Annotated in this window: 174 protein-coding genes, 3 tRNA genes, 6 pseudogenes and 1 riboswitch (1 of these 184 cut by a window edge); of the genes and pseudogenes, 81 read left to right on the forward strand and 102 right to left on the reverse strand. The window is 46.5% G+C overall.

The window, feature by feature from the left end:
- Positions 1-351, reverse strand: a pseudogene (gene pnuC / locus H1A11_RS00175) (nicotinamide riboside transporter PnuC); the annotation flags it as partial.
- A pseudogene (locus H1A11_RS00180) lies at positions 351-2,655 on the reverse strand (TonB-dependent receptor). The pseudogenes H1A11_RS00180 and pnuC, both read right to left, overlap by 1 nt.
- A gap of 33 nt (positions 2,656-2,688) precedes the next feature.
- Positions 2,689-2,785: riboswitch (TPP riboswitch) on the reverse strand.
- A gap of 104 nt (positions 2,786-2,889) precedes the next feature.
- On the opposite strand from H1A11_RS00180, the pseudogene H1A11_RS00185 reads away from it, so the two are divergent.
- A pseudogene (locus H1A11_RS00185) lies at positions 2,890-3,759 on the forward strand (mechanosensitive ion channel family protein).
- Positions 3,760-3,886: 127 nt separating this feature from the next.
- Here H1A11_RS00185 and H1A11_RS00190 read toward each other — a convergent pair.
- Positions 3,887-4,131, reverse strand: a pseudogene (locus H1A11_RS00190) (hypothetical protein).
- A 130-nt stretch (positions 4,132-4,261) separates the two neighbouring features.
- On the opposite strand from H1A11_RS00190, the gene H1A11_RS00195 reads away from it, so the two are divergent.
- On the forward strand, positions 4,262-4,804 hold the full coding sequence (locus H1A11_RS00195) for a hypothetical protein (RefSeq protein WP_117589786.1): 543 nt from the start codon (positions 4,262-4,264) through the stop codon (positions 4,802-4,804).
- Positions 4,805-4,852: 48 nt separating this feature from the next.
- Here the strand turns inward: H1A11_RS00195 and H1A11_RS00200 are convergent, their stop codons facing one another.
- Both H1A11_RS00200 and H1A11_RS00205 read right to left on the reverse strand, forming a co-directional pair.
- Complete coding sequence (locus H1A11_RS00200; RefSeq protein ID WP_005835009.1) at positions 4,853-5,260, reverse strand: pyridoxamine 5'-phosphate oxidase family protein; 408 nt, start codon at positions 5,258-5,260, stop codon at positions 4,853-4,855.
- A gap of 77 nt (positions 5,261-5,337) precedes the next feature.
- Positions 5,338-6,153, reverse strand: coding sequence for a helix-turn-helix transcriptional regulator (locus H1A11_RS00205; RefSeq protein ID WP_117681346.1), 816 nt, complete (start codon positions 6,151-6,153; stop codon positions 5,338-5,340).
- Between the two features lie 127 nt (positions 6,154-6,280).
- Between H1A11_RS00205 and H1A11_RS00210 the strand changes: the two genes are divergently transcribed.
- Together H1A11_RS00210 and H1A11_RS00215 are read left to right on the forward strand one after the other, a co-directional pair.
- On the forward strand, positions 6,281-6,730 hold the full coding sequence (locus H1A11_RS00210; protein WP_005835014.1) for a hypothetical protein: 450 nt from the start codon (positions 6,281-6,283) through the stop codon (positions 6,728-6,730).
- A gap of 234 nt (positions 6,731-6,964) precedes the next feature.
- Positions 6,965-7,174 carry a winged helix-turn-helix domain-containing protein gene (locus tag H1A11_RS00215; protein ID WP_005835016.1) on the forward strand — a complete coding sequence of 70 codons (210 nt, stop codon included), beginning with the start codon at positions 6,965-6,967 and terminating at the stop codon, positions 7,172-7,174.
- 705 nt (positions 7,175-7,879) lie between these two features.
- On the opposite strand, the gene H1A11_RS00220 is transcribed toward H1A11_RS00215, so the two are convergent.
- The 3 genes from H1A11_RS00220 to H1A11_RS00230 all read right to left on the reverse strand — a co-directional run bounded on the left by H1A11_RS00220 (position 7,880) and on the right by H1A11_RS00230 (position 9,793).
- Positions 7,880-7,955: transfer RNA gene (locus tag H1A11_RS00220), tRNA-Lys, on the reverse strand.
- A gap of 94 nt (positions 7,956-8,049) precedes the next feature.
- Positions 8,050-9,165: an AI-2E family transporter gene (locus H1A11_RS00225; RefSeq protein ID WP_008665790.1), complete on the reverse strand. Its 1,116-nt coding sequence runs from the start codon at positions 9,163-9,165 to the stop codon at positions 8,050-8,052.
- Between the two features lie 22 nt (positions 9,166-9,187).
- Complete coding sequence (locus H1A11_RS00230) at positions 9,188-9,793, reverse strand: thymidine kinase (protein WP_005828444.1); 606 nt, start codon at positions 9,791-9,793, stop codon at positions 9,188-9,190.
- Between the two features lie 110 nt (positions 9,794-9,903).
- On the opposite strand from H1A11_RS00230, the gene H1A11_RS00235 reads away from it, so the two are divergent.
- The 5 genes from H1A11_RS00235 to H1A11_RS00255 all read left to right on the forward strand — a co-directional run bounded on the left by H1A11_RS00235 (position 9,904) and on the right by H1A11_RS00255 (position 13,593).
- Entirely contained in the window at positions 9,904-10,488 is a 585-nt protein-coding gene (locus tag H1A11_RS00235) for a hypothetical protein (RefSeq protein ID WP_117599252.1), read from the forward strand.
- 13 nt (positions 10,489-10,501) lie between these two features.
- A complete protein-coding gene (gene rsmI, locus H1A11_RS00240) occupies positions 10,502-11,176 on the forward strand; it encodes a 16S rRNA (cytidine(1402)-2'-O)-methyltransferase (protein WP_005828441.1) in 675 nt (224 codons plus the stop codon).
- A 34-nt stretch (positions 11,177-11,210) separates the two neighbouring features.
- The gene (locus H1A11_RS00245) at positions 11,211-12,089 is read left to right on the forward strand and encodes a hypothetical protein (protein WP_005828438.1); all 879 of its coding nucleotides are present in this window, start codon (positions 11,211-11,213) and stop codon (positions 12,087-12,089) included.
- Between the two features lie 87 nt (positions 12,090-12,176).
- Positions 12,177-12,875: a YjjG family noncanonical pyrimidine nucleotidase gene (locus H1A11_RS00250; protein ID WP_008665786.1), complete on the forward strand. Its 699-nt coding sequence runs from the start codon at positions 12,177-12,179 to the stop codon at positions 12,873-12,875.
- Between the two features lie 52 nt (positions 12,876-12,927).
- Complete coding sequence (locus H1A11_RS00255; RefSeq protein ID WP_008665785.1) at positions 12,928-13,593, forward strand: MarC family protein; 666 nt, start codon at positions 12,928-12,930, stop codon at positions 13,591-13,593.
- 59 nt (positions 13,594-13,652) lie between these two features.
- Here H1A11_RS00255 and H1A11_RS00260 read toward each other — a convergent pair whose 3' ends face one another.
- The 4 genes from H1A11_RS00260 to H1A11_RS00275 form a co-directional block, all read right to left on the reverse strand.
- Positions 13,653-15,170: a RagB/SusD family nutrient uptake outer membrane protein gene (locus H1A11_RS00260; protein ID WP_181757152.1), complete on the reverse strand. Its 1,518-nt coding sequence runs from the start codon at positions 15,168-15,170 to the stop codon at positions 13,653-13,655.
- A 17-nt stretch (positions 15,171-15,187) separates the two neighbouring features.
- The gene (locus H1A11_RS00265; protein ID WP_366457213.1) at positions 15,188-18,007 is read right to left on the reverse strand and encodes a SusC/RagA family TonB-linked outer membrane protein; all 2,820 of its coding nucleotides are present in this window, start codon (positions 18,005-18,007) and stop codon (positions 15,188-15,190) included.
- 974 nt (positions 18,008-18,981) lie between these two features.
- A complete protein-coding gene (locus H1A11_RS00270) occupies positions 18,982-20,442 on the reverse strand; it encodes a RagB/SusD family nutrient uptake outer membrane protein (protein ID WP_016274185.1) in 1,461 nt (486 codons plus the stop codon).
- A gap of 18 nt (positions 20,443-20,460) precedes the next feature.
- A complete protein-coding gene (locus H1A11_RS00275; RefSeq protein ID WP_370528733.1) occupies positions 20,461-23,427 on the reverse strand; it encodes a SusC/RagA family TonB-linked outer membrane protein in 2,967 nt (988 codons plus the stop codon).
- 417 nt (positions 23,428-23,844) lie between these two features.
- Here H1A11_RS00275 and H1A11_RS00280 point away from each other — a divergent pair, with 417 nt between their 5' ends.
- Both H1A11_RS00280 and H1A11_RS00285 read left to right on the forward strand, forming a co-directional pair.
- Positions 23,845-25,065 (forward strand): ATP-binding protein, encoded by a 1,221-nt coding sequence (locus H1A11_RS00280; protein ID WP_119962347.1) that lies wholly within the window; start codon positions 23,845-23,847, stop codon positions 25,063-25,065.
- A 135-nt stretch (positions 25,066-25,200) separates the two neighbouring features.
- Positions 25,201-26,344, forward strand: a pseudogene (locus tag H1A11_RS00285) (ATP-binding protein).
- A gap of 152 nt (positions 26,345-26,496) precedes the next feature.
- On the opposite strand, the gene H1A11_RS00290 reads toward H1A11_RS00285, so the two are convergent.
- Both H1A11_RS00290 and H1A11_RS00295 read right to left on the reverse strand, forming a co-directional pair.
- Positions 26,497-27,990: a RagB/SusD family nutrient uptake outer membrane protein gene (locus H1A11_RS00290; protein ID WP_118275161.1), complete on the reverse strand. Its 1,494-nt coding sequence runs from the start codon at positions 27,988-27,990 to the stop codon at positions 26,497-26,499.
- A gap of 18 nt (positions 27,991-28,008) precedes the next feature.
- Positions 28,009-31,065, reverse strand: a complete 3,057-nt coding sequence (locus H1A11_RS00295; RefSeq protein WP_118275163.1) for a SusC/RagA family TonB-linked outer membrane protein — start codon at positions 31,063-31,065, stop codon at positions 28,009-28,011.
- Positions 31,066-31,770: 705 nt separating this feature from the next.
- Between H1A11_RS00295 and H1A11_RS00300 the strand changes: the two genes are divergently transcribed.
- Positions 31,771-31,932: a hypothetical protein gene (locus H1A11_RS00300; RefSeq protein ID WP_165491379.1), complete on the forward strand. Its 162-nt coding sequence runs from the start codon at positions 31,771-31,773 to the stop codon at positions 31,930-31,932.
- Positions 31,933-32,160: 228 nt separating this feature from the next.
- Here H1A11_RS00300 and H1A11_RS00305 read toward each other — a convergent pair whose 3' ends face one another.
- From H1A11_RS00305 to H1A11_RS00315, 3 genes are all read right to left on the reverse strand, one after another.
- Positions 32,161-33,759, reverse strand: a complete 1,599-nt coding sequence (locus H1A11_RS00305; protein ID WP_117599254.1) for a RagB/SusD family nutrient uptake outer membrane protein — start codon at positions 33,757-33,759, stop codon at positions 32,161-32,163.
- Between the two features lie 20 nt (positions 33,760-33,779).
- Positions 33,780-36,746: a SusC/RagA family TonB-linked outer membrane protein gene (locus tag H1A11_RS00310; protein WP_287636568.1), complete on the reverse strand. Its 2,967-nt coding sequence runs from the start codon at positions 36,744-36,746 to the stop codon at positions 33,780-33,782.
- Positions 36,747-37,580: 834 nt separating this feature from the next.
- A complete protein-coding gene (locus tag H1A11_RS00315) occupies positions 37,581-38,771 on the reverse strand; it encodes a site-specific integrase (RefSeq protein ID WP_117599260.1) in 1,191 nt (396 codons plus the stop codon).
- Positions 38,772-39,224: 453 nt separating this feature from the next.
- Here H1A11_RS00315 and H1A11_RS00320 point away from each other — a divergent pair, with 453 nt between their 5' ends.
- The 6 genes from H1A11_RS00320 (at position 39,225) to H1A11_RS00345 (ending at position 50,345) form a co-directional block, all read left to right on the forward strand.
- Positions 39,225-42,443 (forward strand): TonB-dependent receptor, encoded by a 3,219-nt coding sequence (locus tag H1A11_RS00320; protein ID WP_226791302.1) that lies wholly within the window; start codon positions 39,225-39,227, stop codon positions 42,441-42,443.
- 27 nt (positions 42,444-42,470) lie between these two features.
- The gene (locus tag H1A11_RS00325) at positions 42,471-44,099 is read left to right on the forward strand and encodes a RagB/SusD family nutrient uptake outer membrane protein (RefSeq protein ID WP_226791303.1); all 1,629 of its coding nucleotides are present in this window, start codon (positions 42,471-42,473) and stop codon (positions 44,097-44,099) included.
- Between the two features lie 34 nt (positions 44,100-44,133).
- On the forward strand, positions 44,134-45,051 hold the full coding sequence (locus H1A11_RS00330; protein WP_120164391.1) for a hypothetical protein: 918 nt from the start codon (positions 44,134-44,136) through the stop codon (positions 45,049-45,051).
- Positions 45,052-45,214: 163 nt separating this feature from the next.
- Positions 45,215-46,471 carry a GTPase HflX gene (gene hflX / locus H1A11_RS00335; protein WP_119961765.1) on the forward strand — a complete coding sequence of 419 codons (1,257 nt, stop codon included), beginning with the start codon at positions 45,215-45,217 and terminating at the stop codon, positions 46,469-46,471.
- Positions 46,472-46,579: 108 nt separating this feature from the next.
- Positions 46,580-48,571 (forward strand): DUF4954 family protein, encoded by a 1,992-nt coding sequence (locus tag H1A11_RS00340; protein ID WP_181757582.1) that lies wholly within the window; start codon positions 46,580-46,582, stop codon positions 48,569-48,571.
- A 133-nt stretch (positions 48,572-48,704) separates the two neighbouring features.
- Positions 48,705-50,345, forward strand: coding sequence for a fumarate hydratase (locus H1A11_RS00345; RefSeq protein WP_005824254.1), 1,641 nt, complete (start codon positions 48,705-48,707; stop codon positions 50,343-50,345).
- 276 nt (positions 50,346-50,621) lie between these two features.
- On the opposite strand, the gene H1A11_RS00350 is transcribed toward H1A11_RS00345, so the two are convergent.
- From H1A11_RS00350 to H1A11_RS00400, 11 genes are all read right to left on the reverse strand, one after another.
- Positions 50,622-52,262, reverse strand: coding sequence for an amino acid permease (locus H1A11_RS00350; protein ID WP_044467866.1), 1,641 nt, complete (start codon positions 52,260-52,262; stop codon positions 50,622-50,624).
- Between the two features lie 48 nt (positions 52,263-52,310).
- Entirely contained in the window at positions 52,311-53,636 is a 1,326-nt protein-coding gene (locus H1A11_RS00355) for a TolC family protein (protein WP_117599267.1), read from the reverse strand.
- On the reverse strand, positions 53,633-56,665 hold the full coding sequence (locus tag H1A11_RS00360; protein WP_131225758.1) for an efflux RND transporter permease subunit: 3,033 nt from the start codon (positions 56,663-56,665) through the stop codon (positions 53,633-53,635). Before H1A11_RS00360 ends, H1A11_RS00355 begins: the two co-directional genes overlap by 4 nt.
- A gap of 40 nt (positions 56,666-56,705) precedes the next feature.
- On the reverse strand, positions 56,706-57,788 hold the full coding sequence (locus H1A11_RS00365; protein WP_117599269.1) for an efflux RND transporter periplasmic adaptor subunit: 1,083 nt from the start codon (positions 57,786-57,788) through the stop codon (positions 56,706-56,708).
- A 121-nt stretch (positions 57,789-57,909) separates the two neighbouring features.
- Positions 57,910-58,842 carry a ribosome small subunit-dependent GTPase A gene (gene rsgA, locus H1A11_RS00370; RefSeq protein ID WP_138346420.1) on the reverse strand — a complete coding sequence of 311 codons (933 nt, stop codon included), beginning with the start codon at positions 58,840-58,842 and terminating at the stop codon, positions 57,910-57,912.
- Between the two features lie 109 nt (positions 58,843-58,951).
- The gene (gene frr, locus H1A11_RS00375) at positions 58,952-59,512 is read right to left on the reverse strand and encodes a ribosome recycling factor (protein WP_025834253.1); all 561 of its coding nucleotides are present in this window, start codon (positions 59,510-59,512) and stop codon (positions 58,952-58,954) included.
- A 129-nt stretch (positions 59,513-59,641) separates the two neighbouring features.
- Positions 59,642-60,352: a UMP kinase gene (gene pyrH, locus H1A11_RS00380; RefSeq protein WP_117599271.1), complete on the reverse strand. Its 711-nt coding sequence runs from the start codon at positions 60,350-60,352 to the stop codon at positions 59,642-59,644.
- Positions 60,353-60,435: 83 nt separating this feature from the next.
- Positions 60,436-60,951, reverse strand: a complete 516-nt coding sequence (locus H1A11_RS00385) for a nucleoside 2-deoxyribosyltransferase domain-containing protein (protein WP_117964922.1) — start codon at positions 60,949-60,951, stop codon at positions 60,436-60,438.
- Between the two features lie 21 nt (positions 60,952-60,972).
- Positions 60,973-61,911, reverse strand: a complete 939-nt coding sequence (locus tag H1A11_RS00390) for a DMT family transporter (protein WP_117599273.1) — start codon at positions 61,909-61,911, stop codon at positions 60,973-60,975.
- 88 nt (positions 61,912-61,999) lie between these two features.
- Positions 62,000-64,498 carry a heavy metal translocating P-type ATPase gene (locus tag H1A11_RS00395; RefSeq protein ID WP_138346423.1) on the reverse strand — a complete coding sequence of 833 codons (2,499 nt, stop codon included), beginning with the start codon at positions 64,496-64,498 and terminating at the stop codon, positions 62,000-62,002.
- Between the two features lie 129 nt (positions 64,499-64,627).
- Positions 64,628-65,980 carry an MATE family efflux transporter gene (locus tag H1A11_RS00400; protein ID WP_138346426.1) on the reverse strand — a complete coding sequence of 451 codons (1,353 nt, stop codon included), beginning with the start codon at positions 65,978-65,980 and terminating at the stop codon, positions 64,628-64,630.
- 163 nt (positions 65,981-66,143) lie between these two features.
- Here H1A11_RS00400 and H1A11_RS00405 point away from each other — a divergent pair, with 163 nt between their 5' ends.
- The gene (locus tag H1A11_RS00405) at positions 66,144-66,824 is read left to right on the forward strand and encodes a hypothetical protein (protein WP_181757584.1); all 681 of its coding nucleotides are present in this window, start codon (positions 66,144-66,146) and stop codon (positions 66,822-66,824) included.
- A 121-nt stretch (positions 66,825-66,945) separates the two neighbouring features.
- Here H1A11_RS00405 and H1A11_RS00410 read toward each other — a convergent pair whose 3' ends face one another.
- The 3 genes and pseudogenes from H1A11_RS00410 to H1A11_RS00420 form a co-directional block, all read right to left on the reverse strand.
- The gene (locus H1A11_RS00410; protein WP_181757585.1) at positions 66,946-67,416 is read right to left on the reverse strand and encodes an HlyD family secretion protein; all 471 of its coding nucleotides are present in this window, start codon (positions 67,414-67,416) and stop codon (positions 66,946-66,948) included.
- Positions 67,417-67,419: 3 nt separating this feature from the next.
- Positions 67,420-68,130: pseudogene (locus H1A11_RS00415) on the reverse strand (ATP-binding cassette domain-containing protein); the annotation flags it as partial.
- Between the two features lie 57 nt (positions 68,131-68,187).
- Entirely contained in the window at positions 68,188-68,346 is a 159-nt protein-coding gene (locus tag H1A11_RS00420; protein ID WP_171030448.1) for a hypothetical protein, read from the reverse strand.
- A gap of 425 nt (positions 68,347-68,771) precedes the next feature.
- On the opposite strand from H1A11_RS00420, the gene H1A11_RS00425 reads away from it, so the two are divergent.
- From H1A11_RS00425 to H1A11_RS00435, 3 genes are read left to right on the forward strand one after another with little or no spacing between them, the layout of a single operon-like run.
- Complete coding sequence (locus H1A11_RS00425; RefSeq protein ID WP_117964913.1) at positions 68,772-70,052, forward strand: SH3 domain-containing protein; 1,281 nt, start codon at positions 68,772-68,774, stop codon at positions 70,050-70,052.
- 12 nt (positions 70,053-70,064) lie between these two features.
- Positions 70,065-70,793, forward strand: coding sequence for a zinc ribbon domain-containing protein (locus tag H1A11_RS00430; protein ID WP_138345840.1), 729 nt, complete (start codon positions 70,065-70,067; stop codon positions 70,791-70,793).
- A 34-nt stretch (positions 70,794-70,827) separates the two neighbouring features.
- Positions 70,828-71,244 (forward strand): zinc ribbon domain-containing protein, encoded by a 417-nt coding sequence (locus H1A11_RS00435; RefSeq protein ID WP_117599279.1) that lies wholly within the window; start codon positions 70,828-70,830, stop codon positions 71,242-71,244.
- 188 nt (positions 71,245-71,432) lie between these two features.
- Here H1A11_RS00435 and H1A11_RS00440 read toward each other — a convergent pair whose 3' ends face one another.
- The 5 genes from H1A11_RS00440 to H1A11_RS00460 all read right to left on the reverse strand — a co-directional run bounded on the left by H1A11_RS00440 (position 71,433) and on the right by H1A11_RS00460 (position 75,330).
- Positions 71,433-71,612: a hypothetical protein gene (locus H1A11_RS00440; RefSeq protein WP_117599280.1), complete on the reverse strand. Its 180-nt coding sequence runs from the start codon at positions 71,610-71,612 to the stop codon at positions 71,433-71,435.
- A 391-nt stretch (positions 71,613-72,003) separates the two neighbouring features.
- A complete protein-coding gene (locus H1A11_RS00445) occupies positions 72,004-72,777 on the reverse strand; it encodes a biotin--[acetyl-CoA-carboxylase] ligase (protein WP_181757586.1) in 774 nt (257 codons plus the stop codon).
- Positions 72,761-73,117: an MmcQ/YjbR family DNA-binding protein gene (locus H1A11_RS00450; RefSeq protein ID WP_025834268.1), complete on the reverse strand. Its 357-nt coding sequence runs from the start codon at positions 73,115-73,117 to the stop codon at positions 72,761-72,763. Before H1A11_RS00450 ends, H1A11_RS00445 begins: the two co-directional genes overlap by 17 nt.
- A 75-nt stretch (positions 73,118-73,192) precedes the next feature.
- Positions 73,193-73,558 carry a YraN family protein gene (locus H1A11_RS00455; protein ID WP_117599281.1) on the reverse strand — a complete coding sequence of 122 codons (366 nt, stop codon included), beginning with the start codon at positions 73,556-73,558 and terminating at the stop codon, positions 73,193-73,195.
- Positions 73,558-75,330 (reverse strand): S41 family peptidase, encoded by a 1,773-nt coding sequence (locus tag H1A11_RS00460; RefSeq protein WP_138345842.1) that lies wholly within the window; start codon positions 75,328-75,330, stop codon positions 73,558-73,560. Before H1A11_RS00460 ends, H1A11_RS00455 begins: the two co-directional genes overlap by 1 nt.
- A 180-nt stretch (positions 75,331-75,510) precedes the next feature.
- Here H1A11_RS00460 and H1A11_RS00465 point away from each other — a divergent pair, with 180 nt between their 5' ends.
- Both H1A11_RS00465 and H1A11_RS00470 read left to right on the forward strand, forming a co-directional pair.
- On the forward strand, positions 75,511-75,744 hold the full coding sequence (locus H1A11_RS00465; protein WP_005824205.1) for a hypothetical protein: 234 nt from the start codon (positions 75,511-75,513) through the stop codon (positions 75,742-75,744).
- Between the two features lie 40 nt (positions 75,745-75,784).
- Positions 75,785-76,219 (forward strand): nucleoside deaminase, encoded by a 435-nt coding sequence (locus H1A11_RS00470; protein WP_117599445.1) that lies wholly within the window; start codon positions 75,785-75,787, stop codon positions 76,217-76,219.
- Positions 76,220-76,243: 24 nt separating this feature from the next.
- Here H1A11_RS00470 and H1A11_RS00475 read toward each other — a convergent pair whose 3' ends face one another.
- From H1A11_RS00475 to H1A11_RS00485, 3 genes are all read right to left on the reverse strand, one after another.
- Entirely contained in the window at positions 76,244-76,543 is a 300-nt protein-coding gene (locus H1A11_RS00475; RefSeq protein ID WP_016274162.1) for a DUF4834 family protein, read from the reverse strand.
- Positions 76,544-76,610: 67 nt separating this feature from the next.
- Positions 76,611-77,318, reverse strand: coding sequence for a CDP-diacylglycerol--serine O-phosphatidyltransferase (pssA, locus tag H1A11_RS00480; protein WP_117599282.1), 708 nt, complete (start codon positions 77,316-77,318; stop codon positions 76,611-76,613).
- Positions 77,319-77,331: 13 nt separating this feature from the next.
- Complete coding sequence (locus H1A11_RS00485; RefSeq protein ID WP_005835112.1) at positions 77,332-78,018, reverse strand: phosphatidylserine decarboxylase family protein; 687 nt, start codon at positions 78,016-78,018, stop codon at positions 77,332-77,334.
- A 170-nt stretch (positions 78,019-78,188) separates the two neighbouring features.
- On the opposite strand from H1A11_RS00485, the gene dnaE reads away from it, so the two are divergent.
- The 3 genes from dnaE (at position 78,189) to H1A11_RS00500 (ending at position 82,918) form a co-directional block, all read left to right on the forward strand.
- Positions 78,189-81,986 (forward strand): DNA polymerase III subunit alpha, encoded by a 3,798-nt coding sequence (gene dnaE, locus H1A11_RS00490; RefSeq protein ID WP_057089757.1) that lies wholly within the window; start codon positions 78,189-78,191, stop codon positions 81,984-81,986.
- Positions 81,987-82,152: 166 nt separating this feature from the next.
- Positions 82,153-82,467, forward strand: coding sequence for a thioredoxin (trxA, locus tag H1A11_RS00495; protein ID WP_005824191.1), 315 nt, complete (start codon positions 82,153-82,155; stop codon positions 82,465-82,467).
- 118 nt (positions 82,468-82,585) lie between these two features.
- Positions 82,586-82,918, forward strand: coding sequence for a hypothetical protein (locus H1A11_RS00500; RefSeq protein ID WP_005824189.1), 333 nt, complete (start codon positions 82,586-82,588; stop codon positions 82,916-82,918).
- Positions 82,919-82,979: 61 nt separating this feature from the next.
- Here the strand turns inward: H1A11_RS00500 and H1A11_RS00505 are convergent, their stop codons facing one another.
- From H1A11_RS00505 to H1A11_RS00525, 5 genes are all read right to left on the reverse strand, one after another.
- Entirely contained in the window at positions 82,980-83,195 is a 216-nt protein-coding gene (locus H1A11_RS00505; protein ID WP_181757587.1) for an immunity 17 family protein, read from the reverse strand.
- Between the two features lie 49 nt (positions 83,196-83,244).
- Positions 83,245-83,670, reverse strand: a complete 426-nt coding sequence (tsaE, locus tag H1A11_RS00510) for a tRNA (adenosine(37)-N6)-threonylcarbamoyltransferase complex ATPase subunit type 1 TsaE (protein WP_016274159.1) — start codon at positions 83,668-83,670, stop codon at positions 83,245-83,247.
- Positions 83,671-83,683: 13 nt separating this feature from the next.
- Positions 83,684-84,496, reverse strand: a complete 813-nt coding sequence (locus H1A11_RS00515) for a metal ABC transporter permease (RefSeq protein WP_016274158.1) — start codon at positions 84,494-84,496, stop codon at positions 83,684-83,686.
- Between the two features lie 50 nt (positions 84,497-84,546).
- On the reverse strand, positions 84,547-84,975 hold the full coding sequence (locus H1A11_RS00520; RefSeq protein WP_035450311.1) for a hypothetical protein: 429 nt from the start codon (positions 84,973-84,975) through the stop codon (positions 84,547-84,549).
- Positions 84,976-85,229: 254 nt separating this feature from the next.
- Positions 85,230-86,552, reverse strand: coding sequence for a 3-phosphoshikimate 1-carboxyvinyltransferase (locus H1A11_RS00525; protein WP_181757588.1), 1,323 nt, complete (start codon positions 86,550-86,552; stop codon positions 85,230-85,232).
- Between the two features lie 177 nt (positions 86,553-86,729).
- On the opposite strand from H1A11_RS00525, the gene H1A11_RS00530 reads away from it, so the two are divergent.
- The gene (locus H1A11_RS00530) at positions 86,730-87,119 is read left to right on the forward strand and encodes a DUF2721 domain-containing protein (RefSeq protein WP_181757589.1); all 390 of its coding nucleotides are present in this window, start codon (positions 86,730-86,732) and stop codon (positions 87,117-87,119) included.
- Positions 87,120-87,124: 5 nt separating this feature from the next.
- On the opposite strand, the gene H1A11_RS00535 is transcribed toward H1A11_RS00530, so the two are convergent.
- From H1A11_RS00535 to H1A11_RS00575, 9 genes are all read right to left on the reverse strand, one after another.
- Positions 87,125-87,721 (reverse strand): aminotransferase class IV family protein, encoded by a 597-nt coding sequence (locus H1A11_RS00535; protein ID WP_117964907.1) that lies wholly within the window; start codon positions 87,719-87,721, stop codon positions 87,125-87,127.
- Entirely contained in the window at positions 87,705-88,694 is a 990-nt protein-coding gene (locus H1A11_RS00540; RefSeq protein ID WP_181757590.1) for an aminodeoxychorismate synthase component I, read from the reverse strand. Before H1A11_RS00540 ends, H1A11_RS00535 begins: the two co-directional genes overlap by 17 nt.
- A 3-nt stretch (positions 88,695-88,697) precedes the next feature.
- A complete protein-coding gene (locus tag H1A11_RS00545) occupies positions 88,698-90,296 on the reverse strand; it encodes an aspartate:alanine exchanger family transporter (RefSeq protein WP_117599288.1) in 1,599 nt (532 codons plus the stop codon).
- Positions 90,297-90,417: 121 nt separating this feature from the next.
- Complete coding sequence (locus H1A11_RS00550; protein WP_094582489.1) at positions 90,418-91,557, reverse strand: IS481 family transposase; 1,140 nt, start codon at positions 91,555-91,557, stop codon at positions 90,418-90,420.
- A 147-nt stretch (positions 91,558-91,704) separates the two neighbouring features.
- Positions 91,705-93,366: an IS1182 family transposase gene (locus H1A11_RS00555; protein WP_061411457.1), complete on the reverse strand. Its 1,662-nt coding sequence runs from the start codon at positions 93,364-93,366 to the stop codon at positions 91,705-91,707.
- Positions 93,367-93,534: 168 nt separating this feature from the next.
- The gene (locus H1A11_RS00560; protein ID WP_181757591.1) at positions 93,535-96,807 is read right to left on the reverse strand and encodes a S41 family peptidase; all 3,273 of its coding nucleotides are present in this window, start codon (positions 96,805-96,807) and stop codon (positions 93,535-93,537) included.
- Between the two features lie 76 nt (positions 96,808-96,883).
- Positions 96,884-97,663, reverse strand: a complete 780-nt coding sequence (locus H1A11_RS00565) for a DnaJ domain-containing protein (protein WP_120137815.1) — start codon at positions 97,661-97,663, stop codon at positions 96,884-96,886.
- Between the two features lie 200 nt (positions 97,664-97,863).
- Positions 97,864-97,937: transfer RNA gene (locus H1A11_RS00570), tRNA-Pro, on the reverse strand.
- 183 nt (positions 97,938-98,120) lie between these two features.
- Entirely contained in the window at positions 98,121-98,870 is a 750-nt protein-coding gene (locus H1A11_RS00575; protein ID WP_165491384.1) for a NigD-like protein, read from the reverse strand.
- 373 nt (positions 98,871-99,243) lie between these two features.
- On the opposite strand from H1A11_RS00575, the gene H1A11_RS00580 reads away from it, so the two are divergent.
- Positions 99,244-99,774, forward strand: coding sequence for an HU family DNA-binding protein (locus H1A11_RS00580; RefSeq protein WP_008665685.1), 531 nt, complete (start codon positions 99,244-99,246; stop codon positions 99,772-99,774).
- A 51-nt stretch (positions 99,775-99,825) separates the two neighbouring features.
- Here H1A11_RS00580 and aroB read toward each other — a convergent pair whose 3' ends face one another.
- Positions 99,826-100,887 carry a 3-dehydroquinate synthase gene (gene aroB / locus H1A11_RS00585; protein ID WP_117599292.1) on the reverse strand — a complete coding sequence of 354 codons (1,062 nt, stop codon included), beginning with the start codon at positions 100,885-100,887 and terminating at the stop codon, positions 99,826-99,828.
- 207 nt (positions 100,888-101,094) lie between these two features.
- Here aroB and H1A11_RS00590 point away from each other — a divergent pair, with 207 nt between their 5' ends.
- The 3 genes from H1A11_RS00590 (at position 101,095) to cls (ending at position 106,158) form a co-directional block, all read left to right on the forward strand.
- A complete protein-coding gene (locus H1A11_RS00590) occupies positions 101,095-101,508 on the forward strand; it encodes a hypothetical protein (RefSeq protein WP_117599293.1) in 414 nt (137 codons plus the stop codon).
- Positions 101,509-101,616: 108 nt separating this feature from the next.
- Complete coding sequence (locus H1A11_RS00595) at positions 101,617-104,541, forward strand: TonB-dependent receptor (RefSeq protein WP_181757592.1); 2,925 nt, start codon at positions 101,617-101,619, stop codon at positions 104,539-104,541.
- A 177-nt stretch (positions 104,542-104,718) separates the two neighbouring features.
- Positions 104,719-106,158 (forward strand): cardiolipin synthase, encoded by a 1,440-nt coding sequence (gene cls / locus H1A11_RS00600; protein ID WP_119961780.1) that lies wholly within the window; start codon positions 104,719-104,721, stop codon positions 106,156-106,158.
- A gap of 12 nt (positions 106,159-106,170) precedes the next feature.
- Here cls and rsmD read toward each other — a convergent pair whose 3' ends face one another.
- The 3 genes from rsmD to H1A11_RS00615 are packed head-to-tail and all read right to left on the reverse strand — an operon-like array spanning position 106,171 to position 108,179.
- On the reverse strand, positions 106,171-106,704 hold the full coding sequence (gene rsmD / locus H1A11_RS00605; protein WP_119961781.1) for a 16S rRNA (guanine(966)-N(2))-methyltransferase RsmD: 534 nt from the start codon (positions 106,702-106,704) through the stop codon (positions 106,171-106,173).
- Positions 106,695-107,474 (reverse strand): DUF3822 family protein, encoded by a 780-nt coding sequence (locus H1A11_RS00610; protein ID WP_117588673.1) that lies wholly within the window; start codon positions 107,472-107,474, stop codon positions 106,695-106,697. Before H1A11_RS00610 ends, rsmD begins: the two co-directional genes overlap by 10 nt.
- An 18-nt stretch (positions 107,475-107,492) precedes the next feature.
- Positions 107,493-108,179 (reverse strand): hypothetical protein, encoded by a 687-nt coding sequence (locus H1A11_RS00615; RefSeq protein ID WP_117964889.1) that lies wholly within the window; start codon positions 108,177-108,179, stop codon positions 107,493-107,495.
- A gap of 95 nt (positions 108,180-108,274) precedes the next feature.
- On the opposite strand from H1A11_RS00615, the gene H1A11_RS00620 reads away from it, so the two are divergent.
- Complete coding sequence (locus H1A11_RS00620; RefSeq protein WP_117588671.1) at positions 108,275-109,693, forward strand: ATP-dependent RecD-like DNA helicase; 1,419 nt, start codon at positions 108,275-108,277, stop codon at positions 109,691-109,693.
- Between the two features lie 76 nt (positions 109,694-109,769).
- On the forward strand, positions 109,770-110,579 hold the full coding sequence (locus tag H1A11_RS00625; RefSeq protein WP_117588670.1) for a hypothetical protein: 810 nt from the start codon (positions 109,770-109,772) through the stop codon (positions 110,577-110,579).
- A gap of 453 nt (positions 110,580-111,032) precedes the next feature.
- Here H1A11_RS00625 and alaS read toward each other — a convergent pair whose 3' ends face one another.
- On the reverse strand, positions 111,033-113,651 hold the full coding sequence (alaS, locus tag H1A11_RS00630) for an alanine--tRNA ligase (protein ID WP_181757593.1): 2,619 nt from the start codon (positions 113,649-113,651) through the stop codon (positions 111,033-111,035).
- Positions 113,652-113,822: 171 nt separating this feature from the next.
- On the opposite strand from alaS, the gene H1A11_RS00635 reads away from it, so the two are divergent.
- A complete protein-coding gene (locus tag H1A11_RS00635) occupies positions 113,823-114,791 on the forward strand; it encodes a M23 family metallopeptidase (protein WP_117588668.1) in 969 nt (322 codons plus the stop codon).
- A 29-nt stretch (positions 114,792-114,820) separates the two neighbouring features.
- A complete protein-coding gene (locus H1A11_RS00640; RefSeq protein ID WP_117588667.1) occupies positions 114,821-115,210 on the forward strand; it encodes a MerR family transcriptional regulator in 390 nt (129 codons plus the stop codon).
- A gap of 13 nt (positions 115,211-115,223) precedes the next feature.
- On the opposite strand, the gene H1A11_RS00645 is transcribed toward H1A11_RS00640, so the two are convergent.
- The 7 genes from H1A11_RS00645 to H1A11_RS00675 form a co-directional block, all read right to left on the reverse strand.
- The gene (locus H1A11_RS00645; protein WP_119961783.1) at positions 115,224-117,482 is read right to left on the reverse strand and encodes a bifunctional (p)ppGpp synthetase/guanosine-3',5'-bis(diphosphate) 3'-pyrophosphohydrolase; all 2,259 of its coding nucleotides are present in this window, start codon (positions 117,480-117,482) and stop codon (positions 115,224-115,226) included.
- A gap of 76 nt (positions 117,483-117,558) precedes the next feature.
- Entirely contained in the window at positions 117,559-118,875 is a 1,317-nt protein-coding gene (locus H1A11_RS00650) for a lytic transglycosylase domain-containing protein (RefSeq protein ID WP_117964881.1), read from the reverse strand.
- A gap of 31 nt (positions 118,876-118,906) precedes the next feature.
- Positions 118,907-119,686, reverse strand: coding sequence for a DUF5683 domain-containing protein (locus tag H1A11_RS00655; protein ID WP_117964879.1), 780 nt, complete (start codon positions 119,684-119,686; stop codon positions 118,907-118,909).
- Positions 119,687-120,571 (reverse strand): ParB/RepB/Spo0J family partition protein, encoded by an 885-nt coding sequence (locus H1A11_RS00660; protein WP_061411439.1) that lies wholly within the window; start codon positions 120,569-120,571, stop codon positions 119,687-119,689.
- Between the two features lie 185 nt (positions 120,572-120,756).
- On the reverse strand, positions 120,757-121,530 hold the full coding sequence (locus H1A11_RS00665; protein WP_117964877.1) for a ParA family protein: 774 nt from the start codon (positions 121,528-121,530) through the stop codon (positions 120,757-120,759).
- A gap of 421 nt (positions 121,531-121,951) precedes the next feature.
- Positions 121,952-122,425 carry a DUF456 domain-containing protein gene (locus tag H1A11_RS00670; protein WP_117964875.1) on the reverse strand — a complete coding sequence of 158 codons (474 nt, stop codon included), beginning with the start codon at positions 122,423-122,425 and terminating at the stop codon, positions 121,952-121,954.
- Positions 122,426-122,470: 45 nt separating this feature from the next.
- Entirely contained in the window at positions 122,471-123,907 is a 1,437-nt protein-coding gene (locus H1A11_RS00675; protein ID WP_174646338.1) for a DUF1080 domain-containing protein, read from the reverse strand.
- 157 nt (positions 123,908-124,064) lie between these two features.
- On the opposite strand from H1A11_RS00675, the gene surE reads away from it, so the two are divergent.
- From surE to H1A11_RS00690, 3 genes are all read left to right on the forward strand, one after another.
- Positions 124,065-124,829, forward strand: coding sequence for a 5'/3'-nucleotidase SurE (gene surE / locus H1A11_RS00680; RefSeq protein ID WP_131225781.1), 765 nt, complete (start codon positions 124,065-124,067; stop codon positions 124,827-124,829).
- Positions 124,830-124,853: 24 nt separating this feature from the next.
- Positions 124,854-125,999 carry a lipid-A-disaccharide synthase gene (gene lpxB, locus H1A11_RS00685; protein ID WP_181757594.1) on the forward strand — a complete coding sequence of 382 codons (1,146 nt, stop codon included), beginning with the start codon at positions 124,854-124,856 and terminating at the stop codon, positions 125,997-125,999.
- 98 nt (positions 126,000-126,097) lie between these two features.
- Positions 126,098-126,847 (forward strand): NigD-like protein, encoded by a 750-nt coding sequence (locus H1A11_RS00690; RefSeq protein ID WP_174646336.1) that lies wholly within the window; start codon positions 126,098-126,100, stop codon positions 126,845-126,847.
- 117 nt (positions 126,848-126,964) lie between these two features.
- Here the strand turns inward: H1A11_RS00690 and H1A11_RS00695 are convergent, their stop codons facing one another.
- Genes H1A11_RS00695 through rsfS form a run of 3 tightly spaced genes read right to left on the reverse strand, consistent with a single transcriptional unit; the run spans position 126,965 to position 130,181 of the window.
- Positions 126,965-127,807: a phosphatidate cytidylyltransferase gene (locus H1A11_RS00695; protein WP_181757595.1), complete on the reverse strand. Its 843-nt coding sequence runs from the start codon at positions 127,805-127,807 to the stop codon at positions 126,965-126,967.
- A complete protein-coding gene (gene ftsH / locus H1A11_RS00700; RefSeq protein ID WP_016274133.1) occupies positions 127,797-129,812 on the reverse strand; it encodes an ATP-dependent zinc metalloprotease FtsH in 2,016 nt (671 codons plus the stop codon). The genes H1A11_RS00695 and ftsH overlap by 11 nt, the downstream gene beginning before the upstream one ends.
- 9 nt (positions 129,813-129,821) lie before the next feature.
- Positions 129,822-130,181 carry a ribosome silencing factor gene (rsfS, locus tag H1A11_RS00705; protein ID WP_117599304.1) on the reverse strand — a complete coding sequence of 120 codons (360 nt, stop codon included), beginning with the start codon at positions 130,179-130,181 and terminating at the stop codon, positions 129,822-129,824.
- A gap of 217 nt (positions 130,182-130,398) precedes the next feature.
- Between rsfS and H1A11_RS00710 the strand changes: the two genes are divergently transcribed.
- Positions 130,399-130,469: transfer RNA gene (locus H1A11_RS00710), tRNA-Gln, on the forward strand.
- 185 nt (positions 130,470-130,654) lie between these two features.
- Complete coding sequence (locus H1A11_RS00715; RefSeq protein ID WP_138345865.1) at positions 130,655-131,833, forward strand: phosphoribosylaminoimidazolecarboxamide formyltransferase; 1,179 nt, start codon at positions 130,655-130,657, stop codon at positions 131,831-131,833.
- 88 nt (positions 131,834-131,921) lie between these two features.
- Here the strand turns inward: H1A11_RS00715 and H1A11_RS00720 are convergent, their stop codons facing one another.
- The 3 genes from H1A11_RS00720 to rsmA all read right to left on the reverse strand — a co-directional run bounded on the left by H1A11_RS00720 (position 131,922) and on the right by rsmA (position 136,060).
- A complete protein-coding gene (locus H1A11_RS00720) occupies positions 131,922-133,775 on the reverse strand; it encodes a DUF349 domain-containing protein (RefSeq protein ID WP_181757596.1) in 1,854 nt (617 codons plus the stop codon).
- A gap of 117 nt (positions 133,776-133,892) precedes the next feature.
- Entirely contained in the window at positions 133,893-135,239 is a 1,347-nt protein-coding gene (gene mgtE / locus H1A11_RS00725; protein WP_165491386.1) for a magnesium transporter, read from the reverse strand.
- Between the two features lie 26 nt (positions 135,240-135,265).
- Positions 135,266-136,060: a 16S rRNA (adenine(1518)-N(6)/adenine(1519)-N(6))-dimethyltransferase RsmA gene (rsmA, locus tag H1A11_RS00730; protein ID WP_119961787.1), complete on the reverse strand. Its 795-nt coding sequence runs from the start codon at positions 136,058-136,060 to the stop codon at positions 135,266-135,268.
- 135 nt (positions 136,061-136,195) lie between these two features.
- On the opposite strand from rsmA, the gene H1A11_RS00735 reads away from it, so the two are divergent.
- From H1A11_RS00735 to H1A11_RS00760, 6 genes are all read left to right on the forward strand, one after another.
- Positions 136,196-137,182 (forward strand): lysylphosphatidylglycerol synthase transmembrane domain-containing protein, encoded by a 987-nt coding sequence (locus H1A11_RS00735; RefSeq protein ID WP_181757597.1) that lies wholly within the window; start codon positions 136,196-136,198, stop codon positions 137,180-137,182.
- A 337-nt stretch (positions 137,183-137,519) separates the two neighbouring features.
- Positions 137,520-138,977: an aminoacyl-histidine dipeptidase gene (locus H1A11_RS00740; RefSeq protein ID WP_138345871.1), complete on the forward strand. Its 1,458-nt coding sequence runs from the start codon at positions 137,520-137,522 to the stop codon at positions 138,975-138,977.
- A gap of 699 nt (positions 138,978-139,676) precedes the next feature.
- Complete coding sequence (locus H1A11_RS00745; RefSeq protein WP_181757598.1) at positions 139,677-145,562, forward strand: alpha-2-macroglobulin family protein; 5,886 nt, start codon at positions 139,677-139,679, stop codon at positions 145,560-145,562.
- A 134-nt stretch (positions 145,563-145,696) separates the two neighbouring features.
- Positions 145,697-146,761, forward strand: coding sequence for a DUF1573 domain-containing protein (locus H1A11_RS00750; protein WP_119961791.1), 1,065 nt, complete (start codon positions 145,697-145,699; stop codon positions 146,759-146,761).
- A gap of 130 nt (positions 146,762-146,891) precedes the next feature.
- Positions 146,892-147,995, forward strand: coding sequence for a methylmalonyl Co-A mutase-associated GTPase MeaB (gene meaB / locus H1A11_RS00755; RefSeq protein WP_119961792.1), 1,104 nt, complete (start codon positions 146,892-146,894; stop codon positions 147,993-147,995).
- 24 nt (positions 147,996-148,019) lie between these two features.
- The gene (locus tag H1A11_RS00760) at positions 148,020-148,604 is read left to right on the forward strand and encodes a Crp/Fnr family transcriptional regulator (protein WP_005824006.1); all 585 of its coding nucleotides are present in this window, start codon (positions 148,020-148,022) and stop codon (positions 148,602-148,604) included.
- A 16-nt stretch (positions 148,605-148,620) separates the two neighbouring features.
- Here the strand turns inward: H1A11_RS00760 and H1A11_RS00765 are convergent, their stop codons facing one another.
- Positions 148,621-149,532: a DMT family transporter gene (locus H1A11_RS00765; RefSeq protein WP_117749198.1), complete on the reverse strand. Its 912-nt coding sequence runs from the start codon at positions 149,530-149,532 to the stop codon at positions 148,621-148,623.
- 139 nt (positions 149,533-149,671) lie between these two features.
- Here H1A11_RS00765 and H1A11_RS00770 point away from each other — a divergent pair, with 139 nt between their 5' ends.
- From H1A11_RS00770 to H1A11_RS00785, 4 genes are all read left to right on the forward strand, one after another.
- Positions 149,672-150,502 (forward strand): AAA family ATPase, encoded by an 831-nt coding sequence (locus tag H1A11_RS00770; RefSeq protein WP_117749180.1) that lies wholly within the window; start codon positions 149,672-149,674, stop codon positions 150,500-150,502.
- 11 nt (positions 150,503-150,513) lie between these two features.
- Entirely contained in the window at positions 150,514-151,527 is a 1,014-nt protein-coding gene (locus tag H1A11_RS00775) for a DUF4435 domain-containing protein (protein WP_181757599.1), read from the forward strand.
- 27 nt (positions 151,528-151,554) lie between these two features.
- Positions 151,555-152,832: a mechanosensitive ion channel family protein gene (locus H1A11_RS00780; RefSeq protein WP_181757600.1), complete on the forward strand. Its 1,278-nt coding sequence runs from the start codon at positions 151,555-151,557 to the stop codon at positions 152,830-152,832.
- A 335-nt stretch (positions 152,833-153,167) separates the two neighbouring features.
- On the forward strand, positions 153,168-153,593 hold the full coding sequence (locus H1A11_RS00785; RefSeq protein ID WP_087332919.1) for a DNA-binding protein: 426 nt from the start codon (positions 153,168-153,170) through the stop codon (positions 153,591-153,593).
- A gap of 120 nt (positions 153,594-153,713) precedes the next feature.
- Here the strand turns inward: H1A11_RS00785 and H1A11_RS00790 are convergent, their stop codons facing one another.
- Positions 153,714-154,886, reverse strand: a complete 1,173-nt coding sequence (locus H1A11_RS00790; protein ID WP_181757601.1) for a hypothetical protein — start codon at positions 154,884-154,886, stop codon at positions 153,714-153,716.
- A 120-nt stretch (positions 154,887-155,006) separates the two neighbouring features.
- Positions 155,007-157,712, reverse strand: coding sequence for a TonB-dependent receptor (locus H1A11_RS00795; protein WP_119961797.1), 2,706 nt, complete (start codon positions 157,710-157,712; stop codon positions 155,007-155,009).
- Between the two features lie 235 nt (positions 157,713-157,947).
- On the opposite strand from H1A11_RS00795, the gene H1A11_RS00800 reads away from it, so the two are divergent.
- Positions 157,948-160,731: an ATP-binding protein gene (locus H1A11_RS00800; RefSeq protein ID WP_181758066.1), complete on the forward strand. Its 2,784-nt coding sequence runs from the start codon at positions 157,948-157,950 to the stop codon at positions 160,729-160,731.
- Between the two features lie 135 nt (positions 160,732-160,866).
- On the opposite strand, the gene H1A11_RS00805 is transcribed toward H1A11_RS00800, so the two are convergent.
- The 14 genes from H1A11_RS00805 to dxs all read right to left on the reverse strand — a co-directional run bounded on the left by H1A11_RS00805 (position 160,867) and on the right by dxs (position 176,381).
- Positions 160,867-162,306: an NADH-quinone oxidoreductase subunit N gene (locus H1A11_RS00805; protein ID WP_117599323.1), complete on the reverse strand. Its 1,440-nt coding sequence runs from the start codon at positions 162,304-162,306 to the stop codon at positions 160,867-160,869.
- Positions 162,307-162,345: 39 nt separating this feature from the next.
- A complete protein-coding gene (locus H1A11_RS00810; protein WP_117964860.1) occupies positions 162,346-163,824 on the reverse strand; it encodes a NuoM family protein in 1,479 nt (492 codons plus the stop codon).
- A 51-nt stretch (positions 163,825-163,875) separates the two neighbouring features.
- Complete coding sequence (gene nuoL / locus H1A11_RS00815) at positions 163,876-165,789, reverse strand: NADH-quinone oxidoreductase subunit L (protein WP_119961798.1); 1,914 nt, start codon at positions 165,787-165,789, stop codon at positions 163,876-163,878.
- 58 nt (positions 165,790-165,847) lie between these two features.
- Positions 165,848-166,156, reverse strand: a complete 309-nt coding sequence (gene nuoK, locus H1A11_RS00820) for an NADH-quinone oxidoreductase subunit NuoK (RefSeq protein WP_005823972.1) — start codon at positions 166,154-166,156, stop codon at positions 165,848-165,850.
- Positions 166,157-166,161: 5 nt separating this feature from the next.
- Positions 166,162-166,674 (reverse strand): NADH-quinone oxidoreductase subunit J, encoded by a 513-nt coding sequence (locus H1A11_RS00825; protein ID WP_005823970.1) that lies wholly within the window; start codon positions 166,672-166,674, stop codon positions 166,162-166,164.
- Positions 166,675-166,704: 30 nt separating this feature from the next.
- Complete coding sequence (locus H1A11_RS00830) at positions 166,705-167,208, reverse strand: 4Fe-4S binding protein (RefSeq protein ID WP_181757602.1); 504 nt, start codon at positions 167,206-167,208, stop codon at positions 166,705-166,707.
- 57 nt (positions 167,209-167,265) lie between these two features.
- Positions 167,266-168,351 (reverse strand): NADH-quinone oxidoreductase subunit NuoH, encoded by a 1,086-nt coding sequence (gene nuoH / locus H1A11_RS00835; protein ID WP_181757603.1) that lies wholly within the window; start codon positions 168,349-168,351, stop codon positions 167,266-167,268.
- A 131-nt stretch (positions 168,352-168,482) separates the two neighbouring features.
- Positions 168,483-170,072, reverse strand: a complete 1,590-nt coding sequence (locus H1A11_RS00840) for an NADH-quinone oxidoreductase subunit D (RefSeq protein ID WP_181757604.1) — start codon at positions 170,070-170,072, stop codon at positions 168,483-168,485.
- Positions 170,073-170,087: 15 nt separating this feature from the next.
- Positions 170,088-170,669 carry an NADH-quinone oxidoreductase subunit B gene (locus tag H1A11_RS00845; RefSeq protein ID WP_005823959.1) on the reverse strand — a complete coding sequence of 194 codons (582 nt, stop codon included), beginning with the start codon at positions 170,667-170,669 and terminating at the stop codon, positions 170,088-170,090.
- Positions 170,660-171,010, reverse strand: coding sequence for an NADH-quinone oxidoreductase subunit A (locus H1A11_RS00850; RefSeq protein WP_005823956.1), 351 nt, complete (start codon positions 171,008-171,010; stop codon positions 170,660-170,662). The genes H1A11_RS00845 and H1A11_RS00850 overlap by 10 nt, the downstream gene beginning before the upstream one ends.
- A gap of 112 nt (positions 171,011-171,122) precedes the next feature.
- A complete protein-coding gene (locus H1A11_RS00855) occupies positions 171,123-171,494 on the reverse strand; it encodes a hypothetical protein (protein ID WP_117599328.1) in 372 nt (123 codons plus the stop codon).
- Between the two features lie 102 nt (positions 171,495-171,596).
- The gene (locus H1A11_RS00860) at positions 171,597-173,048 is read right to left on the reverse strand and encodes a TrkH family potassium uptake protein (RefSeq protein WP_117599329.1); all 1,452 of its coding nucleotides are present in this window, start codon (positions 173,046-173,048) and stop codon (positions 171,597-171,599) included.
- Between the two features lie 21 nt (positions 173,049-173,069).
- Positions 173,070-174,410, reverse strand: a complete 1,341-nt coding sequence (gene trkA / locus H1A11_RS00865; protein WP_005823949.1) for a Trk system potassium transporter TrkA — start codon at positions 174,408-174,410, stop codon at positions 173,070-173,072.
- A gap of 66 nt (positions 174,411-174,476) precedes the next feature.
- Positions 174,477-176,381 carry a 1-deoxy-D-xylulose-5-phosphate synthase gene (dxs, locus tag H1A11_RS00870; protein WP_034525360.1) on the reverse strand — a complete coding sequence of 635 codons (1,905 nt, stop codon included), beginning with the start codon at positions 176,379-176,381 and terminating at the stop codon, positions 174,477-174,479.
- A 566-nt stretch (positions 176,382-176,947) separates the two neighbouring features.
- On the opposite strand from dxs, the gene H1A11_RS00875 reads away from it, so the two are divergent.
- The 6 genes from H1A11_RS00875 to H1A11_RS00900 all read left to right on the forward strand — a co-directional run bounded on the left by H1A11_RS00875 (position 176,948) and on the right by H1A11_RS00900 (position 186,445).
- Positions 176,948-178,045: a hypothetical protein gene (locus tag H1A11_RS00875; RefSeq protein ID WP_034525358.1), complete on the forward strand. Its 1,098-nt coding sequence runs from the start codon at positions 176,948-176,950 to the stop codon at positions 178,043-178,045.
- A 162-nt stretch (positions 178,046-178,207) separates the two neighbouring features.
- Positions 178,208-179,197, forward strand: a complete 990-nt coding sequence (locus H1A11_RS00880; RefSeq protein WP_117599331.1) for a GSCFA domain-containing protein — start codon at positions 178,208-178,210, stop codon at positions 179,195-179,197.
- A complete protein-coding gene (locus H1A11_RS00885; RefSeq protein ID WP_117599332.1) occupies positions 179,173-181,698 on the forward strand; it encodes a bifunctional UDP-N-acetylmuramoyl-tripeptide:D-alanyl-D-alanine ligase/alanine racemase in 2,526 nt (841 codons plus the stop codon). The genes H1A11_RS00880 and H1A11_RS00885 overlap by 25 nt, the downstream gene beginning before the upstream one ends.
- A gap of 111 nt (positions 181,699-181,809) precedes the next feature.
- Positions 181,810-182,025 (forward strand): twin-arginine translocase TatA/TatE family subunit, encoded by a 216-nt coding sequence (locus H1A11_RS00890; protein ID WP_005823939.1) that lies wholly within the window; start codon positions 181,810-181,812, stop codon positions 182,023-182,025.
- 137 nt (positions 182,026-182,162) lie between these two features.
- Positions 182,163-182,984: a twin-arginine translocase subunit TatC gene (tatC, locus tag H1A11_RS00895; RefSeq protein WP_005823936.1), complete on the forward strand. Its 822-nt coding sequence runs from the start codon at positions 182,163-182,165 to the stop codon at positions 182,982-182,984.
- Positions 182,981-186,445, forward strand: a complete 3,465-nt coding sequence (locus H1A11_RS00900) for a DEAD/DEAH box helicase (RefSeq protein WP_181757605.1) — start codon at positions 182,981-182,983, stop codon at positions 186,443-186,445. The genes tatC and H1A11_RS00900 overlap by 4 nt, the downstream gene beginning before the upstream one ends.
- Before the next feature lie 319 nt (positions 186,446-186,764).
- Here the strand turns inward: H1A11_RS00900 and H1A11_RS00905 are convergent, their stop codons facing one another.
- Complete coding sequence (locus tag H1A11_RS00905) at positions 186,765-188,249, reverse strand: MFS transporter (protein ID WP_117599334.1); 1,485 nt, start codon at positions 188,247-188,249, stop codon at positions 186,765-186,767.
- A gap of 209 nt (positions 188,250-188,458) precedes the next feature.
- On the opposite strand from H1A11_RS00905, the gene H1A11_RS00910 reads away from it, so the two are divergent.
- Positions 188,459-190,120, forward strand: coding sequence for an IS1182 family transposase (locus H1A11_RS00910; RefSeq protein WP_181757606.1), 1,662 nt, complete (start codon positions 188,459-188,461; stop codon positions 190,118-190,120).
- 86 nt (positions 190,121-190,206) lie between these two features.
- Here H1A11_RS00910 and kduI read toward each other — a convergent pair whose 3' ends face one another.
- From kduI to H1A11_RS00925, 3 genes are all read right to left on the reverse strand, one after another.
- A complete protein-coding gene (gene kduI / locus H1A11_RS00915; RefSeq protein WP_005823932.1) occupies positions 190,207-191,163 on the reverse strand; it encodes a 5-dehydro-4-deoxy-D-glucuronate isomerase in 957 nt (318 codons plus the stop codon).
- A 20-nt stretch (positions 191,164-191,183) separates the two neighbouring features.
- A complete protein-coding gene (locus H1A11_RS00920; RefSeq protein WP_117599335.1) occupies positions 191,184-192,575 on the reverse strand; it encodes a PTS galactitol transporter subunit IIC in 1,392 nt (463 codons plus the stop codon).
- Positions 192,576-193,302: 727 nt separating this feature from the next.
- On the reverse strand, positions 193,303-193,956 hold the full coding sequence (locus H1A11_RS00925) for an HAD family hydrolase (protein WP_181757607.1): 654 nt from the start codon (positions 193,954-193,956) through the stop codon (positions 193,303-193,305).
- 383 nt (positions 193,957-194,339) lie between these two features.
- Between H1A11_RS00925 and H1A11_RS00930 the strand changes: the two genes are divergently transcribed.
- Positions 194,340-195,197 carry an enoyl-ACP reductase gene (locus tag H1A11_RS00930; protein WP_025835705.1) on the forward strand — a complete coding sequence of 286 codons (858 nt, stop codon included), beginning with the start codon at positions 194,340-194,342 and terminating at the stop codon, positions 195,195-195,197.
- Positions 195,197-195,901, forward strand: a complete 705-nt coding sequence (locus H1A11_RS00935; RefSeq protein WP_117599337.1) for an SAM-dependent methyltransferase — start codon at positions 195,197-195,199, stop codon at positions 195,899-195,901. The genes H1A11_RS00930 and H1A11_RS00935 overlap by 1 nt, the downstream gene beginning before the upstream one ends.
- On the opposite strand, the gene H1A11_RS00940 is transcribed toward H1A11_RS00935, so the two are convergent.
- The 6 genes from H1A11_RS00940 to H1A11_RS00965 all read right to left on the reverse strand — a co-directional run bounded on the left by H1A11_RS00940 (position 195,867) and on the right by H1A11_RS00965 (position 203,224).
- Complete coding sequence (locus tag H1A11_RS00940; RefSeq protein WP_117599450.1) at positions 195,867-196,985, reverse strand: hypothetical protein; 1,119 nt, start codon at positions 196,983-196,985, stop codon at positions 195,867-195,869. The two genes, H1A11_RS00935 and H1A11_RS00940, sit on opposite strands and share 35 nt — an antisense overlap.
- A 46-nt stretch (positions 196,986-197,031) precedes the next feature.
- Entirely contained in the window at positions 197,032-197,913 is an 882-nt protein-coding gene (lipA, locus tag H1A11_RS00945; RefSeq protein WP_117599338.1) for a lipoyl synthase, read from the reverse strand.
- Positions 197,913-200,126 (reverse strand): S9 family peptidase, encoded by a 2,214-nt coding sequence (locus H1A11_RS00950; RefSeq protein WP_117599339.1) that lies wholly within the window; start codon positions 200,124-200,126, stop codon positions 197,913-197,915. The genes lipA and H1A11_RS00950 overlap by 1 nt, the downstream gene beginning before the upstream one ends.
- Positions 200,127-200,327: 201 nt before the next feature.
- Positions 200,328-201,089, reverse strand: coding sequence for a sugar isomerase domain-containing protein (locus H1A11_RS00955; RefSeq protein WP_117599340.1), 762 nt, complete (start codon positions 201,087-201,089; stop codon positions 200,328-200,330).
- A gap of 31 nt (positions 201,090-201,120) precedes the next feature.
- The gene (locus tag H1A11_RS00960) at positions 201,121-202,272 is read right to left on the reverse strand and encodes a sugar MFS transporter (RefSeq protein WP_117599341.1); all 1,152 of its coding nucleotides are present in this window, start codon (positions 202,270-202,272) and stop codon (positions 201,121-201,123) included.
- The gene (locus tag H1A11_RS00965) at positions 202,265-203,224 is read right to left on the reverse strand and encodes an ROK family protein (RefSeq protein WP_117599342.1); all 960 of its coding nucleotides are present in this window, start codon (positions 203,222-203,224) and stop codon (positions 202,265-202,267) included. Before H1A11_RS00965 ends, H1A11_RS00960 begins: the two co-directional genes overlap by 8 nt.
- Positions 203,225-203,539: 315 nt before the next feature.
- On the opposite strand from H1A11_RS00965, the gene H1A11_RS00970 reads away from it, so the two are divergent.
- From H1A11_RS00970 to H1A11_RS01030, 13 genes are all read left to right on the forward strand, one after another.
- Complete coding sequence (locus tag H1A11_RS00970; RefSeq protein ID WP_131225815.1) at positions 203,540-204,469, forward strand: TIGR01212 family radical SAM protein; 930 nt, start codon at positions 203,540-203,542, stop codon at positions 204,467-204,469.
- Between the two features lie 61 nt (positions 204,470-204,530).
- Positions 204,531-205,733 carry an FprA family A-type flavoprotein gene (locus H1A11_RS00975; RefSeq protein ID WP_131225817.1) on the forward strand — a complete coding sequence of 401 codons (1,203 nt, stop codon included), beginning with the start codon at positions 204,531-204,533 and terminating at the stop codon, positions 205,731-205,733.
- Between the two features lie 44 nt (positions 205,734-205,777).
- Positions 205,778-206,590 (forward strand): glucosamine-6-phosphate deaminase, encoded by an 813-nt coding sequence (gene nagB, locus H1A11_RS00980; RefSeq protein ID WP_131225819.1) that lies wholly within the window; start codon positions 205,778-205,780, stop codon positions 206,588-206,590.
- Positions 206,591-206,745: 155 nt separating this feature from the next.
- Positions 206,746-207,021 carry a hypothetical protein gene (locus H1A11_RS18970; protein ID WP_226791304.1) on the forward strand — a complete coding sequence of 92 codons (276 nt, stop codon included), beginning with the start codon at positions 206,746-206,748 and terminating at the stop codon, positions 207,019-207,021.
- A 1,141-nt stretch (positions 207,022-208,162) separates the two neighbouring features.
- Positions 208,163-209,899, forward strand: a complete 1,737-nt coding sequence (locus H1A11_RS00990) for a hypothetical protein (RefSeq protein WP_131225822.1) — start codon at positions 208,163-208,165, stop codon at positions 209,897-209,899.
- A gap of 119 nt (positions 209,900-210,018) precedes the next feature.
- Positions 210,019-210,429 (forward strand): DUF3244 domain-containing protein, encoded by a 411-nt coding sequence (locus tag H1A11_RS00995; RefSeq protein ID WP_226791305.1) that lies wholly within the window; start codon positions 210,019-210,021, stop codon positions 210,427-210,429.
- A 12-nt stretch (positions 210,430-210,441) separates the two neighbouring features.
- Positions 210,442-211,833 carry a radical SAM/SPASM domain-containing protein gene (locus tag H1A11_RS01000; protein ID WP_181757608.1) on the forward strand — a complete coding sequence of 464 codons (1,392 nt, stop codon included), beginning with the start codon at positions 210,442-210,444 and terminating at the stop codon, positions 211,831-211,833.
- Complete coding sequence (locus H1A11_RS01005) at positions 211,823-212,179, forward strand: hypothetical protein (protein ID WP_181757609.1); 357 nt, start codon at positions 211,823-211,825, stop codon at positions 212,177-212,179. Before H1A11_RS01000 ends, H1A11_RS01005 begins: the two co-directional genes overlap by 11 nt.
- A gap of 14 nt (positions 212,180-212,193) precedes the next feature.
- Complete coding sequence (locus H1A11_RS01010) at positions 212,194-212,847, forward strand: nucleotidyltransferase domain-containing protein (RefSeq protein ID WP_181757610.1); 654 nt, start codon at positions 212,194-212,196, stop codon at positions 212,845-212,847.
- A 14-nt stretch (positions 212,848-212,861) separates the two neighbouring features.
- Positions 212,862-213,194 (forward strand): hypothetical protein, encoded by a 333-nt coding sequence (locus H1A11_RS01015; RefSeq protein ID WP_131225827.1) that lies wholly within the window; start codon positions 212,862-212,864, stop codon positions 213,192-213,194.
- A 50-nt stretch (positions 213,195-213,244) separates the two neighbouring features.
- Positions 213,245-214,504 carry a carboxypeptidase-like regulatory domain-containing protein gene (locus H1A11_RS01020; RefSeq protein ID WP_181757611.1) on the forward strand — a complete coding sequence of 420 codons (1,260 nt, stop codon included), beginning with the start codon at positions 213,245-213,247 and terminating at the stop codon, positions 214,502-214,504.
- A gap of 1 nt (position 214,505) precedes the next feature.
- Complete coding sequence (locus H1A11_RS01025; protein WP_138345040.1) at positions 214,506-216,713, forward strand: peptidase domain-containing ABC transporter; 2,208 nt, start codon at positions 214,506-214,508, stop codon at positions 216,711-216,713.
- 3 nt (positions 216,714-216,716) lie between these two features.
- Complete coding sequence (locus H1A11_RS01030) at positions 216,717-218,027, forward strand: HlyD family secretion protein (RefSeq protein WP_138345041.1); 1,311 nt, start codon at positions 216,717-216,719, stop codon at positions 218,025-218,027.
- Positions 218,028-218,032: 5 nt separating this feature from the next.
- On the opposite strand, the gene H1A11_RS01035 is transcribed toward H1A11_RS01030, so the two are convergent.
- The 4 genes from H1A11_RS01035 to H1A11_RS01050 all read right to left on the reverse strand — a co-directional run bounded on the left by H1A11_RS01035 (position 218,033) and on the right by H1A11_RS01050 (position 222,370).
- Entirely contained in the window at positions 218,033-219,055 is a 1,023-nt protein-coding gene (locus H1A11_RS01035; RefSeq protein ID WP_181757612.1) for an AI-2E family transporter, read from the reverse strand.
- 76 nt (positions 219,056-219,131) lie between these two features.
- Entirely contained in the window at positions 219,132-219,746 is a 615-nt protein-coding gene (locus tag H1A11_RS01040; protein WP_016272568.1) for an L-threonylcarbamoyladenylate synthase, read from the reverse strand.
- 68 nt (positions 219,747-219,814) lie between these two features.
- The gene (locus tag H1A11_RS01045; protein WP_181757613.1) at positions 219,815-221,557 is read right to left on the reverse strand and encodes an ATP-dependent RecD-like DNA helicase; all 1,743 of its coding nucleotides are present in this window, start codon (positions 221,555-221,557) and stop codon (positions 219,815-219,817) included.
- 12 nt (positions 221,558-221,569) lie between these two features.
- Positions 221,570-222,370 (reverse strand): Cof-type HAD-IIB family hydrolase, encoded by an 801-nt coding sequence (locus tag H1A11_RS01050; protein ID WP_034525323.1) that lies wholly within the window; start codon positions 222,368-222,370, stop codon positions 221,570-221,572.
- An 87-nt stretch (positions 222,371-222,457) separates the two neighbouring features.
- On the opposite strand from H1A11_RS01050, the gene H1A11_RS01055 reads away from it, so the two are divergent.
- The 7 genes from H1A11_RS01055 to xyl3A form a co-directional block, all read left to right on the forward strand.
- Entirely contained in the window at positions 222,458-223,351 is an 894-nt protein-coding gene (locus H1A11_RS01055) for a prenyltransferase (RefSeq protein ID WP_022401746.1), read from the forward strand.
- Entirely contained in the window at positions 223,348-223,962 is a 615-nt protein-coding gene (locus H1A11_RS01060) for a CPBP family intramembrane glutamic endopeptidase (protein ID WP_009037118.1), read from the forward strand. Before H1A11_RS01055 ends, H1A11_RS01060 begins: the two co-directional genes overlap by 4 nt.
- A 229-nt stretch (positions 223,963-224,191) precedes the next feature.
- The gene (locus H1A11_RS01065; RefSeq protein ID WP_138345047.1) at positions 224,192-225,361 is read left to right on the forward strand and encodes a MalY/PatB family protein; all 1,170 of its coding nucleotides are present in this window, start codon (positions 224,192-224,194) and stop codon (positions 225,359-225,361) included.
- Between the two features lie 25 nt (positions 225,362-225,386).
- Positions 225,387-226,160 carry a hypothetical protein gene (locus H1A11_RS18975; RefSeq protein ID WP_255461498.1) on the forward strand — a complete coding sequence of 258 codons (774 nt, stop codon included), beginning with the start codon at positions 225,387-225,389 and terminating at the stop codon, positions 226,158-226,160.
- Between the two features lie 35 nt (positions 226,161-226,195).
- On the forward strand, positions 226,196-226,636 hold the full coding sequence (locus H1A11_RS18980; RefSeq protein ID WP_255461499.1) for a hypothetical protein: 441 nt from the start codon (positions 226,196-226,198) through the stop codon (positions 226,634-226,636).
- 172 nt (positions 226,637-226,808) lie between these two features.
- Entirely contained in the window at positions 226,809-229,214 is a 2,406-nt protein-coding gene (locus H1A11_RS01075; protein ID WP_181757614.1) for a TonB-dependent receptor domain-containing protein, read from the forward strand.
- Between the two features lie 88 nt (positions 229,215-229,302).
- Positions 229,303-230,686: the 5' portion of a xylan 1,4-beta-xylosidase gene (gene xyl3A, locus H1A11_RS01080; RefSeq protein ID WP_138345158.1), read on the forward strand. It continues 1,211 nt past the right edge of the window; only the first 1,384 of its 2,595 coding nucleotides appear in the window; it begins with the start codon at positions 229,303-229,305; the stop codon falls past the right edge of the window.

Below are 230,686 nucleotides of genomic sequence, written 5' to 3' on the forward strand. Positions count from 1 at the left end.
GAATACGGCAGTAAGCGGCAGCAAGTAGCGCGTCGGCATATAGGTAATGGAAAGCTCCTGCTTTTGTTCTTCTGTTCTGTTGTTCTCTCCCCTTTGTGGGGCATCTTTCCGTTTCAAGATAGTACGTCGTAGTACAGCTCTGTACTTCCACATCATCCAGCCGTAGATGGCAGCACCCAGATAATAGATGTTGATGCCGAAATCTGCATACAACCCCGCATCATAGTAGACAAAAATATAGACGGCAGGCATAATGATGCCCGCTATCCAAAGATAAATGCTTGCCCGGTACTCCAACCAGAGGTAGAGGATCCCGGTCACAGTGCCTGTAATCTCAAGAATATGTTCCATCAGAAATTGATTGCTATATGTCCCAATACATTCGTTCCCGCCTGGGCAGCGTAGCCGGCATAGTTGTAACGGACTTTTCCTCCGTTATCGTCGAGATAGTATCCGCTGCCTGCGTATCCGTTATTCTCGTATTCTTCATTGAACAGATTATAGATGGTGCACCCTATGGTTACCGACTTTACTTTAGGCAACTTGAAGGTATAGGACAGATTCAGGTTGCTTACGAAATAAGCATCCAGCGTGCACTCCTCTTGCTTGGCGTTACTCATGTATTGCTTGCTGATATATTGTGACTGTAACGAGGCTTCGAATCCTTTGAACGTATAGCCGAAGCGGTTGTTCAGTATGAAGTCGGGAGAGAATGCGATGGGTATCTCCGTGTTCGATGACCCATGCTTCCGACCCTGCCTCTTCGTTTTCAAAAAGTGTCTCGGTAAAGTTCTGCACACGGTTCTTGCTGAGTGTGGCATTGATGTCCCATTGCAAGCCGCAGTCCAGTTTGATGCCAGCCATCAGTTCAATACCCGTACGGTAGCTGTCGGGCACGTTGCTGGCCATGGCTTCGCCTATCTCGTTCAACTCTCCCGTCAGTACCAGCTGGTCTTTTATAGTCCATAGTAGAAGTTGGCACCCGCATGGAGCCATGAGTTGGCGAAGGTATATCCCAGTTCGTAGTCGAACAAGCGCTCAGCCTTGGATGTTCGGTGAAGTAGCCGTCGGTGTAGTTGTTGCGCGTAGGCTCTTTATGGGCTACGCTGAACGAACCGTATAGGCGGTGGTTGCGGTCGATTTGCCAGGACAGTCCGGCTTTCGGGTTGAAGAAGTCGAAGTCTTCGTCGATGTCCAGCTTCTGCATTCCCGGAGTGGTGGCAGTCCAGTTGTACTTGTCGTTCAGTCCGTTTATCTTGTAGTCGATGTGGCGGTATTGCAGGTCGAGGTAGGCGCTGAGGCCGCTTACCAGTTCATAATTGGCTTTCAGATAAATATTGCCGTCATTCTTTGTGGCGTTGTTGCGGTAGTAGTCGTGGTCGGGGTTCAGTTCGCCGATATAGTTCTTTACCCAAAGCACTTTTCCAAAGTGGTCGCCGTCATAGCGATTCAGTGCACCGCCTAGCGAGGCATGCAGACGGTCGGCTTTGTAGCTTACGGAGAAGATTCCACCGCCAAACCAGTTGTCCATTGCCTTCTTGCGGATAAGGTCGCTTACTTCTACCTTGCCGCCATTGTATTCGAAAGGCGACATGCCGTACTCTGTCAACGAGCGTTCGCCTTTATATTCCTGGTAGTACCCGCCTTTGGTGTAATGCAGGCCGATATTCAGATTCCATTGCGAGGTGAAATTTGGTTGAACAGCAACTGGTAATTCTTCTGCGTATAGTTGTCGGTCTGGTCGTCATAGAAATGCAGTGCACCTCCTTCGTCCGTGAGGTAATGCTTCTCGCCGTTGTCGTCTTTATAATATTCTTTGCTGTATACATGGCCGTCCCGGTCGGTGGCGTACATGAATCCGCAGGAATTGTAACGCCGTCCGTAACGTTCCATCTCCTCCTTGCTGGCATAGTTCCATGCGTGGTAAGTGCGCTCTTTGCCGGCAAAGGTTATCAGTTTGACGGAGGTATTGTCATTGTAGTATCCTCCTTGCAGATAATAGGAGTTCAGTCCCACAGATGCCCGGTCTATATACCCGTCCGTACTGATGTTGGAGAGCCGCGCATCGAACGACCAATGATTGTTGATGAGTCCCGTTCCCACTTTCACCGTCTCCTTGTGCGTATGGAAGGAGCCGTAGGGAACCGTTGAATTCTGCATAGGGTTTCATGGAGAAATCACCCGTCTGCATGTTGATGCTGGCACCGAAAGCTCCTGCACCGTTCGTTGAGGTACCAGCTCCGCGTTGCACCTGCATGTCCTTGACGGAGGAGGCGAAGTCCGGCAGGTTGACCCAGAATACCGTGTGACTCTCCGCGTCGTTGATGGGAATACCGTTGGCGGTGACGTTGATGCGTGTGCCGTCTGTTCCGCGGACTCTCAGCGTGGTGTAACCCACCCCGGCACCGGCATCGCTGGTAGTAATGGCGGAGGGTGTCATACTCAACAGATACGGCAGGTCTTGTCCGAAATTCTGTTTTTTCAGTTGTTCTTTGCCTATATTGGTGAATGCCACCGGTGTGCTGTTTGTGGCACGTGTGGAGATGACTTCCACTTCCTGCAGGTTTATCACCCGCAGGCTGTCTTGTTCTTGTGCCTGCGCACAGACACCCAGTGCTGCCGTCAGGAGGCAGACCGCATTGCATGTCTCTTCATTTGCAATTGTTTCGTTTAGATGAATACAGAAAAGGGGAACTTTTCTTCTTTTCCCTCCGCCGGCATTACCCGGATCAGGTTAATGGGTATGATCTCAGCCCGTCGTATTAGGGCACCCCTTAGTTGAAATCGGGGCAAAGGTAGGAGTTTTCGTCGAAAGTGGCAAGTTAAGTGAACGAAACTCAGAGTTATTTGTTAATTTTGTAGCATTAATTTTAAAAAAAGAATATAGTTATGTTATCATCTTTATTCATGGCAGCCTTTGCTGCCCAAGTTGCTGACGATGGTTTCAGCAAACTGCAGATATTCCTTCAGCAATTGATAGATTGGGGCGTAAGTGCCGGTGGACGTATTATTGGAGCTGTCATCATCTTTGTGGTAGGACGGTTCTTGATTTCCTTTCTTAGGAAAATGCTGGCGAGGTTATTGGCAAAAAGACATGTGGATGCCAGTATCCAGAGCTTTGTGAAAAGTTTAGTCAATATCTTGCTGACCATTCTGCTGATTATTGCCGTTATCGGCAAATTGGGAGTGGAAAACTACTTCATTTGCAGCTTTGTTGGCATCTGCCGGTGTGGCTATCGGTATGGCACTTTCCGGAAACTTGCAGAACTTTGCGGGTGGATTGATTGTACTGTTGTTCCGTCCTTTCAAGGTAGGCGACTGGATTGAAAGCCAGGGAGTGTCCGGAACGGTACGTGAGATTCAAATCTTCCATACGATTCTGACCACAGCCGACAATAAGGTAATCTATATACCTAACGGTGCGTTGAGCAGTGGTACAGTGACTAATTACAGCCGTGAGGATACGCGTCGTGTAGATTGGGTGATCGGGTAGAATATGGTGAGAACTATGACAAGGTAGAGAGCACCGTGCGTCGTATCATCTCCGAAGACAGCCGTATCTTGAATACTCCCGAGCCGTTTGTGGCTCTTCATGCCCTGGATGCCAGCAGTGTGAATGTGGTGATTCGTGTTTGGGTGAAGAGCGAGACTACTGGGGCGTTTTATTTTGATATGAACAAGAAGATTTACTCCGTATTCAACGAGGAAGGTATCGACTTCCCATTCCCGCAGTTGACGGTGCATCAGGCGAAAGACTGAGTGGGCTACAAGTTTCAATTTATTAGCTATCAGCCACTATAAGTTACGGGCTACAAGTTGTCCTGCATTATCATACTGCAGGACAACTTGTAGCCCGTAACTTAATAGTAGTCGGTAACTCCGTAGTTTATTTATAACTTAATTCTGCCTCTATTTCTTCGCAGACATCTTGTTCCAGGTTGAGCAGCTGATTGATTTCTTTTCGTTTTTCCAAATCCGTGAAATAGCTCTCCACTACTGCATAGATGTTGAAGCCGGTTGTGGAACCCGCAGCCAAATCCAATGACTCAACCATTTTCTCTACTGCTTGATGAATGCGTTTCTTACTGATAAAATGGCAGTTCATTACTATGAAATTAAGCTCTTTTCCATGATTATTTTCTGTTTTAGTTATTGTAGTTATAACATTCTATCAAGCAAGTTAGTTCATGTAGATTGAACAGACTTGACAGTCGACCCGAACGATATTCTTTTTATATTTGCCAAAAATATAAGCGCGGCAATGAAAGAACTGTTTATAAAAATACTCCGTTTTCTGATGTTTGTACTGGTCGTAGCTTTGGGCTGCATCGGATATAACATCTATGAAGATACGTTGGCTGCTGTGTGGATACCCGTAGGGGTAGGACTTGTGGTGGCAGTCGTTACACTTCCTCTATATAAAAAATGGATATGGCTGACAACGATGGAGCAAAAGGCAGTGAATATATTGTGTCATGTGGTGTGCGTGGGTGTCATCAGTTGTTCGCTTTTTCTGGTAGGAAATTATCAGATGGCGGCTCCTGCTTCGACAAAGGAGGTGACGGTCACCGTACTTGAGAAGCTGATAAAAGAACATGAAAAGAGACGTAAAGTAGGCAAGCATCGTTATGTGTCGGACGGAGTACGTAAGGAGTATTACTTAAAGGTGGCTTTCGAGGATGGAGCGATAGAGACCTTGCATGTTTCCACAGCCACATACAACAAAGCACGAAAAGACAAACCGAAAGTCTTGACTTTGCAGAAAGGAGCTTTCGGATTGCCGGTGATAACGAAGGGGTTATAGTTCTAATTCCCCCATGCAAGACATCAGATGAGGAACAGAATGCTCTTCTTAAAGATTTCTGCGTACAAAATGTCCGTCAATCCAAATGGTGGCATGGTGTCCTTTGAATTTCAGTAATACATAATTGGGATCTGTCGGGCCTTTGCTGAAGTGTGCGCTGAACCACTCTTGCCACATTTCCTGCTTGGTGGCTTCGTCTTCTATAATCTCCACCTCACCGGTGAGCACTACGCTGTTTCCTTTTTCCTGAAAGCACAAACCTGCTTTCGGATTGGCTGCAAACTCCTTTGTTTTAAGACTGTCTTTGCCGGTCGCCAACCATACGGTTGTGGCCCCTTCCGACTTGATGTTGCTCATTGGAACGGGGCGGGGATATCCCTCTTGGTTGATGGAAGTGATGACGACGGTTTCGCATCTTGCCAAGATTTCTGCTGCTTTCTCGATTAATGTTGCCATATTGGATGTTTTTATTGATTTGATTGCTGCAAATATAGGCATGGTAATAGGAAGAGCTATTGTAAAAAAATCGACTTTTATGTTTTCACATAACTCAAAGTCCCTTCTTCCAATGGAGCGGAAGTGAGAAGCTGGCTTGGCGCGTTGCCGGACATCTTTTTGATTTCTTTTGAGAGATGGGAAACATCATAATATCCTGCTTTGATGGCAACGGACAGCAGATTGTCGAAAGAGGTACTTCGCAACAAGTCTACAGCATGTTTGAACTTCATAATCCGACTGTACTCTTTGGGTGTAAGTCCGGTGTGCTGCTTGAATTTCCGTTCGAAATGGCGTTGGCATAGGCAAGTCTCCTCCGCTAACCGGAGGAGTGACAAGTCACCCTTGCATCGATTGATTTGCTGTATGGCGAACAGCATGCTCCGTTCTGCTTTTGGACTGTATCGGCATAAGGCTTGAAGCAGGAAGTTTTCAATAAAGACCAGGTGCTCTTGAATGGTTCCCAGTTCGCCCAGTCTCTCTGCAAAAGAGTGGGTAAAGAGGCTTGTAAGCTCATCGGCGTTTAACCGTAAGTTGGTGAGCTCCTGCAAAGGGAGGTCCATGAAGCGAAGTATTCCGCAAGGCAGAAAACGGATTCCCAGCATATGGATTGTTACCGTATGGGTCACCAATTCAGAATATTTGGTCATGGCTCCAATGAAGTAGGCATGGTAGGGCTGCATAACGAGGCTGTCGTGTACGGCCTTAGGAGCTTCACCCAACGTGAATATAAAGTCAGTGCATCCGTCAGGCAGGATATTGATGTGCATGCCGTATCCGGGTTGTCCTTTAAACTCCCAATATTTGTCAATATAGGGGGAGAGCAGGGGGCTGGGATGATATTCTTTGTACATAGGTTGTAAAGATAGGAATAAACTTCGAAGATAGGGAAATCCCTATGTATAAATAGAGAGAATCACGGAAAAGGAGGTTTTTATCATACTACATTTGCTGTATGGATAAATACTAAAACTTTCTATTATGAAAAAGATGTCAGTTGTTTTAGGCTTGTTACTCGCTGTCTTGGTGACGGGCTGTGGCATTTATGAGAGCTACGGGTTTGATTATAAGCAGTTGAGCAGCATTGAACGTGGTATGAGCTTTAAAGAGGTGTGTACCATTTTAGGAGAGCCTGCATTTAGAGATTTGAATAAGGAGGGAGAGGCTTGGACATTCCGTGCTTATACTCCTGCGGGGTGGTCGGCTGTCAAGGTGTGGTTCAAAGACGGAAAAGTGGACGAAATGAAGAGCTATCTGGAGGATACTTATCCAGTTACCACTTCGCGGGACAAGAGTTTCATGGACGAGAAAAAAGAATCTTCCGACAAGAGTAGCGAAACAAAGGTAATAGTTTCGCCGGAAGGGAAACATTACATCAAAATGGGCTCGGTAGTAGTCACTCCCGAAGGCAAGCATATAATAGTACCTTGATTATACCAGCATAATCGTTTCCGGATATAGTATAATGTGAATATACCTTTCTATAAAGTGCTGATATTTATAAAGTTCTATATTTTTTGCAGATTTTAGGTATATGTAGTTCAAAGAATGTTATCTGAAATGAAAAGAATGGGCAATGTTTGTCATTGCTCTGTCTTTATCTTATATTTGAGTAGATAATATAGGATATCATTTTAAGAAAGGAACTAATAATAAGATAATAATATGAAGAATATTGAGAAGGCGACCAATAATATGAAAATGGTATATTCCATTCTGTGCAATCTTAAGAAGTGTACAATCTTTGAATTACAGAAACTGACGAAGTTCAGGGATGTGGATTTGTGTTTGGCCTTGGGGTATCTGCTGCAGAATAACCAGATTTATCAGAAGCGTATTGATAACATGGTTTACTATGGAGTCGTCGCAAAATGAAAAGATATACAATAGGTTTACCACACATTTTGCTTACATGCTTGCATGGCGCTTTCTAATTGTTTGTTATACCGCGTTTTACGGTATGTAAGCAGACGCTATGCAAGTATGTAGGCAAACTTTGCTTGCATGCTGTTTTTTCTTGTGCAAATGGCTGGTCTTCTTTCCGCAAAGAACGGCTCTTTCTTCTACTAAAAGCTTATTAATGACTATTGTGCACGGTTGTGATGCAGTTTCTTCACTATTGTGGTACGGCTTCTTCATGCTTGTGGAGAAGCAGTACCACAATAGTGCGCATATCTAACTGTCATTTACTCAGTGGACTAAAAACCTATATTTGAGTGATGAAAAACTGATAAATAGTCTTTCATTGGCTGTGTATGTACCTTCAAAAGAGTGATATGGCAGTGGATAATGTTCATGTCTTACAGTTTTTCAGTGAAAGAAATCATGAATATTGGGATACTTGAAAAATAAGTTTCTCTTTTGCACGCGAATTAGAAAACCAAAAGAGTTTTGTAATCCTCATCGGAGGGGCGTAAAAATACCGGATAAGATGACTGGGTAAAACCAATCATTTTCATTGTGCTTCTGTTTTGTGTTCTGAAGTATCGGTATGATTATAAACTTTCCAACCAACTCATTACGTAGCAGATGCCTTTAAAAGAAAAAAGCAATTATCTATTTCAGATAACTGCTTTTCTTTGGTGAACCGCTTGGGGCTCGAACCCAAGACCCCAACATTAAAAGTGTTGTGCTCTACCTGCTGAGCTAGCGATTCAGACCTTATTGCTGTTAAGCGGGTGCAAAGATAGATACTTTTGTTTAAAAAACAAATGGATTAAGGGAAAAAGTTTTGATAACGACTTCTGCTTTTACTCTTCTTGTTGATTATCAGTCTGTTCAAACTTGTGAATTTTTTCTCTGTTTATGATGAAACGTTGATAGTAGGAGAGCATAAGGGTGGTAAGCGGAAGTGCTATAATCATACCCAGCATACCCATCAATGAGCCCCAAATTGATAAAGACAGTAGGATGATGGCAGGGTTCAGGCCCGTAATTTTCCCCATGACACGCGGTACGATGAATCCGTCTTGAATGGCTTGTACTATGATGAATACCGCAAGGGCCGATGCAATGATAATCCAGAAGTTTCCTCCCGTATCCGCTGCTTTCAGTATGGCCAGCACGATGGTAGGTATAAAGCCAATAATCTGTAAATAGGGCACTAGGTTTAAAGCACCGATGAACAAGCCGAGCCCAATGGCCAGTGGGAAATCAATAATCAGAAAGCCTATACTGAACAGAATACCGACACACAATGCCACGAATGCTTGTCCGCGGAAGTATCTGTTCATGCCGTCTTTCACATCGTTCATTACATTGATTACGAAGGGCCGGTATTTCTGTGGTACCAGGTGGGGCCACCCTTCGGAAATGCTTTCATAGTCCAGCAATATGAAGATTATATAGAGAAGAATGAGAAAGAAAGTGAAGAAGCTGAACAGTAGATTGACGGATTCTGACAGCAAGGACCAGAGCCGGGGAACGGTTTCCTTGATGGCGTTCAGCATATTCTCTTCCTTGAACAATTGGGTGACAAACTGGGTGTCTATGTTCTCACGAAGGAATTCAGAGAGTGTTTTGGGCACATTGCCGTCGTGGGTTCCGTTGGAAAAGTAGTCTATTACCAAATCTTTCACCCTGACGAATTCGTCCATCATGGGAGGCACAAGCAGATAAAATGCGGTTCCTCCTACAATCAGAATACTGAATAAGGCGCAGAAGATGGATATGACCCGGTTCTTGAGCCTTAATCTGTACTGGAAAAAGGTGACCAGGGGGTATATCAGATAGGCAATGAGCCATGCGATGAAGAATGGCAGCAATACGCCGCTTAGACGCTTGAAGAGCATAAGGATGCCGATAATAATGACACCGAGTATGACACCGCGGATAAAACTGTCGAATGTAATCTTTTTGCGTTCCATAATGCTCTGTTTTTTGTATTCGTTAATGACCGCTTTCCTTTTGGTCGGCTTGGATGGCTTGCTGATAGCACTCCCGGCATAGAGGTTCGTACTCTTCGGTTTCCCCCAGCAGTACTTGTTTGTCGTTCTTGACGGTACGGTGGGAGAACGAGGCGAGTTGGCCGCATTTCACACAGATGGCATGTACTTTGGAAACTTCGTCTGCAATGGCACACAGTCCCGGCATAGGACCGAATGGAATACCCCGGAAGTCCATGTCCAGTCCGGCAACAATGACGCGTATACCATTGTTGGCAAGCTGGTTGCATACATCAATCAGGCCGCTATCAAAGAACTGGGCTTCGTCAATGCCCACTACATCTATCTCTGAAGTGAAGAGCAGAATGCTGGCAGACGAGTCGATGGGAGTGGAGGCTATGGAATGACTGTCATGCGATACTACATCGGCTTCGGAATAACGGGTGTCTATGGCGGGCTTGAATATCTCTACGCGTTGTTTGGCAAATTTTGCCCGTTTCAGTCTCCTTATCAGCTCTTCGGTTTTGCCGGAAAACATAGAACCGCAAATGACCTCAATTCTTCCCCTGCGTTTGGTTTCCTGTATATGATCTTCTGAGAATAATACCATGCTTTCGAGTGTTATATTTAAGCGCAAAAGTAACACTTTTGTTTGCTTTCCGATATTTTTTCATTATTTATTTCTACATTTGTAGCGTTAACACGGACTGTGTAAAGGATATGCAAACCTTATTAAATGACATAGAATTAGATATTCAGGAATTGAAATGTTTGATGCAAGCCATTTCAAGTGATACCAATCCGACATTGAGGATTGTGGCAAAACGGAATATCCAGCAGATGAAGGTACGCTTGGAGGCGTTGCAAGAACTGCTTGAGGAGGCGCCAACGGCTGTTGTGCCGCCCCTGAAGGAAATCCCTACTGCTACTACTCCTTTGGCTGGACCGGTTTCTCCGGTTGTACCGGTCGTCCCTGATACAATGAAGATGGTATGTGAGGAACCGGAAACAGTTCATACGGCTGAAGCGCTCCAGACTGTTGTAACTTCGGCATCTCCTATTTTGGCAGAACGTATCAAGCCTGCCAAGGATTTGAGACATGCCATCAGTCTGAACGATTCATTCCGTTTTGTCCGCGAGCTGTTCGCAGGCGATGCTGCACGGATGAATGAAGTGGTACGACGTTTGGGTGAGGCCCCTTCTTTGGACAAGGCTATGGATATTTTCGTTTCGGAAGTGCAGCCGGATGAAGAGAATGAAGCCGCTGTCGATTTTATGGAACTCCTCAAAAAATATTTCAGCTAAACAACCGATAAGTATGGGAAAACTTTATGTAGTGCCTACCCCGGTAGGGAATTTGGAAGATATGACATTCCGTGCTATCCGGATTCTGAAAGAAGTGGATTTAATATTGGCTGAGGATACACGTACTTCCGGCATATTGCTGAAACACTTCGAAATAAAGAATGTGATGCAATCTCACCATAAATTTAATGAACATAAAACGGTTGAAAGTGTTGTTAATAGAATAAAGGGGGGAGAAACTGTAGCTTTGATTTCGGATGCAGGTACACCGGGTATATCCGACCCGGGCTTTCTGGTGGTCAGAGAGTGTGTGCGCAACGGCATCGAAGTGCAATGCCTGCCGGGAGCGACAGCTTTTGTGCCGGCATTAGTGGCTTCCGGATTGCCGAATGAGAAGTTCTGTTTTGAAGGTTTTCTTCCACAGAAGAAAGGAAGGATGACTCGCCTGAAGGCATTGGCCGGGGAGCGTCGTACCATGGTGTTCTATGAGTCTCCCCACAGATTGGTAAAAGCTTTGGCGCAGTTTACCGAACATTTCGGTGCCGGACGTCAGGCATCTGTTTCGCGGGAAATTTCAAAGGTGCACGAAGAAACGGTGCGTGGAACGCTTACAGAATTAATAGAACATTTCACGGCGAACGAACCGCGCGGTGAAATTGTGATTGTAGTAGCAGGAATAGACGATTAAATAACTTCATTAACCAAACGTAAAACGAAAGCGTATGAAAAAGTTAGCAGTTTTAATTGTATGCGCGGCTGTAATGGCTTCGTGTGACAGTTTCTCTGGTGGCAGTAAGAACCAGCTGAAAGCTGAAAATGATTCTTTATTGATGGAACTGACTCAGCGTAATGCTGAATTAGACGAGATGATGGGTACTTTCAATGATATTTCAGAGGGATTCCGCCAGATTAATGCGGCGGAGAGCCGTGTGGATTTGCAACGTGGCGCTGTGGCAGAAGGCTCTTTGAATGCCAAGCAGCAGATTGCGTCGGACATTGAATTTATCCGTAAACAGATGGAAGAGAACAAGGAGCAGATTGCCAAACTGCAATCTATGTTGAAGAACAGCAAAAACAACTCTGTTCAGTTGAAGAGAGCTGTAGAATCTTTGACTCAGGAGTTGGTGGCAAAGACCCAGCGTATTGAAGAATTGCAGGCTGAGCTGGCTTCCAAGAATATCCGTATCCAGGAACTGGATGCTGCCGTGACCGGCTTGTCTAGTGAGAAGGAGGAATTGACTGCCGAAAATGAGGCGAAGGCCAAAACCGTTGCCGAGCAAGATAAGGCACTTAACACAGCTTGGTTTGTGTTTGGCACAAAGAAGGAGCTGAAAGACCAGAAGATATTGACAAATACCGGGCTTTTCAAAAAAGGCCAGGTGCTGAAAGATTCTGATATCAACAAGGACTACTTTACACAAGTGGATATCCGTACGACAAAAGAGATTAAACTATACTCCAAAGATGCTGATATCTTGACCACTCATCCTGCTGGCTCTTATGCGTTGGAGAAAGATGATAAAGGACAGCTGACTTTGAAGATTACAAATCCGAAAGACTTCTGGAGTGTGTCCAAGTATTTGGTAATCCAAGTAAAATAACACTGTTATAAGATTGATACAGAACGGACGCAGGTTATTGGAATTGATAATCTGCGTCTATTTTTATATATACCTTTCCTTTAAGTAATGGCATCTCAATATAAAAACCTCTTTTTTGATCTGGACGATACGCTTTGGGCATTTTCCCTTAATGCACGTGATACATTCGAAGAAATGTATCACAAGTATGACTATGGTCGTTTCTTTCGCTCTTTCCTGCATTTCTATACTCTTTATCAGCATCGTAATACAGAGCTGTGGGAAGAATACGGTAGAGGGCAGGTCAGTAAGGAAGAGTTGAACCGCCAGCGTTTCCTATATCCTCTGGAGGCAGTAGGGGCGAGGGATGTTGCTTTGGCTGAGGCTTTTTCTGATGATTTCTTTTCGGTCATTCCCACAAAAAATCGGCTGATGCCGCATGCTTATGAGGTGCTGGAATATTTGGCGGGGAAATATAACCTCTATATCCTTTCCAATGGTTTCCAAGAACTGCAATGTCATAAGATGCGTTCGGCGGGTATCGACCGCTTTTTTAAGAAGATTGTTCTCTCTGATGACATCGGTATCTTGAAGCCCTGGCCCGAAATCTTTCATTTTGCACTTTCTGCCACACAATCCGAGGTGCATGATTCTTTGATGATAGGCGATAGTTGGGAAAATGATGTGATAGGAGCCAAAGGAGTGGGTATGCACCAAGTGTTTTATAATGTAACCGGGAAGGAAGAACTGCCTTTTCAACCGACTTATCATATCAGTAATCTGAAAGAATTGATGCAGATTTTGTGACATTGAAATTTTTAATTGTACTTTTGTCTGCAGAAACGTATATTATACAGCTATGGACACAATCTTACCTTTCGCTCTACTTTGTTTTACCTCCTTCTTTACGTTGACAAACCCTCTCGGCACCATGCCGGTGTTTTTGACCATGACGCATGGAATGACGGACCGTGAACGGCAGTCGGTAGTATCGCGCGCCACTTTGGTTGCCTTTATTACGATTATGGTCTTTACGTTTGCGGGACAGTTCCTCTTTAAGTTCTTCGGTATCTCTACCAATGGTTTCCGTATTGCCGGTGGAGTTATTATCTTTAAGATTGGCTTCGATATGCTGCAAGCCCGTTATACTCCAATGAAGCTGAAAGACGAGGAAATCAAGACTTATGCCGATGATATTTCCATTACTCCTCTTGGAATTCCGATGCTTTGTGGTCCCGGTGCCATAGCCAATGCCATTGTGCTGATGCAGGATGCCCACACCATTCAGATGAAAGGAGTTCTTATAGGAATGATTGCCTTTATTTATCTGATTACCTTTTTCATATTGCGTGCTTCTACGCGGTTGGTCAAAATTTTGGGTGAGACGGGAAACAATGTGATGATGCGCCTAATGGGACTTATCCTGATGGTTATTGCCGTTGAGTGTTTTGTCAGCGGAGTGAAACCTATATTGGTGGATATATTGAAAGAAGGAGGCATACCATCACTGGCACACCTCCTCTAAACACTTTATTTATAAAAACACATTGGGAAAATTCCCAAGTTTCTTTAGGCTACTATTGATTAATAGCCTGGATTTTGTTCTATGTTCGGATTGGCATTGATTTCACCGACGGGAATCAACGGGAGCGCTTTCTTGGAGTCGCGGTTGAATGTACGCGCTTCTTCGCTCAATACGTCGTGCCATCCTCTGTCATTAACGTCCGTGTAGCGTGTAACGGTTTCACCGCGGCGCATAACATCGAAGTAGCGCTGTCCTTCACCTACAAGTTCCTTGCGGCGTTCGATGTAGATGCGGTCTAATGTGATGTTTCCGCTGGTTACTTGTTTGCTTTCATCCGTTGTGCGGTTGGAGATGATATCGTTCAGCAAGTTGGCAGCCTTGTTCTTGTCTCCGGCTTGGAAAGCTGCTTCTGCTGCTGACAAGTAAACTTCTGACAAGCGCAGCAATGGGACATTGGAGTAACGTACATCTCCGTTTACAGCAGGCATTTTGTTGATGTAAACTTTACGTTTGTCAAATCCTCCTGCTGCCGCTGCCAATAATATGTCGTTACGGATGTCTGCCGGGTCGGATGTAAGCATGTCAGAGAAGTCTTTTGTGACAATTACATCTCCATATCCGGGAGAAGCGCCAGCCTTGTCTGCATATAAGTAGGCAATACCTTCACGGTCTGTCCAGTCAGTATTGTTGTTGATGGAAATCTCGAACATGATTTCTTTTGAATGATTGGCATCACTTTTGCTCCATGCAGCAACATATTCTGACGGTTTCCAAAGTTTGTAAGACGAGTTTGATATGATGTCTTCAGCTACGGATAAAGCCTTGCTCCATTCGCCTTTTGTCATATATACACGTACCTGCAAGGCTTTGGCAGCCCAAAGGTTGACATAACCCACTTCATTGGTTTTGGGCAGTGCATTTGAGTTGATTGCATCTGTCAAATCCTTTTCAATAGCCTCATAACATTGGGCTACCGTGCTGCGGCTTGGCTTTTCTGTCGATTCCAGCGGGGAGGTAGCGATGGGCACACCGAGTGAGCTGCCTTGATCTACTGTATAAGGTTTACCGTAGATACGTGTAAGGTCAAACAGTGCCATGGCGCGCAGAACTTTTGCTTCTGCATCATATTGGTCAATAGTGGCTTTTGCCTCTGCCGCGTCGGTCAGGTTGCCACTTTCTGCTGCCTGAATCAGACGGTTGGCGCGTGCTATGACTACATAAGGCATCTGCCATACGGCTGTTGAGGTGGTGAAATTGTCGGCAGTTGTATATTCCATATAGTAGTAGAAGTTTGCTCTTCCACTTCCACCGTTATATTCATATTGGATATCTTCCCCTCTCATGTCACCGTATACGAACATGAGGCGTCCATAATAATTAATCAGGCTACTGTTACCTTTAACGGCAGCATAAAGTCCCGTCCGCACATTGGCCAAATCATCGCTGTTCTTGATTGCGGTTTCAGCATCTATTCCGTCTGCGGGTGACTGATCCAGCCAACTGTTGAGGCATGATGAAGTGCTGACTGCCATAGCTGCGCAAAGCGTTGCTGTGTATAATGTCTTTAATATTTTCATTTTCGTATCTTTATTAGTTAGAAATTCAATTCTATTCCGAATGTATATGTTCTCAATGCCGGAGTCTCAAATGTGCATAGTCCGTCTACACGCATTTCCGGATCTACAAATAAGTCTTTAGATTTCCATGTAAGCAGGTTGGACCCCGAGAAGTAAATTCTTGCCTTGCTAAGTCCAAGCTTGTTGATATAGTTTTGCGGAATGCTTACACCTAATGTGAGGTTCTTCAGACGTAGATAATCAGTAGGCATCAGCCAGCGTGAAGACAGTGAAGCTACGCTTCCATATTCAAATTTAGGCAATGTGGCATTCGTGTCGCCCGGGCCGGTCCACATCTTTGAGATGTCGTAGTATGTCGGTACGGCACCACCGTATAGATGTGAACCGCCATTGGAGTGCTGCCAAGTGGAGTAGTCAAAAGCATCACCACCCAATGAATAAGTGAAAGTGAAGCCCAAGTCAATAAACTTCCATTTGAGGTTGTTGGTAAGACCGCCTTCTATACTAGCCTGATGCTTGCCTACAATAGTTTTGTTGGCTTCAGAGATATTGGTTGTTGTCTTGCGGGCATTCTCTGTTCCGTCATTCAGGTAGAACATTTCTTTACCGGTCTCAGCGTCGACTCCGGCGTATTCATAAACATAGTATGAATAGTAAGGTTCGCCTACACGGTGAATCAGTGGTCCTGATACGATTTCATTCTGCTGGCCATCCAGTTTGGTCAGTTTGTTGCTGTTATGTGCCATGTTCAGAGAAGTGGTCCATGTGAAATCCTTGTTTCTGAAATTGGTTGATGTAATGGTCAACTCAAAACCGGAGTTCTTCAGTGAACCGATGTTCTGCGGAGTGGTATATCCGTAATCGCCATCATAATATCCTCCGACTTGTGATACGGGGAGGTCGTATATAAGGTCACTGGTTTTACGCTGATAGTAGTCGAATGTTACGGAGATACGGTCAATGAATGAAAAGTCGAGACCGATATTCCATGTTTTGTTCTTTTCCCATTTCAGGTCCGGGTTTGCAATTCCGACGATTGACATTCCTGACTGTCCATTGTATATGACTCCATATTTATAAAGATTCATATAAGCGTAATAGTCTGATGGTTGCGTTCCGTTTACACCATATGACACACGGAGCTTTCCATCTGTCAATACACTCTTGACGGGATTCAGAAAACTTTCGTCTATGAATCTCCATGCTCCGGAAACCGACCAGAAACTTCCCCAACGGTTTTCTCTTGCCAGACGTGAACTTCCGTCGGTACGATAGCTGAGACCGAGATAATATCTGTCTGCGTAGTTATAATTGGCACGTCCGAGGAACGAAGTCATGCGATAGCTCTGTCTGTTGGTTTCGGCACTTGTTGAACCGGCATTTGTCAATTCGTACAAATCACCCGGATAGTCTTGGCCTGCCATATAGTTGAAAGCATATTCCGTATCTTGTGTTTCAAAACCAAGCAGGGCATCAATATTGTGCAGGCCGAAAGAGTTGATGTAAGAGAGCTGGGTTTGTGTATTCAGCTGGTCATTACGATTGACAATGCGCTGCATGACACCACCTGGAGCGCCATTGTTTGAGTGTCTGTCCCAAAGAACATCATTGGTACCTTGTGCGTAATCATAAGCAATCTTTTCACTTAAATTTAACTTGTCCCAAATATTATAGGTCAACTTGATTGTATTAAATGCCTTCATCAGGGTATAAACGTCAGAGCTGTGCTCTCTTTCATACAAAGGATTGACTCCAAATATGCCGCAACCATTGTTTAATGTGCCGTCTTCATTATAGGGAGTTGATGAGGGGCTTTGGAAGAATGCATAATTGGCTACAGGCCCATCATAGGAGGTAGCTTCATTGGTTTTGTTTTGTCTTACTTTTGAAAATTGGCTTGTAACCTGAACTTCAAAGTCTCCAAACTTATGAGTGAGGTTTGCATTACCAGTGAAACGTTCCAGACCTTGTTTGTAAATGATGCCTTCCTGATTGGTATAAGCGGCTGAGGTGTAGAATTTGGTACGGTCGTTGCCGCCAGATACGCTCAGCTGGTAGTTCTGATGAGAACCGTTACGGAAAAGCAGGTCTTTCCAATCCGTCCATCCGGTTGAGGGTTTTGAAGCGAAGTCCTCGATGTTCTGGTCTGCAAAAGTTGCGGCATCTGCATCGGACATGTTTCCGCTGTATAATCCATAATTCTTGAGACCGGTCCATAAGAGTTCGCGGCGTGAGTCACCGTCGAGCATAGGACGATAATCTATTGCCATGTTTGAAAAACCCCAGTCAGAGCGGAAACTTACATTTGTTTTACCTTGTTTTCCGCTTTTCGTCGTAATGACCACAACACCGTTAGCAGCACGCGAGCCGTAAAGAGAGGCAGCCGCCGCATCTTTGATAACTGTGATAGACTCGATGTCATTGGTATTGAGTGAAGACAGAATATCAGTTCCTGCATCACTATAAGTGAACTCGGATAAGTCTCCACTTGTTACCGGTGTTCCGTCAATAACATAAAGCGGATTGTTTCCGGCATTGATGGAACCCATACCACGTACACGAATACTGCTTACAGAACCTGGATTACTTGAACTTGAACCAAAAGTAACACCAGCGACATTACCAGAAAGCTTGTCGGCAACAGAAAGAACAGGTACATCTTCCAAGGTGGAAGTGTTTACAGTAGAAGCAGCTCCGGTAAATGATGCTTTTTTAAATGTACCGTAACCGGTAACCACAACCTCTTCAAGCAGCTCAGAATCGGATTTCAAAATTACCTTTACATGAGGTTTAATCGTTACTTCTTGGGTTTGCATACCAACAAACGAAATCACCAGAGTTTTCGCGGAACTATATTATGCCTATATTGTTGATAATAAGCAATATAAAATAAATAAAAAGAGCTCCTGAAATAAAGTAATCCTCTAGAGAAGATACTCTATACATATCCACTGTAAATGACAATCTACTTATATGATACTATTTGTAATGGTAATATGCTGATTTGAAGGTTTTTAATTCTGTACTGATGTGCTATAATCATAACGTCAGGATCTTTTTTCTCAAAAACTAGAAGGGCTTTGTCAATATCTATCATTTAGTTGCTTTTTGTCAATTATTTACTCGTGTTGTTTATTCCATCTATGAGAATGTAACCCCTTATGTAAAATACTATTGAATTTATAATGGTTACATAAATACTATCCTACCTATTTATCCATTTTATGCATAGAACACTATGTAATTGTCTCTATCTTATAAATGGAGATTATTCCAAATACAAAGTAATTGGAGTAAAGAATTCTATAGCTATGAAAAACTACTGTTTGGAGCATGTCAAAAACGTAATGAGGAAGTCTTCTTGTAAGAGAATATAGTCTACATAGAATAACGAAGACTGAGTGGATATATTTTTATAATTCAGGGGAATAAAGAATGTACTTTTGTAATCCGCGCTGACTCCCGTGTCGTGCAGACAATTCAGGTTTGCTGTTTATTGAAGAGAGGATATTTCTATCGTTTCAGTTCTTCTCCATAAAGTCTATGCAGTATGATACGTGCCGGTATACTTTTAATCTCTCCATTGGCATCACTTTGGAAGACGAGGAAGAAATAACCGTTAATCCCCGGCAGCGAATTTCTATACGTCCTATTTGGAAATGGTTGTTGCAGAAATAAAGTGGAAAAGATAGAATAACAAAAGCCGCTTACTTCACAGTGAACGGCTTTTAAAACACTTTATTTAGAAAACACCCTATCAAATAGAGATGTTTTGAAAGTTCATAAATCAGATATACTCCTTCTTACAGACTTATTTATAAGCAGGATTCTGATCATTATTTGTCAGTTCTCCATTAGCATCAATCTCTGCTTGCGGAATAGGTAATTCAAATCTATCAGAGCCAGCAGGAAGGTCTAATTGACTAGTCCACAAATCGTGTCCGTCAACTCCAGTTCTTGTCAATGCCAAACCTCTACGTTTCATGTCGAATAGGCGATGTCCCTCTGCAAATAATTCACGCCTTCTTTCTTGTTGTATCTCATCTGCTAAACCGGCATCCGTTCCACTATATTTATCCAATCCACGAGCTATCCGAACAACATTTAATGCTTCTTTAGCCACATCATAATGCTGTTTGTCAGCAGCTAATTCAGCAATAATAAGATACATCTCAGAACCACGCAGCATATTGAAAGAGCCTTGTCCCATTTCATTGTTACGACTATGAATCTTTGTTGTCAAGTATCCTGTTTCACTGATATAATCGTTTGTTTCAGAATCTTTCGGGAACTGAGTTTTGCGTATATCTTTATCTTCCATTAGATTAATCAAAGCCTTTGAAACTCGTAATGAGCTATAACCAATAACAGCATCTTCATAATCATCTCCACACAAATACCAGAAAGAGGGTAATGAAAGATAGAATTGATTATCATCAGTTGGACATTCGAAAGCCCAAAGTGTTTCTGAGTTAACTTCACAGAAATCAGCTGTGTAAACTGCCGTATTCATCAAATTAACACCTTTCAATGCAGCATTGGCATGTTTGATGCCATTTGTTTCATCACCTAAATCCAAATACAAACGTGCAAGAATTCCATGAGCAGCATTCGCACCGATATATGCCTTAGATGAAGAAGAATGCTGGTCCAACAATCCACATGCTTTTTCCATGTCAACGACAAGCTGATTATACACATCTTTTACCGTAGCACGAGGAAGGTCTTCTGTTCCAGAAGAAATACGTAAAATTATGCTCGGATTATCCGGGTACTTGTTTACAGGTTTGGCATACATTCTTACTAAGAAATGATAAGTATAAGCTCTTAGAGATAGCGCTTCACCTTCAATTCTGTTACGCTCTGCACTTTCTGCCAGGTTTCCGATATTATCCAAAATGGCATTCGTATTATCTATGATACTGTAACATCCCTTCCACGGGTCATCAGTATAGGTACTTCCTGGAGAAACTGTATATTGATAAGGAGACACAAAACGTCCATAATTGTAGTTGGGGTCAGGTGTCACCAATGCGTCATCTCCCATAATGTCAGGCAAGAAGAAAATATATTGGTTGGTCATATGAGCCAACCAGCCATTGGTCAACCAGTCATAAGCACCGGTCAACACTTGCTGCGCACCGTCTATCGTAGTAAAGGTGTTAGAATCGGACATTTGGTCCGAAGAAGTAGTATCCAAAAAATCATCACCGCAATTTGCCAAGCTAAGACCTATTGCAAGTGCTATTATAGTTTGCTTTATTCTATTCATCGTAATCTCAATTTTAAATTAGAAACCAATATTTATACCAAATAAGATTGTACGAGGCAATGGAACCGTACCTGCACCGTCCAATACTCCGGTTACACCTCCCAATTCCACATCGTAACCTTTGAAACTACCATCCAAGTTCCATACACAGATATTCTCCAGACTTCCAAAGAAACGTACTGTCTCCAACTGTATCTTCTGTGTCCATTTTTTTGGTAGAGTATAACCTAAGTTGATATTTTTAAATTTAATGAAATCTGCATCGTGCAAATAGCGGCTTGATGTAGAATGAGAACTTGAAGTGTTATTGGGCAAGAATGCAGGATTCGGAGCGTTTGGATTCTCTTTTGTCCAATAATTCGCTTGATCTTTGATGGCTTGATAACCGTTGTTGTTACCATCATTCAGCAAATTGGCTTCGTACGCATCATATATCTTTCCTCCAAAACTATAAGTAAAGAGGAATGAAAGGTCTAATCCTTTAAATGTAAATGTGTTATTCAAACCTCCAAATACATTGGGAAGTGCAGAACCAAGTTTGTATTTGTCTGCAGTAGAGTAAGTTGAAGTGGTAGTTCTTTCACCTGTCGGATTACCTTTATCATCTTTTACGTCTTTATACCAAAGTGGAGTACCGGTTTCTTTATCTACTCCGGCCCATTCTTGCATGTAAAATTCATAAAGGCTGTAGCCTACCGTACGAACTTTTGTACCAACAACTTCCTGTTCTTCGGGATAAGAAGTGATTTCATTCTTGTTAAAAGAGATATTGAAGTCGGTTCCCCAATTAAAGTCTCCGGCTTGAATATTCAGGGAATGCAAATCTACTTCTATACCAGAGTTGCGCATACCACCCAAATTAGACATAATTATGTCCAACCCCGTAGAACCGGCTAAAGGTTTTTCCAATAACAGTTCATCAGAGTTTTTGATATAATAGTCAATGGATCCATGCAGGCGACTGTTAAGTACTGCAAAATCCAACCCCACATTGAAGTTTTTGGATTTTTCCCATGACAAATCAGGATTTGCTAATTGAGAATGTCTGAAGCCAGACTCTCCGTTATAATTGGCTCCACCTTCATAGAAGGCTTGATAACCATATAAGTAATCAGATGTTTTGTTACCTGAAGTACCATAGCTGGCACGCAGTTTCAAGTCATCGAGCCAAGTAATATCTTTCATGAAGTTTTCTTCGCTGATACGCCAATTTAATCCGACACTCCAAAATGTACCATAACGATGTCCCGGTGCAAAACGTGAAGAACCATCGGAGCGGATACTGAATGAGGCAAAATATTTATTCTGATAATCATAATTTAATCGACCAAAATAAGAAAGCATGCGCTCTTTATCTGTTACAGAACCTACTTCTTGCGGAGTAGCAGCTACATTCAGCTCTGTCAAACCACCAATTGGAAATTTTGTTCCTTGTGCATAAGTGCGCTTGTACTCTTTATTATAGATTTCATAACCAGCCAATACCGAGAAGTGATGGTCTTCCTTTATGTTGAAATTATAATTTAATGTACTGGTCAATCCAAAAGTATTGTTCCAAATGGCATATTTGTACAAGCGTCCTTGTGCAGCTTTACCATTACCATGCTCCGCATTATACCATTGCGTTTCATCCAAATTGATATAATCATATGAAAGACTTGTTTTCCAATGAACTCCATAAAAGTTGAAATCCACGTAGGGATTTACCAAAACACGGTATGTGTTAGTTGCATATTTGTCAGTTTGTGCAAATGATATAACATTCATATCCTGAAATATGGGATTCTTGAAGTTATAAAGAGGTTTGCCATTCTCATCATATTGCATTTGGAAATTTTCATCCAAATCATATACTGGAACAGCATTGGGTAGGAAAATACCATTAGTCAAAGGACTAGCACCGCCACCTCCACCTACAGGAGTGTTTTGTTTTGCCAAAGAGAAAGTGGAATTGATACCCATACTGAACCAAGGTTTAATTTCTGTTGAGACATTTGCACGACCTGAATATCGTTCAAAATCCGAACCAATCACAATACCCTCTTGATTCATATATCCCATAGAAATGAAGTATTTTGATTTCTCGTTTCCTCCATTTACACTGATATCGTATTCTTGTGACATCCCGGTTCTGAAGACTTCATCCAACCAATCGGTATCAATCATCAATTGAGCGCCAGATGTCAAGTCGCCAGAAGCATCCAGAGGGTTAGCAACATTATATGGATTTCGCCCATACATGCTTTGTGTGGATTTGTTGGCTGCAGCAGAAGCTTCTTCTGAGGACATGCCTTTAGCAATATTATTATTATAGAAGCCTCCATAATACAGAGCATAATGTTCGGAGGCATTCATCAAATTATAACCACCAGAAGGGAGTTTGGAAGATGACATTTGAGCTTTAAAGCTAACCTTGGCTTGTCCTTTTTTACCCTGCTTCGTTGTAATCAGAATAACACCATTGGCCGCACGTGATCCGTACAGAGAAGCAGCAGAAGCATCTTTTAAGATGGTAATAGACTCAATATCATTCGGATTTAAGTTTGAAAGTGGATTTGCACTTGTCCCATATTTACTGGTATTTGCAACTTCACTTAAGTTTGCAGCTTCAATAGCAACTCCATCTATAACATAAAGTGGGGTACTTGAGGCAGACATAGACCCGATACCACGAATACGTACCTGTGTAGACGAACCCGGTTGACCGGAGACACTTGCGATCTGCAGTCCAGGAGACAATCCTTGTAATGCTTTCTCAAATGAAGTAACTGGAAGCTTTTCCATATCACTGGATTTGATAGTAGCAACAGAACCTGTTAGTGAGTTCTTCTTTGCAGTACCATAAGCTATGACTGTTACTTCATCAAGAATTTCACTGTCGGACTTTAAGATGACTCTTAAAGAAGGTGCGACAGCCACCTCTTGCGTTTGCATACCAACATACGAAATTAGCAGAGTTTTCGCGGAACTACAATATATGTATATTGCTGAAAATTAATAATTTACAATCATTATAAAACAAGGCTTACTCTATTATATATTCTATATAAAGGTATATGGCGAAGGGAGGTAAGTGGTTTGAAGTACCCATTTCATACCATTTTGAATAATTAAAAGCTGATAATAAGCACGTTATTATTAAATTTCATTCTACCCTTTTAATTTGTGATGTACTAATTAACCCAACAAATGTTTTTTATTCAAGAATAACGATAAATTATATAGAGGAATTTATCTTGAAATATAGATTTTATCCATAAAAGTCCCAAAATTCTTTTTTGTTGAGAAATATTTAGTTTACATATATTATTTATAATGTATGAATGTGGAATATACATAGAAATATTCAATTATAATTGAAATATTTTATATCTTTGCATATAAACTAAATCATGTTTGAATATGAAAAATTATATCTCCCGTCCTTTATACATAAAGAGAATTGAACCGTTTATTGATAAAAGTATAATAAAAGTAATAACCGGCCAACGTAGGATAGGTAAAAGCTACATTCTTTTACAGATATCAGATATCATAAAGAAAAACATACCGGAAGCCAATATCATTTTTGTAGATAAAGAGCAACTTGCCTTCACGGAAATTAGGAACTACATGGATCTTTATCAATATGTTTTAAAGAAGGTTACTGGGCATAATCATAACTATCTTTTTGTAGATGAAATCCAAGAGATTGAAGAATTCCAATTGTGTCTGCGGAGTTTATTGAACGAAAATAAATGTGATATCTATTGCACCGGAAGTAATGCTAAAATGCTGTCCAGTGAACTTGCTACTCAATTGGCAGGAAGATATATAGAATTTCCCATTCACTCACTTAGCTATGGGGAATTCTTAACTTTCAATCAACGCCAAGACTCCACCGAAAGTCTAAAACTCTATCTTACATTCGGAGGTATGCCATACATTCATAATCTAACAATGGACAAGAATGTCATATTCGAGTATTTGAGAAACGTTTATTCTACTATCCTACTAAAAGATGTGGTTGCACGTGAATCAATCCGGAATGTATCTTTTTTAGAGAATCTCGTAGCTTATCTGATAGATAATACCGGCTCTCTTTTTTCTGCCCAGAATATTAGTAAATATTTAAAGTCGCAACACGTCAACATTCCCACGCAGACAATTCTGAACTATCTAAAGGCACTGTGCAATAGTTTCTTTATTTACAAAATTCAACGAGCTGAAATCCGAGGGATGAAAATCTTTGAGATTGGTGAGAAATATTATTTTGAAGATTTGGGATTACATAATTCCATACAGCATTTTGATTTTCGAAAAGACATCAACAAGTTAATGGAAAATGTTGTATGCATTGATTTATTAAGATATGGATATGAAGTATATGTCGGAAAGAGTGGCAATAAGGAAATTGATTTCATTGCTTCCAAGGACGACCATAAAGTCTATATCCAAGTAGCATATATGCTTCCCGATGATGCAACTGTTAGGCGAGAATTTGGCAATCTTTTGGAAATAGCAGACAATTACCCCAAATATGTAGTTACAATGGATGAAATGCAAAGCGGGGGAAATTACAAAGGAATTAAACAAATTTCACTGCGAAACTTTTTGTTGGCAGAGGATAAAGAAAGATTGTAAATCTATAATTTAATTTCCAATATGAGAAGAGTAAATCAACAGATTTCCTCTGACAGATTATATGAAACAAAGTTGGAGAATCGATACAAAAGCATTGTGATATTTGCATTATAATAAGATTATAATTTTTTTTGTATAAAGCATTCACTTTATGGAGAAGAATACCCTTTCATAACCAATGGATATATATCCGCTGAATATTTTTGTGACCGTGTAGCTGAAACCGGAACATTAACCCGTTATATCACAAATGGTAACAATGTAGCTTTAATATCTTCTCGTCGTTTAGGAAAGACGGGCTTAATAGAACATTGTTTTCATCAAAAGACATATCGAAAAGGAATATTATATTTTCTTGATTGATATATATGCGACTAAGAATCTTCAAGAGTTTGTTTTTGAGCTTGGCAAAGGAATTATGAATGGTCTGAAACCACGAGGTAGAAAAGCGTGGGATTTGTTTTTAAGTTGCTTGTCATCGCTTCGGGCGGGAATTTCATTTGATTTTGCAGGAAATCCCGGTTGGAATTTGGAGATGGGAGATATAAAAACTCCTTCTATTACTTTGGATGAAATTTTTTATTATTTGGAGAAGGCCGACAAGCCCTGCCTGGTGGCTATTGACGAATTTCAAGCTATTGCCAAATATCCGGGAAAAAATATTGAAGCTGTATTGCGTACCCATATTCAGCATTGCGCAAATGCAAGATTTATTTATGCAGGTTCCCAACGGCATATGATGGGCGAAATATTCACAAGTCCAGCACGCCCTTTCTATCAAAGTACAGCCATCATGGAATTACATCCAATAGACATAGGAACTTACACAAAGTTTATTAGGAAACATTTCCTCATAGCCAATAAAGACATTACAGAAGAAACTGTTCAGAACGTATATGAACGTTTTGAGGGCATTACATGGTATATTCAATTCATCTCCAACTCATTGTATGCAATGACAGCTACAGGTGAAATTTGTACGGCAGACAAAGTGAGCATAGCGATCGAAAACATTTTGTCTCAGTTGAATTTTACTTATTCCTCTCTTCTTTATCAACTTCCTCCCAAACAAAAGGAGGTATTGTTTGCCATTTGCAAAGAAGGAAAAGCAAGGGAAATAACTTCTTCCAGATTCTTGAAAACCTATAAATTGACAGCCAGCTCAGTACAAGGAGCTATAAAAGGATTGTTGGACAAGGATTTTGTTACTTGTGAACTTGGAGAATACAAGGTTTACGATAAATTCTTTGAAATATGGTTATTGAAGCAGTCTAAATAAGATTGATATGTCAGTGCATCTGCAATGATTTGTGTTGCCCTCTTTATACAACAAGAACCAGATTTCGTTATATTAAAAAAGGAGAGTATTCTAAATTTAGATACTCTCCCTCTTTTATTCATCTGATTTGCACAATCTAATGTGGCACTTTATCATTTCTGCAAATTGGGATTATTCGTTACTTCACGCTCTGGAATTTCAAAGATCAATCTGGAGTCATCGTATGAGATCGTTTCACCAGTCAATGCGTAGTTGTTGTCACCACGTACCATTGATTTGTGGAAACGTTTCAAGGTAAGTAAACCTCGTCCTTCGGCCCACATTTCTACACGCCAGTTGTAGTATATGTTTTCCAGTAATTGATCAGCATTCATATTGTCCACTTCTGCAGCCGTGGCCTGATCCCGCTGTTCTAATAGAGCCTTCAATGCTGCTTTTGCCTCGGGCAGATGATTTGCCCGTGCATTGGCTTCAGCATTTATCAGGTACATCTCTTCAACTCGCATGTAAACAATATCATTTGTCCATGTACGGTCTCCCATTGCTTTTCTTCCGGCATCATAAAATTTATACCAGCTAATCAATACAGACGGATGAAACCACTGTTTACGAGTATCTGTTTCAGGTATTTCATTATACAGATTATGGTCTATCATTTTATAATCACCTGCAGAACAGTAGCTATAAGTGAAATAATCTACCTGTCCCCAGAATGTGGGCAAACCTCCGGTGTTATCTTTGGTAATATCAAATGCCCACATCCATGAACCGATATTGATACTCCGGAATCCAGATTCGATAATTTCAGTTTCACTCATCAAAGGATATCCTGAGTTATTGATAATATCGGAAGTTAATGCAGCAGCATTCTCATATTCACCTTTGGTCAAATAAACATAGGCAAGTATTCCTTTAGCTGTCCATTGGTCGATTTGGTCCTTAGTGCCGTTGGGACGACCAATACCTGCTGCTTCCAACTCTTCCAAAATATTTATTGATTCCTTCAAGTCGATAATAACCCGTTCATACACTTCCTCCACTGTGGAGAGTCCTAATGTCTCTGCTGTGGTTTGAGAACGGTAAAGAGGTATGGCCTTAGCATTTTTATCAATATCGTAAGGTTTTGCATATAAATTCACCAAATTGAAATACGAGTGAGCCCTCAAAGCTTTTGCTTGTGCATAATAATTTTGGTTATCCTCATTAGCCGGTACACTTTCATCTCCTCCTACAGTGTCAAATATTTCATTGCAGGCCTTGATGATGCGGTAATAATACCTCCACAGCATGTAGGTTCTGTTTTTTGTGGTAGTATTACACTGCAATCTAGCTGCATCGCTAAACCAGCCGTAGGTTTCTCCGCTCATTGCCAGATCCCCACTCATTAAATCTGTGGCAATATCAATGGATTTTTGTCCGAAATCGTCGTGATTCGTTGTACCGCCTGTCTGCCAGGCAAATGTTGTGGAATACGTACCTAATGCCTGACCTAACATGATATTAGGATTCCACACTGCATTTTCTTTTATCTGGTCAGATGAAATATATCCATTTGGATCTTCCTCCAGAAAAGATTCTTTACAGCCAGAAAGCACCAAGGCTACTAATGCAGAACAAGCTGCTATTTTATATATTACATTTCTCATATTCAAATGATTTTATTGTTAGAACTGAATCTTAATACCTCCCATAATAGTACTCAATGGAGCATACTGACTTCTGTCAGAGCCTCCGGAATCCTCATTAGGATCTGTACTGACGGTATTTCCTGCCATTGAGACAAATCCCTTACGAGCCGAAATGAACATCAGGTTGTCACCGGAAACATAAACCGACAAGGAACCAATGTTCATTCTATTCATCCATTTTTTAGGGAATGTGTAGGATAATCTTACATTGGATAAATTCAAATAAGAACGACTGGTAATGAACCGAGTAGAAGATGCATTTGTATATTCATCATATCCGGAAGTTAAACGTGGCACGTCTGTTATATCACCCGGCTTTTGCCAACGATTTTCAATGTCATTATGCCAGTTTCCACTACCAGGTGTATTGTTAGACATTAATGTAGCATATACACCGTCGTAAGCATATCCTCCTAAGCTATAGGAGAAAGTCGTATTTAATTCGAAACCTTTAACAGCTAAATCAAAACCGAATCCCCCTTGTAAAGTCGGAATACCTGATTTCCCGACATATTTCTTAGTTGCGTTGTTATAATCGGAGGTCTTTTCTACTTCCAAACGCTCTATTTTATTGTTCTGCTGGTAAGTTACCATATCTGTAATCAAGTCCTTGCTTCCATCGGCTTTTACATTATAGTATGAGTTGTATAATGCCATACCGGTTTCTGGATCTACACCGGCATACTCTCTTATATAGAAATCATACAGAGAATGTCCTTTCGACCATCCGTAAGCACCTTGTATCTCCAATGGCTTTTCTTTTCCTGTGGTATCATCCATAGGCATCTGGGTCATTTTATTCTTATAATGTCCACCATTAACACGTAAATCAAGACTTATATCATTCGTTTTCACAAGATGTGCCACCAAAGAAAATTCGAGACCCTTATTGACCATTTTACCGTCATTGACGGGGTATTGTGCATATCCCAGCGATGGAGATACTTGCTTTAGGAACAACATATCTTTGGTAGTCTTATTATAGTATTCCACTTCACCTTCCAAAATATCGGCTATATTAAACTCGATACCAGTATTCCATGTTTCGCTGCGTTCCCATGTCAAATCAGGATTACCTTTATATTTAAAGCTAAAACTGATTTCATCATTTAGGTTACCGATCGTATACAAATCATTGTAAGGATAATAACCTGCAATGGTAGGATTGGTGATAAAGTCTTGGTTACCCAACACACCCCAACTTAACTTGTATTTCAAATTCTTCAACCAGCTCACGTCTTTCATGAAATTTTCGTTAGTGATGGCCCAGGCGGCGCCGATAGAACCGAATGTTCCCCATTTCTGTCCTTTGGCAAAACGTGATGAACCATCACGTCTTAATGTTCCATGAAAGAAATATTTATCGTTATAATCATATCTAATTTGTCCGAAGTAGCTTTCCATGTCAAACCCGTAGGTTTGAGAATCCATATAGTCCATAATTACAGCATTAGACCATTCTGTATTGTTAGGACGAACAATCTTTGATTTCTGGCCATAGTTGTCAGATGACTTGTAGAATGTAGATTCATGCGCAACGAATGCATCGAGATTGTGCACACCAAAACTTTTCTTCCATGACAATATCTGGTTTGACGTGAAGCTGAAGAATGTACTCATGTTTTTGAAAATACGTCCTAACCCCTCTGCATCACCATAATATGGATTTGTCAATTCATTGTTTTTTGTACCAAGATATTGCAATCCAAAGTTTACCGTTCCTTTGAAGTCTTTCAAGAAAGTTGCTTCAAACATGGCATTGCCGTTGAATGAATGAGATTGGTACTCATTCTTGTCCAATTGAATCGCTCCGGCTGGATTTACGCCTGAAGCGTAAGGACGTCCATAACCTTCAGCCATACCATAATCATACAGATATCCTCCGACCACATTATCCTTTATTTTATTGCCATCTGCATCACGTTGGAATACCGGAAATATGGAAGGCATAAAATTAATGAATTGGAAACCATTGTTCATGTTGTCACCTTGACCGGGCTTATTCAGTTCCATATAGCTATAAGCCATATTAACATTTGATTTCAACCATGAAGTGATGTCTTGAGACAGATTGGAACGGGCATTAAAACGTTCAAAATCAGAACCTATATAGTATCCTTCATCTTTCAAGTAACCGAAAGAGGTATAATGTGATAACTTGTCGCTGCCTCCTGATATCTTAACATTGGCTTCTACTTTTTCTCCTGTACGGAAAATATAATCTTCCCATTTCTCCGGAGTAAATTTGCGGACTACACCTGCCTTGAATTTGCCAGTAGAAGGGTCTATGACATCTCCCGTACTCCACATATTATATCCTTTGTATATTCCAGTATTTTGATAGCCTTTTTGAGGATCGTCATATCCCCACAGCAGCTTGCTTGCCATAGCTGCTGCAGCAGCTTCATCACGTCCACCAGCATATTGATATTTATTTTTAATGCCTTCCCATGTCAGCTCAATGAACCGCTCGGGACTTTCCATCGTATCATAAAGAGGTATTATACGGGTGTTGATACCATATTTTACATTTGCTTCAACTTGCGTTTTTCCTTTTTTACCTCTTTTGGTGGTCAGCAAAATTACTCCATTGGCAGCTCTTGAACCATATAGAGCTGTTGCTGTTGCGTCCTTCAATACGGTAGTTGACTCTATGTCTGAAGGATCAATTCCACTTAAATCTGAACCAAAGGGGATTCCATCCACTACATACAGCGGAGCACGGCTTGAATTTACAGAACCTAAACCGCGAATTCTGATGCTTGCATTTGAGCCGGGTTGTCCACTAGTTGAAATAACTTGTACACCTGCTACTTCACCGGTTAGCGCTTTAGATAATTCGGACGGATTTTTGTTAGCAATACGGTCTCCTTTAATTTCAGTAGCGGAACCTGTGAAGGATCTTTTTGTAGCAGTACCATAGGCAACAACTACAACTTCATCCAAAAGTTCAGTATCACTCTGCATGACAACCCGTACATGCGGCTTAATTGTAACCTCTTGAGTCTGCATGCCGATGTACGAAATTACCAGAGTTTTCGCGGAACTACACTATCTGTATTCTGTTGATAATAAAGAATATACAATAAGTCAAAGAATTGGCTAAAACAAGGAATACTCTTTTCAAAGCTGTCCTATATGGGTCTACAATAAACAAAACCTTACTTATGTGATACCATTAACAAATGTAATATTTTGATTAATAGTTATTTGAGTGTTAATTAATGTACTGCAGTTGTAAAATTAGCATTCCTCTTTTTAAAAGAATGGGTGATTATGTCAATATCTATCATTTGTTTATTTTTCGTTGAATATTTACTTGTATTATTTATTTCATCCATAAGAATATTGCATTTCATGTAAATACTATTTTAAATTACAGAATAACTATTCCTATTTCAAATAGAGAAAGTCTGTGTTTGTCGGATAAAAAACTAATGAACTTATGAGGTTATTTCTAAAGGATCTTAAATAAATTACTTTATAGTTTTTTGTGTAAAAGTTCAAAAATAAATTCATTTTATACAAATATCGTCTTTAATTAGTATTATCGTAATGTACACTACGGATAATAGTGGACTTGATGTAAAATAATAGGTGTATTATGAAATTCTATGGTCAAAAAAGAGTTGGCTGTTTTAAAGAATATAGCAGAACAGTTTCAAGAAGAATCGCAAATGCCGGTTTTAGTAGGAAGAAAGCGCATCGGTAAGACCTCACTTTTATTGAAATCAACGGATGAAAGACCGACATCGTATTTTTTCATTTTATGAATTGGTCGAAATTAAACACAATCCTGAACGGATAGGTTGGGGGATATTGAAGAAAAAAGTCACAATCAACAAAGAATGGAAAAACTGCTCTGTTTCTTATAAAGGGCTTTCTTTGGAAGATATGTAATCTTGAAATAACACTTCCCCCTGAAGTCTTTTGTTGGATTAAGAGAAGAAAGCCACCCATTTCGCAATGAGTGGCTTCTCAAAAACACTTTATTATGAAATTCCGGTATGTTCAACCGGATGAATCATCATAATTGCCGCATTATTATTGTTGGGGTAATGCAGCTTGATTAGTCTGCACAGATAGCGCTTCTGTGTCATTTTTCCGTATAACATGTCCTTTGAAGTATTAATTCTGGTCGCTCGGAGAAAGCTGAGAATTATTCTCTATTTCAGAGAGAGGTAACTGGTAAAGGAACGGCCTGTCTTCTTGGTTATAACGGAACTTACCGGCAGAGAAGTGATTATTATTTTCTGCGCCCCAAGTTTCATCTGTACGATCTACAGGAATATTCAAACGACGATTATCAATATATTCCAAACCTTCACCCCAGAACTCTACACGTTTCTGATAAATGATTTCCTCTATCAGGTCAGCCTTGTTCGTGAAAGTGTAATTATAATCGGGCTGGCGGGTCTTCATAAAGCTATTCAGTTCAGTCACTGCTTCAGCAGAACCCTTGTGAGCCAAAGCTTCCATTTTTATCATGTAAGCTTCTTCTGAACGCAGGTAAATATAATCTCCCAGTTCCCATCCGCTGAACACACCGGCCTTGATGTTATCACGACCTGTACCGATAAATTTTACGGCTTGGTATTCCACGGCAACTGGAGACTGAGTGTCACGAATCAATGTTATACGATTACCGGAGTCATCTGTTACACCTGTAGAACGGTCGCAGCAGAACCATTGCAGACGGATATCAGTATCCGCGATACGGTCTACTAATGGCTTAAAGGCAGCGCGCCATACACCGATGCCGGCATAACCATCGCCATAAGTATCCATCTGCGAGAAGAAAGACATATAAGTTGTACTATTGTCTGCTGTAACATCGCTACCGAATACTACATCCGGCAAGCTGATATTACTGAATCCTTGGAGTATCTGGTCTTCACTCTGCAATATAGGGAAATTATCAATCACCACCTGCGCATACTTTATCGCCTCATCCCATTCATGGATAACCATGTTCGCACGAGCCAAATGCATAGCTACCACGCAGCCATCCATATCAGTGGGTGAGGAAGTACGCGTCATATCCAAATTCTTGAACAAGTCGAAAGCAGTAGTAAGGTCACTCTTGATTTGTTCATAGATTTGGGCTACAGTAGCACGTGGCTGGTCACCTTCCGTATCCTCTGTAATAAGCGGTACACACGGAGACTGGGAGAAGTCATATTTCTCTCCACGGCCCCATTTCGTTCCATCCGCACCGGTATAGTAGGAATGCTGGTATAAGTAAGTCAGTTGTAAGTAGGCGTAGCCACGGAAACCAAGAGCGATGGCACGATATTTCAAATTGGCGGGATCTTCACTGCTGGGGTCAATCAGCTTGAGGATGTTGTTGGCATTGGCTATGACACGATAGTACTCTTTCCAACGGTTGTTGGTCGGAGTATAGTTCTGTTGCCAGTAATCCAGCAAATAATGATACATACTCATAGCGAAACGTCCGGTCATAATCATATCGTTGCCCATCAGCGATGTTAAGTAATCAAAACTCTTTTGACCGAAATAGTTGTGACTCATATTGACGTCAACATACTGTTGCATATCAGTATACATACCTGCCACAGCAGCTGAAAAAGCCTTATCAGGATCTTCCTGAGCCACATTGCCCAGTTGGTCTTCAGTCAAATAAGCGGTAACATCAGCATCTTCAATGCAAGATGTAAGCAGGCCCCCGACAAGAAGCACCTGCATCATATATTTCATTATCTTCATATACAATTTTATTTTTTAGTTTAGAATGTAAGGTTGATACCTCCGGAAATCACACGCATCGGAGAATAGCCTCCATATTCATTATCAGAACCAGCCATTGCCACACGAGGGTCAAATCCCTGACGTTTGGACCACAAGCCGAGATTATCTGCCGTAGCATAGATACGCAGTTTCTCAACACCCAATTTCTGCATCAAGTTCTTCGGCAATGTGTAGCCCAAAGTGATGTTACGGATGCTGAAGTAGCTGGCCTTTACCAGATTGAGGTCTGATTGCTGAGTGAAAGAGTTGGAAGCATTGTCGGCATTCCAAATAGGAAGTGAACCTTGACCGGTCTCAGGGTTGAATGTTTTCCACATATCCTTATTATGACCTACGTAGAATGAAGAGCTCATGCCGGACAGATAAGAGTAGTCATAAGCATAGCCACCAATCTGGAAAGCCGTTGCTATAGAAAGGTCAATTCCCTTGTAAGAGAAAGTAGTGCTCAAACCACCGTTGAAATCGGGCAGCGCAGATTTTCCAATGAAGTAGCGGGTTGCGTCTGCATAAGTGGTGGTGGTAGTACGGCCTGTCACTTCCCCTTTCTCGTTTGTCTCATCCATGTACCACATGGCATTTCCTTTTTCGTCCATGCCGGCATACATATAAGTATAGTATTCAAAGCGGCTCTTACCTTCGCGCAGGTTGAACGGACCGGAAGTGATACCATTTTCACGGTTTTCTTCGGGTAATGTCACAATACGGTTCTTGTAGTGGGAGCCTACGAGCGATACCGTCCACTTCAGGTCAGACTGATTGAAGATATCCACATTCACTTCAAACTCTATACCAGTGTTCTTCATCGCACCCAGATTTTCCCAGTTATACGGCCGTCCGGCTGTAGAGAAAGCTACGGGACGCTTGAAAAGCATATCGTCCGTACGACGATAAAAATATTCGAATGAACCGTATACTCTATCGAAGAGACGGAAATCTACTCCCACGTCAAAAGTCTTCTGCTTTTCCCAGGTCAAGTCCGGATTACCGTAGAATTCCGGTGAATAACCCAGCTCTGAACCATTCCAAGTAACTGTGTATTGGTCTTGATAAGGCGTGTACACATAGGCATAGTCATATTCCGAAAGGATGCTTTCATTACCCTGGGTACCATAAGATGCACGCAGTTTCAAGTCGTTCAACCAAGAATTTGTACCTTCCATGAATGCTTCGTTGGAAATACGCCAAGCAGCACCTACCGACCAGAAATTACCCCAACGGTCCAAAAAGCGGGAAGTACCGTCGCGACGGAAAGCGGCAGAAACGTAATATTTATTGCTATAGTCGTAGTCTGCCATACCGAAATAACCCTCGATGTTATGGTTTGCCGTGTAGCTATTGATGTATTGCATTTGTCCACCGTTGTCCAGTTCCGGATTGTTCGGATTAAAGAAGTTGGTCTTCTGTCCTGCCAAATACTGATATTCATACTTGTAGTACTCGTGACCTATCTTGGCCGACAGGTGGTGGTTATCGCCAAATACATTGCTGTAAGCCAGAATCTGGTTGAAGTTGGTAGTCGTAGTGTTGTAGCTTCCTTTTGTACCACGACCACCGAAAGACTGTCCGTCACCGATGAGCGGAGTGTAGAATACTGTCTGGCTACTGTTCGTGAAATCATAACTATAGTTTGCTGTAAACTTGAAATTCTTCAAGAACGAGATTTCCAGATACGAGCGTGAAGTCAGATTATTGTACACAGTTTCACGAATATCCTCTTTCATATTGGCTATCACATTCTGGTTAGTAGCCGTAGGACGTTTAGATGTACCGTCTGTTTCACCATTTCCGGCATCATACATGGGGCTTCCATCCTCATAATATTTCATGTTACCTTCTGCATCATAGGCATGAACCGGAAAGATAGGAGCCCAAGAACGTGCTACTTCGAAAGGATTGGAGGCAGCTCCGGCATTCTCTTGTACACCATTCTGAGTTGCTTTGGAATATCCTACATTGGTACCTACCTTCAACCAGGATTTCAACTGGGAGTTAACGTTGGCACGAGCTGTAAAACGCTCATAAGAAGAACCTAACACATAAGAGTCATTATCCAGAAAGCCCATAGATACATAAAAATCTGTACGGTCATTACCACCCGATGCAGATATATTGTATTCTTGGCGGAAGGCATTGTCGAACAAGGCATCGGCAAACGAATCATTATAACGCAAACGTGCATTGGGGTTAAGTTTTCCATCAGGTGTTACTAAATATTCTCCTTGCGGGATGATATATGCATTGTAATTACCCAGTTCGCCCAGTAAATCCTGACTGGCTGCTAAATTAGAGTCTTCAATGGATTTTCCAGCCGCCCAATAGGTATTACGAAGACCATACCAAGACAAACGATAGAACTCTTCCGGATCAGTAGCCATATCATAATCTTTGTACGCACGCTGTGCCACACCCCAGGTACCGTTAAAGTTGATGGCCACCTTGTCTTTGCGTCCGGTCTTGGTAGTAATCATGACCACACCACCAGCTGCGCGGGAACCATACAAAGAGTTGGATACAGCATCTTTCGACACGTTCACTGAAGCAATGTCCGTAGGGTTGATGTCCGACAACTTACCGTTGAAGGGCACACCATCTACTACAATCAGCGCATTGTTGCTGGCTGAAATAGAACCGATACCGCGCAATACGATATTGGCATCTTGTCCCGGCTGGCCGGAAGAGCTTACAACCTGCAAACCGGCCACAGCTCCTTCTAGTGCATTGGACACGGATGTAGCTTGTGAATTACTGATAATCTCATTCTTTACACTGCTGATAGAGCCCACCAAATCTTGTTTGCGTTTAGTGCCATAAGCCACTACTGTTACTTCATCAAGTATCTCTGTATCAGGCATCATAACCACTTTTACGCTCGGTTTGATTACCACTTCTTGAGTCTTCATACCGATGTATGAAATCACCAGAGTTTTCGCGGAACTATATTTTATTTATCTTATTAATAATCAGATAATTATGCTATGTGCTAGAAATAACTATAGCGAAATTTCCTTTCTCACAAGGTATGTGTATGGAGGGACGACGCATAAAACCTTACTGCTGTGATACTATTTGTAGGATTAACAACCAGGTTATCAGATGTATACCATAAAGTTAATACGCTGCTTAAAGATTTTAAATGATTCTTCCTCTTATATGAAGCATGTCTTTTGTCAATATCTATCATCCTAGCTGCTTTCAATGAAGTATTTACTCTACATTGTCATTTTATTAGCGAAACTACTAAAATCTATGTAAAAGAATATTTCAATAGCTTCAGAAAACAGCAAATTCAAAACTTTCTGATTGGCTAAACAATCAAGACAACAATTGTTTCCTCATAGCAGTTTTCATCATTTTTGCTTCCACGCTTCCACCCGTTCCTTATATCCCTCTATTTATCGGCATTACAGATGCTGTGGAAGCAATGCAAAAGTGTGGAAGCAAATTTTGCTTCCACACCTCCAATCTGTTTAAATATTGATAACACACCAATGTTAATCTTCTATTCACACTATACTGTATCTAATTGATTATAAATAGTTTCTTGCTGCAAGATTTTGCAAACCTATTGCAGTGATACTGCAAAGCTGTTGCAGTGGTACTGCAAACTAATATGCAGTGCGGCTGCAAGCAATATGCAGTGGTACTGCAAGCAATATGCAGTGGTACTGCAAAACGTATGCAGTGAGTTTGCAGCGAGCAGGTTGAAACAGAATAGTGAGTGAACAGACTTTAAAGGAGAAGTATATGACTAATGATATGAAAGTGCAGTATTGACTATGCTAAGTTCGTGTTTTTTTAGGCAAAGGCATGAGTGCATGGTTCTTTTCTAAATCATGTACTATAGTCATATCCATTACATTCGTATACACTTGTGTGGTTTTAACACTTTTATGCCCCAATAATTTTTGCACTGTTGTAATGTTTACTCCATTATAAATCAATAGAGTTGCATTAGTATGGCGAGCGGTGTGAAATGAAATCTTTTTTGATAAACCGGCTAGGCGGGAAATCACAATTAAATTTTTGTTCACATTAGAGTTATCCCTTAAATGAAAGAAGCTTTGTAAGTCATCCCGATATTTGTCCAGAATAACAAGCCCTTTTCCTTCGAATAAGAGATAAAGAGGTAATCTGACTTCTGTACTCGTCTTTATGGATTTATAAATTAGCCAGGTTTCTTGACGGATCTCCACGATGTTATCGGGTGATAAACTGATAAAATCAGAATATCTCATTCCTGCATAGCAACAAAACAAGAATGCATCTAAAGTCTTCTGCAATTTAGTATATCTGCCAGCCAAGCTTAATTTCTCCAACTTCTCCAGCTCTTCAGGAGATAAGTGCGTATGCTTGTTTTCTATAGTTTTAATCTTGTACTTTCGAAAAGCGTATTTTTGTATCTCTATATAATCCTTGTTGATGGCGACATTTATATGTCGCTTCAGATGCTTCATATGTTTGGCTATCGTATTTGTGTGATAGCCTCTTGATTGCAAGAAATATTCAAAGGAGGATATGAATTCGAATGTTAAATCAGAAAAGGTTACATCCTTTTTGAACTGTTGTAATAATGAAAGAGTGGAGAGGTGATTTCGTTTTGTACTTTCTTTCAGAGCAGAGTTTGCTATCTCTTGTCTACAAAAAGAAATAAAAGAGGTTTTGTTTTCGTTTGTGCTCAAAACCTCCTTTAGTAACTCTAATGAAATACGCCTTCCTTGCTGCCACAATTCCAACTCTTTTTTTTCTATCATAGCCATAAATTCATATATCAATCTATTCAGTGCATCCGCATTAGGATGATTCTTCACGATAAGCTTTTTATTGTCCCATTGTTCTGGCTTTAGATAAACTTTGGTGGAGAAATACTTTTTCTTTCTGTCCAAATAGGCTTCTACTTGCACTAACGCCATTCCTTTTTTATTCAGGCTTCTTTTTCTGTTGTACACTAGATTGTAAATAATTTTACTCATTTTGCTTGATTTTAATTAATACTAATAACAAATAAGACGATATTCTGTGCTCGGTGAGAATAGAATAAGAATTAATATCTCTAAAAAGTGTCTTTTTGTGTTTAGCTATTAATCGGTATTTAATCTCCGGAAATTCTCATTTTGTTTCAAAATCAGGTATGTTTTTTGTTTTAGCAGCTTGTTTATTAACCATTTTGTTTTAAAATATGTGTATTTCTTGGAAAAATCACCTTGAAAGAGGGAATCATAGTGATAGTAAACATAAGCCGGTTTAGGTTTTTTAAGTATGAAAAATCTGTTATTAAGCATAAAGTAGCGTGTTTAGTTAACAAATTGATAGATTTACAAGGTTTTTTCAATAAAATAGTTGTTCGTTTCAGTTTTATTAATATATTTGCACTTTGTTAGAGTAAAGAAACAATTAATGTAAAGTTAAACTTTAAGAGAGAATTTATGAAAAGAAAATTAATGCTGTTATTGGCCTGTCTTTTTGTTGGAATAGGCCTAGTAACTGCCCAAACCCAGAAGGTTACAGGTGTTGTAATTTCTGAAGAAGACGGGCAGCCAGTTATTGGAGCCTCTGTATTGGTAAAAGGTACACAAGTTGGTGCTATTACCGGTGTAGATGGTGATTTTACATTACCAAACGTACCAAGTTCCGCGAAAACTCTGGTAATTTCTTATATTGGTATGCAAACCCAGGAGGTGACAATAAAACCTAGCGTAAAAGTGGTGATGAAGTCTGATACAGAGATGCTTGATGAGGTAATGGTAGTTGCTTTCGGTACAGCAAAGAAGTCTGCATTTACGGGTTCGGCTAAGGTGATAGGTACGGAAAAGCTGGAGCAGTCGCAGGTGACAAACGTTACCGATGCTTTGGCTGGTGCTGTGCCGGGTGTGACATTGACATCCAATGACGGTGCTCCTGGTTCAAAGTCATCCATCAAGATCCGTGGTTTCAGTTCACTCAATGCAGGAAACGACCCTCTGATTATTGTGGATGGTGCTCCTTATAGCGGTGATATCAATAATATCAATCCCAACGACGTTGAATCAATGACGGTATTGAAGGATGCGGCTTCCAATGCTCTTTACGGTGCGCGTGGTGCTAACGGTGTAATTATCATCACTACCAAGAAAGCCAATATGTCGGGTGAGGCCAAAGTAACTTTCGATGCCAAGTGGGGAGCAAATACCCGTGCGTTGCAGAAATATGACGTGATTGACAATCCTGGCATGTACTATGAGACGCACTATGAGGCAATGAAAAACTACTATAAATATGAGGGGGGAATGAGTGATCAGGCTGCATGGCTTGAGGCAAATAACAATTTGTTTGGCTCTAACGGTGGCTTGGGTTACAATGTCTATACGGTTCCCGAAGGACAATACCTTATCGGTCAGAATGGCAAGCTTAATCCCAATGCCACATTGGGTAGAGTTGTGAATTATAAAGGACGCGACTATCTGCTTACTCCGGATGATTGGGACGATGTAGGTATGCGTACCGGTTTACGTCAGGAATATAACTTCTCAGTGAGCGCAGCTAATGAAAAATCTTCTTTCTATGTTTCTTTAGGCTATCTTGGAAATGAGGGTATCACTGAAGGTTCTGACCTGAAACGTTTGACTGGCCGTTTAAAAGCCGACTATCAAGCCAAGAAGTGGTTGAAGATCGGTGGTAATATGGCATATGCGCGATTTGATTCCAATTCATTGAGTAATAATGGTTCCAGTAGTTCTCAAGGTAATGTATGGGCATTTATTACCCAAATGGCTCCCATCTATCCTGCTTACGTACGTAATGCTGATGGCAGTATCATGGTTGATAAGAATGGTATTGGAATGATGGACTACGGTAGCGGTATCAATGCAGGTATGCAACGTCCTTTCATTCCTGATGCCAATCCTATTCTGGACAACAAACTTAACACCCATAATGCTGAAGGAAATGCTATCAGTGGTAATGCTTTTGTAGACATAACTCCTATAGAAGGGTTAAAGGTGACATTCAATGGTACTTTCAACTTGGATGAGACACGCTTTACATATGTTTATAATCCTTATTATGGACAGTTCGATTCTACCGGTGGTACAGTAAGCAAGAGCCATCAGAGAACTTACGACTACAACTTGCAACAACTTGTCTCATATGCCAAATCATTCGGAAGCAATAATTTCGATATTTTGTTAGGACATGAATATTATGACTACCGCCTTTCTTATTTGGGAGCCAGTAAGTCACAGATGTTCTCTCAGGACAATCAGGAATTGGATGGTGCCATTATAGATGGACAGAGTGCTTCTTCATATAAGAGTCGTCGTAACAATGAAGGCTTCTTCGGACGTTTGCAATACAACTATGACGAACGCATCTTCGGCTCAGCTTCCTTGCGTCGTGATGCTTCCAGCCGTTTCCATCCAGACCACCGCTGGGGTACATTCTGGTCGGCAGGTGGTGCATGGCTCATCAACAAAGAAAGCTGGTTTGATGCTTCTTGGGTGCAGGAACTGAAGTTGAAGGCTTCAATCGGTTCACAAGGTAACGATAACATCGGTGATTTCCGCTATACGGATAGATTTAATATTATTAATTCCAATAATAGTCTCGGCACTTCGTTCTACTCTAAAGGTACTAAGGACATCACTTGGGAAACCAATACCAATTTCAATATCGGTGCGGAATTCCAATTGTGGGACCGCGTTACCGGTAGCATAGAGTACTACAGACGCAAGACTTCAGATATGTTATTCTCATTCTCCGTGGCTCCTTCATTGGGTTATTCTTCTTATCTGGACAATGTTGGTAACATGGTCAATAGTGGTGTAGAAATGGATTTCAATGTGAATATCTTCGATACACGTAACTTTACGTGGGACGTAAATTTGAACATCTCAACTTTGAAGAACCGTATTACGATGCTTGATCCTGACAAGTTGATTACTACTGAGTATACAGCTGACGGAAAGGGATATAAGGGTTATTCTAACGGAAGCTTCTTCATTGGTGAAGATTTGTCTATGTTTACATGGCGTATGAAGGAATATGCCGGAGTGGACGAAGAGGGAAGAGCCTTGTATTATAAGAATGTTAAGGATGAGGCCGGCAACATCACCGGACGCGAAACGACTTGGAACCATGCTGAAGCTGACTATTACATCACAGAGGAAAGCACGATGCCCAAGGTATACGGTGGTTTCGGTACCAAACTGAAAGTATATGGTGTAGATTTCGGTATTAACTTCACTTACCAGATTGGCGGCAAGCAGTATGATGGCACGTATGCATACTTTATGTCATCACCCAAAGGCACGGCAGGTTACAACTATCACAAGGATATCCTAAAGTCATGGACTCCCGAGAACACCAACACTGATATTCCGCGTTTCATGATGAATGACCCTTCATATCCGGCTTCATCATCTACACGTTTCTTGACCGATGCAAGTTTCTTGAATATCCAGAACATAAATGTGGGCTATACATTGCCTTCCAAGTGGACAAAGAAACTGGCTATAAGCTCTTTGCGCGTGTACATGTCGGCAGAAAATGTTTTCTACTGGTCTAAACGTAAAGGGTTCGACCCGCGTCAATCATATGACGAGACGACCAACGCTACTTTCTATTCACCGATGCGTACCATCTCCGGTGGTGTGTCATTCGAGTTCTAAAACTAAATATTATAGATAACAATGATTATGAAGAAAAATATATTCAAGTTGTTTTCAGCCATGGTGGTATCGGCTACAGTACTAACCGGCTGTATAGAAGAGGTTTTTCCCGAAGATTCTACTGCGACCTCCGAGCAAATCGGTGCGTCAGCTACGGCACTTGAGGCTGCAGTCAGTGGCATGCCGTCACAAATGGTACAAGGCTATCTGGTGTATGGTAGCCAGACCCATGAAACCGACCTTGGCTATCCTTCGCTGATGTTGGCACAGTCTGAATTGTTGGGCGATGTAGTGGACACAGACTATGGGTATGACTGGTGGTGGCCCTTCAATGCAAGCTTGCAGATGTATGACAATGGTTATTACTCATATTTGCCTTACTTTACTCTATATAAGTTTGTTAAATCGGCCAATGACGTGATTTCAGTTGTTGACGTTACCGATCCCACGATTACCGATGAGATACGTGGACTCGGCAGTATATCCCATGCTTTCCGTGCGTTTAGCTATTATACGCTGATGGTGCTTTTCGAGCCAGTAGAGAATATCTATACTGATTGTAGCAAGGTGTTGGGACTGACAGTGCCCATTGTAACTGAGGAAACAACTAATGACATTGCGAAGAGCAATCCGCGTGCGACTCACGAAGAAATGGTGAACTTTATCCTTTCTGACCTTGACAAAGCAGAGATAGGTTTGGAGTCTTATATACCTACTAGCAAGAATTTTCCCGACTTGGCTGTAGTATATGGTCTGAAAGCTAAGGTATATATGTGGGATGGCCAATTTGATAAAGCTGCCGAGTATGCCCGCAAGGCTATTGATAAGTCGGGTGCAACTCCTATGAACGAAGCACAGTGGCATAACCCCACTACAGGTTTCAATACGGCTACTTCTGCATGGATGTGGTATCTTCACCCCACAGCTTCCAACATGGGTAACCTTGCTAATTTCATCGGTCACATTTCCAATGAAGCGGATTGGGGATATGCTTCTTTGTCTAAACTCCAAATGGCACGTTCACTTTATGACGCGATTCCTACTACCGATTTCCGCAAATATTCTTACCTTGACCCGGACAGATCTGTTTACGCTTACCAGTCTGTGAGAGGCAATGAGTGGTTGGACGAACAGCCGGATTATATGTCATTGAAGTTCCGTCCCGTGGGCGGTGACTATAGCACTTATTCTGTGGGTGCGGCTGCTGATATTCCCGTGATGCGTGTGGAAGAGATGTATCTCATAGAGGCTGAAGCTGTAGGTGCCAGCCAGAGTGTGGCAGCAGGTGTACAACTGTTGAATAACTTTATGAAGCAAAATCGTCAGTCTGATTACAGTTTTAACGCAGGCGATTTGCGCAGTTTCCAACTTGAGGTCTTGAAGCAGATGCGTATCGAGTTTTGGGGAGAGGGGGTTGCATTCCCTACTGCCAAGCGTTTGAAACCGGATGTTATTCAGCACTATGAGGGTACCAATTTTAAAGAAGATAACTTCAAGATCAACTGTAAAGGTGTGAAGCCTAACTGGACGCTGATGATCCCCAAGACCGAGGTGGATTCAAATATCGCGCTTCAAGGAATGAACAATCCGGACCCGACCGGTGCTATTCCTAAGCGTCCTACTCCGATAGGAGAGTTTGCGCCTGGTAACAATTAAATTAAATGAACTAACTTTATAATTGAATTTGTATATGAATAAGATATTTAATAAACTGTTTTGGGTCATGGCTGTATGCGGCTTGACAATGACGGCTTGTTCAGACGATATTGACTGGAATCCCGGTGCTGCTGCCGATGGACAAGGGGTCTTCTTCCCTTCGAGTCAATCAAGCAGTATAACGCTGACCGAGACGTCTGGTTCTTTCGAGGTAAGTGTATTTCGTACAGTAAGTTCAGGAGCCTCCACCACACAAATAACTGTTACTCCCGGTGAGAATGCTGCTGGCATTTTTACAGTTCCTACCGAAGTAAGCTTTGCTGATGGTGTGACAGAGGCAAAAATAACGGTGACTTACCAGAATATGAAGCGTGATGTCCCCTATACTTTGACCCTCTCTGCAGTGGACGGCACTCCGTATGGCATTACTGACTTGACGATCAGTGCCATTTGTCCATTAGTTTGGGAAGTGGTAAGTACTAATGCCACATTGATAGACAATATGTTTGAGGCATTTGGTGCTGCCGGTGTTAAACTGACCGGTATTACGGTGGAAAAGCATCCCGAACTTAACAAATATCGTTTTAAGAGTCCTTATGACAATTCTTATTTTAACTCTTTGTTTGGCATAGGAACTCTTCTTCCTGATGATTTTAAACTTCCTTATATTGAGTTGGACGGTAATACTTATCCGGGTGGATATTATATCACTGTTACAAAATTGGGATGGAAAATGGTAAATGGTGTAGGTCCTGAGGCCAATAGCGATTGGGGAACTTTCGGTTCTGTTTATGGAAATCTTTCCGAAGACCTTGGTACTTATCCATTGGGAAGCTACAACGATGCTGAGAAGGTATTTGATTTGGGAGCTCTTTTCTTTTGTATAGATGACAGTGGCTCTGAATTAAATTATCCTCTTAAGGGTACAACTTTGCTGTATCTGAACAACTGATTTTTGTTTGTATTCCGTGTGATACGGAACTTATGAATGTGGAGGGTGAATTATAATAGAATTCATCCTCCCTTTATTTTATCTCCCTTTCTAAGGAGCTTCCGCTAAAATTATATATATTTGCTGCCCGAACCAACAATATATATAATAAGGTATAGAAACTATGAAAGAATTTGTAATCTCCGAAGTGCGGGCAGAAACAGCGGTATTGGTAGGTCTTGTCACGAAGACTCAGGATGAGCGTAAGACCAACGAATACCTAGACGAGCTTGCATTCTTGGCTGAGACAGCCGGGGCGGAAGTAGTAAAGCGGTTTACCCAAAAGCTGGACCAGGCGCATTCCGTGACCTACGTCGGCAAGGGCAAGCTGGAAGAAATCAGAGAGTACATCCGTAATGAAGAAGAAGCCGAGCGTGAAGTCGGCATGGTGATTTTTGACGATGAACTTTCTGCCAAACAGATACGTAACATTGAAGCGGAGTTGAAGATTAAGATATTGGACCGTACTTCGCTCATTCTCGATATTTTTGCCATGCGTGCCCAGACTGCCAATGCAAAAACGCAGGTGGAGCTGGCTCAATACAAGTATATGCTTCCTCGTCTGCAACGTTTGTGGACCCACTTGGAACGCCAGGGTGGTGGCTCCGGTGCCGGTGGAGGTAAAGGTTCCGTGGGACTTCGCGGTCCGGGTGAAACGCAGCTGGAAATGGACCGCCGTATCATTTTGAACCGTATGTCATTATTGAAGGAACGCTTGGCTGAGATTGACAAGCAGAAGTCTACCCAGCGGAAGAACCGCGGACGCTTGATTCGTGTGGCATTGGTGGGATATACCAATGTAGGAAAATCCACATTGATGACTTTGCTTTCGAAAAGTGAAGTCTTTGCCGAGAACAAGTTGTTTGCCACGTTGGATACTACGGTGCGTAAGGTGATTATTGAGAACCTGCCGTTCCTGCTTTCTGATACAGTGGGCTTTATCCGTAAATTGCCGACGGATTTGGTAGACTCCTTCAAGTCTACTCTGGACGAGGTACGCGAGGCAGACTTGCTGTTGCATATCGTAGACATCTCTCATCCGGATTTTGAAGAACAGATAGAAGTTGTGAACAAGACGTTGGCAGATATCGGTGCCGCCGGTAAGCCTATGATTCTTGTATTCAATAAGATAGACGCTTATACCTATATAGAGAAAGCGGCTGACGACCTTACCCCCAGAACCAAGGAAAACTTGACACTCGAAGAACTGATGAAGACGTGGATGGCTAAGATGGAGGATAACTGCCTCTTTATTTCTGCCCGCGAAAAAATCAATATGGAGGAACTGAAGAGTGTAGTTTATCAGCGTGTGAAGGAATTGCACGTGCAGAAGTACCCCTATAATGACTTTCTTTATCAGACCTACGAAGAAGAAGTTTAATTTTAGTTATGAGTTATAAGTTATGAGTTATTTGCTGGCAGCGGTTTGAATCGGTAGTGCCGGCAAAGGCAATAACTTATAACTCATAACTCACAACTTGTTATAAGGATGAATTACAGAAGACTGACCGAAGATGAAATTCTCCGGTTGAAGAGCCAGTCATGTCTGGCTGATGATTGGGGGAAAGTAACCGTTGCAGAAGAGTTCTCAACGGAATTTGTGCATCATACCCGTTTTTCGGGTGAGGTGTGTTTGGGAGTGTTCCATTCAGAATTTATGTTGCCGGGAGGAATCAGGAAGCATTCCGGTTTGCGGCATGTGACGCTGCATAATGTAACGGTGGGAGATAACTGTTGCATTGAGAATATCCAGAACTACATTGCCAATTATGAAATAGGGCATGACACCTTCATTGAGAATGTGGATATTATTCTGGTAGACGGTGTGTCGAAGTTCGGTAACGGGGTAGAAGTGTCTGTCCTGAATGAGACGGGAGGCCGTGAGGTGCTGATTAATGATAAACTCTCCGCACACCAAGCCTATATTCTGGCGCTTTACCGCCATCGTCCGGAACTGATTACACGGATGAAGGAAATCACGGATTTTTATTCCAACAAACATGCTTCTGCTGTAGGAAGCATCGGGAACCATGTAATGATATTGAACACCGGTTCCATAAAGAATGTGCGCATCGGTGATTATTGCCGCATCTGTGGTACATGCCGTCTGTATAACGGAAGCATCAACAGCAACGAGGTGGCGCCGGTACACATCGGGCATGGGGTGATTTGTGATGATTTTATCATCTCTACCGGGTCTCATGTAGATGACGGAGCTATGCTGAGCCGCTGCTTCGTGGGGCAGGCATGCAAGTTGGGACACAACTACTCTGCTTCGGATTCTTTGTTTTTCAGCAACTGCCAGGGAGAGAACGGGGAGGCGTGCGCTATTTTTGCCGGACCTTATACGGTGACACACCATAAATCCACGTTGCTGATTGCTGGTATGTTTTCCTTTATGAATGCCGGTTCGGGGTCCAATCAGAGTAACCACATGTATAAGTTAGGACCTATCCATCAAGGCACTTTGGAACGTGGTGCCAAGACGACTTCCGATTCGTACATCTTGTGGCCTGCAAGGGTGGGGGCGTTCTCCTTGGTAATGGGGCGCCATGTCAACCATTCCGATACTTCGAACCTGCCGTTCTCTTACTTGATAGAGCAGAATAATACCACCTACCTTGTACCCGGTGTCAACCTGCGTAGTGTGGGTACCATCCGTGATGCTCAGAAGTGGCCGAAACGTGACGGGCGTACAGACCCGAACAAACTGGATTACATCAACTATAATCTTCTCAGCCCCTACACGGTGCAGAAAATGTTCAAGGGACGGGAAACGTTGCAGAATCTGCGTCATGCCAGTGGCGAGCTTTCGGACATCTATTCTTTCCATAGCGCGAAGATACGTAACTCGGCTTTGGTGAAAGGCATCCGCTTCTATGAAATAGCCATTCATAAGTTTCTCGGAAACTCTGTCATCAAGCGCTTGGAAGGCATTGACTTCCGGAGCAATGAAGAAATACGTGCCCGTTTGAAGCCCGATACGGTCATTGGCAGCGGCGAATGGGTGGATATTTCCGGATTGATAGCCCCAAAGAGTGAGATAGATGCGCTGATAGACGGTATTGAGTCCGGCAAAGTCAATCGCTTGAAGTCTATCAATGCCGAGTTTGAGAAGATGCACAGCAACTACTATACCTACGAATGGACCTGGGCGTATGAGAAGTTGGAAGAGTTCTATGGTATCAAGCCGGAAGGTATGACGGCAGAAGACGTCATACATATTGTCGAAAAATGGAAAGAAGCAGTAGTTGGCCTCGACCGCATGGTGTATGAGGATGCTAAGAAAGAATTTTCACTGGCTTCCATGACGGGCTTTGGAGCTGACGGCTCACGCTTGGAAAAGGAACTCGATTTTGAGCAGGTACGCGGCGACTTTGAAAGCAATCCGTTTGTAATGGCTGTGCTGAAACACATTGAGGTGAAGACGGCGCTGGGCGATGAACTGATAGGGCGGATGCAGCGGGTGTCAGAAAATTAATTATGATTTGTTGCGTTTTTACTCTAATTAAAGAATTATTTCAATAATAGTTTTTACCTTTGCTCTGTAAAGGCGGTTTTCAGGCTGCCTTTGCTACCCGAATCACTTTTAAACATTAAATATACGAGTAATTATGGCAACAACACCTCCGTTCAAGTATCAGCCCATGTTCGAGAAGGGGAAAGATACTACTGAGTATTATCTGCTTACAAAAGATTACGTGTCAGTAAGCGAGTTTGAAGGAAAACCTATCCTGAAGATTGAAAAAGAAGGTTTGACGGCAATGGCCAATGCGGCTTTCCGTGATGTATCGTTCATGTTGCGTCGTTCGCACAACGAGCAGGTTGCTAAGATTCTGAGTGACCCCGAAGCAAGCGATAACGATAAATACGTGGCACTCACCTTCCTGCGCAATGCAGAGGTAGCATCCAAGGGGGTACTTCCTTTCTGCCAGGATACGGGTACGGCAATCATCCACGGCGAAAAGGGACAACAAGTATGGACTGGCTACTGTGATGAAGAAGCTCTCTCACTGGGTGTTTACAAGACTTATACCGAAGAGAACCTGCGCTATTCGCAGAATGCTCCCCTCACCATGTACGATGAGGTGAATACGAAGTGCAACCTTCCCGCACAGATTGACATCGAAGCTACGGAAGGTATGGAGTACGAGTTCCTCTGCGTAACCAAGGGTGGTGGCTCTGCCAACAAGACTTATCTCTACCAGGAGACAAAGGCTATCCTCAACCCCGAAACATTGGTTCCCTTCCTTATCTCAAAAATCAAGACTTTGGGTACGGCAGCTTGTCCTCCCTATCACATCGCATTCGTTATCGGCGGTACCTCTGCCGAAAAGAACTTGCTGACTGTGAAACTGGCTTCCACCCACTTCTACGATAACCTACCCACTACCGGCAATGAGTTCGGCCGCGCTTTCCGCGATGTGGAACTGGAGAAGCTGGTACTGGAAGAAGCTCATAAGATTGGCCTCGGTGCCCAGTTCGGCGGCAAGTATCTGGCTCACGACATCCGCATCATCCGCCTGCCGCGTCACGGTGCGTCTTGCCCCGTGGGTCTGGGTGTTTCCTGCTCTGCCGACCGTAACATCAAGTGTAAAATCAATAAAGAAGGTATCTGGATTGAAAAGCTCGACAGCAATCCGGGTGAACTGATTCCCGAAGAACTCCGTAAGGCCGGTGAAGGCGACGTGGTGAAGATTGACTTGAACCAGCCGATGGCCGATATTCTGAAGGAACTGACCAAGTATCCGGTTTCCACCCGTTTGTCTCTGAATGGAACCATCATCGTAGGCCGTGACATCGCACACGCCAAGCTGAAAGAACGTCTGGACCGTGGCGAAGACCTGCCGCAGTACATCAAAGACCATCCCATCTACTACGCCGGTCCTGCCAAGACTCCTCAAGGCATGGCTTGCGGCTCCATGGGCCCGACTACTGCCGGACGTATGGACCCGTATGTAGACCTCTTCCAAAGCCACGGCGGCAGCATGATTATGCTTGCCAAAGGTAACCGCAGCCAGCAAGTGACAGATGCCTGCCAAAAGTATGGCGGTTTCTACTTGGGCTCTATCGGTGGTCCTGCCGCTATCTTGGCACAGAACAACATCAAGAGCATCGAGTGCGTGGAATATCCCGAGCTCGGTATGGAAGCTATCTGGAAGATTGAGGTGGAGAACTTCCCTGCATTCATCTTGGTGGACGATAAGGGCAACGACTTCTTCAAGCAACTGAAGCCTTGGAATTGCAGCAAATAAGAACTTATTTATACGATATGGAAAAGCCGTTCCGGAGATAATTCCGTGAACGGCTTTTCTGTATTGAAAATTAATACTTTGTGGCTTCCTATGGGGCAGAGACGGTTGTTTCTTTTCATGAGAACTGTTGTTTCTCTTGATGGAAAGTCTTTCTTTCTATCGCTGTTTGTGAGGCATTCCCACATCATGCTGGTTATCTTATTGGCTTTAATCCAAACAATGGGGTTTCTACAGACATGATGATTTCGGGTGAAGGCTGGAATGCCTTTAAGCTTATTATCTCCTCCAGATTCTCCACATATAGTAAGCGCAGTGCGTGAATGCGAAAACAAACGAGATAATCAGCAGCACTTTGCTTTCTCCCCATCCCACAGTCTGTTGGTGCCACAGTCCGGTGATGACACAAAGAACGGCAAGGATAAGTCCAATCATGTTCAAGGTCACCTGCCCGTGGCGGGTGTCGCCTCCATGCTCCAGCTTACTGTGCTTCATGCCGTAGCCCACGTAGATGTCCAGACCGATGAGCATCCACAGCACCAGGCGTATCCATGTATCGGCAGGAAGGAACAACATCATGCAAAGGCAAGTAAGAATACCCAGTATGGGGATAAGTGGAACAAGTGGGGTTTTAAAGGAACGGGGCACGTCAGGCATGGTTCTGCGTACTACCAGTACAGCGGCACAGACCAGCGTGAAGGCCATCAGCGTGCCGATGCTTGTCATCTCTCCGGCCAGCCGTGCGGGTACAAAAGCTGCCAGCAGGCCCACAAGTACCATGAAGAGCAGGTTGCTGCGTGCCGGAGTACGGAACTTTTCGTTGATATGCGAGAAGAAAGGAGGCAGCAGCCCGTCGTGGCTCATGCTCAGGAATACGCGGCTCTGTCCCAGCAGCGTCACCATGATGACGGAGCAATATCCGAACAGAATGGACAGCACGATGGCACGGTTCAGCCAGGGATAGTCCGGCTGGATGATACCTGCCGCATCAGCCTGCCCCATGTGCTCTATGGCTATGGCAACGGGAGCAATGCCTTGCTGTCCGCTGAAGGCGGTGTAGTGTGCCACTCCCGTCATGACGTGGGCAAAAACCATATAGAGCACGGTGCATACCAGCAAGGAGACCAGAATGCCGATAGGCATGTTCCGCTTCGGGTTCTTCGTCTCTTGGGCGGCTGTGCTCACAGCGTCGAACCCGAGGAAGGCGAAGAATACGATGGCCGCCCCTCGCAGGATGCCGGAGAAGCCATATTCGCCCAGCACGCCCGTATTGGCAGGGATGTAAGGTGTATAGTTGTCGGTATTGATGTATTTCCAGCCGAGTATGACAAAAATCAGTATGACGGAAACCTTCAGGAATACAATGAAGCCGTTGAAGATGGAGCTGCCTTCCGTACCCCGTATCAGGAAGAGGCTCATCAGCACTACGATAAGGAAGGCGGGGATATTTACGACTCCACCATCCCAGGGACAGGCGGTGAGGACTTGCGGTAGATGTATGTCCAGTCCCTCGAGAAAGACGACCAGATAGCGGCTCCAACTGATGCTTACCGTGGTTGCGGCTACGGTGTATTCCAATACCAGGTCCCACCCGATAATCCAGGCGATGAGTTCGCCCATCGTGGCATACGAGTAGGTGTATGCGCTGCCGGCTACGGGTATCATGGATGCAAATTCCGCATAACATAGTCCGGCGAAGCAGCATCCCAGTGCGGCAATGGCAAAGGACAGTGTGATGGCCGGTCCCGTATAGCCTGCCGCCACCGTTCCGGTGATGGAGAATAGACCCGCTCCGATGATGACTCCCACGCCCAGGGCAACAAGGCTCCACGGACCAAGTACACGTTTCAATGTTTTCTTTCCGGAGGCATTCGCCTCCGCTTGCAGTGCCTCGAATGGCTTTCTGATGAATAATCCCATTGTGCTTTAATTCTGATAAATCGGGCGTAAAGGTACGGATTATATTGCTTATTCCATATAGCGCGCTACTTTTCCACTGATTTGCAGTAGGGAGATTTCACATAATTTGGTATCATATTCCGCGGAGAGAATACGTTCTTCTGCATCCAGCAGACTCTTTTGGGCTTCGCGCATCTCGATTCCCGAGAGGTTGCCCAGCATATATCGTTCCATGGCAATCTCGTGGTTCTCCTTGGCAGCCACAAGGTTCTGGCGTTCCAGGTTCAGCATTTGCAGGTTGTTTTGGTAGGCCTGCCATAGGTTGCTGAGGTCGGCGCGCAGGGCCTGCTCCAGTTGCTCCCGTTCCAGGCGAGCATTCTGTACGGCAATGCGGGCATTCTTGCGTTCGCGGCGCCGGTTGCCGTCGAACAGATTGAAGCCGACCGTGACGCCGAAGTTCAGACCGAGGTTGCTGCGGCGGCTGTTGGCAGAGATGTCATACTTGTTGAGGGTGTAGCCGTATCCGCCGTTCATCTTCACGTATGGGTAGTCGCGCGAGCAGACTTTCTTGTAGTCCAGACGGGCCAGGGTATTGTTCTGTTCGGCACGTAGCAGTGAGGCGTTGATGGTGAGGGTGGCGTTCCACAGCTCCTCGAAGTTCAGGGAGGCGGTCACGTTGATGAGGCTGTCTTGTATGATAAACGGCTGGTCTACATCTTTGTTTGCCATGAGTTCGTTCAGCTGGATACGTGAGGTGTGCAGCAGTTCCTGCTGTTTCATGTATTGGGCACTGTCGGCATTGAAGTCCACTTTGGCCTGCTGGTAGTCCAGGCGCGAGAAGTTACCGATGTGGTAACGCTCTTCCACAATGCGCAGGCGCTCTTTGGATAGCGATACGGCATAACGGAAGTTCTTCAAGCGGATTTTTTGCTGCACATAGTTATAGTATTCAGCGGCTATGTTGGCTATCAGGTCCTCGATGGCGATGCGCGTATTGGTCTCGCCTTGGCGTTCCAGCTCCTTGAGCCGTTGGTAGTTGGCGGTAATGTTGAAACCGTCGAAGATGGTCCAGTTCAGGTTGATGCCTGCATCGAGAGTTTGGTCAAACACTCCGTTGTCCTTGGTTGTCTCTCCGGTGGCTCGGGCTTTGGTTTCGATATTGTCTATGGTTCCCTTGTAGCCGGCGGAGAGGTCTAGTGTGGGCAGGTAGCCCGCATTGCCCAGTGTGGCGTTGTTCTTGCTGACCTGCTCTTCATTGCGGACAATGCGCAGGGAGTAGTTGTTCAGCAATCCCTGCTCCAGGCAGGACTTCAAGGTGTAGGTAGGCGCAGGCTGTGCGTAAAGGCCCAGCGCTGTGCAGGCAGTGGCTATGAAAATTAAAACAATGCGTTTCATTCGGTCTTCAGTTTACTTCGGTTCGTTGATACATAACTATATATGGCAGGCACGATGTACATCGTCAGTAGTGTGGAGATGAGCATGCCGCCTACGACGGCAGTACCCATGGCGATGCGTTGGTTGCAACCTTCGCCGGTGGCGTAGGCAAGCGGTATCAGTCCCAGGATGGTGGAGGCACTCGTCATCAGGATGGGGCGCAGACGTTGCAGGGAGGCGTCCTTGATGGCTCGCATCTTGTCTTCACCCGCTTCCTGCTTCTGATTGGCAAATTCCACAATCAGGATACCGTTCTTTGCCACCAGACCAATCAGCATGATAATACCAATCTGGCTGAATATATTCATTGTAATTCCCCCGAAATACATGAATACCAGTGCACCGGCAATGGCGAGAGGCACCGTCAGCATGATAACCAGCGGGTCCTTGAAACTTTCGAACTGGGCGGCAAGAATCAGGTAAATCAGCACAATGGCCAGGATGAAGGCGAACATCAGACTGGAGGAACTTTCCCGATACTCTTTGGAGTCTCCGGTCAGTGCGGTGCGGAAGGTCTCGTCCAGTGTCTCTTTGGCAATCTTGTCCATTTCATCCAGACCTTGTCCGATGGTCTTGCCGTCCGCCAGTCCCGCGGAGATGGTGGCGGAAACGAAACGGTTGTAACGGTACAACTTCGGAGGGGCGATACCGCCGGTCAGTTCAATCAGGTTGTCCAGCTGCACCATGGTTCCATTGTCGCTACGGATATAGATGCCTTTCAGGTCGGCAGGCTTGTTGCGTTGCTGGCGGTTGATTTCGCCCAATATCTCGTATTGCTTTCCGTTCATGTAGAAGTAGCCCATGCGCTGTCCGCTCAAGCCGTATTGCAGGGTTTGGGCAATGTTCTTGGTGCTTACGCCCATGATGCTCGCCTTGTCACGGTTGATGTTGATGCGCGCTTCGGGCTTGCTGAACTTCAGGTTTACGTCTGCCATCTGGAATACCGGATTTTCGTAGACCTTCGTCATGAACTTGGGGAGCACCTCCTGCAATTTCTCGATATTGGTTGCCTGCAATACATACTGCACGGGCATACCGCCGCGCCGTCCTCCGAATGAGGAGGACTGCTGTACGAAAGAGCGTGCCATTGTCTTTTTCTGCACTGCCTTCGACAACTTTTCGGCAACTTCCATTTGGGTATAGTCACGGTCTTTCATGTCTTTCAGTGTGATACGTACGTTACCGCTACCACTGGACACACGCGCTGTTACCGCTTCTGCATCCGGGATAATGGAGTCCACCAGATGATTGATGTCTTCGGTATAGTCGCGGATATATTCGTAAGTCACTCCTTCGGCACCCATTGTATTGATACTGATTTGCGAACGGTCCTCCAATGGCGCCATTTCAGCCGGGATAGTATTCCAAAGGACTCCGATAAGCAGAATGGTGACGATGGTGAAGGGCAAGGCAATCCAGCGCCGTTTCAGGAAGGCGGCCAGTGACTGGCTGTATACCCGGTTCATCCCTTCGAAGAAAGGTTCGGTCTTGCGATAGAACCAGCTCTGCTGTTCCCTTTTGATTAAAAGTTTGGTGGCAAGCATCGGCGTAAAAGTCAATGCGGCGAAGGAGGAGATAATCACCGAACCGGAGACCACAATACTGAATTCGCGGAACAGTCGTCCCGTCGTCCCGTCCATGAATACAATAGGGAAGAATACCGCCACCAGCGTAATGGTAGTGGAAATGACGGCAAAGAAAATCTCCTTGGCTCCTTCTATGCCGGCTTCTTTCGGTGGCATCCCTTTCTCGATGCGGACATAAATGTTCTCCGTCATCACGATGGCGTCGTCCACCACCAAGCCCACGGCAAGCACCACGGCAAGCATGGAGAGCACATTGATGGAGAAACCGGCCAGATACATGACGAAGAAAGCTCCAATCAGCGAAACGGGGATTACAATACATGGCACAAGCGTCACACGCCAATCGCGCAAGAAGAGGAAAATGATGATGATAACCAGTACAAAGGCCTCATACACCGTCTGCTTCACCTCGTCGATAGAAGCGCGGATAAACTTGGTATTGTCAAAACCGTAGTTGTAATGAACATCTTCGGGAAGGTCTTTCTTCATCTTCTCCATGCGGTCATATACGGCGTTGGCTATTTCAATGTGGTTGGCACCCGGCTGCGGAATTACTACGACACCTACCATGGGCACACCGTTCATCTTCATATAACTTTTGATGTCGGCTGGTCCCAGTTCGGCACGTCCAATGTCGCTGAAACGGACAATACGGTTACCGTCTTCCTTCAGGATAAGATTGTTGAACTCTTCGGCTGTATGCATCAGCCCCAACGTGCGGATGGTGAGCTCGGTAGTGTTTCCTTCGATACTTCCGGAAGGGAGCTCTACGTTTTCGTTGTCCACCGCATTCTTTACATCCAGGGGAGTGATTCCATAGCCGGACATCTTGATGGGGTCCAGCCAAAGCCGCATGGAATAGCGCTTTTCTCCCCAGATGCTTACACTACTTACATCTGAAATAGTCTGAAGCTGCTCCTTGACAGTTAGGTCGGCTATTTCACTGAGCTCCAGTAGGGAACGTTTGTCACTTTGGAGGGCAACCATCAGGATAGGGGTGGCGTCCGCATCGGCTTTTGATACGGTAGGCGGATCACAGTCACGAGGCAGATAGCGCTGTGCACGCGACACTTTATCACGTACGTCGTTGGCGGCGGTTTCCAAGTCAACGGAAAGCTCAAACTCTACTGTAATGCGTGATGAACCTTGCTGGCTGACACTGGAGAGGGAGCGTATGCCGGGAATACCGTTGATGTTCTGCTCCAGAGGCTCCGTTATCTGGTTCTCGATGACATCGGCGTTGGCACCCGGATAGGAGCAGGATACTGATATGATGGGATTATCTACAGACGGGTATTCGCGTACACCCAGATAATTGTAGCCGATGAAGCCAAACAGCAGGATTATCAGGGTAAGTACTGTCGAGAGTACCGGTCGCCGTATACTTAATTCGGATATATTCATTCTTTACAATTGATAATTAATGGTTGATAATTGACAGTTGTCAATTGATATTGTCCAGTGTTACCGGCAGTCCGGTACGGAGTTGCAGGGTTCCCGAGGTGATGATGGTATCTCCTGCCTGCAAGCCTTGCAATACTTGTACTTCCGCTTCCGTACGGATTCCCGTAGTAATCTCTACCGGCTGGGCTTTTCCCGACTTATAGAGGAATATTTTGTCTTTTCCCATTTCCGGTACAATGGCTTCGGACGGTACGGCGAGGGCGTTCTGAATTTCGTCCTTGTTCAGCTTGATGCTGGCATAGCGGCCCGGAAGCACGGCTCCGTTGGCATTGGGATAAAGTGCACGGATTGTCAAGGTATGGGTAGTAGGGTCTATCTTTGATTCGCGTGCATAAACCGTGGCGTGGAAGGTGTTTAGTTTTCCTTCGAGAGTGAAGTCCAGTCCGGCGCCGGTCTTTACGTCATTGGCATACCGCTCGGGTACGGCAAATTCCACCTTCAACGGTGAAATCTTGGTGAGCTTGGCTACAATGGTTGTAGGGGAAGCGTAAGTACCCACACTGACTTGGCGTAGACCGATGACACCGTCGAAAGGGGCACGCAGCTCGGTTTGTGCGATGTTCGATTCTATCAAGTCAATGTCGGCATTCAGGGTGGCCAGCTCGGTCTTTACTTGTTCGTAGGCTTCTTTACTGACCGCATCCCTTTCCAACAGGGCGTTCTGGCGAAACACGCGGTCTTCTGCCAACTTTAATTGGGAGACGAGGCGTTGCAATTGTGCTTGCAGCGGCCGGTCATTAACTTTGGCAAGTAATTGTCCTTTCTTGACGAAACTGCCTTCTTCAAAATTTATCTCTATGATTTTGCCGGATGTCTCGAAAGAAAGGTCCACTTCCTCATCCGGCAGCAGGCTGCCGCTGATTTGTATTTCATCCTTCAGCAATTGCGGTTTGATTATTTTTGCGTTTACGTTTAGAATTTTCTTACCGCTACGTTGACCGGTCATCACCTTGTCTGCAGCGGCTAATTCTTCATTCTCTTTAGGTAATTGGGAGTAGATTCCTCCTCCAATCAGTCCGGCACCAATCACGATAATGATGCCCCATTTAACTCTCTTATTCATGTTGTAGTATTAGTAGTAATAAAATCAGCCTTAGATTAGACTACGGGAAAAGAGAATAGTTTAAAAGATAAAGAGTTAAAAAGTGTAAGAATATGGATTGGAAAGGTGATAAAATGACAAATCAGTAAGCAGCCCGGTATTTTCCCTCCTCCTTGTCCTCCAGCATGTTCAGATAAGAAGCGTAACGGGATTCGCTGATATAGTGCTTCTCGACAGCCTCGCGTACAGCGCATTCGGGTTCGTGGCGGTGGGTACAGTTGCCGTAACGGCAGTTGGCAGATACCTTGAATATTTCCGGGAAATAGTGGCCTATTTCTTCTTCTTCCATATCGAATGTTCCGAAACCTTTGATGCCCGGAGTGTCAATGATATATCCGTCACCGGGAACCGGGAACATTTCTGAGAAGGTAGTGGTGTGCATACCTTTATTATGATAGGTGGATATCTCTCCGGTTTTAATCTCTATATCGGGCAGTATTGCCTTGATGAGTGTCGATTTCCCTACTCCGGAATGTCCGGAAAAGAGGGTTATACGTCCTTTGAGCTCTTCCTCGATAATATCGATGCCTTCCTCTTTTTTGGCAGAAACCTTGAAACATGGATAACCGATGGTGGTATAAAGGTTGATGAGACTGTTCAGATAGTGCAGTTCCTCTTCGTTGTAGGCATCCACTTTGTTGAATATAATCTTGACGGGAACACGGTATGCCTCGGCAGAGGCGAGAAAACGGTCTATAAATGTGGTGGAGGTTTCGGGATAGTTCACCGTCACTATGAGCATGCACTGGTCGAGGTTGGCGGCAAGAATATGTGATTGCTTGGAAAGGTTGGAGGCACGGCGGATGATGTAATTCTTCCGGTCCTCTATCTCGCTGATAAAGGCCGTACCTTCCTGGTTCAGTATGATGTTCACGTAATCGCCTACAGCCACGGGATTGGTGCTTCGTATGCCTTTCAACCGGAAGTTCCCTTTGATTTTACATTCAATCTCCCTTCCGTCGTCAGTCCGTACCAAGTACCAGCTTCCGGTGTTTTTTATAACGAGTCCCCTCAAAATAATTGATAATTGATAATTGATAATTGATAATTGATTGCTGGATAATTAACTATAGGTATTATTACACATGATAATTATCAACTGTCAATCATCAATTATCAATTCATTAAACGGTCATGATTTCTTTATCCTTTGCAGCCAGCATGTCATCAATCCGCTTGATGAACTTGTCGTGAATCTTCTGCAGCTTTTCTTCACCGCCTTTCTGGGCGTCTTCTGCCAGTCCGTCCTTTACGGATTTCTTCAAGGCGTCGATGGCATCACGGCGTGCATTACGTACACTTACTTTGGCTGTTTCTCCTTCTCCCTTGCATTGTTTGGCAAGCTGCTTCCGGCGTTCTTCCGTCAGCGGTGGGATGCCGATACGGATAATTTCACCGTTGTTTTCGGGCATGATGCCGAGACTGGAGTCAATGATGGCCTTTTCAATGACGCGGAACATGCTCTTATCCCATGGCTTGATGGCAATGCTGCGTGCGTCCGGAGTGGTTACGGCTGCCACATTGTTGATAGGAACCATACTTCCGTAAGAATCCACACGGATACCATCCAGCAAACGGATATCAGCTTTTCCGGCGCGGATATGAGCCAATGCCTCGTCCAGATACATGATGGCCATGTCCATACTTTCTTGCGCTTCGTCTAAGATGTCTTTTACGTCTCTCATATTATTTTCGTTTTTGGAATAGCTTTAATTTGAAACTTTGCAAATATAATTATTAAATCGGGAATTGAGAATTAAGAATTAAATAACATTCATTTTTTTATTCTCAATTCTTCGTTTTCCGTTTTTAATTCAATTATGTACCAGTGTACCGATTTCTTCTCCTTGCATCACTCTTTTCAGATTCCCCACTGTATCCATGTCAAAAACGATGATGGGTAGGTTGTTCTCCTTGCACATGCAGGTGGCGGTGAGGTCCATCACTTTCAGACCGCGCTTCAGTACTTCGTCGTAAGTGATGTCGTGGAATTTCGTGGCTGTCGGGTCCTTCTCCGGATCGGCGGTATAGATGCCATCCACACGGGTACCTTTCAACATGACATCTGCCTCAATCTCGATGCCGCGCAGACTGGAACCGGTATCGGTAGTGAAGAACGGATTGCCTGTACCGGCGGACATGATGACTACTTCGCCTGCTTCCATACATTCGATGGCACGCCATTTATTGTAGAATTCACCGATGGGTTCCATACGTACGGCAGTCAGCACGCGGACCTTCACGCCGGTAGCTGCCAGAGCTGAACTGAGGGCAAGGCTGTTGATGACGGTTGCCAGCATTCCCATCTGGTCGCCTTTCACGCGGTCGAATCCTTTGTGGGCACCGTTCAATCCGCGAAAAATGTTTCCACCGCCTATCACGATGCCTATTTGTACTCCCAATTCGTGGATTTCTTTGATTTGAGCTGCGTACTCGGCAAGGCGTTTTTCGTCAATGCCGTATTGCTTTTCACCCATCAGGCTCTCGCCGCTGAGCTTCAATAAGATTCTTTTATAGGTTGTCATAATATATAGTTTTGTTATATTTCTTTGCAGCAAAGATAAAGAATAAAACTGAAAAGTGCTGCAGAATGAGGTAGGATAGTTGCCTAACGTATTGTCTTTAGGAACTCGTCCATGCTGTGATATAACGGAATACCATAATGGTTACAAGTAATTCGCACATTGTCGTAGCGGTAGAAGCCGGGCTCGCAGATGACGTGCAGTTTGCCGGAACGCATGTGCAGCCCCATCTCCAGCAGAGTGATGGGAGACTTACTGCTTGCCAGGATATTCATGATTATCAGGTCGGCTTTTTCCAGATGTTCCAGTTCCCAGTTCACTTGATGTTCAAAGTCGGACATTTCACCGCTCAACCCCTTGTCCCTTCGGGGGTTGTATAGGAGATATTTGCCTTCGGGACGTGCTCGGAACCAGTCGCAGGTTGCCTTTTGCCAGTCTATGCTCTTGCCCATGTCAATGGTCCCAGCCAGGAAAATTTTGGTATATTCAGCTTCGTTCACTTCGGCTTTGTCTTCATCCGGACGGAGTACGATCACCTCGGACTGAGCTTGTAGGCCGATAGGGAATAACAGAACTAAAAGCAGGTAGAGATTTTTTTTCATGGTTGATGATGGTTTATAGAATTAGTTGTTTTTCTTGCTCTTTATCGGGAGTCTTGGAAACAGTTTCCTGAAACGAACCAGTTGGCCTGTAATGTTTCCCCCTGCGATGACGAGCGTTACGGCTACAATAATCATCACCAGTCCGATGCTTTCTCTGACAGTCAAGCTTTCTCCAAAGACAGCTATTCCGAAGAAGATGGCTGTCACGGGTTCCAATGCACCGAGAATAGCGGTCGGGGTGGAGCCGATGTATTGGATGGCTCCAGTAGTGCAGAGGAAGGATATGGCGGTGGGAAAGACAGCCAGTGCAAGCAAATTGCCCCACAGATACCACTGGTCCGGTGTGTTCAGTACTCCGGAATAGAGCAGGCGTGCTACGAAGAGCGATAAGCCGAAGAGAAGGACATAGAAGGTGACTTTGAGTGTAGCTACATTTTTCAATGACGTCTGGTTGATGCCCACAATGTATATGGCATAGGAAAGGGAGGAAGCGAAAACCAGCAATGTCCCTATCAGGCTCAGCGTACTGCCGTCCTCACTTTTATAGAGCAGCCCGATGCCTCCCAGTGCAAGCAGCATGCAGACGATGGTTTGCAGTGCCAGCTTCTCTTTGAAGACCATAGCCATAATAAGAGCCACCATAATGGGGTAGATGAACAGCAGTGTCGACGCTATGCCGGCGGCCATATAATTATAACTCAGAAAAAGCGTCAGTGAGGAGAGGGCTACGAGTAATCCCATGATGATGAGCGGAAATGTTTCTTTCCGTTGTATCTTGAATGTCCGCCCTCTCGCTTTTATCATAATACCCAGCAATGGGATGGCAAAAAGGTATCTGAAAAAGAGTACCGAGTCCGGATCCATGCCGGCTTTGTACAACGGGAGGGCAAACAATGGATTCATACCGTAGGAGGCTGCGGCGATAGAACCCAAAATATATCCTTTAGCTTTTGCATTCATATCTTTATCTGTAGATTAGCGTGCAAAGGTAGATATTTACTTTGATTTCCTCTTTCTTTTCTGTATGAAAACCGTATGAATTTTACCCTTATACCTTCAGTGTGTAGTCACCGGCTTCTTCTGTCACTGCCTTCTGCAATTCTTCGAGTGTCTTTTCTCCGTCTGAAAGCTCTACGATGGCCACCGGAGGGTTCAGGGTTACGGTGGCATGTACACCCTCCATACTATTTAATGCTTTCTCTACGTGCATGCGGCAATGGTTGCACATCATACCTTCTACCTTGAATTCTTTTTTCATGATTGTTTCTGTTGATGGTTCAACTTTTTTGTTTTCTTCCCTTTCATGTATCTTTTTCCGTTTTAGCAGCAAGCTGTTGCTCACCACACTGACACTGCTGAATGCCATGGCTGCGCCGGCTATCATCGGATTCAACAGGAAGCCGTTGATGGGATAGAGTATTCCGGCTGCAATGGGCACACCTACTATATTGTATATAAACGCCCAGAACAGATTCTGCCGGATGGTCCGGACTGTCAGACGGGACAGCCGGAGGGCTTCCGGAATTTTTGTCAAATCGGAGGAGATGATAGTCATTTTGGCTACGTCCATGGCGATGTCACTACCTCCGCCCATAGCGATACTCAAGTCGGCTTGGGCAAGGGCGGCGCTGTCGTTGATGCCATCGCCCACCATCGCCACTTTCCGTCCTTCTGCTTGTAACCGGCTGATAAAGGCTGCCTTGTCCTGCGGCAGTACGCTCGCTTGATAATGCGCAATACCTGCTTTGCGGGCAATTTCGCGGGCGGTGGTTTCATTGTCTCCGGTCAGCATGTGGACTTCGATACCGGTGGCACGCAGCTCGTCGACGGCACGAATGGAAGTTTCCTTTATCCGGTCCGTGATTCCGGCTATTGCCAGTGCGTTTTCTTCGTCGGCAAACCAGATGACGGTTTGTGCTTTCGCTGTCAGTCGGGTGGCTTCTTCCCGAAGAGACCGGCTGATGGCAATCCGGTTCTCTTCCAGTAGTTTCAGGTTTCCGGCAAAGTAAATCCGGCCTTGTGTCCGCCCTTTTACACCTTTTCCGGTGATGGTTTCGAAATCTTGGATGTCGTCTATGGAAGCCGATTCCTTGAGGTGATTCACTACGGCGTCTGCCAATGGATGTTCCGATAACTTTTCCAGACTGTAGAAAATGTCCGGCAAGACATCTTTTGAGGAAATGCTTGGATTGGGAGTAGTTGTCGGCGTATTCCATACCAGCTTACTGACTACCGGTTTTCCTTCGGTTACGGTTCCGGTTTTGTCGAGTACTACGGTATTTACCTTTTTGGCAATCTCCAGACTCTCGGCATCTTTTATCAGGATACCCCTTTCGGCTCCCTTGCCGATGCCTACCATGATGGCTGTAGGAGTGGCTAGCCCCAGCGCACACGGGCAGGCGATGATAATCACTGTGACAAATGCCAATAATCCGTGGGTGAATCCGTCGGTTCCGTCCAGCATCATCCATACGATGAAGGCGAGCACTGCAATGCCGATAATGGTAGGCACGAATATCCCTGCTATCTTGTCGACCAGTTGCTGTACCGGTGCTTTGCTCCCTTGTGCGTCTTGCACCATGTGTATAATCTTTGCCAGCAGTGTATCTGTGCCGACTTTCTCTGCCCGGAAGCGGAAACTCCCCTTCTGGTTGATGGTACCTGCGAAGACTTTGGCATCTTTTTGCTTGGACACTGCTACCGGTTCGCCGCTCAGCATACTTTCGTCTACGTACGAAGAACCTTCCGTCACGATGCCGTCCACTGCAATCCGTTCGCCGGGCTTCACCAGTATGATGTCGCCGGGGCGAATCTGCTCAATAGGGACAATGCGTTCCTCATTCCCAACGACGGTCACGGTCTTGGGTTGGAGTCCCATCAGCTTCTTGATGGCTGTTGAAGTGTTTCCTTTCGCCTTTTCTTCCAGCAGGCGCCCCAGCAGGATAAAAGCTATGATGACACTTGCCGCTTCAAAATACACATGCGGGTGGATGCCCCTGGACAGCCAGAAGTCCGGAAATAACATGTTGAACAGACTGAACAGATAGGCTGTTCCGGTGCTGATGGCTACCAGTGTATCCATATTGGCGCTGCCATGTCTCAACTGTTTCCAGGCACTGCTGAAGAATCCCCGTCCCAGCCAAAATACAATAGGAGTGGATAGTGTCCACATGATAGGATTGGCATAGGGCATATCCATGAAAAACATACCTATTATGATAACAGGTAAGGATAGAATAACGGCCCAGACAGTGCGGAGTTTCAGTGTAGTGAATTTTTTGTTGTGGGCCTCTTCCGCTTCTTCGAGCGTATTGCCGTCCCGATTTATCAGCAAGTCATATCCAGCGGCCTGCACGGCTTGCTGCAATGCCTCGGAAGAACAGTTCTTGGGATCATATTCTACGGTTGCCGTTGCCGAAGCGTAGTTTACGGCTGCTATCTTGACACCGGACTGCCGGTTCAGCGTCTTTTCTATCCGTGCGGCACATGATGCACAGCTCATTCCCAATACGGGAAATGTCTCTTGAACAATATTCTTGTCTGTCATAACAATTATGTATTTAAGTTTCGTAAGTTCTTGAACTTGCGAAACTTGAGTTATGTATAAGTCATAGCGATACAAAGATAATGCTTTTTCCCCTTGAAATGTTCATCGCTTAAAATCGCAATAAATAGGCTACTTCTCACTGGGGAATGCTTTTTTAATGACTCCCCGACTCAATCCCGTCTGCACCGCTCCCCGCATCAGGAGGTAGGTGAGGAAGGCAAGCCATAAAGCATGGTTTGCCAGGACGGGATGTAGGCCATAATACAAGACAAAGAAGCTGACGGCTGCTGCAGTCATGGACAGCAGCATGCCGCGCGTGGCTGTGGCACCTATAAAAATGCCGTCCCAAATGAAGGCGGCTATACCAACGGCAGGAACGGCAAGCGCCCAGTAGAAATAGGTGTCGGCAACCGCTATCACTTCTTTGTCATCCGTCAATAGCCCGAGGAAGGCATTACCTCCCAGTGCATAGGTCAACGTAAAGAGAACTGCCATTACCGCTCCCCATCCAAAGAGATGTCGGACGGTGTCTGTAAAGGCTTCCCGGTTGTGTGCGCCTATGTATCTGCCGCTCAGGGCCTCGCCTGCGTAGGCAAAACCATCCATTACATACGAGAACAAAGTGAAGAGCTGCATCAGCAGCGTGTTGACAGCCAAAATGATTTCGCCCTGCGAGGCTCCTGCTGAAGTAAAGAACAGAGTAACCACTACCAGGCAAAGGGTGCGCAGAAAAATGTCCCTGTTCACTTGGAAGAATTTTAGCATTGTCTCCTTCTCCCAGATACCTTTTCTTTCTTCCCCTTTAATTTCCAATTTATAATTTTTAATTTCCCAGTATCTCTGCAACTTTCCATAATTGCGTATCCAGAGCATCAGCCCTATCAGGAAACCGGCGTACTGGGCTATCAGCGTCCCCAGGGCAACTCCTTCGACTTTCATTCCGCATAGATAGACCAGGCAGAGGCTGGCAATGATATTGACTATATTCTGTGTGATGGCTATATACATGGGAATGCGTGAATTCTGCATGCCGATGAACCATCCCGTGAGCCCGTATAGTCCCAGCATGGCGGGTGCACCCCAGATGCAGATGTGGAAATAAAGCGTTGCCATCTCTTTGACCTCGTCTGTAGGATGAATCAGCAGGAATGCGCCTTGTCTGATGGGGACTTGCAATGCTATGAGGCAGGACGCGACAGCCAGCCCTATGCCGACGGAGCGCACTAATAGGCGTACAACTTCCGGCAAATCCCGTTTTCCGTATGCTTGTGAAGTCATTCCGCTGGTCCCCATGCGCAGGAAACCGAAAATCCAGTAGATGATGTTGAACAGCATCCCGCCTACGGCAATGGCTCCGATATAGGCCGGTGAGCCTAAGTGTCCGACAATGGCTACATCAATCAGTCCGAGCAAAGGAACGGTGATGTTTGATACGATGGAAGGCAGTGCTATTTGCAAGATTTGCTTGTCTCTGAGCTTCATTGGTAACGCTTATTTCATAAGATTGGCAAAGTTACGCAGAAAAGGGGAAAATAGTGGGAAAGATTAACTATATTTTGTTGATGTTTGCAGTGAAAGTGTGTAAATTTGTAGGTGAATTTCTATGGAGATGATTCAGGCTGTTAAACTATTATATACTTTAAAAATGAAATCCTTAACTTTATTTTTCTCTTTGTTTCTGATGTTGCCTCTGTCAGTTTTCGCTCAGTCGGCGGGTGAATTGTTACAGAAAGTTTCCGAAGCGTTGTCCGAAGGCAAGGACGATTATGCCGTAAGTCTGTTTCGTCAGTCGGCAGATGCCGGTGTGGACCTGGCGGAAATGTTCTATTGGGCCAATGTTGACAAGAACACTGTGGTAGCTTCCCGTCTGGCCAATGAGCTGGCTGCCCATTACAAGGAAATGCGGAATTACGACAAGGCCTATCTCTTCTATAAGGAGTTCTTGCAACGCCATCCCGAAGATGTGCCTGCCCTTGTTTCTTGTGCCGAGATGGAAATGATGCGGGGAAAAGAGAAGGATGCTCTGAAAACCTACGAGAAGGTACTGATGCTCGACGGTGATAACCTGCAGGCAAATATCTTCTTGGGGAATTATTTCTATCTTCAGGCAGAAAAGGAAAGGAAGAAGCTCGATGATGACTTTAAGAAGATAACTTCCCCTACGCGGATGCAGTATGCCCGTTATCGTAACGGTTTGTCGGACGTGCTTACCAATAGCTATAGCAAGGCAAAGACCTATCTGCAACGGGTGCTCCAGGTATTTCCTTCCATGGAGGCAGGCAATACGCTGGAAAGAATAAAGAAGATGGAGGCGGAGATGCGTTAATAGTAGCTCAATCTCCTTTTTGAGATACGGATTGCGCAAGTAATAGATTTCTAACGCTTATTCATCGCGGGTGCGAAGCGAGGTGTCGTGCGGGAAGACTTGCTTGGCGAGGCATAGCTGTTCACTCCCATATTCTTCCGAGCAGCGTCTTCTCCGACAAGATGATGGATGCCTTTCCTTTCATGCCTTTCTGCATGAAAGGGACTTCTTTCAGTGACAGTATAAAACAGAAATAGTTGTGCCCGTTGCGGCTGATTATCCGTGTAGAAACGGTTGTGACAGTTCCTTGCAGATAGCCGTATTCCTTGCTTGTATATCCTTCCAGTTCAATTTCTGCTTTCATGCCAGTACTTACTTGTGTGATGCAGACATACGGCAGTTCTCCGGTAGCTGACACTTCTCCTTGCTGAATGTCCGTCAGGGTGATGTCGCATTCCGTTGTTTCGGGATAGGGGACAAATGCGGCTACAGCCAGCAGCAAAGCTATAATTATTCCGATGATGCCGATTCCGCTACGTACCAGCAGCGGAGGAATCTGCCCGATGATTTTCCGTACCTGTTTGCTTCTGAGTTCTATATCCTTGCTTTCCATATGCTAACTGCCCAATTCCAATTGATTCTTCACAAGATTATAATAAGCTCCCCGGCTGGCTATCAGTTCCTGATGCTTTCCGGCTTCTATGATTTTCCCTTTGTCTATCACTACTATCCGGTCGGCGTTCTTTACAGTGCTTAGGCGATGGGCCACCACGATCACCGTTTTCCCTTTGTAGAACTCCGTCAGGTTCTCTACAATTATCCGCTCGTTGTTGGCATCCAGCGCATTGGTGGCTTCGTCCAGAAAGATGTACTGCGGATTCTTGTAGACGGCTCGGGCAATCAGTATCCGTTGTTTCTGCCCTTGACTCAGACCCACACCGTCTTGCCCTATCAGAGTGTTGTATTTCAGGGGGAGGCGCATGATGTAGTCGTTTATATTGGCAATCCGGGCAGCCTCTGCCAGCCGTTCCTTGTCTATTTTAGGTTGAACTGGTTGAGATCTGTGTCGCCGATGGAGATTTCTCCGCCCAATGCCTTGTAGTAGCCCAACAGCAATTTGATGATGGTCGTCTTTCCGCTTCCTGTTCTTTATTTCGTTGATGAAGATGCTGCCTGCTTCTTGTGTCTGTTGCAGTTTCAGGTTCTTCATGTTGGCTTCGAAAAGTTCGGCCTGCACGTCTTCCCACTCCCAGCGGCGGTGTTGCTCGCAGTCTTGCAGCTTTATCCCCTGCATGGCGGTGATGAACTGGTAGGTTTTGTTGTTGTTCTTAAGGTTAGGCACAAAGTCTCCTCCCATGTAAAAGGCGACATTGCGCAAATAGTTTCAGGTTTCTGTATTGTAGTATTTTTCTGTTCCGGAGTAGTGCTGTTCTCCGTATTCAGTTCCTTTTTTACGGTTGTTTCCCGCCCAGGAAAAGATGGTGTAGAAAGAGAATTTATCGTTCCCGGTTTCAAAACTTCCACTATGAGAATTTGTCAACATTCCCGGATGGACGTCATTGTTCAGATTTAGCAGCTGGTAAGTCTAGCTTCTTTTTTTGAGTTTTATATTGAGCACCGTTGCATATCCGTCTTTGAGATATTTATGCGCCAACATAAAAAATGCAGGAAATGTTATTGCGCTTCCTACATTTTTCATATTTTTGCATTTGGAGAGAGGAGTTCTCTCCAAGACATTTTAGAATTTGAAGAAGCGTTATGCTTATCTTGTGGTTGGGAACCTAGGAAATTCGCAATTGTACACAAGGATAGCATAGTGGTTCTCACGCATATAGCGTGGGCTGCTATAACCATATCCGTGTACAAGGTTTTCCTAGGACCTCCAACCAGAACGTGGCATTGCAGTCTCACGCTTTTATGTTGAATGGTTCCCGGGAGAGACTGAGGGAGATTAATTATTTAAATATTATGAATGCACGTCACCTATTCATTTTATGCGGTACGTTTTTGTTATTCATGGCCTGCAAAGACTCTCCCAAGCAAAAGTCTCTTTCTGCCTCAAAGAATCCAAACCACACGTATGTAATTGCAATAAAGTCGGACATTAGCGTCAAAAAGGAATCGGTGGAAGGCAAACTGGTAGGGGTTGTTGAACGTGGAGAAATGTGCGAACTGGTAGATTCGGTCAACGGATGGTATAAAGTTCGGTTACGTACAGGTGAAGAGGGCTATGTCAACAGCGAATTTTCCAAAGTGCTATCCCATGATTCTATTCCGAAGAAGGCTTTTGAAGCGTATTGTCCTTTGGCAGAGCAGAGAGTACAATACGGTGCCCTATCTTTCAGACTGGATGGAAACAACGTATTTATGGCGAGGGGTTATAATTCTGTGCCAGAGGATGGAAATCTTTGGAATTCGGTCTACCAAGGGGCAACGGTCTATTATGGAAAGATAGAAGGAAATCGGCTGGTCTTCACACGTCACTTGGAATCCTTTAGGGGACTGCTGGAAGACGTTACTCCGGAGGAGATGGAGGAAGTAAAGCCTTATACCGCATATTATTCGCCCGTTGAGGGAGGATTCATCTTTGAAGGGGCACTATTTAAGACTTCAGATGTTGATGGCATTTTGAATGCGGCTCCCGTTAATAAAGAAACTGAAACTCCTCATCCTTTGTCGGCACGTAAAGGTCTCGGCCTATATGGGAGCGTAGAAAGTCTGACCAATAGTGAAGGGGAAACCACTCGGTTTGACAAGGTTGGGAATATACTGGAAATCAGTAAAGGGGAAGAATATTCCCTGATTTATAAGTACAATGACAACCGTACAGAATACAGCCGAAGCGATTGGGGCTCTTACACCATCACATACAGCGACCATAAGCGGAGCGATATGAGTAAGAATGAATCCGATATGGAAGGTTCTGTAGAATATCTTTTTGACGAGCAGGACAGAATCATAGAACGTAAAAGTCAGGTAAGAATGATTTACCTCACAGAAACATTCACTTACACCGGTGTGAACCTTCTTCCTGATAGTAAAAGTGTACACGATTACGATGAAACCGGAGATTACCTTACCACAGATAGATATGAGTATCTGGAAGTGGACGAGCATGGGAATTGGTTGAAGCGAAAAGTTACCCGCACCAATCAGGTGAAAGAGTATAAGGAGAATGGTGAGTCATTCTCTACCAAAACAGAACCGGAACGTATCGAGACACAATCCCTTGAGTATTTCAACAACTAAAAATAACTATTTATGAGTACGAAAATGAAATTCAAGTGTACTTCATGCCAACACATATTTGAACATGATGCTTATCAAAAGGAATGTTTCTGTCCGAAGTGTGGTAACATCAGTGAACGTTGTGCAGAAGAGGAACAGTTTATTGTTTGTAGTGAATGTGGAACTGAAATCCCTAACGGTGTAACATCGTGCCCCACATGCGGGTGCCCCATATCTGCCACGAAAAATCGCCATTGCCATGAATGTGGTGCTGAGCTGGCTGATTCCGTATACGTTTGTCCGCAATGCGGATGTCCCGTTGTACCAGCTACGCCGATTGCCGCTTCATCTATCCCTCCGGTATCCATTACACAGACAGCATCTCCTATAGAGGTTGAAGAGCAGGAACTTTCCCTTCCCCCAAGGAGTAGGGCTTTATATTGGTTTATTGGTGGTATTGTATTGGTGCTGTTAGTAAGTTTCGGTATATTTTATTATACGACCGATTATTTTAAGGATAAGACCAACACATTGAAATCTGTCGTAGGTACTTCGCGGCAAGTAGTGATTGATGGTGTCAACCTACGTTTACGGTATGCACCATCGTCGGATGCAGAAACATACAAGTGGGCTGACGGAACCAACCGTCACCCGGAGAAAGGTGAACGGTTTCCTTATTTAGGAGAAGTAGGAGACTTTTATAAGGTTGATTATAAGGGACTTGTACTGTATGTTTCCAAACAACATACTCACCTAGAATAGTTTTTTATTTATTAACGCTAATATATTTTGTATTATGGCACTCATTTTTTGTTCCCATTGTGGAAAGCAGGTTTCGGACAAAGCTACCACCTGCCCTCATTGTAATGCAGTCCTGCAAGCAGGACAACCTCAGGTTCAACCTCAAACAGCCCAGCAGCCGTTCCAGCAGAACACAAATGCTACGCAACAGTCGGTTTACGTAAATGTTCCAGGTAAGCAATCCAATGGTATCGGCACTACTGGGCTGGTATTCGCCATTCTTGGAATCTTTCTTGGGTGGATACCTATTCTTGGGTGGATTATCTGGTTCCTCGGTGCGCTTTTTAGTTTCATCGGCTTATTCAAAAGTCCGCGCGGCTGCGCCATTGCAGGTTTCATTATCTCATTTATATGGGTGATTGTCGCTGTGTTCGTCGTTGGGTCTATTGGAGCCTTTTCACTCTTTAGTTAATGGTTGTTATACATAGAAGGTTCTATCGTTTAAGAATTTTAGATACCAATTAAGTGATGCTGGCAAAAAGAACAAATTCACTTTTTGCCAGCATATTTTGTTACTTTTGTAATCAAAACAAAAGAAAGTAGAGCTAAAGAAATTTCATAATTTTCATTCTCACATTTCCGGTGTCCCTTTTTCTCCGGTCACTTTCTGATAAAGTCGTCTTCGGATGGAAGAAATGCTTTCCGGCTTGGGTGCATCAACCGTGCGATGTCTGTTTGGCGGAATTGGAGCTTGATAAGCATACATACGTGCAGTTCGTTTTCGTTGGGATTGTGCAGTGAATGCAGCTTTTCAAAGAAGTTGGGGCAGACAGGAGACATCAGTTCTTTCAGTATTTCCCATTCTTCAGGGGTGATGTATGCCTCGCCACGAGCGAAGTTTGCCCGTTCTTATAGTTTCTGCTATATATTGGAACCAAGCAGATACTCTTGGCCCTCCTGCTCCTGCTCGTTTTCTATCGCTTTTTGTTGCAAGATGTGGTTGAGCAACTCTAAGTTGTCGCTTTCAGCCGGTTGTTCTCTTTTTCACGCAGTTGATAGTTGTAGAGGGAAGTGCATCCGGTGGATGGTTTCCGTCTGTGTCGCTTGTTCGATGGTGAGTTCCAAAAGTTTGCGATAGGCAACTTGTTTGGCATAGATGGTTCCTCCCTTGTGACGTGATAGCGTGACAGATGAATTTCAAAATAAACTTTGTGATAGGGATGAATCTCCTTTACAGAATGTATTGCACTTCCTTGAACAGATATTCCCGTTCACTTCCTCCTTCATCCTCCAGCACGAACCGTCCGTCTTGCTCTACACGCAGCAACCGGGCAAGGAACTTGCCGTTGGCATCTTCATAAGGGTGCAATCCCCGGCGACGGAAAAGGAAGCGGGCATACCGTGTGGATATCTCGTCGGAGTAGACGGCGAAGTCCTCCATTTGGAGGCTGTTGTAGTAGATTTGTACACGTCTCAGGATATGGGCAAGGATTTCATAACGGTCGTGCTCCTTTCCGGTGATTTGTTTCAGTGAGACGGGGTTGGGAGCATCACTGTTGAAGACTTCCTGGTTGATGTTGATGCCGATTCCGGCAATGCTGCGCCTGATATGATGTCCGGAAAGGTCGTTCTCTATCAGTATACCGCAGATTTTCTTGTCTTTCCAATAAATGTCGTTCGGCCATTTGATGGTGATTTCATCAGACCATCTGCTCAGTTCTTCCTTAATGGCGAGGGAAACGATTTGTGAAAGGATGAACTGTCGGCGGGCTTCCAGAAAAGAAGGGTAGAGTACAAAGCTGAAAAGCAGGTTCTTGCCTTCTTCAGCTTCCCAGGTGTTGCCGCGCTGGCCTTTACCGGCGGTTTGGAACTCGGCAGTCACGGTTGTTAGTTCGGCAACGGATTCTTGCAACTGGTTGCAAAGCTGGCTGAGGTATTGGTTGGTCGATGCCGTTTCGTCCAATGCTACCAGCGGGAACGGGAATGTGTCAGGGCAGGGCTTCATATTCGGTACGCATTTTTTTGGTGAACTTCTTCAATACTTCTTCCATAGAGTGGTCTATCAGTTGCTTCAACAGTTTGTCGTCGACGTCACCGTCAAGGAACACCTGGTTCCAGTACTTTTTGTTGAAGTGATAGGCACCTTCGATGGCAGCATAGTGCTCCCGCAGTTCGAGTGCATATTCGGGGTCGCATTTCAGACAAATCTTGTTGGCGCTTTCCAGGTCGATAAGTGCAAACATTTTATCCATGACTTTCATCACGAGCGAGTATTCGTCGAACGGAAGGCATTCCGTGACGGCCTTTTTGCTGAGGCAATATTCGCGGGCGGTTTCTATGTCCATGATGGTATTTACGGTTTACAATTTATAATCTACGATTTACGATTGAAATAACTCTCACTTATCAATTGTCAATTATCAAAATATGGGTGGATAGAAGGCATCCTTCATGTGCTCTATCCTGAATGCTCCCGGTTCGCCTACAGCAGTTATGATGTCGAAGCGGACGGGTGCATCCAAACAGAAGTGCTTGATATAGGCATCGGCCGCTACGACAATACGTCGTATTTTCTGCCAGTTCACGGCATTCTGCGGCTCGATGTAGTCCGTATTGCTACGGGTTTTCACTTCCACAATAATCAGTTCCTTATCTTTGTCGGCTACAATATCCAGCTCAAGGTGATTCTTCCGCCAGTTACGGTCACGTATGGTGTAACCGTTCTGTTCCAAATATTTGGCAGCGGCGTCTTCACCGGCTTTTCCAAGAATATTGTGTATTGCCATTATTCCGGCAACTTAATCATGCCTTCATGTCCTCGTCGGTAGATGGCAGGGACCTTCAAGGCTTTGCCTCTCATCAGGGGTTCTGCACTGCGTGTTGTGGGTGCCGGAGCCTGACCGGTGATTTCCTGGATGGCACGGGCATATAGGAACTCTTTATCCGAACCATAGTCTCTGTATATGTAATATCCGTCTCCTCTGCCGTAAGGGTCGTTTTCATCTATTTCGATGTCAGGTGTGAACCCATTTTCATAATCTCCAACTCCTTTGGCATTATAGCTTTGGAAGGTGATGGGAACCACTTCGTAGACGTTATTTCTTATGGTATATTCTACTGGTTCCATACCTACATTTTTACCGGTAGTTCTTTTACCTATAAGTGTTACTTCTACATCTATTCCCTTTAGAGAATTGATGACAAGTTCACTGGCTGATGCTGTTCCGTTACCTACGATACAATAGACGTGCTGAAGGTTTAAGGCACCTGCTGATAGAGACGTAGCCAGATTCTCATAGTTGGAATATGCAAACAATTCTTCCTCACGTTTATCATTGCGTTTTTTCATTCTTTCTTTATTATATCTCAGGCTTGTGAACACTTTGCCTTCAGATTTTGCGCCGGCTATACAAGTTGCTATTAGGTTGGCTGATATAACGTGGCCACCTCCATTGTAACGTAAATCCAAAATTAGGTCCGTGATATTCTGACTTTTGAATTCTTTGAATACATCGAATAATTCTTGGTCAAATCCGGCCTCAAATCCAGAATAAACAAGATAGCCAATTCTGTGCCCTGGGGTTTCTTCTTCTTCTGTCACTTTACTGAAAAGAATAGGATTGCAGTACATGGCTTCGGAAGATATGTCTTTTTCTTGGGTTCCTCCCTCTGTCTTTTCCTCTGTAATTTTCAGGCTGAAAGCCGAAGCTGGTATCAGTAAATCTAGGTAATGTTGCCAATAATTACTCATGGTTAACTTCTCTCCGTTTATTTGCATGATTGAGGAACCTCGTTTAATACCTGCCCGTGCTGCCGGTGAATTGGGGTAAACACCTTGTACAAAGAAGTAGATAGTGTAATTATCTTCGCTTCCAATTGCTCGAACGTCTGCTCCGGTAATGCCGAAACTGTAAGTTTGTTCTTTTTTTACCCATTGAGTGGAACGGGTTGAACCGATGGGATTTTTTTTCTGTATGTATGAAAAGAGAGTATATTTTCCATCCGCAGTGGCCTTTTTATCCAAAGTATTAGTAGTCATACTTCCCAATGCATCATAGAAGAAGTCTTCATAGCCTTTGTTATGGTCAAGATTCAATGTTTTGTATTCATCGTTCCAGAGATACATTTCTCTCAGATATTCATCAACTTTTGCGTTAATCTCCATATCTTCAGTGGTTTGGGGAGCACTGGTCCCTTTTTGTGTAACTTCAAAACTTGCAGGAGAATAGCCGTCTATATTAATGGAGATTCTGGCTGTCCGGTCGGTGGTGGAACTTGTACTTACAGATAATTTCAAGGTACTTTGTCCTTTTGTGCCCGAGGTCGTATTCAGTTTGCACCAATCCGCTCCAGAGGTGACGGAAGCTACCCATTTAGCTGCAGCATTGAAGCTTACAGACAAGTCATTATCCTGGCTGATCTCCAGGGATTTTCCCTCTGTCCAACTTTGATTGGTTATGCCGGTATTAAGCTTATTATCGTCATCGTCACTACATGAGATAAAACTTATACTGAACAACGCGAGTAGAAAGAAGCTGAGATAATTTACATGTTTCATACCTTTTAAATTTAGAACTCTCCAAAAATACGTTTTTAATTATTAAATTAAAATGTTTTTAAGAAATTCTTTAAGTTTATCGGTCAAAAAAATATTTCAGTGCCATTTAAGCGTTTCTGATATAAAAATTACGTAGGTTCGTTTTGTTTTTACAGAAGTAAAAGTAATTTTGCAGGAAATATGAGAAAGAGAGATAAAACGTGTGCGAAAGCAACGCCCGAAGAACCGAAGCGCGAGCAGCGCATGGTATGCCTGATGAGCGAGGAAGAGCAGCGGATTGTGGATCGTTATCTGGAGAAATACAAGATAACGAACAAGTCGCGTTGGCTGCGGGAGACTATTCTCATGTTTATCCATAAGAATATGGAAGAGGATTATCCTACTTTGTTCGGTGAGCACGACATGAGGAGATGAGCATTAAAAATTAGAAATTAACAATTAAAAGGGGATGGCGTTGGACGATAGCTATTATATGAAGCAGGCACTTCAGGAAGCGCAGAAGGCAGGTGAACGGGGAGAAGTTCCTGTAGGTGCGGTTGTGGTTTGCAAGGACCGTATCATAGCTCGTGCCCATAATCTGACGGAGACCTTGACAGATGTCACCGCCCATGCCGAGATGCAAGCCATTACCGCTGCCGCTGCATCCCTTGGCGGCAAATATCTGAATGAATGTACTCTCTATGTCACAGTGGAACCCTGCGTGATGTGTGCCGGTGCCATTGCCTGGGCGCAGATGGGACGTCTGGTGTTTGGTGCTGAAGATGAGAAAAGAGGGTATCAGCGCTATGCCTCGCAGGCATTGCATCCCAAAACACAAGTGGTAAAAGGAATTCTGGCAGATGAATGTGCCGCCCTGATGAAAGAGTTCTTTGCCGCCAAGCGCAAATAATCTCTAATCCTTTATCCCTAATCCCTACTCTTTGATTTCTTCAAAATCCACATACTCTCCCTCGTCTTTGGAGAACAGTTTCTTGTGGCGGGGGCGTATTTCACCTTCTTCAGCTTGTACCTCTTCAGACGATTGTCTATTATCATTGTAGGAGTACCCTCCCGGCTGGTAGTTACCATTTCCTTTTTGGTAGGGACCGGAGTTGGAGGAAGTACGGCGTCCGCCCAATCCGAATATGTTCCGGATGACAGTACCGATAATGCTGAGGCCAATGAGCAGAATGGCAATTATGATGATGAATAAAAATCCTAAAATATGAAACATGGGCTAATGTCTTTTTATGTGTTCGTTTTCTGCGAACTTCAATACAACAACCGTGCCAAAGATTTGTTTATTTACTTTTCCTTGTAATAAGCGAAAGTAGTATATACCACACGATAATTGCAGCAAAGCTGCAGATTCCCAAGAAGATGAGGAACGGAATGCAGACAAGCAGGAAAATGAAGCTTGTTTTATTGTCTTTCCATGACAGATTCTTGAATTTGAGTGAGAACATTGGAATCTCCGATACAAGTAGCCATGAGAAAAGGCAGACCAGCAGCAACAGATAAACCGGATGGAAGCTGCCGCTCACCAGCCAGTCGTGAGCGCCCGTCACCAATGAAGCCCAGAACAAGGCGTTTGCCGGGACGGGAAGTCCTACGAAAGAGCTCGTCTGGCGGGTATCGTTGTTGAACTTGGCAAGCCGCAGTGCAGAGAATACGGACAAAAGAAATGCGAGATAGGGGAAAACACCGGCCAAGCTTTCCATTGCGCCCGAATAGTCCATTTCCTTGAACAAGGAAAATACAATCAGGGAAGGGGCCACTCCGAAACTGACATCATCTGCCAGAGAATCCAAATCCTTGCCGATAATGGAGTGTGCGTCCAGTGCACGTGCCATCATGCCGTCGAAGAAATCGAATACGGCACTGAAAATAATGAAAGCGAGTGCCCATTCATATCTGGCTTCGAATGCCATGACACAAGCAATACACCCGGAGAATAGGTTCAGGCAGGTCAGAGTATTTGGAATATGGCGGGTAATGCAGTTTGCCATTGTTGTTCTTTTATTATTTAAGTTTGGCTATCACTGTCTGATTGCCAGTAGTCAGTTGTCCTAGTTTAACGAATACTTCGGTGCCCAACGGCAGAAAGACATCCACGCGGGAGCCGAATTTGATGAAACCCATATGTTCGTCAATATAGCATTCCTCGCCTGGTTCGGCATAGGTCACGATGCGGCGCGCCATGGCTCCGGCTATCTGTCGTGCCATAATCTCCACGCCTTCCGGGGTTTCTATTACTACGGTGGAACGCTCGTTGTCGGTGCTGGCTTTGGGCAGCCAGGCTTTCATGAACTTTCCGTTTTGGTGCCACACCTTCTTTACCGTACCGTCTACCGGATACCAGTTGGCGTGTACATTAACCAGACTCATGAATATAGATACCATGATACGGCGGTCGTGGAAGTATTCGTTTTCCTCCACTTCTTCCACCACTACGATTTTACCGTCGGCAGGAGCTACCACGACTTTCTCCGTTTCTTGTCCGAACAAACGGATGGGGCAGCGGAAGAAGTTCACGAGTATGCCATATACTATGAGGCTGATGACCGCTACTACGTAAAAAGGAACTTTGCATTCCAATCCGAAGTAAAGGGCAGTGTTGACAGCCAGAATCAGAACCAGGCTGCCTGCCAATGTATGTGTTCCTTCACGGTGTATGCGTATCTTTTTTAATCTTTTTAATCGACCCATGTATATCGTATTTGCTAATTTAGATAGAAATTATCTGCAAAAATAGGCTTATTTTGAAAATCTAACAAGGATTTGGAGAGAGAAATGTGTATGTTGATAACTTTTTGGGAAATATTTTTGTTAGCTGTGATAGAGGTTGTAATTTTAGGCTCTGAATAGAAAGGATATATATGCAAGATTTTGTTCATTTACATGTCCATACCCAATACTCTCTTCTGGATGGCCAGGCAAGTGTCAGCAGGTTGGTTGATAAGGCCATGAAGGATGGTATGAAAGGCATTGCCGTGACCGACCATGGAAATATGTTCGGTATCAAGGAGTTCACCAACTATGTCAACAAGAAGAACAGCGGGCCAAAGGGGGAGATAAAGGACCTCAAGAAAAGGATTGCCGGTATTGAAAGCGGTGAGATAGAGTGTGAAGACAAGGAAGCGGAGATTGCCGATTGTCGTGCCAAGATGGCAGAAGCGGAAAGCAAGCTGTTCAAGCCGATTGTAGGCTGTGAAATGTATGTGGCCCGCCGAACCATGGATAAGAAGGAGGGGAAGCCGGACCAGAGTGGCTATCACCTGATTGTGCTGGCAAAGAATGAGAAGGGGTATCACAATCTGATAAAACTTGTATCGCATGCCTGGACAAGGGGATACTATATGCGTCCGCGTACAGACCGCAGTGAACTGGAAAAGTACCATGAGGGGCTGATTGTCTGCTCGGCTTGTATCGGTGGCGAGGTTCCTAAGAAGATTATCAATGACCAGCTGGAAGAGGCAGAAGAAGCTGTACGCTGGTATAAGAATCTGTTTGGCGATGATTACTATCTGGAGCTTCAGCGCCATAAAGCCACTGTTCCCCGTGCCAACCACGAAGCCTATCCGCTTCAGCAGAAGGCGAATGCCAAGTTGCTGGAGCTTGCCCGGAAATATGACATTAAGGTTATCTGCTCCAATGACGTCCACTTTGTGGATGAAGAGAATGCAGAAGCGCACGACCGCCTGATTTGTCTGAGCACGGGTAAAGATCTGGATGACCCTACCCGAATGCTTTATACCAAGCAGGAATGGATGAAGACAAAGGCTGAGATGAACGCCTTGTTTGAGGATGTTCCCGAAGCCTTGTCCAATACCTTGGAGATTTTGGACAAGGTGGAATATTATTCCATCGACCATGCTCCTATTATGCCTACGTTTGCTATTCCGGAAGATTTTGGAACGGAAGAGGGCTATCGGCAGAAATATACCGAAAAGGACTTATTTGATGAGTTTACCCAGGATGAAAACGGCAAGGTGGTGCTGGATGAGGATGCCGCCAATGCCAAGATAAAGCGTCTGGGGGGCTACGACAAGCTGTACCGTATCAAGCTGGAAGCCGACTATCTGGCAAAATTGGCATTCGACGGTGCCAAGAAACTGTACGGTGATCCCTTGTCCGACGAGGTGAAGGAACGTCTGGTCTTTGAGCTGTACATCATGAAGACGATGGGTTTCCCGGGATACTTCTTGATTGTGCAGGACTTTATCAATGCCGCCCGCACACAGCTGGGCGTTTCGGTAGGACCGGGACGTGGTTCGGCTGCCGGCTCGGCGGTGGCCTATTGCTTGGGCATCACGAAAATAGACCCGATTCAATACGACCTTCTGTTCGAGCGTTTCCTGAATCCCGACCGTATCTCTTTGCCTGATATCGATGTGGACTTCGATGATGACGGACGTGGAGAAGTGCTCCGCTGGGTGACGGAGAAATACGGGCAAGAGAAGGTGGCGCACATCATTACATACGGCACAATGGCGACCAAGATGGCCATCAAGGACGTGGCGCGCGTACAGAAACTGCCTTTGAGCGAATCGGACCGTCTGTGCAAGCTCGTGCCGGATAAGATTCCCGACAAGAAACTCAACCTGCCGAATGCTATCGCGTACGTACCCGAATTGCAGGCTGCGGAAGCTTCACCCGATCCCCTGGTGCGCGATACGATGAAATACGCCAAGATGCTGGAAGGTAATGTGCGCGGTACGGGTGTGCATGCCTGCGGTACTATTATTTGTCGTGACGACATCACGGATTGGGTACCCGTCAGCACGGCGGATGATAAGGAGACGGGCGAGAAGATGCTCGTTACCCAATACGAAGGTTCCGTCATCGAAGATACGGGACTTATCAAGATGGACTTCCTCGGACTGAAAACCTTGTCCATCATTAAGGAAGCCGTTGCCAATGTACGTCTGCACCGCGGCTTGGAACTCGACATCGACAAGATATCCATTTCTGACCCTGCTACCTATAAACTCTATTGCGACGGCCGCACCATCGGTACGTTCCAGTTTGAATCGGCCGGTATGCAGAAGTATCTGCGCGAGTTGCAACCTAGCACTTTCGAGGATTTGATTGCCATGAATGCCCTCTACCGTCCGGGTCCTATGGATTATATCCCCGACTTCATCGACCGTAAGTGGGGACGCAAGCCCATCGAGTATGACATCCCCATCATGGAGAAGTATCTGAAGGATACCTACGGCATTACGGTCTACCAGGAGCAGGTCATGCTTCTGTCGCGTTTGCTGGCGGACTTCACCCGTGGTGAGTCCGATGCCTTGCGTAAGGCGATGGGTAAGAAACTGCGTGACAAGCTGGACCACATGAAGCCGAAATTCATTTCGGGTGGACAAAAGAACGGCCACGACCCGAAAGTGCTTGAGAAAATCTGGGCCGACTGGGAAAAGTTTGCATCCTATGCCTTCAACAAGTCACATGCCACTTGCTATTCGTGGGTGGCCTATCAGACGGCTTTCCTCAAGGCCAACTATCCGGCCGAATACATGGCGGCGGTCATGAGCCGAAGTTTGGCGAATATTACCGATATAACCAAACTGATGGACGAATGCAAGGCAATGGGCATCAATACATTGGGGCCGGATGTGAATGAAAGTAACCTGAAGTTCACCGTGAACAAGGAAGGCAATATCCGTTTTGGTCTTGGCGCGGTGAAAGGGGTAGGCGAGGGTGCTGTGCAGAGCATCATGGAGGAACGCGAGAAGAATGGTCCTTTCAAGGGTATATTTGATTTTGTGCAGCGTGTCAATCTGACAGCCTGCAACAAGAAGAATCTGGAATGTCTTGCTTTGGCGGGCGGGTTCGACAGCTTCCCGGAGCTGAAGCGAGAGCAGTATTTTGCCGTAAATTCCAAGAACGAGGTCTTCCTCGAAACCTTGGTGCGGTATGGTAACCGTTACCAGGCCGACCAGGCTGCGGCTGCAAACTCCTTGTTCGGCGGTGAGAATGTGGTGGATATCGCCACTCCGGAAATACCGGTAGCGGAACGTTGGAGCGACCTCGACCGTTTGAACCGGGAGCGCGATTTGGTAGGTATCTATCTGTCCGCACACCCGTTGGATGAGTATTCCGTAGTTCTGGAGCATGTTTGCAACACTCACATGGCAGAGCTGGAAGATAAGACGGCACTTGTGGGACGCGAAATAACAATGGGTGGCATCGTGACCGCCGTGCGTCGCGGTATCAGTAAAAATGGAAATCCTTACGGCATAGCCAAGATTGAAGACTATTCCGGTTCGGCAGAGCTTCCTTTCTTCGGAAATGATTGGGTGACCTATCAGGGGTATCTGGGTGAACGTACCTTCTTGTTCATCAAAGCCCGTTGCCAGCCCAAGCAATGGCGGCAGGATGAGTTGGAGCTGAAGATAACCTCCATGGAACTGTTGCCTGACGTCAAGGAGAAACTGATTGAGAAGATAACCATTCTCATTCCGCTGAGTGTGCTGAACAAGGCTTTGATAACTGAACTGGCAGAACTGACCAAGGAACGTCCGGGCAGTACGGAGCTTTATTTCAAAGTCAGAGATGAGGATAGCAAGATGACGGTCGATTTGATTTCCCGTCCCGTGAAGCTTTCCGTGGGGCGTGAACTGATTACTTATTTAAAAGAGCGTCCAGACCTTGAGTTCAGGATTAATTAGTTATCTTTGTTGGAAAACGAAGATAGGCTGCACCTCGGCATAAAAAATGAACAAGTTCATTTTGTTTTGCATTCGGTTTGCACTATCTTTGCTTCGAAAGCGAAGGTTGATAAAACGCAATTGACAGTAAATTAATAATTATAGTTGACATTTAATATTAAAAGAAATGGCTTTAGAAATTACAGACAGCAATTTTCAAGAAATCCTGGCAGAGGGAAAGCCGGTCGTTATGGATTTCTGGGCACCTTGGTGCGGCCCTTGTAAGATGGTGGGACCAATCATCGATGAATTGGCTACTGAATATGAAGGAAAGGTGATTATTGGCAAATGTGACGTGGATGAGAACGGTGATGTGGCTGCCGAATATGGCATACGCAACATCCCTACAGTCTTGTTCTTCAAGAATGGAGAGCTGGTGGACAAGCAGGTAGGTTCTGCTCCGAAATCTGCTTACGTGGCCAAGATAGAAGCGATATTATAAGGTACTATTTGACGATTTACTATTTACGATTTACCCTTTTGGCATCATGGCGCCGCCAAATAGTAAATAGTAAATCGTCAAATAGTCAATAACATTAACCCTTTAAGCAATAGTAAGTATGGGAATGGAAGACGATTTTTTGCAGAATGATGTCGATGATGAAAAGACCATCGAGTACATCAAGAATTATTTGCCGCAGGAGTTGAAAGAGAAGTTCTCTGACGACGAGTTCTATTATTTTCTCGATTTGATTGACGAGTACTATTCCGAGAGCGGCATCCTTGATGCACAGCCGGATGCGGATGGGTACATCGAGATTGATTTGGGGAAAATCGTGGACTATATTGTCAAGGAAGCCCATAAGGATGAGATGGGTGACTATGATCCGGAAGAAATCCTTTTCATCGTACAAGGTGAGATGGAATATACGGAATCTTTGGACGAAGAATAGTCTGTATCAAAAGTATAGGAAAATCGCGGATGGGCATGGCTTCATCCGCGATTTTTTGTTTTTATGTGACCGGTGGCGTATTCAGAAAAAAGAAGATGGACGTGCCGATGAGAATGACACCCAATACACCGTAGAACAGGCGGGCTTGTCGCCGCCCTTTTTGTACGATAAACTGGGTGTTTCGGGCAGTAAAGAACCAGTTCCAGTCCAATATGGCTGCCAGCAAGGCGATGATGCCTGCGACGGCGAAAATCCCTTGAACGATGTATTGGCTCATCAGAAATAAGAATTAAGAATTAAAAATTAAAGCGGGGGAAAAGCATGCCTTATTCAAAGCTCTCTAACGTGACTTCCCGCTCTCCGTTCTCCACTTCTTCGATGGTGACCTTGATGGTGTTGCCCGGCAAGAGTTCCTCTACCAGCTCCGGCCATTCTATGAAGCAGAGGGCGCCGCTGTAGAAGTAATCTTCGTAACCCATGTCATACACTTCTTCCAGTTTCTTGATGCGGTAGAAGTCGAAATGGTAAATCAGTTCGCCGGCAGTGTCGGAACGGTATTCGTTGACAATGGCGAAGGTAGGGGAGGTGATGACGTCGGAAACGCCCAACTCCTCGCAAACGGCTTTGATGAAAGTTGTCTTGCCCGCCCCCATTTTTCCGTAAAGAGCGAAGACGGTATTATCACCCATTTCAGCGATGAACTGGCGGGCGGCTTCGTGAATCTGGTCTAATGACTGAATTTTGATTTCCATTGTGTCTTTTGATTTAGCGTTGCAAATATAGCCAAAAACTTTTTCCTGTCTTGCAAATGGCATAGATAATGATGGAAAAGAATATGATGGATGCACCCGAGGGGACATTCAAGTAGAAAGAAATCATCAGCCCGCCCAGGCAACTGAGGTAACCGATGCCGATGGAAAGCCAGATGATGCGGTGGAACCGGTGCGAGAACAAGTTGGCGGTCATCTGCGGAACGGTGAGCAGTGAAATAACCAGCACGATGCCCACCATGCGCAGGCATGCCACGATGGTCAGCGCAATGAACATCATCAGTACATATTCGAATACCTGCACCGGAATACCTTGCGAGCGGGCAAACTCCCGGTCGAAGGCTACGTAGATGATGGGATGGAGATACAGCGCGAAAAACAGTATCAGCAGCAGGGCAAGCCCTCCCAATAGAGCGATGTCGCTCCAGGTAATCGTGAGAATGTTGCCGAAGAGATAGGCGGACAAGTCGGGTGCGAATCCCGGCGAGAGGAAAGTGAACATGATGCCCAGTGCCATGCCCAATGTCCAGAATACGGCAATGGCGGAGTCTTCCCGCATGTCCTTCCGTTTGCTGAGCCACTCTACACCGAAAGCGGACAAGACTGCAAACAAGGCTGCCGACAGAATGGGGGAAATGCCGGTATACAATCCCAGGCCGATACCGCCAAAAGATGCATGCGTCAATCCGCCGCTGATGAACACTAGTCTCCGGGTAACGATGTACGTGCCTATCAGCCCGCAAGCAATGCTTGCCAGCAGACTGCCGATGAGGGCATGTTGGAAAAAAGTGTATTGCAGTAGCTCCATTTATTCAATTAAAAATTAAGAATTAAAAATTAAAAGTTGGATGTGGAGTGTTAGGAATGGGGGGTGAGACGGCGTTCGCCGATGATGAGGAACACTTCATCCTTGATGTTGTCCGGCAAGGCTATGCCACGCAGTTGCAGGCTGCGCACCCATCCGGCTACGTCCGTGTCTTGCATGGTGTAGAACACGTCGCGGAACTCGTCTTCCTGCTCGGGAGTATAGGCATCGGGAGCGGTGCCGATGTATTTGTCCAGTTCTTCGTCATCGTAATATTCTATTTGCTTGCTGACGGCTGCCAGCAGGCTGTCACGTTCGCAGATTTCATGCTGTCCGCAGCACTCGGCATCCACTTCCTGCACTTCGGGCATGGCGTCCAGTTCGCCGCGGTCTATCTTCTTCTGCAGTTTCCGGTTGCGTATAATTCCGGCTGTGGCTGCCACGAGGGCAAGGGCAATCAGGCTAATAATCAATATCCACATGGGCTTCCTTTTCTTGAAAAACATGTTCCATTAATAGAACGGACAAAGATACATATTGTTTTGTACACGACAAAATAATGAGTCAGATTGCAGGTAGGCAGATTACTTCCACCCGACGCAGGCATTACTTGCTTGGAACGTAGTGTAAAACTACTTTGGATACATCCTAATCTTAGAATGTATCCTTTATTTCTAAGAATAAAGGTTATATTCTTAAGAATAAAGGCTGTATTTCTAAGAATAAAAGCTTTATTCTAAGATTGCATTGCATTTTGGCAGACTTTAAATCCCGCCTTTTGCAAGTCTTCCCAGTAAGCAGGGTAAGATTTGGTAACGACCTGTGGTTCATCTATCTGTATTTGGGGCAGTACAAGGCAGGCGGGGGCAAATGCCATGGCCATACGGTGGTCTTCGTAGGTGGCGATGACGGGGTCAGCGTCTGCCGGGCAGCGTTTGCCATCCCACAACAAGATGCTGTCTTGCTCGGAGCGCACGACGTAACCCAGTTTACGCAGTTCCGTAATGAGGGCGGTGATACGGTCGGTCTCCTTTATTTTAAGGCTTTGCAGTCCGGTGAAGCGGAAAGGGATGTCCATCAGGCAGCAGGTGACGACAAAGGTCTGCGCCAGGTCCGGGATGTCCACCATGTCTTCGTCGAGACGGGTGGCGGGAGTACCCTTACGGATCAGTTTTACTCCCCGGTCTGTATATTCGGTATGGACGCCGAGGCGGGCAAAGACTTCCGCGCCGCGGCTGTCGCCTTGATAGCTGTGGGCGAAGAGACCGAGCAGTTCGATTTCTGCCGTGTGCGCTTCTTCCTTCGTGCTGTCTTCACTTTCTTTCGCGCTACTTCTGTCTCCCCCTTTCATTTTTATTTTTTCATTTTTAATTCCTTCTATTGCCATCATCTGATACCAGTAAGAGGCGGCGCTCCAATCGCTTTCCACGGTGAAAGGAGTATCTGTGTATCCGCCGGGGCTGACGGTGATACAATCTTTGGAGGCCCAGTCGGCTTGGGCACCGAAGTCGCGCATCAGTTGCAGGGTCAGGTTGATGTAAGGGCGGGAGATGATGTCGCCCGTTAGGTGCAGGCGTAATCCTTGGGGGAGTACGGCGCCAATCATCAGCAGGGCGGATATATATTGGGAACTTACATTTCCGGCAAGGGATATTTCTTCGCCTTTCAATGCTGTGCCGGTGATGCGTAGTGGGGGGAAACCTTCGTTCCCGACGTATTCAATCTGAGCACCGAGTTCGCGCAAGGCGTCTACCAGTATGCGGATGGGGCGTTGCTGCATGCGTTGCGTGCCGGTGATGATTCGGGTGCCAGGAGTTACGCTGAGGTAGGCGGTGAGGAAACGCATGGCGGTGCCGGCGGCAAGGATATCTATATGTCCGGGATTTCCGTCGAGGGCGCGAGTCATCACTATGGTGTCGTCACAATCGCTCAGATTGCGGGGCAGGATATTGCCGTGGGCAAGGGAGTGGAGGATGAGTGCCCGGTTACTGATACTTTTGGATGCCGGGAGCTGTATGGCTGCGTGCAGTGAGGCAGGAGCGGAAACGGTATATCGCATGGTCGTATTTGTTAAGTTACGGTGGTAAGGAGTTTTTTTATTGTCACTGCAAAAGTAGGATAAATCTTTGGGAAATGGAAAAAAGGAAACTTGTTTCTGTGGTTTCAATCTTTCGTTTATCTTTGCGGAGGTAAGTCCTGCTATCGGGACGGATAGATATAATTAAGCATCATTCTTATGGAAATAGATTTAGCCACCCCCGCCTTGCTGTTTTCGGCCATATCGCTGATTATGCTGGCCTATACCAACCGTTTCTTGTCCTATGCCCAACTGGTGCGCACCTTGAAGGAACAGTACATGGAGAACCCGTCTTCGGTGAAGGCGGCGCAGATTGCCAACCTGAGGAAGCGGCTCTACCTGACGCGTGCCATGCAGGTGGCGGGCATCGGCAGCCTGCTGCTGTGCGTGGTCAGCATGTTCTTTGTCTATATCCGTCTCCATCTGCTTTCGGCCTATATCTTCGGTTTGGCGCTGATATTGCTGATTATTTCGCTGGCCATATCGGTGTACGAAATATATATATCGGTGAAGTCTTTGGAGATACATCTCAACGATATGCACGAGTAGAGGCTCTACGGGATGATGTTCCGTACGGGGAGTTCCAGTTCTCCCCAGTCAATCATGGCATTGAACAGCCTGACAGTAGAGAATGAAGGCAAGTCTTCCGGTCTGATGTCTTTTTCCTGCAAGATTCCTTCTTCCAGCAAGGCTGCCCGTTTGGTTCCTTTCAGCAGGGGATGTGCCGGCGTGTACCAGTGGGTGCCGTCGGAAAGGGCGATGTTGGCGATGGAGGTGTCTGTCAGCAGGCCTTGTTTCACAATCAGAATGTCGTCGCATGCGTCGCGCAGGGCAAAGAGGCGGTTCAGCGGTTCGCGTCCGGCGCTTTTGTAGGTGTAGTCGATGTGGTCTGCCTGTATCAGTGCCAGCGAATGCACGTGCCGCATGGTGTAGGGGGAGTAGCTGACATCTTCAATACCTTTCTCACCATACACTACGCGTGCCTTGACGATACCTGCCTCGCAGCCGAGAGACGACAAATGGTCACGCAGTTGTAGCGGTGTACTTTCCGGCCAGAAGTGGGCGCGGGTATCGTTCAGCCTCCGATTGTGGCGGGAAAGGTTGCAGGCTTTTCCGTGGTCGATGCGTATGGTTTCAATAAATAGGCACATATATTTTCTGTATTACTTCGTTGTATTCGCTTTCCCACCGGCTTTTGGCGGTGATGCCGCCTCCTGCCTTGAAGTGGAGCCGGCCGTTTTTCTGTTCGATGAAGCGTATCATGACAGCGCTGTCCAGCTGTCCGTCGGCATAATGCCCCATGATGCCGGTATAGAATCCCCGTTCGTAGTCTTCTGCCTCTGCAATGATTTCCACGGTTTTGGGCTTGGGGGCACCGGTGATGGAACCGGCGGGAAGCAGGCGGAAGAGGATGTCGCCGATGTGTGCGGTATAATCTTCGGGGAGGGTCCCGCATATTTCGGAGCTGGTCTGGAGGATGGGGCCTTTGTTGGTTTGCAGGCGGTCTATGTATCGGTAGGAGGTTACTTCTACGTGCTCTGACACCATACTTAGGTCGTTGCGTATCAGGTCGACGATGGTGGCATGCTCGGCGGCCTCTTTGGCATCCTGCATCAAAAGCTGTTCCGCATCAGGCAGGGTAGCGTCGATGGTGCCTTTCATGGGGAAGGATTTTATCTTGCCCTTCTCTATGCGGACAAAGATTTCGGGGGAGAAGCAGACGAAACGGTCTTTCAGCCACAGCTTGTACAAGGCTTCGGAGTGAAGGAATATTTCTTCCATTGTCAGATTGGTGCTGACGGGCACCCGGCAGGTGAGGTTTGTCAAGTAGCTGTTGCCCGCCAGTAGATTTTGCTTCACGAGGTCAAACGAGTGTTTGTATGCGGCGGGGGAAGGGGGAGTGATGTCCCACTGAATAAGACCGGCGTATCGGGCGGCTGTTGCAGCTACCCCCACGTTGCCTGCCTTCGGGAATTGGAAAAGGCAAGTGGCGGGATTTATCTGGTCGAGGGGCTCTACGTGCGACTGCTCTTGTGCGTAGTCTACGATGAAGAGGAAGGGCACATTGTCCTCGGCCAGTGCGTTCATGCGGGCGATAGCTTCTGTTCGGTTGTAAGTTTTCATATTTCAGTAGACTGCAGAGGATATCACCTGGATTATCAGAATGAGGAATACCATTGCAATGGGATATACCGTGGCATAGGCTACGCTCGGTATGTTGCTGTCCGTCATGGAGTCGGCGGCGGCAAGGCCGGGCGTGCTGGTCATGCCACCGGTGATGGTGCCCAGCAGGTCGAGAATGTTTATCTTGAATACGAACAGTCCGACGATGACGGCCACCAGCATGGGTACCAGCGTGATGGCGGCACCTACGCCGAACAAGAGCCAGCCGCTTTCCTGGAATGTGGCTACCAGGTTCCGTCCTGCCGAGGTTCCCACTTCGGCCAGGAAGAGCAGCAGTCCCAGCTGGCGCAGCAGTTGGTTGGCTGGGCCGGACATAGACCACAGAATGGGACCGGTCTTTCCGATGGCACTGAGGAAGAGGGCCACCATGAGGATGCCTCCCGTCAGTCCCGGTGAGAACGACAGACTGTCCGAGAAGGAGATGTTCAGCTTGCCGAAGAGCACGCCCAGCACGATACCCAGGGCGATGGGAAAGAAGTCGGTGTCGGACAGTTGCTTGTTGTCGTTGCCCAGTAGGCGTGCCACGCCTTTAATACCGTCTTTCTCGCCTACCACCATCAGCTTGTCGCCGAACTTCAGTGCCAGATCTGGCGAGGGGGAGAGGTCGATACCGCTTCGGCGGACGCGGGTGACGGTACAGCCGAAGTTCTTCATCAGGTTGAGGTCGCCCAGCTGCTTGTTTATCATATCCTTCTTGGTGAGCAGCAGGGATTCAATCTCCTGCATGTCTACGAGTGGCAGTTCGCCTTCTTCGCGCTGGCCCACGAGGACGGCGAGCTGGTTCAAGGCCTCTTCGCTGCCCACGGCTTGTATGTAGTCGCCTTCGTGAAGTATGGTCTGGGCGGTGGGGATGGCTATCTGCTCATTGTGCTTATGGCGTGAGATGACAGCTCCGGTCATGGCGCGCGCATTGATTTGCATCAGGCTCCGGTCGAAGACGGCGGGGTTGGTTACACGGAACAGGCAGGTTGTCAGTTCCGGGAACTGGCTGCGGCGTTCCTTCTCCAGTCGGCGCGCCTCCTTGTCGAGGTCGATGCGCATAATGCGGGGCAGCAGCTTGACGAAGAGGATGACGCCGATGACACCGAAGGGATAGGCGATACCGTAGGCGATGGAGGCTAGCGGAGAGTGGGTGCTGTCGATGGCTACGGCGAGTCCCGGCGTACTGGTCAGCGCGCCGGCTATGAGACCGACCACGCTGGGTGTGTCTATATCGAAAGCGTACTTCAATCCTACGGCTGTGAGGGCGGCAGAACAGATGATGAGCAGGGTGATGACGATAAGTGTCTTGCCCTTGCTCCGGAAGGAGTCGAAGAATCCGGGACCGGCCTGGATACCGATGGTGAAGATAAACAGCACCAGTCCGAAGTTGCCTAACTCTTTGGGGATGATGACGCCGAAGTGTCCGAACAGCAGGGCAATGAAGATGACAGCGGAGACGTCGAGTGAAAGCCCTTTAATCTTGATTCTTCCCAACATGAAGCCTAAAGCCACAATAAGAAAGAGCGCGAAATAGGAGGAGTTTAACAAGTCAGCAAACATAATCAGTTAAAGAGTTAGGAGTTTATGCCACAAAGATAGTGCAAAAAAGTGAGATAGAAAAAGGCATTGTTTTCTTGTGGTATATATGTAATAGTCAAGACTTGTTCTGACATTTGTTTTACTATCGGACAAAAAAACTGTCAGATGTTTGTTGCGAAGTTACACAAGTTTCATCATCCTCACAACCGAATGAGATTTTATCCTGCTCATTCGGTTTTATCATTTCCTGATTTTGCAGTTGATACTTTCTTGCCACAGCGATTCCTTCGATAAAAGTTTGCATGGGCGTTTTCCCGAAACAGTACTTTCCAGAGTGTGTTCTTTGGGTATTGTAGGAGTTCATCCACATATCAAGGTCTGCTTGCAGCTGTTCGATAGAGGTATAGATTTTCTTTCTGAATGCAATAGCATAGAACTCATTCTGCACGGTTCTGTTAAATCGCTCACATATACCGTTTGTCTGAGGGCTTTTCGCCTTAATCTTAGAATGATCAATGTCTTCCACAGCCAAATACAATTCATACTCATGATTTTCTCTGTTTCCGCAGTATTCTGTTCCTCTATCTGTTAGCATACGCATCAGTTTCAAGTCATGCTGCTCGAAAAAAGGAATAACCCTATCGTTAAGCATATCGGCAGCAACAAGCGCATTCTTTCTGTCATACAACTTGGCAAATCCGATTTTGGAGTAAGTATCAATGACGGTCTGCTGATAAATGTGTCCCACACCTTTGATATATCCTACATAATAAGTGTCTTGGGCAAGTAGAAAACCGGGATAATAAGTTTCTATCTCTCCATGAGCCTGCTTTTCTTCTTTTGCTTTTTCCAATGCCGCCACTTGGTTCTCATCAAGGATAATGCCCTCTTGTTCCACTTTGGCTGACAATGCTTTCAGGCGTTTCTGGAAGGTCTCCATATCGTGCCGTAGCCAAATGGAACGCACTCCGCCCGGCGAAATAAGAATACCTTTCTTACGTAGCTCATTGGATACACGGACTTGCCCCAATGCAGGATTGTCTATCGCCATCTGTACGACTGCCTGCTCGATGTGTTCTTCCACACGGTTCTTTATGACAGGCTTACGGCGAGAAATCTCCTGCAAGGCGACTTCACCGCCTTGTTCATACAACTCTTTGAAACGATAAAAACTGTCACGACTGTAGCCCATAACCTTACAAGCACGTGATACGTTTCCTAACTGTTGGGAGAGTTCAAGCAATCCCAGTTTGTTCTTGATGACCTTTTCTGATGTTGTCATAACTTAATCTGTTTTCTGTTACAAATTTATTCTTTTTATACGTAACTGTCAGATTAAGTCTTGACTAATTCAGTATATAAAAGAGGTTGTGTCAAAACGTTGGCACAACCTCTTTTATATTTTAAGTTCTGCTATATTTTCTTTTGGCTATGCTACTTTTTCCTCATGCATTTGGCAGCAAGTTGCTATATTCCAATTATATCGGGTTATAAATAGTCCCATAAACAAATATTTGGCAACTGTAATGAGCCCCTTTCCTTCTTTTATCAGTTTAGCGCACATTTTTTTGATATTAAAGGCTATAGCAAAGAAAGCAAAGTCCATTGTAACCTTGTCTTCTCCCACATGCCGGAATCTTCTGTATGCCATGTTGTATTTCATTTGTCCAAACACAGCTTCTGGTTCTATACACCTCCTGCCTCTATGCTTGATACCTTCTTCTGAGAGCAACCTTTCCCGTGCCTGCCGTTTGTATTGATTTAATCGGTGGTTGACTTCTATAATACGGTTCCCCCGAGCTTTAAAACAACTGCCACGCAAAGGGCAACCTTCGCATCTTTTTGCTTTATACCGGGCACTTTCGGTGATGTATCCGCTCGCTGTCTTGTCACGTTTGGTTCCTATACGGTTCATGTGCTGTCCCATAGGACAAACGTAATAATCCTCTTGGGCATTGTAATGGAGACTTTCGGCATGGAACGGGTTGGGAGTATAACGGGGACGCTGTTCTTTATGGAAGTAATTGTACTTGATGAAGGCTTCTATCCCATTCTCCTGCATGAACCGGTAATTTTCTTCCGAACCGTAACCGGAGTCTGCCACGCAGATATTCGGTAAACGGTTATAGCGGTACTGGAAAGAGTGGAAAAAAGGTATGAGGGTCAGTGTATCGGTAGGGTTGGGAAACAGACGGAAGTCTGTGATAAATTGGTTTTCAGTACCTATTTGCAGATTATATCCGGGTTTGGTCTGCCCGTTCTTCATGGCATCTTCTTTCATGCGCATGAATGTGGCACCAGGATCGGTCTTGGAATAGGAGTTACGTTCTCCAAGGGTATCAAGGTGATTGTCATATTCTATCAGCTTGTCACGATACCCTTCAAGTTCCCTGACCTGCTTCTTCTTTTTGCGCAGGGCTTTCTTTTCTTCCTTATCCTTTGTTGCAGGCTGGCGTTCCAGGGCTTCTTTAAGTTCATCCACTATGTCAGAGAGCCTGCAGGAAGTAAACTCCACGGATGTGTCTTTTATAGAGTTCTCCTGTGCAATGGTTTCATCCACCTGCTCCAAGAGAATACGGATTTTATCCATTAGTCTCGTACGGTTCCGTTCGACTGTCTTGCGCCAGACAAAAGTATATTTGTTGGCTTTGGATTCAATCTTGGTGCCGTCAATATACTCCACATCAAGGCTGATGAAACCTTTATCGGCAAGGACAAAAATCAACTGGGTAAATACATTATTTATTTCCTCCTTTACACGGTTACGAAAACGGTTGATCGTGATAAAATCCGGATGCTCATTACCGGCAAGCCAAATATAATGAATGTCACGAAGGAGGTGCTTCTCTATTTTACGGCAAGAATAGATATTATTCATGTAGGCGTAGATTATCACCTTAAGCATCATTTTAGGATGATAAGGACAACGGCCCGTTTCCTTATAAAGCTTCTTGAAACTCTCAAGATTGAGGTTGTCAATAACAGCATTCACGATGCGGACCGGGTCGTTCGCAGCTATGTTTTCATCAATTCTTTGTGGAAAAAGAACGGTTTGGTTGGGAATGTAAGGACGAAAATGTAACTTTGCCATAACGAAAAACTTTATGCCTAAAGATACGAAAACTTTGGGTAATAACAAAGCCCGGGCTTGAGAAAGTCTGGGCTTTGCGCATAAAAAAAGGCTGTGTCAGCATTTTGACACAACCTCAATATATATTGGCCTATATGGCCGGTATTCCTGCGTGGGGCAGGGCGGTACTTATTTTTCGAGTTCCTTCAGCAGTTCCTCTACGGCAGCTTTCAGTTGTGTGTCTTCTCCCTTCACGATGGTCTCGGGTGAATTGGCTACCTTGATGTCCGGCTCCAGCTGCGAGTTCTCCAGATAGCTGCCGTCTGGTAGGCGGTAGCCCACGACGGGGATGCCGAATACCAATGACGGGTCTTGCAGGCGTTCCCATGAGACGCTGGTCATGGTTCCCGGCACGGGCATACCTACCAGCTTGCCGATGCCGCGGTGGCTGTATACCCACGGCGTGCCGTGCGCATTGGAGTAGTTGGCCTCGCACATCACCATGATGGAGGGTTTGTTCCAGCGGCGGCTGGGCATGTCGCACGCCTCGCGGCCGCGCACCACCTGGGTGAAGTATTTCTGTCCGCTGAAAAGTATTTCTATATCCTCGTGCAAGCGTCCGCCGCCATTGAAACGGGTGTCGATGACGATGCCTTCGCGGTTGTTGTACTTGCCCAGGATGTCCGAGTAGACAGAACGGAAACTGTCGTCTCCCATAGACTCAATGTGCACGTAACCCAATCGGCCACCCGACCATCGGTCAACGTCTGCCGCGCGCTGTTTCACCCAGCGGCTGTAGAGTAAATCGCTGAACGCACCGTTCGTAATGGGGATAATGACCTCTTCCCAGTGCTCCTTGGTCTGCGGGTCGAAGAGAGAAACAAGTGTTTTCTTCCGTGCCTTGTTGTTGAGCAGCGTGTAATAGTCCGCATCGGGGGTGATTTCCACGCCGTCTATCTTTTCGATGACTGTGCCGGCTTTCACCCGGGTGTTGGCTGTGTCGAAGGGGCCTTTCTCTACTACTTCGGCAATGAGCATGCCCCGGCCCGTGTAGTTCCAGTCGAAGAACAGTCCCAGACTGGCAGTAGGCTCGGACTGCCCTTTGGGATAGAAACGGCCGCCGGTGTGAGATACGTTCAGCTCGCCCAGCCATTCGCTCAGCAGTTCGGCAAAGTCATAATTGTTGTCGATATGGGGCAGGAAGCGGCGATAGGCGGCGGTCATCTTCTCCCAGTCCACTCCGTGCATATTGGTATTGTAGAATCGCTTCTGCTGCTGGCGGTACACGTGGTCGAACATGTATTCGCGCTCCGCAGCCAAATCCATCTTGGCATCTACCTGGAAGGTGATGGGGGTCAGCGCATCGGATGAAGTGTCCATTTTCTGCATCTTACGGCTGCCCAGCAGGAAGAGGTTTTTACCGTCCTTGTCCAGCTGCATGTCTGCCCATCCGGCATCCATCTTGTGCAGCAGTTTGGTTTCCTTCTTGCGGAGGTTCATCTTCCAGAGGTCGTAGCCACCTTCGAAGGCTGCCAGGTAGTAGAGTGTCTCGCCATCCTTGGAGATGATGGTGCTGCCCATGTCGGAAGAGTTCGGGGTGAGGCGCACCACACGGTCTTCGATGCCTCGCAGCTCGACGACGATGTCTTTCGGCTGGTCATCTTTTTCGTCAGTATTGCTGTCTTTCTTGTCGTCTTTCTTCTTTTTATCCTTGTTTTTGTCTTGGGGGGTGTCTTTTCCGGCAGACTTCTTCTGTTCCTTCTCCAGCTCCTTGCGCAGTTCGTAGTCTTCCTTGCTCAGGCAGTATTTGTCGTAGGCGTCTTGGTTGAGGAAGACGAGCATGGCGTCGTTCAGCGAGCCCCATGAGGCGTGGGCACGCATGCCGTAGCGTTCGGTGGTGAAGAGGATGGCGTTGCCGTCCAGCGCAAAGCGGGGATAGCCGCTCATGTAGCCGCTATTGGTGAGGTTGATGATGTCTTTGCCTCCCTCTGCGCTGACCAGGCCGATGTCGGAGTAGGGGTCGTGCTTGTTGCCGGTGAACTCAAGTGTAAACCACTTGCCGTCCGGCGACCATGCGTAGTCAAATCCTCCGCCGGTGCTGTACCAGGTGGAGCCGTCCGTAATCTGGCGCACCTTCTTCGTTTCCAGATTGAGCACCATCAGCCGGATGCGGTCTTCGATAAAGGCGAGTTCCTTACCGTCGGGCGAGAATTGCGGATGGGCACGTTCCACGGTGGTGGAGGGCAGCAGCACTTCTTCTTCAATCAGCGTGGCGTTCGGGAAGTTAGGGTCTTCCTTGCGGGCTATCTTGGCAAGGTAGAGCTGCCAGTTGCCGCCTCGCTCGCTGGCGTAGGCCAGGGTGCGGTTGTCTGGCGCAAAGGAGAGGCCCGCTTCGCGTGCCGGTGTGTGCGTCACCTGCTTGGTAGTGGCATAGTCTGCCGAAGTGACAAAGACTTCGCCGCGCAGAGTGAAGGCAATCTGCTTTCCGTCCGGGGACACAACGGCAGAAGTGGCTCCGTCGGAAGACTGCAGGTTGGCGAATTGCGGCCGGTCATCGCGCACAATTTCTATGGCGACTTTCTTCGGGGTGGCATCCGGCTGCTGGGTATAGATTTCGCCGTCGTAACCGTAGCACAACGTCCCGCCGTCACTCATAGAGAGGAAGCGCACGGGATGTGTCTTGAAGCTGGTGATGGGCTTCACCTCTCGGGGCTGTGCCAGTGGGAAGGTATACACATTGAATGAGCCGCCGTTTCTCTCACTCAGAAAGTAAACCGTTCTTCCATCGGGTGACAACACCGGGTTGCGGTCTTCGCCCGCGTGGTCGGTGAGGTTGGTATGGGCGCCCGTCTTTGCATCATACAGCCAGATGTCGCGGGTGATGGAGGAGGTGTGGTGCTTTCTCCATTCATCTTCAAATCCCTTGCGGTCTTGGTAGAGGAACTGCTGGCCCGCCTTGTCGAAGCAGACCGCTTCGGCAGGGGTACCCAGCACTTGTTCCGTACGCCCTCCCGTTGCAGGTACTTTGTAAAGCTCGGTCATGGCCGACGTGGGGAAAAGAGCGCTGCTTGCCGGGTCCTGGATGGAGGCGGAAAACAGGATATACTTTCCGTCCGGAGTGAATGTGGAGGGTATCTCGCCGGTGGAGTGGGTAGTGAGCCGTTGGGCGGTTCCGCCGTCTGCCGGCATCACGAATACGTCGAAGTTGCCGTATCTGTCGCTGGCAAAGGCAATCTGTTTGCCGTCCGGCGACCATATGGGGGTACATTCGTAGCTCTCTTGGGTAGTAAGCTGTGTGGCGGTTCCACCTTTGGCAGGCACCTTGTAGATGTCTCCTTTGTAGCAGAATGCGATTTCCGTACCGTCGGGAGAAATTTGCACATCGCGCATCCAGAGCGGCGTGGCGGCATGTCCGGCAATGGCAGTAAGGCCTAGTGCAAGGATTGCAAGGGTTTTCTTCATAAATGTGTGGGTTGATGTTAATATAGAATGTTTATAAACGTCATGATGCTGTCCACAAGGCAAGGCACGAGGTATGTCATTTCATACCTCGTGCCTTGTATATCTGTTCTTTGGCATTGTTGATGCTTTGGAACTTCTCTTCTGCGGCTTTCTTGATGTCTTCGCCCAGCGTTGCCACCCGGTCGGGATGGTGTTTCAAGGCTAGGCGGCGGTAAGCGGCACGCACTTCGTCATTGGTGGCGGTAGGTTCAATTTCAAGTACTTTATAGGCCTCGTTCAGTGAGCTGCCGCCCAGGTTGAGCATGGATTCCACTTCCTTGACGGATAGTCCCATGTACATGGCCACTTCTTTCAAGGCTTCTATCTCCTCGTTGCAGACGTGTCCGTCGCTTTTGGCAATTTCTACCAAGAATACCAGCAGTTGCAAGCGTTCCTCGTATGTCAGGTTGGCGGCAATCTGCGTTCCGCAGTCACGGATGGTGTTTTTAAATGCCAGTGGGTTTTGTCTGTCCATCTGCTTGCGCTGTTCGAAGAGGTTGAGTAATATCCGTTCTCCCTCGCCCACGGCAGCCTCACCGAATGTGCTTCTCAGAAAGCGGCGGACGAATTCCATTTCACTATGCATGATGCGCCCGTCTGCACGGATAATGTACGAAGCCATCACGAGCATGGAGAAGAGGAAACTGTTCCGTTGCCCGGTATAGGTAGTGCCGTGCGTTGGTTCTTCTCCATAATAACTGCCTGCGCCACTTGAATCGGTGTCGAACAGTGAACCGAATACAAAACCTGCCAAGGCTCCCAGCGGTCCTCCGGCCATGAAGCCGATGATGCCGCCTATCCATTTAGCTGCTCCCATAATTTTTCTTGTTTAAAGTGCAAAAATAGAGATTTCTTACGAGAATTCCAGTAATTTGATGAGCTATTCCCGCTGAAGCGAATAGGCACCGTCTTCTTTTTGTACATATTCAGCATATTTATGGCAGCAAGTCTGTCATTAAGAAATACTATAAAAATTAAGGAGTTAAGTCTTAGACTTAACTCCTTAATGCTCAACAGTCGGGATGACAAGATTCGAACTTGCGACCACACGCCCCCCAGACGCGTACTCTACCGGGCTGAGCTACATCCCGAATTGCGGGTGCAAATGTACGGCTTTATTTTAAAATAGCAAATATTTATAGTGCTTTTTTTATTGAATGAACCTATATTTTGCAGTTTCAAGGCTTTCGGTCAACGTGTCCTGCTCTCTTTTTACTTGTATGCCTGCTTCGCAAGGCAATGGCTTTGAGCGGGCAGGCATACTTTGAATGAAGTTATTGCAGGTTTAGGCTGTTTCTTACGGAAGTGACAGCCGGACTTTCGGGCGTTACGGATTTCCGGGTACAATAATCGAATTCCGCAGACTTCTCGCCGCTAAATGATTTCCACTTCAGTTTCAATTTAACGGTCTTGCCTTCTGTATCAGGCAGGGCATCCAACTTGAAAGCAACCAGTCCGTCCGCATACCTGCCGTAAATGTCGCCCTTGGCATTGTGGCGGAATTCTACTTCATACGGGTTTTCCGGATTCTCGCTCAGCAGCAGATTGACAAAGTGCTTTGTTTGATAGTCTCCTTGCTGAGTTCTAAAGCGAAGGGTTAGATAACCGTCTTCTGCAATGGTCACCCAATCGTTCACAATTTCCACCGGGTCGGTGCCGTATACGGTATCGTTCTCTTCACCCAAATCCGGGGCGATGGGTTTGGTAAGGATACTGTCTATCCAGTTTATATGTACAGCTTGGGTGTAGATATCGCTGGGCTCGTCCACTTCCTTGTAGTTTACCAAAGCGCGGACTTCCTTTTCGCCATAGGGAGATTTCGTCATGTTGGTAGGCAGCAGAGTGGTCTTGTCATCCAATTGCAGAAAGACTGTCTGGTCTGCATCGGTCTTTACCGTTACCAGGGCATTGGGGAATCTCATGGCATAATTATCATCGTCGTCCAGGCATGATTGGAGGCTTAAGGAACTGATGGTTGCAATAGCGATTAAAATTTTCTTGTTAAAGATTGACTTTATTTTCATAGTGTACTCTTTTAAATTAAACATTCGGAATAGGCTTCACTTTTATAAAAATAGCATATTTGCGAAAACCCTGCATGCGGCATTGTTAATTAATGATAAGAGCCGGAGTAAGCTGGTGCGGAACATTATTCCCCGATACATGAAAGATATTTGTATATCAGGTGGAATATGATTATCTTTGCTGTATGAGATGCACATCTCGCGTGTGTTGAGATGTATGTCTCGAACTGCATGAGATGTGCATCTCGTGCATGTTGGGGAATAGCTGTCCGGCCGTATGGAAACTGGCTTTCTGTTGAGGGGAAGTAAACTTCGGGTGGGGTGTCGGCAGTCTGGTTGCAGTAAGAAACATTATGTTCATTGTGAAAAGAGTATGAGTATAGTCTATTTGGTTCGAAAGAAGGTTTTCCGCACGGCGGAAGGGGTGAAGCAACTCTATTATGCTGTGCAGCGTGTGTTACAGCGGCGTGGAGGTGTGACGGCAGAGCTGCTGGCGCAGCGTATGGCATCCAGAAAAGGGATGAGTTCGGGAGACGTGCAGAGTGTATTGATAGATTTGCCGAAGTTTATAGAGGAAGCGCTGATGGAGGGAGAGTCGGTGACCATTAAGGGGCTGGGTTCCTTCCATGTGGCGGTGACGAGTGACGGGTTTGAGCATCCCGACGATGTGATGCCGGGCAAGGTGCGCTTATCTCGTGTCTATTTTCGTCCGGATAAGTCGCTGGTGGCGAGGCTGAACAGCGGGATGGATTTCTACCGTTATCCGCTTAGCCGATATTTCCCTCACGATATGTTGCGGCCGGAAACGCTGCGAAAGGAGCGGGCCGAGGGAAAGACGGGAATTCCGGATGAAGACCCGGTTGGGATGGAAAATGATACGGAGGACTTTTCGGGGGAGGAGTGAGCGATGAATGTGGAAGAATTCAGAGAATACTGTCTCTCCTTGCCGGGAGTGCTATGCTCCCATGCACTCCCTATAAAAGTCGAACATCTCGAAGATAGTATCCTTGTCTGCCGTCTGGTTGAGACAGATGTTACCCACTTCTTTCAATAGGGTGAAGTTGATGACTCCGGCGGTATTCTTCTTGTCATGCTTCATCAGTTCGTACAGCTGGTCGTACTGTTTGCAGTTGAAGGAGAAGCTGCCATAATTCTCTTTGACGAATTGGATGGTCTGGCGCATCTTGTCCTTCGGGAATCCGGTCTTTATATAAGAAAGGTATAGTTCGCAGACCAGCCCCCATGCCACTGCATAGCCGTGCAGCACCGGACGGTTTTCGGCAAGGGCGAGGCTTTCGAAGGCGTGTCCCACGGTGTGCCCCAGGTTCAGGGCTTTGCGGATGCCATGTTCCTGCGGGTCTTCTTCTACGATGTGTTCCTTTACCTGCACGGAACGTCCTACCATGGACTTCAGCAAGGCATAATCTATCTTCTCCGTATCGAAGGCCAGCAGTTCTGCCAGATGTTCCGGGGTACTGATGAGGCCGTGCTTCAGCATCTCCGCATAGCCGGAGAAGAAGTTATGAGCATCGAGGCTGCGCAGGAACTCGGTTTCCAGCAGCACGCAGGCGGCAGGAGCAAAGACGCCGATTTCATTCTTCAGACCGTTGAAGTTGATGCCCGTCTTGCCTCCCACGGAAGCGTCGACCATGGCGAGCAGCGTAGTGGGAACGTTGATGTAGGCGATACCCCGCTTGAAGGTGGAAGCGGCAAAACCGCCAAGGTCGGTCACCATGCCACCGCCCAGATTGATGAGCAGGGAGTGGCGGCTGGCCCCTTTCTCGCTCAGGGCTTGCCATACGGCAGCCAGCGTTTCCATATTCTTGTGCACATCTTCTGCCCCGATAATAATCTCTTCCGCTTCTTCCAGGGCGGGGATACCGTCCAGATGCGGGCGGCAGAGGCGGTGGGTATGCTCGTCGGTAAGGATGAAAAGCTTGTCATGGGGACGCTTCGCTATGGCATGCGTCAGGCTGTTTGCCAGTCCTTCGCAAAGGATTACTTCTTGTTTACTCATCTTGTTAATTACAAATTACGAATTACCAATTACTGATGTTACGGATTATGAAGGAAAGGGAGCCTTCTTCATTATATTGTGGCACAAAGATAGCTCTTTTGGCAATAAAACGTTATCTTTGTCCCGTGAAATTCTATGGGTGGCAAGGTGTTTCCGTCATCTGCCTCCCGCTATTTGTAATTAGTAATTTGTAATTGATTGATAGAAATGAGAGCATTACTTCCCGTTTATTGCCGTCCGCTGGGTTATTTCATCATAGCTCTGGCGTTGTTCCTTCCTTTCATATTCCTATTGTGGGGAAGAGTGACAGATGCCAACTTGCTGTTTTACAAGGAATGCTCCAAACTCCTGATGATGATGGGGGCACTGATGATAATCTTTGCCTTGACGAAGAACGAGAATAAGGAGATAGAGCAGGTGCGCAACAAGGCCACGCGCAATGCCATCTTTCTGACCGTTCTTTTTATCTTCGGCGGTATGCTCTACCGGGTGGCGCAGGGTGACCTCCTTTCGGTCGATTCTTCTTCTTTTCTCATATTTCTTATATTGAATGTGCTTTGCTTGGAATTTGGTATAAAGAAAGCGACAGTTGATAGATTATTTAAGCGGAATAGTCGATAAACGGAGCAAATCGTCATGTGGGGCATTAAACCTTTTGCCCGGAAGTCTGTCAAATGAAACAGTGAATAAAAGGCATTGTTCATTTAAGAATAGACAAAGAATAGACACATGAAGAAAATTATCACGGGGATGGCGTTGCTGTTGGTAACAACGCTGTCTGCATTCTCACAGACCAAAAACATTACGGTATCGGGCCGTGTCGTGGAGGACACCAAGGAGCCCGCGATACAAGCTACCGTGCAGTTGCTTTTGTTGCCAGACAGTGTCCAGGCATCGGGTACGGCTACTACGGCACAAGGTTATTTCACTCTTCCCAAAGTCAGTGCGGGTAAATACGTGCTAAAGGTTTCTTATATCGGGTTCAAGAGCCGGTACATCCCTTTACATCTTTATGCCACGACAACCGCCAAGAACGTGGGTACCCTGACACTGGAAACGGATGCGGTGATGCTGGCCGAGGCTGTGGTTACGGCAGAAGCGCCGCAAGTGCAGGTGGTGGAAGATACATTGGTCTATAATTCCTCTGCTTATCGTACCCCCGAGGGAGCCATGCTCGAAGAGCTGGTGAAGAAGTTGCCCGGTGCGGAGATTGATGACGAGGGGAATGTGAAAATCAACGGTAAGGACTTGTCGAAGATTATGGTCGACGGGAAGGAGTTCTTTGGTGGAGACGTAAAGACCGGTTTGAAGAATCTGCCGGTAGATATGATAGAGAAGCTGAAAACCTACGACAAGAAGTCCGATTTGGCACGTATCACCGGTATTGACGACGGTGAGGAGGAGACGGTGCTCGACCTGACCGTAAAGAAAGGCATGAACCAGGGGTGGTTCGGTAATGCCGATGTGGCCGGAGGTACGGAAGACCGCTACATGGGACGTGTTATGCTGAACCGTCTTGTTGAAAATACTCAAGTTACTCTTATTGGCTCTGCCAATAACGTGAACGACCAAGGCTTTTCAGGCGGTGGCGGTCCTCCGCGCTGGCGCAGGAACAACGGACTTACTGCAACGAAAATGCTGGGTGTAAACTTCGCTACCCAGACCGATAAACTGGAACTGGGTGGTAGTGCACGCTACAACTATCAGGATGGGGACATTGCAAGCATTGGCTCTACCGAGGACTTTCTGCCGGACGGCAACTCTTACTCCAACTCGAACAGCAAGCAACGTAACAAAGCCAAGAATTTCAATGCCGATTTCCGTATGGAGTGGAAGCCGGATTCGATGACGAATATTATTTTCCGCCCCAACTTCTCGTATGGTAAAACGGACAATCTCTCCAATTCTGAGAACGGTACGTTCAATTCCGACCCTTACAGTCTGGTGAGCGACCCCAATAACTGGCTGAATCTGGAGAAGATTCTCAATCCGGACGATGACCCGTTGAGAAGTATCCGTATAAATGCCATCAATAGCGGTTCGCTGAGTGACAATAAGAGTGTGTCTACGGATGCAACCTTGCAGTTGAACAGAAAGCTGAATGACAAAGGACGCAATGTCACGTTCCGTGGAAGGTTCGGTTATACCAATACTGACAACAACCAGTATACGGAGTCGGAAACGCACTACTTCCAGTTGTTGAATGCTTTGGGAGGAGACTCCATCTTGGTACGTAACCAGTACATCACTACTCCTACCAAGAACTACAATTACAGTGCACAGCTGACTTACAGCGAACCGATAGCCCGTGCCACTTTCCTGCAATTCAGCTATCAGTTCCAGTACAAGTACAGTGAGAGTGACAAGACGACGTACGATTTGCAGGGCTTTCCGGATTGGGGATTGTCAACCCAGCTTCCCACGGGATATGAAGAGCATGCGGTGGACAGTCTGGGTAAGTATGCGGAATATCGCTACTACAACCACGATGCATCCGTGTCCTTGCGCTTTATCCGCGAGAAGTATCAGCTGAGCGCAGGTATGTCGTTTCAGCCGCAACATTCTGTGTTGTCCTATAAACGTGGCGACTATATGATTGATACCACCCGCAATGTGTTCAACTTCGCTCCGAACCTGGACTTGCGCCTCCGTTTCTCCAAAGTGAGCCAGCTGCGTATAACATACCGCGGGCGTAGCAGCCAACCGAGTATGGAGAATCTGTTGCCGATTGTGGACAACTCCAATCCGCAGAATGTGCGTATCGGTAATCCGGGCTTGAAGCCTTCCTTCACGCACAGCATGAGATTTTTCTATAATACGTATAATGCCGAAAAGCAACGCGGTATTATGTCGCACGTCAATTTCTCGGCAACGCAGAATAGCATCAGCAACAGCCGTGTGTACAATTCGGAAACCGGTGGATGGACTACAACTCCGAAGAATATCAACGGTAATTGGAATGCGTTCGGCTTGTTCGGCTTCAATACAGCGCTGCCCAATAAGAAGTACACCATCAGTTCTTTCTCCAATGCCAGATATCAGAACAATGTGGCTTATCTGACGTCCGGTAAGGGAGCAGATGCCGTGGAACGGAAGAATACGACCACCAACCTGACGCTGGGCGAACGTCTGAATGCCGCCTATCGTAACGACTGGTTTGAATTCGGCTTGAACGGAAGCATTTCCTATTCAATAGAGAAGGATAAACTGACGCCTGACAATAACCAGGAGCCCTATACCTTCTCCTACGGTGCCAATACGCAGATTTCCATGCCGTGGAACATGACGCTCTTTACCAACATTGCCAATCAGAGCCGTCGCGGATATACGGACAGTAGTATGAACCGTAATGAGCTTATCTGGAATGCGCAGTTGTCGCAGACTTTTCTGAAAGGAAATGCCACTGTCAGCTTCGAGATGTACGACATTCTGAAGAGGCAGAGCAACATCAGTCGTTCGCTGACTGCAAGCGGTCGCTCGGTGTACGAATATAACGGCGTGAACAGCTATTGCATGCTTCACTTCATCTATCGTCTGAATATTTTCGGCAGCAAGGCCGCACGCGACAAGATGCAGGGTCGACGTGGCTTCGGTGGTCCGGGCTTTGGTCCGGGGCATGGTCCTGGCCGTTTCGGAGGGCATAGGCCGTTCTAAAATCCTTTTCTGTATAAGGTTTGTAAAAGACACAGAGGCACAGAGCTTATTCTTTATATTATATAAGCTCTCTGTATCTCTGTGTCTTTGTGATTTTCCTTTTCTTTTTCTTTCATTTCATTTTTTGTACTTCATTTCTTTTTCCTACATTTGTTTCACACTTAATTGTCTGTGAACATGCTTGATTGGAACTTCATTGCCAGCCAGATTGCTACGATAGCCTTCGACATTGTTTATTTCGGTGCCATCATCGGAACGATTGTCGTCATTATCCTCGACAACCGCAATCCGGTGAAAACCATGGCATGGATACTGGTATTGATGTTCCTTCCTATCGTGGGGCTGGTGTTTTACTTCTTCTTCGGGCGTAGTCAGCGCCGTGTGCGCATGATAGGGAAGAAGAGTTACAGCCGCTTGTTGAAGAAACCTATGGCGGAATATCTGGCGCAGGATTCATGTACGCTTCCCATCAATTACAGCCGTCTCATATCTTTGTTCCGTAATACCAACCAGGCTTTCCCCTTCGATGGAAACCGGGTGGAAGTCTATACCCTGGGGCTCTCCATGCTGCAATCCCTGCTGCGCGAATTGGGGAAAGCAACGAAGCATATCCACATGGAATTCTATATCTTTGAGGACGATGCCATCGGGCGCTTGGTGCGTGATGTCCTGATGGAAAAGGCGCGTGCCGGGGTAGAGGTACGTGTGATTTATGATGATGTGGGTTGCTGGCATGTTCCCAACCGTTTTTTTGAAGAGATGCGCGAGGCCGGTATCGAGGTACGCAGCTTCCTGAAGGTACGTTTTCCGCTTTTTACCAGCAAGGTGAATTATCGTAATCATCGGAAAATAGTTGTCATTGACGGGCACATCGGCTTTGTGGGGGGGATGAATCTTGCCGAACGCTATATGCGCGGATTCTCATGGGGCATCTGGCGGGACACACATCTGCTGCTGGAGGGCAAGGCTGTTCACGGATTGCAGACCGCCTTCCTGCTCGATTGGTACTTTGTGGACCGTACACTGATTACGTCTACCCGCTATTTCCCGAAAATAGAAAACTACGGTACTTCCTTGGCACAGATTGTAACGAGTGAGCCCGTGGGCCCATGGAAAGACATTATGCAGGGCCTTGCCATATCTATTTCCAGCGCGAAGAAATACTTCTATATCCAGACTCCCTACTTCCTGCCAACCGAAGCCGTACTTGTTGCCATGCAGACAGCTGCCTTATCAGGTGTGGATGTGCGTCTGATGCTGCCCATGCGTGCTGATAATCGCTTGACACATCTGGGCTCCTGCTCTTATCTGGCAGATGTGCTCTATTCGGGAGTCAAGGTCTATTTCTATAAGAAGGGCTTCCTACACTCCAAACTGATGGTTTCGGATGATGAGTTGTCCACGGTAGGCTCCACGAATGTGGATTTTCGCAGTTTTGAACATAACTTTGAGGTGAATGCCTTCATCTATGACACAGAAACAGCGCTTCAGATGCGCGAAATCTTCCTCCAAGATCAGCGCGACTGCGTACAGGTATTCCTGAAGAACTGGGTGAAGCGCCCTTGGTATCGTAAGGCTGCAGAGAGTGTGGTGCGGCTGATGGCGCCGCTTTTGTAATTGTGATAATTATCAATTAAAGAACGTGAAGTTCACGCTACCGTACACCCTTCTCTCCACAAAGTGCGGATGTCCTTCGAAACTGTTTTTCTTCCCGTGTTCCAGAACGAAGAGGCCGTCTTCTTTCAGCAGGTTGTTTTCGAAGATAAGGTCGGGCAAAGTTTCCAGCCCGGCAAGTTCGTAGGGAGGATCGGCAAAGATAAAGTCGAATTGCTCCCGTCCGCTTTTGAGGTATTTGAATACGTCACCGCGTATGGGCAGGCACTTGTCCGTCTTTAATTCCTGCATAATCTTGCAGATGAAGGCATAGTGGTCGCGGTCTTTTTCCACGCTGATTACTTGGTCGCAGCCTCTGGACACAAGCTCGATGCTGATGCTGCCCGTACCGGCAAATAGGTCGAGGGCACGGATGCCGTCCTCAAAGTCCATGTAGTTGGAGAGTACATTGAACAGATTCTCTTTGGCAAAGTCTGTGGTGGGGCGTGCCTTGAAGGAGTGGGGCACGTCGAAACGTCGTCTTTTGTATATTCCACTGATTACTCGCATAGGGTTATGGCTTGCAGGTCAAGATTAGTGGCGGGATTCATGATGAATACCTGCCGGATGAATTTTCGCAGTTCGGGCAGTAGCAGCTCTTTGTCGTTCAGGTCACCGGTTAGGTGCAGCTCATCGCGCTCCTGCTCGAAGCCGAGTTGTTTCCATATATATAATAGGTAGTAGACACGGTCGGGTGTGCTTCTGCACTCAAAGGAATTGGCTAGAAGCAGGCGTCCGCGCTCGTAGCCGTATACGTCTACGGCATCTTTTCGCAAGTGTGCATACATTTTCCGGCTGTTGCCCAAGCGGCTCTTTGAAGAGAAGAACTCAATGAAGGGGCTGGCTTGGGAATAGAACTTGACACCGGGATACTGTTCGCGAAGGAAGGAACAGGCACTCTTATCCATGCCGAACAGTACGACAGTGTTGTTCTTATGCAGTATGTTGTATTGTACGGTTTCATTTTCCCGTTTAGGGTGGTTGTGATAGAAGATGATTTCCGTTTGTTCGTCTTCGAAGAACTCCAGGGGAATGAACGTGAAGCGTTTGTCTGCCATGAGCACATTGACACGGCGGAAGGGGCGTTTCAGCCACTCCAGCTCGCGGAAAGTCTGTTTCAGATTGGCAGTGAGGGAGAGGGACTCATCCACTTCACGGTCGTAGTAAGAAAACTCACCGTCGCCCAGAGGATTGAACACAGAAAAAGAAAATCCATCCGTGCTGAGACGGATGGATAATGTATACTGTTCCGATTTATTGAAATCAGTCGTTTCTATCATACGTTTGTCGGGGTGAGATTATTCCCAGTTACCGGCGTTGTTGTTAGCTGTTTCCAAGCTACCAATCATCAGACCGCAGTACTTGCCAAGTTTGGTTTGTACGTCCTTGATGTTAGCAATTTCCTGCTTATCCAGACCGTTCAAGTAAACTTCATACGGAGTCTTCACTTCGAGCAAACAGAAAGGAGCACCGGATTTGGCTGTATCGTTCTTGATGGCCATTTCGAATTGTGCACCGTTTCCGAAGGGAACATATCTCATTGAATCGGGGTTGAAACCTTTCGGGAAGATAGTGTCCAATACGGCTACCCACAAGGTATCACGTTTGAAGTTTTCCAATCCCCATTTCTTTACTTCATCATATTTGCCGGTCTTCTTGGCTTTATTGATGATGTTGATGGCTTTCTTTTCAGTCAGACCGTCTTCCAGCTGCTTATCGTTCAGTTCTCCTTGCTTGAAGATGAACGGAAGTTTCTGGTTTTTAACAAAGTCAATCAGAGAGTCGAAGCTTGCAGTATATTGCTGGTCATGTAAAGTACGATATTCCAATTGTGCTTTACGGATGTCAATCAGACGTGCAATGACAGCTGCATCTCTGTGCTTCTTTGCTTTTTCAAAGTTGATAGGACCCATAATGCTGGCGTAACAAATATAAATTAGCACCAAAGCACATAAGCCTAAAATGACATTAAATACTGTTTTCATGATAAATATGTTTTTTAGTTGTTATATTCGCACCGCAAAAATAAAAGAAATTAATTTAAAAACGATAGTTCCCTTTACTTTTTTCTGTTACAAAAATGATAAATAACTATTTAGAAAGGCAAATTAAGGAAAATTTTCCTTACCAACCAACTCCTGAGCAAGAAATTGCTGTAAAATCTTTATCGGAGTTCCTTCTATCACCTTGTAGCGAGGTGGTTTTTATGCTTCGTGGTTATGCGGGGACGGGTAAAACATCGTTGGTCGGTGCCTTGGTGCGGACGTTGGATAAGCTGCAACAGAAGTCGGTATTGCTGGCACCAACCGGGCGGGCGGCAAAAGTTTTTTCATCGTATGCGGGGCATCCGGCGTTTACAATTCATAAAAAAATCTATAGACAGCAATCTTTCTCCAACGAGCTGAGCAATTTTTCTGTGAACGATAATTTGACAACTCACACTCTCTATATAGTGGATGAGGCCTCGATGATTTCCAATGAGGGACTGTCCGGTTCCATGTTCGGCACGGGCAGGTTGCTGGACGACCTGGTGCAGTTTGTCTATTCCGGCCAGGGATGCCGTTTGCTGCTGATGGGCGATACGGCACAGCTGCCGCCAGTGGGGGAGGAGCAGAGTCCTGCCCTCTTTGCCGATGCCTTGAAAGGCTACGGGCTGGAAGTGGTGGAGGTGGATTTGACGCAGGTAGTGCGTCAGGAGCAGCAGTCGGGTATCTTGTGGAATGCCACCCGCCTGAGGCAGTTGATAGCGGAAGACGATTGTTACAGCCTGCCAAAGATAAAGGTTTCGGGGTTTGCCGATATTAAAGTTCTGCCCGGTAATGAGCTGATAGAGACGCTGAGCTCTTGCTACGACCGCGACGGGCTGGATGAAACCATCGTGGTGTGCCGTTCCAATAAGCGGGCGAACATCTACAACAAGGGCATCCGTGCGCAGATTCTCTGGCGTGAGGATGAATTGAACACCGGTGATTTGTTGATGGTGGCGAAAAATAACTACTTCTGGACGGAAAAAGAGAAGGAGATGGACTTCATTGCCAACGGTGAGACTGCCGTAGTGCGCCGCGTGCGCCGTACGCGGGAGCTGTATGGTTTCCGCTTTGCGGACGTGACGCTGGTCTTTCCTGACTATAACGACTTTGAACTGGAAGTGAACATGCTGCTCGATACGCTGCATACCGACTCGCCTGCGCTGCCTAAGGCAGAGAACGACCGGCTTTTCTATTCCGTCCTCGAAGACTATGCCGACATCACCGTGAAGCGTGAGCGGATGAAGAAGATGAAGGCAGACCCGTATTACAATGCTTTGCAGGTGAAGTATGCCTACGCCGTGACTTGCCACAAGGCGCAGGGCGGGCAGTGGAGGAATGTATTTCTGGACCAGGGCTATATGACGGACGAATATTTGACACCCGATTACTTTCGTTGGCTCTATACGGCTTTTACCCGTGCCACGGGAACGCTCTACTTGGTGAACTATCCGAAAGAACAAATCGTTTGAAAAAGAGAGGGGTACCGATGCAGTATTCCGGTATTTTTTGTATTTTTGTAGATAGAACAACTATAACAGAACAAGTATGAAGAAGCTATATTCTCTCTTTGCCTTGATAGCACTGCTGTTTACCGCTTCCGGTTGCGAGGACGATTACCGGAGCATGGTACTTTTCGAAGGCGTGGAGCCTATTTATCAGATTGGGACATGTGATAATCTGGTGTCTAATCTTTCTTATTATCTTTCTGAAACAAACGAAGATACAGTGCTGGGCATTGACGGTGGTGACGGTTCCTATAATGTGATTAACGAACATGAGTCGGTGGCTTCCGTGACTTTTACCGATGAGGTCAACGGTTATCAGCGTATCAAAATTCATCCGTTGGCAGAGGGAGAGACGATTGTGAAGGTGATGGATGGTTCCGGTGAGGAGACCCAACTGCGCATCACGGTGAAAGGTCGCAGGCAATATACGTTGACGAAGATGGGCTCCGAGTATGGTATCAGTAATGGTGCACTGACGGAACTGCTGAGTGATGTCTCTAAGGCGCTTGCCGAGCGTCCTTGGGTGAAGGATGGCGGGTATTATGTGCTGGTACCCGAAGATTTCTCCAATAGTATGTGGAAAGGTGTATTGGAAATCTATCCGACGGGGAAAGAGGAGGAACCGCTAATGGGAATATACGAGACAGTTCCAGTGGAAGATGAGAACGGAGATACATATGCACTGTGGCAGTTTACTTATAATGGAGAGAAGAGGCTCTTTACGCGGACGGTCTCGGGAAATGGTAAATGTGTACTTGCGGAAAATGTAACTCCTTTCTGTCCTTCCGGTTTGTTGCCCGAAGGTGCACTGGTGGTTTATCGCGAGATGTTTCTACTTCGGACGGAATGAGGTTTTAGTGAAAATCTTGTCAAGAGTAGATTTACGAAAGATTAACAGACGGGAGGCTTAGGCTTCCCGTTTTTGTTTCTGTTGTGCATCATCTGTCTGTTCTGTATGCATCATTCGTTTGCTTCGAATGTATTGTCTGTTTGTTCTGGACTAATCATCCGTTCCCTCCACTTCACTGTCCCAAACCTCAGGGCTTTTCACGGAAACCCCAGGGCTTTGGAGGGTAAATGCCAGCCATTTCACTTGCTAAGGTGTGGCATTTAGGATGGTAAGGTGTGGAGTTTGGGGAGCCGGCATGTGGCATTTCAAATGGAATACTGTGGAGGGTAAAAAGAAAAGGAGAAGCAATGCTCCTCCTTTCCCGGTAGTTTAATTTTTAAATATCTAAAAAATGACGTTACAAATATACAACATCGCAGAGGCGATGTCAAGTGTTTCGCCAATTATTTTCGATTATAATCCTGCCAATTCCAATACTTTGTCAATGGCAGCGTTCAGTCCATCAACATTCTTACCGCCGGCAGTTGCAAAGTGGGGCTGGCCACCGCCACCGCCTTGGATAAGTTTGGCGGCTTCTTTCACCAGGTTACCGGCTTTCAGTCCACCTGTCACAAGGTTGTCGCTCAGCATGACGGTCAGCATCGGCTTGCCTTCGGCTTCTGTTCCGGCCACGAAGAACAAGTTTTCCGTAATCTGGCCACGCAGCTGGAAGGCGATGTTCTTCACTGTTTCTGCCGGCAGCGGGGCACAGAACTTGATGACTTTAACGCCATTGACTTCCTGCACGTTCTTCAGCAGTCTTTCTTTCAGCTGTGCTTCTTTCTCTTTCATGAAGTCCTCTACCTGCTTCTTCAGTCCGGCGTTCTCGTCGATATACTTGCGGATGGTTCCGGCAAGGTCGGGTGCGTTGTTGAAGAGCGCCTTCAGGTCGTGCAGCGTGTCCTCGATGGTGTTCATCAATTCCTCCACGCGTGCACCCGTGTAGGCTTCGATACGGCGCACACCGGCAGCCACGGAGCTTTCGGAGATAATCTTCACCATACCGATGTTTCCGGTTGCAGCCACATGTGTACCACCACAGAACTCTACGGAAGAACCGAACTGGATAACGCGTACATGGTCGCCGTACTTTTCGCCGAACAGAGCGATGGCGCCCAGTTCTTTGGCTTCTTCGATAGGAATGTTGCGGTATTCCTTCAAAGGTATGTTGGCGCGAATCTTTGCATTAACGATGTGTTCCACCTTGCGGATTTCCTCGTCCGTCACCTTTTGGAAGTGTGAGAAGTCGAAACGCAGGGAGTCTGGTGTAACCAAAGAGCCCTTCTGCTCTACATGTTCGCCCAATACTTCGCGCAGTGCGGCATCCAGCAAGTGGGTGGCAGAGTGGTTGGCAGCACAAGCAGCACGTTTGTCGGTATCTACGCATGCCATCATCGGAGCTTCCAAATGTTGGGGCAGCTTCTTGGTGATGTGGATGGGCAAGTTGTTTTCCTTCTTGGTGTCTACTACTTCGATGGTTTCGAACTCGTTTACCAATACACCGGTATCGCCTACCTGACCGCCGCTTTCGGCGTAGAATGGAGTCTTGTCCAGTACAATCTGATATAAGGTCTGGTTCTTCTGCTTCACTTGGCGGTAGCGCAGAATGGATGTCTCGTATTCCGTATAGTCATATCCCACGAATTCAGTGGTACCTTCTTTCAGCGTAATCCAGTCACCGGTCTCTATGGCAGCGGCATTGCGGGCACGTTGTTTTTGCTGTTGCATTTCGGCGTCAAACTCCTTGATGTCGGCAGTCATGCCGTTTTCGCGGAGAATCAGCTCCGTCAAGTCAAGCGGGAAACCGAAGGTGTCATATAAAGTGAAGGCGTCCTTTCCGCTGATTTTGTTCTTGCCGGCGGCTTTGGCGTCTGCCATGGTCTTTTCCAGCAGGCGGATACCCGTCTCCAAAGTGCGGAGGAAGGAATCTTCTTCTTCCTTGATAACTTTGGCAATCAGTTCCTTCTGTGCATTCAGTTCGGGATAAGCGGCACCCATGTTCTCGATGAGTACGGGGAGGAGCTTGTACATGAATGCCTGCTTCTGTCCGAGGAACGTGTAGCCGTAGCGAACGGCACGGCGGAGAATACGGCGGATGACATAACCTGCTTTGGCATTACTTGGAAGCTGTCCGTCGGTAATAGAGAAGGCGATGGTACGGATGTGGTCGGCAATCACACGCATGGCGATGTCCGACTTCTCATCGTCGCCGTACTTCTTGCCTGCTATGTCTCCGATGGCTTTCAGTATCGGTTGGAACACGTCGGTGTCGTAGTTGGAGGTCTTTCCTTGCAGTGTGCGCACCAGTCGCTCGAAGCCCATGCCGGTGTCGATAACCTTGGCGGGAAGTCCTTCCAGGCTGCCGTCTGCCTTGCGGTTGAACTGCATGAACACGAGGTTCCAGATTTCAATCACCTGCGGGTGGTCTTTGTTCACCAGCTGGCTGCCGGGTACTTTGCCCTTCTCTTCTTCCGAACGGGAGTCCACATGGATTTCCGAACACGGACCGCACGGTCCCGTATCACCCATTTCCCAGAAGTTATCGTGTTTGTTGCCATTCAGAATGTGGTCTTTCGGCAAGAACTGCTCCCAGTAAGAAGCGGCTTCGTTGTCGCGTTCCAGTCCTTCTTCGGCGCTACCTTCGAATACGGTGGCGTAGAGGTCTTTGGGGTCGAGTTTCAATACATCCACCAGATACTCCCATGCCCAGGAGATGGCTTCTTTCTTGAAGTAGTCGCCGAACGACCAGTTGCCCAGCATCTCGAACATGGTGTGGTGGTAGGTATCGTGACCTACTTCCTCCAGGTCGTTGTGTTTTCCGCTTACGCGAAGGCATTTCTGCGAGTCAGCAACTCTTTTGTATTTCGCCGGGTGGTTGCCCAAAATGATATCTTTAAACTGGTTCATTCCCGCATTGGTGAACATCAACGTGGGGTCATCCTTAATCACCATCGGGGCCGAAGGCACTATCTGGTGACCTTTACTTTCGAAGAAACTCTTGAAAGAGTCTCTGATTTCGTTTGCAGTCAACATACTCTCTATTGATTTATCTGATTCTAATTTGATTTATCTTCTTCTGTCGTTTTTTGTCCGTTTCTTACTACTAACTACTTGCTACTTAGTCTTAATATTCTTGAAAAAACTGTGCAAAGATAGCTTGTTTTTATTACTTTTGTCGCATTGACAAGCGAAATATTTCCTAAGATGCGCAAAGTTTACTACATTTATAATCCCCAGACGCAGACGTATGACCGTATTTATCCTACCGTGAGGCAGCGGGCGTTGAGCATTCTCCGCCGTTTGTTCATCGGTATGGGGCTGGGTGCGGGCAGTTTCATCGTATTGCTGCTTATCTTCGGTTCTCCGTCGGAGAAGGAGCTGCGGAAGGAGAACAGCAAACTGCAGGCGCAGTACAACGTGCTCTCCCGTCGGCTGGACGAGGCGATGGGAGTGCTGCAGGACATACAGCAGCGTGACGACAATCTGTACCGGGTGATTTTCATGGCCGACCCTATTCCTTCTGCCATCCGTCAGGCTGGATATGGCGGCACCAACCGCTATGAGCATCTGATGGATATGGCAAACTCTGACCTGGTTATCAATACCACCCAGAAGATGGACATGCTGACGAAGCAGCTCTATATTCAGTCATGCTCTTTCGATGACGTGGTGGAGATGTGCAAGAATCATGATGAAATGCTGCGTTGCATTCCTGCCATACAGCCTGTTTCGAACAAGGACCTCCGTAAGACTGCTTCCGGTTACGGTACGCGTATCGACCCCATTTATGGTACCAGCAAGTTCCATGAGGGTATGGACTTTTCGGCTCCTCAGGGTACAGACGTCTATGCCACGGGAGACGGTACTGTGGTGCAGATGGGCTGGCAATCGGGCTATGGCAATAGAATCGTGATAGATCACGGATTCGGTTACCAGACAGTATATGCACACTTGCGCGATTTCCGGACGAAGTTAGGCAAGAAAGTGGTACGTGGTGAGGTCATTGGCGGGGTAGGCAGTACGGGCAAGAGCACTGGTCCGCATTTGCACTACGAAGTACACGTCAAGGGAAAGGTTGTGAATCCCGTCAACTACTACTTTATGGACCTCAGTGCTGAGGATTATGACCGCATGATACAGATTGCTGCGAACAATGGTAAGGTGCTTGATTGACGGATGATTGATAAAGAAAGGATTACATCATGTTGAATACAGATAAGAATTTGAAGTTATATTACTCCATCAGTGAGGTGGCTGCCATGTTCGACGTCAACGAATCGCTGCTCCGTTTCTGGGAAAAGGAGTTTCCGCAACTCAATCCGAAGAAAGGAGGGCGGGGAATACGCCAGTACCGTAAGGAGGACATTGAGACAGTGAAACTTATCTATCATCTGGTGAAGGAGCGCGGGATGACCTTGCCCGGCGCCCGCCAACGGATAAAAGACAATAAGGAAGCTACGATACGTAACTTTGAAATCGTAGATCGCCTCAGAGCTATCCGCGAAGAACTGGTAGGCATGAAACTGGCATTGGATGAGTTTACCTACGAGGATGTGGAGAACTTGAAGGAAAATATCCAAGGACTGAAGTAGAATACCACTCCGTTTATTCCTCTACTCTCGTCACTTGTTTTATATTCTGTATCTGCTTCAGATTATTGCAGATAGTGCGCACGTCGTCCACATCGTGTACATAGAGCTGTATCTTTCCTTCGAAGATGCCATCGTTGGTTTCGATGGTCAGTTTACGGATATTCACGTTGAGCTGGCGGGAGATGACTTGGGTCACTTCGTTCAGCAATCCCATGCTGTCTATACCTTTTATATATATGGTGACGAGGAACGACAAATCCTTGTGAGTGTCCCATTCGGTGGCGATGATACGGTTTCCGTAGCTACTTTTAAGGCGGGTGGCAACGGGGCATTGGCGCTTGTGGATGACAACACGGTTCTGTTCGTCGATGTATCCCAGTACGTCGTCACCCGGAATGGGGTGGCAACAGTCAGCCATGATATAGTTCTTTGAGATGGTCTCTTCCGTCAGCTTCAGAATCTGCTTGGTGTTGATTTTCTCTTGCGGTGCTTTCTCTTCCGGTTGTTCTTTGGCATCCTTGTTGTCCTTGTTACCGAAGGAGAAGGTCAGGAACTTCTTCCAGTTGCTGTTCTGTTTTTCCTTGAACACATTCTTGTCGGCATCGCCCAGCACAACCCGCTTGTTACCAATGGCAACGAACAACTCGTCGCGGGTGTGGAAGCCGTGCAGCCTGGTCAGTTTGTCCAGAGCGGCATCATCCATACGTATATCCTCGTTTTTGAAGAATTCGTTCAGTATGGTTTCACCTTCTTTTTGATAGGCTTTTGCTTCTTTACGCAAGATGGCGGCAATCTTGGTACGGGCACGGGCAGTGGTGGCATATACTTCCCACTCCGGCTGCACGCGTTGCGATTTGGAGGTCAATATCTCTACCTGGTCACCGCTTTGCAGTTTGTGGCTTAGGGGGACCAATTTGTGGTTTACCTTGGCGCCGATGCAGTGGCTGCCGATGTCGGTATGCAAGGAGAAGGCAAAGTCCAGTGCCGTAGAGTTCTGCGGCATGGTCTTGAGGTCGCCTTTCGGGGTGAAGACGAAAATTTCCGACGCGAACAAGTTTAGTTTGATGGTATCGAGAAAGTCGATGGCGTCCGGTTGCGGGTCATCCAGAATTTCTTTGATGGTACGCAGCCATTTCTCCAGTTCGCCTTCATCTTCGCTGCCTCCGCCTTCTTTGTATTTCCAGTGGGCGGCAAAGCCTTGTTCGGCAACGTCATTCATACGCTCACTGCGGATTTGTACTTCAATCCATTGCCCGTTGTTACCCATAAGGGTGACGTGCAGGGCTTGGTAGCCGTTGGCTTTGGGATGGCTCACCCAGTCGCGCAGGCGGTCGGGGTGGGGCTTGTATATCTTGGATATGGAGACGTAGATGTCGAAGCAGTCGTTTAGCTCTTCCTCTATATTGCGAGGCTCGAAGATGATGCGGACAGCAAGCAGGTCATAGATTTCCTCGAAGGGGACATGTTTGGTCTGCATTTTGTTCCAGATGGAGTAGATGGACTTTACACGGGCAAGGATACGGTATTTCAGTCCCATTTTGTCCAGTTGCGCCCGTATCGGAGCGGTGAACTCATTGAATACCTTGTCGCGCTCCACAGCGGTGGCTTCCAGTTTCTCTTCTATCTCGTGGTACTCTTCCGGATGTTCGTACTTGAAGCTCAGGTTTTCCAGTTCTGTCTTGATTTTGTACAAGCCGAGGCGGTTGGCGAGAGGAGCATAGATGTAGAGTGTTTCGCCTGCAATCTTGAACTGTTTGTTGGGCAGCATGGAGCCGAGTGTACGCATGTTATGCAGACGGTCGGCTATCTTGATGAGGATAACCCGGATATCGTCGGACATAGTGAGCAGCAGCTTCTTGAAGTTCTCCGCCTGCGCCGAGGCACGGTCGCCGAAGATACCGCCGGAAATCTTTGTCAGCCCGTCTACAATCTGGGCGATTTTGGGACCGAAGATGTTTTCGATATCCTCTACGGTGTAGTCAGTGTCTTCCACCACATCGTGCAGCAATGCCGAGCATATGGAAGTAGACCCCAGTCCTATCTCATTACAGACAATCTTTGCCACAGCAATGGGGTGCATGATGTAGGGCTCGCCGGAACGACGCTTGATGCCCTTATGCGCCTGGTTGGCAAAGTTGAATGCTTTGGTTATTATTTCGACGCGCTTGCGGTGTTTGGTGGCCAAATAGTCGTTCAACAGTTCTTGGAATGCTTGTTCGATCATTTCCTCTTCGGCTTTTTCCTTTTCCTTCTGACTTATATTTTCTTCCATATACTGCTTTCTCCTTTCTTCACTTCACTTTTTGCAAAAATAAGCAATTTTCAACACCGGCCAAGCGTTTATGTCTTTATTTATAAATCTTCAAACGCTTTCCTGCGGAGATTCTGGTACTACGCAATCCATTCCAACTTTTTAACTGATTGACTGTGACGCCGTATTTTCGTGCAATGCTGCCGAGATTGTCACCCTTGCGTATCTTGTAGTAAGTGACATTCCCCGTAGTGGTACTGCTTTTGCTGCTGCGTGCCGTCGGGCGTGTATTGGAAACGGCCACGACTCTGCGGTTCTTGAACAGCTCATTGCTGCGGTGGGCATAGATTGTATCTTGTTTGTCGATGAAGGCACTGATATAATTGATGGGGAGGCGTAGCGTCTGTGGCTTGCTCTCTCCGGGGATGATACTTTTCTTGAATTGAGGATTCAGACTCTTTATCTGATCCAGACTGATGCCGCATAGGTCGGAAATCTGTTCGAAATGAAGGTTACGGCTTACCTGCACCGTATCGGTTGCTTCCGGAATGTCGGTTTCCATGGGGCAGATGTTGTGCTTGCAGTAGTAGGTCATTACGTAGTTGGCGGCAATGAAGGCGGGCACGTAGCCACGTGTCTCTTTGGGCAGATAGTTGTAGATTTCCCAATAATCGGTTTTCCCTCCCGAACGACGGATGGCTTTGTTGATGGTGCCCGGACCGCAGTTATAGGCGGCAATCACCAGGTTCCAGTCTTTGTAAATGTCGTACATGTCCTTCAGGTAGCGTGCTGCCGCCCAGGTTGCCTTTATCGGGTCGCGGCGTTCGTCTACGAGGCTATTGCTTTCCAGTCCGTATATCTTCCCGGTGGCGAGCATAAACTGCCATAGTCCGCAAGCTCCAGCGCGGGATACGGCAGAAGGGTTGAGAGCGGATTCTATGATGGGCAGATATTTCAGCTCGAGCGGCAGACCGTAGGCATCCAGCGCTTCTTCGAAGATGGGCATATAGAAGTTGCAGGCGCTCAGCATGAAGGCAACTTGGTTGCGCAGGCGTCCGGTATACATGTCGATGAATTTGCGTACAATCTCGTTGTACGGCATTTCCATGACGGTCGGCATGCGCGACAACCGGTCTATGTATACAGAGTCACTGAACATCGGGTTTACGGTAGAGGTGCTGCAGTCTTTTCCCAAGTCTATGTAATTCTTGGCTTTCCAGTCATTGAGCAGGCTGTCCAGCGGATAGGTCATGCTTTTGGGCAGCTCGATGGATTCCTGGCGTTCTGTACCGTTTTCGCGGATAAGTACTTCCACGCTTTCTTGCGCATGCATGGCCGGAACGGCGAAGAGGGCGCAAAACAGAAGCGAGGAACCGAGAATAATTCTTTTCATATATATGGCCTTGTGTATCATTAGGTAATAATTTATGCTTTAATTTTCGTTTTTAGAATCGGAAACTGCATTGCACGCCGACGTTCTTATTAGAGGAACCGGTCATCTGACTGTTGATTATGGCAGGTTCCACTTTCATGCTGAGGTCGGGGGTGATGTCGAAGTTGGACAGTTCTGCGTCTACGTATGCGTCGACAACGGACAATAGATATACACCGATAAAGGCGAAGATGCTCAAGTCGCGGTATCGTCGGAAGGTGTCCTTACGCTTCCGCAGTGTCTCCGTCAGCTGGCTTTCGGTATAGTTATAGTTGGGAGGCAGCAGGTCGGTAATGGTACTGGAGTTGAAATTACCATTTACGGCATCCTTGTAGGCGGCCGAATAGTCCTTGTACATCTTGCTGTTCCACGTGAGGGCATAGGCACAACCGGCAAATCCTCCATAGAAGATGGGCAGTTTCCAATATTTGCGGTTGTAGATTTGTCCACCGCCGGGAATGACGAGGGCAAGCCAGGTGGCTTTTGTGGGGTTGGGCACCCATCGCTTGGGGTCGATGGCCTTTTGCAGGCTGTCTGTAGGTACGGGCTGTTCCTTCAGGTCGGGGCTGGCGGTCATTTCCAGCATCTTCCGTTTGTTTTCGGCCGCAAGACTGTCGGCAACAGCGAGGCTGTCCCGGTTTACCACGGTGTTGAGTGTATCGGTCTGATGCCGCTGCGCACGCTTGGAAGCGGCACGCGGACGGTCCTGACCATACATAGCAATCCCTGCCGTCTGTAAAAAACAGAGCAGCAGGGTAATGGCTAACTGATATATTCTTCCTTTTTTTCTCATTTATTTCTTCAGCGTATCAAGAATGCCGATGATACGTTCCAATTCTTCTTCGTTATTGAACGGGATACTGATTTTGCCTTTTCCTTTCTCCGAGCAGGTGAGTTGCACCTTGGTGCTGAAAAAGCCCGAGAGTTGTTGTTTCAACATATTGAATTCTTCGGGCAGTTTGGCGCGCTTGGGAGCAATCTTACGACCACCGCTTTTCACGGTTTCGCCTTCACTCAGTGACTTTACTATTTCTTCCACTTTGCGTACGGAATACCCGTGCTCCAGGATTTCCTCGAAAATCTTTACTTGCAGTTTGGGGTCGCCGAGCGTTACCAACGCGCGGGCATGTCCCATGTCTATCTGCTTGTTCTGCAGCCCCATCTGGACGGGAGCTGGCAGTTTGAGCAGCCGCAGGTAATTGGCGATGGTGGTGCGCTTCTTGCCTACACGTTCGCTGAGGCGCTCTTGCGTCAGCCCGTATTGCTCCAATAGATGCTGGTAAGCGAGAGCTATTTCTACGGAGTTCAAGTCTTCGCGCTGTATGTTTTCGATGAGCGCCATTTCCATGACGTTCTCATCGTCTGCAGTGCGGATATAGGCGGGGATGCTGGTCAGTCCGGCAAGCTGCGAAGCGCGGAAACGACGCTCGCCGGCGATAATCTGGTATTCGTCGTCGCTAAGCTTGCGCAGGGTGATGGGCTGTATGATGCCGATTTCGGAGATGGAATCAGCTAACTCCTGCAACGCAACCGGGTCGAATTCATGACGGGGCTGGTTGGGATTGACCGTAATCTTCGACAACTCTATTTCATTGATAGAAGAGGAGCCTTCGGTCTTTACTTCATCCATGGAGAAGAGGGCGTCCAGCCCGCGTCCTAATGCATTTCTTTGTGCCATCTATTTATTTACTATTTATTCCCTACGGTCATGACACATTTCTTATCTTTGACACATAGGTACGTTGACGATTTACAATTTACTATTTAGCCATACGGGGTGATTTTGTTGTGTATTGTAAATATGGTATTTATCACTACCCCCTAATCATTAATCACTAACTGCTTATTCCTTATCCCTAACCGCTAATCCCTTCTTTCGTTTCTGCTTATCAGCTCCTTGGCAAGTGCCATGTGGTTCTTGGCTCCGGTTGAGTCTGCGTCATAGAGAATGGTGGGCAGGCCGTAGCTGGGAGCTTCGCTCAGTTTCACATTACGCTGGATGACGGTGTTGAACACCAATTCCTGGAAGTGGCGTTTCACTTCATCGTAAATCTGGTTGGCTTGGCGCAGACGCGAGTCGTACATCGTCAGCAGGAAGCCTTCAATTTCGAGGGCAGGGTTCAGCTTGGACTTGATGATTTTAATGGTATTCAGCAATTTGCTGATGCCTTCTAGTGCAAAATATTCCGCTTGTACGGGGATGATTACTGAATCGGCGGCAGTCAGTGCGTTGACCGTAATCAGGCCCAAAGACGGGGAACAGTCTATCAAGATATAGTCAAATTCATTCTTCAGCGGAGCGAGTACCTCTTTCAGTATCTTTTCGCGGTTTTTCAGATTGAGCATCTCTATTTCGGCACCTACCAGATTGATGTGGGAGGAGATTACCTTCAGTGTGTCTATCTCCGTGTCATGAAGGGCTTCGCGTACGTCTGCACGGTCAATAATGCACTCGTAGATAGTACATTCCGACTGCTTGATGTCCACACCCAATCCTGAGGAGGCATTGGCCTGAGGGTCGGCATCCACAACGAGCACTTTCTTTTCAAGTGTGGCGAGTGAGGCTGCGAGGTTGATCGTCGTCGTAGTCTTGCCTACACCACCCTTTTGGTTAGCCATAGCAATTATTTTTCCCATAATCTCAATATTTATTGGCAGCGAAATAAGTGATAATTCCGGATAGCGCCTACAAATTTGGAGAAAGATTGCAAAAACGGTTGATAAGTCGGCTGTTTTGTTAATAACTCACAGACGTTTACCGCTGTTTTTCTTCCTGTAAATTACTCGTAAAGCGTTCTTTCTCTGTTTAGTGGGCAAATATACGTATTTATCTTGAAATGAAGCTGTTTTTTTGTCTCGCTTGCAGAAGATTAAGATTTGTAAACCAATGGAAGACATTGGCTTGGACTATTCTCTCTACTTGCATGAGATGTACATCTCGTGTTGTTTGAGACGGGCATCTCATGTTGCTCGAGATGCACATCTCATGCAGATGGACTACTGTGTGGATTGCGGTCGGCAGATAAGTTGTTCCCAGGCGGAAGGAGAGGAGATGGTGTCAGACCAAGGCTTTGACGAACTCCCAGCAGAAGTATGCACATATGACACATTTCACTACTGTGCCCAGCAAGAATCCAAGCAGCGAGCCCAGCCCCGATTTCAAGGCCTGGTCTGTCTTGCTGCCTCCCATCAGTTCGCCGGCAAAGGCTCCGAGAAAGGGGCCGAGGATGATGCCCCAAGGCATGAAGAACAACCCTACGATGGTGCCTATGAGGCAGCCGCGCGTTCCCCACCGACTGCCTCCGCTATATTTGCTGCCCAGCATCGGGACGAAATAATCCAGTATCTGTACAAGGACGACTGCTGCCAGCCATAGAAGTAACTGCGTGGTGGAAAACTGCGCCTTGTCCGTGAAATGTAGAAGCAACAAGCCTGCATAGGCTACGGGCGGTCCCGGAATCATAGGCAGGATGCAGCCTGCCAATCCGACAATCAGACAGAGGATGCCCAAGATGATGAGAAGAATGTCCATAGGTGTATCGTTTCTGTTGGTGAAGATGACAGCGGTTGTTCCCTGCTACTCGAATCGGTTGTATATGACAATGGGGCGGGAGCGGCGTGTGCTCATCGACGGGAACCATATATCGTCGGCTGTGAGGCCGCATTGCTTGATGGCTTCGGCGCAGTATTCCAGTCGTCCGAAGTCGGCATCGACATTGTTTGTACCGAATGTGAATTTGATTCCACGTGCTTTGGCGCGACGGATAATCTCGAAACTGGGAATCCGGTAGCGTGCATTGATTTCCAGAGCGATTCCATGTTGTTGCAATACATCCAATACGCGTTCAATGCGTCCGTCCGTCCAGTACTTGTCGTAATCATTCGCCATAGTGTCGGGCAAGAAGGTAGGGTTGGCATAAATGTCGGCAGGCTCGTTGGTCAGAATCAGGACTGTTTGGTCGACAAGGTGGTCCATATACCGTTCAAGCGTAATGTCATCAAAGAGTGCTTCTTCGGCCCGGTAGATGCGCGAATTACGTCCCTTGTGGTCTATGATGGTCATGGCGTCGGTAAACAGGTAATCGAAAATTCCCAAGGCTTCCTGCGAGAAAGTTGCCGTCCATTTGCGTCCCTCACCTTGTACACCGCACAGGAATGGCATCCCTTTTACTTCATTAAAATAGTCGTACACTTCTTTGTTATCGGCCAGCATACGTCCTACGCCTCCTTCTCCGGCATTGGGGGCGACACCATAGTTGATACCGTAATTCATGGACATGGCGTGTGCCGTTTCCTTCGTCAGCCCTCCTTTCAAGTGAACGTGGTAGTCTATAACTGGGAAATCGCGCTGCTGTAGCCTGATTATCTCATCCGTGCGCTCGTCTACCGGAGCAAGCGTGTCGGCTTCGTTGCGTGCTTCCTTGGCAAGCTGTTCGATGGCGAGATTCCGGAATGACACTTCGCCGTGTATGCCTTGCAAGGCTATGGAACCTTGACTCAACAGTTGCCGGGCGTGCTCCTCTGTGCGATATGGATGTTCGGGTTCGGTATAGCAGACAACTTCGGTTCCGTTAATGCAGACAATGATGTTTTGTCCGCGTACGGTTATCTCGAAGTCAAACCATTCTCCATCTTTTGCGAGTGAGCGATAGAGGTTGCGCACCGAGGCGAGTGAGCCGCTCTTGCGTGTGCCGTCGATGTCTCCGTTACGGAATATCACTTCATAACCGGACTCGCCGTCCGTATGAAAGAGGAGGCCTGCTTCGGAGCCGGGTTGTGTGAGGGCTTCTCCGGTGAGTCGGAAATTTTGGTATTCTTTGTCGTTGAAGAGCTTCCGGCCTTCTGCAATGACCGGGTCTGCCGTGTGAAGCGTAGATGTCCCGTCATTCCATTGGTCAAGTGGCTCGAGAGAACTGTTCCTGCCACAACTTGTCAGGGTTGTTAGAAACAGAATTATTGCGGCAGCTGCCGTCTCGATACGTGCAGCAATGGTAGGATGGCAAAAAGTGTTCATTATAGCATGGATTTTATGAATGATTATATTCCGATTATTGTCGGTACAAAGTTAGCCTTTTCTGAAAATATCTTTGAATACAAAAGAATTATTATCTTTGTAGTATTCAGTTTAAAGCCTTTTTAGCTACTTTTGCACGATAATAAAAAAGAAAGTTATGGAAAATCAGAGACCTTTGATATTGATTTCCAATGATGACGGCATCATTGCGAAAGGTATTAGCGAGTTAATCAAATTCCTCCGTCCGCTGGGTGAGATTGTGGTAATGGCGCCGGATGCACCCCGCTCTGGAAGTGCGTGTGCGCTGACAGTAACGGAACCTATCCACTACCAGCTGGTTCGTAAGGATGTTGGGCTGACGGTATACAAGTGTTCCGGTACGCCGACCGACTGTGTGAAGCTGGCTTTTCATACGGTGCTCGACCGCAAGCCCGACTTGGTGGTAGGCGGCATCAATCATGGCGACAATTCTTCCGTAAACCTGCATTATTCCGGTACGATGGGCGTTGTGATAGAGGGATGCCTGAAAGGAGTGCCTTCCATTGGATTCTCTCTTTGCAGCCATGAGCCGAACGCTGATTTTGAGCCTGCAGGTCCTTACATCCGAGAGATAACCCGGCTGGTATTGGAGAAAGGACTCCCTCCGTTGACGTGCCTCAATGTCAACTTCCCCGATACCAAAGAACTGAAGGGTGTGAAGATTTGCGAACAAACCAAAGGGCAATGGACTAATGAATGGGAAAACTTTGCCCATAGAGGAGATGCCCATTACTACTGGCTGACCGGTGAGTTTGAGAACAACGATGCTGAAAACGAGAAGAATGACCATTGGGCACTCGATAACGGTTATGTGGCAATCACCCCGACCACGGTGGATGCAACGGCATACGGCTTGATTGATGAACTGAAAACATGGTTCTGAATTAATTGACAATTATCAATTGATATGAAGTACTACTTGATTGCCGGTGAAGCTTCTGGTGACCTGCATGCTTCCCATCTGATGGCTGCATTGAAGGAGGAGGACTCGCAAGCGGAGTTCCGTTTCTTCGGAGGCGATCTCATGGCTGCAGTGGGTGGTGTGATGGTGAAGCATTACAAAGAGTTGGCATATATGGGGTTCATTCCCGTATTGCTGCATCTGCGCACCATTTTTGCCAATATGAAGCGCTGCAAGGAGGATATTGTTGCGTGGCAGCCGGATGTGCTGATTTTGGTGGACTATCCGGGCTTTAATCTGGATATAGCCAAGTTTGTCCATGCCAACACGAGGATTCCTGTCTTTTATTATATCTCTCCCAAGATTTGGGCATGGAAGGAATACCGCATCAAGAATATTAAACGGGATGTAGATGAGCTGTTCTCCATCCTACCGTTCGAAGTGGAGTTTTTTGAAGGGAAGCACGGGTATCCGATACGTTATGTTGGCAATCCGACAGTGGATGAAGTGACGGCTTTTCTTGCTTCCAGCTCAGAGACATTCGACGACTTTGTCCGGGCAAACGGACTTCCTACCAAACCCATTATTGCTCTGCTGGCTGGTAGCCGCAAGCAGGAAATCAAGGACAATCTGCCCGACATGCTTCGTGCGGCAGCTTCTTTTCCCGATTATCAACTGGTGCTGGCCGGTGCTCCGGGTATTTCCCCCGAGTATTATAAACGTTATGTGGGTGGGGCGGACGTGAAGATTATCTTCAACAAGACATACCCTTTGTTGAGGCAGGCAGAGGCTGCACTGGTCACTTCGGGGACGGCAACGCTGGAAACAGCTCTGTTCCGTGTGCCGCAAGCGGTGTGCTACCATACTCCGATAGGAAAGGTTATCGCTTTCCTGAAGCGGCATATACTGAAAGTGAAGTACATTTCCCTGGTCAATCTCATAGCCAACCGGGAGGTGGTGAAAGAGCTGGTTGCAGATACCATGACGGTAGAGCAGGTACGCTCGGAGCTGAACCGCATTTTGTACGATAAGGAATACCGCCGTCAGATGCTCGAGGGATATGAGTATATGGCATCCCGTCTGGGAGAGGCAGGGGCACCCAAACATGCTGCCCGCGAGATGGTGGCATTACTGAGAAAGAGGGAAGAATAATCGAAAAATTAAGAATTTGTTAAAATGGGAAAAGCCGGTGCAGTAAATGCCCGGCTTTTGTATTTTCTATACAGAAACAAATGAAAAGGACTTTGATTATGAAAAAGCTACATTGGTTATTTATGGCAATATGTTTGGCAGTGATGCCCGCTTTGCAATCATGTGATGATAACGACGGATATTCTTTGGGTGATTTCACCCCGCCTTTGTGGGCTACTGTGCGTGTTACGGGAAATGCCTTTTATTTAAACTGCGATGTCTGGGGGACACTCTGGCCGGTGAATACGGACATTGGGTGGTATGATGCTGTGGATGGGCAGCGTGTGATTACCATGTTCAATCCTTTGTGGGACGACTATGCAGGGTATGACCATGCTGTGAAATTGTTACGCTTGCAGAATGTTCTGACGAAAGAGGTGGAGACGCTGACTCCCGAAACAGAAGAGGAGTTCGGCAATGATTCCGTACTTATATATAAAGGTGACATTACCATTAGCGGTGGCTATATGAACATTTTTTTCATGCAGAACCTGCCGTCTTCGGCTGATAATAAACATCGCATCAGTCTGGTACGTCCGCAAGAAGATGATGCTTTGTATGGTGAAGACGGATACATCCACTTGGAACTCCGCTATAACGACTATGATGACTTGACGGGTTATCGCAGCCCCGGTGCTGTTTCTTATAATCTGAACAGTCTGGACATTCCCTTTGAAACCAAAGGTATCAAGTTGAAACTCAATTCAGAGGAGAATGGAGAGGTGGAAGTAACCTTTGATTTGAAAACTGTGGGTACTAATGAAAAGTTGACTACTAATGTGGATTTGTCCAATATGCAGTTGAAGTAAGAAAGAGTTTGCGAGAGTATATAGTTAGAAAGAGCACCCGGGATTTTGATGTCATTCACCTTGCCCGGGTGCTCTTTTTATATTTGTTTTATGTAAGTTTGGTCATGTGAGTCGTCGTTAGAACATCGTCAAGGCATATAGATAAACAACTGCTGCAGGAATTGCCATCAGTGCACTGTCGAAACGGTCGAGCATCCCTCCATGCCCCGGCAGAATGTTACCGGAATCCTTTATGCCCAATTGGCGTTTCATGAGTGATTCGGTCAGATCGCCCCAAGTGCCGAAAATGACGACAACGATTGCCAGACCTACCCATTGCCATTCTGACATAAATGGAAAGAAGTGTGCAAAGCCAAGAGAGGAAGCGATGGAGAATATTCCGCCGCCGATGCTGCCCTCCCAAGATTTTTTAGGTGAGATACGTTCGAACAGACGGTTTTTGCCTATCAGCGAACCTACGCAATAGGCACCTGTATCGCTCAACCAGATAAATACGAAAATGGAAAGCGGTAGAATAGGGTTATAGGTTACACTGCCCGTTTCCGAGGAATTTTGAAAAGCAAGTACGTTCAGCAGGGCAAAGGGGAGTGCCACGTATAATTGGCTTAGCATGGAGTAGGCCCAGTTATCCGTCGGATTCTTTTTCTTGAGGTAAAGTTCCGTAATCATCATGTAGAGCAATAGTCCCAAATAAGGAAGGAATACCCGTGCTCCTACAGACTGCTGGGTACAGAAACTCATTAATGCAAGGAAAAGGTAGGCTCCCCCCAATGCAGTGATGGTTTTGTTAATGCTTACTTCGCCGCTTTTGCTGACTAATTGGGCAAACTCATGTACGCTCAGTGCGCTGATAATGGTGAACAGTATACCGAACGAAAGGGGGCTGTAAAGAATACAGCCCACCAATACTATGACGAATAACACGCCGGTAACGGCACGTTGGATAAAGTTATTTTTCATGCTTTTCTTCTTCTTCCTTGACTTCCTTTTCTGCTTCTATGGCTTTTTGCTCTTCTTCTTGCTCTGCTTTTTTTAGCTCGGCAGCAGTCTTGTTTGCACTGATTTCCTCCGAGCGGGAAGCCCATGGACGTTTCCCAAAGATGTGCTCAACGTCTTCGGCAAAGATTACTTCTTTGTCAATCAGCAGTTGTGCCAGCCGGTTGTGCCCTTCTTGGTTTTCGGACAATATTTTCTTGGCACGTTCGTACTGTTCGTTGACCATCTGCTTCACTTCTTCGTCAATCAGTTCCGCAGTCTTTTCGCTATACGGGCGGTTGAAGGAATATTCCTCATTATTATAGTAACAGAGATTGGGGAGTTTTTCGCTCATACCCAGATAGGCAATCATACCGTACGCCTGCTTGGTCACGCGTTCCAAGTCATTCATGGCTCCGGTGGATATTCTACCTAAGAATAGGTCTTCGGCAGCACGTCCTCCCAAGGTGGCACACATCTCATCAAGCATCTGTTCCTTGGTGGTGATTTGCCGTTCTTCCGGCAGATACCAAGCCGCGCCCAAAGCGCGTCCACGGGGTACAATGGTTACTTTAATCAGTGGATTGGCGTATTCCAGTAACCAGGAGATACTGGCATGGCCGGCTTCGTGTATGGCAATGGAACGGCGTTCGGCCTCGGTAGTGATTTTGGTTTTCTTTTCCAACCCACCCACAATACGGTCTACAGCGTCCAGGAAGTCTTGCTTTCCGACAAACTTTTTGCCGTGGCGGGCGGCTATCAAAGCTGCTTCGTTACATACATTGGCAATGTCTGCCCCCGAGAATCCGGGAGTCTGGCGTGCCAGAAGGTCTACATCCACACTATTGTCTATCTTGATGGGGCGCAGGTGTACACCGAATACTTCCTTACGCTCATTAAGGTCGGGTAGGTCTACATGTATTTGGCGGTCAAAACGTCCGGCACGCAACAATGCCTTATCCAAAACGTCCACACGGTTGGTGGCGGCTAAGATGATAACACCACTGTTGGAGCCGAAACCGTCCATCTCGGTCAGTAACTGGTTCAATGTGTTCTCGCGCTCGTCGTTGCCACCCATAGCGGCTGCTTTGGCACGGGCACGCCCTACAGCGTCAATCTCGTCGATAAACACGATACAAGGCGCTTTTTCCTTTGCTTGGCGGAACAAATCGCGGACACGGGAAGCTCCCACGCCGACAAACATTTCCACAAAGTCGGAACCTGCCAAAGAGAAGAAAGGTACGTTGGCTTCTCCGGCCACAGCCTTTGCAAGCAGGGTCTTTCCGGTTCCCGGAGGGCCTACTAGCAAAGCGCCTTTGGGTATCTTACCTCCCAAATCGGTATATTTCTGGGGCTCTTTCAAGAACTCGACAATTTCTTCTACCTCTTGCTTGGCTTCGGCAAGTCCTGCCACATCTTTGAATGTAATCTTGATGGGGGAACCTTTTTCAAACAATTGGGCCTTGGACTTTCCTACGCTGAAGATGCCTCCACCTCCACCCATGCCTCCACCACCGCTCATGCGGCGGGACATGAAAATCCAGAAACCGATAAGGAATGCAAAAGGGAGAATCTGCCACAGAATGGCACCGAAGTAGTTCCGTTTTTTTTCGTAGTTAATAGAACCGTCAAAGTGGGCGTCGTCTCTTTCCTTTTGCAGGAAATTGCCCAGGCTCTCGCGTGAAGGGGCCTCGGTCGTAATAAGCGGATTCTTACCTACGCGACTGGAGTCCTGACGAAATACGTTTCCTACGTGTTGCGGTTTGACGTATGCTTCGACAGAATTGTCGTCGTAGCCGATGACTTTGCTTATATAACCGTCTCGTACATATTGCTGGAATTCATCATAAGAAATATTTTTAGTTGCCGTACCACTTTCATTAGTCAGGTACAACCCCAGCAACATCATTGCTATAATCATATACAGCCAGTTCAGGTTGAACTTGGGCATATTCACTTTATTGGGTTTCTTGTTGGTATTATTGTCCATACGTTTTGATTAATCGAGATCAGGAATTTGAGTTAATTTGGCGTCTGCCCAGAGGTGTTCCAGATTGTAGAATTCCCTTGTTTCAGGCAGGAAGACATGCACCAATATGTCCGGGTAGTCCATAGCTACCCATTCGGCATTGCGCAGCCCGTCTACGGCAAAGGGCTTGGTGTCGGCACCCTTGCGTGTGAAGTCCCTGATGGATTCTACAATGGCTGTCACTTGGCTGGGAGAGTTTCCTTGGCAGATGACGAAATAATTGCATATTGTATCGTCGATTTTTGTCAGATCTGCGATGACGATTTTTTTTCCTTTTTTATCTTGAATACCTTCTGTTATCTGTTGAATCAGTTTTTTCGTTTCGTTCATTATACAGTATTATATTAAAACTGTTGACAAATATACGTTGATTTCTCATATCAAACACGCAAAAGAGGAAAACTCTTTCAATTTTTGATTTTTTTTAGTTATATAATCCTTTGGATTACGGTATCTTATCAGTTTTTTGCGAAAAAAATACTCGTTTTTGTTTTGATTTATAGAAATCTTTGTATCTTTGCAACCGCAAAACGGAAATAACAATAATTGGGCTATGGTGTAATGGTAACACTACAGATTCTGGTCCTGTCATTCCTGGTTCGAATCCAGGTAGCCCAACTATCAAACAGCTTATTTAAGTCAAAAAACCACTAAAATCGCAAGTTTTAGTGGTTTTTTCGTTACTTTTCAATCATGTACGAAAATTTCAGTGTAGGCATTCGGTGGCAAATTCAGTGACAAGGCTTCTGTAAGCCGGAAATATTCTGTAAATTTGTAGCATTTCAACATTAAAGCAGAATTTTATGGCAAAAGAATTAGCACTGAAGTACGGCTGTAACCCTAACCAGAAGCCGGCTCGCATTTTCATGCAGGAGGGGGAGTTACCTATTGAGGTTCTGAACGGACGTCCAGGGTATATTAATTTTATGGATGCCTTGAATGGATGGCAGTTGGTAAAGGAACTGAAAGAGGCGACCGGTATGCCTGCTGCAACTTCATTCAAGCACGTCAGTCCGGCGGGGGCCGCCATCGGTTTGGAACTCGACGAAATAATGAAGAAGATTTATTTTGTGGATAATCTTCCGCTCTCTCCGCTTGCTTGCGCATATGTGCGTGCCCGCGGTGCCGACCGTATGTCTTCTTATGGTGACTTTATCGCTTTGAGTGATGTGTGCGACGAGGCTACTGCACGTTTTATTAACCGCGAGGTCTCGGATGGCGTTATTGCTCCGGGGTATACGGACGAAGCACTGGCTATCTTGAGGGAAAAGCGTAAAGGAACTTACAATGTGATTCAGATAAGTCCCGGCTATAAGCCTGCCCCGATTGAACATAAGGATGTCTTTGGTATCACGTTTGAGCAGGGACGTAATGAGATAAAGCTGAATGGAGATGAACTCTTTGCGAATATTCCTACTCGGAATAAGAATTTCCCGGAAGCAGCGAAACGTGATTTGATGATAGCCCTTATCACTTTGAAATATACGCAGTCGAATTCTGTATGCTATGTGAAGGACGGTCAGGCTATCGGTATTGGTGCCGGCCAGCAGAGCCGTATCCACTGTACTCGCTTGGCGGGCAACAAGGCCGACATTTGGTATTTACGCCAGCATCCGAGGGTGTTGAATTTGCCATGGGTAGAGAAAATCCGCCGTGCCGACCGTGATAATACGATTGATGTCTATATCAGTGAAGACCATGACGATGTGCTGGTTAACGGTGTTTGGCAGCAGTTCTTTACGGAGAAACCTGAAGTGCTGACCCGTGAAGAAAAACGGGCTTGGTTGGATACATTGAAAGGTGTTTCTTTGGGTTCGGATGCATTCTTTCCTTTTGGAGACAATATTGAGCGTGCCCATAAGAGTGGAGTAGATTACATTGCCCAAGCGGGTGGTTCTGTACGCGATGACCATGTGATTGAAACTTGCGATAAATATGGCATTGCCATGACGTTCACGGGTATCCGTCTGTTCCATCATTGATAAGACTTAATAAAAAAGTAGACCCGCCCCCACGGCTGTATAGCTGTAGGGGCGGGTCTACTTTTTTATTAAGTCTTATCTTGTTGCGTTATCCTTGATTTTTGATATTCTCGTCCACCACTTTTATCTTTTCTTTTACAAGTTCGATATCTGCTTTCAGCTTTTCCACCTTGCGGTTGATTTCTGTCAGCAGACTATTTCCCTTCTTGGAAGAAGTGGTCAGGAAGCCGAGATTGTTTTCATATGTCTGGAGCTCGTTCTTCATATTGTCGAAGGCACGTACCAGCTTCTCACGTTCCCGGTAAAGGGCTTGTGGACTACCTTCCTGAATGGAGCTGATAGTCGACTTGAAGTTGCTTAGCTTCTTGTTGGAGGCGCTGATGTTGAAGCGTTCAAACAATTTGTCTACCTGGCTGTGGTATTGCTTATAGATTCGGTCTTTCTCTTTGAAAGGTACATGTCCTACGCCGTTCCACTCTTTCATGAGGTCGCGTACCAGTTGGGTAGCTTCCTCCGTATTCATTTGGTCATCGATAGCATTCAGTTTCTCGATGATGGCTTTTTTCTTTTCCAGATTTTCCTGCTCTACGCTGCGCTGTGAAGAAGTGGCTTTGTTCTTTTGTTCGAAGAAGTAGTCACAAGTGGAGATGAAACGTTTCCATACGGCATCCGAATATTTTTTTGCTACCGGACCAATGGTTTTCCATTCTTTCTGAAGTTTGGTCAGTTCATCGGCGGTTGCTTTCCAGTCGGTACTGTCCTTCAGAGTTTCTGCTTTTTCGCACAAGGCACGCTTCTTTTCCAGGTTTTCGTTCATACCTTCCTTCAGGCTCTTGAAGAACTCTCCCTTTTTACGGAAGAACTCGTCGCACGCTTTGCGGAAACGTTCGAAAATCTTCACGTTCATTTTTTGCGGAGCGAAACCAATGGTTTTCCATTTGTTTTGAAGTGCGATGACTTCTTGCGTCTTGCTCTCCCAAGAAGCAAAGCTTGTCAGTTCTTTGTAGTCAATGGCTTCTATGATTTCGCAAATTACAGTCTTTTGGTCAAGATTGTGCTGTTCCACTTCCTTCAATGCTTCGAAATGTTGCTGGTGACGTCGGTTTACGGTTGTAGAGGCAGCTTTGAAACGTGCCCAGATTTCGTCGCGTAGTTCCTTGGCTACCGGCCCTGTATCACGAAATTCTTGATGTAGCTTCTGTAACTGATGGAAAGCTGAAACTACATCCTCTTCATCCGCCAGCTTTTCGGCAGCTTCACAGAGATGTGTCTTGATTTCCAAATTCTTCTTGAAATCGTATTCGCGGAATTCATTGTTCAGTTTCAGAAGGTCATAGAATTTCTCAACATACAATTGGTAGTTTTTCCAAAGCTCGTTGACCTTAGCTTGCGGAACGAGTTTAACTTCGTTCCATTGCTGCTGTAGTTTCTTGAACTCCGTATAGCTCTTGTTGGCGTCATCTGGAGATTCAACCAGCTCCTTCAGCTCTTCGATGATGGAAAGCTTTACCTGCAGGTTCATTTCCTTTTGCTTCTCCAGTTCGGCTGTGAGTGCACTTCTTTTTTCTTTGATGACGGACATGATATTCTTGAACTCTTCCTCCACACAGTCTGTTTGTGGAACAAAGTTCTCCGCGGCGCCTCCGTTTTCAATGAACAGTTTTCTCGCCGCATCCTGCTCAGCATTGTGCAGCTTGTAGAAAGATTGCTTCAAACCGTCTATTTCAGGTTTTGCCACGTTCTCCACGTCTGCAACCACCTCTTTGAGTTTGGCAAGTATTTCCTCTTTCGTGAGCTTCAGAACTGACTCTACCGGCTTTTTAGAAACGATTTCTTCAGCGGGAGTTTCTGTTGTTGCCGGTTCAGAAACCTCTGCTGTCTTCTTTTCTTCTTCTAATTCCACCGGCTTTTCGGGGAGATTAGTGTCATGAGTGTCCGTCATTGTATTTACTTTTTTAGAAACGGGTTCCTCCCGTTCGGGTTACATTAGGCTACAAATTAATGAAATAAAATGATTACTTCATACAATTTGCCTTGATTTTTTTCTATTTTCTTGTTTTTATGACAGTAAGACTGTGATACCCATGTACAGCATCATGCCTATAATGTCATTGGTGATGGAGATAAATGGGCCGGTGGCAATGGCCGGGTCAACCTTCAGCTTCTCTAAAGTCATGGGGACTAGCGTTCCGAAGATGGAGGCAAACATGACGACTGCAAAGAGGCTGATGGAGACGGAATAAGTGACCGTAGCCGTAGCTCCGAACCGGATAAAATTATAAATGTATACTAGCAGGGAAATGATGGTTGCATTGATAACCGCCACTACAGCTTCCTTAGCTACCTGTTTGAAGGTGTCTTTGGCATCCAGTGAGCTGTTGGCAAGGCCTTGTACGATGATGGCAGACGACTGGGTTCCCACGTTTCCCCCCGTACCGCCAATCAACGGAATATAAAGGGCCATTTCCGGGTGGGCGGCGAAAGTCGTGTCGAAGTTGCCCAATATCATGGAGTTGCCTATACCGCCCAGCATACCGATGAGTAGCCATGGAAGGCGGGCTGAAGTTTGGCGCATAACATTATCGTCCGTTTCTACATCTTGGGACAAACCGGATGCCAGCTGGTAATCACGTTCCGACTGTTCGCGGACTTCGTCCATGACGTCGTCTACGGTAATCTGGCCTACCAGGCGCCCGATGCTGTCTACAACAGGAACTGCCACTAAGTCATACTTTTCGATGATTTGCACCACTTCGTCAATGGGGGTATCTACATGGACGGAGATAGGATCTTTTCGCATCACATGCTTTACCTTGGAGACAGAAGGGGAAGTTATCATTTTCTTTAATGGGAATACTCCTTGCAGACGGTCTTCGTCGTCGATGACGTATACGTAGTAAATTTCATCCAGCTTTTCAGCTTGCAGGCGCATTTCCTTCAGACACTCCGGCATACTCCAGTTTTCATTGACAGTCACCATTTCCGTACCCATCAAACCACCGGCAGTGTCTTCATCATATTTCAGCAGGTCAACGATGTCACCGGCTTGTTCTATATCTTCGATGTGCGAAAGTATTTCCTCCTGCTTGTCTTCATCGAGTTCGCGCATCAGGTCTACGGCATCGTCCGTGTCCATATAATCCACGAAACGTTTGGCAATGGTCTCCGAAGGAAGAAGTTCCAGGAATTCTTTCCGGATGTCTTCGTCCATTTCAACCAGTACATCCGCTGCCGTTTCGTTGTCAAGGAGGCGGTAAACGAAGCGGGCTTCCTCCAAGCCGAGGTCATTGCATAGTTCTGCAATATCCGCCGGATGAAGGTCGGTCAAAAGTGTCTTGACGTTTTCCGCGTCTTTCTGTTCTATCAGGCTTTTGACTTTGTCTATATATTCTTCGTCTATTTCCATGATTATTCGTGTTTAATCACTAACCATTAATCATTAATTGTTCTCAATGCCTGCTCCACTTGGTTGGTCAGCTGAATAAATTCCTTTACGGACAGTTGTTCCGGGCGTTTATTAAATAATACGTCCTCCGTCAGTGGACAGTCTTTGCCGAGTATCGGTTTTATGGAGTTCCGCAGTGTCTTGCGTCGTTGGTTGAACGTGGTTTTCACTACTTGCTTGAACAATTTCTCGTCGCAGCCTAAATCGTGCGTTTCATTGCGCATCATGCGGATGACGGCACTTTTAACTTTTGGGGGCGGGTTGAAGACATGTTCGTGTACCGTAAACAAGTACTCCACTTTGTACCATGCTTGTATCAGTACACTTAGGATTCCGTATGTCTTGCTGCCCGGCCCGGCGGCTATGCGCTCGGCTACTTCCTTTTGTATCATACCCGTACAGCAGGGAATCAGATCCTTATATTCCAGCATTTTGAAGAATATCTGGCTGGAGATATTATAAGGATAGTTTCCCGTCAGCACAAAAGGTTGCCCGCCAAACAACCGTTGCAGGTTCATTTTGAGGAAATCGTCCTCAATGATGTTGTCTTCCAGTTGCGGATAGGCTTCCCGTAGGTAGGCCACTGACTCGTAGTCCAGTTCTACTACTTTGACGTTGCGTTCTTTGGGCAGAAGAAACTGGGTCAGTACTCCCATTCCCGGACCAACTTCGAGGATGGGAATTTCGGGACAGACATCTACCGTGTCGGCAATGTCTTGTGCCACTTTCAGGTCTTTCAGGAAGTGTTGCCCGAGAAACTTTTTAGGTTTAACTACTCTCATGTATCAACTAAATCATTACTTTTGCTCCGTAAACGTAGGCTGTAGCGTGAACAACAACCTATCTTTACACGGAGCAAAGGTAGTTCTTTTCAATGAAGAATGAAGAATGAAGAATGAAGAATTTGGGAATATCGTATGAATAAGCTGCTAAAAAAAACGTTGAAAATCATCTTACCCATTTTATTGGGTGGTTTTATCCTCTATTGGGTATATCGTGATTTTGACTTTTCAAAGGCAGAAGAAGTTCTACTTCATCAGACGAACTGGTGGTGGATGTTGTTGTCCTTGTTCTTCGGTGTGATGAGCCATGTGTTGCGAGGCTGGCGTTGGAAGCAGACTTTGGAGCCACTGGATGCTCATCCCAAAACAAGCGATTGCGTCGATGCCATTTTCGTATCTTATGCCACCAATCTGGTACTGCCCCGTGTGGGAGAGGTTTCACGTTGTGGAGTACTTGCCAAATATGATAATGTTTCCTTTGCGAAGTCCTTGGGGACGGTGGTGACAGAGCGGTTGGTAGATACGCTTTGCATTCTGCTGATTACGGGGATTACTTTTTTGGTGCAGATGCCCGTTTTTTTCCGTTTTTTTGAGGAGACGGGCACCAAGATTCCATCACTGATGCATCTTGTGACTTCTCCTTGGTTTTATGTGGCTCTTTTTTCTATTATTGGTGTTCTGGTACTTCTCTATTTTCTGTTGCGTATGCTCTCTTTTTTTGAAAAGGTGAAGGGGGTAGTCTTGAATATATGGGAAGGTGTGATGTCGCTTAAGAATGTGAAGAATGTGCCTTTGTTTGTTCTTTACACTTTACTTATTTGGCTATGCTATTTTTATCATTTCTATATAACTTTCTATTGCTTCCAGTTTACAGAGCACCTTAGTTTCCTTGCCGGAATGGTGATGTTTGTCGGAGGAACGTTTGCAGTCATTGTTCCTACGCCCAACGGGGCAGGTCCCTGGCACTTTGCTGTCATCACTATGATGATGCTTTATGGGGTAAATGCTACGGATGCGGGTGTCTTTGCGCTGATAGTGCATGGCATACAGACGTTGCTGGTGATAGTGCTGGGCATCTACGGGTCGTTGCACCTGGTGTTGGCGAATAGGACAAAGAAATAGACGTTTCTTGTGGTGAGTTCCTATATTGTTATTTCTTATGTTAGAGGACAGAAACAGTTATTTATAGAGAACCACTGTAGTACTCCTTTAAAAGTACTGTAATACTTCTTTGCAATAACTTCGGCATTTCCTTATATGTACTGGAGTCGTAAAGGTTGTTGGAAGATTGGTTTCTTTAAACGATATTGTTGCTTGTATATGGAAGCGGGAGAAATTCCTAAATGATGTAAAAGCCATATTTAAGATAGCCGATGATTTAGTACTTTAGAAAAATCCCGGTTTATTGTACTTTCCGAGAATAAACCGTTATATTTGCGAAAACTAACTTTTTAGAATTATGAGTACAATCTTACAGTTAGCTCCACAGAATGTATGGAAGCACTTTTATTCACTGACCCAGATTCCCCGTCCATCAGGACATATGGAGAAGATTACCAAATTCCTTATTGATTTTGGAAAAGGCTTGGGGTTGGAATCATTTGTCGACGAGGTCGGCAATGTTATTATTCGTAAGCCTGCCACTCCGGGTATGGAAAACCGCAAGGGCGTCATCCTTCAGGCGCATATGGACATGGTGCCCCAGAAGAACAACGATACTATCCACGATTTTACAACAGATCCCATTGAAACCTATGTTGACGGTGATTGGGTGAAAGCCAAAGGAACCACGCTGGGAGCAGATAATGGTTTGGGAGTGGCTGCCATTATGGCGGTACTTGAAGATAATAACTTGAAGCATGGTCCATTGGAAGCCCTGATTACCAAGGATGAAGAAACGGGAATGTATGGTGCATTCGGCTTGAAACCCGGAACTATGCAAGGGGAAATTCTGCTGAACCTTGACTCTGAGGACGAAGGCGAACTCTATATCGGCTGTGCCGGTGGTCTTGATATTACTGCTACTTTGGAATATAAGGAGGAGACGCCTATGGCCGATTTCGTTGCTCGTAAAATTACGTTGAAAGGTTTGCGTGGTGGTCACTCCGGTTTGGAAATCAATGAAGGGCGCGGTAATGCCAATAAATTACTGGCACGCGTCGTACATGATTTGCTGATTGAGTTTGACTCCCAGCTGGCAAGTTTTGAAGGTGGCAATATGCGTAATGCTATCCCCCGCGAAGCACATGCGGTATTGGTGTTCAATCCTGAGGATATGGACGGTTTGGAAGATTATATGAAGGAATACGAGGCACAACTGAATGACGAATATGCTCCGATTGAAAGTGGTATTACTCTGAGTGTAGAAGAGGTGACTCTACCTGCTGCCGTTGTTCCCTCAGAAATCCAGGATAATATGATTAACGTGTTGATGGCTTGCCAGAATGGTGTGATGCGTATGATTCCTACTGTTCCCGATACTGTAGAAACCTCCTCTAATTTGGCTATCGTAACCATTGCAGATGGTAAGGCCGAAGTTCGTATTTTGGCGCGTAGTTCTTGCGATACAATGAAGGATTTCCTGGCAGACAGCCTGACAGCTTGTTTCGCTATGGCAGGTATGAAGGTGGAATTGAGTGGTGGTTATTCCGGATGGCAGCCCAATGTGGATTCTCCTATACTGCATGCCATGAAGCTGTCCTATAAGCAGCAGTTTGGTGTGGAACCTGCCGTGAAGGTTATTCATGCAGGTCTGGAATGCGGTATTATTGGTGCCAATTGTCCAGGACTCGATATGATTTCTTTCGGTCCCACTTTGCGTTCTCCGCATTCACCGGACGAGCGTGCATTAATTCCTACTGTTTCCAAGTTCTATGATTTCTTGGTGGCTACATTGGAGCAGACTCCTGAAAAGTAGAGAATACTTTATGTTATGAATAGGGGCGGGGTGCTTTATAAGTATCCTGCCTTTTTTATCTGTGACAGTTTGTCCTCTTTCTGCCAGAATGTCTCGGACTTATTACAATGCATGTCAATATCCTTTCACTTTCTCCTTGAAAATTGACTTAAGTCAAGAAATGTGTTATAAAACATGTTTTCTATCCATTTTTTGCTTGTTATCTTGAACAAAGGCTCTATTTTTGTGTTGTAAAACATGAAAACAATAGAAAACTAGTAGATTTTTTAAGGATAACAAGATTGATTTTAGGAGGATAACAAAATGAAAGTGTTAAAGAGTTTTTTTAAGCATGTCGGCGAAGCCGATAAGAACATTTGGGGATATGTAATGCTTTAAGCATTCCTTCCCTTTCGTGAAGTATCGAATTTTAGTTTTCAGGTATTGGTTTAATTTTTTAAGATTATGAAAAAGAAGATTGCAAATTCATTTAAGCACATTCTTACCGCCGCTGGTAAGAATTGGATGGAGGCAATGAGATATTATAGCCTCCAAATGTGAGTACACTAACATTTAAGTATAGAACAAGGGATATGTTTGCAAACATATCCCTTGTTTTTTTGTAGGAGTAGAATAAGATTTTTTATATCTAAAAGTACATTTGTTTGAACTTTATTCACTTCCTTTGTTATTAATACAAAGACTAACAAACGAATAATCATGAGAGTAATTCAAAGAATTTGTAGCATATTGTTGCTGCTGGTTACATTTGGGGGGTCGGCATTGTATGCGCAGACGTACGATAAGTTGTGGAAGCAGGTGGAGCAGGCTCAAAAGAAAAGCCTGCCTCAAACAGTGATAAAACTGGCTGATGAAATCTATCGGAAAGGTCGGCAAGAGCAGAATGCTCCGCAAATGTTGAAAGCCTACATTTGTAGGGAGACTTATCAAGAGGGGCTGACTCCGGACAGCCTTTACTCCAGTCTGAAATATATGGAATCTTGGGCACAATCGGAGAGGAATCCTGTGAACAAGGCTATTCTACACTCTTTGTTGGCATATGAATATGTTGACTTGATGCGGAAGAATCGCCGTGTCTTGCTGTCACGTACTCTACTGGCTGTTGACGAGGTCCCGGAAGATATCCGTGAGTGGAGTATCAGCCAGTTTGTGGATAAAATAGATAGGTGTAACCGTGCATCCTTGCAGGATTCCATCCGCTTGCTTGATACATCTGCAGAAAAATATGTGCCTTTTGTGGTGTTGGAAGACGGTAGCCGGTTCTATGGGCACGATATGTACCATCTCTTGGTAAGCCGTGCTGTTGATGCCTATCGGCAACTGGATGGTTTCAGTGTGGATTCTTTGGTACAGGCCCGTATCGAAAGGATTTATCTGGATATGATGAATGCTTATCGCCATCGTGCCGGTTCGGAAGATGCTATGTTGCTCTGTTCTCTTGATTATTGGAGCTGGAAGCTGACCGGTGGTATCAGCCAGCAGCCTTATCCTACTTTCCGAATGCGTCAGGAAAAGGCTAATCGGGAATATCTTGAGGTTTTGGATAAATTGATAAAGGAATACGGTTCACGAGAGGTTTGTGCCGAGGTTTACATTCATAAAGCCAACCACCTGCGCCGTTTGGAACCGAAACGCGCTGATGAGGCTCTAAAAGTCTGTGAAGAAGGCTTGAAGCGCTATCCTGCGTATAAGCGTATCAATGAGTTGAAAAATATCCGTGAACAGATTTTGCAGCCTGAACTCATTCTGACTATGAATGAAAGCGGTTATCCCGGCGATTCGGTAAATATGAGACTGCATTATCGTAATGTCGGGGGCTTCACTCTCAACTTATATGCCACTACTTTAAGTGAAGTGCCTTGGATGGACCATGGTATAAATAAAGATACTTATAGAAAATATGCCCGGAAGTTTTCTTCCACGCATTTTGGCTTAAAGCCGTTGCCAGGCAAGGATAAATTGCCTGAAGATGTCCCTTATCTTGCCTCGGACACTGTATTTAAGTTCATGATACCTCGGGAAACGGGAGTCTATATTCTTCAAATAGTACCTGATGCTGAAACGGCCCGTACAGATGATAAATTTTTGGTATCTACTCGCTTCAAGGTGCTGACATTGGATTTGGGTGACGACCGTATGGAAGTGGTTACATTGGATGCCCGTAGCGGACAGCCGATTGCTGATGCCAAAGTGAGTTTCTACTCTTCTTATGATGAGAAGAATAGAAAAGTGATGGCAGAGGTACTGACTGATGCCGGGGGGAAAGCTGTATTACCCTGGCAGAGTGGAATCCGAAGTTATGTGGCGCGTAAAGGCAGAGACACAGGTATGATGCCGCAGAATGTTTATATGAATCATTCTTATTACGGTATAAAGGATACAGATTGGAGGCAGATGGCATTGCTGACAGACCGTTCGCTTTATCGCCCCGGGCAGACCGTCCATGTAAAAGGAATAGCTTACAAACAGAACAGTGATAATGCCCAGGTGCTACAAGGAGTTGATTATGAGCTTGTCTTGTTGGATGCCAACCGAAAGGAACTTGCCACTAGGAAGGTGCAGACCAATGATTTCGGCTCTTTTGCTACGGAGTTTGTACTTCCGGCAGCTTGCCTGAATGGCATGTTCAGTATACGGACTAAAGAGCCTCAATCTACCGTCACTTTTAGGGTAGAGGAGTACAAGCGACCTACGTTTGAGATTGCCTTCACTCCGGTTTCGGAAGCTTACCGACTGGGGGGCAAGGTAGTGTTGAAAGGAAATGTCAAGGCTTTCAATGGCATGATGGTACAGGATGTGCCATTGGCATATACGGTGACTCGCCGGAATCCGAGACCTGGCTATTGGAGCAATGCTGATAAACCATTACTGTCTGACACCATACAATTGGATGCCAACGGGGATTTTTCCATACCCTTGACTTTAGAGGTTCCGGTTGTAGATACAGACGGGTATGGAAGTGTGTATACTTATCATGTGGAGGCGGTGGTGACGGATGAGGCTGGTGAAACGCAGTCCGCTTCGTATAACTTGCTGGCAGGCCCTAAGGCTTATTCCTTTGATGTCCGCCTGCCTCAATATGTTTGTAAGGAAGATAGCATGCTGTTCACTTTTAGAGTGAATAATATGATGAATGTTCCTCAAGATATGAAAGGCTCCTATTATCTGTATCCATTAACAGAACGGGATCGGGGGAGGAATATAGGAGACTCTGACCCTTTGACTGATGTAATATTAGAGGGGGACTTCATGGCCAATCGACTCCAGGATTTTTCGGCTTGGAACAAGCTTCCTTCAGGTAACTATCGTTTGAAACTTTCTGTGCGTGATAGTTTGGGACGTGAAGAGAATAACGGGGCATATGGTAGTGACGGGTTCATGCTCTTTTCAAAGAGTGACAAGCGTCCGGCTGCGTTTACAGATTTCTTTTATTATAAAGAAAATGAGGAATTTGATGTACAGCACCCTGCCGCTTTTCTGTTGGGGACTTCTTATCGGGATGCATATGTGCTGATGGATGTATTCTGTGACAGAAAACGCATTGAAAGCCGTGTGTTGCAGTTGAATGATACTATTATCCGTATGGAATTCCCTTATAAGGAAGCATATGGCAAGGGAATCACCGTTCTTTTCAGTTTTGTGAAAGATGGTGAGATGTATAACCATCAGGTTGAACTGAAGAAGCGGCAGCCTGAACGTGCTCTCGGCATGAAATGGGAAGTGTTCCGTGACCGTTTGCATCCCGGACAAGAGGAAGAGTGGAAGCTCGTCATAAAGACGCCTCAAGGTATGCCTGCTGCGGCTGAAATGCTGGCTACGATGTACGACGCTTCACTGGATAAGATTTATAAGAGTAACCAGATACTACGGGTCTTCTATCCGGATAATCTGTATGGAGCATTCCGTGGTGCGAGCCGTTATAATAGCAATTACTTCTCCATTTATTTCCCGTTGAAGGCTTGGAGGGTTCCGGTGTGGTCGTTTGACCACTTCTGTTCTCCTTATATGGATGGAAGGATGCGGATAGTGATGGTAGAAGACAATGCGCTTTTGGAAGAAGTAAGTGTTGTGGGATATGGGACTACCCGGAATGGCTCTTTGACCGGTAATCTTAGAATACGTGGTGCCAACCAGCCGATGCTTGCTTCTAAAGCAGAATCTGGGAATGCCGTTGAAGTGAAATATGTTCCTGCACAAGTAGTGGAAGATGTTGTTTTTGAATCGGAAACGATACCGGTTGGCGAGGCCTTGCAACCTATTGAGGGACTTCGCACCAATTTTGCCGAAACAGCCTTTTTTTATCCTCAACTTCGTACCAACGAACAAGGGGAGCTTGCATTTTCCTTTACGATGTCGCAGAGTTTGACCCGTTGGAATTTCCGTGGTTACTCACATACTAAGGATATGCTGACTGGGATGTTGGATGCTTCTGTTGTAACTGCCAAGGAGTTTATGCTGACTCCGAATATGCCTCGGTTTGTCCGCGTAGGAGATAAAACACAGATAGCCGGAACAATAGCCAATCTGACGGGTAAAGCGGTGAAAGGAACAGCTGTATTCACACTGTTCGACCCTATGACGGAGAAAGTTATTGCTACTCAGCGTCAGAAATTCTCAGTAGAAGCAGGAAGAAATACTGCCGTCAACTTCCATTTCGATGTGTCCGACTGCTATGATTTGCTTGGTGTCCGTATGGTCGCTGATGGAGGCGCGTTCAGCGATGGCGAGCAGCATCTGTTGCCCGTATTAAGTAATAAGGAGTACATTACGGAAACGCTTGCTATGCCTATTCGTGGCGAAGAGACCCGTACGTTCTCATTAGACAGCCTTTTCAATCGTAATAGCCGTACAGCGACAGACCGTCGTCTAACTGTAGAATTTACCGGGAATCCGGCTTGGTATGCTGTACAAGCGTTGCCGGCATTGAGCCTGCCTGCCAATGATAATGCCATTTCTTGGGCTACAGCTTGGTATGCCAATAGTCTGGCAGGCTTCATTGCCAACAGCCAGCCCCGCATTAAGACTGTATTTGACAGTTGGAAGGCTGCCGGTGGTACGAAAGAAACCTTCCTCAGCCAGTTGGAGAAGAATCAGGATGTGAAGAATATCCTGCTCAGCGAGTCTCCGTGGGTACTGGAAGCTACTACTGAAGCCGAACAGCAGGCACGTATTGCCACGCTGTTTGATATCAACCAACTGAATAACCGCAATCTTTCCGCTTTTACCAAATTGAAAGAATTGCAGGGTGAAGACGGTGGATGGAGCTGGTATAAAGGAATGCCCGGTAGCCGCTATATAACTGGCTATATTACAGAATTACTTGTTCGTCTTCCTTTGCTGACGAAAAATGAGCTGCCTGAAGAAGTTGCCGCCATGCGGCAGAAAGCTTTCGGCTATTTGAATCGGCAGGCTTTGGAAGAATATCGCAATATCCGTAAATCTGAGAAAAATGGCGCTAGAATTACTGTCAACTCGGAAGCTGCCATGACGTATCTGTATCTGATTGCTGTCAGCGGTGAAAAAGTACCGGCTGCAAACCAGGATGCTTACCGTTACTTCTTGTCGAAAGTTGGGGCCAATCTTAAAGATGGAACAATGAGCAGCAAGGCGCAGTCTGCCATCATTCTGAAAGCGGTAGGGCGTACAGCCGAGGCGCATGAATTCATCGCCTCTCTCAAGGAACACTTGGTACAGACGGATGAACTGGGTGCATACTTTGCTTTCCAGGCAAATCCGTACAACTGGGGTATGCTACCCATCCCTGCCCATGTAGAAGTAATGGAAGCCCTGCGTATGGCAGGTGGCAACGATGCTTTGGTGGAGGAAATGAAACTCTGGCTGCTGAAACAGAAGCAGACTGTCAGCTGGAATTCTCCGGTTGCAACGGCTGATGCTGTTTATGCATTGCTTTGTCAGGGCACTAACCTGCTGGAAAGCCGGGGAGACGTACGTATTACGTTAGGCAACGAAGTTCTGGAAACATTGTCGCCTGCAAAGACCATAATCCCAGATTTAGGTTATGTCAAGGAAACTTTCATTCAAGGAAGTCCGGAGCTGAAAGCTAAAACCGTTACAGTAGAGAAACGGGATGCAGGCATTGCCTGGGGAGCTGTTTATGCCCAGTATCTGTCACCCATATCCGATGTAAAGCAGCAGGGTGGTGAATTGAATGTAGAGAAGAAACTTTATGTAGAGCGTATATCGGCCAGTGGCGGCAAGTCCTTGCAACCGGTTGCGGAAGGGACCGTATTATCCGTCGGTGATAAAATAGTGGCCCGTTTGACTATCCGCTTGGATCGTGCTATGGATTTTGTTCAGTTGAAAGACCTGCGGGGTGCCTGCTTTGAACCTATAGGCTCGCTTTCCGGTTATCGTTGGAGTAATGGCCTCGGTTATTATGCAGAAGTGGAAGATGCCGCAACCAATTTCTTCTTCGACCATTTGGGCAAAGGCGTTTATGTCTTAGAGCACAGTTATCGCATAGCCCGTGGCGGAACATACGAAACGGGGCTGGCCACTATACAATGTGCGTATGCTCCGGAGTATGCTTCGCATTCGGCGGGAGGGATAATTGTAATAAAGTAACAATAGAGTATGGAGCGCAATTTGTACAAATTGCGCTCCTCTATTTTAGGTACTCTCGCTAAAAACACCTATTTTTGTCCGGCTAATATTGAATAAGAGTAGCAGAATTAGGAAATCTTGATATTAAAAAATAGATGAAGAGGATATTGATCACTTTATATGTGCTTGCAAGTGTGGCATTGGCTGCCGTAGCGCAAGCTCGTTTTACCTCGAATACAGAGATGTACAGTTTCGGCCAGATAGAATGGAAGCATCCCGTGACTGTGCAATATACCATCACCAATACGGGTGACCGGCCTTTAGTGCTTACAGAAGTGGAGCCGGATTGTGCCTGCTCCGTAGCTCAGTGGACAAAAACGCCTATTGCTCCGGGGGCAAAAGGAACGGTGAATGTGACTTTTGATGCTAAGGCATTGGGGCATTTCCAGAAATCCGTGGCTATTTACAGCAATGCGCAACCCAATCTGGTCTATTTGAAATTCAATGGTGAAGTAGTACAGGAAATCAAGGACTTTACCAAGACGCATCCCTATCTTATCGGTCAGATACGTATTGACAAGAACAGCCTCGATTTTCCCGATATTCAGCATGGTGAGCAGCCGGTGATTCATATCGGCGTGGTCAATCTTTCCGACCGTCCTTATGAACCGGTACTGATGCATCTACCCCCTTATTTGCAGACAAAAGTAGAACCTAATGTATTGCAAAAGGGAGAAAAAGGAGTGATTACACTTACATTGAATTCGGAAAGACTGACTGACCTCGGACTGACTCAAGCGTCGGTCTATCTTTCTCGCTTCTCCGGTGACAAGGTGGGCGATGAAAACGAAATTCCCGTTTCTGCCATTCTTTTACCGGATTTCTCCGGAATGACGGAAGTGGAGAAGGCTAATGCTCCTGCCATCAACCTTTCTACCAAAGAAGTTGATATGAGTGCGATATTGGCCAAGAAGTCAAAAGCACGTCAAGATATTACCATTACCAATACCGGGCGTTCTCCTTTACAGATAAACAAGCTCCAGGTATTCCACCCGGCAGTGGGAGTTAACCTCAAGAAGAGTGTATTGCAACCCGGTGAAAGCACTCGCCTGCGGGTAACGGTAGTGAAGAAGAATATAGGCAAGAAGCGCCGTCATCTGCGTCTGCTGATGATTACCAATGACCCGATGCAGCCGAAAGTTGAAATCAACATCAAGTAATGTTCTAATGTGAGGAATGTGCCAATATGCTAATGGAGATAGTAGAGATTGTCATAAAAGCCTATTAATATATTCAGCACATTCCTCATATTAGCACATTAGCATATTAACCATATTAGCACATTAAACCATGGAACATCCCGAAAATAATGAAGCATATAAAGGCTTGGTTGTCAATGCAGGCATTGAGCAACCTTCATCGGTCAATCCTTACTTGAAGAACCGTCCCAGGCGGAAGAAACGCGAGCTTTCTGTATCAGACTATGTGGAGGGCATAGTGAAAGGTGATGTTACGGTACTCAGCCAGGCTGTGACGCTGGTGGAAAGTGTGAAACCGGAGCACCAGACTGTGGCGCAGGAGGTGATAGAGAAGTGTTTGCCCTATTCAGGTAACTCTGTTCGTGTGGGCATCAGTGGTGTGCCCGGTGCTGGTAAAAGTACCTCTATTGATGTATTTGGCTTGCATGTACTGGAGGAACACGGAGGCAAGTTGGCCGTTCTTGCCATTGACCCGAGCAGCGAACGCAGCAAAGGCAGTATTCTCGGTGATAAGACGCGTATGGAGAAGCTCTCCGTTCATCCCAAGTCCTTCATACGTCCCAGTCCCTCTGCCGGTTCGTTGGGTGGTGTGGCACGCAAGACGCGTGAGACGATTGTGCTTTGTGAGGCTGCCGGTTTCGACAAGATATTTGTAGAGACGGTAGGGGTGGGGCAGAGTGAGACTGCCGTACATTCCATGGTAGACTTCTTCCTGCTGATACAGCTGGCGGGTACGGGCGATGAGTTGCAAGGTATCAAACGCGGCATCATGGAAATGGCCGATGGCATTGTCATTAATAAGGCTGATGGCGACAATCTGGAGCGGGCCAGGCTGGCAGCAACGCAGTTCCGTAATGCGCTGCACCTCTTCCCGGCTCCGGAGAGCGGTTGGACACCCCAAGTGCTGACTTATTCCGGTTTCTATAATCTTGGTGTAAAAGAAGTGTGGGATATGGTCTACAAATACATTGATTTTGTGAAAGACAACGGCTACTTTGAATACCGCCGCAACGAGCAAAGCAAATACTGGATGTACGAGACCATTAACGAACAGCTGCGTGACAGCTTCTACCACAATCCGCAGATTGAAGCGATGCTGACTGGCAAGGAAAACCAAGTGCTACAAGGCAACTTGACTTCTTTTGTGGCTGCCAAGAACTTGCTGGACACCTATTTTGCAGAACTGAAGAAATAAGGGCATATCCCTTTCTCTATATCGATGACTAAGGAAAACAACATGGAAGTGGCGCGGCGGTTTACCCGCCGCCTTCATGAACTCCCTTCTGAGGAGCTGGAGCTCATTGCCGGTTTGTTTGTACGCCGTGAGGTGCACAAAGGAGAACTGTTGATTAGTGAGAAAGATATAGCCAGGGATATTGTTTTCGTAGAGAAAGGACTGCTTCGCCAGTTCTATTTCAAAGAAGGCCGGGACATTACAGAGAACTTTGCCTGCGATGGTGACGGCGCTATGTGTATCGTCAGCCTTTTCACCGGACGCCGTAATTGCCTTCAGCTGGAATCCCTGGAGGAAGGCGTCATCTGGAGCATTTCGTATGCAGGGCTGGTCGAACTCTCTGAGCGCTATCTGCATATAGCCCGTCTGCTTCGTCATTTGTTGGAGGGGTCTTTAATGCTTTCCCAATATAAAGCAGACTCTTGGCGTTTCGAAACCTCACGCGAGCGGTATGCGCGTTTCGTCAGGGATTATCCGGAGATAGCCCGGCGTGCCTCAGTCAACCACATAGCATCTTATCTGTTAATGACTCCCGAGTCTCTGAGCCGGGTACGTGCCGGAGTACTGTGACGGTGGAACGGCTGTTCTATACGGCTTTCCCTTCTTTCTCAAAGTCCTTGCGTGACTTGCTTTGTGTCACGATGTACACTCCCAGGAATACCAAGGCTATGGCTATCCCCTTTTCCAAATTGAACACTCCCAAGCCTAAGATGATGGCAACGGTTGAGGCCACGATGGGCTGCATGTAGTTGTACATGCTCACCACAGTGGGGCGCAACAGTCTCTGCGCACTCATTATGAAGATATAGGCAAGGAAGCTTCCACCCACAACCACATATCCCGCTTGCAGCAGGGCGGCTGTGGAGATGCTGCTCCACTGTATGGAAGCCACGTCGTGGTAAGAGAACGGGATGTAGCACATGGAGGCATAGACAAACATCCATTTGTTCAGGGTGATGGGAGAGTATTTCTGCGACAACCCCTTGAATACGGTCAGATAAATGGAGAAGCTGATTTGGGCGAGCAGGCAGAGAAGGTCTCCGATAAGGCTGCCATTGCCGGCACCGGTGGTCTGGCTGCTCATGATGAGTATAAATGCTCCCATAGCCCCTACAAAGATACCCAGCACTTTCTTGTTGGTGACCGGTTCTTTCAGATAGATTGCAGCCACTATCATGGTGACGATAGGCAGCGTGGTTGTAACGATGGAGGCGTCTATGGGTGAAGTCATGGAGAGTCCGAAGATATAGACACCTTGATTGAATACCAGGGCGAAGAGTGCGGCGAAGAATATCTTCAGCATGTCCCGGTGGTCCACCTGTTCGCGTTTGCAGAATAAGGAGAGGAGCCAGAAGCAGGCGGCTGCGCCTACCATGCGGAATGTGGTTACTGACAACGCAGAAAACTCTACCAAGGCTGACTTACCTATAGGTGCCATCAGGCCCCATAAGATATTTGCGGTAAGGGCGAACAGGTGCCCTTGAATGTTCTTATTCATACTCTTTTGTTCTTTGCGGGTGCAAAAGAACAACTATTTTCTGAAAAGAGAAAATCTTTCATTATATGATTTTTCTACCTTGCAGGCGTAGAAATAAGAGATTATCGTGTATATTTGCTTCTAATTAAAGCAAGAAACCATGGAAGTACAAGCCAATTACATCAAGCGTATCGAAATACACGGATTGTGGCATCGGTACGATATTGCCTGGGACCTGCGTCCTGACGTTAATATACTTTCCGGTATCAACGGAGTGGGGAAGACCACTATCTTGAACCGTTCGGTCAACTATCTGGAACAGACATCGGGTGAAGTGAAGAGTGACGAGAAGAACGGGGTACACGTCTACTTCGACAACCCCGCAGCCACCTTTATCCCTTATGATGTAATCCGTAGCTATGACCGCCCCCTCATCATGGGCGACTTTACGGCACGCATGGCCGATGCCAACGTGAAGTCGGAACTGGACTGGCAGCTCTATCTGCTCCAGCGCCGTTATCTGGACTACCAAGTGAACATTGGCAATAAGATGATAGAGCTGCTCAGTGGTGATGAAGAGCAGCGTAGCCTGGCTCCCTCCCTTTCCATTCCCAAGCGGAAGTTCCAGGATATGGTGGACGAACTTTTCAGCTATACCCATAAGAAGATAGACCGCAAAAGCAACGACATCGTTTTCTATCAGAACGGCGAGCGCTTGTTGCCCTACAAATTGTCTTCGGGTGAGAAGCAGATGCTCGTCATCCTGTTGACCGTACTGGTGCGTGACAATGACTGCTGTGTGCTTTTCATGGACGAGCCGGAAGCCTCCCTGCACATCGAATGGCAGCAGAAGCTTATCGGCATGATTCGCGAACTGAACCCCAATGTCCAGCTTATCCTCACCACCCATTCGCCCGCCGTCATCATGGAAGGCTGGCTGGATGCGGTGACCGAAGTGAGCGAGATTTCATCCCTAATCCCTAATCCTTAATCCCTGGATGCGTGGCTACTTCCCTAAGACATAACCTTACTTCCGCTTATCTGGACGCCGCTCGCAAACTGTCTCCCAAGAGAGCACGCAGGCGCATAGTGGCGTATGTGGAGAGCTATGACGACATCGCTTTCTGGCGGACGCTGCTGTCCGAGTTCGAGAATGAGGAACGTTATTTTCAAGTGATGCTTCCCTCGGCCACCTCTCTGGCAAAGGGCAAGAAGATGGTGCTGATGAATACGTTGAACACATCGGAGCTGGGCCGCAGCCTGATAGCTTGTGTAGACAGCGACTACGACTTCCTGCTGCAAGGTGCCACCAAGGTGTCGCATAAGATAAACAAGAATCCCTATATCTTTCAGACTTATGGCTATGCCATCGAGAACTTCCACTGCTTTGCCGACAGTCTGCATGAAGTCTGTGTGCAGGCCACGCTGAACGACCGGCATATCCTGGACTTCCCCGCTTTTCTGAAGCGTTATTCGCAGATTGCCTATCCGCTGTTTCTGTGGAATGTCTGGTTCTACCGCCAGCACGACACGCACACTTTCCCGATGTACGACTTCAACGCCTGCGTGCGTTTGCAGGAGATAAATCTGCGTCACCCTTACCGTAGTCTGGATGAAATGCAAAAGACGGTGTCAGCGAAGCTGTCCGAACTGCAAGCCCGTTTCCCCCGCTACATCGACCGGGTGGAGCAGCTGGGCACGGAGTTGGAACGTTTGGGACTGACTCCGGACAATACCTATCTTTATATCCAAGGACACCATATCATGGATTGTGTAGTGCTGAAAATCCTTATCCCGGTATGTACGGTGCTGCGTCGTGAACGCGAGCAGGAGATAAAGCGCCTGGCGGGGCACAACGAACAGTTCCGCAACGAACTGACGGGGTATGAAAACAGTCAGGTCAATGTATCCGTGATGCTGAAAAAAAACAGTGGCTACAAGAACCTTTATCTTTATCAGTGGTTGAAAGAAGACATTATGGAGTTCCTCGAGCGGGAGGAACAGTCGCGTAGATAAGATTGCCGTTATGATAAACATACGATTATGGAGATATTGAAGAAGATAGACGACCTTTTAATCGGGTGGGGCATATCCCCTTCCCGGGCTGATATGCTCGACCAATTCATTGCCTTTGCACTGATACTTGCCGTTGCATTTCTGGCGGATGCCCTATGCCGGAAAATCCTGCTGAAAGTAGTGGCACAACTGGTGAAGAAGACCAAGGCTACATGGGACGACATCGTATTCGACCGTAAAGTGATGGTGCACCTCAGCCGCATGGTGGCTCCCGTCATCATCTATCTGTTTGTTCCATTGGCATTTGCCGAAGTCGGTTCATCGGCAATGGATTTTATCCGGCGTATCTGCCTTATCTACATTATCATAACATTCTTGAGCTTCGTCAACTCCTTCCTGAAGGCGATATATAGCGTGTACAGTGAGAGGGAGCAGTTCCGCGACCGCCCTTTAAAGGGGATGTTGCAGACCATGCAAGTCATCCTATGGCTGGTGGGTGGCATTGTGGTCGTGGGCGAACTGATAGGCCGCGACCCGCTTTCGCTGCTTGCCGGATTGGGTGCTTCGGCAGCCATCCTGATGCTGGTATTCAAGGATTCCATTATGGGCTTTGTCTCCGGTGTGCAGCTTTCGGCCAACGACATGCTGAAGGTGGGCGACTGGATTGAGATGCCCAAGTACGGTGCCAACGGTACGGTGATAGAGGTAACGTTGAACACCGTAAAAGTGCGCAACTGGGACAATACCATTACCACCATCCCTCCTTATCTGCTTGTCAGCGACTCCTTCCAGAACTGGCGCGGCATGCGCGAGAGCGGTGGGCGGCGAGTGAAGCGCAGCATCAATATCGACATGACCAGCGTCCGTTTCTGTACCCCGGAGATGCTGGCAAAATATCGCAAGATACAGCTACTGAAAGATTATGTGGAGCAGACGGAGGAAGTGATTGAAAAGTACAATGTGGAAAACGGCATCGATAACTCCATCCTCGTCAACGGACGTCGCCAGACCAATCTGGGTGTGTTCCGGGCGTATCTGACGGCTTATTTGAAAAGTCTTCCCGACGTAAACCAGGAACTGACCTGCATGGTACGCCAACTCCAGCCTACCGACCGCGGTATCCCGATAGAGCTTTATTTCTTCTGTGCGCTGAAGGATTGGGTGCCCTATGAAGGGGTGCAGGCGGATGTATTCGACCATGTGCTGGCAATCATCCCCGAATTCGATTTGCAGGTATTCCAGTCTCCGTCCGGCAGAGATTTCCAGCGGGTACTGCCTGCTGCTTCCGAAGAAAAAGGAGCTTGATTCCGACCATCAAAAAGGCCTATATCTATTGTATTTCTCATAGGGAGTCATTACCTTTGAACCCTATACTGAAAGGTCAGAACATCCCCATCTTTTCTCCCAAAACATCCCCATGTTTTGGGGTATTACATCCGGGTGTTTTGGGTGAAAACATCCCCATGTTTTGGGGCAATACATCCGGGTGTTTTAGGTATTCAGTTATATAGTGAAAGGTATTCGGTCACGGAGTCTTTACCGTAAGGTATAGGCTTTGTGTGCGTAGGCTGTAGATGTGTTTCACGCCGGGTGGGAATATCTTTCGTTTTTTTGCTAACCTAATTAAAAGAAAGATTGGTATGTCAATGAATTATGTGGTCCGCAAGAAGGTGGACAAGAGTGGAGACAAGGAAGTGGTGCGCTACTATGCGGCATCAAAAGTGCTTCAGCCTGAACCGGTGAGCAACGATGAACTTGCCAAGAGACTGGCTTTTGTCAGCTCCCTGCAGGTGGGCGATGCCCAGTCCGTGCTGGTGCAACTGCCGGATATTATAGCGGACTATCTGGCCAGTGGACGCACGGTGAACATCAAGGGACTTGGAAATTTTTTCCCCTCCATCACCAGCGAACCGGTGGAGCGGATAGAGGACTGTACGGCAGATAAAGTGCGCATTTCGCGTATCTGCTTCAGGGCGGCAGGCAGTTTCATGCAGCGCGTTTGCCGTCGTCTGGACTTGTTCAGCTTTCAGGTTCAGGAATTGAAGAAGGAGCTGAAGAAGAAGTAAACGGTACTTTTAGTTTCTTTCTTGAAACAGCGCGTACCCCTTGAAGCCAGAAAGGCATTCGAGGGGCACGCTGTTGAAGAAGTTGTGTGTTTTTTTATAGTCTTGCGAGTGCTTCTTTTTTTACTTCACCCAGCTTCCGTTCATCCAGCTGCATTCTTTCTTGATGTCCTCGAAAGAACTATAGCTCAGGTTGGCGTCCACCTTGTTGCTTGTCACGGCGATAAAGTCGGCATGGGTGTAGATGCCTTCTTTGCTGCTCAGCTCGGCGGTGAGGGTGATGTTGGTCAGCTTGGAAGTGCCGTTCTTCAAGGCGTTTTCGGTAAGGGCGGTTTCCACGGTTAGGGGTTGGCCTTTGCCGCAGATCTTGGCGTTGTCTATTTCCACTTCCGTGCCGGCACGCAGACGGATGCCTTGCTTGCTGCCGCCGTTGCCGACGAGGATGAGGTTCTTCAATACGGGGTGGGCAACGGGAGTGGCGGCGTTGTTGCTGCCGTTGTTGTCGCACTCCATCAGGCAGTCGCAGTCGTAGCCCAGTGTGGATTCGGCTTCTTGGTAAGCCACGAGGTTGGTGCCTTTGCCGTTCCAGCCTTCGGTCCAGTCGAAGGAGTCGTCGCTACAGCTTACGGCTACGAGGTTGCTCACGTTTACCGAGCCGCCGAAGAACTCAAAGCCGTCGTCGGAACCTTTGTAGGCTTGGCAGTGGTCCACGATGGTACCGTTGCCTACGCCGTAGAAAGAGATACCGTTGGCTTCGTGCTCTTCATCGAAGGCAAAGCCGGTGTATTCCAGACGAATGTATTGCAGCGTGCCCGAGTTGTCGGCATCATCGTTGCCGCCGTAAACGGCACCGCCTATTTCAGAACTTCCCTTGCCGCCTTCGGCATTGGTGTGGGCGCGTCCGCAGATGTGGATGCCTCCCCATGCACCCGGCTCTTCTTTTTCGCTGGTCATTACGATGGGTTTGTCCGGCGTGCCTACGGCGTTGATTTTACCGCCCTGCTTCACGAGGATGTAGTCTGCGATGTCATCGTAGACGGCGATAATCTTCACGCCTTCCTCTATGTGGAGCGTGGCGCCTTCTTCTACGATGTATTCGCCGCTCAGCTTGTAGGTGTTTCCGGCAGCCAGGGTCACGTCGGAGGTGATGGTACCTTTCAGTATCGTACCGTTTTCGATTTCATTGCCGTTTCCGTTGCCGTCATTGTCGTTGTTGTCGTCGCTGCTGCAAGCGGTGAGGATAGACATTCCGGCTACAAAGGCCAGAGAGTAGAATTTCCATTTCATTGTTTTCATAATTCAATTGTTTTAGTTGTTATATCCAATTTATCTATCTGTCATTCAGATTGATTCTCTTAAATCAGCTTGTTTGTCAAAGAGTGTTCTCCGTTCTCTTCAGGGGGAGGGTGGGAGACTTTATAGGTTGTAGCTTATTCCCACCTCAAAGTTCGTTCCCTTGTGGTAGCGTTCCACTTCCATTTCCTGCCCCGTGGTGGGCACATCTTGCTTGAAGATGACATCGCGGTTCAGCAGGTCGTTCACTTGCAGCTTCAGGTTGAAGTGTTTGTTCAGGCTATATCCGGCGCTGAAGTTCAACGTGTGCAGCGTCTGTTGCCTGACATCGCCCAGACCCGACACGCCTACTGCATGGATGCGGCTGCCTTGCAGATTGTAGAGCAGGGCGAGGTTGAGTTGCCTGTCTTCACCGAAGCGTGTCGAGTAGGTGAGGTCGGCATTGGCAAGGATGGGCGATGCACCTTGCAGCGAACGTTCCTTGTTGGTGTAGGCACCGCCTTGGGGCAGCTTCACGTTGGTGTACATGTAGCTGATGTTGGCACCCAGGTGCAGGTCTTTGACGAGCCGTTTGCGCATCTCCAGCTCCACGCCGGCAGCCATGCCGTTGTCGGCATTCTTGAAACTGTGCAGCGTGGCGCCGCCTTGCAGGTCTTGGATGCGTTCGATGGGGCTGTCGAGGTATTTGAAGTAGCCTGTCACGGAGAGCATGTCGCCGTCCTTGCCGAAGCGTTCGTAACGTAGGTCGAAGTTGTAGTTGTAACCGTTCTGCAACTCTTCGTTACCGCGGATTTGTGCCGAACCGTAGGACTCTTGGTAGAGGAAGGGTGCCATCTCGATGAACGAGGGGCGGGTGACGGTGCGCGAGGCAGAGAAGCGGATGCTGTTGGCGGGGTTCACCGCATATTTCAGGTTCAGGGCGGGGAAGAGGTCGTTCTTGTCTAAATTGCGTCGACGGGAGTACCAGTCGCCGCCGTCGCTGGCGTAGCGCACCCATTGCTTGCTCATTTCGTAGCGCAGGCCGAGGTTCACCAAGAGGGCTTCGGTGGGATAGAAATCGGTCAGCAGGTAGGTGGAGTAGATTTCGTTTCCGGCACGGTAGCTGTCTTTGGGCTGCATCACACGCTGTACCACGATTTGTCCGTCGGCAATGTTCTGCTGGTTGAGGAAGCCGTCGGTGTTGTAGATGTCGGTGATGACGGGGTTCAGTTTGTTCAGGTTGTAGTAGAAGCGGGTAGCGCTATAGTCGCGGTTCTTGTCCTTGTAGTTGAAGCCGAGCTTGAGGTGGCTGGTGTCGTTCCACTTCCAGCGCATGGCGAGGTTGGCGTTCCACTCTTCTTCGTCCAGGCTGCCGAAGTAGCGCATGGTCTCTTGGCGGTTCAGCTTGAAGAGCCTGAGGCTGCCGTCGTTGTCCCTGACGTACATCACTTGGCGGCGGTCGGGCTCTTCACTGCCGGTCTTGCTGTACGAGCCTCCCCAAGTCAGTTGCCACCTGTCGCTCTCGCCGAAGTTATGGATTCCGTTCAGTTGATGGTTTTGCAGGGTGTATATGTGCATGATGTTGTTGCTGCCGGTCAGCTCGTGTCCTTCGGCATCAGTACCTTCGCGGCGCTGATAGGTGTCGATGGCGTTGCGGGCGTAGAAGAAAGTGTAGCCTATGCGGTCGCTCCGGCGCAGGGTATAGCCCAGGTAGCCGAGGGCGGCGAGCTTCAGTTCCTGCGCAAAGCTGTCGTAGGAGAAGTCGTCCTGCACGGTGCCGGTGGCTTCGAGTGTCTTGTAGAAGGCATCTTCCATGTTCTGGTAGCCGTTGCTGGCGCTGAAGGAGGCAAGCAGGCTGAGTGTCTGGTTGCCTATACCGAAGTTCTTGCCGAAACCGAGGTTTCCGCCCAGTTCGGGCAACGAACTCTTCTTGCTGGCGGCAAAGGAGGTATCGAAGATATTGTGGGTCTTCACGTATTTGTCAAACTCCATCAAGGGCATGTCGAGGGCGGCCGCGTCTACGCCGGGTGTCTTCAGGAGCGAGCCGCTGCGGTCCATCTGATAGCGGTCTTTGCCTAAGGTGTTGAACTTCCCACCCGTGTTGAGGCTCAGTTGGAAGAAATCTTCCGGTATGTTTTCTTTGGTGCTGATGTTGATGTGCGCACCGCTGTAGTCGGCAAAGGCGGCTGCGTCATACACTTTACTGACAGTGATGTTCTGTACGGTGGACGAGGGGAACAGGTCGAGTGGCACCAGCTTGTTGTCCGGGTTGGGCGAGGCGATGGGCAGTCCGTTCAGCGTGGTGGTGCTGTAGCGGTCACCCAGTCCGCGGACGATAAGCTGTCCGGCGCTGGCGATGGAGATACCCGTTATTTTCTTTACTCCTTCTTCCACATTGCCGATACCTTTGAGGGACATCTCTTTGGAACCGAGGTTTTCGATGGCGAGGGTCGCTTTTTGCCGTTCCATTTGCAAGGCGCGTTCGCCTTCGAGGTTCTTCTTGGCGGTAACCTGCACTTCGCCCAGGGTTTGCGTGTCCGGCTCCATGTCGAAGTTAAGCACGGTTTCACCCTTTATCTCTACGGCTTTTATCGTCATGTCTTTGTAGCCGATGTAACGGACGGTGAGGGTATAGGTCCCGTTTTTCAGCTCCAGTGTATAGTTACCATCCAAATCGGCGACGGCGCCTTGTACCGTTCCGCTCACTTGCACGGTGGCTCCCGTCAGCGGTTCTTTGGTTTGTCGGTCGGTGATTGTCCCTTTGATGGTTCCCGCCGTGGCAGCCATGACGGAAAGTGTGAGGAATAAAATAAGGAAGAAAATCTTTCCCAAGTCTAATTTCATGCTCATCTCTTTTCTTTGTACGTTTTTTTAATCCGCTGCAAAGATGAGGCAATGACGTTACACCGGTGATACATGGAACATACGTTTCATTTTCAAATCTATTACGATTCGGTTACCGCACATTTTTCCGGATTGTTTGTTATCCTTATATATAGGCTGCTTGGGACGAAAAAAGTTTCTAATGGTTGCTTATTAGAGTTTTATGGCTATTTTTGTATCTCAAACCAATATTGATAAATATATGGCTGTTCATCGTGACGATAGTGAACGTTTCCGGCGTCTTTCCATCCTTGGCCGGATAGGTTGGTGGGAGGCTGATTTTTCTTCAAGGCAGTATCTCTGTTCCGAATATGTCTGTAAGTTGTTAGGCTTGGAAGGGGAATACCTGAGCTTTGAGGATTTCGGTAAAATGATACGCGAAGACTATCGGGCGCGTATCAGCCGGGAGTTCCTTGCCATTCAGAATATGGAGGTCTATGAACAGACGTTTCCCATCTATTCTACTGAAGGAGTGGTCTGGGTCTACTCGCGCGTGGGGTATAAGGAGCATTTGCCGGATGGTACATTGAAGGCTTTCGGAGTGTTGCAGCGCGTAGAGATGCCGAAGGAGGAGGCTGCGAAGCAGGCTTTGCAAAGAGTGAACGATTTGCTTTATCGGCAGACCTCAATATCCCATTCCCTATTCCGCTTCCTGAAAGACGAGGATATAAGCGCGGGCATTTACGACATATTGAAAGATATTCTTGATTTCTTTCGCGGCGGACGTGTCTATATATTCCAATACGATGAGATGTGCCGGTACCAGAGCTGCACATACGAGGTGGTGGCTCCAGGAGTGGCTCCTGAGAAAGAAATGCTTCAGGGAGTCCAAGCCGACAGCCTGCCGTGGTGGACGTCACAGATTATGGCACAAAAGCCCGTTCTGCTGGAAACACTGGGGCAACTGCCGGAGCACGCCTATGCCGAATATGAAATTCTGGCGAAACAGAATATAAAGTCCTTGATGGTAACTCCGCTGGTTGCCAATGACCAGGTATGGGGATATATGGGCATTGATTTGGTAGACCGTATCCGAATGTGGACTAACGAGGATTACCAATGGTTTAGTTCGTTGGCAAATGTCATCAGCATTTGCATAGAGTTGCGCAAAACGAAGGATGAGGCTGTGCGCGAACGTACTTTCCTCAGCAACTTGTTCCGCTATATGCCTTTGGGGTATGTGCGGATGTCCATTGTCTGTGATGAAAAGGACAACCCCTACGGGTATTATGTGACAGATGCGAATTCTATCTTTGCCGATTTTCTGGGAAAACCCGCGTCGGCGTTTATCGGCAAGACTGCCTCGTCTTTTTCAAGGGAGGCGGCCCCCAGACTGGAATATCTGCTTGAGATAGTGAACACCGGGACACATAAGGAAATGGACATGTGTTTTGAGCTCACCAACAAGCACTGCCATGTGGTGATATACTCTCCGGAAAAGAATGAAGTGGTGGCGTTATTCCTCGATACGACAGACTCGGTACAGACTCATCTGGCTTTGGACCATAGCGAAAAACTGTTCAAGAATATCTTTGCCAATATACCAGCCGGAGTGGAAATCTATGACAAAGACGGATTCCTGGTAGACATCAACAATAAGGATATGGAGATATTCGGGGTCCGTGACAAACAGGATGTCATTGGAGTGAACTTATTCGAGAACCCGAATGTGTCCGCCCAATTGGCAGAACGTATACAGACCGAGGATATGGTCGACTTCCGCCTGAATTATGCTTTCGACCGGACTGAAGGGTATTACTCCACTTCCAAACAGCCGAAGGATGTGATACATCTTTATACGAAAGTGAGCAAGGTGTATGACAGTAAAGGTAACTTTACCGGCTATGCCATGATTAACATTGACAATACGGAACGGATTGATGCCATGAGCCGTATCTGTGATTTCGAGAATTTCTTCTTGCTTATATCGGATTATGCGAAGGTAGGTTATGCCAAGCTGAACTTGCTTGACCGGAAAGGCTATGCCATCAAGCAATGGTATAAGAATATGGGAGAGGACGAGAATACCCAGTTGGCGGATATTGTGGGGATATATAGCAAGATGTACCCCAGCGACCGCAGAAGGATGCTCGATTTCTTCTGTAAGGCCCGTGTGGGTGAAGCCAAACATTTTCAGGGAGAGATGCGTATTGAGCGTCCGGGCGAGAAGGGGAAATGGAATTGGGTACGTACCAATGTGGTCGTCAATCTGTTTGAACCGGAGAACGGACAAATAGAACTGATAGGAGTCAACTATGATATTACGGAATTGAAGGAGACGGAAGCTATGTTGATTGAAGCCAAAGAGAAGGCAGAAACCGCCGATCGTTTGAAGAGTGCCTTCCTTGCCAATATGAGTCATGAGATACGTACGCCTCTGAATGCGATTGTCGGTTTCTCCAGTCTGATGGGAGAGACCGGGGACATGGAGGAAAAAAGGCGGTATATGGCGATTATCGAAGAAAACAATGACTTGTTGTTGCAGCTGATTTCCGATATACTGGATTTGTCCAAGATAGAGGCCGGGACATTTGACTTTGTGAAAAAAGAGCTGGACGTGAACGTGCTGTGTGAGGACATCGTGCGCTTCATGAAGATGAAGGCTAAACCGGGGGTGGAAGTTCTTTTCGACCGTCATCTGCCGGAATGCCGGATTGTCAGTGACCGTAACCGTTTGAATCAGGTCATAGCCAACTTTGTCAACAATGCCATCAAGTTCACCACTGCGGGAAGTATCTGTGTAGGATATGACAAGGTAGATGAAACTCGTTTACGTTTTTATGTGGCCGATACGGGCATTGGCATCGAGCCGGAAATGCAGGATCAGATATTCGGTCGTTTTATAAAGCTGAATACGTTTGTACATGGTACGGGTCTGGGGCTTTCTATCAGCAAGAGTATTATAGAACAGTTGGGTGGCACAATCGGTGTGGACAGTGAGCCGGGGAAAGGCTCATGCTTTTGGTTTATGCTGCCGGTTGTATAGTATGAAAATATGCCCAAATACACACTCACCACAGATTATGCAGATTAATATAACTCAAAGCTCTTGATTATCAGAACTTCTAAAGATAATTTGTGTCAATCTGCGTAATCTGTGGTGAGTGATGATACCCTCCGGTTATAATCCGAATGAGAACTTATCGATGGATTGATATACCACACTTGCAATGCTCAGTACCACAATACCCAGCGTGCAAATGGCCAGGCTGGCACGTGTATAGTTGTCGCTGCGGAATGCTGCAATCGGTTCGTCGCTCTTGTTGATGTACATTGCCTTTACAATCTTCAGATAGTAATAAAGCGAGATGATTGTATTGATAAGGGCAATGAATACCAGCAGATGGAAGCCGCCTTCGAAAGCTGCCGCAAAGATGAAGAACTTCGAGAAGAAGCCCGCAAACGGCGGGATGCCTGCCAGAGAGAACAGTGCCAGCGTCATCAGGAACGCCAACTTCGGATTAGTGGTATACAGCCCGTTATAGTCTTCAAGTGTGAACTTGCCTGCCCGCAGTGCCACAATCGTGATAACGGTAAATACGGCAAGATTGGCGAACATATATATCAGCACGTAGTATACCAGCGACGTCATACCTTGTGCGCTTCCGCTGATGACACCCAGCATGATGTAACCTGCTTGCGAGATACTGGAGAAAGCCATCAACCGCTTCAGGTTCTGCTGGCGCAGGGCGAAGAGGTTGGCGATTGTGATGGAGGCGATGATAACCCAGTACAGCACTTCCTGCCATTGCTCCACCATCGGAGCGAATACCTTGATGAGGATAGTCATCAGTACGAAAGCGGCAGAGCCTTTAGAGATGACACTCAGATAGGCTGTCACCGTGCTTGGAGCACCTTCGTAAACGTCTGCTGTCCAAAGATGGAAAGGCACCAGTGATATTTTGAATCCCATGCCAGAGAAGAAGAATACGAATGCCATAATCTGCAACGGGTCACCGGTGAGGCGTGCCGGTATGTCGGCAAAGTAGAGAGTGCCTACCGTACCGTAAATCAAAGATAATCCGTATAGCAGCAATCCGCTGGAGAACAGTGCCGTGAGAATATATTTGGCACCTGCCTCGGCAGAGTGATGGCGGTATTTGTCGAAGGCAACCAATGCTGCCATTGGGATACTTGCCGTTTCCAGGCCGATAAAGAACATCAGGAAGTGGCCGGCGGAAATCATGAAGTACATACCCAGCAGGGTGGAAAGTGTCAGAATGTAGAACTCACCTTGTTTGATGGCAGTGTCCGGACGGCGCATCCATTCGTGGGCCATCAGGAATACAATCAGTGTACCTATACTGAGGATGGATTTCACGATGCTTTGTATAGGCTGGTTGTGGTACATGCCGCCAAAGGCATCGGCCATAGGACCGGGAACGATGGTGATAAGTGTATGTATGGTCAGCAGAACAACTGGCAGCATTGTGTTCAGCACCGGTTTGCCGTCATTCTTGTGTGCATCCGGACTCATGAAGAGGTCGGCGACAAAAAGGATGACGATGACCAATATCAGCGAAAGCTCTTCTTTGAGCAGGAGGAATTGAGAATAATCCATGACTATGTATTTATTGTTTTACAATTTTCTATTTACAATTTACAGTGCATTAACTATCGGCAATACGCTGTCTCCAATCATGCCGCTAATCCACCATGGTGCCATACCAAGGGCGGCAACGCATGCTATGAGGATAATGACCGCTGTGCGTTCATCCCAGGTAGCGTCGCTCAAAGTGAGGTGATGTTTGTTAGTGCAGGTGCCATAGAGAATCTTTCCTACCAGTCGCAGGATATAGACTGCTGTAATCACGATGGAACTGCATGCAATGACTGTCCACACGCGGTGGAACGTATCGGGATGCTGGAACGAACCGGTGAAGATGGTCATTTCGGCAATGAAACCGCTGAGTCCGGGTAATCCCAGATTGGCAAGACCGGCGATTACATAGCAGACAGCCAGGAAAGGCATAATCTTCATCAGACCGGAGAGTTCGCGGACGTCACGCGTATGGGTACGTCCGTATATCATACCGATAAGGGCGAAGAACAAGGCTGTCATCAGTCCGTGAGAGAGCATCTGCAGAACAGCACCCGTGCAAGCTGTTTGGTTCATCATCAGAATGGCGAACAACACCAGACCGCAATGGCTGACGGAAGAGTAGGCGTTGATATACTTCAAGTCGGTTTGTACACAAGCGGAGAATGCGCCGTATACTACGGAGATTCCGGTAAGAATCAGGAATATCCATCCCAGTTCCTGTGCAGCTTCGGGCATCAGGTACATGGCTATGCGGAAACAACCGTAACCTCCCAGCTTCATCAATACACCGGCATGGAGCATGGATACGGCAGTCGGTGCGGAGGCGTGACCGTCGGGGCTCCATGTGTGGAACGGGAACAGAGCGCCCAGCACACCGAAACCGAGGAAAGTGAGCGGGAACCAGATACGTTGCTGTTCGATGGGAATATTGTGCATCTGTGCTATTTCCAATAGATTCATAGAGGTGGCTCCGGCACCGTAGTAGATACCCAGGATACCGATAAGCAGGAAGGCGGAGCCGCCCATCAGCATCAGTGTCAGCTTCATGGCAGAGTACTCCTTGCGTCCCGACCCCCATACACCGATAAGCAGATACATGGGAATGAGGGCTACCTCGTAGAACATGAACATGGTGAACAAGTCTATTGAGATGAAGAACCCGAACACACCGATGGAAAGGAAGGTGAACCAAAGGAAATATTCTTTAGTCAGCGGTTGCAGCCTCCAGGAGGCGAATGTTCCGGTAAAGACAATGATGGCCGAAAGCAGCAGCATGGCTACCGAAATACCGTCTACTCCTACCGAATAGTGGATGTTGAGTGCAGGATACCAGGCCATGTCGGCACGGAACAGCATTTCATCCGTGGCACCGGCGTGGCGTGCATTGAGGTACATTACGGTCAATGCTGCAGAAAGAACCAGCAGAGCCGATGCACCGGTCACCATCACCGCACGTATTTGTGCGATGTTGCGGCTGAGCCAAAGACCCAGCAACATCAGCAAGGGGATGAGTACAAATAATGATAAAAAGTTCATCTTTATATTTACGATTTAACGATTTACGATTTACGATTGAAAGATCTCGGGTTATAGCAATAGTAGCAGTATCAATGCCAGCGTGCCCAGCAGGAATACAAATGTATATTGCTGGATGCGTCCGCTCTGCAGACCGCGTATCTCGTCACTGGTAGCCTCGGCACTCCAGGCAAGGAAGTTGAAGAAGCCGTCGACCACGTGGCGGTCCCACCAGGCGATGGGGCGGCAGATGCAGCCGAAGATGATGCGGTGGGTGATGAACTGGTAAACTTCATCCAGGTAGAAGCGGTGGTAAGCTGCTGTCCATAGGCCTTTGAAACGGCGTGCCAGTGCGTTGGCAACGGGCTGCCGGCTACCTGCATAGATGTAGGTGGCAATGGCTATGGCAACCACTGCTACGACGATACTTGTACCTGCCACACTCCAATCAAGATGGATGCTATATGCTTCACCGTTGGAACTGATGAAGTGTCCGAAAGGAATGAAACCGGCAACTATCGTAACAACAGCCAGGAGCATCAGGGGCAGGGTCATCGCCAGTGGACTCTCGTGGGGGTGAGGCACGTGGCTGTCGCCCCCATCACTTGCCGACTTTTGTCCCGGCTCTGAGCCGGCCCAAAAGATACCATAATAAAGACGGAACATATAGAATGCTGTCATACCTGCAATCACTGTCATAATCCATCCCATAGTGGGGCTGAACTGGAAGCATGCCGTCAGGATTTCATCTTTGGAGAAGAATCCGGAGAACGGCGGGATACCTGCAATGGCAAGGCAGGCGATGAGGAACGTGATATGCGTAATGGGCATATACTTCCGCAGTCCGCCCATGGCAGACATCTCGTTACTGTGTACGGTATGGATGATGCTACCCGCTCCGAGGAACAGCAATGCCTTGAACATGGCATGTGTGAACAAGTGGAACATGCCTGCCATGTAGCCCAGTCCCCCTTCGTGCGGGTCGGCTGATGTACATACACCCAGCGCCACCATCATGAAACCGATTTGGGAGATGGTGGAGAATGCCAGTACACGTTTGATATCACTCTGCACACATGCCACACTGGCGGCATAGAATGCCGTGAAAGCTCCTACGTATGCCACGATGTGCAGCACGCTGGGAGCATACTCTATGAACAACGGGAACATGCGTGCCACCAGATAGACCCCTGCAACCACCATCGTGGCGGCATGAATCAGTGCACTGACTGGCGTAGGACCTTCCATGGCATCGGGCAGCCAGATGTGCAACGGGAACATGGCACTCTTTCCGGCGCCACCGATGAACATCAGTCCCAAGGCAAGCGGAATCATGGCCGCACCGCCCTTTGCCAGCGCCATCTCATTGGGGCTGAAGGTGTATGTGCCGGCATAATATCCATAGACAAGGATACCTATAAGGAAACCTAGGTCAGCAAAACGGGTAACGATAAATGCTTTCTTCGAAGCAGCAATAGCTGCGGGTTTCGTATAGTAGAAACCAATCAGCAGGTAGGAGGACACGCCCACCAACTCCCAGAAAAGATACATCTGGAAGATATTCGTAGCCACTACCAGTCCGAGCATGGACATGGTGAAGAGCGACAAGAAGGCGTAGTAGCGCTGGAAACCGCGTTCGCCCTTCATGTAACCGAAAGAGTATATGTGTACTAGCAGCGAAACGGTGCTGATGACTACGAGCATCATGACCGAAATCGGGTCAAGCAGAATGCCCATGTCGATACTGAGGCTTTCTGTGAAGGGCAGCCATTTGAAGTTATAGGGCATCAGTGTCTCGTACGTACCGTCAGCAAGGCGGGGAGCGCTGAAGTACATTCCTGCGGTGAGATAGGAAAGCACTGCGACCAGGCCCAGTACTGCAGTTCCGATAAGGCCGGCAATGCGGTGCGACATCCATTTACCTCCAAGTCCCAGGGCGAGGAAAGAGAGGAAAGGGAGCAGAAGGATTAATATTGTATATTCCATATATACTATGTTTATCAATTATTACTATTCAAGAAACATCGTTTGGCGATTTTGGCTCTTACCATTTCATCTCATCCAGTTTGTTCACCTGGATGCTGCGGATGTTACGGTAGATGTTGATCATGATGGCAATGGCTACAGCCGTTTCGGCCGCCGAGATGGCAATGGAGAATAAAGAGAAGAAATATCCTTCCAGTCCTCCAGGGAATAAGAAACGGTTGAACACCGCAAAGTTGATGTCCGTGGCATTCAGAATCAGCTCGATGCTGATAAGTATCGCCAGTGTGTTGCGGCGGGTAAAGAACCCATAGATGCCTGCGAAGAACATGATAGCCGAAACTATCAGATAATATTCCATGTGTATCATAATTCTTATCTTTTACGTGCTATTAATAATCCGCCTACGATACATGCCAATAATAAAATGCTGACAGCTTCGAAGGGAAGCAGATAACCATACTTGTCACCGCTCAGCATGTGGTGACCGATGGTCTTGATGTTGACTTCCAAAGGCTCCACGTCGGTAGTGGCAATGAACTTATGCTTTAAAGTGATGAATACTACGATGATGGCACCGCCCACGGTGGCACCCAGTCCGGCAAGGAATCTGCTACGCTTTAACTTCTCGATGACATCGCCTTCGCCACTGGTAAGCAGTATGGAGAAGACGTAGAGTACCACGATACCGCCGGCATAGACCATAATCTGCACGGAACCGAGGAAGGTGTAACCCAGCAGAAAGTAGATGCCTGCCGTACCGAAAAGCACGAACAGCAGGTAGGTGGCCGAGCGCACCATGCGGTGGGTCGTTACCGTCAAGATGGAAAATACGGTGATAAAGGCCGCAAGGAAGTAGAATACTACTGTTTCAAGAGTTATTTCCATGTTGTTTAATTACAAGTTACTATTAACGAATTACTTTGTTGTCTCTTCTTTGGGAGCAGTGGGTTTCTTTTTTTCTTCTACATGGCTGCCTGGACGGTTCAGCGTCATGACCAGTTTCGTGCGGTCGAACACAGCATGCTCAAAATCCTGGTCGAACGTGATGGCATCATGAGGGCAGGCATTCACACAGAGTTGGCAGAACATGCACGAACCGAGGTCGTACTCGTACTTAGCCAATATCTTCTTTTTCTTGCCGTCTTCCGTTTCAACCATCTCGCCGGTCACCTTGATGGTGTCATTGGGACAAGCCATCTGGCACAAGCCGCAAGCCACACACCGATGTTCATTTTTGTCATTATGGGGCATGGTCAGCGTGCCACGGAAACGGTCGGAGAGTTTCAATGTCGAGCGGTTTTCCGGATATTGTTCGGTAGTCTTTCGTCGGCAGAATACGGTCATGGTTGTCTTCATACCCGTCAGCAGAGAAGTGACGCCGTGTATGAGTCCGCCGATATAAGAGTTCTTTTCTTTCATTACTTTTGCCTTTATTAAAATTATCCGCAAGGAAATCTTGCCCCGGCGCTACGCCGGTTAGAAATGCAATTTAAATACTACAATTAATACCATCAAAATCAAGTTCACCATAGAGATGGGTACCAGGTACTTCCATTCCAGATTCAGAATCTGGTCAATACGCAGGCGAGGGAAGGTCCACTTTATCCACATCAGCAGGAAGACTACGAAGAAGGCTTTTCCGAAGAACCATACAAAGCCCGGAATGTAATCCATTACTGCGTTGAAGCCGTCCAGGCCTACGATGTGTAGCGGCATCCAGCCTCCCAGGAAGATGGTGGCTGCCACGGAGGCTACGATAAACAGATTCAAATATTCCGCCAGATAGAAGAATCCGAAGCCCATACCACTGTATTCCGTATGGTATCCGGCAGTCAACTCGCTTTCGGCTTCGGGCAAGTCGAAGGGACCACGGTTGGTTTCCGCATTTCCGGCAATGAGGTAGATGATGAAGGCTATCAATGCAGGGATATGTCCCTTGAAGATGAACCAGCCGTCAGCTTGTCCTTCTACTATTTCGGAGAACTGCATGGTTCCCATCAACACTACCATTGTCAGTATGCTCAATCCGCAGGACAACTCGTAGCTGATAATCTGCGCACCGCTTCGCATGGCTCCAATCAGCGAGAATTTATTGTTGGAACTCCAGCCTGCCAGCAGGATACCCACTACGCCGATACTCGATGCAGCCAGCAGGAAGAACACTCCTACATTGAAGTCCAATACCTCCAATCCCTTGTTGATGGGCAGGCAGGCAAATGTCAGGAAAGAAGCGATGATTACCATGAACGGTGCCAGATTGTAGAGGAACCGGTCAGAGAATTTCAAATCAATGATTTCCTTTGTCAACATCTTGATGACGTCGCAGGGCACTTGGAGCAATCCCCATTTCCCCACGCGCATCGGACCGAGGCGGCATTGGAAGAAGGCGCATATCTTACGCTCCATGTAAATCAGGATGATGGCAAGCACGGCATACATCAAGATGATGCATACGCCAATCACCACGCATTCGAAGAATATTGCCAGACCTTCCGGCATCAGGGAAGTCAGCATCTGGTGTATCCAGTTGGTTACTATACTAAAGTCAAATACGTTGTTCATTTACTATTTTACTATTTACTATTTGATAGTTTGGTGTATGTTTACTATTGACTCCTTTTACTATTTCACCTTTTGGGACTCCCACGCTTCATGGCGCAGCCAAATAGTAAATTGTCAAATCGTACATCCCTTTACCTGTCAATATCTGGTACTACATAATCCAATGTTCCGCCAATGGCAATAAGGTCGGCGATTTTAGCTCCGCGGCAAATCGTATTTACGGTCGATACCAATGGCAAGCCCGTACTGCGGAAGTGCAGGCGGTAAGGCGTCTTGTCGCCGTGGCTTTCGAGGAAGACGCCGAATTCACCGCGGCTACCTTCTACGGCTGCATAATAAGTGCCTTCCGGTACGCGGATAATAGGTTTCATCTTTTCCTGGTAGGCTCCTTCCGGGATGTTGTCTATCAGTTGCTCGATAATCTTCAGGCTCTCCAGAATTTCATCCATACGGATAAGGTAGCGTGCCCATGAATCGCCTTCGGTGCGGATGACTTCTTTAAAGTCCACCTTGTCATATACGGCATATGGCATACGCTTACGCACGTCGCAGGCCCATCCGCTGGCGCGTCCGGTGCCTCCGGTAGCTCCAAAGGCGATGGCATCTTCCCGTGAGAGTATACCCACACCTTTCAGACGTTGCTGGGCAATGATGTTCCCGGTGAATACGTCGTGATATTCGTGTAGGATACCGCGGAGGTAGGGGATAAACTCCTTCACTTTCTTTACGAAGCCGGGAGCAATGTCTGCCTGCACGCCACCGATGGTGTTGTAGTTCATGATGAGGCGTCCACCGCAAGTTTCCTCAAAGATGTCGAGTATCTTTTCGCGGTCGCGGAAACCGTAGAAGAAGGCCGTTAATGCACCCAGGTCCATAGCAAGACAAGAATAGAACAGCAGGTGAGAGTCTATTCGCTGCAACTCGTCCATGATGGTACGTATGTACTGCACGCGTTCGCTTACTTCCACGCCCATTGCCTTTTCGATACACATGCACAAGGCATGGCGGTTCTGGTGTGCGCCCAGGTAGTCCAGACGGTCGGTCAGAGCCAAGGTCTGCGGATAGGTCAGGCTTTCGCACATCTTCTCGATACCCCGGTGGATGTAGCCGCAGTTGGCATCAATCTTGTCGATGATTTCACCCTCCAATGATACACGGAAGCGCATTACGCCGTGGGTGGCCGGATGTTGGGGACCGATGTTCACCACATATTCCTCATCACCGAAAAGTTGCATCTCCTTATTTTTGATGCTACCGTCGGGATTCAGCTCCAATTCCATGGTAGTGTCCACCGTTTCTTCGTTGTCCATACGCAACGGATTATCTTTTTCCGGCTCATTGTCTTTACGCATGGGATAGCCTACCCAGTCATTGCGCAGATAGAGTCGGCGCATATCCGGATGACCGATGAAAACGATGCCGTAAAAGTCGTAGACTTCGCGCTCGTTGAAATCCGCAGCTTTCCAGATATCGCTGACGGAAGGAAGTTCGGGATGTTCCCGGTTTAGAGTGGCGGTGCGTACCGCTATCCGTTCGCCGGTAACAGTAGATTCCAACAGATAGACTACGCCGAGTCCGCGGGGAGTGTCCGGTGTGTCTTTCTCGTCGGGTATTCCCCAATCCATACCGCTGAGGCATTCCAGAAAGTCCATCTGTTTCTCTTTCCGCAGACGCAGCATTTCGTCGTGCAGGGCTGAGGGCTCTATGTATTTTATTTCCATATATTTAAGTGCTGATTAGTGGTTTTCTTCTTTTCTGTTTACTCCACCGAAGTATTTTTCTATTTTCACTTTACGCTGCAATTGCATCATGCCGTAGTAGAATGCTTCCGGACGCGGAGGGCAACCGGGAATGTAGACATCCACCGGCAGAATCTTGTCCACACCGTTCACCACATGATAGGATTTCTTGAACGGGCCTCCGCTGACGGCACAGCCGCCTACGGCTACTACATATTTTGGATCGGCCATCTGGTCGTAAAGACGTTTCAGAACGGGAGCCATCTTGTTGGTTATTGTCCCGCAAACCATAATCATATCTGCCTGGCGCGGACTGGCACGGGCTACTTCGAACCCGAAGCGCGCCATATCATAGCGGGCTGCGCCGAGGGCCATGAATTCGATACCGCAACAGCTGGTTGCAAACGTAAGAGGCCACAGTGAGTTGCTGCGTCCCCAATTGACGAAATCGTCCAGTACGCCAAGGGCAACATTGGCGCCTCCGGCATTAAGTTCCCGAACCAGTTTCTCCAACGTTTCGTTGTCTGTAAACTCCTCATAAGGGATAGATTTAATTTTCGGCTTCTTTGTTACTTCCATTCCAAAGCTCCTTTCCTCCAGGCATAAGCAAGACCCAGAATCAATATAATCAGGAAAAATAAAACACTGAAAAGTCCTGCCACGCCAAGTTCGCGGGTGATGACTGCCCAAGGGAACAGAAATACCGTTTCCACTTCGAACATCAGGAACAAGATGGCAAACAGATAGTAACCTACCCGGAATTGCATCCACGATTTACCGCGGGTAGGGATGCCACACTCGTACGGTTCCATCTTCTGTGCATTGTACGAACGGGGTGCTATCGCATTGGAGAGCGCGATGACGATACCCACGAAAGCGATTGCCGTCAATAAGACGACCACTAACAAAGTAAAGTTCATAAACCTGATAAGATTTTAGATATATAATAATAGATACATCGTACCAGAGGACAAAAAACTGAATGTTGTCCGGGGCGAGGTCAAGGGGCAAGCATTTGCGCTTGCAGGCCTTCTAAATGATAATCTTTCTTAGTCCGAACACATAATAGTTTGCGTCGGGTACGGGATGAGGAGACAGATTTAACAAACGGTCGCATTCCGGTGCATAAGCATACTGCTGCATCTTGTAGATGTACATGCGCAGGAGTACGTTTTTATTGGTTGGTACTTGCGTATGATCCACATGCTCTATGCAGAGGGAGTTTGGTGAAAACAAGTCGTAGAACTTCTGGACTACTTGTTGGGTGGTAGGAGCTTGTGACAGCGTACAGCATTCTGCTTGTCGGGTGGCAGGAACACACAAAATGTCCGCAACTCCTATTGCACTGTCGTGCAATAGGGCTGCAAAGATAATGATTAAACAGTATTTGATGCATTGCTTCATACCACAAATCTCTCTTTCAAGGGCGCAAAGATATAATAAGTCTTGCTCATTTTGCTATCCCCGCATAACAAAAATGGTTATTTTTACACTTTTTATCCTAAATCAATTTCGTTTCCAGAAATCAGGTGTGAAAAGCAGTAGTACGGTGAATAACTCAAGACGTCCCAGAAGCATTAAAAGGGATAATAGCCATTTAGCTGCATCGGGCAGGGCATTCCACGAATAGGCAGGTCCGGTTTCACCCAATCCGGGTCCCATATTACCGATGCTGGAAATAACGCAGCCTATTGACTCTTCAGCTCCGACTCCCATAGTCATCATAAGCAGTGTGCTGATAACTATAATGGTGATATAAATAAAGCAAAAAGCCAGTACGGTGGAGACAATGGAGGAAGATATGACTTGCTTGTTTATTCGTACCGGAAGTATGGCATTGGGGTGTAGGATGTGTTTGAATTCGTTCCGTGATACTTTGGTAAGAATTACCATACGTATGCATTTCAAGCCTCCGGTGGTACTGCCTGCACACGCTCCCATCAGCATGATGATGGTAAGCAGGCCCCATAGGACGGGCGACCATTGCATGTAGTCATCCGTTGCAAAGCCGGTGGACGTATGAAGGGAAATTACCTGGAACAAGGATTTGCGGAAGGATTCTTCCATCCCCATGGGACTGGTATAATAGAGCGCGATGGCTATGACTGCAGTGAAAAATACGACTGAGCTGAAATAGAATTTCAGCTCGGCGTTGCTGATGAATTTCTTGAATTTCCGGTTGACGAACAATAATACTAAAGTGAAGTTGATACCGGAGATAAACATGAAGATGGAGATGACATATTCTATATAAGGAGAATTATAGTAGGCAACGCTGGCCTGCTTGGTAGAGAATCCACCGGTGCCGGTAGTGGCAAATGCATGGCAGATGCTGTCGAACCAGTCCATGCCTCCAAGCATCAGCAGGCAGACAAGTAAAGTGGTTATGCCGGTATAGATGCTCCAAATCCACTTGGCGGTGATACCGATACGCGGATGAACCTTGTCATGTGTGGGGCCGCTTGCTTCGGCTGCGAATACCTGCAGACCACTGACTCCGAAGATAGGAAGCACTGCAATGGTGAACATGATGATTCCCAAGCCGCCAATCCACTGTGTCATGCTGCGCCAGAACAGTATTCCATGAGGAAGTGACTCGATGTCGTCCAAAATAGTGGCACCCGTACTGCTGAAACCGGACATGGTCTCGAAGAATGCATCGGCAATGTCGGGTATGTATCCGCCTATATAGAAAGGCAGCATTCCGAAAAGAGAGAATGCCACCCAGGCAAAGCTGACCAGTACATATCCGTCACGGCGCGTCAGTTGCCGTTCACCTCCTTTACCGAGAGCTGCCAGCAATAAGCCTATCCCTGCTGTGATACCTCCTGCTTTCCAGAAATCGAGCATATCGCTTTCTCTGTAGTAGAAAGACACGCTCGAACAGACCAGAAACATGACTGTTTCCAGCAATAGCAGAATACCGATAATCCGTATGATTGTCTTGAAGTTAATCATTTACCAACGACTCATTCTCTATTAGTTAAAGTATTTTTCGATTTTCTTAATCATCATGTTTAGACAGAATACCACCACATGGTCACCCGGTTGTATCAAGGTATTACCCATAACCACGACGCCTTCCCCCTGACGGATAAGTCCGCCGATGGTGGTTCCTTTCGGGAGGCCGAGGTCTTTTACCGGATGTTTGGTAATCTTTGAGCCGGCCTTAACGGTAAATTCCGCTACATCGGCATTGGCAAAGGTCAGGCATTTCACATTGCTGACGTCCGCATCCAGCATCATCTGATAAATGTGGCTGGCGGCAATCATCTTTTTGTTGATGACAGTGCCGATGTCAAGGCTTTCAGCCATGCCTATGTAGTCTATATTCTCCACTTCTGCTACGGTTTTGCTGACTCCCATGCGTTTGGCGGCAAGGCAGGCTAGAATATTGGTCTCCGAATTGCCGGTCAAGGCAACGAAGGCTTCCGTGTTTTTCAGTCCCTCTTCCACAAGTAAGTCCATATCCCGCCCGTCGCCATTGATAATCATGGTGCGGTCGTCAAGCAACTCGGTCAGACGGTTGCAGCGGTTCAAGTCGTTGTCCACGATTTTCACCTGCATGTAGTCCGGGACGTATTGGGCGGTGCGTACGGCAATTCGGCTTCCACCCATAATCATTACGTTGCGCACATCAGCATAATCTTCCTTGCCAGCTATTTTGCGGATGTAGGGGACGTATTTCCTGATGGTGGTAAAGTATACGATGTCATGTAGCTTGATGGTATCGTCACCGCGGGGAATCAGTGTCTCGCTTCCCCGTTTGATGGCTACCACGTGATAGGGCAGCTCCGGTCCGCCCAGTTTGTGGAGAGGGATGTCCAGTATCTCGGCTTTTTCGCGTATTTTGGTGCCTATCAGTATCAAGGCGCCTCCGCAGAATTCCCACCATTGGCGTACCCAGCTCATGCGGATGGAGGATACGATCTCTTTGGCGGCAAGCATTTCCGGGTAGATGAGTGAATCGACACCCAGCTTCTGGAAAAATTCCTTGTTTTTGGGCAGCAGGTATTCGTAGTTGTCAATGCGGGCTACGGTCTTCTGTGCTCCCAGATTGTTTGCCAGCATGCATGCGGTCATGTTCCGGCTTTCATCAGGGGTGACGGCTATGAACAAGTCGGCTTCTCTCACTCCCACTTCTTTCAAGCCTTTTATGGATGTAGGGGAGGCCGTAGCCGTCATTAAGTCAAAGTTGGAGTTTAGGGTGCTCAACTTTTCTTCGTTGTCGTCCATCAGAATGATGTCCTGCTTCTCGCGGGACAGCAATTTAGCCAAGTGTGTGCCTACTGCGCCGGCACCTGCAATAATTATTTTCACTTTTAATTAGTTGATAGTTGATAATTAATAGTTGACATATGGGGTAGATACTTAAACGGTCAATTTTCAACTATCAATTATCAATTGATTATAGATTCCTTCTTCGTCCATTCCGCAAAGATGATGCAACTCTTGTATGGTGCCGTGCTCTATGAAGGCATCGGGTACACCGATACGTCTGATATGGGGGATATAGTCATTGTCTGCCATGAACTCCAGTATGGCACTGCCCATTCCTCCTTTTTTGACACCGTCTTCTATGGTGACGACATGCTGGAAGTTGAGTCCTACCTCGTGCAGCAAGGCTTCGTCGAGCGGTTTGAGAAAACGCAGGTCGTAATGGGCTATGGAGATCCCTTTGTCTTTCTCTGCGCGCTCTATGGCACGTGCGGCTACGTTGCCTATGGGACCGAGGGTGATGACTGCCAGGTCTTTACCTTCCTTCAGTTTACGCCCTTTACCTACGGGGATTTCTTCCAGCGGACATTTCCAGTCCAGTAATACGCCGCGTCCGCGGGGATAGCGGATGACGAACGGACCTTTGTCTGACAATTGTGCCGTGTACATCAGGCGGCGCAATTCATGTTCGTCCATCGGTGAAGATATGGTCAGGTTGGGAATCGGACGGAAATAGGCCAGGTCGAAAACTCCGTGGTGGGTCGGTCCGTCTTCTCCCACCAGTCCGGCGCGGTCCAGACAAAGTACGACGGGGAGGCGGAGCAGGGCGATGTCATGGATGACATTATCGTATGCCCGCTGCATGAAGGAGGAGTAGATGTTGCAGAAAGGTTGCATTCCTTCTTTTGCCATACCGCCCGAGAAAGTGGCTGCATGTCCTTCGGCAATACCCACATCGAAGGCACGGTCGGGCATGGTGTCCATCAGCTTGTTCATAGAGCAGCCAGTGGGCATGGCAGGGGTTACTCCGACGATTCTCGGATTTTCCTTTGCCAGTTCTACCAGTGTTTCCCCAAACACGTCCTGGTAAAGCGGAGGCAGGTTGCTGGTATCTGCCTTGAGGCGTTTTCCGGTTTTCGGATCGAACTTGCCCGGTGCATGCCAGATATCGGGATTCTTCTCGGCAGGTTCGAATCCTTTTCCTTTTACAGTGTGCAGATGCAGTATTTTCGGTCCCTGCATATCTTTGATGTCCCGCAGGACACGGGCTATGTTTTTCACATCGTGTCCATTGATAGGACCGAAGTAGCGGATGTTCATCCCTTCAAAGATATTCTGCTGCTGGGCGGCCATTGATTTCAGACTGTTGGCAAAGCGAATCAGCGCTTTGCGGCGGTCCTCGTTCAAAAGTCCCATTTTGAATAGCAGTCTGGAAGTTTTGAAGCGCAGCTGGTTATAGCGGTTGCTGGTAGTTAGGTTGAAAAGATACTGCTTCATGCCACCTACACTTCTGTCTATCGACATATCATTGTCGTTGAGAATGATAAGAAGGTTGTTTGGGGTGGACGAAGCGTTGTTCAGTCCTTCAAAAGCTAAGCCGCCGCTCATGCTTCCGTCGCCGATGATGGCCACTACATGGCGGTCCTTCTCGCCTTTTTCGGCAGCGGCAACAGCCATGCCAAGGGCGGCGGAGATTGAATTTGACGCATGTCCGCAGGTGAATGTGTCATAATCGCTTTCCTCTGGTGAGGGAAAAGGACGAACTCCCTTGAATTTACGGTTGGTGGAGAATGCTTCACGGCGTCCGGTCAGTATCTTGTGCCCGTATGCCTGATGGCCTACATCCCAGACTATGCGGTCGTACGGAGTATTGAATACGTAGTGCAAGGCAACGGTCAGCTCTACCGTGCCCAGACTGGCTGCGAAATGTCCGGGGTTACACGAAACCTCCTTTATAATGTCTTGCCTCAATTCTTTACAGACTTCAGGAAGCTCTTCTACGCTGAGTTGGCGTAAATCCTCGGGAAATGTAATGGTGCTAAGCAAGTTATATGTTGTTGGTTCTGTTCTCATTTCTAATCTGAAGATTACAAAATGCAAAAATAGCAAAAGAAAACGGATGACGGGAAGTTTTAGAAGGAAAAAAAGCCTCTTTTGTTCACTTCTGTTTTTACTTTCTCTGTATAAATTGCATTTCTTGTTCTGCCTATAATTAAGGAAAAAGATGCCTGATGGTAAATCGTTCCTCCATGGAGAAAATATTGTTCCATCCTGGTAGAAAAATCGTTCCACCATGGTGGAACGATTTTTTCTCCATATAGGAATGATTTAGTTTTGGCAAGCAAAGATATTAATCCTTTCAAAGATTGACTTGTACTCTCGTATGTGTGCATCTATGATAAGAGATGCTTTAAACTTAACACTTGTTGAAAAATGCAACTTTGCAAACTATTTATTGCAACTTTTTTAGGAGCTTGGACTGTTGTTAATATAATATTATCTATATTTGCAAAGTAGAATATGTCCTATTTATCAATATGTTATACGATTATGAATTGTACATGATGGCATTCTTAGTTGTAATATGTGCCGGAATGGGGCGTAACCACGAATTGCTAAATGAATAAACAATGAATGATATGAAGAAAAAGTTTAACTTTGGAATTTTGGCTATTGTGAGCGTAGTGTTTTTTTCCGCTTGCGGTTCTGATAGCGATCTGTTCGACCCGGAAAAGGCGGTGGCTAAGAAAGAGGCACAGTATGCATCGGCTTTCGTGCGGAAGTATGGAAAAATTGCAGTTAATCAGGATTGGGGATTTGGGGTAACACCGACAACGCGTGTTGCTAACACTAATAGCAATCAATGGAGAGATTTTGCGGAAGTACCGGGGAGTGTTACGGCTATAGAAAAAGAAGTGGTTACGAAATGGTTTGAAACACATCAGAATCCACAATCCATTGGTGTGGATTGGACCGACTTTTTTGTTCAACATGTAAGTGGCTCACGCTCTGATATGGATTTTTTGGTTGCGGCATCAGATGATCATATCAATAATTTTAATGCTGCTGAGGGAGCTATAATGCTAATGCAGAATAGTGGGACGTCTTCTTTTGGCTATAGGGCTTCTCTGGATAGTAAAATGCACTATAATTATACTATACAATATATTGAGGGTGCTTATTATGTGGGATTTGACTTTGAAGCTACCGGCCAGAACCCAAATCAACAAGTAGCTGCAGATGGGTATTATAGTGATTGGATTGTAAAGATCTCTCCGGCCGTATATACAAATGCGTACAGAATCATAGCGGAAGACCTTGGAGACAGTGACGATTTTGATTTCAACGATGTCGTGTTTGATGTAGCGACCAATGGAGGAACAACTATCATTACCCTGCAGGCTGCGGGTGGTACTTTGCCTTTGTATATTGAGGTAGGCGGTGATAGTCGTGAAGTTCATGAGATCTTTAGTGTTTCTAGTACTACAATGATAAATACGGGTGCTGGAGCAACTAAGGCTCCGGTGATGTATAGAGTTAACGGTACTGGTGCCGTAAATATCAAAGTGGAAGGTCAAAATGCTGAAGTATATACACTGAAAGCGGAGGTAGGCAAAGCTCCGCAGAAGATACGTGTAGAGACAAGATATGACTGGACTTCTGAGCGTCAGGCTATTAATAATAAATATCCAGATTTTGCAAATTGGGTGGCTGATCCTACGGTTAATTGGTATTAATGGAATATATAGTATTTAAGGTAGGTGATATAATGGAAGGTTATATTACCTGCCTTTTTTATGTTTCGACCGTTATATATTGAAATTTACTATCTTTGTGGCGTAGCAAGTAGGTTGGTACATCCTTTTTCCCGAATGTGAATGTTTTTTTATTCCGAGCTTATGAATCTTTATACGCCTGTAGAAGTAGTTTCCGGTATGCCCCTTCTTTCGCAAGAGAATAATCTGTTGCTGATGGGTTCTTGTTTTGCATCCGAGATGGGACAAAGGCTGGCGGATGCCAAGTTCTGTTGTGACGTCAATCCTTATGGTGTGCTTTATAATCCTTTTTCCATTTCTGTGGCATTGCGTGAAATCATTGCGGGCAAATGCTACAATGAAAACGACATTTTCCTCTTTCATGGACTTTGGCACAGTGCCATGCATCATGGTAGCTTCTCCTCAGTCTCTGCAGAGGAAACATTGGCAGGTATTAACGGACGTTTGAAAAGCGCCCATGAAAGATTGGATCGGTTGGATTGTCTGCTACTGACTTTCGGCTCTGCTTGGGTATATGAAAATAAAAAGACGGGAACTATAGTTGCCAACTGCCATAAGCAACCTGAGTCTTGCTTTACTCGTCACATGCTTTCCGTCAGTGAAATAGTGTCTGACTACACCTCTTTGCTTTCCGGTTTGCTGGCGCGGATTCCCCGGCTGAAAATATTGTTTACCGTCAGCCCCATCCGCCACGTGCGTGACGGAATGCATGCCAACCAGCTCAGTAAAGCTACCTTGCTGCTTGCCGTGAATCAGTTGCAAGCCACTTTCCCAAAACATGTTTTCTATTTTCCGGCATACGAGCTGTTGCTCGACGAGCTTCGTGACTATCGCTTCTATGCAGAAGACATGGTGCATCCTTCTGAAATAGCCATTCGCTATATCTGGGAAAGGTTTATTCGGTCGTGCATCTCTGCCGATGCGTTACGGATTATGGAAGAAAGTGAAAATATCCGTAAGATGTTGTCGCATAAGCCATTTTATCCTGCTTCAGAAGAGTATAAGCGTTTTTTAGGACAAATTGTGTTAAAAATAGACCAACTTAACGGAAAATACCCGTACTTAGATTTCCAAAAAGAGAGAGAAATATGTCGTATTCGATTGAAAGCATAACCGAAAGTATTGGCGCACGGCGTGTGGGAAACGTGCCGGCTACCATAGACTGGCTGCTCACAGACAGCCGTTCCCTGAATTTTCCTGAGGAAACATTATTCTTTGCCTTGACCACCAAGAGGAATGACGGTGCGCGCTATATCGCAGATTTATATGCCCGTGGAGTACGTAATTTTGTGCTTAGCGAAGAAAGCTTTAGATTAATTGAGCATGGAGAATTGAAAATTGATAATGATGCGCAGCAACCCGCTATCCATTTTCAATCTTCCACTGTCAACTACCTTATTGTTTCCAATCCGCTGAAAGCCCTGCAAAAACTGGCAGAACAGCATAGGAACCGGTTCCAGATACCAGTCATCGGTATTACGGGAAGCAACGGAAAGACAGTTGTGAAGGAATGGCTGCACCAGTTGCTCAGTCCGGAACGTGCCATTATCCGTTCTCCCCGTAGTTATAACTCCCAGATTGGAGTACCTTTGTCTGTGTGGCAGATGAACGAACAGTCTGAACTTGCTATTTTTGAAGCCGGTATTTCCGAACCGGGGGAAATGCGCGCTTTGCAGAACATCATTAAGCCTACCATAGGCATCCTGACCAATATAGGAGGGGCTCACCAGGAAAATTTCTTCTCGTTACAGGAGAAGTGTATGGAGAAGTTGATGCTTTTCAAGAATTGTGATGTAGTGATTTATAATGGTGACGATGAGTTCGTCAGCAACTGTGTGGCGAAGTCCATGCTTTCTGCACGTGAGATTGCGTGGAGCCGGAAGGATATGGAACGTCCTTTATATATAAGTAAAGTGGAGAAACAGGATGACTGTACTGTCATTTCCTATCGTTATCTGGATATGGACAATACGTTTACCTTGCCGTTCATAGATGATGCTTCCATCGAGAACTCGCTGAACTGTCTGGCCGCATGCCTCTATCTGATGCTTCCTGCCGAACGGATTACGGAACGTATGGCAAAGCTGGAACCCATCGCCATGCGTTTGGAAGTCAAGGAGGGAAAAAACAACTGTCTGTTGATTAACGACAGTTATAATTCTGACCTTGGCTCATTGGATATTGCACTCGATTTTCTTTACCGCCGTTCGCAAAGTAAGGGATTGAGGCGGACCTTGATTCTTTCGGATATATTGGAGACCGGTCAGAATACGCCGACACTTTACCGACAAGTGGCACAGCTGGTAAACAGCCGCGGCATTGAACGCATCATAGGTGTAGGAAATGAAATCTCTTCCTGCGCTGCACGCTTTAATATAGAGAAGACCTTTTATCCGGATACGGCAGCTTTGATACGCACTATCCAGCGTGGGGAACTGCGCCTTGAAAACGAAATTATTCTGATTAAGGGTGCACGTAAGTTCGGTTTTGACTCCTTGACGGAAGTATTGGAGAAGAAGGTGCACGAAACTATCCTGGAGGTTAATCTTGGAGCGATGATTGCCAATCTGAACTATTATCGTGGCAAGTTGAAGCCGGAAACAAAGATGGTCTGCATGGTGAAAGCCTCCGCTTACGGTGCAGGTTCTTATGAGATAGCCAAGACTTTGCAGGAACATCATGTCGATTATCTTGCTGTGGCAGTTGCCGACGAAGGCTCCGAACTCCGCAAAGCGGGTATCACAGCGAACATCATTATCATGAATCCTGAGATGACTGCTTTCAAGACCATGTTCGATTACAAGCTGGAGCCCGAAGTATATAGCTTCCATCTGCTGGACGCTTTGATTAAAGAAGCGGAAAAGGAAGGTATCACAAACTTCCCCATCCACATAAAGCTGGATACCGGTATGCACCGCCTGGGGTTTGCTCCGGAGGATATGCCCCGGCTGATAGAACGGCTGAAGGGACAGAATGCCGTGATTGCCCGTTCCGTCTTCTCACATTTGGTAGGGAGCGATTCGCAGCAATTCGACAGTTTTACACGCCGGCAGATAGAAATGTTCGAAAAAGCGTCCATGGAATTGCAGGGAGCTTTTCCGCATAAGATACTTCGCCATATCTGCAATTCTGCAGGTATCGAGCGTTTCCCGGGGGCGCAATTCGATATGGTGCGTCTGGGTATCGGTCTTTATGGTGTCAATCCCATAGACAATTCCATTATGAATAATGTGAGCACGTTAAAGACTACCATCCTCCAAATACGTGATGTTCCTGAAGAGGATACGGTTGGGTATAGCCGGAAAGGGCATCTCACCCGTCCGTCACGTATAGCGGCTCTTCCCATTGGTTATGCCGACGGTCTGAATCGCCATCTTGGAAACGGACATGCCTATTGTCTTGTAAACGGCCAACGGGCTGTCTATGTAGGGAATATCTGCATGGATGTCTGTATGATTGATGTAACGGACATCGATTGCAAGGAGGGTGACAGTGTGGAAATTTTTGGTAATCATCTGCCTATAACCGTTCTTTCCGATGCGCTTGCAACTATTCCTTATGAGGTGTTGACAAGCGTTTCTACGCGGGTAAAACGTGTTTATTATCAAGACTGAAGATAGGGGGCAGGGATTAGGGGATGGAGATTACAATAAAATTAATCCTTAATCCTTAATCCCTAATCCTTAATTTTTCTATCTTTGCATTATAATTAATCAGATATAACTATGACAAACTTACTTTTATTAGGCTTTCTGCCCAGCGGCTCCGAATGGATAATTATTGCATTGGTCATCTTACTATTGTTTGGCGGTAAGAAAATTCCCGAATTGATGCGTGGTTTGGGCAAAGGAGTGAAGAGCTTCAAGGATGGTGTGAATGAAGCCAAAGAAGAGATAAACAAGGCTCAGGAAGATTTGGATAAACCAGCTGAAAAGAAATAAAAGGATTTACTATTTGACTATTTACGATTTACTATTTGATACTCTGCAAATTGCAGAAGTATGGGTAGACTTGTTATCTTTCATTCCACTGCGTAGCCCAAATAGTAAATCGTAAAATAGTAAATGCATTGGTGTTTATGGCAGAAAAAGAGCTAACCTTTTGGGATCACTTGGACGAGTTGCGCCGGGTACTGTTTCGTGTGCTTGGTGTGTGGTTTGTATTGGCTATCGGTTATTTTATTGCCATGCCTTATCTGTTTGACAACGTGATACTGGCTCCTTGCCATAACGACTTTGTTTTCTATGACCTGCTCCGTTGGATAGGGCAGAAATTGGATTTGAAGGATGAATTCTTTACTCAAGAGTTTCATGTGAAACTCATCAATATCAATCTTGCCGCACCGTTCTTTGTCCACATGTCTACCGCTTTCTGGATGTCGGTGGTTACGGCTGCTCCTTATATATTCTATGAAATCTGGCGCTTTGTAAGCCCTGCCCTTTATCCAAACGAGCGTAAAGGGGTGAGGAAAGCGCTGGGTATAGGTACGGTGATGTTTTTCATCGGTGTGTCGCTGGGGTATTTTATGGTCTATCCACTGACTTTGCGTTTCCTTTCTACTTATCAATTGAGTGCAGCCATCGAGAATCAAATTTCCCTGAACTCGTACATTGACAATTTCATGATGCTGGTGCTTTGCATGGGGCTGGCATTCGAACTGCCGCTGGTGACATGGCTGCTTTCCCTGCTGGGACTGGTGCACAAGACCTTTTTGCGGAAATACCGCCGTCATGCTGTTGTCATCATTGTTATTGCCTCGGCCATCATTACTCCGACCGGTGACCCGTTTACCTTGACAGTAGTGGCGGTGCCGCTTTATCTGCTCTATGAGTTGAGTATCCTGATGATAAAGGATAAAAAAACTGATGATGAAGCGGAAGAAGTGGAGACAGAGGAATGACGGATTGTGAAGTAAAAGAATATTTTAGTATATTGCAGGAAGCCTGCCACGTTGAGGAAAGCTCCCTGGATGTGGCCTATCGGCAATTGCGCGAATTGCTGGAGCGTTTGTGCCGTACACAGATGCCCGACGGAAGCTTGCAGATGACGGACCTTTCTGCACGTATCAGTTTCGTGGCTTCGAAGGCCGGACTTTCCACCGTGGAACAGAACCGTCTGCATACCTTCCGGCTGACCTCCAATGCTATTCTGAACCGCCAGACGGAACCGCAATGTGAACAGTTGTTGCGTGATGCCAAGACACTGGCATTCTTTGTCAAGCGCTTGACAGGGGAGGAGATACCTGCCGGGCTTTATCGCCTGCTGCCCCGTGCGGATGCCACCTATATAGTGGCGCCGCCCGCCAAAGAGCAGATAAAGCGCATGCGCGTCTGTTTTCAGTATGCCGATGATACTTACTTATATGTACTGCCAGTAGACACTGTGGCCGATGAGCCGTTACGTGTCCGTTACAATGTACCTCAGATTAATGAAGAGTTTGCAGAAACCTGCCGGATTCTGTGGCGGCATGCCCAGGTCAATCTGCTGGATGTTACGGTGGACGAAGCCGGCATACTTACTCCTTCCTTTATTGTACTTGAGCCCGATTACTTGATAGACATCAGTTCGCTTGCCGAATGCTTTAAGGATTACGGACATCATCCTGCCAACTATATCCTGGCACGGCTCCAGTCGCCGGACAATACCCGTCCGTTACTGTTGGGTAATATTGCCAACCTCTTTCTGGACGAGTGGATTCATGCCAAGGAGGCACCCGATTATTTGGCATGCATGAAGAAGGCCTTCCGTTCTTATCCCATTGAGCTGGCAGCATGTGCCGACCTGCGCGACCGGGAGAAGGAAGCCGAATTCTTTTCCGATTGCAAGCGCCATTTCGACAATATCCGCCGGACGGTGACAGAAACATTCCGTGCATCCGGCTATGAACTCGATAGGACTGATGCCGTGCTGGAACCCTCTTACATCTGTGAAGCATTGGGTTTGCAAGGGCGTCTGGACTACATGCAGCGGGATATGACCTCGTTCATTGAAATGAAGTCCGGTAAGGCGGACGAGTATTCCATCCGTGGTAAGGTGGAGCCTAAAGAAAACAATAAGGTACAGATGTTGCTCTATCAGGCTGTGTTGGAGTATTCTATGGGAATGGACCATCGGCATGTAAAGGCTTATCTGCTCTATACCCGTTATCCGTTGCTTTATCCGGCGCGTCCTTCGTGGGCAATGGTGCGCCGTGTGATGGATGTGCGCAACCGAATTGTAGCCAATGAATATGGCATCCAGTTACAGAACAGCCCTCAGTATACGGCAGAGCGTCTGAAGGACATCCATCCGGACACCCTGAATGAGCGCGGTTTGGACAATACCTTGTGGAAACGCTTCCTTTACCCCTCCATCGATGCCGTAGCGCAACGCATCCGTTCGCTTTCGTCGTTGGAACAAAGCTATTTTTATACGCTCTATAATTTTATAACCAAGGAACTCTATACCTCCAAATCTGGAGATGTGGATTATGAAGGACGTACCGGCGCTGCCGCCCTCTGGCTTTCCACACTGGCTGAGAAATGTGAGGCAGGTGAAATTCTGTACGATTTGGCTATTTGCGAGAATCATGCGGCAGATGCGCATAAACCGTATTTAAGCCTCTCCCCCCGTACCCCCTCCCCGGTAGGGAGGGGGAGGGAATACTCCGCGGAGCCGGGAGTAGGGGGGAGTTTGCCCAATTTCCGTCAGGGTGATGCGGTGGTTCTTTACGAACGGAATACGGATACCGACAACGTTACCAACAAGATGGTATTCAAAGGTAATATAGAGCGCATATCCGATGACGAAGTCTGCATCCGTCTTCGTGCCACTCAGCAGAATGCGGGTGTATTGCCTGCTGCTAGCCTTTATGCCATAGAGCACGACTATATGGACACCTCCTTTCGTAGCATGTATCTGGGACTTTCCGCTTTTCTTTCTGCCACCCAAAGACGACGTGACTTGTTGTTGGGGCAGCGCCCTCCCGAATTCGATGCTTCTTTGGATGCCGCTATTGCGACCGCTCCGGATGATTTTTCGCGGATTACTCTGAAAGCGCAGGCTGCCCGCGACTATTTCCTTTTAATCGGTCCTCCGGGTACCGGTAAGACCTCCCGCGCGCTACGGGGCATGGTAGAAGCCTTTTACCGGGAGGGGAAACAGATTTTGCTGCTTTCGTATACCAATCGTGCCGTAGATGAAATCAGTAAGGCGCTGACCTCCATTGAGCCTGAAATAGACTTTATCCGTTTAGGCAGTGAGTTGTCTTGTGATGAGTCATTCCGCCCGTATCTGATTGAGAATGTGCTGGAACCTTGTGCCACTCGGCGGCAGGTGCAAGAGCGCATTGCCCGTTGCCGTGTTTTTGTCGGTACGGTTGCCACGCTTTCTTCCAAGACCGAGCTTTTCCGGTTGAAGACTTTTGATGTAGCGATTGTGGATGAGGCTACTCAAATTTTGGAACCACAACTGCTGGGATTACTCTGTACCCGTAATCCTGCAGGCGCGGATGCCATCGGCAAATTTATTTTGATAGGTGACCATAAGCAGCTGCCCGCAGTGGTCTTGCAATCGTCCGAGCAGTCGGAAGTGTGTGACGAAGCTTTGCAGGCCATCGGATTGTATAATTTGAAAGATTCCCTTTTCGAACGCCTTTATAGAAACCTCTCCAGGGAGAGCGCCAATCGCCAGACATCAACCTCTCATCCTTCATCCCTTATCCCTCATCCCTCCTATGACATGCTCTGTCGTCAGGGACGCATGAATATCGAGGTAGCTTTGTTTCCTAATCGTGCTTTTTACGGTGGTCTGCTGGAGCCGGTTGGCTTGCCGCACCAGCAGGGTGAGCTGACCCTTGCTCCTGAATTGTGTGATTGTGAGTTTGCCGGCTTGCTCACTCGTCGTGTCGCTTTTCTGCCTTCCGCAGTCGAACCGCCGGCACAGTCGGCCAAGATGAACCATTCGGAGGCGCGGATTGTGGCACGGTTGGCAGCGGCTATCTATCGGCAGTATGCGGCTGTTTCCGGTTTCAACCCGGCTGTCACTTTAGGTGTCATCACTCCTTATCGCAGTCAGATAGCCTTGATTAAGAAAGAGATTGCCGCTTTGGGTATTGCTCCTTTGGAGGATATATTGGTAGACACCGTGGAGCGCTTCCAAGGTAGCGAACGGGATGTCATTATCTACTCTTTCTGTGTGAACCGGGCTTATCAGTTGAAGTTTCTGGCAAATATGACGGAGGAAAACGGTACTCGGATTGACCGGAAATTGAATGTTGCCCTTACTCGTGCCCGCAAGCAGATGTTTATGACAGGAGTGCCGCAACTATTGAAACTTAACCCTATTTATGCCGAGCTCTTGTCTGTAGTTTGCCATTCGTAACCGTCTTATTAGTAAATCTTAAATATTCTCTGCTTCTTTATAGAGTTTATTAATAACGCTGTGTGGGATAAACCATTATCTTTGCATTACGTTTTTTTCATAGAGATTTAGATTTAAGGTTAGAAGAATTGTGGAAGTCGTGAGACTTCCCTTTTTTTCATCTTAAATTGTGTTCCATTTACAGTTTTTTGTTTTTGACTGTAATTGAACAAAGAAAAGCCATTTCGTGAGAAAGGGCTTTTTTGTGCGGAGTTTGCAAGGCATGTAATGCAGTTTGCAAACTCCGCATGATTTTGAATATCTATAAAGAGACTTCTGATTAGTCCACTATAATCGGTTTGTACTTCGGAACCAGTGCCTTCATGATGCACCAGCCTATCAGGTAGGACACTGCACATATACAGAAGATGATGAAATATCCGGCAGGCTTGCCCTGAAATCCGAGAAATACCATTTGTGTCTTGTCGGCATAGTCGAACAGCAAACCGGAACTCATGTTGATGAGGAATGAGCTGATACCGCCCGCCATACCTCCGATTCCCACAATGGTGGCAATGGTGCTCTTGGGAAACATATCACCTACCACAGAATAGATGTTGGCCGACCAGGACTGATGGGCAGCGCCTGCAATACCTATGATGATAATCGGGAACCAATAGGCTTGTTCGCCAAATACTTCCTTGTTGCCCAATGGCTGTGCAAACAATGCCAATAGCGGGAACAGTGCAAAGATGAACATGGCCTGCATGCGTGCGGCGTAGGGGTTCTTGCCGGTCTTGTTGATAATGATGGTGGGCAATTTTCCGCCATAGACGGACAACATCGTGATGGCATAGAGCACAAAGATAAGCATCTGTGCCGTGGGAGTATCTGAGGAGAATCCGTAAACGTCCGAAATGTATGCGGGTGCCCAGAAGAGGAAGAACCACCATACACCGTCAGTCATGAATTTGCCGAAAAATACAGCCCAAGTCTGCGGATATTTGAAACATTGCAGGAAAGAAATGCTCTTTTCGTCCTTGGTTGCCGGAGTAGTCGCCTTTTTATCCTCCTCTTTGTCTTGTTCTATATATGCCAGCTCAGCTGCGTTTACGTGTGGATTTTCATCAGGTTTCTTGTACATGAACATCCATAGTCCCATCCAGATGAAACCCAATCCGCCGATAACGATAAAAGCCATTTCCCAGCCGTTGCCCACGCCCATGCGTTGGAAGTAGCGGGCCAGGGTAGGGATACACAATGGGGCTATCAGTGCTCCGATGGTAGAGCCGGCATTGAAGATGGAAGTGGAGAAGGCACGGTCTTTCTTGGGAAAATATTCGGCGGTAACCTTGATGGCGGCAGGAAAGTTTCCTGCTTCACCGATGCCCAGTATGATACGGGCGGCAATGAAGTAGTAAACACTGGTGATGGCTATGGTAGAGGCCAATGCACCGGTAGCACTAATCATGTTGGCGGCATTTTCAATGCCGAGGGTCACTTCTGTGGCAAGTCCGCAAAGGGCGTGCATACAGGCGCCGGTGGACCATACGGCGATGGCCCATAAATATCCTTTCTTCGTTCCCATCCAGTCGATGAAACGTCCGGCAAACAGATTGCCTAAGGCATAGACGATGGAAAAGATGGCCGTGATGTAGCCGTAGTGTGTATCGGTCCAGTGGAATTCGGGGGAGATAAAATCTTTCCAGGTCAATGAAAGAACCTGGCGGTCGAGGTAGTTGACGGTTGTCGCGAAGAATAGCATGGCGCAGATAATCCAACGGTAATTGGTCATCCGCCCTGCGGTGTTTTGAAATGTACTCATGATAATAGATTTATATTTTGATACAAATGTAGGTTTGTGTGTTGTTCGAGGTGTAATATTGGGTAAATTAGGATGCTGAAAATGACAAAAATGAGGTTGTGTCAAAATGCTGACACAGCCTTTTTTTATGCGCAAAGCCCAGACTTTCTCAAGCCCGGGCTTTGTTATTACCCAAAGTTTTCGTATCTTTAGGCATAAAGTTTTTCGTTATGGCAAAGTTACATTTTCGTCCTTACATTCCCAACCAAACCGTTCTTTTTCCACAAAGAATTGATGAAAACATAGCTGCGAACGACCCGGTCCGCATCGTGAATGCTGTTATTGACAACCTCAATCTTGAGAGTTTCAAGAAGCTTTATAAGGAAACGGGCCGTTGTCCTTATCATCCTAAAATGATGCTTAAGGTGATAATCTACGCCTACATGAATAATATCTATTCTTGCCGTAAAATAGAGAAGCACCTCCTTCGTGACATTCATTATATTTGGCTTGCCGGTAATGAGCATCCGGATTTTATCACGATCAACCGTTTTCGTAACCGTGTAAAGGAGGAAATAAATAATGTATTTACCCAGTTGATTTTTGTCCTTGCCGATAAAGGTTTCATCAGCCTTGATGTGGAGTATATTGACGGCACCAAGATTGAATCCAAAGCCAACAAATATACTTTTGTCTGGCGCAAGACAGTCGAACGGAACCGTACGAGACTAATGGATAAAATCCGTATTCTCTTGGAGCAGGTGGATGAAACCATTGCACAGGAGAACTCTATAAAAGACACATCCGTGGAGTTTACTTCCTGCAGGCTCTCTGACATAGTGGATGAACTTAAAGAAGCCCTGGAACGCCAGCCTGCAACAAAGGATAAGGAAGAAAAGAAAGCCCTGCGCAAAAAGAAGAAGCAGGTCAGGGAACTTGAAGGGTATCGTGACAAGCTGATAGAATATGACAATCACCTTGATACCCTTGGAGAACGTAACTCCTATTCCAAGACCGATCCTGGTGCCACATTCATGCGCATGAAAGAAGATGCCATGAAGAACGGGCAGACCAAACCCGGATATAATCTGCAAATAGGTACTGAAAACCAATTTATCACAGACTTCCGTCTGTTTCCCAACCCTACCGATACACTGACCCTCATACCTTTTTTCCACTCTTTCCAGTACCGCTATAACCGTTTACCGAATATCTGCGTGGCAGACTCCGGTTACGGTTCGGAAGAAAATTACCGGTTCATGCAGGAGAATGGGATAGAAACCTTCATCAAGTACAATTACTTCCATAAAGAACAGCGTCCCCGTTATACTCCCAACCCGTTCCATGCCGAAAGTCTCCATTACAATGCCCAAGAGGATTATTACGTTTGTCCTATGGGACAGCACATGAACCGTATAGGAACCAAACGTGACAAGACAGCGAGCGGATACATCACCGAAAGTGCCCGGTATAAAGCAAAAAGATGCGAAGGTTGCCCTTTGCGTGGCAGTTGTTTTAAAGCTCGGGGGAACCGTATTATAGAAGTCAACCACCGATTAAATCAATACAAACGGCAGGCACGGGAAAGGTTGCTCTCAGAAGAAGGTATCAAGCATAGAGGCAGGAGGTGTATAGAACCAGAAGCTGTGTTTGGACAAATGAAATACAACATGGCATACAGAAGATTCCGGCATGTGGGAGAAGACAAGGTTACAATGGACTTTGCTTTCTTTGCTATAGCCTTTAATATCAAAAAAATGTGTGCTAAACTGATAAAAGAAGGAAAGGGGCTCATTACAGTTGCCAAATATTTGTTTATGGGACTATTTATAACCCGATATAATTGGAATATAGCAACTTGCTGCCAAATGCATGAGGAAAAAGTAGCATAGCCAAAAGAAAATATAGCAGAACTTAAAATATAAAAGAGGTTGTGCCAACGTTTTGACACAACCTCATCGGGCGCTACAGGGCAACTTTATTTCATATCGATGTATTTGATTTCGTCTTTGTCGCTGTATTTCAGGTTTTCACCGCCCATACCCCAAATGAAAGTATAGTTGCTGGTTCCGGCAGCAGCGTGGATAGACCATTCGGGAGAAGTGATGGCTTGTTCGTTGTGCAGCCATATCAGACGTTCTTCCTGCGGTTCGCCCATCAAGTGACAGATAGCGTTGCCGGGTTTCAGGTTGAAGTAGTAGTAAGCTTCCATGCGGCGAGTGTGTGTGTGGGCAGGCATGGTATTCCATACAGAACCGGGAGCCAGTTCCGTGAGTCCCATCTGCAACTGGTTGGTACCACCGTCTTTCACTCTTTCCAGTACATCTTTCACAATCAGCTGGTTTACGATGCGGTCGTTACTGTCCTCCATTTTTCCATAATGGTCGGAGATGCCCAGTGCATATTTCTTGGGGTTGGCTTTCTGAAGCTTGGCATCGGTAGTAATCAGCTGAGTAACATAGGGCTTGTAGGCCGGAGCCGAGTTGATGTAGAACTTGGCGGGATTGGTAGCGTCGTTGCTCTTGAAGGTTACTTCCTTATTTCCGCAGCCTACGTAAAGGGCTTCCTTATACTTCATGGGGTATTCCTTGCCGTCTACAGTAACCACTCCGTCACCGCCGGTATTGATGACACCCAGTTCGCGGCGTTCGAGGAAGTAAGTGATTTCCGGACCCAGTTCACGGAACACTTCCAATTTCAATGTCTTGTTCACCGGCATGGCGCCACCGTAAATCAACCGGTCGTAGAGGGTGTAGGTTACGTTGATTTCATCCGGAGCCATGACTTTGTCCATCATGAATCTGCTGCGTAGAAGTTCCGTGTCATAATGCTTCACGTCCTGCGGATGGCAGGCGGTCTGCACTTTGTAATTCACTTGGGCATTGGCTGCCATGGCAGCTGCTCCCATCATAAATGCAAGTACTAACTTTTTCATAATCCGTTACTATTTAACTTTTAATTTTTGATTGATTTCTGGTATTTGATAATGGCACGACGGTTCATAATCATCAGGAACAATGTGCATAATACAAGGATACCGGAGCCTATCCATTTCAACGAGTAGGTCAGGTGGAAAATGACCCAAGCGAAGGGGCTGGATGCAAAGTCCAGTGCGCCGCCTTCAAAGCCGGCAGGGATATTCACGGCAGCGTCTTGTGTCTTCTCGTATACATCGTGGGCTGCTTGTGTGAAATAGGGGGCGAGGTCTGTTACGAAATAAAGACCGATGGTCAGTACAACGAGTCCGATGATGAATGTCTTTACTACATTTCCTTTCGTGATGGGCAGTACCAGCGGGAAGAGGTAGAACATTCCGGCCAGCGACGCCAAAGGCAGGAACTGGTTACCCGGCAGGATGACAGCCAGCAGTATGGTTACGGGAATCAGCAGCAGGGAAACCACCAGCGTTGCAGGATGGCCGATAACCAATGCGGGGCTCATACCGATATTCAGGCCGACAGCACCTTTGAATTTCTTGGCAATCAGCTCGCGGGTAGCATCGGAAATAGGTTTCAAACCTTCGATGAACAAAGCGGTGATACGCGGAATCAGTTCCATTACGGCGCCCATCTTGATACCCAAACCTAATATATAAGGTATCTTGTCTACCAGTTCCTGGCTGTTCTTGCAAGACAAGGCACCGATACCGCAACCAACCAGAATACCCAAGAACAGAGGCTCACCCAGCAAACCGAATTTCTTCTTCATGCCTTCCGCATCGATGTTCAATTTGTCAAAACCGGGGATTTTGTCCAATGCTTTATTGATGACTACGGCAAATGGTACGAAACCTGCGCAGAAAGGCTGGGGAATGGAGATACCCTCCATCTTGTCGTAGAATCCTTGGAATTTGTCGGCGGTATAGTCGGCCATAATCAGGGTAATGATGTAGCAGATGATAGCGGCGAAGAAGCCCCACCAGATATTGTCGCTGGCAAAATAAACGACTGCGCCGATAAATGCGAAATGCCAGTAGTTCCAAAGGTCGATATTGACCGTACGGGTCGTTTTCGTTAATAACATCAGAAGATTTACTCCCAAACATACCGGAATGATGAATGCACCTACCGATGTGTTATAGGCTACAGCAGCAGCTGCTGGCCATCCCATGTCGAATACTTTCAGCTGAAGACCATAAATTTCAACGACTTGGCTCAGAGCAGGACCGAGGCTGCTGGTCAACAATGCAGTGACAACTGACAGACCTACGAACCCGACACCTACCAGCAGACCGCTCTTTAATGCCTTACTGAATTTAATACCGATGCATACTCCCAAAATTGTAAAGATTATAGGCATCATCACTGCTGCTCCTAAGCCGATGATATAGCCGAAAACTTGTTCCATTCTCTTGTGATTTAATTAGGTAATTGAGCTTGTTTTTGCAATAGTATGAATTAAAAACCGGGTCAAAAATAAGACCTTTTCTCAATTAATCAAACTTGAAAAGCATAATTATTAGTAAATGGAACAATTTTGGACGAAATTGGTCGTTATCGTGCACAAAATTGCTCGTTTTCGTACACGAAAACCAAATAACACATCTTCTACGTTGAAAACTACATATCCGTTTGGAAAGAAAGCATTACTTTTGTTTTGGGAAATAAAACTGTTCTAATACAAAAAATGAATGATTGCATGAAGAAAGATTCGATTTGTAAATTTATTGTATCTGCATGTATTTCGATTAAGAGAGTCGGGGGAGGAAACTAATCCTCGTGTACGTGCCTTTTTCTCCAAATTCGGGTGGAGTGAACTTTCATACCGTTCGCAGTGTTATTATAAAACATTGAAACAAACCGGACTATAATGATATATTTGATTTTTTTATTGGCAATAGGACTATTGGTCGGATGGAGCTTATGGAAAGCTCCATCTGATATTGATTTATGGGGAAAAGATGTGGAGGATTGATAGTTATATTGGTTATATTCTGAAAATTTACGGGCATGCCTATCTTGTGATGGGGGGAGATAAAGGTGTGATGTGGGAATTGTTCTGACCCTACATATCTTGGGTGATAGTTGTTGTCATCACTTCCTGTTCCTTATCACCTCGGGGAGGGAGTGCCCTCTCAAAGAGCAGCGATAACGGCAATGTCCGTAGCATTGTCTACGATATGTGCCGGATGAAACTCTTCCAGTTCTGTGCGGGGACGGAATCCCCAAGTGACTCCGCAGGCGGTGACTCCGGCATTGGCGGCTGTCTGCATATCCACTCCGGAGTCTCCTACATATAGTACGTCTTCACGGGATATCCGGGTGATGTCCAGAATGTCATGCACCACTGTTGGGTCGGGCTTCACGTTGACCCCTTCCCGCTGTCCGAAGACGGCGGTAAAACGTATGTTGGGGAAATAGTGTGAAATCAGTTTCACGGTAGCCGATTGATATTTGTTGGAAGCCACTGCCAATATCATCTCTTTCTCCTGCAACTGTTCCAGCAGTTCGGGGATGCCGGGGTAAGGGCGGCTTTTATCTGCATTGTGCACGTCATAATAAGGCACAAACTTCTTGCGGACACGCAGGACGTTTTCTTCGCTCTTTTCCCCTTCTGGGAGGGCGCGCTCGAACAGTTTGTTGATTCCGTTGCCAACCATGAAGTTATAGGCCGATTCCGGGTGGGTGGGATAGCCGAGCGCTTGCAGGGCATGGTTTGTACTTTGTGCCAAATCGGCTATTGTATTCAGTAAAGTTCCGTCCAGGTCAAATATAATCAACTTCTTCATTGCTTTCTCTATTTTTTAGTTTGCTGCAAATATAGGGCTTTTTGCGCTCATGTTCAAATGCTGCCTCGGGTTTCATCAGGTATTTGCAGAATAGCAAGCCCTGGGCTGATAATCAGTGCATTATTACTGCATTCCTGTTGCATGCGTTTTGCAGTAGTACTGCAGATGGGGTGCAGCGTTACTGCAAATATGTTTGCAGTGATACTGCAACTGTTTTGCAGCGTGACTGCAACAGTATTGCAGTGGCACTGCACAAGCGTTGCAGTAGTTTTGCAGTGGGTGATTGGTGTATTTTTTGCCGTTCTTCCCTTTTCTTTGCACACTTTCGGGCTTTTTATGCAAAAACTTCCTATCTTTGCAGCCGAATTTTACTAAAAATAGGTATGAGTTACAATTTGTTGAAAGGAAAAAGAGGCATTATTTTCGGTGCTCTGAATGAGCAGTCCATTGCCTGGAAAGTAGCAGAAAAAGCAGTAGAAGAAGGTGCAACCATCACTTTGTCGAATACGCCGGTTGCCGTACGTATGGGCGAAGTGTCCGCTCTTTCGGAGAAACTGAACTGCGAGGTGATTCCCGCAGATGCTACAAGTGTAGAAGATTTGGAAAATGTATTCAAACGCTCTATGGAAGTATTGGGTGGCCCGGTCGACTTCGTGCTGCACTCCATTGGTATGTCTCCCAATGTGCGTAAGAAACGTACATATGATGATTTGGATTACGATATGTTGGAAAAGACGCTGGATATTTCCGCTGTCTCTTTCCACAAGATGATACAAGCTGCCAAGAAGCTCAACGCCATTGCCGACTACGGTTCAATCCTGGCTCTGAGTTATGTGGCTGCGCAACGTACGTTTTACGGTTACAACGATATGGCAGATGCCAAGGCACTGCTGGAATCTATCGCCCGCAGTTTCGGTTACATCTACGGACGCGAACACCATGTACGTGTCAACACCATTTCCCAGTCTCCTACGATGACCACTGCCGGTTCCGGTGTGAAAGGTATGGACAAGCTGTTCGACTTCGCCAACCGCATGTCTCCGCTTGGTAATGCTTCTGCCGATGAATGTGCCGACTACTGTATCGTCATGTTTTCCGACCTCACCCGCAAGGTTACCATGCAGAACTTGTTCCACGATGGAGGTTTTTCCAGCGTAGGTATGAGTCTTCGCGCCATGGCTACCTATGAGAAGGGTTTGGATGAGTATAAGGACGAAAACGGAAATATCATCTACGGCTAATGGAAATCGCACTTTATCTTTTGCCTGTCACCTTGGGCGATACGCCTATTGAAGCAGTGTTGCCTCCTTATAATAAGGAGATAATACTGGGAATCCGTCATTTCATCGTGGAGGATGTGCGCTCGGCACGTCGGTTTCTGAAGAAGGTGGACAAGGGAATAGATATTGATGCGCTGACATTCTATACGTTGAACAAGCATACGTCGCCTGAAGACATCTCCGGCTATCTGAAGCCGCTGGTGGAGGGGCAGCCGATGGGCGTAATCTCCGAAGCCGGTTGTCCGGCTGTGGCCGATCCGGGAGCGGACGTAGTGGCTATTGCACAACGGAAAAACTTGAGAGTGGTCCCCTTGGTGGGACCTTCTTCTATTATCCTCTCTGTTATGGGTTCCGGTTTCAACGGTCAGAGCTTTGCCTTCCACGGTTATCTTCCCATTGAACCGGCAGAGCGTGCCAAAAAGCTGAAAATGCTGGAACAACGCGTCTATAATGAACATCAGACCCAGCTTTTCATTGAAACGCCTTACCGCAATAATAAGATGATAGAGGATATTCTTCATAACTGCCGTCCGCAGACCAAGCTCTGCATTGCGGCGAACATTACTTGTGAAGGGGAGTATATCAAAACCAAGACAGTGAGGGAGTGGCAGGGAAAGACTCCCGACCTTTCTAAGATTCCTTGTATTTTTCTCTTGTATAAATAATAGCTTCCAGGTGCTCGAATTCATATTCCAGGCAACTGCTGAAGAAGTTCCGTCCCAGGTTGTGTTCCATTTGCTGGAACGTCCATAGCTTTCCACCCTTGAAATTCTTATTGCATAAGATGGAGTCATCGTCCAGGTCTAGCGTGAAGAGATAGACCAGGCGGTCGGTGGCTTCATTCTCAAAATGATACATGAAGTTGAAGTGCAAATGGTCTAATGGGGCGGTGGGAAGCGTTTGCCGTAAAATTCTGTGTGCGCCTTGTTCCAATGTTTCTCCATATATCAGGTAACCCTCCATCAGTAAGTCGATTTTGTCTTTCTCGAAAACGTTGCATTTGGGGCGGGGGAGGAGAAACAGCATGCCGTGTGAGGCAACGGCAATCCGGATGACCGGATTGATATAGTCGTTTTTCCGGTTGATGGCTTCTGAAGCGATGGCTTTCCCCATGACATCTCCTTTGGTGTTGACTATCGGTACGAAAACCGTGTGGTTCATCACTATATTGAAATAGAAGATACCGAATTGGTTGAACAGAATGCCTAATATAAAGACGAGGGGAGGCGCCACATAAAACAGAATGTGGCGGGTAGTGTCTCCCAAAGGGTAACTGACCAGAATCGCCAAGGAGATAATCAGAAAATGCAGCAGGCTTATGATAAGGATTACGCGTGAGGATACGATGGCGGCTTCTGCCCCTTGTGCAAAAAGCTGCTTGCAGCATTTCTGTGTCTGAGACATGTGGTAGTCCAGAAATTTTCTCCTATTGAGGTAGATGACGAATGGGGGAATGATAGCGCTGATTTCCAGTGTGAACGGAAGCATAAAACGTGGACAGTAGTTTACGAGGAATAGGGTTGTTACCGATAATAGCAGTAACATTCCGGTAGTGCAGTAAAGTATGATTTGTGGAACATGAGTCCCTCTATGCCTCACCGAATAGATGCTAAAGAAGAGTCCTACACCTGTACCGATGTAGATGGACATGTCCTGCGTTATAAACTCGCATAATATGATGGATATTATAACGGGGATGAATCCCAGCGACATATTGAATCTTGATGATAGAATTCTTTGATGATTCATTATCCGTATTATGATTTTGTCGTTTACATCATAACAACTGGGAGATTTAAATGTTTCCTGTTTTACTTCTTTTTTGTATAAAATGAATCTGTTTTTCTGCATGATAGGAGGAGCGTACCAATGGGGCGCTTTCCACTTGCTGAAACCCTTTTTCCAATCCTTTCTCTTTGTAGAGTGCAAATTGTTCGGGAGTAATATATGCCGCTACCGGATAATGTTTGTGTGTGGGTTGAAGGTATTGCCCTATGGTCAGTATGTGACAGCCCACTTGGCGAAGGTCGTCCATCAGTTCTTCCACTTCTTCCGGAGTCTCGCCCAATCCCACCATAATGCCGGACTTGGTGGTGGTATTGCTTTCTGCAATCTGCCGCAACACTTCCAGGCTTGTCTCATACTTGGCGGCACTGCGCACGAGGGGGCTGATGCGGCGGACAGTCTCCATGTTGTGCGAAATGATTTCCGGTTGTGCATCGATAACTTGTGCCACGAGCTCCTTTCTTCCCTGGAAGTCGGGAATCAGCACTTCGACGGTGGTGTCCGGATTGAGCCGCTTGATTTCCCGGATGGTACGTACCCAGTGCGATGCGCCTAAGTCGGGCAGGTCGTCACGGTCTACAGAGGTGACGACTGCATGGGAGAGTTTCATCAAGGCGATGGATTCTGCCACATGTGTAGGCTCATCGGCATCCAGCGGCAAGGGCTTCCCGCTTGCTGTGTTGCAGAACTTACAGCACCGGGTGCAGATATTTCCCCCAATCATGAAGGTTGCGGTGCCTTTCCCCCAACATTCCCCCATATTGGGGCAACGGCCGCTGCTGCAGATGGTATGGAGGCAATGAGACTCGACAATGCGTTTGGTCTCGGTATAGCGCTCGTTGGCACCGATGCTTATTTTGAGCCATTCAGGCTTACGTACTCTTTCAGGCATTATTTCAATTCTTTGTTGAAGAAGTTGGTCAACCGCGTATATAGGTGTAACCGGGTATTTCCTCCGTAGATACTGTGGTTGCGGTTGGTGTAAACCTGCATATCGAACTGTTTGCCGAGCTGTACCAGTTGTTCGGCATATTCGGCACAGTTCTGGAAGTGTACATTGTCGTCTGCCATGCCGTGTACTAGCAGCAGGTTGCCGTGCAACTTGTCGGCACGGGTAAAGGCGGAACTGGCCTTATAGCCTTCGGCGTTTTCTTTCGGTGTGCGCATAAAGCGTTCGCCGTAAACGGTGTCGTAGTAGTTCCAGTCGGTAACGGCAGCTACGGCTACTCCGGCCTTGAATACCGGTGTTCCTTCACTCATACTCATAATGGTCATGTATCCACCGTAACTCCATCCCCAGATTCCGATGCGGTTTTTGTCCACATAAGGCTGGTTGCCCATGTAGAGGGCGGTTTCCACCTGGTCTTTGGCTTCCTTGATACCCAGGTTCAGATAGGTGCATTTGGCGAATTCGGCACCACGTCCTCCGGTGCCACGCCCGTCTACGCAAACCACGATATAGCCTTGCGATGCCATGTAGGTTTCCCAGCTTACACTGAACTTGTCAAGCACTTGCTGTGAACCGGGGCCGCTGTACTGGTACATCAGTACCGGGTATTTCTTGCCGGCGGAGAAGTCGGCAGGTTTCATCATCCAGCCATTCAATGTGGTTCCGTCGGAAGTCTGGAAAGTGAAGAATTCCTTTCGTGGCATGTCATAGCCACTGATTTCCTGCTTCAATGCCGCATTGTCCATCAGGGTGGCAAGAGTCTTGCCCGTATTGTCGTTCAGTGTAATGACGGTCGGAGTATCCAGATTGGAATAACGGTTCATATAGTACTTCATGTTCGTACTGAACTGCGCACTGTTTGTTCCGGCTTGTGACGATAGCCTGGTCTTTTTGCCTTTCCGGTCAATCTTGTAGATGGCACTGCGCATGGGGCTTTCCTCGTTGCTGCTGAAGTAGAAGCTTCCTTCTTCGGGGTCATAACCCAGGAACTCCTGCACTTCATATGGTCCGGCTGTCACTTGTTTCAGCAGATTGCCACCTATGCTATACCAGTACAGATGGTTGTATCCGCTCTTTTCGCTGACAAAGCTGAAATTTTCCGGATAGAAGACGATGTTGTCGAATACATTCTCGCGGATATAGGTATCGCTTTCATCACGCAGAGCCAGTTTGGCTACCGTGCTGCGAGGGTCGGCAAAGTATAGGTCGAACCGGTTCTGATGGCGGTTCAGTGTCATGACGGCAAGCTTGTTGGGGTCTTGGGTAAAGCGGATGCGGGGAATATAGCCGTCTGCATCTACCGGCACGTTTATCTTGCGGGTCACTTTCGACTTGATATCGAAGGTGTGTACGGACACTTTGGAATTTACTTCTCCCGTTTTAGGATATTTGTAAGTATACTCTCCCGGATACTTCTCGAAAGGGGTGAAGTGGGGGGCTTGTCCGGCAAAAAGAGGGAAAGAGTAGGAGGGAACATCTTTCTCGTCGAAGCGGATGAAAGCCAGCATCTGGCTGTCGGCACTGAATTCCAGCGCACGGTTGAAGGAGAACTCCTCTTCGTAAACCCAATCGGGGATGCCGTTCAGCACCTCGTTCTGTTTTCCGTCTTCCGTCACCTGGCTTTCGCTGTTGCCATAGAGCAGTTTCACAAGGAAGATATTGTTGTCGCGTACAAAAGCCACCTGGTTGCCGTCCGGTGAAAATACGGGCACCTGCTGCGGGCCGCCGTCCGAAAGTTTTTCCACAATATTGTTGATTTTACCGTCCAGATTGCGCTTCAGGCTGTAGATGTAATGCACAGCCGTATAGGAATGGCGGTAGATGGGAGTTGTTTCGGTGGCAATGAGCAGTTTGCTGCCGTCCGGAGCAAAGCTGTAGCTGTCAAATGTCTTGAACGTGCATTCGCGTGCGGTAGCGGCATCAAACAGCACTTCCACGGGTTTTCCCGTTTTGAAGGAGTATTTGATGATTTGTGTCCTGTCCGCATTCATTTGCGAATAATGTTCTCCGTCTCCCGGGATGGGGATAACGCCGGAAATGTTCTTCGGAGTGAACTTGCCCGATATGATTTCTTTCAAATCGAGCGCCTTGCCACCTTGGGCGAAACCTGCCAGCGTACAGAGGCAGAGGAGAAGTGCGATGCTTATCTGTTTCATATCTATCTTTTATGCTTATCTGTTTCCATCTTTTTTCTGGGGAACAAATATACAACAAAGGGAAGATTTATCGAAGCAGTGGGCCGATTTTATTCTTTTTGAACAGAAAAAGCCCGTCCTGCTCCTTGGGGGCGAAGCAGGGACGGACGTCCGTCACTCATAGATGATGATTGGATGAGATGATGATTGGAATATCTTTCGTTACAAGCACTTGACTTTTCTTTGATATTCTGCAATGGCTGCATCCAGTCGTTCGTGGGCGGTTGTGTCACCCGGAACGTTGTGCGACGGATGGATGTACAAGTGTACGCCACGGTCGGCAAGGATTTCGGCAACGGTAGTGATGGTCATCCATACCATGGTGACGAAACTCAATGTAGACAACGGACCTACCTTGTCGAAGTGGTTCTTCAAAGGTACGGAGGCGTCTACCAGGGGAACGCAGGAATCCACTACGATATCTGCCAACTGGAAGAGGTTCTTTCCGCTGGAGTGGCGGCTGGCCTTGTCGCCCGTTTCGCTGGCCGAACCGTATACAATAACTTTCATGCCGCGCTTCTTGGCTTCCAATGCCATGTCTATATTGACGGCATTGATACCGGTATGTGAGAAAATCCACATACAGTCTTTGGAATCAAAATCATAGTTCTTCATAATTTCCTGGCCGTAGCCTTCTGCCCGTTCCAGGAAGAGGAACTGATGAATACCCATCTGGCCGATAATCTGCGTGAAGAATGTCAGAGGCAATTCGCAAAGCGGGTGGAATCCTACAAAGCTGCCGATACGCGGATACATTTCTTCTACGGGAATCGTTGCGTGGCCGCAACCAAACGTGTGGACCCAACGACCGGTTTCGATGGAGTCTGCCATAACAGTGGCTGCTTTTTTGATGTTTTCCAACTGGGTAGCTTCCAGCTTTTCCATAATGCCATGGGCATTCTTTAACCATTCGAGTGCTAACATAACTTTTTTGTTTTTTAAGAAGTTAATAAATTTATTTGAGTGAGCGTTTATACAAAAGGAGCATGACGGCAAGTGAGGCAATCATCAGATAAGGATAAAGCCCGATGCCATTGGTGTATTGGGAAACCATTCCCATCAGGCCATTCATTGCAGTCTGGCCAATGAGGGCTATGGCAAGCGCCACGCTGAATGCTGTTCCCGATAAGGACGGGTACCGGCTTCCAAGAATGCTGAGTATCACGGGATACGTGGCCGACAGCCCCATACCTACCAGCACCATGCCGACTGCTGCGCGTGCAAAACCCGGCGAGAACATAAGGAAACAGAATCCTATGGCAGTGAGCGTAAGGCTGTAGGGCAGTACGGTTTCCGGTTTTATCTTCTTGAATATCGCAACCTGCACCATACGTGCCACGGTCAGTCCCGCTACCATGCAGGTCAGTGCAATCAATGCCTGATTGGCCGGAATATCCGTCATCTGCCCAAAGTAACTTGTGGACCAATTGTTGCAGACACCCTCAATGCCGCTTTGGAAAAAAAGAATGAAGCTGAGTAGCAGTAAGCTGCTTTCTTTCAGCAGTCCCAATCCCTCTTTTACCGGGAAACCTTGTGCCTGCTTAGGGGCGGGGAAGCGTACGGGGATGCAGAATATAATGCCCGCAAGCATCACTACACCAATTCCCAGCAAGATGGTTTCGAATGAATAATGCTTGGAAAGGGAGCCCAGCAACATCGGTATGCCCAATGCGCCCAGTCCGTAGAACATGCCCAGAAAGCTGAGACGCGACCCTTTCTCGGATTCTCCCGAGATATCGGATACCAATGCATTGGTTTCTCCGTTGAGGATGCCTCCTCCCAAGCCGATGCCGACGATGGAAGCTTGCAGTAATGGCACACTTTCAAAGAAGGCAAGTCCTTCCATCCCCAGCAGTACGATGATGCAGCTGGGCACCAGCAGGGCTTTATGTCCGAACCGGTCTACGATGGGACCGAAAATCAGGGAACCGGCCAGCATGCCCAGCGGCAGGAAAGTGGCCAGTGAGGTTGTCTGCAACCCGCTCAGATTCAGCTTGGCTATGAGGGATGGCAACACTGCTCCCAATGTAATCATGGAGACTCCGAAGAAACACATCCCGATGCACGCTGCCGTGAATACGAGATTCTTGTGATAACTGTTACTCATACAAGTGATTTTTGATGGCAAGAAACGCTGCTCCTATCAGTCCGGCATTACCGGACAACTGAGAAGGTACAAATTCCACCTGCTTGATGCTGAGCGGCTGCGCCCATTTGCAGGCTTCCTTATAAATGTCATCTATAAAGATACCGGCAGGGCCGAAGACGCCTCCGCCCCAAATTATCTTCTGCGGGTTGAGCAGGCTGACCAGATTTGCGGAAGCCATGCCCCACATCTCGACGGCTTTGTGCAATACGGAGATGGCGATAGGGTCTTTTTCATTATAGGCACTGAACACATCATAGGCCGATATGCGGCAGATGGGTTTCTGGCGCAGTTTCCCTTTGTATGCCTTGTTGGCGCGTACGGCATCGCGTACCCGTGCCCCGATACCATTGCCGGAAGCGTAATATTCGAAACATCCGCATGCGTCATACTCTTCCCGGTAGGGAGGTTGCAGGGCCATCCAGCCGGTGGCGCCGATAATGTCGTTGGCTCCGTGCAACACGTGCCCGTCGATGATGATGCCGGCACCGATACCGGTTCCCACGGCAATGAATATGGCACTGTGACATTCTTTGGCGGCACCTTGCCACATCTCTCCATACATATAGCAGGTACGGTCGCTGTCGATGTATATCTCGATGCCCGGAGGCGTTACACTGCGCAGCTCCTCATAGAGGGGGTAGTTATCCCAGCCCGGTATGTTGGGGGCCCATACCCGGTTGGTTTGGGAGTAAACGATACCGGGGATGCAGACACCTATTCCGTCGATGTGTATACGGCTTCTGCGTGCTACGGTAAGAAGTTTGGCGAGGATATCCGCGGCGAGCTTGCCCACTTCGTGACCGGTTCTTCCTTTCAGGAGCCGTTTGCGGTTAAACATCATGCTTCCGTCCGGAAAGAAAATGGCGCTGGCTATTTTTGTGCCGCCTATGTCCAATGCGATTGTTGCCATGGTGTTATAGTATTTATAGGTTGATTCATTAAGGTTGTATGCAAAGCTATGAATTTATTTCATTCTTGAGGAGTATAAACTGAGGAAATTGTGTGTAAAAAGAGTGTCTAATCACTAAATTGTGTTTAATTTAATTGAGCTTGGATGTACTCTTTCTCAATTAATTAGTTATATATCAGTAGATGAAACATTTTTTAGTGCAGGCGGAAATTCTTTGTTTTATGTTCGTTAACAAATCAAGTGGAAAGTATTCTTGTTTTTGCAGGTTCATCCCACGGAAAAATCCTATATTTGCCACTTACATAAGGAATATGTATGGAAACCAAATCTACGCTCTATAATGAGTTCCCTTTTTTTCTGAAGCGATATTTTCCCTATAAGGTACAGAAAATATCGCTGAATGCCGGTTTTACGTGCCCCAACCGGGATGGAAACAAAGGAGTCGGCGGTTGCACCTATTGCAACAACCAGACCTTCAACCCCGATTATTGCCGTACGGAGAAATCCATTACCCGCCAGCTGGAAGAGGGCAAGCAGTTCTTTGCACACAAATATCCGGAGATGAAGTATCTCGCCTATTTCCAGGCCTATACCAATACGTATGGCGAATTGGAAGACCTGAAGCGGAAATACGAGGAGGCCTTGTCGGCAGACGGAGTGGTGGGCCTGGTTATCGGCACCCGTCCGGACTGTATGCCCGACAGCTTGCTGGACTATCTGGAGGAGATGAACCGGCATACATTCCTCTTAGTGGAGTACGGCATAGAGAGTACCGACGACAAGACACTTTGCCGCATCAACCGCGGGCATACTTTCCATGCCGCCGCCGATGCGGTGGAAAGAACCGCTTCACGCGGAATCCTGACCGGTGGGCATGTCATCCTCGGACTGCCGGGCGAGACGCACGAAAGTATCGTAGCACAAGCCGGTGTATTGTCCCGCCTGCCACTCACTACCTTGAAGATGCACCAGTTGCAACTGATAAGGGGTACCCGCATGGCTCTGGAGTACCGGCAGTATCCTGAAGATTTTCATCTGTTTGATGTGGAGGAATATATCGACCTCGTGATAGACTATATCGAGCATCTGCGGCCGGACTTGGTGCTGGAGCGTTTCGTCTCCCAGTCTCCTAAGGAACTGCTCATTGCACCTGACTGGGGACTGAAAAATTATGAATTTAATCATCGGGTTCAAAAAAGAATGAAAGAACTCGGTGCATATCAGGGAAAGAAGTATGAAATGTGAGAAAAAAGAATTATTTTTGCCGCAACTTTAAATATGGAATCAATCTAAATAAAGAATAATTATGAACCCAAAAACAGTGATAAAAGGAAAAATCCACTACGTGGGAGTGAATGACCGCAATAAGCATTTGTTTGAAGGTATGTGGCCGTTGCCGTATGGGGTTTCCTACAACTCTTACCTGATAGACGACGAAATGGTCGCTTTGGTCGATACGGTAGACATCTGCTACTTCGAGGTGTATCTGCGCAAGATAAAGAGTATCATCGGCGAGCGCCCCATCCAATATCTCATCATCAACCACATGGAACCGGACCATTCGGGTTCTATCCGTCTGATAAAGCAGCATTACCCCGACATCATCATCGTGGGCAACAAGCAGACTTTCGGCATGATAGAGGGCTTTTATGGCGTGACGGGCGAACAGTACATGGTGAAGGACGAGGATTTTCTGGCTTTGGGACATCATAAACTCCGTTTCTATATGACCCCGATGGTGCACTGGCCCGAGACGATGATGACTTTTGACGAAACGGAAGGAGTTCTTTTCGCCGGTGACGGTTTCGGCTGTTTCGGCACGTTGGACGGAGGGTTCCTGGATACCCGCATCAATCTGGACAGATACTGGGATGAGATGGTTCGCTACTATTCTAACATCGTAGGCAAGTACGGCTCTCCGGTGCAGAAGGCGTTGGCTAAGCTGGGCGGTCTGCCCGTTTCCACTATCTGCTCCACGCACGGACCGGTGTGGACGGAAAACATAGCCAAGGTTATCGGCATCTACGACAAGTTGAGCCGTTACGCTGCTGACGAAGGTGTGGTCATTGCTTACGGTTCCATGTACGGCAACACGGAGCAGATGGCGGAAGCCATTGCGGCGGAACTTTCTGCACAAGGCATCAAGAACATCGTGATGCACAATGTGAGCAAGAGCAATCCTTCTTATATCATTGCCGATATCTTCAAGTATCGCGGACTTATCATCGGCAGCCCCACCTACAGCAACCAGATTTATCCTGAGATAGAATCCTTGCTTTCCAAGATTCTGGTACGCGAAGTGAAGGGACGTTATCTGGGATACTTCGGATCCTTCTGCTGGGCAGGTGCTGCCGTGAAGCGTATGGGCGAGTTTGCCGAAAAGAGCAAGTTCGAGATTGTGGGCGACCCGGTAGAGATGAAGCAGGCCATGAAGGACATTACTTACGAACAATGCGAAAACCTGGCACGTGCCATGGCAGAGCGTTTGAAGAAGGATAGAAGTAATTAAAGTTGAATTACCCCTAATTTATTAACCTAATAAAAACAATCACAATGAGACTTATCATTCAATCGGATTATCAGTCCGTATCAAAGTGGGCGGCACATTATGTGGCTGCCAAAATCAAGGCCGCTCATCCGACACCTGAAAAACCGTTTGTATTGGGATGCCCCACCGGTTCTTCTCCGTTGGGCATGTACAAGGAACTTATCGACCTGAACAAGAAAGGCATCGTGTCTTTCCAGAACGTAGTGACTTTCAATATGGACGAGTATGTAGGTTTGCCCAAGGAACATCCCGAAAGCTACTATTCCTTTATGTGGAACAACTTCTTCAGCCATATAGACATCAAGCCGGAGAACACCAATATCCTGAACGGCAACGCTGCCGACCTGGATGCCGAGTGTACACGCTATGAAGAGAAAATCAAGTCCTACGGCGGCATTGACCTCTTCATGGGCGGTATCGGCCCCGACGGACATATTGCTTTCAACGAGCCAGGTTCTTCCCTTGCGTCACGCACCCGCCAGAAGACATTGACTACCGATACCATCATTGCCAACTCCCGTTTCTTTGACAACGACGTGAACAAGGTTCCCAAGACTGCCCTGACCGTCGGTGTGGGTACTGTGCTCAGCGCCCGCGAGGTAATGATTATCGTAAACGGACACAACAAGGCACGTGCCCTCTATCATGCAGTCGAGGGTCCCGTGATGCAGATGTGGACCATCAGCGCCTTGCAGATGCACGAAAAGGGTATCATCGTTTGTGACGATGCGGCTACCGAAGAATTGAAGGTGGGTACTTACCGCTACTTCAAGGATATTGAGGCGGAGCACCTGGATGCGGAAAGTTTGCTGAAGTAAGCAGATAATTATTGTATAATATGGATTAGCGCAGCTTGTTTGATTATGAAAAACAAGTTGCGCTTTCTTTTTGTACTTCGGAACGGCATGATTATCTTGGAAAATGATTACTTTTGCTCGATTTTGTAACCAGAATGGATACTTGAATTTTAAATATGGAAAGTGCGGAGTACTCTTTGGATGAGCTATTATGTCAGTCTCTTCTGTTGTTTCGTCAGTATCGGTTTTATGATGCTCCGGAATGTGGAGAAAAAGCATTCCGGATGTTGGAGGAAGCCCATGTATGGATGGGGCGTACGCAAGAGTGTGTGGATATAGCGAAATGGGGGTGCGTGATAGAGTGTCTTGCGCAGAAATACTACATAGAAGATGATACGGATGCGATTCTGGAAGAAATTGATGCTGCCTTGGTTGTGCATCGGAAGAGATAGAGAAAATCCATGCAGAAGTCACCGCCGTTTATTTGTGGCTGGGGTACTATTTCCTGCTACGTTTCAGAAACCGGGAATCCCGTTCCCATTCCCGTTGTAAACAGATAATGTCCAGCTTGTTGTGTGCTTTGGTCGAAATCTTCCGTAAGGTGGAGAAGGGGGGAGCCCCGACAGAAGTCTTGTCACATCTTTCGGTAGATGTTTGGAGAGAGATCGTCTGCTGGATGGAGCAGGTACATGATTCCCGTCTTTGCGAGAAGCAGTCGTCAGCTTTACTGGCACAATTTTATAAAAGGTCCGGGAAAGCAGGATGCTTTGCTCTAGCAGATTCTGGAGTTTTATTGCTTTTAAGGGGAAATTATCTCTGCTTAGTTTTATCATTTCTGCTTCCACACTTCCACCCACTTCCTGCATCCCTTTATTCATCGGCATTACAAGTGCTGTGGAAGCAACTCAAAAAGGTGGAAGCAACTTTTGCTTCCACAGCGAAAATACGCCGGAAAGTAAGTTAATATCTTGTTTGTTAGTTTATTAATAGAATGTACAGCAATTTGCAAATATCTTGTTTACACGATATGAGTTTCGTGTAAACAAGGTATTAACTTCGTAAAAGACTGTTTACCGATAGACTGCAGCTGGGCTCATAATAGGAATAAGATAGGTGTACAATATGGGGAAACCATGAGTGTAATAGGTGTTCAACGGCTATGAGGCACCTTGTTGACGGTCGTTAGTCGAGTGGTTGACGGCCGTTGGCAGAGCGTATCACGGTCGATAGGCGCTGATAACTCCGTACAGAAAATGGAAAGGAAGCCTATGTAAGGGGAAACAAGCTCTGAGCTATTTGTTTTGTTTGTCACATTTATCTTGTTTTTGTACATTATTGAAGCGTTTTTTTGTATCTTTGAAGGGAGGGGCCGTAAAAAAGCTTATTCTCATCCAAAGTTTAATTATATATACATGAATTATGAAGTGATGTATAGTGCTGTTCATAATATTCTGCTGTACAGTTATTTCTAATGCGCAGACAAATGGCATTGTGACTGATGGGGAAAAAGGATTGCCGTTGGCTGGTGTGAATATTTATCTCCAAAAGGATTCTGTGTATACGCAATGATAATCTGGTAAAGAACATGTTCATATGAAAAAACTGTTATATCTTGGGCTTTTGTCCGTTTGCGTACTGTTAGGTTCTTGCGTAGAGAAGAACGTATCCAATGCTTTTGATAAGGTAGAGAGGTATATGGATGTATATCCTGACAGTGCATTGCTGCTGTTGGAGCAAATTCCTCATCCAGAGAAGCTTCGTGGAAAGCAGCGGGCAGATTATGCATTGTTGTTGACACAAGCACGTGATAAAAACTATCTGGATAGTTTGCAGTCGGATTCGTTGATAAAAAATGCGGTAGATTACTATTTAGAGGGTGATGATAAAGTAAAAATAGGAAAGGCTTTTCTCTATTATGGTAAGGTACTGGATTTGCAAAAAAATGAAGCGATGGCTATGAAAGCCTATTTGGATGCCTATGCAGCGTTGGAGAAGACCAAAGAGTATAAGATGCTGGCTTTAATTCAGCAGTATATGGGTTCTTTGAATAGTGATCGGAAGATGTATGATATGGCGCTTAATAATTATCGAAGGTCTATTTTTTATAGTACGAAAACGAGTGATACTTTGAAAATAGTATATAGTTATCGGAATATAGCTTGGATTTATGAGATTAAGCAAAATTGTGATAGTGCAACTTGGTATGCAAAGACTGGAATCTCATTATTAAAAGGGGATAGTTTGTCTCCGGTATTTTCTTCTCTGCTACATTTTATGGGTGAGCAGGAGAAAAAGAGAAAAAACTATTCTGAGGCAATTACCTATTTTTGTTCGGCGGTCAAAAATGAACGAATTCCCCATCTCGCTTATTGTTATTGTATGTCGTTGGGAGATACTTATCTGCAACTTGGTCAATTAGAAAAGGCAGAAAAGTATTTGAAAAAGGTTTTAGCTTCAAAAGACGACTATACACAATCTGGCGCTTATAATTATCTCTATTTGTTGGAAAAAAAGCGTACTGATTATGTTAGGGCACTTGCCTATAAGGAAAAATCTGATTCATTGTTGAGAATTAGTCGGGAGATAGATTTGCAGAATAGAATTCTTACTTTACAGCGGAAATATGAGGCTGACAAATTAATGATGGAAAATAGGTTGCTTGCGCAAGAAAAACAAATCCAGCAATATGTATGGATATGCATGTGCTTGCTATTGATAGGCTTGGGCATAGTATTATATTGGGGGATAAAGAAGCAATATAGGAAAATATATAAGAAACGCCTTAAAGTGCGTATGGAGAGGGAGTTGAAGGTGTATAGAGAGAATGAACTGGCAATTAGGCAATATATTCATCAAATAGAGGAACTGAGACAAAAGGAAGCGCTGTCGGTGGAAAATACAAAAGAAAAGATTGGGAAATTAAATCAGAAAATGCAAATATTGATGAATGAGAATAAAGAAATCCGTGAAAATTCTGCTGTAAGTGCTCCATATATTTTGGGCCAATTGAAACAAGGCTTGTTACTTGTGGAAAATATGACCCGGCAAGACAAATTGAATGTTTTTGAATATGTGGATTTATTGTCCGGCAATTTTGTTACTCGTCTGCGGAAAGATTATAATTTGAATGAAAATAATCTCTTGTTATCTGTTTTGATAAAATTAGGTTTTTCTACAACAGAACTGCTTCTTGCTTTTGATTGCGAAGAAAACTCTATTTATAGGAAGAAACAAAGGCTAAAAGAAAGGCTTCATTTGGGTAAACAAGATGATTTGGAGGCGTTCTTCAGTTCAAATCCCATCTATTTGTCCATTATAAAAGATGAATAATGATGCGCAATATTCTGATATATAGTGTTTTATTGTGTATGTAGATTGTCCATATATTTATTGTCTATATTTCTTCTTTTTGCACTATCTTTATGGCATAACAATGAAATTCTTATGCTATGAAACTAAAGAGATTTTTGTGTCTTTTAAGCCTATGCGGTTTGTTGTCAATAACTGCAATAGCTACTGATTCGGGGCCTGTGGAGCGAGTGGAAATAAAGCTGTTTGTCACAGATGAACCTTTTACAATGCCAAATGGTCGGGAAAAGGAGCCTCGTTCTATACCTATGCTCGTTCCTTTCTCTGCATTTTTGAGTGAAAGCCATTCTATAGAGTTGGATTTCTATGAAGCTATCGGTGAAATAGAAATTATAATCTCTCAAAATGGAGATGTTATCTATTCTTCTTCCGAGAATGTTGTATCGCCTATATTGAAAAATATCCAATTACCGCAAGGTTCTTCTGGTGTTTTTTTGCTTGAAATAAGAAATGGTGAAGGGGCTTATGCTTTTGGTAACTTTGACTTGTAAAGATATGGAAATATGAGAACGTCGTCATATAATATAATAGTAAAAGTAGATGATGATACAGGGCGTTATGCTTTGTTGAACAGTTATACTCATGCTTTTGATATTGTAAATCAGAATGTATACCAGTATCTCAAGAATGAAGGTAGCGATTGTGATATTTCAGATGAAACAAAGAAGAAGCTTGTGAAGCGGGGGTATATAACCTCTTTGTCGAAAGAAGATGAAAGGGAATTAGTGAAACGGCTTTTAGATAAAATTTATGATGAAGTCCGTTTGAAGAATTTCGGTTTTCATTTTATAATTTCGTATGATTGCAATCTGAGATGCGTGTATTGTTATGAAGACCCAATATTGAATGGATGCGCGTGTTTACCCAAATGCAGGATAACCAAGGAACAAGTAGATAAGGCCTATGAAATAATAATAGAAAAGGATAAGGATAAAACTGGTAGAAAAACTATCCATTTGTATGGTGGAGAACCTTTCTTGGTTGAAAATTATGAAATGCTTGAGTATATTGTGCAGAAAGGTAAAGAACTGGGATATGTGTTTTCTGTAACATCTAATGGATATGACTTGGATAAATATATGGATTATTTAGAAGAAAATTCTAAAATATTTTCTTTTCAAATAACAATAGATGGAGTAGAGGATATACATAATGAGAGAAAACCACATTATAGGAATAAGGATTCTTTTGCTAAAATCACTTCAAACGTAGATAGTTTACTCAAACTTGGAATTTCGGTTTCAATTCGTATAAATACAGACCCTTATACGATGGAACAGGCTGATGAATTATTGGATTATTTCAAAGAAAAGGGGTGGCTTCAATACCAAAATTTTAAAGCTTATTATGCTCTCTTGAGAAAGGAAGTTCCAATAAAAGGAGAAAATGGAGAATATTCGAAAGAGATGTTTACGCAAAGTAGTTTCTTCTGCACTTATCTACAAAAAGGATTGGAAAAACAAGGATGTGGTAAAGTTATGTGTCAGGATTATAGCGTGAGGTCGGTGTTGACAAATATGCTTTTGGGGAAATCTACTCCTTATAAAAGTCATTTTTGCGGTGCGCAATCTGGTATGATTATATTTGATCCTTTGGGTGACATTTATTCTTGCTGGGATGTTGTGGGACAACGGGAATATAGAGTGGGACACTATATGCCAGATTTTGTATTGGAGGATACGTTTGCGGATAAATGGTTTGATTCGAGAGTTAGTAAATTTTCTTGTATTAAATGTAAATATGTGTTGTTTTGCGGTGGAGGATGTTTGGCAAACGCCATACGAACAACCGGAAATTTACAATCAGGTACATGCAATGATTATCCTCGTCTGTTCAATGCCGAAATAAAGTATATTTATAATGAAAAAATAAAGAAAGGTATTGATGAAAACTGAAGATATAGTGTTGAAGTATTTACAGTCGGATAAATGCAGAGAAGAAAAGTATCTTCCTAAAGAATTTTTTTCTGTAACTGTTGTTTTTTTTAAATTGCTTGAAAGTTTAGAAAATGCAGAAATGGATATTCGTTTGGGAATTGTAGAAGCTGAAATAATTTCATTTTGTACATGGAATGCCGATAATGTTTTTTTGGAGTCTCATATATGCGAACTGAAAAATTTGCTAAAATCGGATTTTACATTTGAAAAATTGTGTCGCTGTGAAGTTATATTTAAGTGTATGCGGAATCTTTATCTTGAAAAGTATGCAAATAATGGTGTAATATTGTTGGAGGTTAATTAATGCAGAGAAAAGTATTGAGTGAAGTAGTAGATTATTTGCATAAAGCCTATCCTGATGCTTCTATTGGGGTTGGTGGTTCTGTTGCTATAGGAACTTATAGAGCTGATAGTGATGTTGATATCCTATTTCAACAAGAGGATTGTCATAAAAACTTCTTAGTCTCTTTTTCCCATAGAGGAATTAAGGTCAGTATTTTGGGATTTAGTAGAGATGGTTTGCGTTGGAGCGAGCAGCGATTTCTGATGAACCATCACAATATGCCAGTTGCTTTTATTCTAAATGTGGTAGTTATATATGATAATAAAAAGCTAATAGCTGATTTGAAAGGTTTTATTAGAGAGGCTATAGAGAGACGTAAAGCATTAAAGTATGTCCTGATTGATGAGTTGAAAGTTCGTATTGAAACTCAGTTGCAAATAGAGCCAATTTCATGTTTTGATGCAAAAAGAAAAAGTTGTAACATAATTAATATGATAATTTTTATATTCTATTTGAAGTTTCATGCAGATAGAATTGTGCAGAAATTAGAAGGTTGTAATCCATATGACGTAATAAAACAAGATGATTATATATTATATGAGAAACTGAAGGGATGCTTACCTTATAGTTTTAAATCATATAGGCAACTAAAAGAACTTTTTGAGAATTATATAAATAATGTTTATTAAAAATAGGAAGATTTATGAAAGAGAAGATGGAAATTATCTCTTTGAATACTACTAAAGTAGAATTTGAAGAAGAATTGAATTTAGATGCAAGATTGCAAAGATTGGAGTCTAATGAGTTGAAACTTATAAGGGCTGGTGAAACTTGTGTAAGAATGGATTGTCCGACCTACGTTTGTCCGTCCATGTGGGGATGCTCATCGGATTGTAATCGTTGTGATGGAAATTGTGCACCTGCTTGTGAATGGGATGGTTGCACTCCTTATAATGATTTTGTAGGTTGTTTTTATAGCCCTGATGCATGCTTTGATATGGGCATGGATAGTTGTTTTAGTATGGATCCGACATGATGTGTACAAGTTAGAGAAAACGTTTATATGTTGTTGAATACGTTGGCTATATGAAATTATATATATTTCTTTTTCTTTTTCTTTTTTCCCTTTGCTGTACTTCTTCTTTAAATTCTCAGGTTAGGGGATGTGTTGTTGACGGGAGAGATAAATCCCCGCTATCTGGGGTCAATATCTATTTGCAACGTGATTCAACTGGAATTGCCATAACGGATGATTCGGGCAAATTTAAACTTGGTGATTGGAATCAGGGGATTCTGAATGATACTCTTGTCTTCTCTTACGTTGGCTATATGCCTATGAAATATACTTTGAAAGAATTAGAGGCTTCTGGATACATAGTTAAGCTGTATAGCTATTCCCAGTCGCTGCAGGAAGTGGTAGTGAAGGGAGAATCTAGGCGTACTTTCGGTGAGTATGAATTTTTGAATAACTTGCCGCAAGGGCTTTATTCTTCTGCCGTACTTGCGTGTGATGGAAAAATTTATGTTGTTTCGGGAGAGGAATCTTATGCTATATGCGGTAAGGGTATAGGAGTTACACGTTATGATAACTTGGTGAAGAAAATGTTTATATATGACATTGCTCGGGATGCTTGGAAAAAGTGCAGGCATTCTTTTAAGGCCCGTATTGGTCATGCTGTGCATTGTTATAAAAACAAATTGTTCATATTGGGAGGCAAGTATTTTTCTACTAATCGTAGATTGGAATTTACGTCTCCTCAGCTTGAAGTATATGATATAGAGAAAGATACGGTGTATGTGGACAAGCGTATTCCACATCAGGCTGTTAACCCCATTACGTTTATTTATAATGATTGCTTGTATGTGATGGGTGGTACGGTTAAAAAGAATAAATATTCCGATAAGGTGCATATGCTCGATTTGAAAACCGGTGTTTGGTACGACGCAGGAATAAAAATTCCCAAAGAATGGATGGATAATCTGAAGGGCGTTTTGGCGGGACATACAGTTTATTTGATAGGTGGAAATAGCACGGATTCGAAGTGGACTATAAGAAGTTTTAATTTATTGAGTGGCGAATGGAAAACATTATGTAACTTGAAAGAGGTGGTGTACGCACCGGAAGTGGCTCTTAACGGAGTTTTGATTTATATTTATGATGCGAATGTTTTACAGATTTATAATATTGAGACCAATGAAGTGAATACATGCTATTTTACGTATGGTATAAAGAAACCGGGATTTTGTTATGCCGATGGTAAATTGTATATCATAGGTGCTTATCGGGAGGGGCTTCCTTCGATAGAGGTTGTTTCTATTGATGTAGACAGATTGAATCCGAAATAGAATGAGAACTTTTCCATACTATAAGCAGTTGGATAAAATGGATTGTGGTCCTGCGTGCTTACGTATGATTGCAAAATATTATGGGAAAAATTATTCTCTACAGACTCTTCGTGAATATTCTTTTCTATCGCGGGAAGGTGTTTCATTGATGGGACTTAGTGATGCGGCTGAGTCTATAGGACTTCGTACTGTCGGTCTACGCATTACATTGGAACAGTTGAAGAAAGATGTGCCTTTACCTTGCATTTTATATTGGAATCAGAATCATTTTGTGGTTTGTTATGGCATAAAAAAGCAGAGAGGCAGATGCCTTTTTCAAATAGCAGATCCAGCCAGTAGTTTGCTTGTTTACTCGGAAGCGGAAATTAAACGATATTGGTTATCTGCAGAATCTGACTCAAGAGAACTCGGAATAGTATTGGCTTTAGAGCCGGGAGCACGTTTCTTTGAAAAAGATGATGAGCCTGAAGTTGGGCAAGGACATAAGTTGATGTTCTTTATAAAATACCTGACTTCCTATAAAAAGCAGTTGTTACAATTAGTATTAGGGATGTTGATAGTTGCTTTATTACAGCTTATCTTCCCTTTTTTGACTCAGACTTTGGTGGATGTAGGTATTCGGGACGGTAATTTGAATTTCATAACCTTGATACTAATTTCACAAGTGGTTCTTTCTACTTCTTTACTTTCAGTCGAATTTATTCGAAGCTGGATATTGCTTCATGTAAATGCACGTATTTCTATATCGTTAATATCTGATTTTTTGATAAAACTGATGAAACTTCCATTACACTTTTTCGATGTGAAATTTGTGGGAGATATCATGCAGCGAATCAGGGATCATGGACGGATAAGATCTTTCCTAATGGGTTCATCCATATCCACGGCTTTCTCTTTTGTGACTTTTTTTATATTTGCAGGTGTATTGGCTTACTATAATTTGACTATATTGGTAATCTTCCTTATTGGGAACTCATTGTATGTAGCTTGGATCCTTTTTTTTATGAAATATCGTCGCGAATTGGATTTTAAACGGTTTGAACAAGCTGCGGATGAGGAGAGTAACCTTGTACAGATGGTGACCGCTATGCAGGAGATTAAGTTGAACAACTGCGAGACACAGAAGCGCTGGCAGTGGGAGCGTATTCAGGTGAAACTGTTTAAAATCAGCGTAAAAGGGTTGGCTTTGGGGCAAGTACAACAAGTAGGTTCTGTATTTTTCAATCAGACCACGAATATTATAATCTCCTTTATAGCGGCAAAAGCAGTGGTAGACGGTCAGATGACACTGGGTATGATGATGTCTCTGACTTATATCATCGGCCAGCTCAGTGCGCCGGTTTCTTCTTTTATAGGATTTGCGCAACAGTTTCAGGATGCCAAGATAAGTCTGGAACGGCTGAATGAGGTACATGGGAAGCCGGACGAGGAGCAGGATATCGCTTCTAAATTGTCTGTTTTGCCTGAGAAGCGGGAGCTAAGAATGGAAAATGTGTGCTTCAGTTACGATGGAGCGGATAGAGACTATGTGCTGGATAATGTCTCTTTGGTGATTCCCGAACATAAAGTGACAGCTATTGTAGGTGCGAGCGGGAGTGGAAAGACCACTCTGGTGAAACTGATGCTAGGTTTCTATTCGCCCAATAAAGGAAGCATGAAGGTAGGGGATGCTTCGTTGGAGAACATAAATCCTCATTTGTGGCGTGCCAAGACGGGAGCCGTGATGCAGGACGGCTTTATTTTTTCGGAAACCATTGCGCAGAATATTGCTGTGGGAGAGGAGCAGATCGATGTGGAGCGGCTGCGCCATGCCGTGGCGGTGGCCAATATCCGTGATTTCATAGACTCGCTTCCATTGGGGTATAACACCAAAATCGGTATGGAGGGAAACGGCATCAGTCAGGGGCAGAAACAACGTTTGCTGATAGCGCGTGCCGTATATAAAAATCCGGAATTTCTTTTCTTCGACGAAGCTACCAATGCCTTGGATGCGAATAATGAAAAGGAGATTATGGAACATCTGCATGAATTCTATAAAGGGAAAACCGTAGTGGTAGTGGCGCATAGGCTCAGTACGGTGAAGGATGCCGACAAGATTGTGGTGCTGGATAGGGGATGCATTGCGGAAGAAGGTACCCATCGGGAACTGACGGAGCGGAAAGGAATGTATTATCGGCTGGTTAAGAATCAGCTGGAATTGGGTAGCTAATGAATGGAGGAAGAGAAGATATATAAGGATATAGAACTTCGCAGTGAAGAAGTACAGGAGGTGATGAACCACATTTCTCCTTGGGTGGTGAGGTGTGGGATTACTGTCTTGGCAGTGATTCTGTTGATGGTACTGGTTGGTTGTTGGATATTCAGGTATCCGGACACCTTGGCGGCAGAGGTGACTCTGGCTACGGAAGAGCCCCCCGCCTTTGTGCTGTCACATGCTACGGGGAAGCTGGATACACTTTATGTGAAGAATGGGAGTCTGGTGAGTGCGGATGCGGATTTAGGAGTGATTGGCAATGCTGCGTCTTCTGAAGATGTGCGTTTTCTTAAGGAGAGGATGAAAGCCTGGGAAGCGCAAGATTATGACTGGCGGGAAGGGGTGGAGTTTTTTGCCGGTAGGCGCTGGCAGTTGGGGGAACTGCAATCGGTTTTTGCAGCTTTCATTACTTCACTTACAGAATATGCACGTTTTATGGAGTTGGACTATTACGCTCGGAAACTTCGTTTTCAGGAAAAACAACTGGGTGGACAACGCTCCTATCTTCGGTTGGCAGAGCGGGAGTATGAGTTGATTGATAAGGATATAAAGCTTGTCGAAAGTATGTATACCCGTGATTCTATTCTATATGTGCGTAAGGCTATGATTGCTGCGGAATTTGAGGAGTCTGGAAGCAGATATTTGCAAAGTTTGCGTTCTAAAGAAGAGGTACGTATGAGTTTGCTTCAGGCAGAAATGCAGTTGGTGCAACATGAGGAGAATATGTTGGATATACGTAAGCAAGCATACGATGAGGAACAGAGTCGCCGGACTGATTTAAAGAATGCCATAGAGCAGTTAGCCGCGCAATTGAGTGAATGGGAGCACTCTTATTTATTGAAAAGTCCGGTCAGGGGGAAGGTTACTTTTATGACGGTTTGGAGTCGTAACCAGAATGTGAAAGCCGGTGAAACGGTTTTCACGATTCAGCCATCCGACAGTTCAAGGGTGTTAGGTAAGGCTCTACTTCCTTTGCAGGGTTCGGGTAAGGTACATGTGGGACAGCGGGTGCATATACGTCTGAATAATTATCCTGACCAGGAGTTTGGCTATGTAAAAGGGCAGGTTGCAAGTATCTCTCCTGCTCCAACGGAAGAGGGAATGTATATAGTAGAAATAACTTTGCTTGACGGCATGCAGACCAACTACGGCAAGCAGCTGCCTGTTTCGCGTGAGTTGAAAGGTACGGCAGACATTATCCTTGCTGACAAGAATGTATTGGAAAGGTTGTTGGCTCCGTTGAGGAAAATGGTGAAATATGAAAAATGAAGTACTTATTCCGTCATCTTCCCCCTTGTATCCAAATACCCTCTTTTAAACATATCCACGAACAGAAAGAATAGTGACAAGAGCAGTGGCCCGAAGATGACACCCATGAATCCGAAAAGGGACAAGCCGATTACAACTCCGAAGACAGTGATAAGCGGATGAATGTCTGCCATTTTCTTCTGGATGATGAAGCGTATCAGGTTGTCGAGCTGTGAAATGACTGCACCGCCATAGATGGCCAGCCCGATAGCTTGAACCCAGTTGCTTATCAATGCCATGTAGACAGCTATCGGAAACCATACCAGCGCTGTTCCTACCATTGGGATGATGCTGGCGAAGCAGGTCAGGAAACCGGCGAACAAGATGTTGGGAGCACCGAAAATCCAGTAGCCTATCATGGCTACTCCTCCTTGTATGACGGCGAGTAAGGGGATGCCGATGGCATTGGAGCGGACAATCATGTTGATTTCGTGGATGACGTTTTGTGTATTGTCATCATTGAACGGCAGTAGGTCGTTGACGTACTGTTCCATCTTTTTGCCCCCTATCAGCATGAAGTAGAGTACAAAGACCAGTACGAAGATGTTGACGGCAAAACTGCTGATACCTCCCATGATGGCTTGCCCGATGCGGGGAAGAATTGAAATGACGTATGCCACCGTGTCTTTCCCCAAGATATAGTAGCCGGTTTTGGCTTTAATGATGTTGGCCGCTTCTTCGAAAGGAGCTATAATGGCTTGCGGGTCCAGATTGATGTTTTGAAGATTGACCACAGCCAGCCATACCACCAGCCCAAGCGGAACCAGAAAGCAGAGAATTGCCTCTGCCGTAATGAGGGTGGCAGCTATGCTGCGCTTCATTTTCCGCTTGTCGGAAAGATACATCATCTGCTTTCTCACCAGGATATAGATAGTCAAGGCTCCCAGCAGACCGCCCATGAATGGGGCTATTTGTCTGAAAAGAATGATTCCCAGCCCGATAATGATGGCTATCAATGAATATTTCCAGTATTGTTCTTTTGTGCTCATAAAGTTCCTGTATTTCTTAGTAAAGAAACATAAAAGAAGTTGAAAAGGTTTGGAAATTGTGGCCGGAATTCAATATTTATCCTTCGTCCAGCCAGCCTAACCCCTGGCGTATGATTTCCGGCTCCCCATTGGTGCAATCCACTACGGTAGAGCCTTCCGTACCGCCGATACCGCCGTCTATTACCAAATCGACAATATCACCGAATTTCTCGTCAATCAGTTCCGGGTCTGTGCAGTATTCAATGTCCTCATTGTCCTCATGCGGCAATGTAGTTGTCATGATGGGAGCATCCAGCAGGCGGGCTATTTCCTGAATGATGGAATTGTCCGGCATACGGATGCCGACCTCCTTACGGTTACGGAATATCTTGGGCAGGCGGGTGGTGCCGTTCAGAATGAAGGTGAAAGCTCCGGGCAGATTACGCTTCATCAACTTGAAGGTGCTGTTGTCCACTTTGGCGTATTCGCTGACCTTGCTCAAGTCGTAGCAGATGATGGAAAGATTGTTCTTCTTGGGGTCGATGTCCTTGAGGCGGCAGATGCGCTCGATGGCGCGCTCCTTCAGTCCGTGGCAGCCGATGGCATACATGGTGTCGGTAGGGTAGATAAGGATACCTCCGTCATTCAGTAGGTCGATCACCTGCTGCAGGTCGGCGGGATTGTTATTTTTTTCATAAAGTTTCAGAAGCATGGCGGAAATGGATTTGAGTTTTATATTACATGCAAAAATAGATAATAATCGGCTTATAAACAAGCGATTCACCTTTTAAGCATCTCTTTCTCCAGTTTCTTTATCTTCTTCCAGGCCTCTTTGAATTTGGGACAGAGGGTGACGGCTTTCTCATAGTTTTTCATGGCCGCCTCCTTCATGTCATGCTTCAGGCATTCGTCACCCATAAGGATGTATTCGCGGGCATACTTCACGAGGGCTTTCTCTTTCTCCAATGCTGCTTGTTTCAGTGCACGGTTTTCCTCTTTCAGACGGTTGATGATGTTCAGCTTCCGGCGGATGAGGCGCTGCACGTTGGGCTTCTCGATGTCGTAGCGGGAATGGATGGCTTTGAAAAACTCATCCAGGAAAGTGCCGAAATCCCCTTTGTCGAAGGCTTTGGCGGCGGCAACGTATTGAACGTCTGCCTGTGCTTGCTTCAAGGCACGGTCGATGGCGGTGCGGTTGTTGAAGCGTTCGGAGAAGCTGACAATCTCCGGACGCACGAATACATCGGCACGGCTGATGGGCTTTTTCAGCTGGATGCCTTCCAGCGAGGTGCAGCGGCTGAGGGCTACGTATGCCTGCCCACCGGCAAACACGCCGCCGGTAAAGTCGATGACTACCCGGCTGAAGGTCAGCCCTTGGCTCTTGTGTACGGTGATGGCCCATGCCAGGCGCACGGGATATTGTGTAAAGATTCCCAGTTCTTCCTCTTCAATCTGTTTCTTTTCTTCGTTGTATTTGTAGCGGATGTTTCGCCACGACTCTCGTTTGACGTCACATTCCTTGCCGTCGTCGGTGATGACGTAGAGGGTCTCTTCAATAGGGTCGAAGCCGCTGATGACGCCGATGGTGCCGTTCACCCAGCGGCGGTCGAAGTCATTCTTGATGAAGATGATTTGTGCGCCCGGTTTCAGTACCAGTTCCTGCGAGGTGGGGAGGCTGCTTTCGGGAAAGTCTCCCATGATTTCGCCGTAGAAGGTGACCGGGTCACCGGGAAGTTCCGCCAGTTTCTTGTCGTTGATGTAGTCCACATTGTCACGGCGGGTGGCGAGGGTGATGTACATGTCGGCTTCCGATTGCTCTATTTGGGTGCCATAGCGGGTGTTGAGCAGCTGAAGTTCGGTAGAGCCGACGGTATTGTTGCGGATGTGGTCCAGCACATGGATGAACTTGCTGTCTGTTTGACGGTATACTTTCTGCAGTTCGATGGAGACAAGGTCTATCTGGCCGAATACCCTGGCAGAGAAGAAATAAGGGGTAGGGTAGAATCGGTTCAGTATCTCCCGTTCATCTCCTTTGACGACGGGTTCCAACTGGAACACATCGCCCACCAATAGTATCTGTTTGCCGCCGAAGGGTTCGCGCAGGTTGCGGGAATAGACGCGCAGGATGCGGTCTACGGCGTCGATGATGTCGGCGCGTACCATGGAAATCTCGTCGATGATGACCAGTTCCAGTTCTTCTAGTAGTTTGCGGTGGGGTTTGGTGTATTTGAAAAATTCGTGGATGCGTCCCCGTTGAAGGCTGAAGTTCGGGTCATCGGGCAGCAGGGGGTAGAAAGGCAGTTTGAAGAAGCTGTGCAGGGTACTGCCTCCGGCATTGATGGCGGCTATGCCGGTAGGGGCAAGCACTACATGCTTTTTCTTCGTATTCGCGCAGATATATTTCAGGAAGGTCGATTTGCCCGTACCTGCTTTGCCCGTCAGGAATACGGACTGACGGGTATACTGAATGAGGTTCAAGGCATCTTGAAACTCTTTGTTTTGTGTATCGGGAACGAAGCTCAAAAGATTTCAGATTTATGATGGATTCCCGACTATGCCGAAATATTTCAGGGCGTTGGCGATGCCGTCTTCATCAACAGAAGTGGTTGTGTAGTTACTGGCAGCTTTTACGTCGTTATTGGCATTGCCCATGGCTACACCGATACCGGCATGGCGCAACATGCTGATGTCATTTCCTCCGTCGCCGAAGGCCATGGTCTCTTCCAGCTTGATGCCGAAGTGGCGGATAATCTGGTCGATACCGTTTTGCTTGGTGTTTCCTTTGGCTGTCACGTCTACGAAGGCAGGATGCCAGCGGCCCATCTCGCAGTGAGGGACGGAGGGCAGGATGATTGCTTCTTCCTCGGCGTTGATAAAGGGAGTCAGCTGGAAGAAGGCTTTGTCGGCATGGCTGTCGGTATAGGGCTTTGCTTCGATGGGGTCCACTTTCAGTTGGCGATGGAAGATTTCCTCCACTACTTCGCCGGGCTGGTTCACGCAGATGTCGTGCTCTCCCACCAGGATGCATGGGATGTTGCGTTCGTGGCAGAAAGCTGTCAAGGCATCCACTTCCGCTGTCGGTATGGGGCTTTTGTAGATAACGGTGTCTTCTACAAAGCAATAGGCGCCGTTCATCGTGATGTAGCCGTCTATCAGATTCCGTTCTTGCAAGGCGGACAAGTTGTTGATGATGACGCGTGGACGTCCGGTAGAAATGAAGATATGTATGCCTTTGGCTTTGGCGGCAGTCAACGCTTCAATAGTGGAAACGGGAATTTCGTGGGTCTTGAAGCTGACCAAGGTTCCGTCGATGTCAAAAAACAGAGCTTTTATCATAAGGGGTTCTTTTATCTTGTGCGCGAAATTACTTAAAAAAGCGAAGATATTTCGTACTTTTGCGCACAAATAAATGATAAATAACAAATGAAGAAACATTCTTTGAAAGATTGGATGATAGCGGTGCGTCCGTGGTCATTCCCCGCCTCTTCGATGCCGGTGGTGGTGACGTTGGCATATCTGTATTGGATGCGGCAGGACATAAACTGGGTGAACGGTATCTGGGCATTGTTGAACATCATTGTGTTTCACGCTGCCGGGAATACCTGGAGTGATTATTTTGACTATAAGCATAAGGTCGATGCAAGGGATACCTTTGGCGCCAAGACTCTGACTGATGGGATGTTTACCCCGCGCGAGATATACCGCTTGTCGATGGCATTGCTGGCAGTAGCTCTTGTTGCGGGTATCGGCTTGTTGTGGCGTACCGGCTTGCCGCTGTTGTATATAGGTATAGGCGGTGCAGCTTGCTCGTTGCTTTATCCACCGCTCAAGTATCGTGCGTTGGGCGATGTCGTCATCTTTTTGGCGTATGCCTTGCTGCCGACGTTGGGCACCTGCTATGTGGCTACGGGAGTAGTTGACTGGAATGTCTTGTGGATAGCTCTGCCGGTGGGACTGATTACGGTGGCCATTCTGCATGCCAATAATACACGGGATATGCGTACCGATGCCCGTGCAGAGATTCAGACACTGGCCATGAAGCTGGGAGGAAAGGCGTCGATGTACGTTTATTGTGCCGAAGTCCTTTTTCCTTTTGGCTGGATAGCCGGCTTGATAGCTGCGGGAACTCTTCCTTTATGGACCCTGCTGGTGATGCCGGCACTGGTTCCTGCCATAGGCAATGTACGGGTGGTGTCCCGTTTTCCCGGAAAGGGAGAAAGTGCCATAGCCGGTCTGGATGAGATGACTGCAAAACTCCAGTTGTTGTTCAGTCTGCTGTTCACGTTGTCGTTCGTTGTAGCCGGTCTGCTGTCATGAAGAAGCTGATTTTTACCATTCTGCTGGCTGCCGTGCTGTGGACGGTCATGTTTTCGCCTTGGACGGCTCCTTTCGTGAATTTCTGGTGGATGATGACCGGTTCTGCGCTCACACTGTCCGTGTTTGCCACCTTGTTCAATCCCGGCTGGTGGCGGGAGGTGAAGTGGAGCTTGCCGAATGTCTTGCTGGGACTTGGCATTGCTGTTGCTTTGTGGGGCGTTTTCTGGTTGGGAGACAAGGTGTCATCTTGGATGTTCGATTTTGCCCGTCCGCAGGTGGACTCCATTTATGGGATGAAAGAGGGAGAGTCTCCTTGGCTGCTGGCAGCATTGCTGCTGTTGCTGATAGGGCCGGCGGAAGAGATTTTCTGGCGCGGCTATGTGCAACGCACGCTTTCCAAACGCTGGAATCCGAATGCGGGTTTTGTGGTGGCTACTTTGATTTATGCACTGGTGCATGCCGGTTCCTGCAACTTCATGCTGGTCATGGCGGCTCTGGTGGTGGGGGCGGCATGGGGGGCGCTTTACCGTTTCTTTCCGAACCGCTTTGCCGCTATTATCTTGTCTCATGCAGTGTGGGATGTGGCGGTATTTATATTTTTCCCGATATGATTATTATTTACAAAAATAAGGTGGCGGTAATGGATTGTATACTGAGCCCTATTCAGTCGTATACTGAACCTATCTCAGTATACGACTGAATAGGGCTCAGTATACGACAGAAATAGGATGTATTTATACATGTTGATAATCAGATAGTTGTAAATTCTCTCTCGGGCGGTATAAAAACAAGACAAATTGATGCGTTGAATTAGTGAAACTACAATAAAAAAACAAGCAAATGACTTACAATTTTGATGAAGTAATAGAGCGCCGTGGTACCGACTCCGTGAAATGGGACGGTGTGAAGAGTGTATGGGGACGCGATGACCTCCTCCCCATGTGGGTGGCGGATATGGATTTCCGCACGCCCCCGTTTGTGATGGAAGCCTTGCGGAAGCGTCTTGAACATGAAGTGCTGGGCTATACGTCTGCGTGTGAGGAATGGTATACTTCCATTTGTAGCTGGCTCAGTCGTCGCCACGGTTGGGACGTCACTCGCGAGATGCTGACTTTTGTACCCGGCATTGTCCGCGGTCAAGCCTTCGCATTGCAATGCTTCACCAATCCCGGCGACCGGGTAATGGTGATGACTCCCGTTTATCATCCCTTCTTCCTGGTGACGCAACGCATGAAGCGCGAAGTGGTTTACTCTCCGCTCGACCTGAAAGACGGACAGTATCAGATTGACTTTGAGCGTTTCCGTAAGGATATACAAGGATGCAAAGTATTGATTCTCTGCAATCCCCATAACCCGGGCGGGCGTGTATGGACGATGGACGAATTACGCCGGATTGCTGATATTTGTATGGAAAACCATACGTTTGTCATCTCCGATGAAATTCATGCCGACTTGACTCTGCCGCCTTACAAACACCATCCTTTTGCTACTGTTTCGGGGGCTGCTGCGCAGAATTCCCTCACCTTCATGGCACCCAGCAAAACATTCAATATGCCGGGATTGGGAAGTTCGTACGCCATTATCCTCAATGAGGACATCCGCCACCGTTTTCAGGAGTTCATGGAAGCGGGCGAGTTCAGCGAAGGGCATATGCTGGCCTATATCGGTGCGGCTGCTGCCTATATGCATGGTGAGGAATGGTTGGAACAGCTGCTGGACTATATAAAGGGCAATATCGATTTCACGGAGAACTACCTGCGCGAGCATATTCCGGGCATCGGCATGATACATCCGCAGGCTTCTTACCTGATTTATCTGGACTGCCGGGGATTGGGACTGACTCAGGAGAAACTGGTGGGACTATTTGTAGACAAGGCACATCTGGCACTGAATGACGGCACCATGTTCGGTGAACCGGGCAAGGGATTTATGCGGCTGAATGTCGGCTGTCCGCGTTCGGTGCTGGAGCAGGCGCTGAAGCAACTGGAAACTGCGGTTGCAGACAAATGATAGAAAAAACTATATCTCCTATATTATGAATAGATTACCTTTCCTTGGACTATTGTTTGCGTTGCTGTGCCTTGTTGCCTGCCGGCAGATGAATGAGGCACATCTGTTACATCTGGCAGAAAAGCAGGTGAATATGAATGTGGACAGCGTGTATGCCTTGCTGGTACAGATAGAGAGGCCATCGCAACTTTCGGATGAGGAGAGGCTGTTGTATGGATGGCTGAATGCTTATGTGCACTATAAGCGGCACAACTCGATGGCGGAAGATTCCTTGATATTGCCTGCTTCCGATTATTACGTCTTCCGCAACGACACGGCGAAGAATCTGTTTTCCTATCAGTTGAAAGCCTGGTACTGGTATTGGCTGAAAGAGCACGAACGGTGTATAGCTGCCATTGACAGCGGCGTAGCTTTGGCCAAGGCGCTGCAGGACACGGGAAGAATGGCTGATATGCTGATTGATAAGGCATACTGGTATGTGTATGTCTGGAAAGATTATGAGAAAGCGATAGAAACTTTCCGTACCGCCATAGCTTTGGACGCAAGAGCCGGAAGCTTCTTCTCTATGGGAATTGCCATGGGGCTGAACAAGAATGATTCTGCATCCTATTACATGGAGCGCAGCATAGAACTGGCAGTGGAGGCAGGAGATACCAGTAAGATAGTGCATTATTTGCGTAACTATGCCCAGATGCAGGCTTACTCTTTTGATGAACCTTCCGGTGCAATAGCTACTATTCGTCGTATGGAGCAGTATGTCGTCGACCCGGTGCAGCTGCGTATGGGAGTAATAGGCTGATTGAAGCGGAAGAACGGGCGGAAACACTGACCCGGTTGCTGGAAGATGTGACCAGGAACCAGTCGAAAGGGGAAGACGGGCAGTTTTTTCGGAAAATACTGTTGCAGCAATTAGGCATGATACGGCTGGTGGCTAAACAACCTACCTCACAGAATCAGGAGCTGCTTCGCCGCATTTCGGGTATTACCAGCCATGAACTGCCGGTAGAGAGTTTGCTGGTATGGGAGGACTTGTATCCTATCATAGACCGGATTTATGATAACTTCTACACAAAGATGGACAGCTGTTTTGGCGATGTGCTCATTGACAAAGAAAAGCAGCTTTGCTGCCTGCTCTGTGCGGACTTCTCGACGAAGGAGATTAGTGTGGTGACACAACAAAGTATTCCCACCATTTACCAGCGAAAGACGAATATCCGCAAGAAGCTGGGGATGGGGGAGAAGGAAGGCATCGTAGAGTTTATAGGCAGCATATAGACCGGAAAAGGCATAATATAGACTTTTGTAAAATTAAAGTGTTGATATGTAGTGATTTGTAGTTTTGGGATATAGACTTTTTATTCCCCGATATAGACCGTTTGAGGCATGTTTTACCTCTATCTTTGTTTCAGCGAAATACAAAGAGTAAAACATTGAAATCAAACGCATAATGAAAGAAAATCTACTGAACAACGTTAGAAAAAAAGTGATGGTATGGATGGCCTTGGCAAGTATGGCCACTTTCCTTTCCGCCCAGACTTACCGGCTTTCCGGTTGTGTGCAGGACGAGAACCGCCAACCGGTAGAGGTGGCGAATGTGCTGCTGAAGCAGGCAAAAGACAGTGCCTATATTACCGGTATGCTGACCGACACGCAAGGTTGTTTTTCCTTTGACCAGCCACTGGGAGAATACTTGTTGCACATTACCCTTATCGGCAGCGAAGACCTCTACGTTCCCGTTGTGCTGCGAGGAAACAAAAACGTTGGCGAATTGACATTGAAATCTTCTTCCGCCTTGCTGGACGAAGTGACCGTTACGGCCGCGCGTCCTGTTATCAAGCGTCTGGTAGATAGGGTAGTGTTCGATGCACATAATACCATAGCCTCTGCCGGTGGCAGTGCACTCGACCTTCTGCGTGAAGTGCCCGGTCTGCAGGTTGGACAAAACAGCATTGGTATTATAGGTAAAGGGGGCATCAGGGTTTATATCAACGACCGTGAGACGAAGCTGTCGGGAGATGAACTGATAGATTACCTCCGTTCCTATGACGCCTCCCAGATACTGAAGGTGGAGGTGATTACCACGCCTCCGTCCAAGTACGATGCCGCCGGAAATGCAGGCATCATCAATATTCGCTTGAAGTCACGTCCCAAAGATTACGTGGGTGGTACGGCTTCCGCTTCCTACAGCGCTGGTGAAAAGGACAATTACGGATATGGCGGGGTAAGCCTGAACCTCAGCAATGGGCGCGTGTCATCCTTTCTCAACGGGGGTACTACGCAGGGCAACTATGAGACGCGTGAGAAGAATTACCGCTATTTTCCGCAGAACACCTGGAACAGCCGTGCCGACTACACCAATTACATGAATAGCTTCTACTTTCAGGGAGGTGTGGATGTATCGTTGGAACGGGACTGGAGTGCAGGTATGCAGGCCATCTATAATCACAGTGCTCCCAAACCGGGCAACGCCCTTTCATGGACGGAAGTTTACGATGCCTCTACCGCCGTACTGGATTCTCTGCTGTACTCCAACAGTGACAAGGATACCGGTTCCGACCGCCTCAATCTGAATTTTCATACCGATAAGGTCTGGGATGACAAAGGCAAGAAAATGACTTGGGATGTGGATTACCTGCGTGACAACCGGGACGAAAATATGGGCTTTCTCTCGAAAACCCTCCTGCCTGACGGTACGGAGATTCCGGGTACAAACTTCGACTACAACTATCTGCAACATCGCAAGGTGGATGTAGTCTCCTCCGCTCTTGATTTCATCCTTCCTTTTGAAAAGTACAAGATAACGGCAGGTGCCAAGGTCTCCTTTACCAACACTCGCAACGGTATCAATTACGATACGTCGGACCCTACGCTGGTGCAGGATGATTATTTCCGTTACAAGGAGCAAATCTATGCCTTATATGCTGATTATAGCCGTGAATATTCCGAACGTTTTTCCATGCAGTTGGGCTTGCGTATGGAGCACACCCGCACTACCGGTATTTCCGAAGCGAAGGATACGGAGGACAAGCACGACTATACGCGCTTGTTCCCTACTGTCTATCTGCTTTATTCGCCTACAGACGGGCATGCGCTGAACTTCAGTTTCTCCAACCGCATCTCCCGTCCGTCGCAGAATATGGTCAATCCTTTTCCGTTCTATCAGAACAAATATACGTATGCCTGCGGACGTGAGGACTTGAAACCCAGCTACACTTACAATGCAGAACTGGGATATACGTTGAAGAACAACTTCAATGTTTCCGCTTATTATTCTTATTCGGACGATGTATTCTTCCAGGTTGTGGACTTGGATGCCGAAACGAATGTGACTTCTTTCCTTTGGGAGAATTTCATGAAGACGCATGCTTTCGGGCTTAACAATTCGTACACTTTCCGTACCAAATGGCTGCAAGCTTACGCCCAGCATGGAGTGAGCTATCGCCGGACTACCTCCAGCGCTGTCACCACCTCTCCCGAGGAGAAAGGATGGGCTTATGACGCCAGTCTGCGCAACACTTTCTTCTTCAATGAAAAGAAGACTCTTCTGGCCACGTTGTCCGGTTCCTATTCTTCCCGTCAGTATCAGGGCATCTATCTGATGAGTCCCACTTACAGCGTCAGTGCAGGTATGCTTTACCGGTTGTTGGACAATAAGCTCAACCTCAGCCTGAATGTCAACAATCTGTTTGTCAGCCATTCCAAATTGGAAACCATGTCCAACGGGCTGAAGATAATTGCAGATAACCAGTTCTCCTTTACCAGTTTCCGTATCGGTGTATCCTATACTTTCGGTGGAGATATGCGTAGCAAGGGGCAGCGGAACAGTAACGAGGATATTCAGAGAAGATTATAATAAGAAGTTTATTGCGTGTTGGCAATTGGGAGAAAATATTTATCTTTGTGATACAAGCGATTGTAACAACGATTAATATAAAACCATGATGAAACAGAAACTTCTTTACCTATTGCCACTCTTCCTATTGTCGGGATGCGGGCAGGCTACTTACAAGAATGCATCTCTGCCGGCAGAAGAGCGTGCCGGACTTTTGCTGAAGGAACTGACGCTCGAAGAGAAGGTGTCCTTGATGATGGACAGCTCCAAACCGGTGGAACGTCTGGGCATCAAGCCCTATAACTGGTGGAATGAAGCGTTGCATGGAGTGGCGCGTGCCGGGCTGGCCACAGTGTTTCCCCAACCGATTGGTATGGCGGCATCTTTCTCGCCGGAGACTGTATACGAGGTATTTACTGCCGTATCCGATGAAGCCCGTGCCAAGAATGCCTACTATGCATCTCAGGGAAGTCGTGAACGCTATCAAGGATTGACGATGTGGACGCCTACGGTGAACATCTACCGCGACCCCCGTTGGGGAAGGGGTATAGAGACTTATGGGGAAGACCCTTATCTGACCAGCCGTATGGGAGTGATGGTTGTAAAGGGGTTGCAGGGTACGAACGATGGAAAATATGACAAGCTGCATGCTTGTGCCAAGCACTTTGCCGTACACTCAGGTCCGGAATGGAACCGCCATGAGTTTAATGCGGAAAATATCAAGCCCCGTGATTTGTATGAAACTTATCTTCCTCCTTTCGAAGCTTTGGTGAAAGAAGGAAAAGTGAAGGAGGTGATGTGTGCCTACAACCGTTTTGAGGGCGATCCTTGCTGCGGTAGCGACCGCCTGCTGATGCAGATTTTGCGCGATGAGTGGGGATTTGATGGTATTGTCCTTTCGGACTGTGGAGCTATTGCCGATTTTTACAGAGACTATGGTCATAAGACGCATCCTGATGCAGAGTCCGCTTCGGCGGCTGCGGTGCTGAGTGGGACTGACTTGGAATGCGGTTCGAGTTACGAGGCCCTGGTAGAAGCGGTGAAGCAGGGAAAGATTGATGAAAAAGCAGTGGATGTAGCAGTCAAGCGTCTTTTGACGGCTCGCTTTGCCTTGGGTGAAATGGACGAGCCGGAGAAGGTGTCCTGGACTGGCATTCCTTTTTCTGTGGTGGCTTCTGCCGGACACGATTCTCTGGCGCTCGACATGGCGCGCAAGTCAATGACACTGCTTATGAACAAGGATAATACCTTGCCGTTGAAGCGTGGAGGGCTGACTATAGCCGTGATGGGTCCGAATGCCAATGATTCTGTGATGCAGTGGGGAAATTATAACGGTATGCCTCCGCACACAGTTACCATTCTGGACGGAATTAGAAAAGCTTTGGGGAGTGATGATCGGCTTATTTATGAACAAGGCTGCGGATGGGTGGAGAGAGCTCAGATACAGAGCGTCTTCAACCGTTGCAAGACTGCCGACGGGAAACCCGGATTTA

Source organism: Bacteroides sp. CACC 737 (assembly GCF_013874375.1).
Lineage (GTDB): Bacteria > Bacteroidota > Bacteroidia > Bacteroidales > Bacteroidaceae > Bacteroides > Bacteroides uniformis.

Excerpts from the sequence above, each read along its gene's own strand:
- H1A11_RS00195 (WP_117589786.1), top strand. The coding sequence starts at position 4,262 with ATGAAAGAACTGTTTATAAAAATACTCCGTTTTCTGATGTTTGTACTG.
- H1A11_RS00200 (WP_005835009.1), bottom strand. The coding sequence starts at position 5,260 with ATGGCAACATTAATCGAGAAAGCAGCAGAAATCTTGGCAAGATGCGAA.
- H1A11_RS00205 (WP_117681346.1), bottom strand. The coding sequence starts at position 6,153 with ATGTACAAAGAATATCATCCCAGCCCCCTGCTCTCCCCCTATATTGAC.
- H1A11_RS00210 (WP_005835014.1), top strand. The coding sequence starts at position 6,281 with ATGAAAAAGATGTCAGTTGTTTTAGGCTTGTTACTCGCTGTCTTGGTG.
- H1A11_RS00215 (WP_005835016.1), top strand. The coding sequence starts at position 6,965 with ATGAAGAATATTGAGAAGGCGACCAATAATATGAAAATGGTATATTCC.
- H1A11_RS00225 (WP_008665790.1), bottom strand. The coding sequence starts at position 9,165 with ATGGAACGCAAAAAGATTACATTCGACAGTTTTATCCGCGGTGTCATA.
- H1A11_RS00230 (WP_005828444.1), bottom strand. The coding sequence starts at position 9,793 with ATGGTATTATTCTCAGAAGATCATATACAGGAAACCAAACGCAGGGGA.
- H1A11_RS00235 (WP_117599252.1), top strand. The coding sequence starts at position 9,904 with ATGCAAACCTTATTAAATGACATAGAATTAGATATTCAGGAATTGAAA.
- rsmI (WP_005828441.1), top strand. The coding sequence starts at position 10,502 with ATGGGAAAACTTTATGTAGTGCCTACCCCGGTAGGGAATTTGGAAGAT.
- H1A11_RS00245 (WP_005828438.1), top strand. The coding sequence starts at position 11,211 with ATGAAAAAGTTAGCAGTTTTAATTGTATGCGCGGCTGTAATGGCTTCG.
- H1A11_RS00250 (WP_008665786.1), top strand. The coding sequence starts at position 12,177 with ATGGCATCTCAATATAAAAACCTCTTTTTTGATCTGGACGATACGCTT.
- H1A11_RS00255 (WP_008665785.1), top strand. The coding sequence starts at position 12,928 with ATGGACACAATCTTACCTTTCGCTCTACTTTGTTTTACCTCCTTCTTT.
- H1A11_RS00260 (WP_181757152.1), bottom strand. The coding sequence starts at position 15,170 with ATGAAAATATTAAAGACATTATACACAGCAACGCTTTGCGCAGCTATG.
- H1A11_RS00270 (WP_016274185.1), bottom strand. The coding sequence starts at position 20,442 with ATGAATAGAATAAAGCAAACTATAATAGCACTTGCAATAGGTCTTAGC.
- H1A11_RS00280 (WP_119962347.1), top strand. The coding sequence starts at position 23,845 with ATGAAAAATTATATCTCCCGTCCTTTATACATAAAGAGAATTGAACCG.
- H1A11_RS00290 (WP_118275161.1), bottom strand. The coding sequence starts at position 27,990 with ATGAGAAATGTAATATATAAAATAGCAGCTTGTTCTGCATTAGTAGCC.
- H1A11_RS00300 (WP_165491379.1), top strand. The coding sequence starts at position 31,771 with ATGAAAGACCGACATCGTATTTTTTCATTTTATGAATTGGTCGAAATT.
- H1A11_RS00305 (WP_117599254.1), bottom strand. The coding sequence starts at position 33,759 with ATGAAGATAATGAAATATATGATGCAGGTGCTTCTTGTCGGGGGCCTG.
- H1A11_RS00315 (WP_117599260.1), bottom strand. The coding sequence starts at position 38,771 with ATGAGTAAAATTATTTACAATCTAGTGTACAACAGAAAAAGAAGCCTG.
- H1A11_RS00320 (WP_226791302.1), top strand. The coding sequence starts at position 39,225 with ATGAAAAGAAAATTAATGCTGTTATTGGCCTGTCTTTTTGTTGGAATA.
- H1A11_RS00325 (WP_226791303.1), top strand. The coding sequence starts at position 42,471 with ATGAAGAAAAATATATTCAAGTTGTTTTCAGCCATGGTGGTATCGGCT.
- H1A11_RS00330 (WP_120164391.1), top strand. The coding sequence starts at position 44,134 with ATGAATAAGATATTTAATAAACTGTTTTGGGTCATGGCTGTATGCGGC.
- hflX (WP_119961765.1), top strand. The coding sequence starts at position 45,215 with ATGAAAGAATTTGTAATCTCCGAAGTGCGGGCAGAAACAGCGGTATTG.
- H1A11_RS00340 (WP_181757582.1), top strand. The coding sequence starts at position 46,580 with ATGAATTACAGAAGACTGACCGAAGATGAAATTCTCCGGTTGAAGAGC.
- H1A11_RS00345 (WP_005824254.1), top strand. The coding sequence starts at position 48,705 with ATGGCAACAACACCTCCGTTCAAGTATCAGCCCATGTTCGAGAAGGGG.
- H1A11_RS00350 (WP_044467866.1), bottom strand. The coding sequence starts at position 52,262 with ATGGGATTATTCATCAGAAAGCCATTCGAGGCACTGCAAGCGGAGGCG.
- H1A11_RS00355 (WP_117599267.1), bottom strand. The coding sequence starts at position 53,636 with ATGAAACGCATTGTTTTAATTTTCATAGCCACTGCCTGCACAGCGCTG.
- H1A11_RS00360 (WP_131225758.1), bottom strand. The coding sequence starts at position 56,665 with ATGAATATATCCGAATTAAGTATACGGCGACCGGTACTCTCGACAGTA.
- H1A11_RS00365 (WP_117599269.1), bottom strand. The coding sequence starts at position 57,788 with ATGAATAAGAGAGTTAAATGGGGCATCATTATCGTGATTGGTGCCGGA.
- frr (WP_025834253.1), bottom strand. The coding sequence starts at position 59,512 with ATGAGAGACGTAAAAGACATCTTAGACGAAGCGCAAGAAAGTATGGAC.
- pyrH (WP_117599271.1), bottom strand. The coding sequence starts at position 60,352 with ATGACAACCTATAAAAGAATCTTATTGAAGCTCAGCGGCGAGAGCCTG.
- H1A11_RS00385 (WP_117964922.1), bottom strand. The coding sequence starts at position 60,951 with ATGAAAAAAAATCTCTACCTGCTTTTAGTTCTGTTATTCCCTATCGGC.
- H1A11_RS00390 (WP_117599273.1), bottom strand. The coding sequence starts at position 61,911 with ATGAATGCAAAAGCTAAAGGATATATTTTGGGTTCTATCGCCGCAGCC.
- H1A11_RS00395 (WP_138346423.1), bottom strand. The coding sequence starts at position 64,498 with ATGACAGACAAGAATATTGTTCAAGAGACATTTCCCGTATTGGGAATG.
- H1A11_RS00400 (WP_138346426.1), bottom strand. The coding sequence starts at position 65,980 with ATGAAGCTCAGAGACAAGCAAATCTTGCAAATAGCACTGCCTTCCATC.
- H1A11_RS00405 (WP_181757584.1), top strand. The coding sequence starts at position 66,144 with ATGAAATCCTTAACTTTATTTTTCTCTTTGTTTCTGATGTTGCCTCTG.
- H1A11_RS00410 (WP_181757585.1), bottom strand. The coding sequence starts at position 67,416 with ATGGAAAGCAAGGATATAGAACTCAGAAGCAAACAGGTACGGAAAATC.
- H1A11_RS00420 (WP_171030448.1), bottom strand. The coding sequence starts at position 68,346 with ATGTTGACAAATTCTCATAGTGGAAGTTTTGAAACCGGGAACGATAAA.
- H1A11_RS00425 (WP_117964913.1), top strand. The coding sequence starts at position 68,772 with ATGAATGCACGTCACCTATTCATTTTATGCGGTACGTTTTTGTTATTC.
- H1A11_RS00430 (WP_138345840.1), top strand. The coding sequence starts at position 70,065 with ATGAGTACGAAAATGAAATTCAAGTGTACTTCATGCCAACACATATTT.
- H1A11_RS00435 (WP_117599279.1), top strand. The coding sequence starts at position 70,828 with ATGGCACTCATTTTTTGTTCCCATTGTGGAAAGCAGGTTTCGGACAAA.
- H1A11_RS00440 (WP_117599280.1), bottom strand. The coding sequence starts at position 71,612 with ATGTCTCCTGTCTGCCCCAACTTCTTTGAAAAGCTGCATTCACTGCAC.
- H1A11_RS00445 (WP_181757586.1), bottom strand. The coding sequence starts at position 72,777 with ATGAAGCCCTGCCCTGACACATTCCCGTTCCCGCTGGTAGCATTGGAC.
- H1A11_RS00450 (WP_025834268.1), bottom strand. The coding sequence starts at position 73,117 with ATGGACATAGAAACCGCCCGCGAATATTGCCTCAGCAAAAAGGCCGTC.
- H1A11_RS00455 (WP_117599281.1), bottom strand. The coding sequence starts at position 73,558 with ATGGCAATACACAATATTCTTGGAAAAGCCGGTGAAGACGCCGCTGCC.
- H1A11_RS00460 (WP_138345842.1), bottom strand. The coding sequence starts at position 75,330 with ATGAAACATGTAAATTATCTCAGCTTCTTTCTACTCGCGTTGTTCAGT.
- H1A11_RS00465 (WP_005824205.1), top strand. The coding sequence starts at position 75,511 with ATGAGAAAGAGAGATAAAACGTGTGCGAAAGCAACGCCCGAAGAACCG.
- H1A11_RS00475 (WP_016274162.1), bottom strand. The coding sequence starts at position 76,543 with ATGTTTCATATTTTAGGATTTTTATTCATCATCATAATTGCCATTCTG.
- pssA (WP_117599282.1), bottom strand. The coding sequence starts at position 77,318 with ATGGCAAACTGCATTACCCGCCATATTCCAAATACTCTGACCTGCCTG.
- H1A11_RS00485 (WP_005835112.1), bottom strand. The coding sequence starts at position 78,018 with ATGGGTCGATTAAAAAGATTAAAAAAGATACGCATACACCGTGAAGGA.
- dnaE (WP_057089757.1), top strand. The coding sequence starts at position 78,189 with ATGCAAGATTTTGTTCATTTACATGTCCATACCCAATACTCTCTTCTG.
- trxA (WP_005824191.1), top strand. The coding sequence starts at position 82,153 with ATGGCTTTAGAAATTACAGACAGCAATTTTCAAGAAATCCTGGCAGAG.
- H1A11_RS00500 (WP_005824189.1), top strand. The coding sequence starts at position 82,586 with ATGGGAATGGAAGACGATTTTTTGCAGAATGATGTCGATGATGAAAAG.
- H1A11_RS00505 (WP_181757587.1), bottom strand. The coding sequence starts at position 83,195 with ATGAGCCAATACATCGTTCAAGGGATTTTCGCCGTCGCAGGCATCATC.
- tsaE (WP_016274159.1), bottom strand. The coding sequence starts at position 83,670 with ATGGAAATCAAAATTCAGTCATTAGACCAGATTCACGAAGCCGCCCGC.
- H1A11_RS00515 (WP_016274158.1), bottom strand. The coding sequence starts at position 84,496 with ATGGAGCTACTGCAATACACTTTTTTCCAACATGCCCTCATCGGCAGT.
- H1A11_RS00520 (WP_035450311.1), bottom strand. The coding sequence starts at position 84,975 with ATGTGGATATTGATTATTAGCCTGATTGCCCTTGCCCTCGTGGCAGCC.
- H1A11_RS00525 (WP_181757588.1), bottom strand. The coding sequence starts at position 86,552 with ATGCGATATACCGTTTCCGCTCCTGCCTCACTGCACGCAGCCATACAG.
- H1A11_RS00530 (WP_181757589.1), top strand. The coding sequence starts at position 86,730 with ATGGAAATAGATTTAGCCACCCCCGCCTTGCTGTTTTCGGCCATATCG.
- H1A11_RS00535 (WP_117964907.1), bottom strand. The coding sequence starts at position 87,721 with ATGTGCCTATTTATTGAAACCATACGCATCGACCACGGAAAAGCCTGC.
- H1A11_RS00540 (WP_181757590.1), bottom strand. The coding sequence starts at position 88,694 with ATGAAAACTTACAACCGAACAGAAGCTATCGCCCGCATGAACGCACTG.
- H1A11_RS00545 (WP_117599288.1), bottom strand. The coding sequence starts at position 90,296 with ATGTTTGCTGACTTGTTAAACTCCTCCTATTTCGCGCTCTTTCTTATT.
- H1A11_RS00550 (WP_094582489.1), bottom strand. The coding sequence starts at position 91,557 with ATGACAACATCAGAAAAGGTCATCAAGAACAAACTGGGATTGCTTGAA.
- H1A11_RS00555 (WP_061411457.1), bottom strand. The coding sequence starts at position 93,366 with ATGGCAAAGTTACATTTTCGTCCTTACATTCCCAACCAAACCGTTCTT.
- H1A11_RS00560 (WP_181757591.1), bottom strand. The coding sequence starts at position 96,807 with ATGAAGAAAACCCTTGCAATCCTTGCACTAGGCCTTACTGCCATTGCC.
- H1A11_RS00565 (WP_120137815.1), bottom strand. The coding sequence starts at position 97,663 with ATGGGAGCAGCTAAATGGATAGGCGGCATCATCGGCTTCATGGCCGGA.
- H1A11_RS00575 (WP_165491384.1), bottom strand. The coding sequence starts at position 98,870 with ATGAAAATAAAGTCAATCTTTAACAAGAAAATTTTAATCGCTATTGCA.
- H1A11_RS00580 (WP_008665685.1), top strand. The coding sequence starts at position 99,244 with ATGAGTATAGTCTATTTGGTTCGAAAGAAGGTTTTCCGCACGGCGGAA.
- aroB (WP_117599292.1), bottom strand. The coding sequence starts at position 100,887 with ATGAGTAAACAAGAAGTAATCCTTTGCGAAGGACTGGCAAACAGCCTG.
- H1A11_RS00590 (WP_117599293.1), top strand. The coding sequence starts at position 101,095 with ATGAGAGCATTACTTCCCGTTTATTGCCGTCCGCTGGGTTATTTCATC.
- H1A11_RS00595 (WP_181757592.1), top strand. The coding sequence starts at position 101,617 with ATGAAGAAAATTATCACGGGGATGGCGTTGCTGTTGGTAACAACGCTG.
- cls (WP_119961780.1), top strand. The coding sequence starts at position 104,719 with ATGCTTGATTGGAACTTCATTGCCAGCCAGATTGCTACGATAGCCTTC.
- rsmD (WP_119961781.1), bottom strand. The coding sequence starts at position 106,704 with ATGCGAGTAATCAGTGGAATATACAAAAGACGACGTTTCGACGTGCCC.
- H1A11_RS00610 (WP_117588673.1), bottom strand. The coding sequence starts at position 107,474 with ATGATAGAAACGACTGATTTCAATAAATCGGAACAGTATACATTATCC.
- H1A11_RS00615 (WP_117964889.1), bottom strand. The coding sequence starts at position 108,179 with ATGAAAACAGTATTTAATGTCATTTTAGGCTTATGTGCTTTGGTGCTA.
- H1A11_RS00620 (WP_117588671.1), top strand. The coding sequence starts at position 108,275 with ATGATAAATAACTATTTAGAAAGGCAAATTAAGGAAAATTTTCCTTAC.
- H1A11_RS00625 (WP_117588670.1), top strand. The coding sequence starts at position 109,770 with ATGAAGAAGCTATATTCTCTCTTTGCCTTGATAGCACTGCTGTTTACC.
- alaS (WP_181757593.1), bottom strand. The coding sequence starts at position 113,651 with ATGTTGACTGCAAACGAAATCAGAGACTCTTTCAAGAGTTTCTTCGAA.
- H1A11_RS00635 (WP_117588668.1), top strand. The coding sequence starts at position 113,823 with ATGCGCAAAGTTTACTACATTTATAATCCCCAGACGCAGACGTATGAC.
- H1A11_RS00640 (WP_117588667.1), top strand. The coding sequence starts at position 114,821 with ATGTTGAATACAGATAAGAATTTGAAGTTATATTACTCCATCAGTGAG.
- H1A11_RS00645 (WP_119961783.1), bottom strand. The coding sequence starts at position 117,482 with ATGGAAGAAAATATAAGTCAGAAGGAAAAGGAAAAAGCCGAAGAGGAA.
- H1A11_RS00650 (WP_117964881.1), bottom strand. The coding sequence starts at position 118,875 with ATGATACACAAGGCCATATATATGAAAAGAATTATTCTCGGTTCCTCG.
- H1A11_RS00655 (WP_117964879.1), bottom strand. The coding sequence starts at position 119,686 with ATGAGAAAAAAAGGAAGAATATATCAGTTAGCCATTACCCTGCTGCTC.
- H1A11_RS00660 (WP_061411439.1), bottom strand. The coding sequence starts at position 120,571 with ATGGCACAAAGAAATGCATTAGGACGCGGGCTGGACGCCCTCTTCTCC.
- H1A11_RS00665 (WP_117964877.1), bottom strand. The coding sequence starts at position 121,530 with ATGGGAAAAATAATTGCTATGGCTAACCAAAAGGGTGGTGTAGGCAAG.
- H1A11_RS00670 (WP_117964875.1), bottom strand. The coding sequence starts at position 122,425 with ATGGACATTCTTCTCATCATCTTGGGCATCCTCTGTCTGATTGTCGGA.
- H1A11_RS00675 (WP_174646338.1), bottom strand. The coding sequence starts at position 123,907 with ATGAACACTTTTTGCCATCCTACCATTGCTGCACGTATCGAGACGGCA.
- surE (WP_131225781.1), top strand. The coding sequence starts at position 124,065 with ATGGAAAATCAGAGACCTTTGATATTGATTTCCAATGATGACGGCATC.
- lpxB (WP_181757594.1), top strand. The coding sequence starts at position 124,854 with ATGAAGTACTACTTGATTGCCGGTGAAGCTTCTGGTGACCTGCATGCT.
- H1A11_RS00690 (WP_174646336.1), top strand. The coding sequence starts at position 126,098 with ATGAAAAAGCTACATTGGTTATTTATGGCAATATGTTTGGCAGTGATG.
- H1A11_RS00695 (WP_181757595.1), bottom strand. The coding sequence starts at position 127,807 with ATGAAAAATAACTTTATCCAACGTGCCGTTACCGGCGTGTTATTCGTC.
- ftsH (WP_016274133.1), bottom strand. The coding sequence starts at position 129,812 with ATGGACAATAATACCAACAAGAAACCCAATAAAGTGAATATGCCCAAG.
- rsfS (WP_117599304.1), bottom strand. The coding sequence starts at position 130,181 with ATGAACGAAACGAAAAAACTGATTCAACAGATAACAGAAGGTATTCAA.
- H1A11_RS00715 (WP_138345865.1), top strand. The coding sequence starts at position 130,655 with ATGGCAAAAGAATTAGCACTGAAGTACGGCTGTAACCCTAACCAGAAG.
- H1A11_RS00720 (WP_181757596.1), bottom strand. The coding sequence starts at position 133,775 with ATGACGGACACTCATGACACTAATCTCCCCGAAAAGCCGGTGGAATTA.
- mgtE (WP_165491386.1), bottom strand. The coding sequence starts at position 135,239 with ATGGAAATAGACGAAGAATATATAGACAAAGTCAAAAGCCTGATAGAA.
- rsmA (WP_119961787.1), bottom strand. The coding sequence starts at position 136,060 with ATGAGAGTAGTTAAACCTAAAAAGTTTCTCGGGCAACACTTCCTGAAA.
- H1A11_RS00735 (WP_181757597.1), top strand. The coding sequence starts at position 136,196 with ATGAATAAGCTGCTAAAAAAAACGTTGAAAATCATCTTACCCATTTTA.
- H1A11_RS00740 (WP_138345871.1), top strand. The coding sequence starts at position 137,520 with ATGAGTACAATCTTACAGTTAGCTCCACAGAATGTATGGAAGCACTTT.
- H1A11_RS00745 (WP_181757598.1), top strand. The coding sequence starts at position 139,677 with ATGAGAGTAATTCAAAGAATTTGTAGCATATTGTTGCTGCTGGTTACA.
- H1A11_RS00750 (WP_119961791.1), top strand. The coding sequence starts at position 145,697 with ATGAAGAGGATATTGATCACTTTATATGTGCTTGCAAGTGTGGCATTG.
- meaB (WP_119961792.1), top strand. The coding sequence starts at position 146,892 with ATGGAACATCCCGAAAATAATGAAGCATATAAAGGCTTGGTTGTCAAT.
- H1A11_RS00760 (WP_005824006.1), top strand. The coding sequence starts at position 148,020 with ATGACTAAGGAAAACAACATGGAAGTGGCGCGGCGGTTTACCCGCCGC.
- H1A11_RS00765 (WP_117749198.1), bottom strand. The coding sequence starts at position 149,532 with ATGAATAAGAACATTCAAGGGCACCTGTTCGCCCTTACCGCAAATATC.
- H1A11_RS00770 (WP_117749180.1), top strand. The coding sequence starts at position 149,672 with ATGGAAGTACAAGCCAATTACATCAAGCGTATCGAAATACACGGATTG.
- H1A11_RS00780 (WP_181757600.1), top strand. The coding sequence starts at position 151,555 with ATGGAGATATTGAAGAAGATAGACGACCTTTTAATCGGGTGGGGCATA.
- H1A11_RS00785 (WP_087332919.1), top strand. The coding sequence starts at position 153,168 with ATGTCAATGAATTATGTGGTCCGCAAGAAGGTGGACAAGAGTGGAGAC.
- H1A11_RS00790 (WP_181757601.1), bottom strand. The coding sequence starts at position 154,886 with ATGAAAACAATGAAATGGAAATTCTACTCTCTGGCCTTTGTAGCCGGA.
- H1A11_RS00795 (WP_119961797.1), bottom strand. The coding sequence starts at position 157,712 with ATGAGCATGAAATTAGACTTGGGAAAGATTTTCTTCCTTATTTTATTC.
- H1A11_RS00800 (WP_181758066.1), top strand. The coding sequence starts at position 157,948 with ATGGCTGTTCATCGTGACGATAGTGAACGTTTCCGGCGTCTTTCCATC.
- H1A11_RS00805 (WP_117599323.1), bottom strand. The coding sequence starts at position 162,306 with ATGGATTATTCTCAATTCCTCCTGCTCAAAGAAGAGCTTTCGCTGATA.
- H1A11_RS00810 (WP_117964860.1), bottom strand. The coding sequence starts at position 163,824 with ATGAACTTTTTATCATTATTTGTACTCATCCCCTTGCTGATGTTGCTG.
- nuoL (WP_119961798.1), bottom strand. The coding sequence starts at position 165,789 with ATGGAATATACAATATTAATCCTTCTGCTCCCTTTCCTCTCTTTCCTC.
- nuoK (WP_005823972.1), bottom strand. The coding sequence starts at position 166,156 with ATGATACACATGGAATATTATCTGATAGTTTCGGCTATCATGTTCTTC.
- H1A11_RS00825 (WP_005823970.1), bottom strand. The coding sequence starts at position 166,674 with ATGGAAATAACTCTTGAAACAGTAGTATTCTACTTCCTTGCGGCCTTT.
- H1A11_RS00830 (WP_181757602.1), bottom strand. The coding sequence starts at position 167,208 with ATGAAAGAAAAGAACTCTTATATCGGCGGACTCATACACGGCGTCACT.
- nuoH (WP_181757603.1), bottom strand. The coding sequence starts at position 168,351 with ATGAACAACGTATTTGACTTTAGTATAGTAACCAACTGGATACACCAG.
- H1A11_RS00840 (WP_181757604.1), bottom strand. The coding sequence starts at position 170,072 with ATGGAAATAAAATACATAGAGCCCTCAGCCCTGCACGACGAAATGCTG.
- H1A11_RS00845 (WP_005823959.1), bottom strand. The coding sequence starts at position 170,669 with ATGGAAGTAACAAAGAAGCCGAAAATTAAATCTATCCCTTATGAGGAG.
- H1A11_RS00850 (WP_005823956.1), bottom strand. The coding sequence starts at position 171,010 with ATGAACTTTACTTTGTTAGTGGTCGTCTTATTGACGGCAATCGCTTTC.
- H1A11_RS00855 (WP_117599328.1), bottom strand. The coding sequence starts at position 171,494 with ATGAAGCAATGCATCAAATACTGTTTAATCATTATCTTTGCAGCCCTA.
- H1A11_RS00860 (WP_117599329.1), bottom strand. The coding sequence starts at position 173,048 with ATGATTAACTTCAAGACAATCATACGGATTATCGGTATTCTGCTATTG.
- dxs (WP_034525360.1), bottom strand. The coding sequence starts at position 176,381 with ATGAGAACAGAACCAACAACATATAACTTGCTTAGCACCATTACATTT.
- H1A11_RS00875 (WP_034525358.1), top strand. The coding sequence starts at position 176,948 with ATGAAGAAAAAGTTTAACTTTGGAATTTTGGCTATTGTGAGCGTAGTG.
- H1A11_RS00880 (WP_117599331.1), top strand. The coding sequence starts at position 178,208 with ATGAATCTTTATACGCCTGTAGAAGTAGTTTCCGGTATGCCCCTTCTT.
- H1A11_RS00885 (WP_117599332.1), top strand. The coding sequence starts at position 179,173 with ATGTCGTATTCGATTGAAAGCATAACCGAAAGTATTGGCGCACGGCGT.
- H1A11_RS00890 (WP_005823939.1), top strand. The coding sequence starts at position 181,810 with ATGACAAACTTACTTTTATTAGGCTTTCTGCCCAGCGGCTCCGAATGG.
- tatC (WP_005823936.1), top strand. The coding sequence starts at position 182,163 with ATGGCAGAAAAAGAGCTAACCTTTTGGGATCACTTGGACGAGTTGCGC.
- H1A11_RS00900 (WP_181757605.1), top strand. The coding sequence starts at position 182,981 with ATGACGGATTGTGAAGTAAAAGAATATTTTAGTATATTGCAGGAAGCC.
- H1A11_RS00905 (WP_117599334.1), bottom strand. The coding sequence starts at position 188,249 with ATGAGTACATTTCAAAACACCGCAGGGCGGATGACCAATTACCGTTGG.
- H1A11_RS00910 (WP_181757606.1), top strand. The coding sequence starts at position 188,459 with ATGGCAAAGTTACATTTTCGTCCTTACATTCCCAACCAAACCGTTCTT.
- kduI (WP_005823932.1), bottom strand. The coding sequence starts at position 191,163 with ATGAAAAAGTTAGTACTTGCATTTATGATGGGAGCAGCTGCCATGGCA.
- H1A11_RS00920 (WP_117599335.1), bottom strand. The coding sequence starts at position 192,575 with ATGGAACAAGTTTTCGGCTATATCATCGGCTTAGGAGCAGCAGTGATG.
- H1A11_RS00925 (WP_181757607.1), bottom strand. The coding sequence starts at position 193,956 with ATGAAGAAGTTGATTATATTTGACCTGGACGGAACTTTACTGAATACA.
- H1A11_RS00930 (WP_025835705.1), top strand. The coding sequence starts at position 194,340 with ATGAGTTACAATTTGTTGAAAGGAAAAAGAGGCATTATTTTCGGTGCT.
- H1A11_RS00935 (WP_117599337.1), top strand. The coding sequence starts at position 195,197 with ATGGAAATCGCACTTTATCTTTTGCCTGTCACCTTGGGCGATACGCCT.
- H1A11_RS00940 (WP_117599450.1), bottom strand. The coding sequence starts at position 196,985 with ATGAATCATCAAAGAATTCTATCATCAAGATTCAATATGTCGCTGGGA.
- lipA (WP_117599338.1), bottom strand. The coding sequence starts at position 197,913 with ATGCCTGAAAGAGTACGTAAGCCTGAATGGCTCAAAATAAGCATCGGT.
- H1A11_RS00950 (WP_117599339.1), bottom strand. The coding sequence starts at position 200,126 with ATGAAACAGATAAGCATCGCACTTCTCCTCTGCCTCTGTACGCTGGCA.
- H1A11_RS00955 (WP_117599340.1), bottom strand. The coding sequence starts at position 201,089 with ATGTTAGCACTCGAATGGTTAAAGAATGCCCATGGCATTATGGAAAAG.
- H1A11_RS00960 (WP_117599341.1), bottom strand. The coding sequence starts at position 202,272 with ATGAGTAACAGTTATCACAAGAATCTCGTATTCACGGCAGCGTGCATC.
- H1A11_RS00965 (WP_117599342.1), bottom strand. The coding sequence starts at position 203,224 with ATGGCAACAATCGCATTGGACATAGGCGGCACAAAAATAGCCAGCGCC.
- H1A11_RS00970 (WP_131225815.1), top strand. The coding sequence starts at position 203,540 with ATGGAAACCAAATCTACGCTCTATAATGAGTTCCCTTTTTTTCTGAAG.
- H1A11_RS00975 (WP_131225817.1), top strand. The coding sequence starts at position 204,531 with ATGAACCCAAAAACAGTGATAAAAGGAAAAATCCACTACGTGGGAGTG.
- nagB (WP_131225819.1), top strand. The coding sequence starts at position 205,778 with ATGAGACTTATCATTCAATCGGATTATCAGTCCGTATCAAAGTGGGCG.
- H1A11_RS18970 (WP_226791304.1), top strand. The coding sequence starts at position 206,746 with ATGGAAAGTGCGGAGTACTCTTTGGATGAGCTATTATGTCAGTCTCTT.
- H1A11_RS00990 (WP_131225822.1), top strand. The coding sequence starts at position 208,163 with ATGAAAAAACTGTTATATCTTGGGCTTTTGTCCGTTTGCGTACTGTTA.
- H1A11_RS00995 (WP_226791305.1), top strand. The coding sequence starts at position 210,019 with ATGAAACTAAAGAGATTTTTGTGTCTTTTAAGCCTATGCGGTTTGTTG.
- H1A11_RS01000 (WP_181757608.1), top strand. The coding sequence starts at position 210,442 with ATGAGAACGTCGTCATATAATATAATAGTAAAAGTAGATGATGATACA.
- H1A11_RS01005 (WP_181757609.1), top strand. The coding sequence starts at position 211,823 with ATGAAAACTGAAGATATAGTGTTGAAGTATTTACAGTCGGATAAATGC.
- H1A11_RS01015 (WP_131225827.1), top strand. The coding sequence starts at position 212,862 with ATGAAAGAGAAGATGGAAATTATCTCTTTGAATACTACTAAAGTAGAA.
- H1A11_RS01020 (WP_181757611.1), top strand. The coding sequence starts at position 213,245 with ATGAAATTATATATATTTCTTTTTCTTTTTCTTTTTTCCCTTTGCTGT.
- H1A11_RS01025 (WP_138345040.1), top strand. The coding sequence starts at position 214,506 with ATGAGAACTTTTCCATACTATAAGCAGTTGGATAAAATGGATTGTGGT.
- H1A11_RS01030 (WP_138345041.1), top strand. The coding sequence starts at position 216,717 with ATGGAGGAAGAGAAGATATATAAGGATATAGAACTTCGCAGTGAAGAA.
- H1A11_RS01035 (WP_181757612.1), bottom strand. The coding sequence starts at position 219,055 with ATGAGCACAAAAGAACAATACTGGAAATATTCATTGATAGCCATCATT.
- H1A11_RS01040 (WP_016272568.1), bottom strand. The coding sequence starts at position 219,746 with ATGCTTCTGAAACTTTATGAAAAAAATAACAATCCCGCCGACCTGCAG.
- H1A11_RS01050 (WP_034525323.1), bottom strand. The coding sequence starts at position 222,370 with ATGATAAAAGCTCTGTTTTTTGACATCGACGGAACCTTGGTCAGCTTC.
- H1A11_RS01055 (WP_022401746.1), top strand. The coding sequence starts at position 222,458 with ATGAAGAAACATTCTTTGAAAGATTGGATGATAGCGGTGCGTCCGTGG.
- H1A11_RS01060 (WP_009037118.1), top strand. The coding sequence starts at position 223,348 with ATGAAGAAGCTGATTTTTACCATTCTGCTGGCTGCCGTGCTGTGGACG.
- H1A11_RS01065 (WP_138345047.1), top strand. The coding sequence starts at position 224,192 with ATGACTTACAATTTTGATGAAGTAATAGAGCGCCGTGGTACCGACTCC.
- H1A11_RS18975 (WP_255461498.1), top strand. The coding sequence starts at position 225,387 with ATGAATAGATTACCTTTCCTTGGACTATTGTTTGCGTTGCTGTGCCTT.
- H1A11_RS01075 (WP_181757614.1), top strand. The coding sequence starts at position 226,809 with ATGAAAGAAAATCTACTGAACAACGTTAGAAAAAAAGTGATGGTATGG.